The sequence below is a fragment of the Millionella massiliensis genome (genome assembly GCF_900104655.1).
GTDB classification, from domain to species: domain Bacteria; phylum Bacteroidota; class Bacteroidia; order Bacteroidales; family Rikenellaceae; genus Rikenella; species Rikenella massiliensis.
Map to the genome: position 1 here is coordinate 1 of NZ_FNWD01000002.1, position 230,686 is coordinate 230,686.

The following is a 230,686-nucleotide window of genomic DNA, read 5'->3' on the forward strand; positions in this document are numbered from 1 at the left end:
ATCGACAGCAAAAGGGGGCCAACCACAACCGAGATTACGCCCCAGTCGACACGTTCGGGCGTGCGCGCCTGCACCAACCACCCCGGCAAGAAGGTGCTGATCCTGTCTCTTAACCGCATCTGGAGGTGTATAAGAGACAGAAGTCCCGTCCTGCGGCTGCCGCTCGTCCCGAAGGTGTCCGTCCGCCGGAACCGCGTAAACGGGTGATGAAACCCGCGCCTAAACCGGCCCCTAAACCGACTCCCAAGCCTCGTAAGCAGGCTCCCGTCGCCGATGACGGCGGGGTGGCCGACCGTTACATCTGGTTCAGCCTGCTGTTGCTCTTTGTCGCCGGCTTTATGGCCGTGTCGACCGTCTCTTATCTGATCTATTGGAAAGCCGACCAGAATATCGCCAACTGGTCCAATCTCTTTATCAGCGTTCAGCAGGATGCGCAGAACTGGGGCGGACGGCTCGGGGCGATTCTCGGTCACAATATCATCGGGCGTTGGTTCGGTATCTTTGGCGAGCTGCTACCGTTGATCGTCTTTTTTATCGCTATCAAACTGTTGCAGTTGAAATCGCTCCGGTTGCGCCGGGCCATTCGTTCAACCCTGATGCTGATGATCGTGGGGTCGATCGGAGCCGGCCACTTCTTCGGTCCCGACCCGCAGGTCTTCGGAAGCGGATGGGGTGGAGCGCACGGCGTATTCATCGCCCAGTGGCTCAATGCCATTATCGGCTACGAGGGGACCGCACTGCTGGTCATTGCGGCCTTTTGCGGAACCCTGTATTATGCTAATGGTCTGCTGATTCGCAACTGGGCAGCCAAATTGCGGGCCTATAAACATCGCAAGGCCGAGGAGCGTCAAACCCGGCTGGAACTGCAGCGGCTCGAAGCGCAGGAGAAGATGCTCCACATGCGGGCCGCGATGGAGCAGCGGCGTCAGGAGCTTGCCGAACAGCAGGCACGTATGGAAGAACAGGAGGCCGAAGCGCGAGCTGCGGCTGCGGCCTCGGCAGCAAGTGCTGCTGAACAGAACGCCACAGAGGCAGGTAAGGCTTCGGAAACTTCCACCCCGGGATCATCTGTGGTCGGAGAATCATCGCCGGCTCAGGCAGCGGTTGCGGTGGCTGATGGTGGTACGGCGCAGGCTGCTGCCTCGTCGCCGGATGCGGAGAGGGGACCCGTTGTTTCGGATCCGCAGTCGTTCGAACCCGCAGCTGTGCCGCTGCAACAGGTGGAATCGACTGCACCCGTGGCAGACTATCCTTATGGCTTGGGGATGCCTCAACCGGCCGATCGGGCTCGTTTGGTTCAGAACATGGACGGTACGTGGGGCTACCTGATCGGTTACGACGACTGGGGACAGCCGATTATCTACTCGTTTGACCGCGAAACCTACTATTACAATTTGGCCTATTACGGTGCTCCGGCCCAAACGGTCGGTGTGTCCGATCCGGCAGCATCCTATGGTGCTGCTGCGTCAGGTGAACCGGAAGAGGAACCTGAAGAGGAGAATCCGTTTACGTTGGAGACCCGACCGGCGGCCTCTGAACCGGAACCGGCAGCGGAGACTTTTGACGTATCGGCACCTGGGATACCGGTTGCAGCGGAGCCACTCCCGCCGGTTCAATCCGAGGAGGAAATTGTTCGCCCGCAGTCGGGACCCATCTCGTTGAGCCCCGTTGTCGAGCCGACCGTATCTGCGCCTGCCGCGTCTATCCAGCCCGACAGTTCGTTCGAGCAGTCCGTTCCTGCTGCCCCCGAGACAGATGCCGTTTCGCAGTCATCGCAACTGTCGCAGCCTTTTGCGCCGCAGGAGGACGATCCCGGATTCATTGTCGAACAACCCGAAGAGCAGCAGGTGGCCGACGAAGTCGTCAACAGCAGCGACCTGTACGACCCGACCCTCGAGTTGTCGCACTACCATAAACCGCCCATCGAGCTGCTGGACGATCATACCAAACGGGTCATTGTGACCGACGAAGAGCTGGTCGAGAACAAGAACCGTATCGTCACGACGCTCGAAAACTTCGGGATCCGGATCGATACGATCGAAGCCACGATCGGGCCTACCGTCACGCTGTACGAGATTGTTCCGGCCCCCGGCGTGCGTATCAGTAAAATCAAGAACCTCGAAGACGACATTGCCCTGAGCCTCTCGGCGCTCGGTATCCGTATCATCGCTCCGATTCCCGGCAAGGGAACCGTCGGGATCGAGGTGCCCAACAAGGACAAGGAGATCGTCTCGATGTACTCGGTTATCAAGTCGCCCAAGTTCCACGACTCGCATGCCGACCTGCCTGTGGCGCTCGGAAAGACCATCCAGAACGAAACCTTTGTCTTCGACCTGGCCAAGATGCCCCACTTGCTGGTAGCCGGTGCCACAGGACAGGGGAAATCGGTCGGCCTGAACGCCATTATCACCTCGCTGCTCTACAAGAAGCATCCGGCCGAGCTGAAATTTATTCTTGTCGACCCCAAAAAGGTCGAGCTGACCCTCTATTCGAAACTCGAAAAACACTTCCTGGCCAAGATGCCCGATGCCGACGAAGCGATCATCACCGATACCCAGAAGGTGATCTATACGCTCAATTCGCTCTGTATCGAGATGGACGCACGTTACGACCTGCTCAAAGCCGCCGCGGTGCGTAACATCAAGGAATACAACGAGAAGTTTATCAACCGACGGCTCAATCCCGAAAAGGGACATCGCTATCTGCCTTACTTTGTGGTGATCGTCGATGAGTTTGCCGACCTGATTATGACGGCCGGCCGCGAGATAGAAACCCCGATCGCCCGTATCGCCCAGCTGGCTCGTGCTGTGGGGATTCACCTGATTATCGCGACGCAGCGACCCACTACCAACATCATCACGGGTGTGATCAAGGCCAACTTCCCGGCTCGTATCGCGTTCCGCGTAACGAGCATGATCGACTCCCGGACGATTCTCGACCAGCCCGGCGCCAACCAGCTGGTCGGTCGGGGCGATATGCTGATTTCCACCGGGAACGAGATTACCCGTGTGCAGTGTGCCTTTATCGATACGCCCGAAGTAGAACGCATCACGGACCATATCGCCCGCCAGCAAGGCTATCCGTCGGCCTACGAACTGCCCGAATATACGCCCGAGGGCGAGGAGTCTTCGACCGTGAGCGGCGATGTGCTGAGCAAACGCGATTCGCTCTTCGAAGAAGTGGCACGATATGTGGTAGCTAATCAGCAGGGGTCGGCATCGACCATCCAACGCAAATTCTCGATCGGCTTCAACCGTGCCGGCCGGCTGATCGACCAGTTGGAGGCCGCCGGTATCGTCGGACACAGCGAGGGGGGCGGCAAACCGCGCCAGGTGCTGGTCAGCGATCCGATGTCGCTCGAAATGATACTCGATAACTTGTCGTAAACCATGAAAAAGATTTTTGGGATATGTCTGCTGGCCCTGCTGGGGACGGTTGCTGTCCGTGCCGACCAACAGTCGGAAGCCGTACTCGGTAAATTGCGCGAAAAGGTGCGTTCGTTTACCAGCTACAAACTGACTTTCAATGCAAAAGTAGAGGGCGACGGAAGCGTACAGGGAACCCTGGTGGTGAGCGGTCGCCGTTTTGCGACCCGTGTGCGGGGACAGGAACTCTACTATGACGGGACGACGCTCTGGAACTACGTGCCGCAGCAGCATGAGGTCACGATCGAACGGCTGGACCCCAACAGTCCCAATGTGCTGTCCAACCCGTCGAAATTGATGAATATCGACCCGAAGGATTACAACCACCGTTCGCTGGCAGGCGTGACGTCGGCAAAGGGTACGGCGCTGCAGGTGGTGGAGTTGACCCCGAAGGTTGAGACGCCCGATTATCGCTCGATTTTGCTCTATATCGACCCCGCAACGTCGCTTCCGGAACGGATCGTAATCGATACGCCGACGGCCGAAAATCCGGTCGAATTGACGGTCGTAAAGCTCGAGCCGGGTGTCCCCGTCTCCGAGTCGACATTCCGCTTCGATACGCGTGCCCATTCCGATGTGGAGGTGATCGATTTCCGATAGGGCATTTAAAGCTCGCTAATGGATTTTACAGGTGCGTTTTGTAACGTGCCGCTGCGAGGCAGGGAAATTCCCTGCCTCTTTTGTTGAGTGCTGTGGGGGCGATGGGTGGGGTGCTCGATGAGGCGGCATGAATGGCGATTGTATGAGCTATTGGTTATTTCACGTGGATGGAAGTCTCCCGCCTGTAATTTTCAATGAATATTTGAGAATCCAGGAGGCAGTAGGATAGGTACGCCCTTGGGAGTCGGATTGGTGGGTGGTTTGACGGTATGTTGGCCGGTGTTGTTTGGTCCTTGTATTAAAGGAGAATAAGTGGTTATTCCCGAAAATACCATGATCCACAATGTAGTGGTAAACGGCAATTATTCCATCCGTGCGGAGGCGGGATAGCTGATTGAAAGGTTATAAAAAAGTTTCGGGCAGGTTCTCCATCTGAGAGAACCTGCCCGAAACCGTATAAAGCGGGAGTGTTCCGGAAACTATTTGTTGTTTTCGGGACGCAGCTGGCGTACGACAACGCCGGCCTGCCACATTTCGCTGTCACGCAGCTCTTTGAGCTCTTTTTCGAGACCTTCGCGGTAGTCGGGTTTCGAGTTGCAGTCGATCGAACGCTGTGCTTCGTTGCCGTTGGCTACTTCGCTGTACAGTTTTTCGAATACCGGCAGGGTAGCGTCGCGGAACGGTTTCCACCAGTCGAGCGCACCACGCTGTGCGGTGGTCGAGCAGTTGGCGTACATCCAGTCCATACCGTTTTCGGCTACGAGCGGCATCAGACTCTGGGTCAGCTCTTCGATGGTTTCGTTGAAGGCTTCCGACGGAGTGTGGCCATGTTCGCGGAGCACCTGGTACTGAGCGGCGAAGATACCCTGGATGGCACCCATCAGCGTACCGCGTTCACCGGTCAGGTCGGAGAATACTTCGCGTTTGAAGTCGGTTTCGAACAGGTAGCCCGAACCGACACCGATACCGAGGGCCAGTACACGGTCTTTGGCTTTGCCGGTAGCGTCCTGGAATACGGCGTAGCTGGAGTTCAGACCACGGCCGGCTACGAACATACGACGCAGCGAGGTACCCGAACCTTTCGGGGCTACGAGGATAACGTCCACGTCAGCCGGCGGAACGATACCGGTTTTTTCTTTATAGGTGATGCCGAAGCCGTGCGAGAAGTAGAGGGCTTTGCCAGCGGTCAGGTGTTTTTTGACAGTGGGCCAGAGGGCGATTTGTCCGGCGTCCGACAGCAGGTATTGGATGATGGTACCTTTTTCGCAGGCTTCTTCGATTTCGAAGAGGGTTTTGCCGGGAACCCATCCGTCAGCTACTGCTTTGTCCCAGGTTTTGGAGTTTTTGCGTTGGCCGACGATCACGTTGAAACCGTTGTCGCGCAGGTTCATGGCTTGACCGGGACCTTGTACCCCGTAGCCGATCACTGCGATCGTTTCGTCTTTGAGGATCTCTGCTGCTTTGCTCAGCGGGAATTCTTCGCGTGTTACTACGCTTTCTTCCACACCGCCGAAATTGATTTTTGCCATTGTTGTGTGTGAGTTTGTTGTATTTGGTTTTTGTCTGTTCTTGTTTGTCGAACCATAAAGGTACGCATTTATCCGCAATGTTGTTCCCTCGAGAGTCCATTTTACCTCTCGCACGGGGCTGTTTCGGCGATGTCGCGCTGAAACAGTAGGCGGATGCGCTGTTTGAGGGGCGGACGTTACGGCGTAAAAGTTCTCCCGAATGTGGGGTTTCGGGTGTTGCTGTACGGTGGGGCTGTGAAAGTGCCTGAACGTGACTGGCAAACCTTTCGAGAGCGACCCGTCGGGTCAACCTGTGGGGGCCGAACGTCGGAGGGGCGGGGATTAGTCGCCGAGGTAGTCGCGACGCTGGTCGATAATGCCGCTGAGGGCGCTTTCGACGGTTGCGTCGTGCAGAACGATGTTTTCGGAACGGGTAAACTGTTGAAGCATGCCGCTCTGGGTGAGGTAGTCGCGCAGGGCTTCGATGTCTTCCTTGGCGCCGGTGCGTTCGAGAACGACGTATTCGGGGTTGATCTCGATCACGCGGGCGTTGTACTCTTTCAGGCAGGTGTCGCCACCTTTGAGGAAGAGTTCGGGCGAGACTTTATAGAGGGCGATCTGTTGAGCGGTGAATTCGTCGGTGCGGTATTTGTCGGCACGCAGCACTTCGATGATACGTTCGATGCTGCTCAGAATGCGGCAGGCGGTATCTTCGGTGGTGAAGGCGTGGATGGTGAACATACTGATCCCTTTGACGGGGGTCTCGCTCACCTTGAGGCTCTCGATATTGATTTTGCGCCGGGTGAAGATCGAGGTGATACGCCCCAGTACACCGACTTGGTTTTCGGTGAATACGGTGATGATGTATTCGCGGATGGTGGTATCCGTATCTTTGATTGGTGCCATAGCTGATCGTTCGGAGTGGTGGGGTTATTCGGAGTAGAGCATATCGTCGAGCGAGGCGCCGCCGGGAACCATCGGGAAGACGTTGTCTTCCTTGCCTACGACGACTTCGAGGAAGCAGGGACCGTCGCATGCGAGCAGCTCCTGAACGGCTCCCTGGAGTTCGTCGCGATGAATGATGCGTCGTGCGGGGAGACCGTAGGCCTGGGCAATTTGTACGAAGTCGGGGTTGACGAGTTCGGTAGCGTTGTAGCGTTTCTCCATGAAGAGCTGCTGCCACTGGCGAACCATGCCGAGGAAGGAGTTGTTCAGGACGATGACTTTCACGGGGATGCCCCAGTGGATCATGGTACCGAGCTCCTGCATGGTCATCTGGAAACCGCCGTCGCCGAGGAAGACCACCACGTCGCGTTTGGCGGTAGCGGGATCTTCGTCGAGGGCCACTTTGGCTCCGATGGCTGCGGGCAGACCGTACCCCATTGTGCCGAGGCCGCCGGAGGTAATCAGGCTGCGTGTATGTTTGTAGGTGGAGTAGCGGGCTGCCATCATCTGGTGCTGGCCGACGTCGGTGACGATGACGGCTTCGCCGTTGCTTTCGCGGGCAACGGTGGCCACGGCTTCACCCATGGTGAGCTCTTCGCGATGGGGGTTGAGCTGGCGGTCGATGACCTTTTCCTGTTCGGTCTGGGCGTATTCAGCGGCTTTCTGGAACCACTCGGTGCGCGGCTTGTTGGTGACGGTGCCGGCGGCGAGGATGGCTTCCAGTGCTTCGCGCGCGTCGGCCACGATAGCCAGGTCGGTGCGCACGTTTTTATTGATTTCGATGGGGTCGATTTCGATGTGGATCACCTTGGCCTTGGGAGCGTAGGTCTTGAGGTTGCCGGTGACGCGGTCGCTGAAGCGCATGCCGACGGCGATGAGCAAATCGGCTTCCTGGGTCATCAGGTTGCCGGCCACGTTACCGTGCATGCCGACCATGCCGATGTAGAGGGGATGGTCGCTGGGGATGCACGAAAGCCCCATGAGGGTCGAGGCAATCGGGATATTGCCGGCTTCGGCCAGACGGATGACGGCCTCTTCCGCGCCCGAGATCTTCACGCCGTTTCCGACGAGCAGCAGGGGGTGTTCGGCTTCGTTGATAAGTTCGAGAGCCTCTTTGGCTGCTTCGGTGTCGACGGCCGGATCGGGGTTATAGCTGCGGATACCGGTGCAGGGCTTCCAATGGTAGTCGCCGCGTGCGGTCAGGGCGTCTTTGGTCACTTCGATGTAGACGGGACCGGGACGTCCGGCGCGGGCGATATAGAAGGCTTTGGCGATGGTGGGGACCATCTCTTCAAAGCGGGTGATCTGGTAGTTCCACTTGGTGATGGGCACGGTCATGTTGATCATGTCGGCTTCCTGGAAGAAGTCGGTGCCGAGGGCGGTGGAGGGTACCTGGGCCGAGATGCAGACCACGGGAGTGGAGTCGAGCATGGCATCGGCGATACCGGTCAGCAGGTTGGTGGCGCCGGGGCCGGAAGTGGCCATGCAGACGCCGGTCTTGTTCGACACGCGTGCATAACCCTGAGCGGCGTGGACGGCTCCCTGTTCGTGGCGGGTGAGCAGGTGGCGCAGTTCGGGGTAGTCCTGCAGACGGTCGTAAACCGGAGTGATGCTGCCTCCGGGGTAGCCGAATACGGTGTCGACGCCCTGGTTGATGAGTGAGGCGAGGAGCGCTTCGGCGCCGGTGATATTTTCTTTGTCGGTATATCTCATGGCTGGGGTTTCCTTGGGGTATGGTGAGTCTGGGGGTAGTGTTCGGGGGTGGAGCCGGTTATTCGACGATCCGGATGGCACCTTTGTCGGCCGAGGAGACCATGTTGGCATAGGCCTGAAGGGCTTTGCTGACGGTGCGCTGGCGGTTGGGACGGAAACCGGTGGTGGTCCGGATCTGTTCCATACGCTGGGCCAGAACGTCGTCGGCCACTTCGAGGGTGATGGTGCGGTTGGGGATGTCGATATGGATCTTGTCGCCGTTTTCGACGGCTGCGATCAGACCGCCGGCGGCGGCTTCCGGAGAGCAGTGGCCGATGGAGAGGCCCGAGGTGCCGCCCGAGAAGCGTCCGTCGGTGAGCAGGGCGCAGGCTTTGTCGAGTTTGACGGTTTTCAGGTACGAGGTGGGGTAGAGCATCTCCTGCATGCCGGGGCCACCTTTGGGGCCTTCGTAGCGGATGATGACGATGTCGCCGGCTTTGACGGTACCGTCCAGGATGCCTTTGCTGGCCTGTTCCTGCGAGTCGAAGACGCAGGCGGTGCCGTCGAATACGAGGATCGAGGCGTCGACACCGGCAGTCTTGACGATGCAGCCGTCGGCGGCGATGTTACCGTAGAGGACGGCCAGTCCGCCGTCTTTCATGTAGGCGTGGTCGATGTCGCGGATACAGCCCTGGGCGCGATCGGTGTCGTAGTCGGGGTACATGTTGCGCTGCGAACCGAGGGTGATGTTGAACTTGCCGCCGGGAGCGGAGAGGTATCGTTCGGTGTCGGCGCTGGTGGCGGTGGTGCCGAGGTTGTAGATGTCGTATTTGGCGATGGCCTGAGCCAGAGTGAGGCCGTCGGCGCGCAGGGTGGTGCCGTCGATGAGACCGGCACGCATCAGGATGCCGAGGATGGCGAGGATGCCGCCGGCGCGGTTGACCTCCTGGATGTGGTAGGGCGAGTGGTTCGGAGCCACTTTGCAGAGCACGGGCAGTTTGCGCGAGAGGGTGTCGATGTCTTTCATGGTGAAGTCGACGCCGGCTTCGCGGGCCACGGCCAGCAGGTGGAGCACGGTGTTGGTCGAGCCGCCCATGGCGATGTCGAGGCTCATGGCGTTCAGGAAGGCTTCGCGGGTCGCGATCGAGCGGGGCAGCACCTTGTCGTTATCGTTGAAGTAGTATTCGCGTGCGTTTTTGACGATCAGTTTGGCGGCTGCTTCGAAGAGTTTGCGGCGGTTGGCGTGGGTGGCCACGATGGTGCCGTTGCCGGGCAGCGACAGGCCGAGCGCTTCGGTCAGGCAGTTCATCGAGTTGGCGGTGAACATGCCGGAGCAGGAGCCGCAGGTGGGGCAGGCGCCCTGTTCGATGCGGGTGAGTTTTTCGTCCGAGATGTTGGGGTCGGCGCCTTTGACCATCACGTCGATCAGGTCGTAGGCTTCGCCGTCCACTTCGCCGGCTTCCATCGGGCCGCCGCTGACGAAGACGGCCGGGATGTTGAGCCGCATGGCGGCCATCAGCATGCCGGGGGTGATCTTATCGCAGTTCGAGATGCAGACGATGGCATCGACGCCGTGGGCCTGGCACATGTATTCGACTGAGTCGGCGATCAGGTCGCGCGAGGGGAGCGAGTAGAGCATCCCGCCGTGTCCCATGGCGATACCGTCGTCGATGGCGATGGTGTTGAATTCGGCGGCGTAGCATCCTTCGGCTTCGATCATCTGTTTGATCTGCTGGCCGATTTCGTGCAGGTGGGTATGGCCCGGCACGAACTGGGTGAAGGAGTTGACAATGCCGATGATGGGTTGGCCGAATTGGCTATCTTTCATGCCGTTGGCACGCCAGAGGCTTCGAGCTCCGGCCATGCGGCGGCCTTGGGTGGTTACATCGCTGCGTAGTGGTTTCATTCCTGTCATTGCAATCTTAGTCATACAAATGAAGAAAGAAAAAATCCCCCGGTCAAAGTTGGTTGCCGGGGGATTACGATGTTCAAAGTGATTTTTGTGTATATAAATACTTTGCTATTAGTCTGTTGTGTTGTTATTCTTGTCGGTTTTCAGCGCCTGTTTTTTGTCGTCGTGTCCGGCCAGCGGGTGCAGTAGCAGGGTCTGGCGCAGGTCGTCCATCTCCAGGTGGGTATAGATCTCGGTCGTCAGGATCGATTCGTGACCCAGTAGCTCCTGAACGGCGCGGATGTCGGCTCCGCCCTGAAGCAGGTGGGTGGCGAACGAGTGGCGCAGGGTGTGGGGGCTGACGGTTTTGGTGATGCCGGCAGCGGCAGCGCACTTGCGGATGATGGTGAAGATCATCACGCGGGTCAGCCGTCGGCCGTGCTGGTTGAGAAACAGCGTGTCGGTCGAGTCCGGGGCCACGTACATGGTACGGCGCTGTTCGAGGTAGTACTCCACCTGTCGCAGGGCGGTGTCGGCGATCGGAACGAGGCGTTGCTTGTCGCCCTTGCCGGTCACGCGGACGATTTTCTCTTCAGTGAAGAGGTCGCTCAGCCGCAGGTTCACCAGCTCGCTCACGCGCAGTCCGCAGCAGTAGAGCACCTCGAGGATGGCGCGGTTGCGGTGGCCGAGGGGGCTGCTCAGGTCGATGCTGTCGATCATGCGGCGTATCTCGTCGTAGGAGAGGGTGTCGGGCAGCTTGCGGATGATTTTCGGCGAGTCTATCAGTTCGGTGGGGAGCGTCTCGATGCGGTCGCTGTGGAGCATGAAGGTGAAAAAACTGCGCACGCCGCTCAGCATGCGGGCCTGGGTGGTGTTTCCCGCGCCGCTGTCGTAGACGTGGGCCAGAAAGGCCTCGATGTCCGGGGCGGTCACGGCGGCGGGCTCCTTCGGGGCGGCGCTGCCCAGCAGGAACTGGCTGAATTGCTGAATATCGTGCAGATAGGCGGTGATGCTGTTCGACGAGAGACCGCGTTCGAAGCGCAGGTAGTCGCGGTAGTTGTCTATGGCTTGTCGCCAGCTGTTTTCAAGGTTCTGTTCGCTCATGGGCCTTCGGTGCTCCGTACGTTCTTCTAACGAAAAATTAACGACACGCAGCGTGCGAAATTATCCAAATTTGCATAAATTTGGGCTTCATTCGGAGAAATAATGAAAAAACTGTTGATTATCAACGGACCCAACCTGAACCTGTTGGGCCTGCGCGACAAGGAGGTCTACGGCTCCCAGTCGTTCGAAGATTATTTGACGGAGTTGATCGCCGAATTCGGCGACCGTGCCGAACTGGACTACTTCCAATCCAACGTCGAAGGCGAGATCATCAACGCCCTGCACGACGCCCGTAACAAATACGACGGAGTGGTCCTCAATGCGGGCGGATATACGCATACTTCCGTGGCCATTGCCGATGCGATCGGTGCGGTGGCCTCCTGCGGACTGAAAACGGTCGAGGTGCACATCTCGAACATCATGGCGCGTGAGGAATTCCGCCACGTGTCGCTCATCTCGCCGCGTTGTGCCGGCTCGGTGATGGGTTTCGGCATGCAGTCTTACCGGTTGGCGATTTATAGTTTTCTGTAATAGAGGATAATAATAGGGGGGAGGAGACTGTTCTCTTTGTGAACAAAGAGAACCAGAAAAACTTTCGGAGATGCTGGCGCATCTCATGACTTTCTTGCAGTATGGAAAAGAAAACGAAAATAGTTGCCACGATTTCCGACCGTCGTTGTGACGTCGAATTCATCCGCTCGCTCTACGAGGCGGGGATGAACGTGGTGCGTATCAACTCGGCCCACACTTCGTTTGAAGGGGCCACCAATATCGTAAACAATACGCGGGCGGTCTCCGAGAAGATCGCTATTCTGGTCGACACCAAGGGACCCGAAATCCGCACCACCCGCATGGCTGACGAGGGAATCGCCGTCAGCGAGGGTGATCTGCTGACCCTGCGCGGTGCGGACGACAACGAAGTGCTCTCGACGCGTGAGTGCATCTACTTGAACGATCAGGATATTTTTAACGAAGTTCCGGTCGGAGTGGCGGTGCTGATCGACGATGGCGACATCGCGCTGGAGGTAACCGACAAGGTCGACGGGGCACTGATCGCCCGGGTCAAGAACAGCGGTGTGATCAAGGGGCACAAGAGTGTCAACATTCCGGCCGTGCACCTGCACCTGCCGGCCCTGACCGAGCGCGACCGCGAATATATCCACTGGGCGATTCGTATGAATCTCGATTTTATCGCCCATTCGTTCGTGCGCAACAAGCAGGACTTGCTCGATATTCAGAAGATTCTCGATGCGGAGCACAGCACCATCAAAATCATCTCGAAAATCGAGAACCAGGAGGGGGTCGATAACATCGACGAGATTCTGGACCACACCTATGCCGTGATGGTGGCACGCGGTGACCTGGGCGTCGAACTCAACGCTGAGCAGATCCCGATCGTGCAGAAAAACCTCGTGCAGAAGTGTATCGAGAGCAAAAAACCGGTGATTATCGCCACCCAGATGCTCCATTCGATGATCAACAATCCGCGTCCGACACGGGCCGAAGTGAGCGACGTGGCCAATGCCATTTTCCAACGGGTGGACGCCATCATGCTCAGCGGCGAAACGGCCAATGGCAAATATCCGGTCGAAGCCGTGCAGGCGATGACCAAAATCGCGCTGGCCATCGAAAAAGAGGTCTCGCCGATTATCGACGTCAACATGGTGCGCATCAACAACGAGATTACGGCCCAGTTGGCCCGTTCGGCCGTGCGCGCCTGCACCAACCTGCCCGTCAAGGCGGTGCTGATCGACACCCTCTCGGGGCGTACGGGGCGTTATCTGGCAGCTTTCCGGGGCGAAAAACCGGTCTATGCCCTCTGCTACCGCAAGCACGTGATGCGCGAGATGGCGCTCTCTTATGGCGTCTATGCCGAGTATGCCGAACCGGCCATTGCTCACGACCGGTTCAGCTATCAGATGTTGCTGATTCTGGAAAAAGAGCATAAGATATCCAATGGCGACCTGGTCGTGGTGGTCGGCGGATCGTTCGGTGCTGCCAAAGGCGCTTCGTTCATGGAGATCAGCAAGGTCATCCACCTGCTCAACAAAGCCATGACGGAGTAGCGCGATCCGAGCGGAGGGGGAGTGCGGGTACGGTCGAAGCCGGATCGTGCAAGGCATCTTCCCGTCGGACAAGATAGGGGCGCAATGCTTGTCGAAAAATCGTGCCGCCCGGTATAACGAAAACAATTTTCGTTATACCGGGCGGCTTTGTTTGTTATGCGGTATTCGTTCTGCGCCGACTGCGGCTCCGGGCGGTGGAAGGTCAATCTCCGTTTGAGGTGAGTTTGCGGTAGGCAATGGGCGAGATGCCTTTGTGCTTTTTGAAAAACTTGCTGAAGGAGGCCTGGTCGGAGAACGAAAGCGTTTCGGCAATCTGTTGAATGGGGGTGGTGCTGTCCTCGAGCAGGGTCATGGCACAGTGCACGATCTCGTCGCAAATGATGGCGTGGGGAGTCCGGTTCAGGATCTCTTTGATGACCCGGGTCAGGTGTTTGTTCGAGACGTGCAGACGCTCGGCATAAAAATCGACCTGATGTTCGGTGCGGTAGTTGGCCCAGACCAGTTTCAAGAAGCCGAGCATCAGCCGGTCGCGCTGACCGAAGGCCGTCGGTTCGCCCGGATTGTCTTCGTGGGCGAACAGGATCTGGCCCAGTTCGAGGGTCAGGGCGCGGAACTGGGTCCGGATCAGCTCCTGCCGATAGTGGTGTCCCGTACGGCGGAAAACGGCTTCGAGCAGTTCGAGCTGCCGCATCATGGTATCGGTCTCTTCGGCTGTGAGGTTGAGTTGCGGCGAGTGGATCCGGTCGATGAGATTCTGATCGGGACCGGGCTTGAGATTTTTCAGAGTTTCGCCGGCGAACAGGAACGTATGTATCCAGCAGTAGGCATACGTGTTGCGGGCGATGGTGTCGATCGTGACGGAGAATCGGTCCGGAAGGTCGAGCAGCGTCAGGGTGCGCAATTCGCAGGGACGATTGTCGAGGCGCAGGGTCAGCGAACCTTCGCACACCAGAATGAGCATCCGGCACGGAGCGATGTGCTTCCCGGCCAGTTTGGGAAACTCCGACGGCGGGATAAACAGAATGCGGTTTTCCCAGTGGAATTCGGAGGGGAAGAGCGACGCCAGTTCAGAAATTTTCATGGGATATCGATTCGGTGGGGTGATGGTGCAAAGAAAAGTAATATTTGTCTAAAATGGACAAGTCGATGTGAAAAATCTACAAGTGTAGGAGGTTGTAGGGGTGGATTTGGGTATTTTGGACAAATTGTTGCGTCGATTGTCTATCCGGAATCGGGAGAGCGGCCTCTAATTTTGGACCCGACAAAAACTCAATTCCGAAAATGAAAATACGAAGTATTCTTGCAACGAGTCTGTGTGCGTTGGTCGGAGCGGCCTGTTCGCCCCGGGTGCAGCAGCAGTCGGCCGGAGGCGATTATCCGCTGATGACCGTGAAACCGGAAGACCGACAGTTATCCGTTAAATATTCTGCCGTAATCAAAGGAAAACAGGACGTGGAGATACGTCCCCAGGTCTCCGGAACCATCACCCAGGTGTGTGTCGAGGAGGGGGCACCGGTCCGGAAAGGGCAGGTGTTGTTTGTGATCGACCAGGTTCCCTACCGGGCCGCCCTCAAAAAGGCGCAGGCCAGTGTGGCAACCGCTCAGGCCAATGAAGCCACGGCCAAACAAAACCTGGAGGGGAAAGAGGAGCTGTACCGCGAGCGTGTGATTTCGGATTTCGAACTGCGCACCGCCTCGAACGAGTATAAGAGTGCTCAGGCAGCCCTGCTCCAGGCCGAAGCCGAGCGGCAGGATGCCGAAAACAACCTCTCGTACACCGAGGTGAAAAGTCCGGTGGACGGTTCGGCCGGTATGAGTTCCTACCGGGTCGGGGCACTGGTCAGTGCGTCGATGAGCGATCCGCTGATCAGCGTCTCCGACAACTCGAACATGTACGTCTATTTTTCGCTGACCGAAAAACAGATTCTGGCACTGACCCAGCAGTACGGCTCACTGGAAAAGGCGCTCGAATCCTTCCCCGCGGTATCGCTGGAGTTGAACGACGGCTCGATCTACGAGCATACCGGACGGGTGGATGTAATCAGCGGCATGATAGACAAAACGACCGGTACGGTATCGCTGCGGGCCGTGTTCGAGAACCCCGACAAACGGCTGATGAGCGGCGGGTCGGCCAATATCATCGTACCGTACGACCGTTCGCAGTGCATCGTCATCCCGCAGGAGGCGACCTACGAGATACAGAATCGTATCTTCGTTTACAAGGTGCAGGATGGTCGGGCGATCTCGACGCCGATCCGGGTGTTCGACATCAACGACGGTACGGAATACATTGTTGAAGAGGGTTTGCAGACTGGTGACGTGATTGTTGCCGAGGGAGCCGGCCTGCTCAGGGACGGTGCCGTAGTCGTGTCGGCCAAAAACGGGGAGGAGTAGCATGAAACTGCAACGATTCATAGACCGACCGATTCTGTCGATCGTCATTTCGGTCGTAATCCTGGTGGCCGGGCTGATCGGCCTGTATGCCCTCTCCGTGGAGCAGTATCCCGACATCGCCCCGCCGACCATCCGTGTCTCGACCACATACAGCGGTGCGAATGCCGAGACGGTGCAAAAGAGTGTGATCGTGCCGCTCGAGGAGGCGATCAACGGCGTGGAGAACATGACCTACATGACCTCCACGGCCAGCAACACGGGGAGTGCCGAGATTACGGTCTATTTCAAGCAGGGCAGTGACCCCGACATGGCGGCCGTCAACGTGCAGAACAAAGTCTCGACCGCCACGTCGCTGTTGCCGGCCGAGGTGACCAAAGTCGGGGTCGAGACGATGAAACGTCAGAGCAGTACCCTGAAGATGTTCGCCCTCTACAGCCCGAACGGAACCTATGACGAGACTTTTCTGACCAATTACCTGAGCATCAATGTGAAGCCTGAGCTGCAACGTATCTCGGGCGTCGGCGAGGTCAACATCATGGGGGGCGACTATGCGATGCGTATCTGGCTCAAACCCGACGTAATGGCCCAGTACGAGTTGGAACCTTCGGATGTGGAGGCGGCCCTTGCCAGCCAGAATATCGAGGCGTCGGCCGGTTCGATCGGCGAGGATTCCAGAAACGTCTACCAGTACACGCTCAAGTACCGCGGACGTCTGGAGACTGAGAAGGAGTTCGAGGAGATCGTGATCCGTGCCTACGACGACGGCCGGGTGCTCCGGTTGAAGGACATTGCGACGGTCGAGCTGGGGGCGCAGAGCTACTCCTACACCGGTACGGTGAACGGAGCGCCCGGTACGACCTGTATGATCAACCAGACGGCCGGAACCAACGCGAACGAAATTATCACCCAGATCGACAGCTATCTGGAGGAGCTGCGCGAGACGCTGCCGGCCGACATGGAGGTGGTCGAGCTGATGAGTACCAAGAACTTCCTGGACGCTTCGATCCACGAGGTGATCAAGACCCTTCTGGAGGCGATCGTGCTGGTAGTGCTGGTGGTTTACGTCTTCCTGCAGAATGCCCGTTCGACGCTGATTCCCACGGTCAGCATCTTTGTCTCGCTGATCGGAACTTTTGCGGTGCTCTACCTGGCCGGGTTCAGCATCAACCTGCTGACGCTTTTCGCACTGGTGCTGGCCATCGGGACCATCGTGGACGACGCGATCATCGTGGTCGAGGCCGTGCAGGTGAAGTTCGACGAAGGGTATCGTTCGGCCTATCGGGCGGCGGTCGATGCCATGGGCGGAATCTCGGCCGCAATCGTCACCTCGACGCTGGTCTTCATGGCGGTTTTCGTGCCGGTCTCCTTCATGGGCGGTACGTCGGGCGTCTTCTACACCCAGTTCGGGATCACGATGGCCGTGGCGGTCGGCATTTCGGCCATCAACGCGCTGACCCTCTCGCCGGCGCTCTGTGCTCTGATTCTCAAGCCGAACGAAATCCTGATCGACGGGAAACGACCCTCGTTCTCGACCCGTTTCCGAATCGCCTTCGATACGGCCTTCAAGCGGATCGTGCTTAAGTACAAGGGCGGGGTCAACTTTTTCATCAAACGGAAATGGCTGGCCTGGGGATCACTGGTGGTGGCGGCCGGTTTGCTGGTTTATCTGATGGGGACGACCAAAACCAGTCTGGTTCCTTCGGAAGATACCGGTTCGATCCTCATCAGCCTCGACGCGCCGGCCGGAAGTACGCTGACGGAGACCGCCGGCATCATGAGCCGCGTCGAAAAGCAGTTGCAGCAGATCCCGCAAATCGAGAATTACAGTAAAGTGGCGGGCTTCGGCATGGGAGCCGGTAGCGGCGCTTCGCACGGGATGTTCATCGTCAAACTCAAACACTGGGACGAGCGTCCGGGCGAAGAGAACAGCGTGGATGCCATAACAGCCGAGATCTATCGCCGTACGTCTGACATTCGCAACGCCAGCATCTTTATCTTCTCGCCGCCGATGATCTCGGGTTACGGTACGGGCAACAGTTTCGAGATCTATCTTCAGGACCGTTCGGGACGAGGGGTCGATGCGTTGAGCGACGTGACGGACGATTTCCTGGCCGAGCTGAACAAACGGCCCGAGATTCAGATGGCCTACACTTCGTTCAGTGCCGACTTCCCGCAGTATCGGGTCGATGTCGACGAGGCGCAGTGCCAGCGGGCCGGAGTCACCACCGAAGAGGTGCTGTCGGTGCTGTCGGGTTACTTCGGCAGTATCTACGCCTCGAACTTCAACCGCTTCACGAAGCTCTATCGCGTCATTATCCAGGCGCCGTCCGACGAGCGCAGCAGCATGCAGTCGCTGGACAACATATACATCAAGACGAACGGCGGGATGTCGCCCGTGAGCCAGTTCGTCAGGCTGACCAAAACCTACGGTGCGGAGTCGTTGACCCGTTTCAACATGTTCACCGCCATCAACGTGCAGGGTATGCCGGCCTCCGGCTACAGCTCGGGCGATGTGATCCATGCGGTTAAGGAGGTGGCCGCACAGACGCTTCCCACCGGTTACGGATACGAATTCTCCGGCATGACGCGCGAAGAGGAACAGATGGCCGACTCGCATGACACGGTGATTATCTACGGCGTGTGCATACTTTTCATCTATCTGATCTTGTGTGCTTTGTATGAAAGTTTGTTCATCCCGATGGCCGTGATCCTCTCGGTACCTTTTGGATTGATGGGCAGTTTCCTCTTCGCGCGTTTCTGGGGAATTGAAAACAATATTTACCTCCAGACCGGGCTGATCATGCTGATCGGGCTGCTCTCCAAGACCGCGATCCTGCTGACCGAGTATGCCACCGAACGCCGAAAGGCCGGCATGTCGCTTACCCAGGCGGCCATGGCTGCGGCGGCCGTGCGTCTGCGACCGATTCTGATGACAGCTCTGACGATGATCTTCGGTCTGTTGCCGCTGATGTTCGCTTCGGGCGTGGGGGCCAACGGGAATACTTCGCTCGGTGTGGGGGCCGTGGGCGGCATGCTGATCGGAACCGTCGCACTGGTGTTCGTCACGCCTGCTTTCTTCATCACGTTCCAGTATATCGAGGAACGGGTTATGGGACATCGCAAACAAGACAGAGAAGGATGAAAAGAATAATCGTATATGCGGTGAGCGCCGTATGGCTGAGCGGTTGCTCGGTTTACCGAAACTATCAGAGACCGGAGCAGATGCCGGTCGACAGTCTTTACCGCACCGAAGGAACGGCTGCCGTGGCCGATTCGCTGACGCTGGGCGATCTGCCCTGGACCGAGATTTTCCGGGATTCGTCGCTGCAGGAACTGATTCGTTTCGGGCTGGAGAACAACACCGACATGCAGACAGCCTTGTTGCGTCTGGATCAGGCCGAGGCGCAGCTCAAGGCGGCACGACTGGCCTTTTATCCGTCGTTGAGTTTCTCCCCCTCGGGGACAATTTCGAGTACGGATGGAGCGGCGGCCGTCAAGACCTACGAACTGCCCGTACAGGCCAGTTGGGAGGTCGACTTGTTCGGAAACCTGCGGAACGCGAAAAAGGAGGCTCAGTCGCAACTTCTTCAGCAACAGGCTTATCAACAGGTGGTACGGTCGGCATTGATTGCGACCATCGCCAACGATTACTATTCGTTGCTGATGCTCGACCGGCAGGTGGAGATCAGTCGTCAGACGCTGGACCTCTGGCGCGAACAGGTGCGGACCATGGAGTCGCAGCTGCAGGTGGGCGAGACGACCGAAAATGCCGTTACCCAGGCTCGGGCCAACCTCTATGAACTGGAGGCTTCGCACAACGACCTGCAACGGCAGCAGCGCGAGATGGAAAATACGATCTGTACGTTGCTCGGCACCACCTCACGCTCCATTGCGCGTGGAACGCTGGACGAACAGGTCCTGCCCGAGGTGTTGAGCATCGGGGTTCCGGTACGGTTGCTTTCGCGGCGGCCCGACGTGGTGCAGGCCGAGATGGAGCTGGCTGCGGCCTATTATGTGACCAATCAGGCCCGGTCGGCCTTCTATCCGAGTCTGACGCTGAGCGGCAGCGCGGGCTGGACCAATTCGTTGGGCGAGGCGGTGACCAATCCCGGCGGATGGATCCTCTCGGCGGTGGGATCGCTGGCCCAGCCGATCTTCAACCGCGGCAAGCTCAAGGCCAATTTGCGGGTCTCGAAGGACGACGAGGAGATTGCCAAACTGAACTACAAACAAACGCTGCTCGATGCCGGACAGGAGGTAAACGACGCGTTGTATGCCGCGGAGAGTGCAGCCCGGAGCCTGGAGAGCCATTCGCGGCAGTGTGACGAGTTGGAGCGTACGGTGCACACCTCCGAGGTGTTGTATCGGACCGGGAATTCCACCTATCTGGAGTTGTTGACGGCGCAGCAGTCGTTGCTGAGTGCACGTCTGAGTGTGGTCTCCGACCGTTTCTCGCAGTTGCAGGCCGTGGTGAACCTCTACCAGGCACTGGGAGGAGGGGCACAATGAGTTGCGGTTAGCTGCGGTTTGTAGACCTTTCCCCGCACGTATGGTCCGCACTGGGGCTTCGGGGAGTTGTTTCCGATTATCTGACCTTATGAGAGTGGTTGTAGAAAGCCGGTCGCACTGGAGGAGTGTTTGAGGCGACCGGAGAATGACGGGCAGATATCGGCAACTCTCGGGAAGTTCCGGGGCGGACTTTTTTTGCAGACGGGTGGTCCGGAAAGAGGATGTTACCAGTCCGCGAGGGACCGCTCCCGGGCGGCACACGGACAGGGTGTCGCACGGCGATCGTTTTTGGCACGGTTATTGGTTCTCTATCGGGGCAGAGTGTTTAATAAAACTATGAATTATGTATTTTCTGTGGTATATCCTGATAGGTTTGGTTGCCGGATGGCTCGGCAGTCTGATTATGCGGGGCAGTGGCTCCGGCCTGATCGCAAATCTGCTGATCGGAATTGTCGGGGGTGTATTGGGCGGATGGCTCTTCGGTCTCTTCGGACTGGTCCCCGTCGGTACGCTCGGTAGTCTGCTGACCGCTTTGGTCGGTTCGGTGGTGCTGTTGTGGATCGGTTCGCTCGGCAAGAAAAAACCGAAAAAATCGTGACGCACACCTGCCTTTCGATCGAAAAAGCCGTTCCCATTGTGGGGCGGCTTTTTTGTGTGGCAACTCCTGTCGTGTGGCGCACTGTGGATAGAACGAGGAAAAGGCGGAGACTTCTGATCGTGAAGGCTTTGCGACGAACAGGAGGATGTTACAGGTAGGTGGTGACGACCTGTTTAGCAAATTGGGTTTCGAGCGTTTGGGCGATCGCCCCCAATACTTTGCGGCGAAGAATCAGGGTCTCCGTATCGGCAATGGCGGTATTGCTGCGGCGCATCCCCACCACAATTTCGATCCGGTCGGATGCCAGCAGCAGTTCGCAGATGTGGTAGGCGGGGCCGCGTCCGGTGGGGGTCTCGTCGTAGTGTTGCAGAATTTCGAGCACTTTGCTCAGGGTGAGTAGACCTTCGGTCACCAGGTCGAGCCCTTCGATGTCCCATTGGGGCGGGAGCTCGGGATCGGTGGAGGTGAGTCGTTGGCGGAGTGGTACGTTCCACGATCGGGCGATCTGCTCGGCCAGCAGGTGACCGCAGACGATCCGGTAGCCGTCGAACGTGCGCAGTCGCTCGGCCAGCAGGGCGATCTCCTGCGAGAGGGATGGGGGGCAGGAGCAGAGCATGGCCAGCCGCGGTTCGCGGATGTGGATGGCCGCGCAACTGATGTCGTCGCGCGGAGTTCCGGCGTCGTTCTCGACAGTGGCGTCGAGCAGTCGTCTGGCCAGTGCGGCCGAGGTGATGTCGGGACGCCGGCACAGCAGGTCGTGAAGAAATCGGGCCACGTTGTCGCGTCCCCAGCCGAACGGGTAACGGTCCGTGCCCAGCCCGCTTTGGGTCACGCCGTCGGTGGTCAGGACGATGCGGTCGCCGCGTTGCATGGTGAACCGGCTGGTGTAGAAGGTTTGCAGCCGGCCGGTTTGCAGATTGGGGTAGGGGTGGGCCGTCCGTTCGATCTCCATAGGGGTGGTCCCGCGGAATAGAAAGGCCTGCGGGTTGTCGTATTCGATCAGCCGGATGGTGTCGTTGCGGTGGTCGATGTCGACGATCGAGAAGGTGGAGTAGCTGATTTTCCGCACGCGGCACACGGGCAGGGTCTGCATGACGGTGCGGGCGGTCTCTTCGATCGATTGCGGAGCACCGGCCATCCCCATGAAGATCGAGGCCGTGAGGGTCGAGAGCAGGTGGGCCTTGACCCCCTGTCCCATCCCGTCGGAGAGGATCACGACCGTGTGGCCGTGGGCGGGGAACTGCTGTTGGAGAAATTTGTCGCCGCACGGTGCGTGGTTGCCGTGGCAGGCCTGTTTGCAGGCGGTTTCGACGAACAGACCGGATTGTTTCATCGTGCGTTGGGGTTGGTGGCGGTGACTTTCAGGGCGCGGATCACGGAGTCGATCGTCTTGGTATTCTCCGAGACCTCTTCGCCCAGCAGAAAGGCGATCTGCTGGATCATCCGGATGTTGCGGTCGGCGGCTTGTTGCAATCGGGCGGTGAGTTCTTCAACGCGAAATTCGGGATCGGCCAGGTTGCGGAGCAGCAGGATGGTCAGTTCGCCGCGCCGGATGTTGTAGGTCGAGAGGGTGTAGTGCGAGTCGTTCCAGACGATGTCGTCGCGGTCGGTGTCTTCGCCGGAACTGTGGGTGGCTTCGGCCACGGAACAGATCTCGGGCGGGAGAATCTCGCTCAGGGGAACGCCGGTCAGGGCGGGTGCGGTGTCGGCCAGCTGTTCGGCGCGGTAACCGCCCAGTTGTATGAAGGGGCTGTTGGCCAGAATAATCTCCAGGTGCGGGCCGAGGGCTACCGAGGGGGCGGGCAGTTTGCGGATCAGGGTATGCAGGGTCCGCGTACTGTCGTTCTCGCGTTCGCGGAGACGGCGGTTCTCGGCTTCGAGTTGTTCGATGCGGTTGAGCAGTTCTTCCGTTGTCGTCATGGCGGGGTTATTCCAGGGTGATGTCAAATTGATCGCAGGGGGCGGTGCGCCAGGCATGGTCGCAGGTCAGGGCCGATACGGCGGTCAGGGGTGAAAAGGTGCGGAGCCGGCCAGTCGTTAGCTCGAAGAGGGGCTGGTTGGTGTCGAATTTGACGTAGACTTGCGGGTTGGGCCGCAGGATCATGGAAAATGATCCGGGCGTTTCGAGTTTCGGTCGCAGCGGCAGCACTTGTGCCGGGGCGGGTAGCACGAACAGAGCGGTCAGAGTGGCGAACAGAAGGTGTTTGAGTCTCATGTCGGGTTTGGGTCGTGGGGGAGCGTCGGTTTGCTCCGGTGGGGGCATGGGGCGGTGTCTGTGAGTCTCTCGGAAGGGCTTCCCCCTGGAGGGTTACTGTGGGGAAAAGCGCTGTCGTTGGGTGGAAACGTGAGTGGGGCCCGTAGTGCAGCTTTGCGCGAGTCGTTACGGAAACCGTTGCAGAAACCGGGCGTCTTCATAGGTGCCGTTGGAACATCGAACCCATTGTCGCCGGAGGGCGTCACCGGTGAAACCGGCACGCTCGAAAAGCCTCAGGCTGGCCGTGTTCGAAACGGGAATGTCGGCCCATAGCTGGCGCAATTCCAGATGGCGGAAGGCGTAGTCGATCAGCAGGTTCAGTGCGTCGGTGCCGTATCCCTGCCGGCGGTGGAGCGGGTCGTAGATCAGTATGCCGACTCCCGCCCGCCGGTTGAGGGGGTCGAAGGCGAACAGATCGACGCAGCCGATGGGGGAGGCCGCGTCCCGCAACTCGACGATCAGGCGCAATTGTCGCGCCTGATAGAGGTCAAGTGATGAGTTGCGGATAAAATCGTCCAGCACGGCTCGTGAAAAGGGACGTGTCGTCTCGCCGAGGCTCCACAGCGTGGTGTCGTTCTCCCAACGGTACATGGCCCGGCAGTCGTCGGGCTCCATGGCGCGCAGCCGGATGCGGTCGTTTTGCAGCAGCATGCGGGGTCAGGCTTTCTGGAAGGTGATCTGTGCCCAGCCGTCGCGGGTGTTGGTGGCAGTCGGTGTGAGGCCCAGTTTGCGGGCATGGCCGACCAGCGTGTCGACGTCCAGGTCGAGGATGCCGCTCACCAGCAGCAGACCGCCCTTGCGGAGCGACTCGGTGTATTGGGCCATGTCGTTCAGCAGGATGTTGCGGTTGATGTTGGCCAGAATGATGTCGTACACTTTGCCGTGAATGGCCGATACGTCGCCGAGAATGGGGCAGACGACGGTTTGCACGTTGTTGGTCTGGATGTTTTCGAGGCAGTTTTCGTAGGCCCATTCGTCGATGTCGACGGCGTCGACAACTACGGCGCCGCGCATGGCGGCCAGTATGGACAGAATCCCGGTGCCGCTACCCATGTCCAGCACCGAGGCTCCGTTGAAGTCGAGGGCGAGCATCTGTTCGGCCATCAGGTAGGTGGTGGCGTGGTGTCCCGTGCCGAACGACATCTTGGGCATGATGACGATCTCATAGGGAGCACTGTGGGCCGGGTGGAACGGGGCGCGGATGTAGCACGTTCCGCCCTGGATCGAGATAGGCTCGAATTGCGACTCCCACTCGGCGTTCCAGTTCTGTTGTTGGATCTCTTCGCGCTCGTAGGGGTATCCTTCGTTGTAGAGGTAGTTCTGAATGCGGGTGTGGTTTGAGCTGTCGGCTTCGACGTTGGCGGGAATATAGCATTTGATGCTGCCGGCGCCGGGCATGAAGCCGTCGGGTAGGTAGTCCGAGAAGCTCTCGAAGCCCATGTCCGAGAGTTCGGCGATGACGATTTCGCCCTCTTCGGGGCCGGTGACGTGGATGTTGTATTCGATGTAGTTCATAATTCGTTGGGTTTAGGGGGTGGGGTGGTCTGCTGGGATAGTTCGGCCGGGCCGGAAGTTCTTCTCTTTCTGCCCGGTGTCTTTGGCCGACTTTTCCCCGGTGACCGGAGACCGAAACCGGTTTGAGTTATGGGGTGTTGGGTCCGCAGGACCCTTTCGGGTGTTATGTGAGGCGGTTAAATGCCGTAGATCCAGCCTTCAAGGGTTTTCCAGATCTGGTTTTGCACCTCTTCGCTCTGGGTGCTGATGCGGGCACGGTGGCTGCCGCCGGGTTCGACGATCAGTTTCATGTTCTGTTTGCCTTCGAAGACGGCGGGATCGAGCATCGCGGCGCTCCACGGGTCGTTTTCGCCGTAGATGCAGATCACTTTGGGGTCGTTGGCCTTGTAGAAGGCGACGATTTTGCGTGAGAGGCCGTCGCTGAAACGGATCCGACGGGCGTCGTCGGGCAGCAGAATGCGGGGCAGGTAGCCTTTGGCGTTCTTGATCGAAAGCAGCCCTTCGAAGGGGGTGGTGTCGTAGCCGTAGTAGCCGAGTTCGCGCTGGGCCTGGACGAAGAACGAGGGTTCGTCGTTGATGGCGAAGTAGTCGGGCGATACGGTGGCGATCAGGTGGTCGAGCAGCTCCTGATGGGGCGAGTCGCTGTCGGGAATCACGCTCACGGCGGTGCCCCACTGCCAGATCGAGAAGGAGTATTCCAGCACGGTGAGGTCGAAAATTTCGTCGATGTTCGTGCGGAATTTGTATCCTTTGGATTTGCAGTATTCGTCGAACATCGGGACGAGTTCCTTGCGGCGTTTGAGCACTTCGGTCTGGAATTCGCGGATGGCGGCACGCTCTTCGGGGGTGCCGACCTGTTCGAGGAAGGGTTCGTGGCGGCCGTCTTCGACACCGAAGCAGATCGGGCCTACGTAGGCCACGGTCACATCCACATCCCCGGGGTAGAACATGCGGTAGATGAGCGAGTTTTCGCCGCCTTTGCTGATACCGGTGCCGATCCACTTCGCGGGGTAGATGGCGTCGAGGGCCTGACGGATGGCGTGCAGGTCGGCGGCGGCATTTTCGGCGGTCATGTATTCCCAGTTACGAGGCTTGGGGGTCGATTCGCCGAAGTAGCGGTGCTCGACGAAAATCTGGTTGCTGTTCAGCCGCGAGGAGAGCTCTTCGCGGTACCGGGGCCCGAGGGCGCGGGCTCCGCCGTATCCTTCGGTCACGATCACCGTGGGGCGGTCGAAACCGGCGTGGGCGACGACAAAACGCTGTTCGAAGCGCCCTTTCGAGGGATTTTTATGGTCGAGAGGTTGGTCGAACATCACGGCGTAGCGTTCTTCGAAGACGCCGGGGTCGAGCTCTTCGACCGATACGACGCCTTTGAGGGCGATCAGTTTGTCGTACAGTTCGGTGGCGCCGGCCACGGCGATCCCTGTCACGAGCAGGACGAGCAGGGAGAGGGTGATTCTCAGTTGTCTCATATGATTTTGGTGCGGAATTACTGGTTTATCGTTGGATTTGGTCGTAGAGTCTCAGGAAGGTGCCGGTGAGTGCTTTCCAACTGAAGCGTTGTTTCTCGACGGCGATCTGGCTGCGGAATTCGTCGGCCTTATGCTCGGTGTAGAAGGTGTCGATGGCCCGGGCAATGGCTTCGGGGGTGACGTCGACCACGTAACCGACACGTCCGTCGGGCACGATTTCGGGCAGACCGCCCACGCGGGTGACGATCATCGGTACGCCGAAGTGGTAGGCCACCTGGGTCACGCCGCTTTGGGTTGCGCTACGGTAGGGCTGCACCACGAGGTCGGCAGCGCCGAAATAGTTGCGCACTTCGCTTTCGTCGATATAACGGTCGTGGATGATCAGGTCGGAGGCTATCCCCAATGTCTCGATCAGCCGGTCGTATTTCTCCTGATTACCGTAGTATTCACCGCCGATGAGCAGTTTGCGGCCGGCGGTTTTGCCTTGTGCTTTGAGTTGGGCCCACGCTTCGAGCAGCAGATCGAGCCCTTTGTAGTCTCGGATGAAACCGAAAAAGAGCACGTAGTCGATAGCGGGGTCGAGACCGAGTGCCCGACAGGCTTCCGCTTTCGGAACGGGTTGGCCGTAGGTGTCGTATATCGGATGGTGGGCCATGGCGCGAAGCCCTTTGTAGGCAAAGGTATCGAGGTCGCGTCCCACTTCGTCGGACATGTAGACCACGGCGTCGGTCTGACGCAGGAAATAGGCGGTCAGTGCGCGGTCGCCGGGACGCTGTTCGTGGGGGACGATGTTATCGGCTAGGGCAATGACGCGTGTGGCGGGCGAGCGGTGGCGGATGGTGCGGGCGACGGTTCCCAGCGACGGCCCCATGAAGGGCATCCAGAAGCGGGGAATGACCAGATCGGGTTGCTCGCGGGCGATTTCTCGTCCCACGCCGGGCCAGTTCAACGGGTTGACGGAGTTGATGCGTCGCTCGATGGCGATTCCTTCGGGAGCGGCCATGCGGGTGTACTGGGTACGCCCGGGAAAGAGAAACGACGGATATTGCAGCGTGAAGTTGATAATCTTCACGTCGTGTCCTTCGCTGCCGAACGAGGCGGCCAATACTTCGTTGAATTTGGCGATGCCGCCCCGGTAGGGATGTGCCGGGCCGAGTATCCGAATCTTCATGCGGGTCTTCGTTGTTTCTGTTTTATTCCACTAATGTACGAAAAAAGGTATTATATTTGATTCTAGAAATACAGAAACTTCGAATTTCAAACCATACCTGACCATGAAAACCGATATCGAAATCGCACGCTCGGTACAGATGAAACCGGTCACCGAGGTGGCACAACAACTGGGCATCAATCCCGAAGACCTGGAACTGTACGGAAAATACAAGGCCAAAGTTCCGCTGTCGTACATCGACCGCTCGAAAAATCCCAATGCGAAATTGATACTCGTCTCGGCCATCTCGCCCACGCCCGCCGGCGAAGGCAAAACGACCGTCTCGATCGGCCTGACACAGGCGCTTAACCGTATCGGCAAACGTTCTTGCGTGGTGCTGCGCGAACCTTCGCTCGGGCCGGTCTTCGGCTTGAAGGGGGGTGCTACCGGAGGCGGCATGTCGCAAGTGCTGCCCATGGAGGATATCAATCTTCATTTTACGGGCGACTTCTCGGCAATCGAAAAGGCGCACAACCTGTTGGCGGCACTGATCGACAATAACATCCAGAGCAAAACCCGTTCGTTGGGGCTCGATCCTCGGACCATCTCCTGGAAACGGGTGATGGACATGAACGACCGCTCGCTGCGGCACGTGGTGGCGGGGCTCGGCGGTACCGGATCGGGTGTGCCGCGCGAAACGGGTTTCGATATTACGGCGGCTTCGGAGGTGATGGCCATTTTGTGCCTGGCGACGAGCATGTCCGATTTGAAACGGCGTCTCGGCAACATCTTCGTCGGCTTTACCTATGACAAAAAACCGATCTACGCCCGCGACCTGAACGCCGAAGGGGCGATGGCTACGTTGCTGAAGGATGCCATCAAACCCAACCTGGTGCAGACGATCGAGGGAACGCCGGCGCTGATTCACGGTGGCCCGTTTGCCAATATCGCTCAGGGTACCAATACGGTGCTGGCTACCCAAATGTCGCTTTCGCTGACGGATTACACGGTGACCGAGGCCGGTTTCGGCTTTGACCTGGGTGCTGAAAAATTCCTCGATATTAAATGTCGGGCTGCCGGCCTGTCGCCCAATGTGGTAGTGCTGGTGGCTACGGTGCGGGCGCTCAAATACCATGGCGGACAACCGCTCAAGGAGTTGAAAACGCCGAGTGTCGAGGCGCTGGAGCGTGGTATCGTCAACCTGCAGAAGCATATCGAAAATATCGGTCTGTTCCACCTCTCACCGGTGGTGGCCATCAATAAGTTTGTGACGGACAGCGACGAAGAGTTGCAGTTCATCCGTGACTATTGTGCTCAGCGCGGGGTGCCGTGTGCGATTGCCGACGTGTGGGGGCAGGGCGGTGCCGGTACCGAGGAGCTGGCTGCCATGGTGGTCGAGGCTGCCGATCGTTGCTGCTCGGATTTCCAGCCGTTGTATCCGTTGGACGAGCCGGTGATGAAGAAAATCGAGACCATTGCGAAGGGTATCTATGGCGCCGAGGCCGTAGACTATACGCCCAAAGCGAAAAGCGCCTTGAAACGGATTGCCGATTTGGGTCTGGACGGTTTGGCTATTTGTATGGCCAAGACGCAAAAATCGTTGTCGGACAATCCGGCGCTGTTGGGACGCCCCAAGGATTTTGTGATCACGGTGCGTGATATTGAGATTGCGGCCGGGGCTGGTTTCCTGATCCCGATTACGGGTGAGATTATGCGTATGCCCGGTTTGCCGGAAGATCCTGCAGCCGAACATATCGATATTGATGATGAGGGAAATATCTCGGGCCTGTTCTAAGTCTGGGGTAAGCGTGAAAAACAGAGGGGCGTGCCGGTTGCGGTACGCCCCTCTGTTGGTTGTGAGGGAGGGAGCGGTTCGGTGCTTACTGTACGTGTGATGGCTTTGGGGACCTCGTCAGAGTGGTTTCTAATGACACAAGCGATACGCAGTATCGCCCGCTCCGCCGCGAGCACGCGGCCGCCGCCCGCGCAGGGCAGTCGGAGAATGGTTCTATCTGAGAATAAAGCCCGCTCAAAGATAAACGAACGATTCGCGCCGCTGGGCGAATCATTCGTTTATCTCTTTATCGCGTTCGCGGGCAATCTAAATACAATGCCGTTCATCGCGGACAGTCCGGAACTGCCCTCACGCCGGGCGGGCGGTGCCTTCGGGCACCCCGTCAGAGTGGTTTTTAATGACATAAGCGATACGCAGTATCGCCTGCTCCGCCGCGAGCACGCGGACGCCGCCCGCGTAGGGCAGTCGGAGAATGGTTCTATCTGAGAATAAAGCCCGCTCAAAGATAAACGAACGATTCGCGCCGCTGGGCGAATCATTCGTTTTCTCTTTTTATCGCGTTCGCGGGCAATCTAAATACAATGCCGTTCATCGCGGACAGTCCGGAACTGCCCTCACGCCGGGCGGGCGGTGCCTTCGGGCACCCCGTCAGAGTGGTTTTTAATGACATAAGCGATACGCAGTATCGCCTGCTCCGCCGCGAGCACGCGGACGCCGCCCGCGCAGGGCAGTCGGAGAATGGTTCTATCTGAGAATAAAGCCCGCTCAAAGATAAACGAACGATTCGCGCCGCTGGGCGAATCATTCGTTTTCTCTTTTTATCGCGTTCGCGGGCAATCTAAATACAATGCCGTTCATCGCGGACAGTCCGGAACCGCCCTCACGCCGGGCGGGCGGTGCCTTCGGCCACACCGTCAGAGAGGTTTTTACCGACATAAGCGATACGCAGTATCGCTTGCTCCGCCGCGAGCACGCGGACGCCGCCCGCGCAGGGCAGTCGGAGAACGGTTTTGTTCGCACGAAATAAAGCCCGCTCAAAGATAAACGAACGATTCGCGCTATTGGGCGAATCATTCGTTTATCTCTTTATCGCATTCGCGGGCAATCTAAATACAATGCCGTTCATCGCGGACAGTACGGAACTGCCCTCACGCCGGGCGGGCGGTGCCTTCGGGCACCCCGTCAGAATGGTATTACCTCGAACAGATGCTGTGTCGTAAGTTGATGTTTATCGGCAGTCGATGCAAACTCATCCCTGCTTCGTCGCGGGCACTCCGTCAGAGGGGTATTACCTCAAATAAATGTCTTGCCGAAAATTTATGTAATACGGGCTGTTATAAGTGTGAGGCTTTGTACCCAACCATCAATCTCCTACAGTTCGGATAGCTCCAACCAGCGCATTGACTTAGCATCGATTTCCTCGATCAGTGTCGCGATGCGTTCTGACTTGGCTATCAAATCCTCTGTCGATAGCGTCCCGCTGCTCATCTCGGCCTCCAGCGTCGCTTTTTCGGCTTCCAGCTTCGGAATCTCAGCCTCAAGGGCTTCAAATTCCCGCTTCTCGTTGAATGACAGCTTCCCTTTGACGCGCTCTTTGGGCTTTTCTGTCTTGGGCGGGATCGAGGGCGTGGGTTTTATGGCAGCCTGCGACTGTTTTGTCTCCTGCTCCTTGCGCCAGACCCGATAGGCGGTGTAGCTGCCCGGGAAATCCTTGATGTTGCCGTTCCCGTTGAATACCAGCAGGTGATCGGCCACCTTATCCATAAAATAGCGGTCGTGAGATACCACGATCAGGCATCCCGAGAAGACGGAAAGGTACTCCTCCAGAACATTGAGCGTCTGAATATCGAGGTCGTTGGTGGGCTCGTCCAGCACCAGAAAGTTCGGATTGCCCATCAGAATCGTACACAGGTAGAGCCGGCGCCGCTCGCCCCCGCTCAGCTTGGCCACGTAGTCGTACTGGGCCTGGGGCGAGAACAGAAACCGCGTGAGCAGTTGCGACGCGCTGATCTGTTTGCCGTCGCTCAGGGTGATGTTTTCCGAGATGGCCGTGATGATGTCAATCACGCGGGCCTGCGGATCGAACTCCAGCCCCTGCTGGCTGTAGTAGCCGAACCGCACCGTTTCGCCGATGTCGATCGTGCCGCTGTCCACCGGTTCCAGCCCCAGTAGCATCTTGATGAAGGTCGATTTCCCCGTACCGTTGTTCCCCACGATACCCATCTTTTCGTAACGCGAGAAGAGGTAGCTGAAATCGTTGAGAATCACCCGGTCGCCGAAGCGTTTGCAGAGGTGCGACACCTCGAAAATCTTTTTGCCGATATAGGTTTGTCGCACATCGAGCTGCACGGTCTCTTCGCTGCGGCGAACGTGGGCCTTCTCCTTGATCTCCTGAAAGGCGTCGATCCGGTATTTCGCCTTGCCCGACCGTGCCGAAGGGGTGCGACGTATCCACTCCAGCTCCCGGCGGTAGAGGTTCTTCATGCGGGCGACCGATGCGTCGGCGGCGTCGAGACGTTCCTGTCGTTTTTCGAGGTAGTAGCTGTAATTGCCTTTGTAGCTGTAAATCTGTCGATTGTCGATTTCGAGAATCTCGTTGCAGACCCGGTCGAGGAAGTAGCGGTCGTGGGTCACCATCAGCAGACTCATGCGTCGCCCGGCGAGGTACTCTTCCAGCCACTCGGTCATCTCCATGTCGAGGTGGTTGGTCGGTTCGTCGAGGATCAGCAGGTCGGGTTCCACGATCAGCGCTGCGGCCAGGGCGACCCGTTTGAGCTGGCCGCCCGACAGGGTCTCGATTTTTTGGTCGAGGTCCTTGATTTCGAGGCGCGTAAGAATCTCTTTGGCACGCTGTTCGAAATCCCAGGCGCCGAGCGCCTCCATGCGGGTCAGCAGTTCGTTCAGTTGTGCGGCGTCGTTGCGGGCCATGGCCTGTTCGTAGCGGGCGATGGTCTGCACCATCTCGTTCTGGCCGTGGAAGCAGGCTTCGAGCACGGTCAGTCCGGCTGGGAAACGGGGATCCTGTTCCAGGTAGCCGAGGGTCAGGTCGCGGCGGAAGACCACCTCGCCGCTGTCGTAGTCCATCCGTCCGGCTATGATGTTGAGCAGGGTGGTTTTGCCGGTTCCGTTGGCGGCGATCAGTCCGACGCGTTGGCCTTCGCTGATGCTGAAGGAGATGTTCTCGAATAGGGTCCGCGCTCCGAACGATTTGGTGAGCGAGGTGACCTGCATGTGGATCGACATGGCGGTTAGAGGTGTTGCGGTATTTCGTTGATGAATCGGTAGCTGCGGGCCGTGTGGTCGATCTCGCAGCAGTAGTGGCGGAGACCGTTGGTCACCACCAGGTAGGGTACCCCGAGGCGGATGTTGTAGTGGGCCACCTGGTCGAAGACCTCCTGGGTGATGGCCACCGTGGCGGCTTTGCATTCGACCACGAGGCGTGGTTCGGCCTGCCGGGAGTAGACGACGATGTCGGCCCGGTAGGTGAAACCGTCGATCGAGAGGGCCTGTTCCTGAACGATGCGGTAGGGGTCGACGCCGTAACTGTCGGTCAGCAGCCGGATAAAGTGTTGGCGGACCCACTCTTCGGGTGTAAGTACCAGCCATTTGCGACGCAGCGGGTCCCACACCTCGGGTTTGTTCCCGGTGTGTCGGGTGCGTAGCGCCGCGGGGGGCAGGTTCAGGGGCGGATATTTGTCGCTTGCGGCCATCTCGGACACAAAAATACAAAAAAAGCGGAGGGCCGAAACCTCCCATGGTTTCGGCCCTCCGTAGAGGGGGATCGGATCGGCACCTTCGTTCCGTCGTATGAAACCCGTTCGGTGTACGGGCAGTTTTGCCGACACCTTCAAGCAACTGTGAGCCAACGGGACTCTAAAAACCGAGTCTTCGGATCAGCTTTCGTTGGGCTTCCGTGTGGCTGAGTCTTTTCGAAATAGCTTAAACATGTTCTTTCGAAAAGTTCCGGATGCGCGTCGGTCGGGGAAACGGAATGGACAGACGGTCCGCAAGGGGTTACAACTGGGTGTCGGGATCGAGGTTTTTGCCTTCGATGTCTTTGAAGTATTTATAGGTGCCGACTTTCAGTTCCGCGGTGGCGTCTTCGTCGCAGACGATGATACCGTGGGGGTGCTGCTGGAGGGCGCTGATGGTCCACATGTGGTTCACACCCTCTTCGACGCCGTGGCGCAGGGCGCGTGCCTTGCCGTGGCCGTTGACCAGGATGAGCACCTCTTTGGCGTCCATGATGGTGCCGACGCCGACGGTCAGCGCGGTCTTCGGAACCTGGTTGATGTCGTTGTCGAAGAAGCGCGAGTTGGCGATGATGGTGTCGAGCGTCAGGGTCTTCATGCGGGTGCGCGAAGTGAGCGACGAGGCCGGTTCGTTGAAGGCGATGTGGCCGTCGGGGCCGATGCCGCCCATGAAGAGCTGGATGCCGCCCAGTGCCTGGATCTTCGCTTCGTAGGCTGCGCATTCGGCTGCGGGGTCGGCTGCGTTGCCGTTCAGGATATTGACGTTCTCGGGTTTGATGTCCACGTGGTTGAAGAAGTTGGTCCACATGAAGGTGTAGTAGCTCTGCGGGTGGTTCTGCGCGATGCCGCAGTATTCGTCCATGTTGAAGGTCACCACGTTGGCGAACGATACTTTGCCGGCTTTGTTGAGGGCGATGAGCTCTTTATAGGTGCCCAGCGGGGTCGAACCGGTCGGCAGACCGAGCACGAAGGGTTTTTCGGCGGTCGGACCGAAAGTGTTGATTTTGTGAGCGATGTAGTTGGCTGCCCAGCGCGAGATGTGGGCGTAATCGGGTTCGATGATCAGTCGCATATCTGTTGGTTTATAAGTTGTTGCAACGGCTGTCGGCGGATGTTCGGGGCATCTGCCGTATCCGTACAAATATAGGCCAAGTGGGACTATTTTCCAAGTATGCGGATGCGGGGGTAGCGGGCGGGAGTGGCGAACAGCGAGCTGTCGATCCACATGCGCTCTTCGGATTGGGGTGCGCTGGGCACCTGGACGCGGTATTCGCCGGCCGGGGGAAGCAGTTTCGTCGGGTCGTGCGGCGTGTCGGTACGGATCAGGTAGGGGCCTCCGAGCATGTGGCCGGCTGTCTCCATGTCGCCGGCTTCGATGGCGGCACGGATGGCGGTGGAGCTGATGTTTTCGTATCGGCCGAGGTTGGCGGTGTGGATGCCGTCCTGTTCGAGCTGGGCGGCCGAGCCGGACCGGTTGTGGCCGAAATGGTGTCCCTCGCCGGAGAGGACGGTTTCGGCGTGGAGTCGCTCGATCAGATATTTCTGCGTGAAGGTTTCGCTGTCGATACGGCTGAATTCCAGGGTGAAGTGTACGACAATCACGTGATCGACTCCGGTTTCGCTGAGCAGCTCGAGTTTTTCGGGCAGGGTGCTGAGCAGACGGTTTTCCCCCTTGAGCACGAACCGGGGATGGGGGTCGAAGGTGACCACGACGGATTGTCCGTCGGGGGCCAGGTCGGTGTGGGCAATGTGGTTGAGCCGGTCGATGAGCAGCCGGTGGCCGCGGTGCACGCCGTCGAATGAGCCGACGGCTACGGCGGTTCGTCGCAGCGGGGGGAGGGTGTCGAATCCGTAGTGTACCTGCATGGCGCTCTGGGGGATTAGCGGTTCGACGAGGTGTCGGAACTTTTGGCGAAGTAAGCTACTTTTTCGAGCAGGGTGATGATGTCGTAGTCTTCGACGTATATGTCGTCCGGGAAGTTGAGGGGCGTGGAGGTGAAGTTCAGTACGCCGCGGATGCCGGCGCGGGTGATGGGGTCGACCATCGAGGCGGCCACGGACGACGGCGAGGTCAGGATAATGACGCGGATGTTGTGTCGTACGGCGGTCTCGACGAAGGTGTCCATGTGGTAGCAGGGGACGCCGGCGACGGTGTGGCCCACTTTGGCGGGGTCGATGTCGAAGGCGGCGGTGATCTGCAGACGCGAGCGTTTGCCGTTGAAGTAGTGGGTGACGGCCTGCGCCAGGTTACCCATCCCGATGATGCCGACATTCAGCCCGTCGGGACTGTCGAGTATCGTGCCGATGAATTCGATCAGCACTTCGACGTCGTAGCCTTTTTTGGTGTCGCTGCTGAAGCCGATCAGCATCAGGTCGCGTCGGACCTGTACGGCGGTGATGCCGTGCATCGAGGCCAGCTCGTGGGAGTAGATGTGGGTACGTCCCTGTTTCAGGCATTCGAGCAACATACGCCGGTATTCGCTCAGGCGTTCGATGGTTCGTTCGGGGAGTCTTTTGGCGGCTGTGTGTGCGGCTTCGGTAGTCATGGGGCCGATGGGGTGTGTACGGTCGGTTAGGGTTGTTGTGAGTCGATTAACAGTAGGCAAATATAATACTTTTTTCCGGACGCTGTACGGTACTTTTTTGTGGATGGACGGGGTGGACGGCATGGGGCCGGAAATGCTCCGTCGCACAGCTCTGGGGCCGAAACGTCTGCTTCTCGCGGGGTTGAGTGAACGTAGGTGAGCGGTGATGTGGCTGCAGACTTGTTGTATTTGCCGTCAGGCAATCGGGCTTGCGGTGGGAGTGGAAAGGGGTGGCCGGGGTGTATCTGTTCCCTGCAGAAGGTGAATATCCGCGTCAGAGGATGAATCGCAGAGTGGAGGAGGTGTGTACGAAAAAACGCCTCGTCCGGGTAGGGCGAGGCGGCTGGGACGGTCGCGATGGCGACCGATGAAGAGGCTTTAGAATTTAGAGCAGGCTCTTGATGTCTGCAATGATGCGGTTGGCAAGGGCTTCGGCGGCTGCCTTGTCTTTGCTTTCGGCGTAGATGCGGATGATCGGTTCGGTGTTCGATTTGCGCAGGTGGACCCATTCGGTGGGGAAGTCGATCTTCACGCCGTCGATGTCGTTCACTTTTTCCGATGCGTATTTGGCTTTCATCTTGGCCAGAATGCCGTCCACGTCGGTGCCGGGTACCAGGTCGATCCGGTTTTTCGAGATGTAGTAGGCCGGATAGGTGGCTTTGAGCTGCGAGAGCGTTTTGCCGGTTTTGGCCAGGTAGGTCAGCAGCAGGGCGACACCCACCAGTGCGTCGCGGCCGCTGTGCAGGGCGGGGTAGATGACACCGCCGTTGCCTTCGCCGCCGATGATGGCGCCGGTTTCGCGCATTTTGGCCACTACGTTGACTTCGCCTACGGCTGCTGCCGAGTACGAGCCGCCGTGTTTGGCGGTGATGTCGGCCAGGGCGCGCGAGGAGCTGAGGTTCGATACGGTGTTGCCGGGGGTCTGCGAGAGGACGTAGTCGGCAACGGCTACCAGCGTGTATTCTTCGCCGAACATCGAGCCGTCTTCGTTGATCAGGGCCAGACGGTCGACGTCGGGGTCGACAACGATACCCAGGTCGGCCTTTTCGGCGGGCACCCGGGCCGAGATTTCGGTCAGGTGTTCGGGGATGGGTTCGGGGTTGTGGGCGAAGTGACCGTTGGGGGTGCAGTTCAGTTCGACGACTTCGACGCCGAGGGCTTTGAGCAGGGCCGGCATCACGACACCGCCCACGGAGTTGACGGCGTCGACGACGACTTTGAATTTGGCTTTGCGAACGGCTTCGACATCGACCAGCGGGAGGGCCAGTACGGCGTCGATATGCTGCTGGTCATAGGATTCGCGGATGATGACGCTGCCGATACCGTCGATTTCGGGGAAGGTATAGGCGTCGGTGTCGGCGATTTCCAGCACGCGTTTGCCTTCGGCGGCGTTGAGGAATTCGCCGTGGCGGTTGAGCAGTTTCAGGGCGTTCCACTGTTTGGGGTTATGGCTGGCGGTGAGGATGATACCGCCATCGGCGTTGTGTCCCGTGACGGCCATCTCGGTGGTCGGGGTGGTGGCCAGTCCGATGGCGATCACGTCCACGCCGCTGGCCATCAGGGTGCCTTCCACGATGTCGGCTACCATCTGGCCCGACAGACGCGCGTCGCGGCCGACCACTACGCGCAGTTTACGGCCTTCGACCGGGGTGGTCTCTTTGAGCCACTGGCTGTACGATGCGGTGAACTTCACCAGATCGATCGGGGTGAGGGCATCGCCGGGCGTGCCGCCGATAGTCCCTCGAATGCCTGAAATGGATTTGATCAGGGTCATGGTTGTTGCTACATTTTTGAATTAGCCGGCAAGTTACTAAATTAGCCGGAGTTTTATCCTCGTTTGCGATGAAAATCGATACTTTTTTTCAGGAAAATATTCGTCTGTCGTTCGCTTCGATACAGGGCAACCGGCTGCGTTCGATATTGACGATGGCCATCATCGCGATCGGAATCATGTCGCTGGTGGGGATCGTCACGGCCATCGAGTCGATCAAGGTGAGCCTGACCGAATCCTTCACCTCGCTGGGTGCGGGGGGCTTCTCGATCCAGCGGCAGCGACTCTTTGGTATGGATTGGGGGCGCAGCCGCAACGATAACTTCATTACGTACGACCAGGCGGTCGAGTTCCGCGAACGTTTTTCGATTCCGGCATCGGTTGCCCTGACGATGAGCATCAGTAGCAGTGTGACGGCCAAGTACCAGTCCGAGAAGAGCAACCCCAACCTGTGGCTGGGGGCGATGGATGAAAACGGGTTGCGCAACAGCAGCCTGGAGATCGCCCAGGGGCGTAACTTTTCGCGGCGCGAAGCGGAAGGGGCGGCACGCGTGGTGGTGATCGGGAGTGGTGTGGCCGACGTGCTCTTTCCCACGGGCGAATCGCCGCTCGGCAAGTCGGTCAATATTGCGGGCGGACGGTTTGAGGTGGTGGGTGTGTTGGCTCCGAAGGGGAGCGGCATGGGCATGGGGCGCAACGACGACCTGCGGCTGATTGTTCCGGTCACTACGGCGCGGGCGGTCTTCCAGTCGGTGAGGGTGAGCATGGTAATCTCGGTGATTCCGGACGATCCGCGGCTGCTGGATGTGGCGGCCGGTGAGGCCGAAGGGTTGTTCCGCGTGATCCGGAGGCTGTCGGCCGCAGACGAGTCTGATTTTGCCGTCGAACGGAGCGACTCGCTGGCGGCGATGCTGGCCGAAAACCTCGCGACGGTGACGCTCATGGCGCTGCTCGTCGGGCTGATCACGCTGCTCGGGGCGGCGGTCGGGCTGATGAATATCATGCTGGTGTCGGTCAGCGAGCGCACGCGTGAAATCGGTACCCGAATGGCCCTCGGCGCCAAACCGCGCACCATCCGGCAGCAGTTCCTCTTCGAGTCGATCATCATCAGCCAGTTGGGGGGAATCTGCGGTATCGTGCTGGGAATCTTGTGCGGCAACCTGGTGTCGGTGCTGACCGGGGGTGTCTTCGTGGTGCCGTGGATGTGGATACTGATCGGCGTGGCGCTCTGTCTGGTCGTGGGGGTCGGCTCGGGTTACCTGCCGGCTCGCAAGGCGGCGTCGCTCGATCCGGTCGAAGCGTTGCGCTATGAGTAGGGAAATCCGGTAGTGAGGGGCAAAGACGTGCCGGAATCGCAGCCGTTCGTCCCCGATGCCGCTCGCTGGACTCTGTTATAAAAGGAGACCCGAATAGATGGGGCTGTAGTGGCCCTTGTCTATTCGGGTTCTTTGTCTGAAAAGGCTTGATTATCAACCGTCGGGATGCGATATGTGGAATAATCAGATTTCGCCCATCTTGCGCAGCTCGGCTTCGCAGACCTCCAGTTCTTCGTAGAAGGCCTCGCCGAAACGACGGATCAGCGGCGTTTTGAGGGTTTTGTAGAGCGGTTCGCCTTTGGCGGCGCCGAGCACTTCGGCCGCGCGGCAGATCTCCCAACGGTGGTACTGGAGACCGGTCATGCCGTTCGACAGCTTTACCAGTCGGATGGGGTAGAGGTGGCATGAGATAGGCTTGCGGAACGGCGTGCGTCCTTCGCTCCACGCCTTCTCGATGGCACACCAGGTGATGCCGTTTTCGCGGATCGTGTAGGCGCATTCGGCTCCGTCGACCAGCGGGGTGGTCAGGTCACCGTCCGGATCGAGCACGGCAACGCCCTGTTCTTCGACCGAGCGGCGTCCTTCGGGGGTCATGTAGGGGGCGTAACGGTCCCATTCGTCTTCGAGCAGGGCGATCTCCTCCTCATCGAGCGGGGCGCCGGCGTTGCCCTCGACGCAGCATTCGCCGCGGCAGGCTTGCAGGTCACACGAAAAACGGGCGGTAAAAAGGTCAAGGCTGATGATTTTGTCGTCTATCTGTATCATGGCGGGATGCGTTGGACGGGTAAAGGTAATATTTTTCTATCTTTGTGTCCGTTGAACCAAAATTATTGTGTCGATTATGTTGCAACGTATTCAAACGGTCCACCTGCTGGTGGTCGTGGCTCTGATGGTCGTGATGCTTTTCCCGAACTACGCGACGGTGACGATGGGCTCGGCGCTGCCGGCCGGCGTGACCGAAACGGTCGGTGCCGACAGCTCGATTACCCGTGTGACCGTACCGACCGGGGTGCATGAGGAGATGACATTCAGCCTGCTGGGCGGTATCCGGCTCAACGGCGAAAAGGTCGTGCCGACTACCTATATGGCGGTGCTGGTATTCGCGGCGCTGGCCGTGGCTTTCGTGACGATCTTCCTCTACCGCAAACGCTGGGTACAGGTGCGGCTTTGTCTGGTGCTGGCGATCATGATGCTCGGGATCGAGGCGTTCATCATCATGTACATCTATAAACTGAAGGATGTGCTGGACACGATGCTGCGCGACTATGCGATCAAATACTCGATTGTCGATCTGCTGCCGATCGTGGCGTTGATCTTCGTCTATTTCGCCTTCCGCGGCATCTCGAAGGATATTGCGCTGATTCGTTCGCTCGACCGCATCCGTTAAGCCTTTTCGGAGCGTGTGGCTGGTAGCGGACGGTAGAGGGGGCGAATACAGCAGATTGTTGTGTACTTCCTCCGATCCCGCGCGTTGTAGCAGGCTTGCAGCCGTTCGGATTGCTTGTTCCGAGAAACGAATCCGTTGACTTGAAAACGAGCGTCCTCGCCAAAATGTTCGTTTGGCGGGGACGCTCGTTTTTTGCTTAAGACCGGCTTTTAAGGGAATTCTCAGAAACCTGTCGGGCAAAAGAAGTTCAGATTACGTGACGGGGAAAACTGCGCTATCGGTTCCTGTCTGACGGCTGTTTTTATTCATCCCGTCCTACGAAAGCAATGTGTTTCAGCGGCAGTCTGTTCTTGTCTTCGTCGCTCATTTTAGGGTAATTGTCTTGCCACATCTGGATAAATTCTTCGCCGTCAATCAGTTTTATGTATGTTTTGCTGGTCAACGCTTCGGCTCGGGCTTGCTGGGAGTAGGTGCCTGAGGTGACGAATAAGGCGATGTCGCCGTCGCGAAGAATACCCAACAAACTGCGAATGTCTTTTGCAGAAATGCTCTCGTCGGGTTTGTGCTTCACTTGAACCTTGATTCTGGGGGTCTTTGCACCGAGAGCGTCGATGTAGGCAATCACGTCCACACCGCCGTCACGGCCCTTGGGAGCGACAAACGGCGTGTAGTAACCCATGGCACGGAGAAGTGCTGCCACCATGTCCTGAAATTCGTAGGGATTTTTTGCCCTGATATATTGGCGGATTCCCTCGTTGGCTTGTTCCTCCAGTTGTTCGATGTTTATAATCAGTTCTTTTTCGGGAATTTCATCTTTCACCGTATCGTCATCCCCGTCCAAGTCTTTTTCCTGTCTCCACTGGCGATAAGCAGCATTGGCATTGCGTAAAATCTGTTCGGCGCCGAGTTTGAGTGCCTCTTCGCCCTCTGACGTGAGGTACCACGCGCCCTGCTTTTTCAGAATGTAGCCTGCTTTGTTGTAATCAATGGAATAGAATTGTGTCGTACTCCACCATCTGACATACTGCATCTTGCCTGCACGCTCCAACTCCCACTCCGTGAACTTGACATGCTTCTGTATAATGTCGTTGATTTCTTTCGTGGCAACTGTTCCGTCGTGGGCTTTCATGTATTGCATCACGGCGTACAGGCATTTTGCGGCACATGCTGCTGACGGGGATAGTGGCTTCATAGTTGTTTCCTGGATATTGATGTGGGTGGTGTAGCTGGGATGCTTCGGGGGCTTGTGGCTTTGTCGGGGCGTCGTGGAGGCGGCCGTTTAATCGTTGTTGTAGCCGAACTGCCGCAGCGCACGGTCGTTGTCGCGCCAGTCTTCGGCTACCTTCACGAAAATCTCCAGAAAAACTTTCTTGTCCAGAAATACCTCCAGCTCCTTGCGGGCTTCGGTGCCGATCTTCTTGAGCATGGCGCCGCGGTGGCCGATGATGATCCCCTTCTGGGACTGTCGCGCCACGTAGATCACGGCGCTGATGCGGTCCATTGTCGGGCTCTCGGAGTAGGATTCGATGGCCACTTCGGTCGAGTAGGGAATCTCCTTGTCGTAGTTCAGCAGAATCTTCTCACGGATGATCTCGCTGGCAAAGAAACGCAGGCTTTTGTCGGTCAGCGTGTCTTTCGGGTAGTAGACGGGGCCTTCGGGCAGCAGGGCGACGATGCGGCGGATGACGGGTTCCACGTTGAACCCCTCGCGGGCCGATACGGGAATGATCTCGGCAGTAGGGATTTCGCGGTGCCACCACTCCACGAGCGTTTCGAGTTTCTCGGGGGTGGTCAGGTCCACCTTGTTGACCACCACGATCACCGGGATGTTGTCGGCGGCCATGGCCTGCACTTTGGCCAGAAAGTCGTTGTTCTTGTCGGGCTGCTCGACGGTGTCGGTCACGTAGACCAGCACGTCGGCGTCGCTCAGTGCTCCGGTCGAGAAGTTGAGCATCGACTCCTGAAGTTTGTACTTCGGTTTGAGCACGCCGGGGGTGTCGGAGTAGACGATCTGAAAATCGGGGCCGCTGACGATCCCCATAATCCGGTGGCGTGTGGTCTGTGCCTTGGAGGTGATGATCGACAGGCGTTCGCCGACCAGTCGGTTCATGAGGGTCGATTTCCCGACGTTCGGGTTGCCGATGATGTTCACGAAACCCGACTTGTGCGGGGTGGGGGTGTTGTTCTCGGACGCTTGTGCGGGATGTTTTGCGTTTCCTTCCATGTGTGGGGACGTTTGCGAAAAGCGGACGGGAAGGGTGTCGTATCTTGCACTCCCCCGCCCGCCGGTCGTTTATCGGTCGTTGCTTTGGGCAAAGTAGTTGTAGAAGAGCGGGATGGTGGCGATGCCGCGGTAGAAGTTTTCGAGCGGGTAGTTCTCGTTGGGCGAGTGGATGGCGTCGGTGTCGAGCCCGAAGCCCATCAGAATCGATTTGATGCCCAGTACGCGTTCGAAGGTGCTGATGATGGGGATGCTGCCGCCGCTGTAGAAGGGTACGGGACGGCGTCCGAAGGTCTCTTCCATGGCGCGGGCTGCGGCCTGATAGGCGGCTGAGTCGGTCGGGGCGACGTAGGGGTATCCGCCGTGCAACGGGGTACATTTGACGGTCACGCCGTAGCCGGGGGCGATCTTCTCGATGTGAGCCACGAACTGTTCGGTGATTTTGTGGTAGTCCTGCCCGGCCACCAGGCGCATCGACACTTTGGCGTGGGCCGTGGAGGGGATAATGGTCTTGGCCCCTTCGCCGGTGTAGCCGCCCCAGATGCCGCAGACGTCGAGGGTCGGGCGGATCCCTTTGCGTTCCATGGTGGTGTATCCCTTCTCGCCGCGGGTCTCGTTCAGGCCGATGGCGGCGGCAAAGGTGTTCTCGTCGAACGGGGCGGAGTTGATGGCGGCGCGTTCGTCGGCGCTGAACTCCCGCACGTCGTCGTAGAAACCGGGGATGGTGATGCGGCCGTCGGCATCGGTCAGCGAGCCGATCATCTGGCAGAGGGCGTTCACGGGGTTGACCACGGCGCCGCCGTAGAGACCCGAGTGGAGGTCGCGGTTCGGGCCGGTGGCTTCGATCTCGACGAAGGCCAGACCGCGCAGTCCGCAGGTGATCGAGGGGGTCTGCATGCCCAGCAGCGAGGTGTCCGAAACGAGGATAATGTCGGCCTGGAGCATCTCCTTATGCTCGGCGCACCAGGTGGTGAGCGATCCGGAGCCGATCTCCTCTTCGCCTTCGAACATGAATTTGACGTTGCAGCGGAGGTTGCCGGTGGCGATCAGCGCTTCGACGGCCTTGACGTGCATGAAACCCTGTCCTTTGTCGTCGTCGGCGCCGCGGCCCCAGATGCGCCCCTCTTTGATGACGGGTTCGAAGGGCTGGGTGTTCCACAGTTCGATGGGGTCGACCGGCATCACGTCGTAGTGGCCGTAGACCAGTACGGTCGGGGCTTCGGGCGAGATGATCTTTTCACCGTAAACGATGGGGTTTCCTGCGGTCGGGAAGATCTCGGCCAGATCGGCGCCTGCCTTGAGCAGTGCACCCTGGAGCCATTCGGCACAGCGCAGCATGTCGGGTTTATGCTCCGATTGCGAGCTGATCGAGGGGATGCGGAGGTATTCGAAGAGTTCGTCGAGGAACCGGTCGCGGTTCTGTTCCAGGTACGGGGTCAGTTTGTCCATATGGGTGGAAATTGTGATTTGTCGGTTGTAAAATTCAAATATACGAAATTCCCGGGAGTTGGCAAATCGGTTTGATGAGGCCGGAGAGATGAGGGTGGAGGTGGCTTTTGTTGGACATGCTATTGTTGAGGTTGCGAACGGTCTGTAGCAATTGCACAGCTGGCTGACCTTGAACAATAGTTCGATAATCCAATCCGGCGTGGGGGCAGTGGATGAGATGCAAACGAGGCGTTCAGTTGGCTGTATGTGAAATATGTGGGGCGAAGGACGGCTCAAATTATTTCAGTAGCTGAGGGTACGAATCGAAAATTCCCTTATCTTTAACATTCAAACATTACGAAAACCAACGGAACCATGAAAAGATTCTTATTCAGTGTAGTCCTCCTCGTGGCAGGGCTGATTGTCGCTCCGGTGTCGGCACAGGATGATGAGGCCGCCGCCGTTGTCAAACGTTACGAACAGGTCACGGGGATCGACCAGCTGACCCAGGATGAGGCGAATCATGTGATGATGGAGGTGGTGGCAAACATGCAGGGTATGTCGATGCCGATGAAAATCATCAAGGCTCCGGGGAAAATGAACATAGACATGGCGGTGCAGGGGCAGCCCGTAAAGATGATCATCGATGGTGACCAGGGGTGGATGAGTGTGCCGGGCGAGGGCTCTGTGCCGATGCCGGAGGCAACGCTCAAACAGCTCAAGGAGCAAACCAATGTCAGCCAGAATTATCTGTGGAACGCCCGGGATTACACATATGCCATGGCAGGCGAGGTGCAGAACGGCAGCAAAACCTATGTCGGAATCCGGATGACACCGCGCAAACCGCAGCCGGGACTGGAAAATCTGGTGGTCTATTTCGACAAGGCGAGCGGGTTGGTCTGCTACCTGACTTCGGAGGTCAGCGTCGCAGTCCAAAACGGCTCGGAGCCTCAACGGATGTCGGTACGAATGGATCTCGGAAACTTCAAAACGTTCGGGAAGGTGAAACTGCCCTCGGAGTATCGGGTGCAAATCAACAATATCGAGACGATGACCATGCGGATCAAGACATTGGAGTATAACTATCCGACCACGGACGAGATGTTTGCCAAACCCGAATAGGCGTGGCGTATCGATATGGTAGTAACGGCCGTCCTCTGCTCACTCAGAGGACGGCCGTTACTGTTGTCAGAGGAGGGGAAATCGGGAGGAGGGTGAGGTCCGAACATTACCACAGTGCGAAAACGCGTATGGGAAAAATGAGTGGACGGATGGCTTAAACAATGGGAGGGGCGGTGAGAAAACGCAAACCACAGTGTGTAGAGTCGCTGTGGGTGAGGTCGTGGGGGCTATTCGAGACCTGCTGATGATATATGGATTGTGCAATAGGGCATAGGATGCGGCTGTGATTCCTCCCGCGCGCTACATGTCTCGGCTTTGGTAAGAGTCTCTACCGAAACCGTTTCCAACGAAAACGACCCGACACCCATTCGGGAAAACGATTTCCGGGAATGGGGCGCGGGTCGAATGGAAGTCAAAAGGTGGCGGCGGGACGCTGGCGAGGCTCTTGTTGTTTCCAGTTGGTAAATGAACAGGATGCAGAGTTCGTCAGGAATCTGTCGGGGGATGAGGTCTCCTATACGGGCCTGTCCGGCGCAAATGCTTTGCCGCGAGGGTTAAAAGCAGAAGGTGTTGACGCTGTTGGCTGCGAGCAGCACTTCGGTCGTGCGGCCGTCGATTTCGATGGCGAGGCGTTTATCCTGTCCCTCTTTTTCGACACAGAGTACCACGATGCTGCCGTCCGGATTCCGGAAGGCCAGCGCTTCATCCATGTCACCCGTCAGTGCGATGCGTTCGGCTCCGGGGCGCACGAAGCTGCTGATGTGTTTCATCAGGTAATATTCCAGCGTGTAACGGTACTCGGCGGTCGCAGGATCGACCACAACCAGCGAATTCTGGGCCCATCCCCAGCGGCTGATGCCGCCCTGATCCAGTGCGATGTTCCAGTAGTCGTAGATCGATGCCCCGTTGTCGAGGTAGTGTTTGAGCAGGTCCCAGCTGTGGAGCATGCCGACCCAGCAGTTTTTGCCGTCGCCGCACTCCTGTTCGGTTTGCAACAACAGCATTTGCGGGTATTTTTCGTGAATGGTTCCGATGGCACCTTTCCCGGCCCACTGGAAACCGACACCTTTAATATACGGTCCGGCTTTGGGGTCTTGCAGAACGGTGTCGACCAGCCCTTCATTGGCCCGTTCGACAGTACCAAACATCACGTCGATACCCTTTCCCTGCATGGCGGGGCCCAGGTAGTTGCCGATAAATTCGGTTAGTCCGCGGGCCGTCCAGCAGCAGCTGGGGTAGATTTGCGGCGAGTTGAATTCGTTCTGAGGCATGACGCCGAAAATCGGGATCCCTTCGGCGGCATAGGCGTCGATGAACTTCGAGAAATAGAGGGCATAAGCCTTCAGGTAGTCCGGTTCGAGGATGAACATGTCGGTGCCTTCATAGCCGACTTTGTCGGCCGGGAGCCCGTTGCGGTATTTGGGGTCGTACTCCTCGCCGGTGTAGACCGAGGCGTAGTGGCCGTTGTGTTTCATCCACGACGGCGGGCACCACGGCGAAGCCCACAGCTTCAGGTCGGGCTGCCACTGGCGGGCGGCACGGATGAACGGAATCAGGGTCTCGTAGTCGTTGGCGATCGAGAAGTTCTCCATGGCGAAGTCGCCCGGGGTTTCGTTGTAGGAGTACCAGTCGCGCGAGAAGTCGTTGGCGCCCACCGGCATGCGGCAGATGGTGAACTGTGCGCCGACGCCCGGGGCGAAGAGCTCCTGCATAACGGCCGTGCGGTCGGCCGAGTCGAGTCGGCTAAGGGCCACCCAGCCCAGCTCGTTGAAGCAGGCGCCGAAGCCTTCGATGGTCTGGCGGCGGTTCTCAGGCGAGGTGTTGACCACCAGACGGAGGGCCGATTCGGGCAGCGACGAGGATTCGTCGGTGACCTCCTGCCACGGTTGTGATTCCGTGGTGCGGATGTGGGTGACGGATGGCGAGCAGGAGGCCAGCATGCCTGTCGTGAGGACAGAAAGCAAAAATCGTTTGTTGAGAGAATTCATAAAATAACGGTTTGGGTTCGAATTCAGTGGTTTTACAGCGGTTGAATTTACGGAAAAAATCGAACACTTGGTATTGTCAACTTGCTTTATTTCAGAATAATGACTATTTTTCGAAAATCAGAATCCAAACTTTTAATATGAAAATTTACAGTAACAGAAAGCAACCGTTCGGAACCGAACGATTTGGCTCTTTTGCAGTTTCGATGCTGCTCGGGGCTGCACTTCTACCGGGTTGTACGAAACAATTACCCGACCACTATGTGCTCGAATCGCCCGACGGAAAATTGTCGATCGAACTGTCGGCTGGCCGTGACAGCGTCTGGACCTACTCCTTTACGGCCGACCAAACCCCGCTGATCGAAGCCTCGACGCTCGGTTTCGTGACCCCGGAGGGTCGGCGGATTCCTGCCGCCGGGTGGACCGTAAGTGCCGTTGAAGAGCGCGACGCGGACACCGTATGGCGTCCCGTGTGGGGCAAACGTGCCGAGGTGCCCGACCGCTATCGCGAAGTGGCTTTCGAACTGGTCAATCCCCAGCAGACGGCCGAACGACTGCGTATCGTGGCGCGTGCCTATGACGACGGGGTGGCTTTCCGTTACGAAGTGCCCGCTGAAGACGGAGCCGCAGCGCTGCCCGCGGTGACCGAACAGACCGATTATCGTTTCGGTGGAGATTATACGGCCTGGTTTTATAATGGAGAGGATCGCAATATCGGGCCCGAACTGCTGACCGAAACGAACGGCACCCGCCTGCCCGTAATGACCGTTCGTGCCGGTGACAAAGCCTATATGGCCCTGCACGAAGCTTTCCTGCAGGAGGGCGACCCGCTGGTGTTGCAGTCAAAGGCCGGACAAACGGAATTCGAAGTGGTCGACCAGCCCGATACGCTGGCTCCCGGCTACGCTTCGGCCTGGCGAGTGGTGCTCTACGGCCGTACGCCGGGTGAGTTGACCGACTCCCACCTGATTGAACTGTTGAACCCCGATCCGGCCCCCGGGAGCGACTTCTCGTGGGTGAAACCCGGTATGGCCGTTTGGGACTGGCGCATTAATGGCGCCGTCTGGGATGGGTTTACCTATACCATGTCTTACCCCTCGTGGATCCGGATGGTCGATTTTGCGGCCGAACAGGGCTTCTCGTACCTGGTGCTCGATGCCAACTGGTACGGTCCCGAATTCGGTTCCGACTCCCATCCGACCACGGGCGACAAGGCCAAGGATGTGCAGCGGCTGATCGCCTACGCCAAAGAGAAAGGCGTTGGTATCTGGCTTTACCTCAATGATGTAGGCGGCCGCGGCTATCCGATCGAAGAGACCCTCCGTCAGTATGGCGAGTGGGGTGCTGCCGGCGTGAAGTATGGCTTCATGAGCGGCTCGCAACGCGACAAAAACCCCTGGACGCAGAAAATCACCCGTCTGTGTGCCGAAAATCATCTGCTCGTCGATTTCCACGACGGTCCGGTACACCCCTATGGGCAGATGCGTACCTGGCCCAATGCCGTGACCCGCGAATACTGCCATGCTCAGTTGGATGGTCACCATGTGTTTGTTCCCTCGACCTTCGTGACAAGCGTCTTTGTCAATATGGTGGCCGGCCCGCTTGATATGAACAACGGGATGTTCGACCTGCGGCAGGGCAATACCACCCGTGTCGATGAGAGCCAGCCTGTACCCTCGACCCTCGTGGCCGAAGCGGCTCGTACGCAGATTGTCTTCTCGGGAGCCACCATCCTGCCCGACATTCCGGAGTACTACCGTAAATATCCGAGTCTGTTGAACTTCCTTTCGGCACAGCGGATGCCGTGGCGCGAAAGCCGCACGCTGGCCGGTGAAATCGGACAGTATATCGTCATGATGCGTCAGGCAGCCGACGGTGCCTACCTGGTGGGGGCCGCCACGAACGAAGAGGCACGTGACGTCACCCTGTCGCTCGACTTCCTGGGCGAAGGCCAGTACGAAGCACAGATCACCGAAGATGGCGACGGTGCACACTACCTGACCAACCGCGAAGTGCTGAAAACCCGCACCGAGCAGGTGACCGCAGCCGATTCGCTGACCCTGTCGATGGCTCCCGGCGGCGGTGCCTGCGTCGTGTTCCGTCAGAAATAGTTACCTCAGCCGATCGGTCGGGTAGAGGCGGGCGGCCTTGCCCGACCGACGTGTATGGGGGTTGATGGAGTGGGGCTGTGTCTCCTGTGTGGCTCGCAGCAGGCGATGTAGGGACGCGATTCGAATCGGGTTGTCGGACAAATACGCCGCGGCGGAACAACCGTTTCTGAACAGTCGAATGTTCCGAAGGGGGCACACTGCACACACCATCTCCTCTTTTGAAACCAATCCAAACTCACCAATATCCATGAAGAAAATCTTGTTACTGGCGACTGCCTGGCTGACCCTCGCCACGAGCGTCGAGGCCCGGGAGTACCACGTATCGGTCAAGGGCGACGATTCCAATCCTGGAACCGAGAGCGCTCCGTTCCGTACTATCGGAAAGGCGGCCGACTATGCCTGTCCTGGCGATGTGATCACCGTTCATGCCGGCACCTATCGTGAATGGGTGAACCCGCCGCGCGGTGGCGAAAGCAATGATCGGCGGATTGTCTACCGGGCCGCGCCTGGCGAACGGGTCGAACTCAAGGGATCGGAACAGATCACCGGCTGGGAACGCGATTCCGAGCACCGCAACCTTTGGAAAGTCACCCTGCCCGACACCTTCTTTGGCGATTACAACCCGTATGAAGATTCGATCCGCGGCGACTGGTTCTACGACCACGGCCGGATTCACCACACAGGCGAAGTGTTCCTCGACGGGCGGGCGCTCTACGAAAAAGAGTCGCTCGAAAAGGTGCTCCAGGCGGCCGAAGAGCAGCCCGATTGGGTCGGAACGTGGTATTGCAGCCGCTCCGACGGGCAGACGACCATCTGGGCCGACTTCCGTGGTGCCGACCCGAACCGTGCGCTGGCCGAGATCAGCGTGCGCCGGACCTGTTTCTATCCTTCGCAGCCCGGCATCAACTACATTACTCTCAGCGGATTCCACATCAGTCAGGCCGCAACGCAGTGGGCGGCTCCCACGGCCGAGCAGATCGGAATGGTGGCGACTCACTGGAACAAGGGCTGGATCATTGAGAACAACGTGATCAGCGACTCGAAATGCGTGGGCATCACGCTCGGCAAGGAGCGTGCCACCGGCCACAACGTCTGGCTCGAAGACCCCTCGATCGACGGATCGTTGCACTACATCGAAGTCACCTTCCGGACGATCCGCGCCGGATGGAACAAGGAAAACATCGGGTCGCACATCGTGCGCGGCAACGTGATCTCCAACTGCGGCCAGGCCGGTATCTGCGGCAGCATGGGCGCAGCCTTCAGCGTGGTCGAAAACAACCACATTTACGACATCTGGACCCAGCGTCAGTACAGCGGTGCGGAGATCGGCGGCATCAAGTTCCACGCGGCCATCGACACCCGTATCGAACACAACCGCATTCACAATACCTGCCGCGGCATCTGGCTCGACTGGATGACCCAGGGCACGCGCGTGAGCCGCAACCTGCTCTACGGTAACGACTCCGAAGACCTCTTCTTCGAGGTCGATCACGGTCCCTTCCTGGTGGACAACAACATTCTCGGCTCGCCCGTGAACCTGCGCGAACAGTCGCAGGGTGGGGCATACGTCCACAACCTGTTTATGGGCAAGATCTTCCACTTCACCGAGGCGACCCGTTACACCCCCTATTTCCTGCCACACTCGACCGAAGTGGCCGGCCTGTCGATTATTCCCGGCGGCGACGACCGTTTCGTCAATAACATCTTCGCGCCGCAGATTCCCGAAAATGCCGACAAGATTCAGGGCGTGTATGGCTTGTCGCCCTACGACAAGACGGCCTATCCGATGCTGGTCGAAGGGAACGTCTATTATCGGGGCGCAACGCTTTCGGCTCACGACAAAAACCGCGTGAGTGCTCCCGAGTTCGATGCTACGGCCATGATCGAACAGACCCCCAAGGGCGAAGTCTACTGCTCGTTCTCGACAGTCGGACTTGATACGCTGCAGACCCGTCAGGTCGACACCGAAATGCTCGGCCAGGCGAAACTTCCGCGGCAGGCCTATGAAGATCCGGACGGCAAGCCGATCACCATCAGCCGCGACTTCCTGAATGTGACCCGTGCGGCGAAACCTTCGCCCGGACCGTTCGAATCGATTCCCGCTGCCGGACAAGTCCGCGTCCGGGTTTGGTAGACGTTTCAGTCCGCATATTCCTCCTTCGCACGGTTCGGCAGGGTGCTCCGCTGATGCGCCGCAGCCGCATGGCGAAAGAGGTGCGGTGAACTCACAGACAGACACTTTTCACTTTTGGATATTTTTTTGTTGACGATATGAAGAAACGATTTTTCCGTATCCCGAATCTCCGCACGGGGATCTTCCTCGTGGGAGCGGCGCTGCTGGTGACCGCATGCGGCTCCGGCAGGAATTACAAACTCCAGAACCAATTTCCCGAATCGGAGACCATCGAGTATGCCCAGACGGAACTGGGCCGGTGGCTCGACTCGCTCCGGCAGATCGGTCCGGCTGCGACCGAAGCCTCGTTCGAGTTCCGTTGCGACCCCTCCTTCGAAGCGGCCGGCAAGTTTGCCTATGCCTGCGACGAGCAGGGACGGGTCGTCTTCACGGCCAGCGATCCGATCGGCATTCTGCACGCCATTTACACCTACTTCGAAGACCTCGGCGTGGTGTACGATGTGACCGGTGCGACGCTGCCCCAGTCCGTAGCGTGGGACAAACTCAACGGATCGAGCCGCGAAGTGACGCCCCACGTGCGTTGGCGTGGTATCCGTCAGCACGTGAACTTCCCGATGGACATCTCCTCCTATCCGATCGATCAGGCCTCCGAGTATCTCCAGAATCTGGTGCGTCTGCGGTTCAATAAACTCGTCGTACACAGTTATCCCTACCAGTGGTATGAAGACAACGTCTCGACCGATACGACCGGTTGGGCCGGGGAGTTTTTCTACGGCAACACCCACAACTTCTCGCGTTCGCCGCTGCTGAAGGAGATCGCTACGCTGAACGATTCGATCTTCTGTATCCCGGCCGCCGAACCGGTCTACGCCGACCGTCCGCAGCGCAGCCGTGCCGCCATCGAGTGGATGGGCCAACTGCTTACCGAGGCCAAACGGCTCGGGCTGAAGGTGCAGTTCTCGTTTGAACCGCGCCAGTTCACCGTGGATCAGACCGTGCGCATGGCGCATAAGATTGTGGAAACCTACCCGCAGATCGACGAACTGGAGATGATCACCGAAGAGACCGGCGGATGGGGTGCCGGATGCACCGGCGACCAGGTGCGGCAGACCCTAAGTCAGTGGTTTGCTCCCGAAGTGGCTGCCGACAGTCTGGTCAACAGTTGCATCTCTGAACAGCAGAGCGACCTGGAGTATCTCTATCGTCAGATCGGTACCATCAGCCAGGCCATTGGTCAACTGGAAAAGGATTCGGCCTTCATGCAGCAGGTCGATGAACTGAAACTGGGGATCTATTGCAGCGTCGGACGCTTCATGGGGCCGGCCTATCGGTTGGCACGCCTGGCCGTTCCGACCCATCCGATCACCATCATGCCGTCGCACGGCAGCAAGGGAACGGCCGATGCCTTCCCGTCGGTGGTTCGCACGGCCGAGGATCTGGACATGACGGAACTCTACTCTTGGATCGAATTCGACGGTCTGATGTACCTGCAACAGAACGCCATCGACGGTATCGGTCGGCTGCTCTGCGATATGGATACCCTGGCCGGCTTCGATCAGTTGAACTCGGTATGCTTCAACCACTGGCGGACGGCCGAAAACCGGACCACCTTCCGCTATGCTTCGGAGGCTACGCTCGCAGCAGCTCCGCAGCCCGATGCCTTCTATGCCTCATATGCCACCCGTCTGGGGATTCCCGACAGCGAAGCCTATATCCGTGCGATGCACCTGATCGACGAGGCCGACCGCTATTCGACCGCCAATCTGGGTAACATCGGATTCTGCTGGGTAGGTGCCTGGCGCGGTGGCGGCTCTTTCCTCTGGATGGGCCCGCAGCAGATCGACCATGCCGACTCGCTCTACTTGGCTGCCGGACAGATTGTCGCCTCGCTTTTCGACGGCAGCATCCAGCCCGCCGCCCGGAAGTATCTGGTTCTGCTGGGCAACCGCCTCTCGACCACCGTGCAGTACCTCAAGGCGTTCCGCATCGCGACCGAATTGCGGACCATCCAAAAGAATGAGGACGGCAGTGTTTCGCCCGAAGAACAGAAACGTGCCGTCGATATTTGCGACCGCGCACTGGCCGGTTTCGAAGGCTATATGACCAGCTACGCCCGTCAGATGCCCGACCGCGGTAGCGAAGGTACGGTGATGAGCGTATGGTTCTCGCCGATGCAGGGACTGCGGGCACTGCGCAGTTCGCTGGGCGGGGTCGATGCCGACGAACCGCTGCACGGCGACGTGCCGCGCGACGAACCGCCGCTGCCCATATTTTATGAAGAGATCAAATAGTATCTCACGATGAAAAAGTATTGGTTAAGTTTTTTGTCATTGATCGGTCTGTGCTCGCTGTCGGTATCGTCGGCAGTGGCACAGAACGAACAGATCGAAACGGTATACGTGGTGTTCAAGACACACCTCGATGTCGGTTTTACCGATCTGAGTTCGAAAGTTACCGAACGCTACGTTCGGGAATTCATCCCGCGGGCCGTTGAACTCTCCGAGCGGCTGGCCAGCGAGCAGGCTCCCGAACGGTATGTCTGGACCACTGGCTCATGGCTCGTGTGGAAGTATCTGCAAACGGCCTCCGAAGCCGATCGTGAACGACTCGAAGCGGCCATCCGTCGCGGGGATATCGTCTGGAACGGCGTCCCCTATACGGTCGAAACCGAGAGCATGAACCGCGACCTGCTGGAGACCACGCTGCTCTTGGCTCATCGGCTCGATTCGATGTACGGCAAGCACACCGTGGCCGCCAAGATGACCGATGTCCCCGGCCATACGCGCGGGGTGGTCGGCCCGCTGGCCGATGCCGGTATCCGGCTGTTGCAGGTGGGGGTCAATCCCGCTTCGCAGATACCAGCCGTACCGCCCATCTGCCGCTGGCGCGACTCGCAGGGCAAGGAGATCATGCTTATGTACCAGCAGAGCTATGGCAGTGAAGATGTGCTGCCCGACGGTCACACCGTCGTGTCGGTAAACTTCACGGGCGACAACCACGGTCCCCACTCCTACGAGCATGTCAAGGCGATTTACGACGGTTTGCGGAAACGCTACCCCAAAGCCCGGTTGGTCCCGGCATCGTTCAACGAGATTGCCGAAAAACTGGAGAGCGTTCGGGAATCGCTGCCGGTGGTGACCTCCGAAATCGGTGATACCTGGATCTACGGCTACGGCAGCGCACCGATCCGCATGGCCAAGTTCCGTGCGCTGATGCGCCTTTACAGCCGTTGGCTCGCCGAAGGACGAATCGACCGTAACAGCGATGCCGCGCTGAATTTTGCGGCCGAATTGGGGCTGATTGCCGAACATACGCAGGGGATGGACATCAAAACTCACCTGGCCAACTGGGACAAGTACGATGTGGATATTTTCCAGGCGTCGCGTTCGACCGAACCGTTCCAAAAGGTGGAACGTTCGTGGGCCGAAATCGATGCTTACCTCTACGATGCTGTGGATTACCTTCCCGCTGATTTGCGTGACGAAGCGTTGGAGGCGATGCGCGAGGTGGAACGCCTTACGCTGCCCGAGTTCTCGGCCAAAGCCAAGATAGCCGATCCGTTGCGGGATACGGCATCCTTCACCCGTCTGTTGTTCGGAAAGAAAGACGGACTGGCTATTAAAGGTGTCTATTATCGGGCTTATGACCAGGGCGATTACGATCGTTACCTGAAGAATTACTTGCGTTCGCACGATAGCTGGGCCTACGACGATCTGGGCAAAACGGGATTGAAAGATTCCAAGGCTCAGGCTGCCACGGTTGCTGCCCGGGTGGTACGTTCCCAAAGCGGAAAACAGGATGGGATGCGTGTGTCGAGTTACGAGCTGGCCTTCCCCGAAGTCCCCGAAATCGACCGTCGGGTCTATCCCCGGCGCCTCTGTCTGGTGTGCCGCGAGGCTGCAAACGGCCGTGAGGCTGAGCTGGAACTGACCGTACAGGGCAAACCCGCCGTGCGTCTGCCCGAATCCTACTGGATCGGTTTCTCGGCGGCCGACGTGGTCGATTACGTGGCCGAAAAGACCGGCGAACGGGTCGATCTGCTGGATGTCGTGGAGCGCGGGAACCGCCGGATGCACGGTATCGACCGCTATGTCGATGTGGTGACTTCGCGGGGAACGCTGCGCATCTGGAGCGATACGGCGCCGCTGGTCGAAGTGGGCGAACCGTGCGGCATCGGTTACGCTGAGTCCTATCCCGACCCGCAGGGCGGTCTCTATTTCAATCTCTGCAACAACCTGTGGGGAACCAACTTTACGATGTGGAACGAAGGCTCACTGACCTATCGCTTCCGGTTGGAGTGGATCCCCGCGGATAAATAATAAGGAGCCCGCGCCCGGTATCGTTGTTGCGATGCCCCGTGGGGCGTGGGATGGATTGTAAAACAAAGAGTCAGGAATCCAATGTTGGATCCTGACTCTTTGTTGTTCCTGTCGGATCGCCAGCGGCAGAATGCGGCGTCCGTCAACCACCGTACGGGCCGGCTGGGCGGCGGTGCGACAGGAGTGGGGGCGGGAGAGGCGAGTGGGGGTGAGCAGTGGTTGCGCCGAGGGGCAACCGGGACGTTTTCATGCCTTTCTACGTTAATAATTTGTCATCCTTGTTCAGTCCCCCTCACGCTCTTCCGGTAGTGTGTGGGCTATTCGTAGCGGGCGGCGTGTGTCGCACGGGCAGTCTGAGCTGCACGGGGCGCACGGTGCGGTCGCCCGGTTCGTACGGCCTCTTTGCCCGGATGGGGCTGGGCCGGGTAGCCCATCAGTTCGAATTTGGCGGCTGCGTTCAGGAAGTGGGCCGTGATCCAGAATACGGTCCAGCTCTCGGAGTAGCCGCCGCGCAGTTTATGGACGTTCGACATGTCGCCGTGCTGGGCGAAGTTGGTCTGCTGGAGCTGCTCTCCCTGTGAACCGAACGGGTCGGTCAGTTGGATGCAGCTGCGGAACATCACTTCGGCCAGCCGTTGCAGGCTGCGGTTTTTCAGAATCTGTCCCATGCGGTAGACCTCCGGCGCGAACAGCACGCCGTAGATGTCGATGTGCTGGTTCTGGGGCGAGACGACCGTCCAGCCGGTGGTCTTGAAGTGGTGGTCGGCCATGCGTCCGGCCGGCAGCGGGATGTCCCAAACCACCACGTAGCTCAGGCAGACGTCCATGGCATGTTTGGCCCACTCCAGGTAACGCGCCTCACCGAAACGCTCATAGAGTTCCAAAAAGGCCTGGAAAGCGGCCCATGCACCCTCTTTGTCTTCGCATGTGGCGTCGAGGGTGCCGCCCCAGTACGAGGCGTTCGCAAGGTGGCGCGAGGCGAAGAGCTCGCCCGCGCGGATGGCTGCCTTTTCGTAGGTGGTGTTGCGGAACAGCTCGGAGGCGATGGCCAGCGGTGCGATGAAGAAGGCTTCGGCCGTCGAACGCGGATTCCAGTCAGCGGCCAGAATGCGGGCCGAGACGCTGTCGCACACTTTCTGCAGGAACGTTTCCCACTTGCGGGTGTCGTACCGTTTGTCGCCGCGGGCCTGTTCGATGGCCCGTGCGAAGTTGTACATGGCCTGGCCGCACGACACCGGGTCGCCGCCGTACCAGCGTTGTTCGGCAGTCTGGTAGCCGACGGCGAAGAGGCCGCCGCCGATCATCGGCGACTGGGTGAGGAAGTCGAGCGAACGTTGCACCTGATCGACGATCCGGGGATCGTTGCCGAGTCGTCCTTCGAGCACCTGGAGCGCAAAGCCAGGTGAATCGGCCTGACCGCACCACCCCATGACAATGTCACGGCGCATCGACGAGTCGTACATGTTATAGCCCGGAGCCGCGCCTTCCATCCAGCGCGACTGGGCGAATTTGTATTTGGTCCGGAGGATTTCGTCGAACGAGGGGAAGCGGTCGGCATCGAACGGCTTGTGGAGGTCGATCGAGTGGTAGAGCGGGCGTTGGAAACCGGTGCCGGGGCGGTCGATCGGGTAGAGTTCGACGAAAAACTCTTTTTCGATCACGCGGCCCGGTTCGAGGTTCAGATAGGTGTCGGTGTAGGTCATCGGCGAGAACTGGAGGGCCTTGGCCACCGAGTGGCGACCGTTATAGCCGATGGGGCCGGAGAGCAGTACGAATTCCGATTGTGAACCGCGGTTTTCGACCCCCATCGACCACCACTGGTCGTTGAGCACGGCGCCGCGCACGGGCGAAGGGGTGGTGTGAACCGCTGCGGCATAGTGTCCCGAGGCTGATTCCAGCATGGCGAAGGGTTGCGGGTAGCGATGGTCTTCGAAGATGGCGAAATCGCCTTCATTCCCCCCGTAAACGGGGATAATGTTCGGATTGACCTGCGCTCCGTTCGGGTTGCCGTAGTAGAGTATGCCGGGCAGCAGTGGCATCAGGTGTTCGCCCTCCATGGCCAGGCGCACCGAGAGGGTGGCGCGGCGAAGGGTGTCGGGACCGTTCCACTGGTAGCGGCGGATGCACTGGGTCAGGCCGTTGGGCAGCTCGCGGTAGGCGTCGCGCAGGAACATCTCGCCGTTGTGGATGCGCACCGTGGCGGTGAGGATGGTCCACTCGCCGGACTGGGTGCGGCTCGTCGGGGTGGCGTGGACCCACTGGGCCGGCCAGTCGTTTTCCCAGGCCGTGGCGATCGACCACAACCCTTCGGCCGGGGCCGAGAGCAGCGTACGGCCGTCTAATTTCCATGCGGGGCCTCCCGCTTCGATGGTGAACTGCGTCTGGGCGCGGAGGGTGCCGCCCAACAGGCACAGCAGCGCTATAATCAGGTGTCTCATGGGGTTTAGTTCTTGGGTTCGGACAGGTAGAATTCAAAATCGGCATTGCGGTCGCAACGAAGCGTGTCGTCGATGACCTGCAGCTCGGCTACCTGGATCGAGCTGCGGCGTTCGCTGAAGGGGAGGATGCGGGTCACGGGGTCGGGATGCTCCTCGGTGTGAGCCGTGCGCCCGGGGTGGGTGAAGTAGATGACGTAGGCCCGGTCGCCGCTGACGACCACATCGCCGTGGGCTCCCTGCGGGGTGTCGTCGCGACGGGTGCCGGGCGTGTCGAGGATCAGTCCCTGCGGCGCCCAATGCTCCAGGTCGTCGGAGCAGTAGACCTGCATCCCGCGCCACTGGTCGGTCAGCATCCAGTACCGCTCTTTCCACCGGAAGGCTTTGGCTCCTTCGTGGCCGCGGCCGCCGATGGCCGGTTCGTCGTTGTACTCCCAGCGGTAGAGGTCGCGGCTCGTGGCCTTCATGGTCACGGCTCCGCGATCTTCATCCTTGTACCACATGCACCAGGTGCCGTCCGGAGTTTTGAGCAGCGTGGGGTCGATCACGCGTTCCGAAGAGAGCTGCGGTGCCCCTTCGTAGGTCCAGTTCCAGAGGTCTTCGCTCGTGAAGTGGACGATCCGCGCATGACCGCCCCAGTTGGTGCGCACGCCGCGGATATAGGCGACGAAGAGGTGGTATTTACCGTTCTCCCACACGATGTCGGGGGCCCAGAAGGTGTTGTGGCCGGGGTCGATCTGCAGGTCGAGCGTCCCGCGGTAGACCCACGTCTGGCCGTTGTCGTCGGATGAGGCGATGCCGATGGCCGTGCCGTAGCAGTAGGCCACGTTCTCGGCCTCGGTGTTGGCGCGACGCTGGGTGTAGAGCATCCACCAGCACTTTTCGGCACGGTTCCAAACCAGCGCCGGGTCGGCCGCACCGTCCGTAACGGGGTCGCGGTACATGGGCGCGGGGGCTTTCTGCGCGGACGACAAGGGGAGGCTGCCCGTCAGCAGGAACAGGCCGACGGACAGGTATTGAATGAGTTTCATGTTACGGATGTGCTATTTGGTCAGGAAGTAGTCCAGCCCCAGTTGTGTGTTCCGGAGGGCGGTGAAGCGGATCTCTAGGGCGTTCTCCTTCGGTTCGAAGCTGCCCAGGTCGATGACCGGCATGGCGGCATGTTCGGAGTTGAGGTTGAGCGTACGGACGAGTTCGCCGTTGACGCGGATCTCGACTTCGGAACTCGAGGAGTTCGTTACGACGCACATCTTCAGCGGTGTTTCGGCGAAAAGCTCGGTCAGACGGACGGTCACCGAACCGCCGGCCGGCAAATTGAATCCCTTGAGGCGTCCGCCGCTACGGTCGCCCCATACGTCGATCGCGTCGGTTTCAACGGCTCCGTCAGCGAGGGTGTAGGTGGAGAGGTTTTCGGCCTCGATGGCTCCGTCCACCGAATAGCCCTGCTCCTTGGCGGCGGCGTTGAGCTGTTCCAGCGCGCTGAGGGTCATGGGCGGTTGCGAGGCGTACTGGCGCAGCTCTTCGGCATTGTCGGTGGCATCACCGTCGGCATACCAGAAGGCGTTCACGGCGTAGAGCATGTGGAACCAGTTGTAGCGCATCGAACCGGACGATTCGATGTCGAAACGCAGATGTTCGGCGAACGGGATGGCGTCGAGCGAACGGGTCCGGGTGCAGGTGTTGTAGCCCTTGGAGTTGGGGTCTGCCACGCGGACGTTGGCCAGGAAGGGAACCGAGAACTGGTCGGCCGAGGTGGGAACCACGCCACCGGCCCAGCCGTAGTAGTCTTCGGTGCCGGTGCCGAAGAGCGAGGGGAAACTTTCGTTATCGACCCAAACCTTTTCATCCCCTTCGCCCCACCATCCTTCGGCGGGGTTCAGGACGGTGAACTGGTCGCCCACATAGACGCCGCGGCCCTGTACCTCGACCATGTTGTAGTCGAAGAGCGGGAAACCGGGGGTCGGGTCGCCGCTCTTCCAACGGCTGTGGAAGTACATCGACTCCGAAGTCCATTCATACGGGACGGTTTTGTAGGCAAATTCGATCTGTACGGTGGTGTCGGAGAGGTTTTCGAACGTAGCCGAGGCGCTCTCGCGGTAGGGCATCATCCAGCGGCAGCGCAGGGTGCCGTCTTCCGCAGCGGAACGCTCCCAGGTGGAGTAGGGGCGAATACCCACTCCGACGCTGAAGAAGTCGCCGATGGGCGACCAGACGGTCTGGCGGCCGTCGAAGGTCAGCGAGAGGATGGTCTGCCGCAACTGATTGCCGTCGCCGACGTTGAAGGTCATGTCGCTCAGGGCACGGGTGCCTTTCGGCAGGCGAACGGTGCTCTTTTCTCCCGGTGCGAGGGTCAGACGGGTCGATTTCTCCTTGCCGGCCGACGGGGTGTCGATGCCTTGTGCCAGTACGCGGTTTACGCTGTCAACCAGTGGTTTGTTCTGCTCGACGGCGGCCATGCTGAAGCTCTCGACGGGCGTACCGGCGGGGTAGCGGCGGTAGCTGATGATGTTGTAGAATACCTTTTTGTTCATCGTCACCTTACAACTCTTGGCGTAGGGGATGGGCAGGTAGAGGTTCCCGGCGCGGCGGGTCTCGGCGGCCAGCGGGGGAGCCACAAAACTCTGCCCTTTGACCAGTGCGAAGAAGTTTTCGTCGATCACAGGGGTCGTCGAACCGTCGATGTAGATCCGGACGTTGGCTCCGGTGGTGTCGGCCAGGCCGTAGTAGAAGCAGACGGCCCAAATTTTGGTGATGGCGCCGGGGCCGTTGTCTTCCATCAGCACCCATTCGGTTTCGCCCTGGGCGTTGGTCTCTTCGCGGATGCACCATACGCCGTCCGAGTCGGCAAACCAGCCGGGGGCGTCGGGCGATACGGAGGTACGGTTATAGCTGCTCGCCTGGTGGGCCCGGTAGTCGGGAAAGCGGGTCACGGCCTGGCGGTCGACCATCTCGCGGAGCAGAGACGAGAGGGTAACGCTTTGGCTGAATGCCTGAAAACTCAGGGTGAGGGCGGTGAGGGTCAGTAGTAGGCGTCGCATGATATTCAGAGGTGTTAGTCTTCGTTTGGCAGGATTCTCGGAAACGGGTTGCGGTCAGGTGTGATTCGCGGTTGCAGTGCCGGCGGTCTGTCTTTTGGGCGGTCCGTCCATGGTCGTGAGACCCGTTGCTGGGTCGCTCCGGCGTAATTGTCTCCTGTTTCTGTCCGAACTTGCGGTCGGATTTGTGGAGTAATCTCCTGAACAAATGTGCGTTGCGGTTCTGTTTTCGGGATGGGCTTTTTGTATGTGTCCACAAGTTAACGGGGCAAAATTAATCATTGTTTTTATTTTTGGAACTCTGTTTCAAAAATAAAATTTCTCGAAAACATCTTACGTTGTGGTGGGGTGGAACCGAAGCAACGTATGGCAAGTGAATTCGCTCGTCGAACAGCCGGAATAACGACCGAAAGTTGAGTCGGACGGTTTGACCGGGTGTGGCGGGAATCCCTGTCTCGGGATTACTCTTCCGGAATCACTTTTTCGGAATCCTGAATGATTGATTTCCTTGTGCAGAATCTCCGGTTAAGGGATTCTGCACAAGGAAAATCGTGGGGTTACTTGATCTCTTTATTGAAGATGGCTTTCAGTTTTTCGGCGTCGAATTTCGGGGTGCGGTCGTAGTAGTAGAGGCCGTTCTGTTCCTGCTCGACGTCGGTCAGCTGGGTGTAGCAGAAACCGCCGATCATCGGGGCCATGCCGATCACTACATCGACCAGCGATTCGATCTTCCGGTAGAAGTCGTCGGCCGACGATGCTCCGCCGTAGCCCCATCCGCCGCTGCCGCTCCGCTCGCTGTAGGAGACGCCGCCGAACTCGTCGAACAGGTAGGGAATGTCACCGGAGTAGGTCAGCCAACGGGTCGCGTTGTTGTCTACCGGGAAGTTGGAGCCGGTGTTGTACAGCACGCGCGGCTCAATCTCGAAACGGTGGCCCTGGAACAGCTTGCCGTCGTTCCAGAGCTCCTTGCGCAGTGCTTCGGGATCCTGGTGGTAGAGGTGGCACGAGAAGATGTCGGTCTTGTAGTGTGCTCCGCCCGAGGTGGTCAGCACCGGACGCGTGGGGTCGTAATCCTTGGTGGTGTTGTAGAGCACCTCGGAGAAGTGCGGGAAGTTGGTCCGGTCGACATTGTTCTGCTCGTTGAGCGGCACCCACATGATGATCGACGGGTGGTTGCGGTCGCGTTTGACCACTTCGCACCACTCGGGCAGGAAAATCGAGGTGGCGATGGGGAGGTTGTAGTCCAGACCCCAGCTGTTCATCTCGCCGCAGGTCAGGTAGCCCAGACGGTCGGCCCAATAGTGGAAACGTTCTTCAAACACTTTTTGGTGCAGGCGGGCGCCGTTGAAACCGACCGCCTTGGCCAGCAGAATATCGTTGCGCAGGGCCGAGTCCGACGGGGCGGTCCACTGGCTCTCGGGGTAGTAGCCCTGGTCCAGCACCATCCGCAGGTAGATCGGCTGGTTGTTCAGATAGAGTCGGTTGCCTTCGGCGTGGATCTTGCGCATCCCGACGTACGAACGGACGCGGTCGATCACCTGTCCCTCGGCGTCCGACACTTCATAGACCAGGTCGTAGAGGTGGGGCGAGTCGGGCGACCAGAGCTTTTGGTTCTTGACCGGCAGGACGAGCGGCGCGCCGGCCGAGGCGTCGCTCTCGACCGAGGCGACCTTCCGGTCGCCGTCCAGCAGCGTGGCACGCAGACGGGTTCCGCCCGTGGCGTAGAACTCGGGACGGATGATGATCTGCGCATTGTCGATGTCGGTATTTACCTGTGCCGAGCGAAGTGCCTTGGGGTGGACGGCTTCGAGCCATACGGTCTGCCAGATACCCGTGGTGCGGGTGTAGTTGCAGACGTGCGAGGCGTAGCGGGTGGATTGTTTCCCGGCTGGTTGCAGCTGGTGGCGCAGGTCGCTGCGGACATAGACTACCAGCGATTGTGCCGTATCGGGTTTGGCCCACGGGGTCAGGTCGACGCTGAAGGAGGACGAGCCGCCGAAGTGGCGCGTGATGAACTGACCGTCCAGATAGATGTCGGCCTGATAGTAGACGGCGCCGAAGTTCAGCAGAATCTTCTTGCCGCTCCACGCTTTGGGCACGGTGATCGAACGTTGGTACCAGAGGTGTTCGATGAAATCTTTGTGTTCGACACCGGAGAGGCGGCTCTCCGGGGCGAAGGGAACCAGAATCGTACTGTCGAAGCCCTGGGATTGCGGGAAACCGCGTTCGAGACCCGTGCCGGCCGGGTCGAGGGTGTAGCTCCACGGGCCGTTCAGGTTGATCCACTCGTTGCGTTCGAACTGTGGCCGCGGGTATTCCGGGCGCGGGGTCTGGGCGCGCAGCGCAGGGGCCAGCAGCACCAGAGATAGAAGCAAAAGAATGCGTTTCATTGGGTTTGATTGTAAGGGTGGATGTTGGAATGGATTAGTCTGCCTGCGGGAAGGCTGAGATGCGCAGTCGGGCCGCGCCCATTGGTACCAGGGTGATCGGGTCGCGCTGTTCGGCGCGGGGTGCCTCAGGCGAGGGGAGTACCTGACAGGTGCCGGTCTCGTCCAGCCCCCACGAGGGAATCAGACGGCCCGTAGCCTCGAAACGCAGCGGCACGTTTTCCAGCGTGAAGGGGTTGGCTCCCTCTTTCCACGCGCTGCGAACGACGGTGATCGGGGCTTCGTCGACCAGGGCGTAGTTCCACGGGGTCGTGGGGTGGATTTCGTAGGATTTCCATTGCGAGGCATCGACCCCCTCCTGCCATTGCGAATCCCAGATGGCTGTGGCGCGGCTGTCGGTGGTGTCGTAGCGTTCGCCGATCTCGAGCGACAGGGTCAGCGGACCGTAATCGACGCTCACGGAGTTTTGATTGACCGCCCAGTAGCGTTTCGAGACGGTCATCGGCAGGCGCAGCGTCACCGAGTCGCCGTCGTTCCACGTGCGTTCGATCTTCAGGAAGTTCCCCTCGCGGATGTGCCCCACGGAACGGCCGTTCACTTCGGCCTCCGGAGCGTCGCACCACGCGGGCAGACGCAGGTAGAGCGGGAAGGTGACGGCTTGGTCGGTCTGTACGGTCAGCCCGATGGTTTCGTCGAACGGGTAGTGGGTGCGTTCGGTCAGCAGGATCTCCTGACCGTCGGCTACGCGGGCCCGGATGTCGGCCGAGTTGTAGAGCATCAGGCAGAGACCACCGTCGAGGGTCGCCATCCCCAGAAAATCATTGTAATAGGTCCACGCCAGACCGTGGTTGTGCTGGCAGCAGCGGCTGCTGAAGGGGTTCATCGCCAGGAACGGACCCTGATTCTGCAGGCTGGGGGAGTGGTTCTTCGAGTCGCTCACCACGTGGTTCGGGCAGGTGAGGTAACGCAGCGAACGCATGTCGGGCATCATGGCGGCGGGCATGGAGTTGAAGGCGATGTCTTCGCAGTTGGCGGCCCAGTAGGGATCGCCGCTGATGAGCATCATGATCTGGTCCGTGGCCATCTGTTCGGCGAAACCGCAGGTCTCGGTACCCTGTCGCGGGTCGATGTAGCCCATGCGGGCGTTCTCGTCGGCGCCGAACATCCCGCCCGGAACCTGACCGAACGTGCGGCGGATCAGCTCCTGTGCGTTATAGGTGGCGCGGAGCATCGCGCTGTCGCGGCTGAACAGATACCACGTGGCCGGTTCGCGGACGCCCTGCGCGATGTTGACGTTGTGCCAGTTGGGCAGCGAGGTGGGGTTGTACCACACGTCGGTGTTGCGGTGCAGCTTCTCGCCCAGGCTCAGCAGGGTCGTGTCGCCCGTGCGGTTGTAGAGCCACACGACGCTCCACAGGTTGTCGCCGCCGCGGCTCTTCTCCCAGTAGTCTTCCAGAAACTGCTCGTCGGGCAGCGTGTTCAGGTAGTGGCAGTAGCGGGTCATGAAATCGATCACACGCTGGTCGCCCGCGTATTCGTAGTAGTTCTGCATAATCCACAGCACGATCATGTTGGGCCATAGGTCGCGGATGCCTGCACCGCTGTAGACCGAGGGCCCGAAGTCACCGTTCTCGTGTTGCGAGGCCAGAATGGCGTCGATCCAGAAACGACTCTCGCGCAGCATGGCCGTATCGCCGGTGATGAAGGCCAGATCGCTGTAGCCGCGCAGCCAGTAGGGGACTTCTTCCCATCCCCAGGCGCCGCCTTCCTTGAGCCAGGCGTTGTCGCCCTTCTGGAGCCAGGCGCTAATTTCGCCCAGGTGGCCGTTGAGGCCGTCCTGTTGGGCGTCGAGGATGGTTTTGATCCACCCCTGCGGCTGGATCGAACCGGTCGGCAGCTTGAGCAGCGGAGCCGGTGCCAGCGGAGTGCGGTTCACGGGGTAGTTGGCCGAGGTGGCCTCGGTGGGCAGTTGATCGACGACTACGGCCTCCTGCGGAGCGCAGGAGAGGGCCAGCAGGGTGCCGAGTGCGGGTAACAGGGTTTTGGGCTTCATGTCTATTTGGTTGAGAATTGATAAATCGCCTGGTGGTTATAGTGTTCGCCGGGGCGCAGGATGCTGTTCGGGAAGGCCGGCTGGTTGGGGGCATCGGGGAAATTTTGCGTTTCGAGGGCGATGCCGCTGTACGGGGTACGCTGCTGACCATGTTTGCCGGGGCAGGCGGGGCTGATGCAGCCGCCGGAGTAGAATTGAAGACCAGGCTGGTCGGTGTAGATGGTGAGCAGAATACCATTCGAGGGTTCGTACAGCTCGGCCGCCTTTTCGACAGCTGCGGTGCCGGTTTTGTCCAGCACGAAGTTCAGGTCGTAGCCCTTGCCGTAGCGGATCAGTGATGAAGTGGTGTCGTACTCCCGTGCGCCGACGGCCGTCGGGGTGCGGAAATCGGCCGGGGTCTCTGCGACGGGCAGAATCTCGCCCGTGGGGATGAGGGTCGAGTCGGTCGGGGTGTAGCGGCTCGCGCAGACGTACAGCTGGTGGGAGTCGGTCGAACGGTCGGCGCGGCCGTGGAGGTTAAAATAGGGGTGCCACGTGAGGTTGCACGGCGTAGGACGATCGGTGGTGGCGTCGTAGCTCAGGCGCAGGGCGTTGTCGGCCGTCACGGTGTAGGTGACGCTCATGGAAAGGTTGCCGGGGTAGCCGTCTTCACCGTCGGGCGACAGGTAGTGCAGCGTCAGGGAGCTGTCGGTCGAGGCCGTAATCTCCCACACGCGGTTCCATACCCCCGCGTTGCCGCCGTGCAGGTGGTTGGGGGCGTTGTTGATCGAAAGCTGGTAGGTGGTCGAATCGAGGGTGAAGCGGCCGCGGGCGATGCGGTTGCCGAAGCGGCCCACGATCGGACCCGAATAGACGTCGTCGCTGGCGAGGTACTCACCGATGGTCGGGTAACCCCATACCACATCGGTCGGGGTGCCGTCGCGGTCGGGCACGACGAGGCTGACTACGCGTGCGCCGTAGTTGGTAATCTGGACGGCCATTCCGCGGTCGTTGCGCAGGGTGTGGAGCGACACGGGACGATTGTCGAGGGTGGTGTCGAAGGCCGATGCTTCGAGCAGCAGGGAGGTGGGGGCCGAACCGGTGGTGCAGCCGGTCAGTGCGGCTGCGAGGCCCCCCAGCAGAAGGGGTAAAAGTCTCATGGTTTGTCTGTGCGTTTTGGGAACGAGACAAATGTACTTTTACCCTTCGGCGACGGCTTTCAGAATCGTATCATTTCGTTTAGAAATCGTATCACGCCTTGTTTTTCAGGCTGTTGACGAATTCCGAGGGGGTCTGTCCGAACTGTTTGGTGAAACGGGTGGTGAAGTACGAGGGGCTGGAGAAACCGACCATGTAGGCCACTTCGGCGACGGTGTGCCGCGAGTCGGTCAGCAGCTGGGCGGCCCGTTTGAGCCGGCACAGGGTGATGAAGTCGGCGATCGACATCTCCATGTAGGCACGGGCCTTGCGGTAGAGCGTCGCGCGGCTCATGCCCAGGTGCGAGGCGACGAAATCGACGTCGAGCTCGGTGTTGTCGATGTGGTGGTCGATGAGCTCCTGGAGCCGTTCGGTGAACTCGCGTTCGGCGCGGTTCCGGTTGCCGAGACATCCGGAGATGGTCAGCGGTTTTCGGGCGAACTCTTCGTAGAGTCGGCGGCGGGTCGCGAGGATGTTGGCTAGCCGGGCGATGAGGTATTTGCCGGAGAAAGGCTTTTCGATGTAGTCGTCGGCGCCGTACTCCAGGGCCGACAGCTTCGAGGCGATCGAAACGTCGGCCGTCAGCAGGATCACGGGCAGGTGGCAGGTGGCGTCGTTCGACTTGATCCGTTTGCACAGCTCGATGCCGTCCATGCCGGGCATCATTACATCGCTCAGCACCAGATCAACCTCCTGGCTGTCGAGCGTGGCGAGTGCCTGTTCGCCGTCGGGTGCGGTGATGACGCGGTAGTGCTGGTCGAGCAGCGAGGCGATGTATTGCCGCAACTCGTCGTTATCCTCGACCACGAGCACTGTGGAACGTCCGGCTGCGGAGAGTTCTGCCTGAAGGGGTTCGGCCGGCGAGGCTGTGGCGGGTGTCGGCTCGTCTGCCGGAACCTGCAACGGGATGGTCAGCTGGAAATGGTTCAGACCGGGTGTATCAAAAAGGAGTTCCAGTTCCCAACCGTGGACGCGGACGAGCTCACGGGCAAAGGGCAGTCCGATGCCGCTCCCGATCTGGCTCTTTTCGAGGCGCGTGAAGAGGGTGAAGATCGAACGCTCTTCGCTGGGGCGGATCAGGTGGCCGTCGTTCAGGATGGAGAGCCGTAGCTGCTGCGGGTCGCGGGTCAGCCGGATTTGGACGGTGTGGCGGGAGTATTTCAGGGCGTTCTGGAGTAGGTTGCCCACCACTTTGTGGAAAATATCGGTGTCGATCACGGCCATGATGGGCTGCTCTCCGCCCAGCTCTACGTCGGGGGTGATCCCTTTGGCGTGGAACGAGGGGGCGAAGTCGTCCACGATCTCGCCGGTCAGCCGCCGCAGGTCGGCGACCGAGGGGTTGAGCCGGTAGGCCCCCTTCTCGACGGACTGAAAGTCGAGCAGTTGGGTGCAGAGGTTCGTCAACCACTGGGTGTGGCGCATGACGATCGGCAGGTTGTGGTCGATGCGGTCGGCGGTCGGTTGTTCGGCGATCTCATCGAGCGGTGCCTTGATCAGGGTCAACGGGGTGCGGATCTCGTGGGCGATGGTCGTGAAGAAGTCGATCTTCGCTTCGTAGAGTTCCTGTTCCTGACGCACTTTCAGCTCTTGTTCGAAGCGTTCGCGTTTCTGCCGTTCGCGGTTGCGGATGAAACGGACCGCGGCCAGCACCAGACCGAGGCCGATCAGCAGGTAGAGGATTTTGGCCGTGGTGGTCAGCCACAGCGGAGGCGCGATGGTGAAGGCGACGTGGGAGATGGCCGGGGAGTAGTTGCCGTCGGGACCGACCGTACAGACTTCGAGCCGGTAGCGGCCGGGGTCGAGGTTCTGGAGTTCGATGATGTCGCGGTCGGTCCTGATCCACTCTTTCGTGTAGCCTTCGAGGCGGTAGGCATAGAAGACCTTGTCCGAGGAGAAGATGCCGGGGGTGAAAAGTCCGATCCGCAGGAAGTTCCGGTCGTAGGGCAGCGGGCGGTCGAGGGTCGTGTCCGTAAAGTTCCGGTGGAGGGTGGTGTAGTGGGTGGGGTCGTTGTAGGCGAAGCTCGAGATGACGGGTTTGGGTGCGGTGCGGTCGGAGTAGCTTTCGCGCGGGGTGAAGCGGATCATCCCGTTGAGCGAACCGAACAGAATCGCATCGGTCAGTGTGTCGCGGTAGACGGAGTTGTAGTTGAAGCGTGACCCGCACGGTTCGCCGCTCATCGGGAACAGGGTCTGGGTCCGGCTCTGCGGGTCGAACCGGATGATGCCGCCCGAGGTCGAGAGCCACAGGTGGCCGAAACGGTCTTCGACGATCGACTTGACGTCCCGTTCCAGCGAATTTTCCGAGAGCCGGTGGTATTGCGGGGTCTCGCTTGTCGGCGTGAATTCGTACAGACCGTTTTCGGTGCCTACCCAGATGTGCCGGCGGTGGTCGGCGGTGACGAAGTTGACGATTCGTGACTGGGGATCGGTCGAAAGGGTGATTTCGCTGAATCGGCTTTTGTCGGGGGTGCTGCGGTAAAGGCCGGTGTAGGTCCCGATCCATAGTTGTTCCGCAGCGTCCCGTTCCAGCGAAATGACGCCGATGCCGGACAGCAGGGTGGTGAACCGGTCGGTGGCTGGGTGGTATTGCTGTACGCCGAGGCTGGTACCCACGTACAGGGTGCCGTCCGCAGCGGTCAGAAAGTCGAGCACGAAGTTGTCGATCAGTCCGTTGCCGGTCGAGGTGTCGTAGTGGCGCACGATGCGGCCGCTGGCGGGGTCGATCACGTCGATTCCCTCTTTGAAGGTCCCCGCCCAGATGTGGCCGTCGTAATAGTGCACGCCGTGGACGTTGGTGCCGGAGAGGGGGTGGTCGGCGTTGCCCAGCGCGTAGTTGGTCATCCGGTCGCTGCGGGGGTCGTACCGGTTCAGTCCGCCGTCCTCGGTGCCGATCCAGAGCACGCCGCTGCCGTCTGCGGCCATGGTTCGTACCACGTTGCCGCGGTGGGTCTGGTTCTTCTGACTGGGGTTGAGGTATTCGTAGTCGAGGGCGTGGCGGGGCAGGTAACTGAGGCCGCGGAAATAGGTGCCGACCCACAGCCCTCCTTCGGGCGAGGTCTTGACGGAGTAGACGGCGTTGTCGTTGAGGCTGTACGAGCGGCTCCAGTCCTTTTGGATGTGGCGAAGGGTGCGCTCCGAGGCGTCGTAGAGGTAGAGACCCGATTCGCTGGCTATCCAGAACCGGCTGCCGTCGGGCTCGATGTCGCGGATGATATCGTTCGGAACCAGTGTGCGCAGGGCGCCGGTCGCGGGGTTGTAGAGCATCAGCCCCTGACGGTAGGTGCCGATCAGCCACTCGCCGGTGGGAGTCTGCTGGATGTGGTAGATGATGTCGGTGGGGATGGGCGAGTCGCAGGAGGTCTGTGCGCCGGTTCGGGGGTCGATCGAGTGGATCTGACGGCCGTTGAGGGTGAAGTAGCGGTCGGCCGAGGCGCCGATCACACGGCCGCAGTGGGGGGCCAGCAGACGCAGTGTGTCGTCGCTGTACCGGTAGAGGTTGTCGGCCACGGTCAGCAGCACGGTGTCGCCCACTCCGCGCATCGCTCCGATGGCCAGGGTGTCGAACGGGGTGGCGATCATGCGGTTGCGGTCGCAGTCGTAGCGGTGGATTTTGCCGGCGTAGAGGATCCATAGCCGGTTTTGGGCGTCGATGTGGATGTCACCTTTGAGGGTGGCGAGGCTGTCGGTGCCGCTGAGTTCGCTGATGGTGCGGTAGTTGTAGCCGTCGAACCGGAAGAGTCCGTAGGTGCCGGACGAAACCCACACCATGCCGTTGCGGTCGAGATCGATGTTGACGATGTTCGTCAGCGGGTGAGACGGGTCGTAAAAGTGCTTGAATATGAAGTCAGACGGGGCGCCCTGTGCCGGGAGGAACAGGCTGATGAGTACAATCAGAAGCTGTGCGAATCGTTTCATGTCGGACACGGGTTTCCGTTTCGGGCGGGGAAGAGCCGATGACCTTGGGGAGCGGGCGTTGTGGTGAACGGTGCGGTCAAATTCCTTGTTTCAGCGGAGCGAGGGGTGTTGGTGTGCCTCCTTTTGTGTTCCTTTCTGGCGGTAGATTTGCTTGTATCGGGCCGTTTGATGCGGAAACCGTTCGCGGGTCTGCCGTTGCTGCAATGCGTGTGATCGGCTGCAATTCCTTGTGTAAAGGTAGAAAATGGGGTGGAAATTTCGAACTTCACGTTCTATTTTGGCCTGACGAAGGCCCGGTGGTGCGGTCGTGCGAATCTGTATTTTGCCGCCCTTTCCCGGTTTGTTTGAGGAGCTTTTCAAATGGGGTGATGGAACCGGTCAGGTGAGGTGAGAGGACTGTCGTTGTATCGAGGTTCAATACATCGTACGGAGAACAGGTGACACGGAAATACAATGCAGGGTTTGAATACCGATGAACTGCAAAGGTCGGAATGTCCCGTTTTCGGTACTCTTATCGCTTGGGGTGAGCTTTCGACACACTCTTCGGGAAATCTCTTTTCTGCTTTGCTGCGGTTGGCGTCGGGAATAGCTTGAAATCCAGTGACGCATGGCGACGTATGTCGTGCGTTGCTTCGTAGCAAAAAAGGTCTTTCCACAGCGGTGGAAAGACCTTTGCATGGCATTGAATAGGGTGAATGTTAGTCTTGTTGCAGCATGAGCTGGAGCAGGTGCGATGCTGTCCATCCGAAGTTACGGGCACCGCCGGCTTCACCGGTCAACGGATTGTAATGTTCGCGCAGCTCCCCTTCGGGATCTGTGATGCCCTGGCCGTTCTGCAATACTTTTTTCAGCAGAGCGACTGCCTCGTCTCGGTATCCGTAGTTCAGCAGACCCATGTAGCCGAAATAAAACTGGTCCAACCACGTCGGGCCTCGCCAGTAACCGTTGACCGGGTCAAATTCCGGACACTCTTTCGAGGCTGTCGGCAGGGGCATGACGGTATTGAACTTGGCTTCGTCCATCATGTTGGCAACAACGGCGGCCGCCTGTTTCCTGGTTGCTACACCCGCAAACAGGGGAGTCCAGCCACACGATTCCTGACTCAGGATGAAGGAACCGTCGTCCATTCTGACGTCGTAGAAGAAACCGGTGTTTTCGTCGAAGAAGACTTCCTGAATCTGTTTCTTCAGCACCTTCATCTCCTGTTTGTACTGTTTGGCCTCATCCTTCAATCCGAGCAGCTGGGCCATCTTGAGCAGATAGCCTTTTTCCTGGTACATGTAGGCGCTCAGGTCCACCGATTCGACGTTCATCGAGTAGCAGCTGTCCGATTTTTTCAGCATCTGTGCATTGTCGTAGCGTATGGCATTGTCGGCCATCTCGCACTTTGCCGTGTTCAGCCGGTCGATGCTTGCGCCCAGTTCGCACAGACCGTTCTGGTTGATGTCCCGGTATTCGTAGCGCCATTTGTGGTATTTGACGATCTTGGGGTACATCTCTCTGATAAATGCAGTGTCGTGCGTCTGCTCGTAGATCTCCCAAACGGCCCACCCGGACAACGGCGGTTTGGTCAGTTCGGTCACGCAGGTCGATCCGGTGAAGTTTTGGGTGTCGGGAAATACACAGTCGGGTATCATCCCCTCCGGGGTCTGGTAATCATACATTGCCCGGATCGAATTTTCGGCCAGCTGCTTGTCCACATAGGCCAGTCCGGCGGCATGTTTCCAGCTGTCCCAGGACCACAGCCCGTTAAAGGTCGTCACGGAGGGCCGAACGCCTTCGTAGCGAATTCGGTTGATCGGGTCCAGATGGTTGTAGTATAGGGTCTTGATGCACTTCTCGATGATGATTTGTCGCTGTTTGCGCAACTCCGGCGTATTGCACCATGCGGGAACGGGGTATTCCTGGGCTTTCCGCAGTGCGGCTTCCATGCGTGGGGTAAGTTCCTCTTTGATCGACAAATGTGTGAGGACTTGTCCTTCTGCCGAGGCGGCCGAGATGGTAAGCAGACAACTTAACAAAAACGTTTTTGTGTGTCTGGCTGTTTGGGGCCGTGCTTTGGATTTAAATCTGATTGCCATATTGGAAAATTTTAATGGGGTGGGGGTGGCTTACTTTGTATTTGCAAATGCAGCAGGAGAGGATTCGACAAAAACAAACCGTCGTATGTCGGGCTTAAAGTTTGTTGGTTGGACTGCGACTAACAAAAATAGGAAAATAGTTTGATTTTCTACCATTGCAGATCATTAGCAAACCATAGTCTTGATGCTTAATGACTACGATGCGTTGTCGGAGAGTGGAGCAAGACGGAAAAGATGGAAATGGGAATGACCGAAAAAAGCCGTGTCGGACGGACACGGCGCTGTGTTTGAAAGTGTAATTGACGGAGAGGGAATGAATAAACGGCGCTATTCTATGCAGTGTTCCTCATTTCGGCGAACTTGAGGGCATGGCAATATGTTGGCTGCAAAGTTTTAAGCAGCGGGGGCCAAACGTTATTCGTCTATCTTGAACTTAATCTGAAAGAGTTTGTCCAGCTTGTCTATGCCTGCAGTGAATGATGGCTTGAATTTGTCTTTCCTGAAATTGTAAGCCAGGTCATTCAAATAGGAGTCGGTTGGGAAGAACGGGTCGTCCGGGTTGGAACTGGCATGAATGACGATGTTTGAGAATACGACTCTGTAACGGTTTTCGGATGCATATATCTTCACTGTCCCTGAAAATCCACTGCTGCGAGCTATATAGAGGGGGATGTTCCAGTCCGTATAACCTGCTGCCTTATAATTCGGTCGCCACTTTATTACGTGCGCAACAATAACATCACCGACCTGCCGAATGTCTTTAAGGTCCTCGGAGAGCAAAAAGTGAGTGAGGATATCGCCGGTGGATTTCGATGAATCGACAAATGTGCAATCCCATACGATACCATCGCTATTTCGCTGAAAATTGTGATTGAAATCCTGGGCATAACCCGTGAAACTTATGAGCGTCAGCAGCAGGAAAGCTAATAATTGTTTCATGATTGTCGGGGAGGGTTTTATTTAGTGCGCCCGGGTTAGGTCTCTTACCGCTTGTTTCTGCAAACATATCAATTTATCCGTTAAGTCATCGGCAGGCTCTAATGATTTAATTTTCATCGTTTGTCAGGATGCCTTTTAGATTGTATACCACAACCGGATGTTCGTCGTAATAATAATTCAAGGCGAATAAACGAGCGGAAGTCGGATCTACGGCAATCCCCAAAACATATTCAGGAAGTTCCAACCGGGCAACAGGGCGTCCTCCCCAATCGAAAACAAGAACCGAATTTGGTTTCTCGACGTCTCCGAAATCGTCGTTGCACTGGTCGAGCCACAGGGCATAAACATAGTTTGAATCACCGCATACGGATGCGAAATAGGTCCGCCGAGGTTCTGCGATACATTGTTCCGGCAGCAATATCCGATTGATAAACAAGGTAGTGAATCCGAGCGAATCGATCGGTCGGAAATCGACCTGAGGAAAGGAGAATGCTACGGAAACGACGGTTCTTTTCTGAGGGGTTGTACGCACAAAGATTCTGCGTTATTTCCTGTAACGTTTGTGGAGCCAATCCGGGGTCGAAATTCATCGTTTCAGGAAAGTACGATATTCGTCTGCTGACCGGATTGTATCGAAACATCGGACAACGATCCGATTCGACTGTACCGACCAACAGAGTATCGCAGACGTAAAACAAGTTTCGGACATCCGGGATTTCCCCGGTAAGGAGATCATATTTTTGTTCTATTATGGTACGACCGGCCCGGAGGGTAGAGTCGATATTGACCTGCACGAATTCTGCTTTGATCCGGTCGTGTATCCAGACCCTGGTTTGTTGGTCTTCACAGCTCCATTGCCCATAATATGCCGGGGCCATCATTTCGGTCGGCCCTTTGCCGGATGTACCGAAAAGGCCAACTTTCCGGGGAATGGAATCCAGCGTGTACACAACGAACTGACGCTCTCTTTTTCTCAGTGTCCCAATCAGGTATTTGCCTGCGCAAGAGAGTTCGAGCAAACCGTAATCGGAGTCAAAAGCGAAGCATGTGTCACCGTTCGGCAAAGCAATCGTTCGTGGAAATTCCGATATGACCCGGTAGTCGGAATTGATCTCTTGTCGTCCGCAGGAGACCAGGGTTGTCATCAGAATGAGGCAGGCACCTATAATTTTGGGGGTAGAAAAATGGAGATTCATAATGGCCTGATTCGGTTTATGTACCGTCGAAGAGTATAGCGCATAACAACGCGGTGGCTCTGAATTAAAGATTTTATGTCTAAAATATGGAATCTAAATCGTAATAATCTATCCGATCCGGCGCATCGAGATCTATCGCGTACAACCGCTTGTGTTTTTCAGAAATAGCGTAGGCAAGGCGCTTGTATTGTCGTTGGAGAACAATTCTGTTGCGTAACCCATTTTTCCAATCCCACACCAGTATTTGAGGTGTGTAATTACCCGCGAAAATCTGCTGGTTGGACATACCATCGTAGAAACTTAGAAAGAAAAAAGATTTCGTCTGATAGGATCGACCGGTAAACAACGGACATGTACCTGCCCGATACGATTCGTAATCGGGCCCATCGACCGGATAAGACAAAAAATGCATCTCTTCCAACAGCTCTCCCTGGGGCGAATATTTCCGGATTAAATTCCGGTTGTTGTAAAAGCTATAGATCGTATCCCCGCCGATTTGAGCGACATTGGTTTTAAACTCCATGATAAAACGCTGCTGATCGTCATACGGCGATTCCGGATAAGTGCCGCATTCGGTAATCTGTCCATCTTTATAGATCAAGTGCTCGGCACCGCTACCGTCGGTATATCCGTTCATAAAAAAGTGATTGTCGCCAATTTTTGTCAAACCGTTCACTGCATCGTAAATTGCGATCGGAGATTGACGTACAACCTGCAGGTGACCGTCCTTGATCTGAAACTCTTTTTCTGTCCCGTTGTCCATTACGCAAAATCCGGAATCGCAAGGCTGTATATATTGCCCGAACAGATGCATCACTTCGTTCGGACCTTTCCCCTTTGTTCCGCATGCAAACAGGAAATCGAAATTCTTGGCGTCGAAACAGCGGAATATGCCAGTGTGCCTTTTGCCTTCTTCGATAATCAGATAGTCCCCTTGCGTAAAAATGCAATCAGGTGCCCACAACGCGCTGTCCAACGGATAACTCTGTGCCTTGAGTTCAATGCTCGGAACATGATCCAGATCTATCGAGGCCTGTTTTACCGTAACTTCCCGACTACATCCTATGCAAATAAAAACTAATAAACTGCTTATGGCAATACAGGTTTTCATGGCTCTCGATTAAAAAAAGGGACGCTTGGTTGCTGTGCCGCAATCATTCCATAGGACTATTTCCTGCATTCGGCACGAATAGTCCATTCAGTTTTTATTCATGCCGGTCGAATATTCCGCGTAATCGTATGTGTTACTTTCTGTCAGCAAACACTAAACCAAAGTGCCTCACTTCATGATTAATTTGATAAGAACATAGTCTCCGTTCTCAATTCGTTGTTCGATGGTTTCCGATGCTCTCGGCCATCCATGTTCCACCATGTAATAATAGACTTCCGAGACCTGAAAATCCGTATATAAATTTCCATCCTCGTCGCAGCATAACACGGAAATGAAATCATTTCCCGCATTATATCCCTTATATGTTTTTCCGCTCGATCTATGATATAAATAACTGTATGTATTTTCCCGTTCCTGTATCTCTCCGATAATGTATTTCGGAGTAACGATCGGCGGACTTGCAACGTAGGCGTAGTCCTGACACGCTTGCCAATGAGATCGATGCTGAGCAGGAATCGTCATGGAACCGAATTCAAATTGCAATACGTGGGGAACGGAATCCGGACAGGCTTTCTGAAACAGGGCAGCGGTATCGACCATCAATGTGTGGAACGATATTTCATCTCCTTGTCGAAATGATGTGATATGTTCGACGGAGCAGTCTTCGGAGGTGAAAGGAAACAATCTGTTTTTTATCTCCAGTTTATCATCGGTAATCAAGATCCTGCTTTGTCTGGTCGAATCCGTTACGTCGATGGGAGAAAGATCCTGGGAGAACACGAAATCGCCGGTTTCGAAACAGGCTACATCGGTCGCCCAGAATGGCATATGCTTGTAAGTAACATACCTGCCGTCGTTGATATCGTATAATAACAATCGATGGGTATTGTTATCGAGCACATAAACATATCGGTCATCAACGGTGAAGTTTCTCATTTGAATATATTCTCCGGGCCCTCGCCCCGATTTCCGACCTGATAAAGAAATTCTCCCGCAGTATTATACACCAGTACCTGATTCCTGGCGTGATAATCAAAGATAAAAATTTTCTCGCCACTGACGACCGCCTTATCCACAACGCGGAATAAGCCGGATGGGTGCGATTCTAACGGTATGTAAACAACTGAATCTACGAATTGATCAAAATAGCAATCGGATATGTCCTCCCACTGGATAACTCCCGAAACAGGGTATTCGTTCCCTGTAGTTCGATTCTCCGAATTGCCCTTACAGGAGACAAAAACGATGGATAGAATAATCAACCATGAAAGCAAAATGTATTTCATAATCCAATGCGTATTGAAATTTATAAATATTGCAGGGATGGGAGATCTCTGCAATAAATGTAGTATAGTTCGGCTCGAGTGTGAAAGGTACTTGTGAAGTGGCTACATTCCCATGCTCTTCTGACAGTATTTGCAGATGCTGTATAATTTTTACCATTGACAACCTGCCGGGTCCTGTATGGAACCTCCGTAAAGAGACCCTTTTTGCCGATTTCTAATAGCGGCCGATATTTCGATATTGGCCAGTGTCAAATCGGATTCCGGCTACTTTTGATGTGCGGTGGGACATGTGTTGGTCAGCAAACTTCGCCTGCTGCCAGTATGATTTTAGTAAACTTTTTTAGGGAGATAAATTTTAAATGTTAATACTAAGTTTCATAGATCGGTCCATCTTGGATTTCTATGCCGTAAAATTGTGATTATTATCTGACAAAACAAATTTATCGTGCTTTTTATTAAAAATATATTAAATTTTATCGGTGCAAACTAATGTGTCAGTCGGATATTTGTAATCCGAATCGTATATATTAGTCCGGCAGCGTACCTCCATTCTCGACCAGCCGGGCGATTGTGGATTTGTACAGTTCCCACATCTTCGGATTCCCGATAGGTGAGCCGACCAATATCACCTGGTTATCCCGATCCAGTAGAAAAGTATGGAACCGATAATCCGGAGGAACTTTATTAACCTCGGCGAATTGTTTTTGCGTATCTTCCAGAATGGCAATTCGTTTTTTGAGCAGCGATATATGCGATTGCTCTACAATCGCATGCATCTTTTCCAACTCTGCAGGGTGCGCCACAAACCAAATGTGTATCGAATCGGATCCGGACATGTATAATTCGCTCAACTTCACGCTCCATTCCGGCAACTGGAGTGAGCATGGCCCACATTCGTCTTTACCAATATAAACGACAATTTTCGGTTGTTTCGCTGTAGGTTGGGGAAATTGAATTTTAGAGTGCACAAATTGCGACAAAACGACCGAATCGTTTTTGTGCGCAGAACCGCAAGCGGTTGCCAGCAGCACTGCGCACAATCCCCAAAATATGTTATAATGCATCGTTTTTCAAATGATAGACAACCAAAAAGACTTGTCCGTTTTCGAGTGCAGGCAGTATTTTGGACATACGATCTTCACCCAAAGAAGCGACAAATTTGTCTTTCATATCGTAACTGAGCCATGAAACGATGGCCGTCGAGTCTTTTGCTGCCCGATTGGACGGCAAGGCCGGAATCCCCTTTCCTGTAGGATCGATATAGATTTGCCGATTTTGCGGATTATAGAGAAAAACGAGTAGTTTATTGCGATTCATGGCAGTACCTGTCAAGAAAGGGCCTACCGGAAAAACGGTCGAAGAAAGGCGATTGTAATTATTTTCCTTTAAGTTCACCTCCAAACGTAATTGCTGAGGCATGGCATATTTTCCGAAATCCCAGAAAAGAGCTTCTCGAATATTTCCACGGCGGTCGAAAACGATAAGCGTATCATTACAATAACGATTGAGTATCATTGTCGAATCGGATTCAGTAATCGGTGCCGCGTAGGAGGCTCGGGACGATTGCTGGTGATACATAAAATAATTATGAAGATGAAGGCCTTTTGCATCAGTTTTCCACAACTCCACCGTGTTATCGATCGGTTCTTCTTGATATAAAGGATGATAAAACATGAAGCCGTCGGACAGCCAGACCGCCTGGCTTGCATCCTTCGTATTCATTTTAACTTCACTGATATACGTACCTGTGGTATCGTACATGATAAGCTTGGCTCCGATCCGATCGAGTAACAATAAAGTATCTGCTTTGAACGATACGCTTTGCAATGCGACATATTCTCCCGGACCACGCCCTTTTCTTCCGAAGGATCGAATGAAATTGCCTTTGTCGTCGAAAGCCAACAATTTGTTCGATCCATACCGATCTAAAATGTAGTAACGATGGTCTCGATACGTGATTTGATCTACAGTCGCAAAGGCAGCTTCAGAGATGTTTTCCAAAGGAATTAATTCGATGTTCTCGATGTAGTTCGATAATGGTCTCAGCGAATCCACGTCCCATCGTATGGTAGTGACCGGGACAGTATTCGTTCCAGGAGGGGCCTGTCTCTTTTGGCAGGCAAAGAATCCCGCTGTGCAACCGAGTGCTAATAATAGGGTATTAAATTTCATAGAGCCATTCGTTGAAAATGATGAAGTAAGCTGCTGTTGAGACAGCTTACTTCTCTAATCGGTTCTTATTTAAGCAGACATGAGATCGGAATGCACCGCGTACCCGGATCTGTTCCCATACAATGAACATGGATGGAATTACAGCGAGCACATGAAACATTCACTCCCGGCCCGTTCGCCCAATTTTCCGTTTCCATCCCGCCTGCTGCCAACGCTTCGATATTGGCGAGTGTGAGGTCGGACATTTGTTGTTCTGGTTGTTGCGCTCTGAGGTAGTTCGTTACTGCCCCTGCGCCGATCAGCAAGGCTCCGCCTGCCGCCAGCATGATTTTAGTAAACTTTTTCATGGTGAAAAAATTTAAATGTTAATACTAAGTTTTATAGATCAGTCCATTTTTGGATTTCTCTACCGTGAAGTTACGATTATTGTCTGATAAAACAAAATTATCACACTTTTTTGTTAAAAATATATTTTTTAAATTTTATTAGTGCAATCTAATGTGCAGGGAATATATGTAATCCGAATCGTATATATTAGTCCGGCAATGTACCCTCCATTCTCAATTGGGGGTACGTGGACTTACATGCTGTGGTTTATGGAAGCTTTTAAAATGATAAAGAGCCTTGTAATTCTGCTGAATTACAAGGCTCTTTGTTGTTTTTTCAATGTCGTGTGGAGCTGGAGGGAATCGAACCCTCGTCCAAACGAGGAACCCCAAAGCTTTCTACATGCTTAGTCTCCGCTTGATTGTCGGGAAAAAACCAGGAGGAAGACACCCGAGTCAATTCCGTATTCCGTTGAGTTTCGCCGTTCGGTCCGGACGCCCGAATGGCTATCTTTTATTTGAATGATACCCATTGCCGAACGGGGCTAAAAGCGGTCCCCCTCCGACGGGTACTCGTCGGCCCGATTCCTTGACCGGGCGGATTAAGGTAATTTTACTTGGTAAAATTACGCAGCGAGTGCGTAGCTATTATTGCCATTTGTAGTTTGAAAGTTCCGATTTACGAGGTCCCTTACAACCCTCGGCATGCTTACTTCAAGACTCAAACCCGCTGTCAAAACCGGTCAGCCCCATATGTATGTAGTAAGAGTCGGGCTCCGCATCGGGGGTACGCCATGGCAAAGGGAGCGTACCGTCGCGGACGAATCCGACGCCGCAAAGGTAATAATTCCCGTGGAGCTTTGCAATGTAACAGAAGGGTATTCCGAGCAGAGTACTGAAATACGATCTGTTTTCAAAGGTTGAAAGCTGTGGGGTGAGGATGAGGCGCTGTACGATAAAAGAAGCAGTGGATGTCATCCACTGCTTTCATGTGTTTCGATGTTTTTCGGAAAGGTTGGTGTCAGAGTTGTTCGGGGTCGAGCTCGGTCAGGTAGCCCTCTTCCAGCAGCCAGGTGCGGCCGGGATATTGACGCACGTTGGCGATGTTGTGGGTCGAGATAATCACGGTACACCCCTCGTCGGCAATGCTGCGGAACAGCTCCATCACCTCTTGTGTAGCGTTGGGGTCGAGGTTGGCGGTCGGTTCGTCGGCCAGTATGATTTGCGGGCTGTTCAGCAGCGCACGGGCGATGCCGCTGCGTTGGCGCTCGCCGCCCGATAGCTGATGGGGGTAGGAGTGGGCCTTGTGTTCCATGCCGGTCAGGTGGAGCACCTCCCAGATCCGGTGGTCGATCGCTGCCGCATCGCGCCAGTCGGTGGCACGCAGGACAAATTCGAGGTTTTGATAGACCGTGCAGTCGTCGAGCAGCGTGGCCTCCTGAAAGACGATGCCCAGGTGGCGGCGCAGGTAGGGAACCTGTTTGCGGGTCAGCTGGTGGAGGGCGTAGCCGGCGATTTGGCCCCGGCCCACCAGCAGTGGAAGTTCGCCGTAGAGGGTTTTCAGCAGGCTGCTTTTGCCGCTGCCGATGCGTCCGACCAGGTAGATCAGCTCGCCGGGATAGGCGTATAGATTCACGTCCCGAAGCACTTCGCGTCGGGGATTCTTCTGAAAAATCACAGCGTCAGTAAGCTGTAACGAAGGGGTGTCCTGCATCATAGTGTGTGGCAAAGATAGTGGATCGGGGGAAATACTTTCACGCGTGCGTCGATCCGGCGACATCACGCGTACGTCGATCCGGCTACGGGGGGCGGGGGGGGCTGAACCGGGAAACTTCCGTGCGGGATGCAGTGTCCGATTCCCTCCTCTCACGATGTAGTGAATCAAACTCAGCCGGCCGCCCCGTCCGGATGTGTGGCGTACTCCTTGGCCAGCCCCCCTTCTGCAGTCTCTTTGTAGAGGCTCGGCAGGTCGTGGCCCGTCTGGCGCATCACGTCGACCACGCGGTCAAAGCTGACGCGGTGTTTCCCGTCGGAGTAGGTGGCGTAGATGTTGGAGTCCAGCGCACGTGCCGCGGCGTAGGCGTTACGTTCGATGCAGGGGATCTGAACCAGGCCGCAGATGGGGTCGCACGTCAGCCCCAGGTGGTGCTCGAGCCCCATTTCAGCGGCGTATTCGATCTGTGCGGGGGTTCCGCCGAAGAGCTGGCACGAGGCGGCGGCAGCCATGGCACAGGCAACCCCCCCTTCGCCCTGGCACCCGACTTCGGCTCCCGATACCGAGGCGTTGTGTTTCACGACGTTGCCGAACAGACCGGCCGTGGCCAACGCCCGCAGCATACGGGGCTTGATGAATTCACGGGTCTGTTGCAGGTGGAACAGTACGGCGGGCAGTACGCCCGACGAGCCGCAGGTCGGTGCGGTGACGATCTCGCCCCCGGCGGCGTTCTCCTCCGAGGTGGCCAGTGCGTAGGCGTAGACCAGTCCGCGGCTGCGCATCGCCTCGGAGTATCCTTTCGAGCGGATGAAGTAGTCGCTGGCCTTGCGGCGCACGCCCAACCCGCCGGGCAGCACCCCTTCGGTCTCGAGGCCGCGCCGGATGCCGGCCTGCATGACGTTCCATACGCGGTCGAGGTAGTCCCATATTTCGGGCCCTTCGCACTGCTCGACGTACTCCCAGTAGGAGCATCCGGTCTTGTCGCACCAGGCCTGAATCTCGGTGATGGTGCTCATGTCGTAGATCATTTCGGGTTGTCGGGCCGCGGTCTGTTCGTTGGCCAGCGAGCCGCCGCCGATGCTGTAGATCCGCCAGCTCTCGCGGGGCTGCTCCTCGTCGCCGAAGAAACTCTCGAACTGCATGCCGTTCGGGTGGAACGGCAGAAAAATGTCGGACCGCCAGTGAATCACGGTGGGAGCGGCGGGCTCCAGCACCTCCAGAATGGCCTTGTCGGTGAGGTGGCCCCGGCCGGTGGCGGCCAGGCTGCCGTACAGGGTGACTTCATAACGGGCGGCGCCACGATTGCGCTCCAGAAACTCTTCGGCCGCACGACGCGGACCCATCGTGTGGCTGCTGGAGGGGCCGTGGCCGATGCGGTAGATGCCTTTGATCGATTCCATACGATTCTGCTTTGGGTTCCCAAAGATACGTTTTTTCCGTTTGCGGATTTTGAAAAAGGATATATCTTTGTCCCCGGCAATGGTTCGCCCGAGGCGCCTCCCGTTTGCGGAGTCGCCGGCGATCAAAAGGGAACCGGGTGAAAGTCCCGGACAGTCCCGCTGCTGTGAGCCCCGCCGGAGCGTGTCTCCGGTCGAAAGGGTGTCGGACACTTCTTTGCTTCAGGCCACTGTTCGTGCGCTGCAACCTCGGTCGAGGGAGAGCAGCGCGGAAGAATGGGAAGGCGACGTCCGATCAGACCCGGGGGCGAGTCAGAAGACCTGCCTTGCCATTGAATGTTGTCCGCTTTCGGGGATTTGAAGCTGGAGAACGCCCGTGACGAACTCTTCTTACATTTCGAACCTGTCCACGCCCGTATGTTGAAACGGGTTGTGCGATGTGCGCGGACAACAACCCCGTCGAGAGTCGAATCCCGTGTGTTTCGACCCCCGCTGCGGTGGATGTGACACCAGTATGAATTTACACATAAAGGAAAACGATGAAAAAAATCAACTTGTTGTGGGCCCTTTCGGCCGCTGTGCTGCTGTTCAGTTGTAAAAAAAATGACGGTCCCGAAGTGCCGCCGCCCTACGAACCGACCCAAACCATTGGGTATTACGTGCTCAACGAAGGCTCGATCGGCGGACATAACGCCACGCTGGGCTATTACGACGTCAAAACCCGAACCTTTACGCCCGACTATTTCGGCCAGAAGAATCCCGATGTCGAACTCGGTGACCTGCCCAACGATATGGTGGTTTACGGCTCGAAAGCCTATGTGACCACTACGTACGGCAACCAGGTGGTTGTGCTGAATGCCTGGACCGGTGTCGTGGAGAAGACGCTCGAAGTCAATGGCGCCCGTTCGCTGGCTGTCAATGACGGCAAAGTGTACGTATCTTCGTACCGCGGCGAGGTCGTGCGTATCGACACCACCACGCTCACCATTACCGGTACGGCTGCTGTCAACGGTGAATATTGCGAAGGGATCGCCGTGCTGAAAGACAAGATTTACGTGGCCAACGACGCCGTCAAAGGCGGTGCACAGGGGCAGGGAAATACCGTTTCGGTGATCGACATTGCCACCTTCACCGAAGAGGCTCAGATCACGACCCCGACCAACCCGGTCGGTCTGGTAGCCAACGGCGATTACCTCTACCTGACCACCTCGGGCGAGTATGACGACAGCTGGAACATGGTGGTCGATGCTCAACTGCACCGCATCGATCCGGCCCAGAAGAAGGTCGTTTACACCTTCCCCGATGTGGCCGCCAGCAAGATGGCCGTTCTGGATGATTATATCTACACCGTGCACTTCAGCTACATGACCTTTACCGGCTCGTCCAAGAAGATCAACCTGTCGACCAACGCTGTGAGCGATTTCCTTTCCGAGGCTCCGTCGTTCTCGATCTACAACGTCTGCACGAACCCCATGACCGACGAAATCTTCATCATCAACTCGGGCTACACCGGAACGAGCACCATTGACAGCTACGACGCAAACGGTACGCTCAAGTATCAGATGACCGATCAGGCTCAGGGACCCTATGTCAGCAAGGTGATTCCGGTCAACATTTAAAAATAAAAACTTTTGTAGTGTAAGGTTTTTATTCGTGGTGCCCGGTCGGAAACGGCCGGGTTGGGCGCGGGGTGGTGGTTCTCCCTGTGCCCTTCTTTTTTAGTAGGGGTGCCCTGTCCGTGGTGAAATGTGGCAGGGCAACCGGTCGGAGTTCGGCCCGAAATGAGTAAATTTGTCTCCGACTAACCCAAATCCACACACCGATGGCAAACAAAACCCTGTTGCTGCCGGCCCTGGTGGCTTTGTGTCTGGCGGGAGGTGCCGCCGCACAAGGCTTCGACAAAGCCGGTAAACCCGTGATTCGGTCCGAGTATCGTCCCAAGGGCGAAATGTACCACGACGGATGGATCGACTTCAACAAAAACGGGAAGAAAGATATCTACGAAGATCCCACCCAACCCATTGACGACCGCATCGAGGACCTGCTCGGGCAGATGAACCTCGACGAGAAGACCGCCCAGATGGCGACCCTCTACGGGTATGGCCGCGTGCTGACTGACCGGCTTCCGACGCCCGAGTGGAAAACCGAACGTATCTGGAAAGACGGTATCGGTGCCATCGACGAACACCTGAACGGCTATCCGGCCGGGGGTAAGAATGCCCGCGAAAACAATCCCTGGGTATGGCCCGCTTCGAACCATACGTGGGCCATCAACGAAGTGCAGCGTTTTTTTGTCGAAGAGACCCGCCTCGGTATTCCGGCCGATTTTACGGACGAGGGGCTGCGCGGGGTGGAGAGCTACCGGGCGACCAATTTCCCGACCCAGCTCGGTGTCGGCCACACTTGGAACCGCGAACTGGTGCGCAAGATGGGCGAGATCGAAGGGCGCGAAGCGCGTGCCCTGGGCTACACTAATATCTATTCGCCGATTCTCGACGTGGGGCGCGACCAGCGTTGGGGCCGCTACGAAGAGGTCTACGGCGAGTCGCCCTATCTGGTGGCCGAACTCGGTATCCAGATGGTGCGCGGCATCCAGTCGCAGGGCGTGGCCGCCACCGCCAAACACTTTGTCGGCTACAGCAACGGCAAAGGGGCGCGTGAAGGCATGGCCCGAAACAACCCCCAGATGTCGCTGCGCGAGATGGAGCAGATTCACGTCTATCCCTTCGGGCGGGTGGTGAGCGAAGCCGGTCTGCTGGGGATCATGAGCTCTTACAACGACTTCGACGGCGAACCCATCCAGGGCAGCTATCACTGGCTGACCGAGGTGCTCCGGGGACGTTACGGTTTCCGGGGGTACGTCGTTTCCGACAGCGATGCCGTGGAGTACCTCTACAGCAAACACTTCACGGCCGCCGACATGAAAGAGGCCGTGCGGCAGGCCATTGAGGCGGGGCTGAACGTCCGCTGTACGTTCCGCTCGCCCGATTCGTTCATCGTGCCGCTGCGCGAGCTCGTTCGCGAGGGTGCCCTCAGCGAAGATGTAGTCGACAGCCGGGTGCGCGACATTCTTCGGGTGAAGTTCCTCTGCGGACTGTTCGACAACCCCTATAAAAACGACCTGAAGGCTGCCGATGCCGAGGTCTGCAAGGCTGAAAACGAAGCGGTCGCCAAACAAATCTCGCTCGAATCCATCGTACTGCTCAAGAACGATGCGGCGACGCTTCCGCTCAGTCGGGACAGCGTGCGCCGGATTGCCGTGATCGGCCCGAACGCCACGGCCACCGATTTCGTGACGGCACGTTACGGCCCCAATGCCGTCGAACCGATCAGTGTGCTGGACGGTATTCGTGCCGCGGCCGGCGATGCCGAGGTGTCGTATGCCAAGGGGTGTGAACTGGTGGACGACAACTGGCCCGACTCCGAACTGATGGATTATCCGCTGACGCAGACCGAAAAGGACAGCATCGCGCGGGCTTACGAGGTGGCCTCGCAGGCCGATGCGGTGGTGTTGGTGCTGGGCGGTGGAACGCGCACCTGCGGCGAGAACAAGTCGCGGTCGAGCCTCGACCTGCCCGGACGTCAGCAGCAACTGCTCGAAGCGATCACGCCGCTCAAGGAACAGGGCAAGAAGGTGGTGCTGGTGCTCATCAACGGCCGTCCGCTGTCGATCAACTGGGCCGACCGTTACGTGCCGGCTATCGTGGAGGCGTGGTATCCCGGGCGTCAGGGCGGCGCGGCGGTGGCCGAAGTGCTGTTCGGCGACTACAACCCCGGCGGCAAACTGACCGTCACCTTCCCGCGCAGCGTGGGGCAGATCCCGTTCAATTTCCCGACCCTGCCGTCGGCTCAGAGCGATTCGTGGGGCGCCAACGGCCCGAAGAGCCATCGCGCCCGGGTCAACGGAGCGCTGTATCCGTTCGGGTACGGGCTGAGCTATACGACGTTCGAGTACAGCGACCTGCAACTTTCCGATACGGTCATTACGCCGCATCAGGGGCTGACCGTGTCGTGCACGGTGACCAACACCGGCAAGCGTGCCGGCGACGAGGTGGCGCAGCTCTATCTGCACGATAAGGTGTCGTCGGTAATGGCCTACGAAAAGGTGCTGCGCGGATTCGAACGGGTACACCTCGAACCGGGCGAAAGCCGGCGTGTCGAGTTCCGGCTGGTGCCGCGTGACCTCCAGATCCTCGATATCCACTACAATTGGACGGTCGAACCGGGTGACTTTACGGTGATGGTCGGGGCCTCGTCAGAAGACATCAAACTGCGGCGAGACTTTACGGTCGTCGAACCGGACCGTCTGCTGGAGATGCGCTCCGACGAACGGAAAAACTCGCTGGCGTCGAAAGTCTCGGCCAGCACGGCTGGCGACGCAGCCTTCCATACGGTGGACGGAAATCCCGGTACCGTGTGGGAAGGGGGGCGTAATCAGTATATTACGTATGAACTGCGCAGCGGGTCGATTCCGACGCAGATCGGCATCGCCTGGGACGAGGGGGCGCCGGTCGAGTTCGAAATCCAGCTTTCGAGCGGAGGCGGTCTGTTCGTTCCGGTGTGGCGTGGCAAGAGTCGGCTCAACAACGGCACGATGGAGACCTATACGTTCGACGGTGCTACGTCGAGCGACCTGCGTATCCTGATTCTGAGCGAGAAGGGACGAATCAAAGAGGTGAAACTCGATGAGTTGTAATCGTCCCGGGACTTGTTGATATGAATTCGGGGGTTTCTGCACAACAGGCAGAAGCCCCCGAATGCGTTTCGGAGAGGTTTTTCTTCGGGAAACTCCGCGCCTGCGGCCGGTGATTCCGGCTGAGAGGCGTGGGCGTTGTCCTCTGATGTGTGGCTGTTGGCCCTCTCCGGACATTGCTCCAAATTGTCCGGCCCGGTTTCTGTCACGAGTTGCGAGGCGGAACAGTGGTGGGGAGGCACTTAAAGCGGCTTACGGTCGAAGAAGGGGCTTTTGCCGGTGGCGCTGACGGGGATGGCCAGAATGGCGCGGCATCCGGGCAGCAGATCCAGTGCCAGCGCTCCGACGCCGGCCGAGAAGAGTACTCGGCAGTCGGCCCGGTGGTCGGCGGCTACCGATACGGCCGATCCGACCGCAATGCCGAGGTCGTTGGTGTTGAAGGCACAGGGGGCTGCCGGAGCCTGTGCCGTTTTGTCGGCGCAGGTGGCGAAGCCGCACCAGCCGCAGTTCAGTCCGAGCGTCTCGTAGCGGCTGCCGATCAACACCACGGCGCCGGCCTGGCGCAGGTTACCGGCGTCGCGGGTAAAAAAGGCGCGTCCCGGCTGGCTGCTCATCTCTTCGAGTTTGTCGGCCAGCCGGTCGATGTCCGTGCCGGTGATCATGGCGATCTCGAGGTTGTCGACACCGCGGGCCTTGGGGGCTGTGCGGGCGGCGTTCATCATCAGGGCAGCGATGTGCCGTAGGGTTTCGTTGCGTGTATCGGTCTGTTTTTCGATCATGGTGGCAGGCGGTTAGGTTTTATGAATTTTACGAATCCAAATTTACCAAAAATTCGATTACTGCAGTTGGAATCTGACCGGAATCAGAACGTTCATTTCGACCGCCTCTCCTTCCCGTGTGGCCGGGGTCCATTCCTTCAGTAGGCGAACAACCCGCAGCGCCTCGGCATCGAGCAGCGGATCGACACTTCTCTGAACGGTGGCCGCGGTCATGGCGCCGTTTCGGTCGATGGTGGCCGAGACATAGACGGTGCCCTGTATGTTGCGGCGGATGGCTTCGTCCGGATAGACGATGGCCGCGAAAATGGCGCGGAACATCGCTTCGCGTCCCTCGTGGTATTCGGGGGGTGTCACCCCCTCCGGGTCGCCTCCCAGCGGTCGGTAAACGCCGTCATGCCCTTTGCGGAGCAGCGAATAGTGGAACTCGCCGGCTTCGTTGCGGTGAAATACGACGACGCGGGCGGCGACGCTCTGATCCTGGCGTGGAGTGTAGAGCACGACACGGTCGGCGTCGTTTCCGGTCCAAAGTATTTCGACGAACTCACCGGCGGATTTGTTCTCGATCTCTTGCTGACGGGCAGCGAATTTACGGGGCGTCAGACCGGGATGGGTGCGCGCGTAGTCGTAGAACGCGTGTTCGATGATTCCGCCCGCCAGCAGCTGTTGGGGAAGTTGTTGGTCGCCCCGGAAGAAGGCCAGATTGGCCTGCTGGAACAGGCGTGCATCCAGGTGGGGGTAGCTCAGATGAAGGTAACCAGGGCCGAAGGCAGCCAGTCGGACGGGTTGGTCGCCCAAGTATAAGGTCTTTCCCGTGTCGTTGGCGGTGAAGGTGGCATAATCGTATTCGGCAGGGGTGACCAGCTCGATTTCGATCATTCCGGAGGCGATGTCCCGAAAGGTCCGGCTGCTGTCCCGGAAGTGAAAGCGGAAGTCGTGGCAGGTCCACCCACCGTTGGTGGTGGTGCGGAAGTAAGCCTGTTCGTAGTCGTCGGTCAGCAGGATGGGGTGCCCCTCGTCGTCCTGAAAGGCGTAGGTGATGCGCATCATGGTGTTGCCCAAAGGGCTCAGTGTGGAGGTCTGCAGTCCCTCCATCTTGGGATTGGAGGGACGGTAGGGAAAGAGGCCCGTGAAACCGGCGGTTTGGATGTTCTCCTCCTCCAGGCCGGGAATTGCGGGGTAGCGGCTGACCAGATGCAGACAGTGGGCGGTCTCTTCGTCATCATCCGGCTCGATGATGTACAGACTGTCGCAGAAGGCGCGGGTGAGTATCGTGTCCGGGTGCGACGCGGGGCCGAATCGCAGCCAGGGCAGCAGGGTGCTGTCGAAGGGCGAACCTTCGGCGGTCAGCTCTTTGGAGGGGCAGGACGATGAACTGACCAGATAGTTGAGGTATTCCAAAGAGGCCCGTTTGGCCTGTTTCAGTTGTCGGCCCGAGGGCTTGGGGAGCGGAGGGTAGTCGGTCGGGGTGGTTTGTCCGATGAGCAGTTGCGGCCCGGCGGCCAGCAACAGGATGAGCAGAAGGGGGTGTTTCATGTCGGTGCGGGGCGAAAATGGCTGGGGATTCGAAACAATGGGCGTGAGGACTTACGTATCCGGTGGTCTCATAAAGTGACGCGGGAACGGCGTTAAGCCCAGTCAGGGACAATGCTGCGGGAGCGGCAGGGAGCTACGAGGAATAGGGACTGATGGTTGTATCGGAGCTTCGTTGTTGCGGTGCATGGGGCAGGCCAACGACGAGGTGCAGGTACAAAAAGGGCCGCCGCAGCGTCGTGTATCGTGCGGCGGCCGGTGTCGTGCGGGTGAAATCAGATGGCGTCTTTCTTGGCGTATTCCGAAAATTCGCAACCGTAGGTCTCGGCCAGATAGTTGTCGAGTTCGTCGGCTTTCAGGGCCAGTCCGGTGAGGTTCTTTTTGATCTGGTCGGCCTGGTCGGAGAAGATGTCCGAAATGTGGATGCGGTAGGCGATGTAGATTTGGTTGCCTTCGATCCCCATTTTGTAGGGCCGCAGGTCTTCGCTCACCAGATAGGTCAGGATGGGCTCGAGGTTCTTTTTCGGCAGCAGGTTGATGGGCGAGGTGCAGAACAGGTAGGTACGCTGGTAGACGAAAAGCCGGATTTCGGAACTTCCCTTGTGGAATTTCCACGCCTCCTGTCCGACGCGGGCCAGTATGGGGTTGACGCCCATGTCGGCGATGGCCTCTTCGCAGAAGATGGCCAGGTCGGTCAGGGCACGCTCCTGAAAGACGTTTGCGGGCAGTTTGCTGCCGCACGAGGGACAGTACTCCTCGTCGTCGGCAATCAGTTCGTCGCAGCTGTCGCACTGGAGGTGGAATCGGCCGGTATCCAGATCGCCGATGCTTTCGAGCACCTTTTGCAGGGTGGCCACGGGAATCCCGAAGCCCATGTTGTCGGCATCGGTGAACTTGCTGACGGTCACGGCGATCAGTTCGCCGCGGTCGTTGAACATCGGGCCGCCGCTGTTGCCGGGGTTCACGGCGGCGTCGGTCTGGATGTAGTAGCTGTTGTCCATCAGCTGGCGCGGCGAGGAGACGGTGCCTTCGGTGACGGTGAAGGGCATCCCGAACGGGTAGCCGGCCACGTTGATGCGTTGGCCGATGGTCACTTCGCCGGCTTCGGGCAGCCGGATTTCAGGCACGGCCGAAAAGTCGCCTTCGGCCGAAAGCAGTGCCAGGTCGGCTGCCGGGTTGACCAGCACGACGTGGGCCAGATAGGCGTTGCGCTCGTTGTCCTGAATGGCGACGGTGTGGAAGCCTTCGACGACGTGGTAGTTGGTGACGAACAGGTTGTGGGGCTTCAGGTAGAAGCAACTGCCGGACCCGCCGGCATGGTTCACTTTATAGACGGCTTGATAGATATTGTTCTGTTCCATGGCTGTGTGCGCTGTTATTTGTTTTCCTCTTCGTCTTTGGCCGGGGCATTGGTCCCCATCATGGTGGCCATCATGTTCTGGATATTCTTCATGTATTCGCCCATGTCGATGCCCTGCATGGCCTGCGCCATCTGGGCCTGAATGGCCTGAGCCTGGGCCATGGCAGCCTGCTGCATCTGTTGGGCCTGGGCCATGGCGGCTTGCATGTCGATCCCGGCGAAGGGGTCGATCGCATCAGGGGCGTCGTCGTCATCCGCGTCGAGTTCGCCTTCCATGATCTTTTCCATGGCGGCATGCAGAATCGGGGCGGCCTTGTCCCACGGCATGGCCGAGGTCTGTTGCAGCGCTTTGGCCACGATGGCGTTGACGTCGTCCTGCACGTTGTTGTAGTAGTACATCTCGTAGAACTTGTAGATGATCATCACGCAGCAGGCCATCGGATCGTCGGCGTTCAGGGCGGCCGTGGCATTGTCGAAGGTGCGTTCGAAGTTATCCTGAATGTTTTTGAGGTTGGAACGGCGCTTGTCCGAAACGAAGGTCTCGACGAAATAGAGGTCCTGGGCCAGCTGTTCGGGGCTGATCGACGCGATCTGCTGCAGGGCGGCCTTGCCGCGGGCGATCACCTCCTGAATCGGAATGTCTTCCCGGTCGTGTTCGCTGATGGCCTTGTCGAGCTCGTTGAGCAACTGCCCCTGGGGGTGGGCCGAGTAGACGATCTCGAGCAGGCCGCTGGCAATCACGTTCCACGCGTAGCCGAATTTTCGTTCGCTCTCGAACCCTTTGACGGCGTCGAGGCACTCGGTGCAGGTCTGTTGGATCTCGTTGTAGATACGTTCGACGGTCTCGGCGTCGTAGGGGCGCACCTCTGGTTCGTAGATACGCTGGGCTCCGAATTTGGTGGCGAACTCATCGTCGTAGCGGTCGCCGGTGCTGCAGATGTCGTAGAGCACGTCGTAGACTTTGGCCGGGTGGCTCAACGCCAGCGGGCAGTCGTACAGGAAATGGAACTGGCCCTCGCGCAACATGATGCAGGGCAGGTCGAGCACGTTGGTGTTGAGGCTGGCGATCTGGCGGAGCAGCGGGATACGTCCCTTCTCGGGCAGTGCCAGGAAGGGGGCGTCGATCTCCAGCCGGTCGCCGGCCACGCGGATGCCGACGATGATCGAACCGTGGGGTATCTTGAACTCGGTCCCCTCCGGATTGCCGTATTTGGCCCGAAGTTCGGGATTGATGTGGTCGAGCAGGGCGTGGAGGGCGGGTATGTACTCGCCGTTGTCGAAGAGTTCGATGCTGCGATCGAAGGCTTCGGGGTCCATCTGGCTTGCGGTGGAGGCCAGCGTGGGGGTGTGGTAGGTGAGGGTCTGTTTCATTACGGTGTTTTTGTGGGTTAGTTTCGCGCGCTGCGGAGCTGGCGGAAATGTCGTTCGGATGAGAGTTGCGGCTTAGTATTGGCCTTCGTACACGGTAAAGCGTTTGCCCAGTTTGTCGCGGATGATGCGCAGGGCGGTCTTCTTGTCGGCCACGCGTTCCAGCACGGGGAAGTTGGCGGCCGGCATGCCCGGTGCTTTCCGTCGGGTGACGTGCAACTCGATATTGGCAAAGAAAGATGCAAAAATTTTCTTAATAATCAAAGTAACGTAGCTGCGGTAGGTGATGACGCCGGTCAGTTCGGCGCGGTCGATCTCCTCCCAGGCCAGCTTTTCAGTCATGAAGGGGTAGAAACCGGGGATCGTCATCCGTTCGTCGTCGAAGGTCGCCTTGCTCGTAAAGGCGCAGTAAAGGGTGGCCAGTCCGTAGAGGATCAGCACGCCGCACAGAATCCAGTAGTACAGGCTCCAGTTTCCGGCGAATTCGTTGCTCGGGGCGGTGAGGAAGAGGATGACCGATATGCCCCACGCTACGACCGTTTGCAGCAGGTAGAAGTTGCGGTTGACGGGCAGAACGTAACGTTCCTGGGGCGTGAGTTGAAGGTTTTCGGAGGCTTGGAGAAGTTTTTCGATTTTTCCCATGGTTGCTTTGGTGTTTGGCGTTAGTGAATAGAAAATATGTGTCGGGTTGTTTGGTCCGGGACAGGGCATGCGGAGAGCGGAACGGTCGCCGTGAGCCGGTAGGGCTTCGCGGGCTGTTCGGGAGGGAAGGTCTGGCCGGCGGATCAGTCTTTGTCGGGATGGATGGAGCGGATCACGCTTTGGTATTCGTCGTATTCGCGTCCCGAGACGGTCAGTACGTCGCTGATGCCCCGGAAGTTAGAGGCGTCGACATAGGTGCGCAGCTGGAGGTAGAATTCACGCCCCACGGCATCTTCGTAGACGTAGAGTTGTAGCGGTTCGTTGTCGGTTTCGGCGGCGTCGGCCAGAAAGTCGAAGTCGCGCCGGTCGAAGGCCGCCATGATCTCGTCCGCGTCGGTGTTGACGCGGTCGAATTTCTTGAGGCCGATGCGTCGGATCGAACCGCCGGATTCCTTGTTGTAGCAGCAGGTGCCGTCCACCCACAGGCAGATCAGGCAGAGCAACAGCAACAGAATGGCGGCCGTGCGGATCATCCACAACGGAAAGAGCGGAATGACCTGCGGGAAGATCGTCAGCAGGATACACGCCACGCTGCCGAGGCCGTAGAGGGCGATCTTGGCGGGCCGGCGCCGCGTGCCGAATTTTTCGGGGTGTTCCCTGCACCATATCTCGAAGGATATGGGATACTGGTTGGGGTCTCGATTCATGGGATGAGTGGTGTTTGGCGTTTATTGGATTTGGGTTTGTCGGGTCTCTTTTTCGAGGTGCAGCTCGCTCAGCAGCGTTCGCGTGGTTTCGATGTCGCGGAAGATCTCTTCGACGATGTGGCCGTCGTTGAGCGCCTCGCTCCGCAGGCTCAGAAAACCGGCGGGCATCGAAATGGCGATGCAAAATTTGTCGGCGTTGAACGAGAGCATCATTTCGCGTCCGAACTGCTCCCGAAGCCGGGTGATGTCGCGCATCATGGCCGGGGTGAGGATGTAGCGCGCCAGTACCTCGTCGGTGGCGTAGACGGCAAAGTGGCGTTCGAATTCGGGGTCTTCCAGGCGGACCAAGTGCCGGTCGCTGCTCTTTTTCAGTCCCTGGAGGGTATGGGCCAGATAGCCCATACGGCCTTCGATGCGGTCGGGCAGGATCACGATGCTGCCGGGTACGCGGCGGGTCAGGTCGGCCCAGCCGAACATGCCCCGGAAGTCGAAGATCGCCCGATCGGCGCGGGAGGCGAACAGCGAGCGTAGTAGGTGCTTATAGGGGGCGAGTACGCCGCGGGTCGACGAGGCGGAGTGTCCCGTGGTTACGCCCAGGTCGGTGATGTTGAGCTTTCCGCCTTCGGTCTCCAGGTCGAGTGAGGCGAATCCGCAGGCAAACGAGTCACCTTTTCCGAAGTCGGGAAAGAGCAGGCTGTTTCGAAGCACGGAGGCCGGAACGTTGTGGGCGGTGGTGTGGTAACGGGCGCCGGGAAAGAGGCTGCGGACGACGCGGCCGACGATCTCCTGTTCCTGTCGTGCAAAGGCGGCGTAGGCACGACTGAAGATGGTTTGGAGCAGAAAGATCAGAACGAATGCCGGGAGCACCCAGAGCGTCAGACCGGAAGGAACTCCGGGCTGGGTTGGGTCGGAGGCAACCAATCTGCCGCCGGTCAGGGTGTTGACCAGTACGAACAACAGCCACAGCAGGGCCAGCAGATAGAGCGGCGTTTGGGTCAGCCGGATCACGCGGCGATTTTTGTCGGCTCGGCGCAGGGTGGCGGTCAGCTCTTCCTGCAGGTGTCGGAGGTCGGGTGCGGCCATGGGGTCAGTCGAAAAGTTGCTTTACGTCCGGAACGTTTTGTTCGGGGTCGGGAATCTCGATCAGTGCTTCGGGACGGTGGCCCTTGCGTTGTGCCACCCACGACGACGGAAACATCTCGACGTAGTTGTTGTATTCGGTCACGGCGGCATTATAGGTGCGTCGGATGGCCTGCAGCTGGCGTTCCATCTCCTCCAGCGAGGCTTGCAGACTGAGATAGTGCTGGTCGGCCTTCAGGTCGGGGTAGGCCTCGACGTTCAGCCGCAGACGCGGCAGCAGGGCCGACAGACGGTTGCCTGTCTCGATCTGTCGTGCTTCGTCGGTGGTGTCGTTGGCTTGGTTGCGCAGTGCGACGATCTGACTCAGCGTACGGTTCTCGTGGTCGGTGTAGCTTTTGACCGTGGCCACGAGATTCGGGATCAGGTCGTTCCGCTGTTTGAGGGCTACGCAGATGCCGCTGCGGCACTGTTTTACCCGGTTTCGCTTCATGATAAGTTGGTTTGAGGTGACCACTACCCACAGGGCGAAAAAGAGCAGAATCAGTAGCAGGGTTCCGATAAATACGAGGGGTCCGTTCATGGTGCATTACGTGTTTCGGAGGTTCCGTTTCACAAATGTAGCGGATTGTCGGCTGGATTTTGCCATCCGGCAGGGGGACATTTGAGGGGGCCCGCGTTAGGAGACAACCGTTTGAAAATCAGAGATTGTACCGGGGGATATGCCGGAATCGGAGGGGGACAATCAAAAGTTCCGGAGCAGATTTTCGAGGGTGGTGCCGCTGTCGGCGTTCATTTTTTCGAGCCGGATGCGTTTGAGCCGTTTCTTGACTGAATCCTTCTCGAGGCAGACGATTCGGGCTATTTCCGAGTGGCTGAGTTGCATCTTGACCATACAGCAATAGCGGATGTCGTCCCGGTTGAGTTGCGGGTATTGCTCCCGGAGCCGGCGCGTGAATCCGTTGAAGATGGCGTCGGCGTGGTCGAGGATGATTTGCCAGTCGCGATCGGTCAGCCGGGTGGCTCGCTCGCTGTCGTTCGTCGGAATGAGGGGCATGCTCAACTGCTTGAAAAAGGCGGTCTTGAGCTGCTCCTCCTTTTGGTGCATCTCGGCCAGGGTGGCTTCGGTCTGCAGTTTCTCCTGAATGGTCTTGCGCAGGTGCTTCTGCTGGCGGAGCAGCTGGCGCTGCTGCGAGATGATGCGCAGCTTGCTGTGGCGGTAGATCAAAAACAGGATGCCGCCCCCGAGCAGAACCAGCAAGATGATGGAGAGCGAGAGGCGGTAGAGCCAGTTTTGCTGGTCGGCTCTCTGTCGGTTGAGCGCGGCGTTCTCCTCTTTCAGCTGGTCGTAGCGGAAGATTCGTTGGGTGGCGTAGATTTCGGAGGTATGGATCAGCGTGTTGAGCGAATCCTGTAAGGCGTTGTACCGTCGCAGGCACGATAGGGCGGAGTCGATGCGTCCGACGCCCTGATAGGCGTCGGCCATGCACTTCAGACGCGAGGCCTGGTCGCTGAGGTTCGGAATCGAGGTGGCTAGTGGTCGGCGGAGGTAATACAGGGCCGAATCGTACCGTCCGAGCCGGTTGAAAATATCAGCCTTGGCGATGTAGTGCGACCCGCGGACCCAGTCGTCCGGCGGCAGGGCGGTGATGGCTCGGTCGCGATACTCCATGGCTTCGGGATAACCGCCGGTTCGGGTGCAGATGTCGCTCAGCCGCGAGTAAATCGGGGCGAGATTGGCGTCGAGACGGCTGCGCTGGGCCAGTGCGAGGGCCCGTCGGGAGTAGAGCAGCGCGCTGTCGTACTGTTGCATCTCGAGGTAACCGGAGGAGATGTCGCCCAGCGCGATGCAGCGGAAGTTGTCGTCGTCGAGCGAGTCGGCGTAGGTGAGGGCGCGTTGCGCGTAGTGGACCTGTTGGGGGTAGAGGGCCTGTTCGCCGTTCAGAATGCTGAGCCAGGTGTTGGAAACATAGTGTTGGCTGAAGTTGCGGCTGGTCTGGAGAAAGGCGTTGGCACGCAGGTAGTAGGTCATGGCCAGCTCGGGTTTGTGCATGGCGCGGGCTACCTGACCGGCGTAGAAGTAGGCTTTGTAGGCACGAGCTGAGTCCCGGGTGTTGCGGTAGTACTCCAGCGCGATGTAGGAGAGGGTGTCGTGGGTCAGGTCCATATGCAACTGACAGCGGGCCTGGGTAACAAGCAGGGCATACAGCGCCTCGTCGCGGTCGGAGGTGAGGCTGGAGGGAGGGATGGTTTCCAGCAGGCGAAGTGCACTGTCGGGAGTTTCGCGCATCAGGCTCTCGGCCCGAAGCAGAGCCGGGGGCGTCTTGTGGCAACCGGTCTGGAGGGTCGCAAGCAGCCCGAACAGAAGGGGGTAGAGCAGGTGTTTCAAGAGTTTGGCGATTCTGAGTTTGACAAATATACGTTTTTTCGGGGCGGGGCCGATCGAAAAAAGAGGAGCTTGTTGTGCGGTCGGTGGCTGTATCTGTTTTTTATGGGACGGATTATGGGGCGGGACGAAATGGGGGCGGGAGTGTTTCATGGAAACTCCGGCGGTAGTTGTTGCAGGGCGGTTTTGCCCTTCGGCGAATCGTCTTGTTCGTTGCTCGTGTATCTCTATGGCTGTATGGCGCAGCCGGAAGTTATGAATGAATTAGAGGATATTTATAATTATATTGATATGTTATTCTTTTTCTTATAAGGATTAAATAAAGTTCTAGTAAAAGTATTGAAACGCAATGAAGAAACAGTCGGGGGTCGGATGTCGTCAAATTTTGCGTATCTTGCTCTGAGTTGCGAAAGTTACGGGTGTGGGAGTGGTGTTTCGATCAGGCGGGTGCAGGGGAACTTTCAAAACGTATGTGTTTCATTACATTTGATATCCATTTTGTTGCTCGAAAATACTTGGCCCCTATGAGAAGATTGTCTTTCCTTGTTTTGTTCCTGTTGGTGACGTGGATTGCATCGGCCCAACCTGTTGTGTTTCCCCTGCCGGCCCATGCCGTCGCGGGAAAAGGAAATTTCTCGGTCGGACTCGCCACCGAAATCCGGGGAAATGGAGCCTATGCCGATACGCTGGCGGAAACGTTGAAACGGGAGATTGCTGCCTTGCCTGCATTGGTGCAGGACCCCGGTGAGGGGTACATTGATCTCAGGTTGGACGATCGGATCGGTCTGGACGAGGAGGCCTATCGCTTGCAGGTGAACGGCGAGGGGGTTACGGTGGAGGCATCGACTCCGTCCGGTCTCTTTTATGGGGCGGAAACCCTCTTGCAGTTGATTCGATGGGGGAAAGGGCGCGTCGGCGCGTGCGAAATACAGGATGCGCCTCGGTATGCCTGGCGAGGTTTCATGCTGGACGAAAGCCGTCATTTCTTTGGCAAGGAGAAGGTGAAACAGTACCTGGACCTCATGGCAACGCTGAAAATGAACGTGTTTCACTGGCATCTGACCGATGAAACGGGTTGGCGCATCGAAATCCGCAAGTATCCGAAATTGACCTCCGTGGGGGCTGTCGGAAATTGGCACGACCCGTCTGCGCCGGCCGCTTACTATACGCAGGAGGAGGTTCGGGAGATTGTGGCCTATGCTGCGGCGCGTCATATCATGGTTGTGCCGGAGTTTGACATGCCCGGCCACGCAACGGCCGTCGGAAAATCCTATCCCGAAATCTCGGGTGGGGGCGAAGGACGCTGGGAACATTTTACCTACCACCCCTGTAAGGAAGAAACGTTTGAATTTATCAGCAACGTTCTGGACGAGATCGTGGCGTTGTTTCCTGCGCCGTATATCCACATCGGAGGCGACGAGGTCCATTTTGGCAACCAAAGCTGGTTTACCGACCCCGAGATACAACGGTTTATTCAGGAAAAGAACCTGAAGGATGAGACGGGGTTGGAGCACTATTTTATCCGTCGCGCGGTGGACATCGTGGCGTCGAAGGGGAAGACGGCCATCGGCTGGGATGAGATTGTCGATGCCGGGGTCTCGCCGGCCAAGGCGGTGGTTATGTGGTGGCGCCATGACCGCAAACATCAGCTGGTGAAGGCGCTCGAAAACGGTTATCGGGTCATCATGACTCCGCGCCGTCCGCTCTACGGTGACTTTATACAGCACGCTACGCATACCGTCGGACGGCAATGGAACGGATACAATACGTTGGAAACGATCTACGACTTTCCGGCTCCCGTCGAGAACCTGATGCAGGGGTACGAGGGTCAGATCATGGGTATGCAACTTTCGTTGTGGAGCGAGCGGGTGGCCGACCCGAAGAGGCTTGATTTCATGGTGTTTCCCCGCTTGGTGGCCGTGGCCGAGTCGGCATGGACGCCGGCCCGCAGGAAGGAGTGTACGCTCTTTTTGCAACGCCTGCCCCTGTTCCTGGACTATCTGGACGAGCAGGGAATCTACTATTTCAATCCCTATCGACCCGAGACGACGCCTGAGCCGGGAGCGCCCGACAAGGAGGATGTCCTGAAAAATGGATAATGCGTTTTTGTTATTCGAGACGAGGGCTTGAGTTGCCGTGAATGTCGTTCCCCTTTGTCGTAGCGATTGAGTGCCGTGTCTCAGAATCCCGTGAGGGGGATGATTGAGATGTTTCGTAGAGATACCGACGGAAAGGTGGGGGTACTTCCAGACAACTCGGGAGAAAGATAAAGGAGGTTGTGTTTTTGCAATGTGGTTTGAATATCATGGGGTTATTGTGTGATTTTGAGGTCGATTACATGTTTCCGACAGTGGAGAATTGGCCGGCGCATGGAGATTTTGAGGTCTTATGAACGGTGCTGAATGTGAGGTGCGGAGGTGGGGAAACGTGTGGCGGAAACACGTTATGTTCGTCAGTATGGTGCTGAACTGCAAACGATAAAGGGACAAATTTGGAGTGCGGGTGGAAATTTGGCGGATTTTTTCTGCCGATTTTTTTGTGCGGTCGGAATTTTTGTCTACTTTTGCAGTGCCGAAACGGAGTTCTGCTTCTCTAGCTCAGTTGGTAGAGCACGACACTCTTAATGTTGGGGTCCAGGGTTCGAGCCCCTGGGGAAGCACAAATTTCGGCACTGATTCCGTAGCTCAGTTGGTAGAGCACAACACTTTTAATGTTGGGGTCCTGGGTTCGAGCCCCAGCGGGATCACTCAAAAATCATTATCCTCAGAGAGACAGCAGAAGCCTGTCTCTCTTTTTTTTATCCACTCGCTATACATCCAACACGTGGCGAACCAGAGGTTTTGCTGTGAGGGTAATTAGTTTGTAATCAGTGTGTCGTAAGTCTTGCCGGGCTGGGTTCGAAGGGGAAAACTGTGAATTCGGAGAGAGCAGAATGTGTCCGTGGGGTGGAAATCGTATTGATGAAGAATCAGGCGTGAGCAATTTTCGGGTCGATCGTGCGGTAATAATGCCGGGAAAATGTATATTTGTTATGGCTTTGTTTGTTTTCTGAAGACTTGTGTGAGGGGTATTCCTAAACAAAGTCTGATTTATTGTGGATTTTTATGAAAGTAAACGGCCGGGTCATACTGGGAATCTTTCTGATTCTGTTGCCATTGGCAATCGTATTTTCGTTAAGTATCAGTTATCGATCGGGAATGCTCTACGGTACGGCGGCCGATCCGGCGGTGCAAATGCCGTGGGAAGAGGGCGTCCGGCTCTACGGAACCGATTACTTTGTCTATCTCTATAACGCGATTGCCGGAACCTATGCCCACTATCCATGGACGGTTCAAATCTCCTATGCAATCGTTGTGCTGTGTATCCTTTTTGTGCTGTTTCTGCTGGTGTTCATGGCATGGGACGTCTACAAACGGCGTCGCGATGCGAGGATGTTCGATGCGCTCAAACAAAAGTACTACAACGACCTGAGCGAAATCGCCCATTCGACGCGCGAACTGACCCCGGAGGAGATCATCGCGAAATTGGGCCCCGATCGTGTTACGGAGGTCAGTTTTGCCTACCGGATGCGGTGGATCGACCTCTTCATCCTGTTGCGGGCCGACACCGACCTGCGCGAACCGTCGATCACCAACATCCGGCGTGCGATGGAGGCGCTCGGCGTGACGGCCTTCATGGAAAATCGTCTGATTTACGGCCAGGACAGCGAAAAACTGCGGGTGATCCAGGCAGCCCGGCTGTTGGAGGTTCAGTTGCCCGACTGCGTGATGGCCGGTATTGTCAACAACCGGAACGTGCGGTTGCGCAAGGCCGCCCGCTTCTATTACATGTTGACGAACCGGGACGATCCCTATCCCTTTTTCGCCAACGACAAGATGAATGCCAGTTTCCCGGTGTGGGACAAACTGGAGTTGCACCAGCTGTTCGAAGATTGTGTCCGTGCCGGCAAGAAACTCCCGTCGTTCATTCCGTTGATCCGGCAGTTGTCCGACCCGCGAATCGCGGCCTTTTTCATTCGCGAGACGGCCTATTGGGGAAGCGACAGCGAGGTACGTTTCCTGCTCGAATATTTCGACTCGCCCGACCTGACCCTGCGTGAGGCAGCCTTCGAAGGGGTCGGGTTGCGTCGTTTTGCCGAGGCCGAAGAGGCCCTGAAAAACTGTTTCTTCAAACAGCCCGAACATCTGCGGCGGGTGATTCTGGAGAGCCTGCTTACCATTTGGTCGGGTGCCTCCAGCGAGTTTTTCCGCGAAGTATTTCTTGATTCCGCTTCGCAGTTCACGCGCCGCACCGCTCTCTACTGCCTGTGGCGGTACGACGACCGGGGACGGGCTCTCTTTGCCGAGATGAAACGATCGGCCACTGCGGATGATCTGGTACTGTTCAACCACGTGGAACGAATCACGAGTATTCAATAGCTGTCGGAGGTATGAAAGAGTTTATCATAGATTTTTACGGATATTCCATATTCGCCTACTCGATCGGACTGATCCTCTCGTACGTGGTGCTGATCTGGCTGGCCGAGGTGTCGATTCTCCGGAGCAAGGCTTCGTTCGTGGAGTCGTACGCCAAGAAGATCATCGACCGCAGCCCCTATACGCCCGGGGTGTCGATCGTTGCACCGGCCTACAACGAGGAGCGAACCATCGTGGATAACGTCAACTCGCTTCTGGCGCAGGACTATCCGAAGTTCGAGGTCGTGATCGTCAATGACGGTAGCAAGGACTCGACGCTCGAAAAACTGATCGAGAACTTCAAACTCGTCGAGGTGCCGTTCGACTATGTTGAACTGATTAAGACAAAACCTTTCCGGCGGCTCTTCAAGTCGACCGATCCCCGTTTTGCCCGCCTCACGGTGGTCGACAAGGAGAACGGCGGAACCAAGGCCGATGCGGTCAATGCCGGGCTGAATGTGGCCGCGTACCCCTATTTTATCAATACCGACGTGGACTGTATCCTGGCCCGTGACGCCATCTACCAATGTATCCTGCCGGTGCTGGACCGCGACCATGTGATTGCTGTCAGCGGCGCGATGGCCATGTCGAACGGATGCCGTGTCTCCGACGGGCGCATCGAAGAGGCCTTCCCGCCCCATGCGTTGGTGCCGCTGTTCCAGACGCTCGAATACATGCGTTCGTTTCTGGTCGGAAAGATGGGGTGGTCGGCCATCAACTCGATGCCTAACGTCTCGGGCGGTTACGGCCTTTTCGACCGGGAGATCGTGATTGCGGCCGGCGGTTATAGCCCCGACTCCTTTGCCGAGGATATGGACATGCTGATCCGGATGGTGGGATACTGTTGCGACTTCTCGATCCCGTACCGGGTGGTGCAGATCCCGCAGACCTGCTGCTGGACCGAGGGACCGCCCAATATCAAGGTGCTGGCTCGCCAGCGCGTGCGGTGGGGGCGGGGGCTGATCCAGACCTTCGCACGCCACAAACGTTTCGTCTTCAACCGGAAGTACCGTCAGATGGGGATGCTCACGCTGCCTTATCTACTGATATTCGAGTTCATTTCGCCGGTCATCGAGTTCTTCGGTATCCTGACCCTGCTGTTCCTGGCGCTGACCGGGGCGGTCAACTGGGGTACGGCGCTGATTATCTTCCTGGCCATCTATGCGTTCTGTATCACGCTGGCCATTGTGGTTATTTTCTATGACTACACCCTCGGCGGGTCGTACAAACGGTTCAAGGAGTACCTCTGGATCCTGATGGCGGCGCTGCTCGAACCCTTCATCTACCACCCGATGGTTGTCTTTTTTTCGCTGAAGGGCTACTGGAACTATTTTGTCAAAAAGAAAGCCGTGTGGGGCGAAATGACCCGGAAAGGGTATGCCTCCAAGGTGCAAACGAACTGATTATGATGAGCGAAACGATAGATCGAAGGCGAGTGTCACTGAGCCGTGCGAGGCGCTTCGCAGGGGTGCTTCTGTTGTTGCTGTTGGTTTCGGCCGGGGGCGAGTGCCGTGCATTCGGAACGCCCAAGACGGATGAAGAGTATCGGCAGTCGGTGCGTGAACTCTTCGCTGCCGGCAAATGGAGCGACGGGATGGTGATTCTGGAGGAAGGACTCAAACGCTATCCCGAATCCTCGGAACTGAATGAGTTGGCCGGGAGTTACTACTACAACCTCAAAAACTACGACAATGCCCGTTATTATCTGGTACGTGCCGTGAAAAATGCGCCCGATAATGTCACGGCCAAAAGCCTGTTGATCAACGTCGAGGAGCAGACCGGCAACTATTCCAGCGCGATTTGCTACGTCAACGAGCTGCTGGAGGTGACCCCCTACTGGCCCGGGTTGTGGAAACGCAAAATCGGACTCTACCGTCTTCAGGGCGACGATGCCGAGGCCGACCGGCTTTTGAAACGGTTGTATGACATTTATCCCAACGATACGGCGGTGCGCAGAGACTACGTCTCGCGGTTGGAAGAGAACTACCTGCGGCAGCGCAAGGTAGGACAGAAACAGAAGGCCATTGACAACCTGCAGAAACTGCTGGAGATGTCGCCCTGCACCGAAGTCTATTACCTGGATCTGGCCAATCTGTTGCTCCAGCAGGGCGATCCCGAAGCGGCGCTTCGGGTGGTGGCCCGCGGCGTGGAGACCATCCCTTGTGCCGGGTCGCTGATCACGAAACAGGCCGAGATACTCGCCGCCCGGCAGCGCTATGCCGAAGCGTTGGCTTTCCTGGAGATGAAGATGGATTCGTGTTCCGATCCGTCGCTGCGGCGTCTGCATACCTCGCTGCTGAACGAGTATGGCGCGGCACAGCGGAATGCCGATCCGTATCGGATTTACGGAAAGCTGTACGAGATGGATCGCGACAAGGCGACGCTGGATTATCTGTTGAACGAGGCCATGGCGTCGGGACGCGAGGAGGATGTGCGGAAGTACCTGGCCGAGGCACGCGCATCGTACGGCCCCACGCCCGAATACCTCTACAAGGAGTACACCTTCTACAAACGGATGGGAAGCCCCCGAGCCACGCAGTTGCTGGACAGTCTCTATCGGATCGATCCGCAGAACGAGGAGATTGTCGAGGATCTGTGCGCAGTCCGATATGCCCAGGGCGATGCGTACCTCTCGGACGAAGCGTATCGTGAGGCGGCACAGCGGTTCGATTTCGTGGCCTCCGTCTCGCCTGATCCGGAACTGCGGCTGGCGGCGCTCCGTAAATCCTACTCGGCAAATCTGCTGATGAAACGTTACGGACAGGCCGAGCTGCGGCTCGATGAACTGAAAAAGTACATCGGTCCCGATGAATTCACCGTGCGGCGGACGGAGGTGATGGGGTTGCGTGGTGATACGGTTGCGGCTCTGCGTGCGCTGTACGAATATCTGCAGCTGTCGAACGAAGTCGCCGACCGGGATTATGTGGCGGGGGCCTACGAGGAGCTGGCGGTACCGTATGTCAAGGGGTTGATCGAGGTCGGCAATCGCGAGGGGGCGTGTCGCGAAGCGGCCCGTCTCGTGCAGGTTGCTCCCCGTTCCGAAGCCGGGCTTCGATATGCCGTTACGGCATTCTCGGAGGCAGGGCGGATGGCCGAAGCCGACGACTATATCCGTCGTGGACTGGAAACTTTCCCCGGGAACACCTATTTTGTCGAGAAACAGGCGGCTTCGCTCTATGCCGCGGGTCGGTACGCCGAGGCGATCGACCGGTTGCGTCCGGCGGTCGATTCTCTGCCCGGGAATCGCGGTCTTGTCGCCGCACTCTCGGCCAGCAGCGATGCGTTGGCCGAGGCGCAGCTCAAATCGATGGAGTACGATTCGGCGATGCAGACCGTAGAGCGTGCCCTGGGCTATGACGCCCGGAACCGCGCGCTCCTTTATGCCAAGGGCCGCGTCTATGAAAAGCGCGGCGAGTATGATTCGGCTTACCTCTATCAGAGCCGTTATCAGTCCGAGGCCTCCGAGGCGCGAACCTTCAGACGGCATCTGATGGGATTGCAGCAGCGTAGCATGAACAACGAACTCTCGATGGGGCTTATGCTCGGCCAGTATGTCAACGGCAAAGCCTATGCGCCGGTGGTGGACCTCTCCTATTCGTATATCGGACGTCGCGACCGTTACTTTATCGCTCCGGCCTACACGGCTCGCGAGCGGGTCAATGATACGGAACTCGGTATCGACGTCCCCGGAGGTCAGGCCGTGCAACTGGTGGCGGGATGGGAACGGCGCTTCTCGAAACGGTGGTCGTCGCTCGTCTCGCTGGGGTGGTCGAATGCCTATTTCCCCGCCCTGTCGGCCAACCTGGTCGTGACCTATGCGTTCGACCGCGAGTGGACGCTGGGGCTGAATCTGGCCTACCGCTCGCTGAACAACGAGCGGATCGACTACCAGTGGATCGAAACGACCGACCCCGCGATCGGTACGGTGGCAGGGCAGTGGCAGCCGTCGGGCTATGCGGCCTACAAGGAGAATCTGATGAGCGTGGGACTGCTGGCCACGAAGTATTACGAAACGCTGGTGCTGGCCCTCCGGGGCGACCTCTTCCTGCGGAACAGCAACTTTTACTTCAACGGTTCGGCGCAGCTGAAATACTTTCCGTTGGGCGATCGGACCACCTTTGTCAGTGCCATGGTCGGCGTGGGAACTGCCCCCGAACTCGATGTGATCGACTATGCGATGCCCGGTTCGTTTGCCAAGCTCAACGTGATGGCTGGCGTGGGGGCCGGCTATCTGGTGGGGAAAAACATGCTGGTGGGGCTCAGCGTCACCTACCACACGCTCTATACGCAGAACGGTAACCGGGTGGGCGGGATCGACGACTATACGTACAAGATTACCACCGGTTACAAAAACATGTTCAATATCTATCCTTACATCGCCTTCTATTTCTGATCCGCTCCTTCGACTGCGAAGGGCGAGTTGTTGAACGCCGTGCGATCGAAACACATCGGGTGAGTCATGAAACCGAACCGCCATATTATGCTGTCGCTTTCGACGTGGGTGCTGGTACTCCTGTCCTGTGTGGCATGGGGTACCGGAGCGGCGAAACCCGTCTATACCCTGTCGGCGGCCCGCGAGGATAAATTCTGCGAACGGTGGGTCGAGTCGTTGCGTGCCCAGTTGGAGAACCGGACCGGTCGCGATCCGCAGATATGGGCTTCGGCGGCAGACGGTACTGAGCGGTTGGACGTAGTGTTGGATGCCGATCCGACCCTCGCGGGCGATTATGCGATTCGGCGCGAGGGACAGCGGTTGATTCTCTGTGCCTGCGACGAGGCGGTGATGAAGTGGCTCACGTATCAGTTTCTGTCGTGGGCTGCGACCCGCGACCCACGGGTGCGGGCTGACGACCTGCCTCCGGCCATCGTGGATATGGAGCAGGGGAGTGCGGGCCGTTTTGCTTTTGAATATCGCGGCATTTACTCGCCGACCAACAGCGATCCCGATTATATGGCCATTGCGGCTTCCCACAACGTCGATTTCGACTGGGGCCTGTGGGGGCATAACCTGCCCCGGGTGGTGGGCGGGTCGGCCGACGAGCGGGTGTATGCCCTGCACGACGGAACGCGCGACCACAGCCAGTTCTGTTTTTCGTCGGAACAGCTTTATGACCGGATCGTGGCCTATGTGCTTGATAACTACGGCGAGGGTGCGGCACCGACGGTTTCCCAAACGGGCGCCGAGGAGCAGGCAGGAACCAGGTTCTGCATCATGCCGAACGACAACGCCGTCGTGTGCCAGTGCGAAGAGTGCCGCAAGGCGGGCAACGACTCGCAGTCGGCGACGCCTGCTGTGGCCCGGCTGCTGCGCCGGCTGGCGGAACGGTTCCCGCACCACAGTTTCTTTACGACGGCTTACCTCACGACGCGGCAGGCTCCCCAGGAAAGTCTGCCCGAAAATACGGGGGTGATTATCAGTGCGATCGACCTGCCTCTGCGTTACGGAACGACCCAAACGGAGGCATGGCGCGAGTTTGCGGCTCAGGTGAACGCCTGGAAAAAGGTGGTCCGCCGGGTCTATGTCTGGGACTACATGCGGAACTATGACGATTACCTGACTCCTTTCCCCGTCGTGGGTATCCTGCGGGAGCGGCTCGCTGCGTTCCAAAGTGTAGGGGTGAACGGGCTGTTCTATAACGGCAGCGGGTATGATTACGCCTCGCTGGACGACGTGCAGACTTTCGCCCTGACGGCACTGTTGAAGGATCCCCGAATGGCCGTCGAACCCCTGTTGCGGGCATACCTGAATCGGTTCTATCCTCGTTCTGGAGACTTGATTTTCCGATATTATTCGGGGCTGGAACAACGGGTGGCCGAACGGCGTTCCGTGCTGGAATTTTATGGCGGTATCGACGCGGCCGTGGCGGGTTATCTCGACCCTGCGGAGTTTGTTGCCTTTTTCCGGGAACTGGATGCGCGTTCGAAGTCGATCGACGGCGGGGAGCGGGCAAGACTGAACCGACTGTTGACGGCACTGAATTTCACGATGCTGGAGTTGCTGCGGACGCCGCGGGGTGTTCCGTACGATGCCGTGATGGTCGGTGAGTGTCTGGACAACCTGGCCGGACATGCGGCTTTCCCGGAGATGAAGGGTTACCGGGAGGCGGGCGGAACGCTCGACGGGTACATGGATGAGTGGCGGCGGTATGGCGTTCGGAACGGGGAGTTGTCCGGTGCGAAACGTGTGGAGATGGAGGTCGTGTGGCAGGATGAGGATGGGGAAACCACTCCGCTGGGGATGTTGACGGACGGATATGGCGGCCTCCCGTCGGACTACCACACGGCCTGGTATCAGTTCCGAAAGGGTAGTTTGGCTGCCGAACGCCGTTTCGATGCGGCGTGTCGGGCGACGGTGCGTGTGGGGTTGATGGCGGCCCCGAAATGGAGGATCGGACCGGAAGGGACGCTGGTCGTGTCGGTGAATGGCCGTGAAGTGGCGTCGGTCGATCTGACCGATGTGCTGGAGGCGGATCGAAAGTCGGTCTACACGTGCGAGGTTGAACTACGGGCGGGAGATCTGTTGCGTATTGTTGTTAAACCGGATGTCACGTCGGGTCATACGGTGGCCTGTGACGAAATCGAAGTCTATGAAAAGAAGTAGTTTGTTTCTCCTGGGTGGGATGGCGGCATCCTTGATGGCCTGTTCGGGACGGATTGAGCCGACGTCGGCGCGGGTGGTCGATCCCGTGCGGCATTACTACCCGATGGTGGCCGGCGATCGGCTGACGATTGCGTATGAGATCGAAAATACGGGGTCGAATCCGCTGGTGATTAGCGAAATACAAACCTCGTGCGGGTGTCTGGCCTATGACGAGGGAAAACGGATCATTCCGGCGGGCGACAAGGATAGTGTGGTGTTCAGCTACGACAGCGGCAAGAATCACGGTCGGGTCGAGCATCAGATTCGGCTGTACGGTAACTTCGAGTCGCAGAGCGTGATGCTGTTGGAGTTCGATGTCGAAGTGGTGCCACGTTCCGAACATACGCAAGATTACGAAGAGACGGTGGTCTTCGGGCATTCCGGAGGGAACGATGCTGCACGGGAAGAAAGGGGCGATCGGCCCAGTAATTACTATGTCGATGGCGAGTATTAGACTGGTGTGGCATGGAGGGCCAAATGGCGATCCGAAGCGTGGAATTACCTTTAGGAGCTCTGAAACGAGCGATAGTTTTGTGCTGGGGAACTTAATTGGATGGTGCAGAGGGCGTAGAGAAATGTATAAGAAGAGGTCGTAATTGCTGTTGGGATGAGGAAAACGAGGCAGAAAAACGTGTTAGCATAAGAGCACAGTATGTAAAATCATGTGGTGCGAGCATGGGTTGAGAATGCGATATTCTGATCATAAATGACGGGCGGCAAACCGAATCTTTCGGTTTGCCGCCCGTTCTATTGCAGTGGAGTGCCGGAGGTTTATTCGGCACCTCCGCCCAAGGCATGGTAGAGGTTGATAACTCCCTGAATTTCGTCGAAACGGTCGGAGGCAACGTCCAGTTCGGCCTGAAGCAGGGTCTGGCGTGCGGTGAGCACCTCCAGATAGTTCTGCGAACTGTGCTGCATGAGCAGTTCCGAACTGCGCACCGAGGAGGCCAGCGATTCGACCTGTTGCAGGTTGATTTTCTGACGTCCGCGAGCTGTCTGCCACTGTACCAGCGCGTTGTTCACCTCGCTGCCGGCGTCGAGCAGACTCTGCCGGAAGGTGAGCAGGGCCTCTTCCTGTTGTGCTTTGGCCACTTTCAGGTTGGCGACGTTTTGGCCGCGGTTGAAAATGGGTTGCACGAGCGAGGCGACAGCCGAGAAGAGCCATTGGCCGGGATTGGTGATGGCGGCTCCGGCAGCGTTGGTCCATCCGGCCGATCCGCTCAGCGTGATCGAGGGGTAGAAGGCGGCACGAGCCTGATTCGTTGCATAGTAGGCGGCAGCCAGCGAGGCTTCGCTCTGCCGTACGTCGGGACGGCGTTGCAACAGTTGAAGCGGTACGCCGGTGGCCAACTCGTCGGGGAAGTGCTGGCCGGCCAGTGTCGAACGTTCGATGGTCCCCGGGGCGATGCCCAGCAGGGCGGTGAGGGTGTTCTCCAGTTCGGTGATCTGCTGTTGCAGGCTCAGCAGCGAAGCGTCGACCGAAAGTTTGCTGGCTTCGGTCTGCGACACGGCCATCGCGGTGGTCTGGCCGGCCCGCTTGAGGGCTTTCATGACGCGAACGTTCTCGGCCCAGTTTTCGGCGGTCCGCTGGCTGATGGACAGTTGCTCGTCGAGCATCAGCAGGGTGTAGTAGCTGTTGGCGATCGAGGCGATCAGTTGGGTCTGAACGGCCTGCCGATAGGCTTCGCTCTGTTCCAGAACGGCTTTGGCTTCGCGTTTGGCATTGGTCAGTTTGCCGAAGATGTCGACTTCCCAGCTGGCGGCCACGGCCAGATCGTAGGTCTTCTTGGCCGAAGCGTTTTCGGTTTTGCTGATGGTGCCCTGCGGGGTGAAGTTCAGCGAGGGTACGTAGGCCAGTCGGGCTGAACTGAGCAGAGCTTCGGCTTCGGCTACGCGCAGTCGGGCAATGCCCAGGTCGGTGTTGTTTTGGAGCCCGGTCTCGATGAGTTGCTGCAACTGCGGGTCGGTGAAGAGCTGCCGCCACGAGAGGGTGGCGATCGAGTTGGTGTCGGCCGTTACCGCTGCCGTGGCCGGCGTCTGCCGGTAGAGGCTGTCGACAACGGGCATGTCGGGCCGTTCGTAGGTCCGGTATATCGAGCAGCTGGTCCACCCGGCTGTCAGACACAGGACTATGATGATCTTTTTCATACGGATTTTCTGCATTATTGGTTCTTTTCCTCTACTTGGGGGATTTGACGGTCGGGCATGACGCGTTCCTGGATCGACTGGAAGACGATGAACAGAACGGGTACGATGAACAGCAGGGCAATGGTCCCGATGAGCATCCCGCCGACGGTACCTACCCCGATCGAGATGTTACCGTTGGCGCCTACGCCGCTGGCGAACATCAGGGGCAGCATCCCGAAGATCATGGTCAGCGAGGTCATCAGGATCGGGCGCAGACGCACCTGGGCGGCCGAGACGGCAGCCTGGGCGATGGACATGCCCTGACGGCGGCGTTCCGATGCGTACTCGGTCAGCAGGATGGCGGTCTTGGCCAGCAGACCGATCAGCATCAGCAGACCGATCTGGAGATAGATGTTGTTTTCCAGACCGAACATCTTGGCGAAGAGGAAGCTGCCGGCCAAACCGAACGGCACGGAGAGGATCACGGCGATCGGGATGAACAGGCTTTCGTAGAGGGCGCAGAGAATCAGGTAGATGAAGACTACGCAGATGATGAAGATCACGGTGGTCGAGCTGCCGGACGAGGCCTCTTCACGCGACATGCCGCCGAATTCGTAGCCGTAGCCGGCGGGCAGGGTCTGGGCGGTCACTTCGCGGACGGCCTGGATGGCCTGACCGGTACTGTAACCGTTGGCGGGCGTACCGTTGACGCTGATGGCCGAGAAGAGGTTGAAGCGGGTCAGGATTTCGGCTCCGTAGACGCGGGTCAGGGTCAGGTACTGGCCCACGGGGGTCATCTCACCGGCATCGTTGCGTACGAACATGTTGTTGAGCGCTTCGGTGTCGAGACGGAACTCGGGCGAGGCCTGAACCATTACGCGGTAGAGTTTCGAGAAACGGTTCATGTTCGAGGCGTAGTTCCCGCCGATGTAGCCTTGCAGCACGGAGAGCACGTCGCTGGGCGAGACGCCGTTGCGTTTGCATCGTGAGGCATCGACTTCGACCAGGTATTGCGGGAACTTGGTGTCGAACGAGGTAGTGGCACGGGCGATCTCGGGACGTGCGTTCAGTTGTTCGATCGTCTGACGGGTGATCTTGAGCAGGTCTTCGATCGTACCGCCCTTTTGGTCTTGGATGTAGATCTCGAAACCGCTGCTGACACCGTAACCGGGGATCATCGGCGGTGCGAAGACCATGATGTCGGCCGAGGAGATGTCGGCCGTGCGACGGTAGATCTCGGCGATTACGGAGTTGATATCGTCACCTTTTTCGGTACGCTCGCTCCAGTCGCGCAAACGGATGGTGTACATCCCGTTCGACGAGCCCTGGCCGCTGATCATGGCATAACCGGTATTTTTGGAGTACATGCGGATCTGCGGAATGTCCTGTATGCGGCTTTCGATTTCGTCCATGACCTTGCGGGTCTCCTGGAGGTTGTTACCCGGTGCGGTACGTATGTCAACGAAGATGGTCCCCATGTCTTCCTGCGGCACCAGACCGGTCTTGGTCCGGGTCATCAGCAGGTAGAGACCGGCGCCGGTAATCAGCAGCAGAAGCAGGGTTACCCATTTACGTTTGAGCATGAAGAAAACACCGCCTTTGTATTTCATCACCACAGAGTGGAAGGCGGCGTCGAAGGCGACGTGGAAACGGGACGAGAAGCTCAGTTTTTCGCCGCTTTTGGCATCGGCGTGCGGGGTCATGATCAGCGAGCAGAGTGCGGGACTCAGCGTCATGGCGTTGATCAGCGAGATACCGACGGCCACGGCCATCGTCAAACCGAACTGGGTGTAGAACGTCCCGGTCGTGCCGCCCATGAACGATACGGGGATGAACACGGCCATGAAGACGAAGGTGGTGGTGACCAGTGCGGAGGTGATGTTACCCATGGCATCGAGCGTGGCCAGGTAGGGGGATTTGTAGCCCTCGTCGAATTTGGCCTGTACGGCTTCGACCACCACGATCGCGTCGTCCACCACGGTACCGATCACCAGCACCAGCGCGAACAGGGTCAGCATGTTCAGACTGAAGCCCGCGACGGCCAGGAAGGCAAAGGTACCCACGAGCGATACGATGATCGAGATGGCGGGAATGAAAGTCGAACGGAAACTCTGAAGGAAGATATACACCACCAGGATCACCAGAATGATGGCTTCGATCAGTGTTTTCACCACGTTTTTGATCGACGCGTCGAGGAAGTCTTTCGTACTCATCAGGTCGGCGATCTCCATGCCCGGGGGAAGGGTCTTGCGGATCTCGGAAACCACTTTGTCGATCTCTTCGATGATTTCGTTGGCGTTCGAGCCGGAGGTCTGGGCGATCATACAGTTGGCACCGGGGTGGCCGCTCACTTCGCCGATGTAGGTGTAGGTTCGCGAGCCGAGTTCGATGGTGGCAACGTCCTTCAACTTGAGCTCTTCGCCGTCGGGCAGCGATTTAATGACCATGTTTTCATAGTCCTCTTCGAGTTCGTAGCGGCCGCGGTATTTGAGCACGTACTGGAAGGTGTTGTCCGATTCGGCACCGAGGGTCCCGGTCGGGGCTTCGAGGTTCTGTTCGTCGAGTACGGTGGAGATGTCGCTCGGAACCAGACCGTAGCGGGCCATCTTCTTCGGGTCGAGCCAGATACGCAGCGAGTAGTCCGAACCCATGACGTTCACCTCACCGACGCCGGCGATACGTGCCAGACGGGGTTCGATGTTGATTTTCAGGTAGTTGTTCAGGAACTTCTCGTCGAACGAGTCGTCGGGGCTGTAGAGCGACAGCGATTTGATGTTACTGGTTTGGCGTTTGCGCACGGTGATCCCGCTCTTGGTCACCTCGGCGGGCAGCAGCCCCTGCGCCGTGGCGATACGGTTCTGCACGTTGACCGTCGCCATGTCGGGGTCGGTCCCCTGTCGGAAGTAGATGCGGATGCTTGCCGAGCCGGTATTGGTGGCCGAGGAGGTCATGTACATCATGTTCTCCACGCCGTTGAGGGCCTCTTCCAGCGGAACGACGACACTCTTCTGTACGGTTTCGGCATTGGCCCCGGTGTAGGAGGCCGAAACGCTGACCGTGGGAGGGGCGATTTCGGGGAACTGCTCGATGGGGAGTTGGACGAGGCTGATGATCCCGAGAATCAGGATCAACACGGAAATTACCCCGGCCAGGATGGGTCGATCGATAAAGGTTCTGATTTTCATGGCGCGGGGTGACTATTCGTTAACGGTGGTGTGGGTGTTGATGGCGGTGCCTTCGCGAACCAGACCGGCGCCTTCGGCGATGATTACGTCACCGGGGGTCAGGCCCGATTCGACGATGTATTCCGTGCCGTTGTTGAGGCGGAATACTTCGACCGGGGTCGATTTGGCTTTGCCGTCCACGACTTTATAGACGAAAATACGGTTCTGGAGTTCGTAGGTCGCTGCCTGCGGGATGACGATGACGCTGTCGCGAGTGGTCGGAACCACAACGGTGGCGCTACCGCCGTTGCGCAGCAGCTGTTCGGGGTTGGCGAACGTAGCGCGCAGGCTTACGGCGCCGGTGCCCTGGTCGATCGTCCCGCTGATGGCGTCAATTTTGCCGGCGTGGGTGTACGAGGTGCCGTTGCTCAGACGAAGGTCAACCGGGGGCATCTGTGCCAGTGCCTGTTCGGTCGAGCCGTATTGCTGGATCAGGCTGAGAATCTGATTTTCGGACATCGAGAAGTAGGCGTAGACTTCGCTGTCGTCGGCCACGGTCACCAGCGGTTCCGATATGCTGCTGTTGACCAGGGCACCTACACGGTAGGGAATCATGCTGGCCACGCCGTCGACCGGACTTTTGACTTCGGTGTAGGAGAGGTCGTTGCGGGCGTTGATCTCCTGGGCTTTGGCCAGTGCCAGAGCGGCCTGGGCTTCGGAGAGGTCGTTACGGGCGGTCTGCAGATCGAATTCCGAGACAACGTCCTCTTTGAACAGTTCTTCCTTGCTTTTGGCGGTCAGTTCGGCGGTTGCCAGTTTCGACTCGGCGCTTTTCACGTTGGCGATGGCCGTTTCCAGGGCGGCTTTGTAGGGGACCTGGTCGATGATGAAGAGGACCTGGCCTTTCTTGACCGGATCGCCCTCTTTCAGCCGGATCTCGGTGATCAGACCGCTGACCTGGGGGCGGACTTCGACGAACTGGCGTCCGCGAAGGGTGGCTGTGTAGCCCGTTTGGAGGGTTTGGTTGCTGAGTTTGACGTCGAATAGTTTGTATTCGGCGCCGGCCTGCTGCTGCGGCTGGGTGCCGCACGAGGCGAGAAGTACGGTGAGCAGTGAGAGAATGACGGGACTTCTCATTGTGTTTGGGGTTAGTTTAGATGGGTTGGTATATAATTTGTCTGATAACAAAATTAGGTGTTTTTAGTAGGGGTCGAAAAATGTGTTGACGAACGGTCGAAATGTGTTGATGAATGACATTTCGGCCCGGGCGACGGTCTGGATGCAATGCTCTATCTTTGCACCGAACGGGACGCTGCCGGTGGCGGCACGGTCCCTGTCGTTGATTAACAGTGAGTTGTCATGCCTCTCTTTGATAAAATATACAAGAAGGTCCGTAAGACCGGCGATCGGGCGGCACAATACGCGCGGGTGGCATTCTATGTCGATCTGCTCTTTTGTGTCGTGATCCTTCCGCTGAGTCTGATGCTCGTGCCGGTGGACCGGTGGTTTGTCAACCAGCCCTCTTTTGCACTGGTTTTCCTCGTCTATACCTATCTGCTCTATTTCGTCTATCGCAAGGTGAATATCCCGTTGCTCTTTATGCAACGCAAATTCGGATACATCCTGCTGACAGTGGTGCTGTTGCTGGGAGTGACGGAACTGCTGACCCATTTCCCGCAACCCGAAAATGTCAATTCGCGTCTGTCGCCGGCCTTCCGCCATCACCTGCATGTACAAACCGTATGGTTCTTCTTTCTGGTCGTATCGGGATTCAGTCTGGCCGTGGCCATCGCCTTCGAACTGTTCCGCCAGATGCTGGCCAAGCAGGAGATCGAGGCCGACAAAAACCGGGCTCAACTGGCCATGTACAAGGCGCAGATCAATCCGCACTTTCTGTTCAACACCCTCAATACGCTCTACGGGCTGGTCATTACCAAGTCGGAGTTGACCGAGTCGGCTTTCGTCAAGTTCTCCAATATCCTGAAGTACATGTACGACACCACGTCGGTCGAGAAGATCGACATCGGGAGTGAGATCGAATACGTCAGCCAGTACGTCGAGTTGCAGCAACTTCGCCTGAACCACCACACGCATGTGGTGCTCGAAAGCCGGACGGACGACGAGCGGGTGACGATCCCTCCGATGATCCTGATCACCTTTGTGGAAAACGCCTTTAAATATGGCACCTCCTCGTCCGAGGATTGTACCATCCTGATTCGGATCGTGGTCGAAGACGGGGTGCTGATGTTCAAGACCTGCAACTCGATCATGAAGGAGAAAAAGGGTACTGACTCCTCCATCGGGATCGAGAACTGCCGGAAACGCCTTCAGTTGCTCTATCCGGGCCGTTTCACGCTTGTGACCGAACGCATCGAGCAGACGCGGGAATTCAAAGTACGTCTAACCATTCAACTCTCATGATGAAACCGATCACCGCCATTGCCATAGACGACGAACCGATTGCCCTGCTCGTCATCAAACAGTTCTGCGAGCGCAAGGGCAACATGGTGCTCGAGACCTTCAGCGAACCGGAGGTGGGGTTGCAGCAGATCGTGCGCGAGAAACCTGACATCGTGTTTCTCGACATCGAGATGGACAACGTGAGCGGTCTGGAGGTGGCCCGGATGCTCCCGCCGGAGTGTACGCTGATCTTCACCACGGCCCATGCCAAATATGCCCTCGACGGCTTTGAACTCGACGCCGTCGATTTCCTGCACAAACCGATTGCCTACGAACGTTTCGAGCGGGCTGTCGAGAAGGCGATGCTACATGTGGGTGTGCATACCGATACCGCTCACCACTCGCCGCTGCCGGAGGCGATCGTGGTTAAACAGGATTACAGCAATATCAATATCCCGATCGACGATATCTTCTACGTTGAGGCGCTGGAGAATTACAGCAAGATTTTTCGCCTGAGCGGTTCCAATGTCATCGCCCGGCTCAATATCAAGACGATTCACGAGATGTTGCCGGCTGACCGCTTCGTGCGGGTGCATCGTTCATACCTGATACCGCTCGACCGTGTACAGCAGTTCTCGCGGCAGGAGATCCGTCTCGAAGGACTCTCCCGACCCATCCCGGTCGGACGGCGTTATGCCCGGGAGTTGCTCGACCGGCTCGCCGGAGCCGATGGACGCGGCGGTGGCAAGTTCTCCGGGAAATAGCCGGTTCTTTTCGTGTGCGGGTGGTTGTGGGGAGTGTGCGTTGTAGAGATGGCGGATGTTTGAGGACGCGGGTACATATGGCCACGTGGGTGTTTTTATGGCAGTTCGATCGGCGCGTTTGTCTGTACGTGAAAATTCTTTTGCCAGCTTTTTAATGAGGTGTATCGGCAGCATGTGTCTGGTGCCGAATGTGGCGAGCAGGGTATTTACAAATCCTTGATCAGTCGCGAATCTTCGGTCCCGCGCATTGTCTCGCGGACCTGGAGAATGGTCTGCCACTCTCGTCCGAAGTCGTTTTTAATGTCAATCCTGAAGTTTTCCGAACCGTAGGTGTCGATCTTGTCGAACAGGTAGCCGATGCTGAGGCGGTTGATGTCCATGGCCGGAATGTAGGCCGGGACCACCTTGTCCTCTTCGGCCGGAGTCTCGGCTATGAGTCCTACTTTGAGCAGCACGTCCAGTGTGTCGGCGGTGAGCTGGGTGGGGATGCGGTAGCGTTCCGAGATGGCATCGGCCGTGTAGGGTTTTTCGCCCCGCTCGAATCGCCGCACGATCAGGTGCATGATGGTCAGCAGCGTGAAGTCGCGGTACCGGCGGCTGATGTTTTGGGTCTCCTGCTCGAAGTCGAACTTGCTGACATTCTGGTGGGCGAAGGCCAGCTCGGCGCCGAACAGGCAGATGAACCACGAAAGCTGGAGCCACAGCAGCAACAGGGGTAGGGCGGCAAAACTTCCGTAGATGGCGTTGTATTTCGAAATCCAGATCTGGCCGCTGACGTAGAGCGTCTGGAACACCTGGAACAGGATACCGGCGCAAATGCCGGCGAACAGGGCGCTGCTGAAGCGGACTTTGGTGTTGGGCACGTACATGTAGATGAAAACGAACAGCCCGATGGTGATCAGGTAGGGAATGGCGCTGGCGACGGGTGCGATGGCCCAGCTCAGTACATGGGCTTTACCGGCTGCCGTGCCGAGCAGGATTGAGAACCCTGCGTTGCAGATCAGAAACACCGGGGCAATCAGCATCAGGGCCAGGTAGTCGGTGAACTGACGCATGTAGGGGCGGTTGCGTTTGATCTGCCAGATGTCGTTGAAGTTGCTTTCGATTTTGCTGAAGAGGCTGAAGACGGTGTAGAGCAGCAGGATGAGGCCGATGCCGAGGAAGATGCCTCCGCGGGCATATTCGAGCGACTGGTCAATGAAGCTCATGGCCTGCTGCAGCAGCTCTTCCTGCCCGGCGAAGTAGCGGAACAGTTCGCTTTGGACGATATTTTGGAACCCGAAGCCGCGTGCGATGGCAAACAGTACGGCCAGCACGGGCACGATGGAGAGCAGGGTGCTGTAGGTCAGGGCGCCGGCCCGGATGTTGAGTTGAGCGCCCTTGATGTTGCGGACGGCGAGGATGCAGCTCTTGAGCAGGTTGTAGAGGCCGACCCGGCGGACGGAACTGTCGAGGCTGTGGATGCGCCAGATGTCGTAGGTGAAGAACCGGATGGTATCGAGAACGAGGCGTTTGACTCGGAGGTATAGTTTTTTCATAACCGGACGGTTTTACCAGTTAAAATTAGAAAAAAATCGGCGAATATGGCGCAGAACATGCTGCCGAAGGCTTTGGGGAGAAAGGTCTGGTGTTGGCCCTTGGGGTGTTTCCTTCTGACGAGAACCCGGCGGAGGTGGGCTGTGGTGAGACGGGGCGATGTGCGGGCTTTTGGTTCTGGGGTTTGGAAGAAGCCTGGGGATGTTTTTGGGAAGACTGGCTGCAACGCCTGTGAGGTTCTGTAATTCGGGTTATCATTGCTGTAATGTGTGTAAAAAAGTGAAGCGTAGGAGTAGATAATTTTGCACTGTGGATAAATCCCTAGGTGTTGGGGGAGGACCGGCCGGAGTGGCCGGCGAGTGTGAGACGGCCACTCCGACTTGGCAAATGAAGCCATGTTTGTTCGTGGGGCGCAGTGGGGCAAGAAACGAGCATGATGCGGTTGCCTTACGGGTCGTCGGGCAGAGCGAGAAACAACGAGAACCGATACAAAATATCTTCCAATCGAAAACGATGAAAACGTTGCGTTTTTGGTTTCCCATCCTGCTGTTGGGGGTTGTTCCGGGCTGGGTCTTCTGCTCGGAGGATCCGATGCTGCATGATGGGGAGGCTGTTACCGTCGTTCCTGCGGATGACAATGATGATGAAACAGATTTAACCTCAGAGCTTATGAATATCAGAATAGCGGATCGAACTTTCAGTGTCGCTTTGGCCGACAACGAAACGGCTGCGGCCTTTCGTTCCATGCTGCCGATGACCGTTGTGATGAATGACCTGAACAGCAACGAAAAGTATGGCAACCTGTCGAGCGAACTGCCGGTCAATGCGCGGCGACCGGAGACGATTCGGGCGGGCGACTTGATGCTTTTCGGCTCGGATTGTATCGTGCTGTTCTACAAAAGTTTTTCGACCTCGTACAGCTATACGTCGATCGGTCGAATCGCGGATGTGACCGGTCTGTCCGAGGCGTTGGGCAGAGGTCGTGTGACCGTGACCTTCGAAATGCCGGAGGAATAGCGTGTCAGTAATCATTTAATCCAGTGCAAGTATGAAACATCTGAAAATTGCGGTCGCGACGACGCTTCTTTTCACGGGTGCCGTGGCAGTCGCGCAGAATACGGAAACGAATCGAATGAGTATGGAAAAATTGGAATTGACACAGGAGTGGGACAAAACCTTCCCGCTGAGTGACAAAGTGGAACACCGCAAGGTAACCTTTTGCAACCGGTACGGCATTACGCTGGCCGCAGACCTCTATGTGCCCAAGCAGGCCGAGGGAAAACTTCCGGCCATTGCCGTGAGCGGCCCCTTTGGTGCGGTGAAGGAGCAGTCGTCGGGTCTCTATGCCCAGACCCTGGCCGAACGGGGTTTCCTGACGCTGGCTTTCGACCCTTCGTTTACGGGTGAGAGTGGCGGAATGCCGCGCAGCGTGGCCTCGCCCGACATCTGTACGGAGGATTTCAGTGCTGCCGTCGATTTTCTGGCGACGAACGAACGGGTCGACCCGCAGCGAATCGGTATTCTCGGCATCTGCGGGTGGGGTGGTTTTGCCGTCAACGCAGCCGCCAACGATACCCGCATCAAGGCAACGGTGGCCTCGACGATGTACGACATGAGCCGATGCCTGTCCAACGGGTACTTCGACCAAATGACGCCCGAGGAACGGTACGAAATGCGGCGTCAGTTGAGCGAACAGCGCACGGAGGATGCCAAAAACGGGTCGTACCAGCGCACGGTGATGAATCCCGAACCGGCCGAAGATGCCCCGCAGTTCATGAAGGACTATTACGACTATTATAAGACCGCGCGCGGCTATCATGCCCGATCCATCAACTCGGGGCTGGGGTGGAACGTTACCTCGTCGCTGGCCTTTGTCAATGCTCCGATCCTGACCTACTGTGGCGAGATTCGGAGTGCAGTGCTGCTTGTCCACGGCGAGAAGGCGCATTCACGTTACTTCAGCGAAGACACGTTCAAAAAACTCAAGGGCGACAACAAACAGTTGCTGATCGTTCCGGGAGCCAGCCATACCGACCTGTACGACCGGATGGATGTGATCCCGTTCGATACGATCGTGGAGTTCTATCAGAAGTACCTGAAATAGTCGGATACTCGGGTGGTGGGCATGTCGTCGAGATTCGCGTTGTGCCCCGAGAGCCGAGGATTGGTTATGCAAGGAGCCGGAGTCTTCCGGCTCCTTTTATTTTGGCCGGCGGGTTGGATGAACGGGGTGTGTTGTGGAAAGATGGGCTCGGGTGGAGTAGCAGTAAACGGTGTGCTTAGGATGTTTTTATTGTCGGGTGATGGGGGTATTTTATGGCTGTATTACGGGGATTGTGAGTGAAAATTTGTTTAATCCTGCTTGTTTTTATATATTATTCTGATGCTGCGGCGATTATTGTTGTTTTTATGTGTAAAATTTTGTATATTTAAAGCGTGGTATAATTTAAATTTGCTTCCCTATGAAAAAGGTTTTGTTAAATGCAGCCATTCTTATAGCAGGTATGGTGTGTGCTTCCTCTTGCCATACGCAATCGGGAAATGTAAATGAACCGCAGACGATAGAGCTGAGTTCGGAGCAGGATCAGTTTCTGTTGAACTTCATCGAGGCCACTCCGGATGGGCTGAGTCTCTCCATCTCGCGCGAAGATGCCATGTATGCATGGGCAACCCCGGAAGGTTATGCCGATCTGGAACAGCAGATCGAGCGGGTTAATGCCGATTACGACAAAGCTGACTACGATTATTGGCAACAGAAAGTACAGGAGCAGCGGGCGGCCACCAAAGCGAATGCTTCGGTCGAAGGGGAGTACAGTTATCATAATATGTTGAAGCGCGATATTTTTCTGGAAAATTTCTTCTATGTCGAGGATGGGAAGATGGTGATTAAAATCTCGGAAGAGAAAGCCGTGCTTTGCGGTGCCACGGTCGAAGGGTACCGGGCGGCTTGCGAGGCCGTGGAACTGTGGAGCGAGAGGATTCGGTCCGGTATGGTGAATTACGACGATATACGCGAGGGATACAACGATAAAAGGAAGGATATGTTGTCTCCTGCTGGACGAAAATATATGATATCACCTTATGAATAGCAAGTCCTCCCCCCAGTGCAGGTTCCCGCAAACCTATGTCACGGTTCCGCTATGGGGCATAGATACACAGAAGGCATGCGCTTTTGGGGGGTTAGGGTTCGGTTGTCTGTACGGTGACAGCTACTGATATTGGTGCTTTAACTGTGATTATGGAGACAAATTCGATGCAAATTCATTCTCATTGGGGCGCCTTCGCATAAAACATTTATAAGAAGATAAGACCTTATGGTGATGATGCATGTTATTATACGTTTAATTGCACGAAGCCAGAAGGAGGTGCTAATGTATTGATTCGTTTTGTTGAATATCATTAATGATTTACAACCTAAATTCCCGGACTATGAAAAGGTGTCGTTTTGTTGTGTGGATGTGTCAAATGGCGAAATTGAAGAGCTGGATGGTATTGAGTAATAAGGCGTCTGACTTGGAGATATAGTTTTTGTGAACAGGTTATATTGTTTGATAAATATATAAAAATAACTTAAAAAGTTTAGTTGTTGAATTATATGTGCGATACAAGAAGGATATGGCGTATTTTTTTTATTGATCTTGTTGTTTTTTTTAATGGAATTTGTATATTTGAAGCGAAGGTTATTGATGTGATGGTTAATTAATTTAAATTAGTTTCATTATGAAAAAGAGTTTATTAAATGCAGCCATTCTTGTAGCAGGAATGACATGCGCCTTTTCCTGTAAAGCACAACAGGAAGAGATTAACGAACCTCAGAGAATAGAACTGCGTTCCGAACAGGATCAGTTTCTGTTGAACTTCGTCGAGGCCACCCCGGAAGGGTTGAGTCTCTCCATCTCACGCGAAGATGCTCTATATGCAGGGGCGACGTCGGACGGCTATGCCGATCTGGAGCAGCAGGTCGCACAGATCAATGCCGATTACGACAAAGTTGACTACGACTATTGGCAGCAGAGCGCGCAACAGCAGCAATCGCTCACCAAAGCGAACGCCGTGTATAACGGGACTTATGACAAGTACAATGTACTGGAACGCGATAAGTTCCTTGAGAATTTTGTCTACGCTGAAAACGGCGAGGTCGTACTGAAAATCTCGGAAGAGAAGGCCGTGCTTTGCGGGGCTACGGCCGAAGGGTATCGGTCGGTTCGCGACGACGTGGCGGAACTGAATCGCAGGGTGCAGTCGGGCGAAGCCGCTTTCGACGATGTACGGGCTTGCTTCGACGCCAAACGGGAGTTTATTCTGGAGCACAGCTCCCTGGTGGTGGAAAGCAAAGCGCCTGTGCAAGATCCGCCCGTCATATATCTGAATTTGGTAATGGACGGAGCTCTGAGACAAGTGTCTGGCTCATGCTATGCCGATCCGGAAGTCTTCGGAGTTTTGAGTTGCAATTATTTCTTAGGGCAAGTTGTGTTGCGTGAAACGTATTCTGGGGATCAACTGACTCATTGGTGGGGATTCACCACGAAAGGTACGTTCAAAGCTACGTTGATTTATCCTGAGGGAGCCTACTATTCGTTTATTGCGAATAAAGGAGCGGATAGTTACGACGCTACTGCCCGGATAGTTCAGTGTCATTAATGATTTACAACCTAAATTCCCGGACGATGAAAAAGTTGATTTTGTTTGTCGCGGCTTTGGTCGTATCCTGCTGGACGGTCTGCTCTGCACGCGAATTCGACGCGAAGCTGATGCGGTTTATCACCATCGTCGACGGCAAGTTCGCTCCCGAAATTTCGGGCGACGAGGCGGTGCGCATGGGCTTTTCGGTCAACGATTATATCGCTTACATGCAGTATATCAATATGCTGAATGCACATACGTCGCCTGCGCTTACGGCTCCGCAAAATCTGTTTCTGCAAGCCTTCGGGGTCTGTCGGAACGACTCCTTGGTGCTGGACATTCCGTTGGAAAAGGCGCTGCGCGCAGGCGCCAATGTCGAGGGGTATTATCAAACCCTGCAAGTTCTCCAGCAGACGAATGAGATGTTGTCCCAGCTGGACTCCGTCGAAAAACGGAAAATGGCCAAAGATTTTGAGAAAAAGCAGCAGGAATTGCGGGAAATGTTGACGAAGTATGCCATGGAGTACCCCGACAGCAGCGCTGTGAAAAACATACTGCGTAGCGTGGGCGTGTATGTCAATTATTGATCGCCATATTCCCTACCGTTAAAATACGCAGCGAGCGTTTCGACTCTGTGTCGAAACGCTCGCTGTTTTTGGATATCCCGTAAAGTCGACCGGCGCAAAGCATCGGCCGGGGTGGGAGATTTTGGCAGGCAGACCGTCTTTTATGGAGTGGCGGCAGTTAGGGGACTGCGGGGGTCGCTACAGGTCGAGTTGCAGTTTCTCGTTCCCCTGGGTGTCGTAAACCGTCAGGGTCATCGTTTTGCCGTGGCGTTCGAGGACCATCACCGTAGCGGCGTCGGGCTGGAAACCACCGCCCACGACTACCGGGAACGGGTTGCCGACCTCACCGGTCTTATACGATGCAAAACGGTGGGTGTGGGCGTTGAGGGAGACGGCAAAGGGAGCCTTCTGCAACAGCGGATCCCACAGCTCGGTGCAGGGGTGGTATTCGTCCAGCTCGCCGTAGATCGGGATGTGGTGGAGCAGGACACGTTTGCCGGCCTTCTTGAAGGCTTTGGAGGCGAGCTCGTTTTTCAGGAAGCTGACCTGATCGTTGCGCAGCCCGGCGAAGTCGTTCAGCCCGTAGTAGACCCAGTGGTCGTCGGGTTTGTCCTCGCCGCAGTCGAGCATCACGAAGCGGGTGTCACCCCAGTTGAAGGCGCCGTAGGTCTTGTCACCCACGTAGTCGAAGAGTTCACGCAGACCGATCGAGTAGGCGTTGCGAATCTCGTGGTTGCCGCGCAGGAAGAAGGTCGGGATGTTTTCGGCCCCGATGCCCGAAGTGTAGTGCGAGAGGGTGGCGACGGCCTGTTTCTGCGAAGCCGGGTCGTCGATGCAGTCGCCGTTGAAGATAGCGAAATCGTATTTCACCCCTTTGTCGCGAATGACCTTCAGCAGGGCGTCGAAGGTGCCCAAACGCTGGTGCAGGTCGTTGAAAACAACGGCCGTGAAGTCCTGTGTCGCGTCGGCCGGCAGGGTGAAGGTGTAGAACGGGCTGGTGGCCGTACCGCCGAAAATCTTTTCGTAGCCGCCGTAGTAGAGAATCTCGCGCGAGTGGATTCGATAGTAGTATGTTTGGCCCGGTTCGAGGTTGGTCAGTCGGATTTTGTTCAGTTCGTTACCTGCCATGGCCTGTCCGTCGACCAGCGTGCGGGCCAGGGTCAGGGCGGTCGTGTCGGCGCCGTATTCCACCCAGCTGTAGGCCGGCGTGTTGGTCAGCCAGGTGACGGTGATGCCCCCTTCGGTGGGGTTCTGGAGGTAGGGATCGGTGCGGAGAATCTTGCCGTAGGTTACCTTGGCATATACGGGTCGGTGGTCAGACTGATATGGTGCGTCGATCACTCCGCGGTCGCTGACCTGATAAAAATGGTCACTGCCGATGTAGCCCCATATATAGTCGATGGCAGCGTCGGGGGTGTCGGCCGGGCAGGTGAGACGTTTTGTGTCGGTCAGCGGCACGAAGGTTTTCCGCATGGCCTTGAAGGGTTCCGAGTCGGGGGTGAAGTTCAGGTCGCCGGCCAGGTAGACCGCTTTCGTGGGGTAGCTGGCTGCCAGACTGTCGACGATCCGTACGGAGGTCAACTGGTCGGCTTCGGTCAGCGAAAAGTGGGTGGCCATGAAGACGTAGTCGGGATATTCGGCCACGATCAGTGCGCGGGCCTCTTCGCGGCCGGGCAGGGCATAGCGTTTGATCGCCAGCGGCTCTTCTTTGTACAGCAGGCCGATGCCGTAGGCGCCGCCGTCATAGTCGATGGCCTTGGCAAAGGTGCCTTTCATACCGGTGCGGGCGGCAAACTCGCGGAGCGCGTCTGTGCGGCCGTTGCGTCCGGTGAGGCTGTCGAGCTCCTGCAGGGCGCAGATGTCGGGCGCCTGGGCGCGGATCACGGCCGAGGCCCGTTCGTAGTTGCGGCTTCCGTTGATACTCATCCCGCCGCGAACGTTGTAACTCATGATACTCAGTTTGCCGGGGACATTTTCGGCTTGTGCGGCGGGCAGTGCGCCCATCAGCATAAATAAGGATAGCCATCCTTTCAGTCGAATACGCATACTCGTTTGGGGTTAGGTTATTTTGTCGGTTATTGTGTTGTCGTTTTAACTTTCAAAGATAGAAAAATAGTGGTGTAAATTTTTTGAAATAGAATTATTCTAATTTAAGAATAATTATTATTTTTGTCGTGTAAACCAAAACCAAATCTACTGCCCTATGGAAAAGCAACAATCAACTCGTCTGACGGCAGCAAATGGTCGTCCGGTGGCCGACAATCAGAATGTGCAAACGGCCGGTCCGCGTGGTCCGATGGTGATGCAGGACCCGTGGTTTATCGAAAAACTGGCCCATTTCGACCGGGAGGTGATTCCCGAACGGCGTATGCACGCCAAAGGTTCGGGAGCTTACGGCACGTTCACCGTGACGCACGACATCACTCGGTACACGCGTGCTTCGATCTTTGCCCAGGTGGGCAAACAGACCGACTGTTTCGTCCGTTTCTCGACCGTGGCCGGCGAACGCGGCGCCGCGGATGCCGAACGTGATATTCGCGGTTTTGCGATCAAGTTCTACACCGACGAGGGTAACTGGGACCTGGTCGGGAACAACACCCCGGTCTTCTTCCTGCGTGACCCGCTGAAGTTCCCCGATCTGAATCACGTGGTCAAACGCGATCCGCGTACCAATATGCATAGTGCCAATGCCAACTGGGACTTCTGGACGCTGCTGCCCGAAGCACTCCATCAGGTGACCATCACGATGAGCGACCGCGGCATCCCCGCTTCGTATCGCCACATGCACGGCTTCGGAAGCCATACGTACAGCTTTTACAACCGCGATAATCAACGGACCTGGGTGAAGTTCCACCTCGAAACGCAGCAGGGGATCCGCAACCTGACCGATCAGGAGGCGGCCGAGATCATTGCCCGCGACCGCGACTCGCATCAGCGCGACCTTTACGAGGCGATCGAGCGAGGCGACTACCCGCGCTGGACGTTCCGTATCCAGGTGATGACCGAAGAGCAGGCCCGCACTTACCGCATCAACCCGTTCGACCTGACGAAGGTGTGGCCCCACAAGGATTTCCCGCTGATCGACGTCGGGGTGCTGGAGCTCAACCGCAATCCCGACAACTATTTCGCCGAGGTGGAGCAGGCGGCCTTCAATCCGCAGAACATTGTTGAGGGGATCGGTTTCTCGCCCGACAAGATGCTTCAGGGACGCCTCTTCTCATACGGCGATGCGCAGCGTTATCGGCTGGGGGTCAATCACGACCAGATCCCGGTCAACCGGCCGCGTTGTCCGTTCCACGCCTACCATCGCGACGGGGCGATGCGGGTCGACGGTAATTACGGCTCGACGATCGGTTACGAACCCAACAGCTACGGCGAGTGGCAGGAGTCGCCTCATACCAAGGAGCCACCGTTGTCCGTGTCCGGCGATGTCTACAATTACGATGCGCGCGAGTACGACGATGACTACTACTCGCAGCCGGGCGACCTGTTCCGCCTGATGAGCCCCGAACAGCAGCAGGTGTTGTGCGAGAATACGGCCCGAAACATGGGTCCCGACACCGAGCTCTTCATCAAACAGCGCCACGTCCGGAACTGTTACAAGGCTGATCCGGCCTATGGCGAGGGGCTGGCCCGTGCACTGGGTATCGATCTGAACGAAGCGTTGCAGGCTACCCGTTAATCGGTGTGCAACGCAGGTCGCACGCCGGAGAGCATGTGTCTGGTACGGATTCGGGCACGGTTCTCCGGCCGGAGCGGCCGGATTGGAATGCCGTGAAAAGTGGTGCGCCGTGTGCGGACTTTTCACGGCATTTTCGTAAATTTACGCATTGTTAAACCTGTCATTCGTATGATGGAATTTCTTCAGGATTATCGATTGCTCGGGCTGTTGATCGGTATCTGCACCTTTCTGATTATCGGCCTGTTCCATCCGGTGGTCATCAAAGCCGAATACTACTGGGGAACGCGCTGCTGGTGGCTGTTCCTGGTTCTGGGAGTGGTCGGAACAGTCGGCTCGCTGCTGACCGAAAATGTGCTCCTGTCGGCACTGCTGGGCGTGTTCGCCTTTTCGTCGTTCTGGACCATCAAAGAGGTCTTTGAACAGCAGGACCGTGTGCTGAAAGGGTGGTTCCCGATGAACCCCAAACGTAAGGCCTATTACGAGGCAATCAGAAACAAGGAAAAACGCTAAACTCAACTATGATAGCTCAAGCGACACTCGATTTTCTGGACGATCTGCGCCGGAACAATTACAAAGAGTGGTTTCATGCCAACCGCAGCCGTTACGAGGCTGCGCGTGAGGATGTGTTGGAGAACGCTTCCTGCCTGATCGAGGGAATCAATGAGTTCGACCCGTCACTCGGTTATCCGGACGTCAGCCGGGCGATCTACCGCATCAACCGCAATCTGCGCTTCTCGGCCGACAAACGACCCTACAAAACCCATTTCGGGGTGGTGATGAATGCCGACGGGGATCGTCACAGCCCGCTGTCGGGCTACTATATGCACATCGAGCCGGGCGGCATGTCGGTCGCCTCGTGCGGCATATACATTACGGAGGACAAGGCCGCGGTGCTGCCGCTGATCCGCCGGGCGATCGATGAACGCTGGGATGAGTTCTCGGCCATTGTCGACAATCCGGAGTTCCGCGAGAAGGTGGGCGACCTGTCGCGCGAGGATCGGGTGCTGAAGCGGGTGCCGCGGGGCTTCCGGGCCGATTCTCCGGCGGCGGAGTATCTGAAACTGAATCACTTTTATGTCTGGACGGAACTGCCCGATGCGTTGGTCACAAGTCCGGATTATATCCCGCGTGCGTTGGAGCTCTACCGGTTGATGAAGCCGCTGAACGATTTTCTGAACCGGGCGATTCGTCCTTAGTCATACGGGGTGCTGGCTGTGGGTACCGGACTGGACGGTTCGGCCGAATTGTCTGAATCAGCCGATGCAGCCGATGCAGCCGATGCAGCCGATGTGGCCGATTCGGCTGAGGGTCGACCGGTAACGATGAAAAAAGCGAAGGGCCTTTTCTTACACAATGTAAGAAAAGGCCCTTCGGTGTATACGTCGAGAAACGAAACTATTTTTTTGATTCTTCGAGCGATACCTGGCGGAACTCTTTCATCAGTTTGGTCAGTTCCAGCGTAGCTTTGCGGGCACGGGTGCCGGCAGCTTTGTTTCCTTTTTCGAGTTGCAGAGCAGCGTTTTCCTGGAAATTGGCGATCTCTGCGTTGATTTTTTTGAGCAATTCTTCCATAATTTGTGCGTTTAGTTTTCGCGCTCCAAAAGTAATAAAAACCTTGTAAAAACAAATTTCTCGGGCCCCCTCGGGCGAAAAATAAATGCATGTTTGCGAAAAAATGAACAATGGAGGTGACGTATGCCTGTGCTCGGTACAGAGGTGCAGTGTGACGGTGGCGAGAATGAAGGGGTGCGGCGTGGAGGTGATGTGGCGGGAGGGGATTACAGCGGTGGGCACCCTGGAAAGATTGTGAGTGGGCGAAGTCTTTCTCTATGCCCGGTTATCCGATTATCTGAATGTTTCGTATCGGTATGAAATAAAAACAGCAAGACAACCGCACAAGGTTGTCTTGCTGTTTCGTACTCCGGGCGGGACTTGAACCCGCACAGCCAAATGGCCAAAGGATTTTAAGTCCTTCGTGTCTACCATTCCACCACCGGAGCCCGTGTCGGTCAATCCCCCGTGCTGGGGAATTGTAGCGGCGAAGATAGTGATTCCCGGTCGAATGCCCAAATTTATCGGGAAAAGAATCGCCCGTGTCGCGGGGCGAGGCTGTGTCGGCAAGGGGTGGATCGGGATGTTTGAGCGGGCAGTCGGCCGTCTGGGGCTGGTGAGGACGGCGAATGGAGAGGGCGGTGAATAAAGGCTCCTGGCGATTGTTGCGTGCGGGCTGTTCTGAATTGGGTGTGTGGGCAGGAAGCGCATAGCCAAATCTTGTCCATCGACGGTGGTGGATTTGCGCATGTGTGAAGGGTGGGGTAGAGAGCGGATGTTGGTGAAATACCGCTGCTGTTGAGTGGCTATTGGTGAACGTCCGCTCGATCTGTTACTCTCATTGATGAGGGGGCGGGGGTAGGGAGGGTGAAAGGTAAATCGTAGAATTATCCATGCTTATATCGGTTTTGTCTATTCCCGAACCGAGGCGAAGTCGTTTTCTTTGTAAGCAGAAAGATCTAAATCCCTGGCAATATGAAACAGACATCCGTTTACTTAATGCTGATTTGTTTGGTCTCGGCCATGGGCGGCCTCCTGTTCGGCTACGATTGGGTGGTCATCGGTGGAGCCAAAATATTCTATGAACCCTTCTTCCAACTTGGCGACTCTGCGGCCCTGAGGGGCTGGGCCATGAGCAGCGCTCTGGTCGGCTGTCTGGTCGGCGCCTTGCTCTCCGGTGCGTGGAGCGACCGCTATGGACGTAAGAAAATGTTGATCGTCGCGGCTTTCCTCTTCGTCGTCTCCGCTATCGGAACCGGTGCTGTGGATACCTTCTGGCCGTTTGTGATCTACCGTATTGTCGGCGGCTTCGGGATCGGGATCGCTTCCAACGTCTCGCCCGTATATATTGCAGAGGTGTCGCCCGCAGCGGTCCGTGGGAAATTCGTCTCGCTCAATCAGCTGACCATCGTGCTCGGTATTCTGATGGCGCAACTGGTCAACTGGCGCATCGGCGAACACTTTACGGCCGGCTCCGAAGCCCTCAGTGCCTACAGCATCGAGTGGGCCTGGCGCTGGATGTTCTGGGCAGAGCTGGTGCCTGCCGGTCTCTTCTTTGTGCTGGCCTTCCTGATTCCGGAGAGCCCCCGCTGGCTGGCTGCGGTGGGGCGTACGGACGAGGCCGGTAAGATTCTGACGTGCGTTGCCGGCAGCGAATATGCCTCGACCACGCTTCGCGAGTTGCAGCAGGTGACCGGCAACAAGACCGAACGCGCCGGATGGAAAGACCTGTTGCACCCCCGACTGAGAACCGTGTTGGTGATCGGTATCGTGCTGGCGGTTTTCCAGCAGTGGTGCGGGATCAACGTGATCTTCAACTATGCTCATGAAATCTTCTCGGCGGCCGGTTATGAAGTCTCCGAGGTGTTGATGAATATCGTCGTGACCGGGGTGACCAACGTGATCTTTACCTTCGTGGCCATCTACACGGTCGATCGCTGGGGACGGCGCACGCTGATGCTGGTCGGTGCGGCCGGGCTGGCTGTGATCTACGCCGTGTTGGGGCTGGGCTACTTCTTTGGACTCCACGGCTGGCCGATGCTGCTGCTGGTGGTGCTGGCCATCGCCTGCTACGCCATGTCGCTGGCGCCGGTGCTGTGGGTAGTGCTTTCCGAGATCTTCCCCGTCCGCGTGCGCGGTATGGCCATGGCCCTCTCCACCTTCTTCCTCTGGACCGCCAGCTTCCTGCTGACCTACACCTTCCCCATCCTGAATGATTCGATTCAGGCGTCGGGCATCTTCTGGCTCTACGGGGCGATCTGTCTGGCCGGTTTCCTCTTTATCCGTGCGAAGCTCCCCGAAACCAAGGGAAAAACCCTCGAAGAACTGGAACAGAAATTAACGAAATAACCCTTCTATATACGCAATGGCAGAAAATGTAAAAGTATGGGAGGAGGATGTGCTCCTGCCGACCTACGGTATCGGAAAACCCGAAAAGAACCCGATGTTTCTCGAAAAACGGGTCTACCAGGGTAGCAGCGGAGTGGTCTATCCCTACCCCGTGATCGAACGTATCGAAGATACCTGCAAAGAGCAGTCCTACCACGCGATTTTTCTCGAAAACGAGTACCTCAAGGTGATGATCCTGCCCGAGCTGGGCGGACGCGTCCAAATGGCATACGACAAGATCAAACAGCGCCATTTCATCTACTATAACCATGTGATCAAACCCGCTTTGGTGGGGCTGACGGGGCCTTGGATCTCCGGCGGTATCGAATTCAACTGGCCCCAGCACCACCGTCCCAGCACCTTCCTGCCGGTCGATTACTCGATCGAAAAACGGGCCGACGGCAGTGCCGTTGTCTGGGTGAGCGAGCGCGAACGGATGTTCCACCAGAAGGGGATGGCCGGTTTCACGCTGCGTCCCGGTCGTGCCGTGCTCGAAATCCAGGGCAAGGTCTATAACCCCACGCCCATCCCGCAGACCTTCCTGTGGTGGGCCAATCCCGCCGTGGCCGTCAACGATGCCTATCAGTCGGTCTTCCCCGGCGACGTGAACGCCGTTTTCGACCACGGGAAACGCGACGTCTCGCGCTATCCCATCGCCACCGGCACCTACTACAAGATGGACTACTCGGCCGGTGTCGATATTTCGCGCTACAAGAATATCCCCGTGCCCACCTCCTACATGGCCATCCGGTCGAAATATAACTTCGTGGGCGGTTACGAGAATGATACCCGTGCCGGTGTGCTCCACGTGGCCAACCACCACATCTCGCCCGGCAAGAAACAGTGGACCTGGGGTAACGGTGACTTCGGGCAGGCCTGGGACCGCAACCTGACCGACTCCGACGGCCCCTATATCGAACTGATGACCGGCGTCTTCACCGACAACCAGCCCGACTTTACGTGGCTCCAACCCTACGAAGAGAAGACCTTCACGCAATACTTCATGCCCTACCGCGAGCTGGGTGTTGTCAAAAACGCCTCGGCCGACCTGCTGATGAACATAGAGCCGGCCGGCGAGGGGGCTCGTCTGAAAATTTTTGCCACCTCGGCTCAGTCCGGGCTGCGCATCCGCGTGACGCAGAACGGCGAAACGAAGTTCAACGAGGTGCGTGATGTGTGCCCCGAAGAGATCCTCGACGAGATGGTTCCCGTAGCCGATCTGAAGGGTATCAATGTAGAGATTCGTCGCGCCGACGGCAAACTGCTGCTCGGCTGGGAACCGGAGCCCGACGCGATCAAAGAGGTGCCCGAGCCTGCCAAAGCCGCTCTCGATCCGAAGGATGTGGCGACCACCGAACAACTCTACCTGACCGGGCTCCACCTCGAACAGTATCGCCATGCCACCTATCAGGCGACGGATTACTACCTCGAGGCGCTGCGCCGCGATCCGAGCGACGTCCGCAACAACAACGCCATGGGGCTGTGGCTCATCCGCAAGGGACAGTTCGCCCAGGCAGAACCCTACCTGCGTCGCGCCGTGGCCACCCTCACCGAACGCAACCCGAACCCCTACGACGGCGAACCGCTCTACAACCTGGGCCTTTCGCTGAAATTCCAGGGGAAACTCGACGAAGCCTACGACTACTTCTACAAAGCCTGCTGGAATGCCGCCTGGCAGGATGCCGGATACTATGCGCTGGCCCAGATCTCGGCCTCGAAAGGCAACTGGGAAGACGCCCTCTATGAAATCGACAAATCGCTGCTCCGCAACTGGCACAATCTGCGCGGACGCCACCTGAAGGCTGCCGTTCTGCGCCACCTGGGGCGTGCCGACGAAGCACTGGCGCTGATCCGCGCCTCGCAGGCCATCGACCGGTTCAACTTCGGTTGCGGTTTCGAAGAGTACCTGCTGACCCGCAAGAGCGAAATTCGCGACGAGTTGCTCGCCCGGATGCGTTCCGAAGGGCACAACTATGCCGAACTGGCCCTGGACTACGCCTCGGCCGGTTGCTGGGACGAGGCCCTCGAAGTGGTCGACATGGCATGCAGCGCCGCCCAGACCGAACGTACGCTGCTCTATTATTATAAGAGCTGGTTCCTGCTGGAGGCAGGTCGCACGGCCGAAGCTGAGGCTGCCATCCGCGAAGCCGAACAGCAGCCCGCCGACTACTGTTTCCCGAACACGCTGGAGGCTATCCTTGCCCTGCAGGCCGTGATTGCCGCTGCCGGAGGAAAGGCACCGAAAGCGCATTATTACCTCGGCAACCTCTGGTACGACAAGCGTCAGTATCCGGAAGCCATCGCCGAGTGGGAGGCCTCGGCACGCGAAGACGATCGGTTTCCGACCGTGTTCCGCAACCTGTCGCTGGCCTACTTCAACAAGCTCGGACGACGCGACGAAGCGGTGGCCCTGCTCGAAAAGGCCTTTGCGCTGGATACGACCGATGCCCGCATCCTGATGGAGCTCGACCAACTCTACAAACGGCTGAATCGTCCGCATGCCGAGCGGTTGGCTTTCCTCGACCAGCATCGTGACGTCGCCTTCACGCGCGACGACCTCTATCTGGAGTACGTGACGCTGCTCAACCAACTGGGCCGCTATGCCGACGCGATCCGGATGATTGACGAACGACGCTTCCACCCCTGGGAGGGCGGTGAAGGCAAGGTGCCGGCCCAATACCAGCTGGCCCGTGTCGAAGTGGTCAAGGTGTTGCTCCGCGACGGTGAGTATGAACAGGCGCTGAACCTCATCGACGAGTGTTTCGTCTATCCCCACAACCTGGGTGAGGGCAAACTCCACGGTGCGCAGGAAAATGACTTCAACTACTACAAGGCTTGTGCCCTGCAGGCGCTCGGTCGCGAGGATGAGGCCCGGGCGTTGTTCCGTGCAGCCAGCGTCGGGAACAGCCAACCCGCTGCGGCCATGTACTACAACGACCAGAAACCGGACAAAATCTTCTACCAGGGTCTTGCGCTGCGCAAACTGGGCGAGGAGGCCGAAGCTCGCGGTCGCTTCAACCGACTGATCGATTTCGGTGAAAAACACCTCTTCGATACCTTCAAAATGGACTACTTCGCCGTATCACTGCCCGACCTGCAAATTTGGGAAGACGATATGGACAAGAAAAACCGTATCCACTGCAACTACCTCATGGGCCTGGGCCATCTGGGGCTCGGCGATCTCGACAAGGCGAAACGCTACTTCGACATCGCTGCTTCCATGGACAATAACCATCAGGGGGTGCAGATCCATCGCCAGATGGCAGAAAACGGGCTATAGCAGGGGCGGAGCCCTCTCCGACAGGCTCCGAACCGCTGTACTCCGATCGAACCGAGACGTCTCGCCGTGCAGGCCGGACGTCTCGGTTCTTTGTTGCAAGGGGGGGGGGGATGGAATCGGTTGCAAAGAGCGTGGAATCGTTACGAAATGTAGCTCCGTTCTGAAAAAGTACAGGAAGGCTGCGGTTCGACACCTCAAATTGTGTATCTTCGTCTTCTGTCTGTCGGCACTTGGTTTTGCCGATGGAGACGGCTTCGGACGGAGACCCGTTGCGATACCGCGGCGGAGTTCCGATAGTCGGTTGCCAAATGCGATGCTAACCCCAATCTAACCCTAATATACCGATGAAAAAATCACTCTTTACGTTGTGTCTGACCCTCGGGGTCGCACTCGCGGCACAGGCCGGACCCCGGAAGCTCTACCTGCCGACCCCTTCGAAAAGCCCCAGTGAGGCGCAGCAAAAACAGATCGAACGCCGTTACGGCATGTTTATCCATTTCGGGATCAATACGTTCCACGATCAGGAGTGGACCGACGGCTCGAAACCGGCCTCTTCGTATGCTCCCACGCAGATCGATGCCGAGCAGTGGATCCGCACGGCTCGCGATGCAGGTATGAAATACGTCATTCTGATTACCAAACACCACGACGGTTTCTGCCTGTGGGACAGCAAATACACCGAGTATGATGTGGCCAGTTCGCCTAACCCCACCAATGTGGTCGAAGAGGTGGCCAAAGCCTGCCGCAAGTATGGCGTGGGGCTTGGGCTCTACTATTCGCTATGGGACCGCAAGGTCAACGGTAATGTCGAGGATCCCAGCAGTGACGAAGCCTACAACGAATACATGCTGGCCCAGCTCGACGAACTGATCCGTAGCGTGCGGAAATACACCCCGATTGTAGAATTCTGGTTCGACGGCGGTTGGGTAAAACAGAATTATCGCTGGCCGGTGATGGACATCTACCAGGTCATCAAATCGCAGGAGCCCGATTGCCAGATCGGAATCAACTGGAGCATCGGCGCGCCCGAGAATGTAGACAAGCACCCCGTACTGCCCGACCAGCAGCAGAACGGCTATCCGATCCGTTATTTCCCGAGCGATTTCCGGCTGGGCGACCCCTATCTTCCTGTGGACAACGATCCGAAAATCTTTGTGCACGATGGGAAGAGCTACTATATGCCGTGGGAATCGACCGTCTGCATCAGCCAGCGGTGGTTCTACAATACGCAGGACAATACGTTCAAATCGGTCGATGAACTGGAAAAACTCTATCGGCAGTGTACCAAGAACGACAATATTCTGATTCTGAACTGTCCGCCCGGTCGCGACGGGAAACTGCGCGACAAGGATGTCGAAATCCTGAAGCAGTTGCGCGAACGGTTAGGTCTTTAGGAACAGCGTTTTGTGAAGTCCGGCCCGGCTATCTCGACCCTGAGGTGGCTGGGCTTTTTTTCGGGTTGGGGTAAATGGTTGCGGGCGAGTGGGGGTGAAACGGCCGGTGGCAGGGCTTTGCCTGAGTGACACGTGACAGACGGAAACGAGGGAGGTTATCCGGGAAGTAAGGGTAGGGGAGATGCGAAGAGCGACGGATATTTCGCAAGGCGAATGGCATCAAAAGCAAACCCCGTTCATTCCCCGGCGGATGGGTAATTTCAAGGCTGGATGGAGTGACAACCGGGCGAAAGCAGACCGGTGGGCTCGGGTTGAGCCGACTGGGGGAAAATCATGACATGCTTTGGGTGATGGTGAGAGGTTCGCAATGGAACGCGCCGCTGTTTGGGCGGGGTTAGTGTGTAATTTGGTTTTATTCCTGTCATTTTATCCTTATCTTTACCCCGAACGAAAACCCTATTCCAGTAGCATGAAAAAGAAAAATTATCTGTTTTTAGCCTTGGGCTTATTGTTTTTCGGGGCCCTTTCGGCGCAGGTGCGGCGCGAGTTTCTGCTCGAAAAAGACTGGAAATTCACCCGCACGGACGACTCGCTGGCCATTCGTCCCGACTATGACGACGCGGCTTGGCAGTCGGTCACCGTCCCGCACGACTGGGCCATCTACGGACCCTTCAATCCCAACAACGATAAACAGAACGTGGCCATCGTACAGGACGGTCAGGTGGAACCCAGCGAACACGCCGGTCGTACCGGCGGTCTGCCCTTTGTCGGCACCGGTTGGTACCGTACTCGGTTCAGCGTGCCGGAGGTGGCCGACCGGAGCGGAAAGCGGGTTACGCTTCAGTTCGACGGTGCCATGAGCGATGCGCACGTTTGGGTCAACGGCCGGCTGGTCGGTGTCTGGCCCTACGGATACAACACGTTTTATTTCGACGTGACCCCCTATCTGAATCCTGACGGACAAGATAACGTGCTGGCTGTTCGGCTGGAAAACCTGCCCGAATCGTCACGCTGGTACCCCGGTGCCGGGCTCTATCGCAACGTCCATGTGATTGTGAACGAAGCGGCCCACATTCCCGTGTGGGGAAGCCATGTGACCACCCCCGTCGTGGAAAAGGAGTTCGCGAAGGTGAACCTGAAAACCGAAGTGGTGCTGCCCGAGGGGGCCTCCGTGGAGCGTTTCCGCCTGGAGACCGAGATCCTCGACAGTGCTGGCAAAGCGGTGGCTCGCGCGGTGTCGAAACTCACGCCGTTCGATCGGCAGACCTTCACGCAGGAGCTGGTGGTCGAGCATCCCGCCCTGTGGGATCTGGAGACGCCGACCCTCTATACCGCAGTCTCGCGGCTCTATGAAGATGAACAGTTGAAAGACGAGTATGTCACCCCGTTCGGTATCCGTACGATCGAGATTCGTCCGGACGACGGCTTCTATCTGAATGGTCGGAAAACGGTCTTCAAGGGCGTCTGCAACCACCACGACCTGGGGCCGCTCGGTGCGGCTGTCAATGACGCCGCCATCCGTCGCCAGGTGCGCATCATGAAGGATATGGGCGTCAATGCCATCCGCACGTCTCACAACATGCCGGCTCCGGAGCTGGTACGGGCCTGCGACGAGATGGGGATGATGCTGATGGTCGAAACGTTCGACGAATGGAAGTCTCCCAAATGCCAGAACGGTTACAACCGCCTCTTCGACGAGTGGGCCGAACGGGATCTGGTGAACGTGGTGCGCCACTACCGCAACTCGCCCAGTGTGGTGATGTGGTGCATCGGCAACGAGGTGCCGGAACAGGGAACCCAACACGGTGCGAAGGTGGCCCGCTGGTTGCAGGACATTGTCCACCGCGAGGATCCGACGCGTCCCGTGACGCAGGGGATGGATAATCCCGGTGCGGTGATCAACAACAACTTTGCGGCCGTGATGGACGTTCCGGGGTTCAACTACCGTCCGTTCATGTATCCCGAAAACTACCGAAAACTGCCGCAGCAGATCGTGCTGGGGAGCGAAACGGCTTCGACGGTCAGCTCGCGCGGGGTTTACAAATTCCCGGTCGTGCGGGCCGCGATGAAGACCTATCCGGACCATCAGGCCTCGTCGTACGACGTAGAACACTGCGGCTGGTCGAACCTGCCCGAGGACGACTTCATCCAGCACGAGGATCTGCCTTACACCATCGGCGAATTTGTCTGGACCGGCTTCGACTACCTCGGTGAACCGACGCCGTACTACACCAACTGGCCCAGCCACAGTTCGCTGTTTGGGATTGTCGATTTGGCCGGTATTCCGAAAGACCGTTATTATCTCTATCGCAGCCACTGGAACCCGTCGGTCGAAACGCTCCACATCCTGCCTCACTGGAGTTGGCCCGAAGAGCGGATCGGCGATACCATTCCGGTCTTCGTCTACACGAACTACCCCTCGGCTGAACTCTTTATCAACGGGGTGAGTCAGGGCGTCCGTACCAAGGATACGACCGTTCGGCTCGAGGGCTCCTATACGCCGGAAGCGCAGGCCGCTTTCGAACGCCAGAAACGTTACCGTCTGATGTGGATGGATACGCGCTACGAACCGGGTACGATCCGGGTGGTGGCCTACGACTCGACGGGTCGGGCGGTGGCCGAACGCGAGGTGCATACGGCCGGCAAGCCTCACCACATCGAACTCACGGCCGACCGTACCGTGCTCGATGCGACGGGCAAGGACCTTTCGTTCATCAACGTGCGTGTCGTGGACCGCGACGGAAACCTATGCCCGGACGATACGCGTGAGATCAGTTTCCGCGTGAAGGGTGCGGGGAGCTATCGTGCAGCGGCAAACGGTAATCCGGCGTCGCTCGAGCTCTTCCACCTGCCCCAGATGAAACTTTTCAGCGGCCAGTTGACGGCCATCGTACAGAGCGCTGACGAACCGGGTGAGATTGTTTTCGAGGCTTCGGCTCCCGGCGTGCGCGGTGCCAAACTGGTACTGAAATCGGTAGAGGCCGAAAAATAATAGATTGTGAGCTCAGGGCGCCCATGTGGTGCAAATAAGATCATTCGAATCGTATCCGCCCGGATCGGCAGCCCTTGTGGGGGATGCCGGTCCGGGCGGGTTCTTTTTCGGGGGAATCGGGTATAAATAAGGGTGTGACGCGGTACACGGAGTCGACTTCGTTGACGCACTGTGGGAACGAAGCGCTGGACCTGTCTCCGTGTGTGGAAAACAGAGAGGGCGGTCCCAATCGGGAACCGCCCTCTCTGTCATTTATGTCGGTTGTGGCCGGGGAGTGCGCCGGATTAAACGATCCCCTGTGCCAGCATGGCGTTGGCTACCTTGCGGAAACCGGCGATGTTGGCGCCTTTCACGTAGTTTACGTAGCCGTCGGGTTCGGTCCCGTACTCAACGCAAACAGCGTGGATGTTCTTCATGATCGAGTGGAGTTTTTCGTCGACCTCTTCGGGACTCCATTTCAGTCGTTCGGAGTTCTGGGTCATCTCCAGGCCGGAGGTGGCTACACCGCCGGCGTTCGATGCCTTACCGGGCGAGTAGAGCAGTTTGTGCTGCTGGAAAGCGTGTACGGCCTCGGGGGTCGAGGGCATGTTGGCACCTTCGGCCACGCAGATACAACCGTTGGCGATCAGTTTGGCAGCATCTTCGCCGTCCAGTTCGTTCTGGGTGGCGCAGGGCATGGCGATGTCGCATTTCACGCCCCAGGGACGTTCACCGGGGTAGTAGGTTGCGCTCGGGTAGCGGTCGGCGTACTCTTTGATGCGGCCGCGGTAGATGTTCTTCAGCTCGAAGATGTAGTCCAGTTTTTCGGCGTCGATGCCGTCCGGGTCGTAGATGTAGCCCGACGAGTCGGAGGCCGTAACGACTTTGGCACCAAGCTGGGTCATCTTCTGGATGGCGTATTGAGCCACGTTACCCGAACCGGAGATGGCTACGATCTTGCCTTTGGGGCTGTCGCCTCGGGTGGCGAGCATCTCCTGAGCGAAGTAGCTTACGCCGTAGCCGGTGGCTTCGGGACGCAGCGGGCTGCCGCCCCAGTCGAGACCTTTGCCTGTGAAAGTGCCGGTGAATTCGTTGCGCAGGCGTTTGTACTGGCCGAACATGAAGCCGATTTCGCGGGCGCCCACGCCGATGTCGCCGGCAGGAACGTCAGTGTCGGCACCGATGTGGCGCTGGAGTTCGGTTACGAAGCTCTGGCAGAAGCGCATCACTTCGTTGTCCGATTTACCTTTGGGGTTGAAGTCCGAGCCGCCTTTGCCGCCGCCCATGGGCAGGGTGGTCAGGGCGTTTTTGAAGGTCTGTTCGAAGGCGAGGAACTTCAGAATGCTGAGGTTTACCGACGAGTGGAAACGGATACCGCCTTTATATGGGCCGATGGCGCTGTTCATCTGCACGCGGAAACCGCGGTTGATCTCCACTTCGCCCTTGTCGTTGACCCACGGTACACGGAAGATGATGACGCGTTCCGGTTCGGCGATGCGTTCCAGCACTTTCATCTTCATCAGTACGGGGTTTTCTATGATGTACGAGGCGAGGCTTTCCACCACTTCCTGGACGGCCTGGTGGAACTCGGGCTCGTTCGGATTCTTTGCCTTGATGCGCGACATGAAGTCGCTCACATACTGTTGTGCTTGTTTTTCCATCTACTGCTTGAAATTTAGGTCCAAATTCTTTTCCTGAAGTTGCAAAAATAGTACTCAGATCGTTTCTTGCAACGGTTTGTTGGATTTTAAACATCAGTAGAAAAATTTGAACGTATTTTGTCGTTCACTTTACGTCCTCTTTACCGTATCTTTGCACCATGAAATTCTTGGTTCAGTCTTTCTGGCTGCTTTTCTTCTATCTGTTGGGCCTCGGCCTGAGTATGCTCATCGGCGGCATTATCCCCGGAAGCGTGCTGGGAATGGTACTCTTGTTCATGGCGCTGGCCTTCGGTTGGCTCTCACCCGATAAGGTGAGCCGCGTGTCGGAACTCCTGATCGACAACATGGTGCTCTTTTTTCTGCCGGCGGCCGTCGGGCTGATCACCTCGGCCAGCCTGATCTCGGCCAATCTGGTCGCCATTCTGGTGGCAGCGGCCGTCAGTACGGTGCTGATCGTGGCGGCGGTAGCCATCACCCAACAACGCATGGAAATCCATAAACGTAAACGTAAAATCCGGGAGGGGGGACATGAAACTCGATAGTACACTGGATGCGCTGGGCGTCCTGGTTGGCTCGCAGATCTTTCTGCTGACCTTCACCATCGGAATTTATGTGTTGTCGCTGTGGCTCTTCCGACGCACGCGGGTGGGGCTGCTGCATCCGCTGATTACCTCCGGAGCCGTCATTATCGTATTTCTGCTGGCGACAGGCATCTCTTATGAACAGTACCACAGTGCCACGGCGCTGATCGATTTTATGCTGGGTCCGTCGGTTGTGGCGCTTGGTTATGCGCTCTATCGGCAGGTGGAGCAGCTCAAGGCCAATGCGGTTTCGATCGTTACGTCGGTCGTGGTGGGGAGTGTGGTTGGTATCGTGAGCGTAATTCTTATCATCCGTCTCTTCGGTGCGGGCCATACGATCGAGGCTTCGCTGGTGCCGAAGTCGGTCACCACGCCCATTGCCATGTCGATCTCGGAGCGTTCGGGCGGTATCGGCTCGCTGACGGCCATTGTGGTGATTCTGACCGGGATCTTCGGTAGCATTGTGGGACCTTTCGTGCTCCGCAAACTGAACATTACCAGCAAAATCGCGAAGGGACTGGCGCTGGGTTCGGCGGCCCACGGGGTCGGAACGGCCAAAGCGATGGAGATGGGGGCGGTCGAAGGGGCTGTGAGCGGTCTGGCGATCGGTCTGATGGGGCTGGTGACGGCATTGCTGGTGCCGGTGATCGAAAAGATTTTGTAGGTGTTTGATAGGTCTGTATTGCCGATAATCAGATAGAAACAATGAAACAATTATTAACTGATTATCTTGAAATATGTTTGAAATACCGAAAGGAATATCTTAGTAAGCCGGAAAGGAAACAACGGTATATTCTTTTAGCGGAATGGGCTAAGGCTCAATATGCGGAGGAGAATCCGACTATCCCTGAATTATATGAGTTTTGGGATAAATATAAAGATGTTAGCTATAATAAAATTTTTATCGAAAAGGCAGTAGTCCCAACGGTCAATGAGGACTTTCAAAACGGAGGCGTAGACGGATTGAAGTTCCTATTCTACTGTTTGCGTGGTAGGGATATGATTGAATATTTATCAACTACAAGTCCTGTGTTTATATTTTCTGGTGGGAATAATTACAAATACGGTTCGGTTCAGTTGGCTGATTTGGTTCTTGAAAAAGATCCGAATAATGAAGATGCGTTAAAAGCAAAGTATTTCATAGAGAAAGAGTATTTGCGGAATTCAATACATGAAATCCCTTTTGGAGTTTTGAACGGCATGAATGGAGCAAGTATCTCGGATATACCGAATATGTTAAGCGCGGTTGACAACTTCGAAGTTATTTCAGACAAACTGAAAATCTATAATGACGAAATACTTATAGAGGATTGTAGAAAATTTTATGTTGCATACAGAGAATATCTGAAGCAACAGAGTCAGTACAATAATTTTGAAGATTATTTAAATCAGAATGACATTCCATATGAACGATATTGTGGTATATACTGCTATGATAAGGATAATCAGTAAATATAGACAATAGGCGGCTCAACCTTTTTTGAAAGGTCGATGACTCACCAAATATATTAGAGAAGGCTCGGGCCGACTGGAACAGTTCCAGTCGGCCCGAGTTGTGTTTGGACGGTCGTTGGGTGTGAATCGGCCGTAGCGGTTTTTACAGGGTCATTTGTACCGGATGGCCTTTGCGGGTGACGATCTCCCACACGCCGTCGTGGTTCGATACGGATTCGGCGCCGCTGATTTTGGGCGTCGTGCCGGTCGGGAAGGGATCGGCGAGCCGGATGGTGCCGCCCATGGTCGGATCGATTTCGACCGTGGTGACTTTGCCCTGTTCGCGGGTGGCCGAGATCAGGAAGGCACCCTGTGCGCGGAGCTGTCGGAACGAGGCGTCTTGCCACGAGGCAGGGATGGCCGGGAAGATGCGGACGGTGCCGGTGTGGCTCTGGAGCAGCATCTCCTGCACGCCGGCTGCAAAGGCGAAGTTGCCTTCGAGGGTGAAGGGACGGTAGGTGAAGTTGCTTTTGCCGGTGCCGCGCTGTTGGCCATTGGCGTGGAACGAGTTGGAGAGGCAGAAGTAGTCGGCAAAGTCGCGCAGGGCGGCAGCAGCTCCTTCGCCGTCGAGGGCACGGGCTTTCATGTTGCCGAGCCAGCTGTACGAATAGCCGGTCCACCAGGCGCCGCCGTATTGGTCGAGGCGGGCGATGGTGGCGCGCACGGTGCGGGCCTGATCTTCATCCCCGGTGACGTCGAGCAGCGAGAGCGGATGGACGGCCATGGCGTTCGAGAAGTGGCGGTGCGATTCGTTGTAGGGGTGTCCGTGGGCGAAGGTCAGCGCGCCGATCGAGTCGAGGTCGAAGGCGGGCAGCTCTTTTTCCAGTGCGGCCCAGTGGGCAGATTCATCGCCCAGTTCCAGTGCGGCAGCCATCTCGGTGGCTTCGCGGAAAGCGCTTTTGATGAGGGCCAGGTCGAAGTTGGTGATGGTCGGGAACCACGCTTTCGGGCTGTTGTCATAGATTTCGGGGCTGGAGCTGATGCGCAGCGTGCGTTGCCCTTGCTCGTTCTTGATGGTGATCTGCTCGAGGAAGGTGGCCACCTCTTTCAGGTAGGGGTAACCCATCTCGCGCAGGAAGTCGGGGTCGGCCGAGTATTTCCAGTGGAGGTAGAAGTGGTGGGCCAGCCAGGCGGAGATGGTGGGCGAGAGCGAGTACTGGATCCAGCCGCCCATCGGTTCGCCGGTGAGGGTCGCTACGCCCGGCACGGCGAGCCCGTCGCAGCCGAAATAGGCGCGGGTGTAGGTACGGTTGGTCTCGCGCTGGTTCCAAAGGGTCCGCAGATAGCCGAATCCTTCGTCGAGGTAGTTACCGGTGTAGCAGGGCCAGTAGCTCAACTGGGTGTTAAGGTCGTGGTGCACGTCGCCTTTCCAGGGCGGCAGCAGACCGTTGTCGGCGGTCCAGACGCCCTGCAACGGAATGATGGGCGAGTTGTGGCGCGTAACGCAGCCGAGCTTGTAGATTTCGCTGGCGTACTGGCGTTCCAGCACTTTGTCGGGCAGGCTGATCGAGGATTTGTCCCAATACTGCTGCCACCATTGACGGTGCTCCTTGTAGTCGCGGCTGATGGAACGGGCGATGGCTGCTGCGGCGAGTTCCTGTGCCTTCTCGGGTACGAGTGACGAAGTGACGGACCATACGCCGATCAGCCGTCCCTTGGCGATGCGGTACTCGATGGCTACGTCGTAGCTGAAGTCGCCGTAGCCGGGCTGGTGGTAGGTGATTGTTCCGCCGTCGGCACGACGCTGGTGGTCGACCTGCCCCTGTTTGTAACCCAGACGGCGCAGATCCTGACCGCTGACGGGGTCGGCTCCGGCAATCGCGCTGGTCGACTGGTAGCGGGGGGTGATCAAGTTGGGCAGCATGTCGGCCGACACGCCGTTGAACTCAAACCAGCCGATCGGCTGGGTAGCGCTGACGAAGCTCTGGAGCGTAGCGCCGTTCTGCCACTCGACCTCGGCCAGTGCACCGGAGAGGGTGAGACGGGCCGAACGGACCGGACCGAGGGTGCTGATGTCGAATTCCAGGGCGGCGCCGGGAATCTTGGACGGGGCGGGCAGTTGGTCGTAAGGGGCGTCGAGTTTGCGTTGTACGGCGCCATACGTGCCGTTCTTCCACTGTTGGTAGACCCATTCATAGCTGAATCGGTCGCCCGAAAGGCTGTCGGTGGGGCGCAGGTCCCAGAGGTCGATCCGGTCGAGCGACATGCGCAGGGCAGAGTCGCGCTGCCAGATCAATGAACCGACAAAAGCGTTGCCTAATGGCAACGCTTCGTCCCAGCTGTGGGCTAATTGTTCGAATACAAAGTCGTTGGGTGTTCGTTCGGCTTTCAGACTCTGGGCCGAGGCGGGGAGCGATCCGCTCAGCAGCAGGGTCGCCAGACCAACGAATAGGGTGGCTTTGGGGTGCATAACGATTTATTGTAGTTGAAAGGTTAGTTTCCCTTTGAGGGTGTCGCCCTGTTTGATCCGGATGCGTCCGTCGGTGAAGGGCGATGAGTAGAAGGGTTCCGAACCGCCGTTGTTGTAGTCGGCTACGAGCATCTGGATGCAGCCGTCCTGCTGCCAGCAGCGCAGTGCCTGGCTGCCGTTGCCGATCAGGGCGATGCCGTGGCCGTTGCCGTCGGTCAGCGAAGCGGTGAGGATGCCGGTGCGGGTCGAACGGAAATCGACCGAACCCATGGTGTTGGCGTCGTCTTTCCATGCGCCTTGCGGAATCTCGCGCCAGGCTTCCACTTCATACTGTTTGCGGGCATTCAGGCGTGCCGTTCCTTTCGGGCGGGCGATGTCGTCGTCGGGGTAGACGGTGAATTCGGCTTTGCGATCCCAGTTCAGCGTCTCCATGGTGCGGGGCAGCTGGAGCACCAGACCGTACTGACGCGGATCGACCTCTTTGGCTGCGGTGATTTCGTAGCTGACTTCGATTCGGCCGTCAGGTTGGAAACGGTAGGAGACTTTCCCTTTGTCGCCGCCGAGGTAGGCGAGTTCGGTGTCGACGCGGACCTCACCGTCGGCGGTCGTGTTGTGGTTGAAGGTGGTGGCGTACAGCACGAGGCTCGGATAGCTCTTCTTGGGGTAGAGCTCGTTCTGATAGGTCTCGTTGGCCACGTGGGGTTTGTCGCCGTTGTCGGCGTTCATCGGCACGAGGCTGAAGGCCGGACCCTGAAGCAGCAGGGCGGTGGTGCCGGCTGCGGCTTTGGTCATCAGACCGGTGGTTTTGCTGAAGACGACGGTGTACGGGGTTCCGTTGTCGGCCGTACCGGTGATGGTCAGCGCACCGGGAGTCTCGTTGCTGTTCCAGCGTACGGAGCGGCTCGGGGCTGCGGCGGCCGGCGTTTCGGCGGCGAAGAGTTCTTCGGCGCAGACGTGTCCCTGCGGGCCGGTCACGCGCAGATAGATGCTCTGGTCCGGAGTGGCGGGGATCACGATTTTACCTTTGCCGCGGGCGGGAATATCGGAGGTGATGGGTTGAAGCGCACCGTCGGGTTGGCCGGCTTCGATGGTGATCTGGTCGAAGTCGGTGAAGTCATAGCGGTTTTCGACCGTCAGTTCGATCCCTTCGGGGGTACGCTGCTGAGCAACGATGCGGAAGGGAGTATAGGCGCGTTTCATCGCGGTGTATTCGGGTTTCGGGCGGCGCCATCCGTCGATCGGGCCCCAGGGACCGTAGCCGACGATGCGTCCGTCGGGCAGGTGGAAGGTGTCGTCGATGCCGCTCCACAGTGCTCCGCCCAGACAGCCGGGATGGTAGTACATGGTGTCGTAGAGTTGCACGAGGGGCTGGCCGAAGGCGGCGCGGATGCCGGGGTCGGTAGCCAGTTCGGTGCGGTTGTAGCAGCTCAGGTGGGCATATTCACCGAAGAGTACGGGGCGTGACATGGTGTCGCAGGCGGCGACGGCGCTCAGCCACGGGTAGTGGTAGTTCCAGATGTCAGCTTGGTTGCCGCCATTGTTGTAGCCGCCCCAGCACTGGTCGTGGAAACTGAAGGGACGGGTCGGGTCGAGGCTCTTGACGGAGTCACGTACCTGCTGCCACAGCGGCGACCAGTAGGATTCGTTGCCCATTGACCAGAGGATGATCGAGGGGTGACGTCGGCCGGCCAGGATGTTGTCGACGTTGGCGCGGAGCATGAAAGGCAGGTATTGCTCATCCTGGTAGTTCCATTTGCCCCAGATGGGCGAGGCGCCGTGCTGGATCCAGCAGAGGGCGGCTTCGCATTCGACGAAGAGACCCAGTTCGTCGCAGGCGTCGAGGAACTCTTCCGAGGCGGGATAGTGCGACGTGCGGATGTAGTTGCAGTTGCCGGCCTTGAAGATTTCGGCATCGCGGCGGCAAAGCTCGGGGGTGAGGCTGCGGCCGCGCAGCGGGTGAACTTCGTGATGGTTCACGCCGTGCAGTTTGACGGGGCGTCCGTTGACGAACAGTTGGTTGCCGCGGACTTCGACCTGACGCAGACCGACGCGCTGGCGGTTCTCCTGAACGCTCTTGCCGTCGACTTTCAGTCGGGTGGTCAGTGTGTAGAGGTAGGGCGATTCGGGGTTCCACAGGTGGGCGTTGCGCACGGTGAGCCGGGTGGACGCCGGACTGCCGTTGACGGTCTGGCGTGCCGTGGCAACGGTCTTGCCGTCGCGGTCCTGCAACTCGTATTCGAGGGTGGCGGGCTGCGAGGTGCCGTTTTCGCAGGCTACTTCAGCAATGGCTTCGAGCGTGGCGTTACGGTAGCTCTTGTCGAGGGTCGTGCGCAGGTCGAGCGAGGCGATGTTGGTCTGCGGCAGGGCAAAGAGGGTTACTTTGCGGAGCAGGCCTCCCACGGTGTGGGCAGCGTATTGCGACAGGCAACTGAGCCGGTCGCTGACGGTCAGTGCCTGAACGTCGACGCTCAGTGTGTTGCTGCCGCTGTGGACAGCGCCGGTGATGTCAAACTCGAAGGGTACCATGCTCCCCTCGTGCTGGCCGATCTCCTGGTCATTGACGCGGACGGTGGCGTGCGAGCTGACGCCGTCGAAATGGATCTTGATCCGCTGGCCCTGCCAGTCGGCCGGCAGGTCAAAGGTGGTGGTATAGGTGGCGGTTTCGCCTTCGCCGACATGGAAACCCTGCATGGTCCATTCGCCGGGCACCTCGATGGGGGTGGGGGCGGTAGTCGGGGTGCGGAAATTCCACGTTCCGTTCAGACTTTGCGAGGGGGTGGTGGTCCCGGCCACGGTGTGCGGACGGGGCGACAGACGCGGCAGGCTGTTTGCCTGTGCGTGGAGCGTGAGGCTGGCCACGGCGGCCAGCAGCAGACTGGTGACTCTTTTTTTCATCGGTAGTTGAATTCGGTCTTTGTTTGGGTAGTGCAAAGATACGGAACCGATTTTGGATGATTCACGTGTCGGGCCTCCTTATTCGGGTCGGATTGGGACACGCTACCGGCTAACATGTGTACAAAACGGAACTACCCTTCGGACGGGGGCTTCCTGTATTTCGGAGGGTATGGTTTTCCGGGTCGTTCGCGGAACCGTATGGAGTGCGAAACGGCGATGGTGGCAGAAGAACTGGCGGGTCTGAAACATGGGGTGTGACGGGGGGTTAGCGGGTCAGGTTTTTGGGTGAGCGGCCGGTCTGCCGGCGAAAAACGCGCGAAAAGTATTGTGGCGACTGGAATCCGCAGGCAAAGCAGACCTCCTTGACGGAGAGTTCCGTGTGACGGAGCAGTTCGATGGCCCGGTCGATGCGTACCTGTGTAAGGTATTCCAGCGGCGAGAGGCCGAGGTAGCGGTCGAACAGTTTGCGCAGGTAGCGGCTGCTCACGCCTGCCGTGGAGGCCACTTCGATCATGGTGATGTCGTTGGCGAAGCGGTCGCGGATGCACGATATGGCAGCCTGCATGGCCGGGTCGGTGCAGAGCGGAAGATAAGTCTGGTTCAGGTAGCGGCGGAGCAGGATCAGCAGCTCGGTGTAGTAGAGGAGTACCAGCTGGGGGTAGTACTCGCGGCGTTCGTCGAGTTCGTTGACGATCTGCTGTACGGCCTGGGTGATGCGCAGGTTGTTGGCGATGCGGACCAGGCGGTTGGCTTCGGGATTGTCGGCCGAAAAGAGGGTGTGGGCGGCGCTTCCGGGCGGCACGAGGATGTCGGGCTGGAATTCGAGCTGGATCAGGGTAGCTCCTTCGGGGCCGGCTTCGAAACGATGGTCGGTGTCGGAGCCGATAATCATCATTTCGTCGCGTTTGAAGCTGGCGCTTTCGTTCTCCAGCCGCAGGATGCAGTTCCCCTTCTTGACGTAGTTGATCTCGATGCGGCGGTGGCGGTGCGGGCCGTAGGTCTCGTATGGACGGAAGGAGATGATGCGCGATACTTCGGCCAGCCGCGTGTGTTGCGGGTCGTCCGTGATCGTTTTGAGCAGTTCCCAGATGGATTGTGCCGATGGTGTCTCCTTCATCCCGATTGATGGTGTGTGTAAATCGGGACTAAAGTTAATCTTTTTACTCGGATTTGCGATGCAGGGTCAGAAGATTGATCTCGGGCCATGCGCCGAACCGGAACGGGACGGTGCCGCCGGCTCCGAGCGAAACGTACAGGGTCTGCTTGTTCTCACGGTAGGTGCCTCCCCATTCGGGGTAGCTCCAGCGGGCGGGCGTAAAGGAGCCGATCTTGAATTGCATGGCGTGCGTATGGCCCGACAGGGTCAGCTGGATGTCGGTTCGGGGAAGCACTTCGCGACGCCAGTGGGTGGGGTCATGGCTCAGCAGAATCTTGAAAGTGCCGTCGGGCACTCCGCTCAGGGCGCGCGGAAGGTCACCGCGTGAGGGGAAGGGTGGGCGGCCGCTGTTTTCGACGCCGATCAGGGCGATGCTGTCCGTGCCGCGGCGAACGATCCGTGATTCGTTGAGCAGCAGGTCCCATCCGAGGGCACGCTCCCGGTCCTTGAGCTCCGTGAGGCTGCGGGCGGCACCGTCGGGCGAGTCGTAGTGGCGGTAGGTGCAGTAGTCGTGGTTGCCGAGGACGGAATAGACACCGTCGCGGGCGTGAAGGCGCGAAAGGGTCTCCATAAAGGGGGCCAGTTCGTCGGGCGAACTGTTCACCAGGTCGCCGGTGAAGACGATCAGGTCGGGATCGGCCTGTAAGACTGCGTCGACAATTCGTTGCAGGTGGGCGGTGTCGCTGCCGAAGGTTCCCACGTGCAGGTCGGAGAGCTGGACGATGCGGTAGCCGTCGAAGGTGGCAGGGAGTCCTTCCGAAACGATGGCGGTCTCCCGGATGCGTACGTCTTTCCAGCCGCGGACGAATCCGTAGGCGAAGGCTGCGCAGGTGACAAGGGCCACCAGCCCGCCGAGGATGTTGCCGACCCATGCGGCGTGGGGAACCGCCAGCCCGATGCCTCGTCCCAACAGCGATACGAGGGTGAAGCAGAGTTTCGGGGCCGACACGCAGAGCAGCAGTCCGAAGAAGAGTCGGATCAGCCACTCCTGGTGGCCGCCGAGCATCCACAGCCCCATCGAGGCGAGTGCCGCGGCCGTGGGTAGCCAGTAGACGATGTTCCAAAGCAGGGCCGTGTTTCCGCGTACGAAGGTGAGCCAGATATACAGGTCGGGAAGCAACAGCAGCAGTAAAAAGAGGATCAGAAACAGGGTCATGGCTAAGGGTCGGGTATCGAGTTATGAGTGATAAACGGTTTTCGTTGGGTTTTTATTGGGTTGCATCGCGGCGTGTGCGCTGTCGGTGTTGCATCTGACCGAAGATTTATTCGCTGTTGATGGTTCAGTTCCCCTTTGGTGAAAGCCGTAGGGCACGGGTCTGATGAATAGCCTCAGGCTGATTGAGCGGTTTGTGGTAATCATCGTTGGCTGTCTGTCGATGCAAGGCTGCAACGGATTGCAAAAATAGGTTTTAGGATGAAAACCGGTGTGGTGGAGTGCCGCGGAAGTGCCCCGATGAGTGCCGGGAACTTCTAAATAACGCGTTGGGGACAATGGTTGCAGGGCTGAGTGCAAAGACAATGATAGCTGAAGCTTCCTGGGCCTCAGCTATCGCAGTGTTGTAACGGCCGTCGTTTATGGTAGGTGTTATGGAATCCGCGGAACTCGATGCCGGTTCTTGTGAGGGTGCTTTACAGACGGTGTATCGCTTTCATGCGAGCCGTCGTGCGCGTGAGGAACAGAGAACAAGAGCATTAGGAAGGTTCCGACTGTAATGTCAGCTGCGAAAGCGATGCTTTATGTAAAAGGTGCTATTCTATATGTAAACCAGTCTGATAAGCCTGCTCCATGGCGGGAGATCCTTCGATGTCGCCGATCTGCCAGGCGCCGACCCCATAGATGGTTTCACGTTCGATCGGGTTTTCCAGGCAGTCGAGGAAGCCTCGAAAGGCGTCGATCGTGCGCTCCATGTCGGCCACGTTTTGTTCGGCCGCAGAGATGATGAAGTAGAAGATCTTGTTTTTCATCTCCAGATAGCGGGCACAGGCCCGGTCGATCAGGGTCTTCATCTGTGCGCTGACGGTGTAGAAATAGACCGGGGTGGCCATGACGATCACGTCGGCAGCGACCATCTTTTCCAGTACGGCTGCCGCGTCGTCGTGCTGGGGACACGGCCGCTCGCCGTTGTAACAGGTGCCGCATCCGGTGCAGTAGTGGATGTTGAGGGTGCGGAGGGTTATTTTCTCGACCTGATGGCCGGCTTCGAGCGCACCGGCCATGAAACGGTCGCACAGACGGTCGGAGTTGCCGCCTCGCCGGGGCGTGGAGGAGATAATCAGAACGCGTTTGCTCATAGAGGGTTTTGTTGAGGGTGGAACACTGGGCGTTTCGCTTCGGACGGCACGTGGCACGGGGCGTGGCAGTGGGTCGAAACGGAAACACGACAAAGGTACGGAGTCGGTCGTTGCGGCGGCGTAGATGGATTACGGATTCTGTTACCTGAATTACGGGTGAGGGGAACCGGCATGCGTAGGGGTACGGGGGGATTGTGGGAGAAAGAGGTTCTCCGCGGGTATTCTCGCCGCGGGTTTGAAATGGTGGGATGCAAGGCAGGGGGCTGCGGAAGAGAGGGTGGTGTGGCGATGGCGGGCAGTGTCTGGTGCCCGATAAGGTATATCGATTCCGGATTCTCTTACCCGAATTACGGATTCCGCCCGGAACTGGGGTTGGAAACGGCTGAAAGCGTGTATCTTTGTTCAGAATGCTATACGAACGATTATGGAAAAGGAGATTCTGAACGTCGACACGGTCGATGCGTACAATAAATTGCTGGGGGTCGAGACGCTCCATCCGCTGGTGAGTGTGATCGATATGTCGCAGTGTCCGCCGATGCGCCACATGCGCTACTCGTTTGGGGTGTATGCGATTTATCTGAAAGAGGTCAAGTGCGGAGACCTGCGCTATGGGCGTCACTATTACGATTACCAGGAAGGAACGGTGGTCTGTATTGCGCCCGGACAAGTGGTGGGAGGCGAGGATACGGGCGAAATGTTCCAGCCGAAAGGGTGGGCGTTGCTGTTCCACCCCGACCTGATCCGTGGCACCTCGCTGGGACAGCACATGAAAGAGTATACGTTCTTCTCGTATGAGTCCAACGAAGCGCTCCACCTTTCGGAACGTGAGCGGACCATGGTAGTCGAATGTTTTCTGAAGATCCGTCACGAACTGGAACATGCCATCGACCGTCACAGCAAACGGTTGATTGCCATCAATATCGAAATGCTGCTGGACTACTGCCTGCGGTTCTACGAACGGCAGTTTATCACGCGTGCAGAGGTGAATCGCGACGTGCTTACGCGTTTCGAGACGCTGCTCGACGACTATTTTGCCGGAGACCGTGCGCTGCGTGACGGTTTGCCATCGGTGCGCTACTGCGCAGGTGAATTGTGCCTCTCGCCCAACTATTTTGGGGATTTGGTCAAAAAGGAGACCGGCAAAACGGCTCAGGAATATATCCAGCTGAAGCTGATCGGTGTGGCCAAGGAGCGGGTCATGGATCCGGCCAAAACGATCAGTCAGGTGGCCTACGAGTTGGGCTTTCAGTATCCCCAGCACTTCACACGTCTGTTTAAAAAGGTGACGGGCTGTACGCCCAACGAATATCGAACGCAACGCAATTAGTTTTGTGTGCTGCCCTATAGCGTTGACGGAATAACTCCGGGCTGTTCGCGAAGGTGCGTTTTTTACTTGATTGTTTATTGGTTTATGCGGGTCATCGGTCGCTGTATGGAGGCGACCGGTGACCTGTTTTTTTAGACGAAAATGTGTAGAAAATTTCGGATGGAAATTGGGTAAATGATATTTTTAGTACTATATTTGAAAGTAAACAGGAGTGGGAAGTAGGTGATGTGGGATCCTGTAAGGTTTAAAGTCGTGCTTTTGATTATCAGGTATAAATCATAAAAATCAAGAAAATATGAAATCGAAATTTACCTGGAGCCTCTTAGGCTTGTCTCTGTTTTTTGGAATGGTCGGCTGTTCCTCCTCGAAGCAGGAGACGACAAAAATCCCTGTTATCACGATCGATCCCGGCAAGCAAATGACCGCGGAGGAGATGGCTCAATACTTTACGAACGATCGGCTGGTCATCCTGCGCGGAGCCATGCTGGGCCGGATCGACCGGATTATCGACTGGGGTGACCGTTTTGTGATTTTCGACGGCAAGGAGCAGCAGGCGGTGATCTTCGATACGACCGGGAACTGCATTGTGCAAATCAAACGGCAGGGGAAGGGCCCCGGTGAATATGTTCATGTGGGGGATTGTGCGGTCGATCCGTCGACCGACGAGCTGGTGCTTCTTGCAGACCAGCCCGGCAAACTGCTCTGGTTCGACCGTGACGGGAAATACCTGCGGGAGAAAAGGGTATCGGCCTGTATGATGGAGCTTGCGGGGTCGGGCGAGACTTGGTATGGATTGAATTGTGAAGTGTCCGGGAATACTTTGACCCGTATCGCTCCATCCGGAGAGGAGACCCCGATGCTCCCCCACCTGCCCGGTCTGCCGAATGCGAATGCCGGGAAATCACTGCACTCGAATGGCAAAACAGTATTATTGAGCCGGCCTTTCGACTATACGATCTATGCCCTGAATGAAGAGTCCGGCGAGTTTGAACCGTTGTATAAATTGGATTGGGGGAACGAAGGGCTGTCCGAGGCCCAGTTGACCGAGAGTCTGGATATGGATCAGATTCGCCGCGACCAAAAGACCTATCATGTGGCCCCCGTGGGGCAGGTGGGGCCGTATCTTTTTGTGAGGGGGATCTCTTTTCATGTGTCGTTTGGGCTGATGATCAATCCGCAGACGGGTGAGATGAAAAGTCTGGGCTGGACTACTCCGTTCGAGTCGCTGGACTGCTCAATAGGTGGGTACAATCTGGTGGAAAATCAAGACCGGTATATCGCACATGAGATTTTACCGATCATACTGGAATCCTGGAGCGAGACGTTGAAAAGCAAAGGCGAACGGAATGCCCAACTGGATTCGGTGATGGCGGCCAATACGGAACAGAATCCCGTACTGCTATTCCAGGATGTAAAATAGGAGGGGCGAGGCGAGGTTTCATCTGTTCCAACGAAGTGGCCGCAGATTTGTTGGGCCGCCAGCTTCCCGATAGTTGCAAGTATTGGATGAAGAAATTAACTTAAAACAAATGAAAGACAGTGCTTTGGTGAAGTAGATCGTCATAGGATTGTTAACCAATGCAATATGAAGAGAATCCGGCTGGAGTAGCGTGGAGCACAGCTGGGGGGGGCGAACAGACAGCGCGTCCGGTTCTTTCGAGTAAAAGAACCGGACGCGCTGCTTTGGGGAGCGCCGGGGCGGAAACTCGGTTGAGACGGTCAGCCTGGAATCCGACCGCGGCGGGCCTGGGGCGGCGGTGCTTTGGGGGCCGCAGAGCCCGCTCGCCAGAATCTGCTCGGCAGGGGCCGTGGAGCCGGGGACGCGGCACGAGGTACGGCTTATGCGTTTTGGATGGCGGCTCCGTCGTGGAACGCCTGGCCGACCACTTCGCCCAGGACACGATAAGTGTGGGTAGCCGAGTCGAACGAAAGGGGGCGGAGCTTGCCCAGATCGATCGTACCGGCCTCGTCGAGAATCGACTCGTCGGCCTGCATATTGACCACTTCACCCACAATGCGCATCTCGCCGAGGGAGGTTTCCTGCATCTCGACCACTTTGCACTCCAGGGTCAGCGGAAATTCGTCGATCACGGGCGCGTCGACGAAGGCGCTCGGGGTGACGTGTACGCCGGCGCGTTCGATTTTGTTCTCTTTCCGGCCCGACACCAGCCCGAAGTAGTCGGCCACGGTCAGGTGGTCGGCATCGGCGACGCTCACGGTGAAGGAGCCTTTGAGTTGGATGTTCTCGGTTGTTTTGTGTTTCGGGGAGAGGTTCAGGGCTACGTGGTGGGGACCGCATTGGCCGCCCCAGGCTGCGTTCATGGCATCCGGAGTGCCCTGTTCGTCGTAGGTGGCGATGATCAGTACGGGCAGCGGGGCCAGTACCGTTTTGGTGCCGAAATTCTTTTTCATGTCGATCGGTGTTTATCTCCAGTTCATAAACATTTTGACCGTCTCGGGATCGTGGTGGTCGAAGAACAGGCTCTTCCCGGTGTCGAGCGTCGCGATGGCCGCCATATCTTCGTCGGTCAGTTCGAAGTCGAAGATACGCATATTTTCCTGCATTCGTTCCGCATGGGTCGATTTCGGAATGATAATGACGTCGCGCTGGAGCAGCCAGCGCAGCGCAACCTGTGCCGTGCTCTTGCCGTAACGTTGTCCGATCTGGCTCAGCAGCGGATTGGTAAACAGTTGGTTGCGTCCCTCGGCAAAGGGCCCCCACGACATGATGCGGGTGCCGAATTCCGCCAGATATCGCTGGGCCTGGGTTTGCTGGTCGAATACGTGTGTCTCGACCTGATTGACGGCCGGGACGACCTCGACGTTGCTGGCCAGGTCGATGAAGTGGTCGGGGTAGAAGTTGCTGACTCCGATTGCGCGCAGTTTGCCTGCCCGATAGGCCTCTTCCAGTGCACGGTAGGCGCCGTATCGGTCGCAGAAGGGCTGGTGGAGCAGCATCAGGTCGATGTGGTCGGTTTGCAACTTGCGCAGGCTCTCGTCGATCGATGCCCGGGCTTTCTCGTAGCCGTAGTTCGATATCCAGATTTTGGAAACGAGGAAAATGTCGTTGCGGTCGATCCCGCTTTTGCGGATGGCGTTGCCGACCTCCGTTTCGTTGTGGTAGGCCTGGGCTGTGTCGATCATGCGGTAACCGATCCGCAGTGCGTCGCTGACGCAACGTTCGCACTTGGCGGGGCTGACTTGGTAGACGCCGTAGCCGATCTGAGGCATCTCGACGCCGTTGTTCAGGGTGATTGTTTTCATGGCGCTGACGTTGGGTTGGTGGAGGCTGGATGGATGGAACGACCCGTGCCGAACGGGTGGAAGCGATCCGTGGCAGAGAATCGGCCCAATGGGGGGCGATTCTTTCACTCCACCAACAAAGTTACCGGAATTGAGGCCGTTTCTGCTTACGTGAATTACGGGTTCGTTTACCCGAATTGCGGGAAGTGCGGAGGGTGGGCTGAAGGGTGGGGGCGTGTCGGCTACAGATAATGTCTGATAATCGGGAAATCCGGATGTAAAATTTTGAAATTCAGCTCTCTGTTTCTTTAGTTTGGCTTGGTTTTTGCCCCGCACTCTTGTTATTAACCTTTAATCCTTGATCGAGATGAAAAAGTATATCGCAGAATTGATCGGGACGATGGTGCTTGTCCTGATGGGGTGCGGTAGCGCCGTCTTTGCCGGAAGCGTCGCCGATTCGGTCGGCGCAGGGGTCGGTACGATCGGTGTGGCACTGGCCTTCGGTCTGTCGGTCGTCGCCATGGCCTATACGATCGGTAACATATCGGGTTGTCATATCAATCCGGCCATTACGCTGGGAGTCCTGCTCTCGGGGAGGATGAGCGGCAAGGAGGCGGCCGGATACATGGTCGCTCAGGTGGTTGGCGCTATCCTCGGATCGGCCATTCTCTATGTGCTGGTCGCCACCGGCGGGCACGGTGGACCGACCGCTACCGGTGCTAACAGCTTCAGTGAGGGCATGATGTGGCAGGCTTTTGTGGCCGAAGCTGTGTTTACGTTTATCTTTGTTCTGGTGGTCCTCGGCTCTACGGACGAGAAACGCGGGGCCGGGAATCTGGCGGGGCTGGCCATCGGGTTGACGCTGGTGCTGGTTCACATCGTCTGCATCCCGATTACGGGAACTTCGGTGAATCCGGCGCGGTCGATTGGTCCGGCTCTTTTCGAAGGCGGAGCGGCACTGTCGCAACTCTGGCTCTTCATCGTGGCTCCGCTGGTGGGGGCCGCACTGAGTGCCGCCGTGTGGAAAGGAATCGCCGGCAATCAAAAGTAGTGTCCCTTCGCAGTCGATAAATTTATGTTAAACAGGCAGCCTTCTCTTTGAAGAGAAGGCTGCCTGTTGTGTGTTGATTGGTCTGTCGAACGTTTTAAGGCAATGCCCGTGGGTGTTTCGTAGCTCCAGCAAGTTATCTGGACGACGAATGCAGGGTGGAGCAGGGGTGGTTGTTCTTAACGATTAAGGTAACCGGATGAGTTGATGTCTTATGCAGTTCATGCCTAAAGTCTCTGCGCTTTCCCTGCCGAGTGAGTGCTTTGGAGGTAGATACAAATTCGTTTCGCGGCTGGGAGTATCTCCGAAATGCACCGTTATTTCATTACGCTCACTTCGTCCACAAAGAACCAGGAGGGGTGGCCGATCCCGTAATGCCACGAAGGACAGGTCTTGGTGCCGACAATGTCGACCCGAATATATCTCGCTTTGACGGGCTGATCCTTGTGGGCGGTGATTTGAACGAATTTGACTTTCGGAGTGCGGTCTTCGGCAATCTCCTGCTCGCCGAAGAATTCGTAATGCTGGTTATCGCTGGAGGTGGAGTAGGTCACTTTCTCGGGCAGCAGAATCCAGGCTCCCAACTGATGCAGAAAGTCGCTTTCGACGGTGGTGAACTCCATCTCCTGGCCCAGATCTACGATGAAACTTCCGTCAACGCCTTCCCAGCCGACCCAACTTTCGACGAAGGTCGTGCCGCCAAACAGGCCGTCGGTCAGCGCCGTCTCGCCGAGTTGCCGGTATCTGGGAGCCGGGGCATTGATCCAGATGATCTTCGCTCCTTTGGCCAGGTTGACTTTTTTGCTGGGCATATACCGTTCGCGATAGAGCTGGCAGTATTCCGCCGGGGGATTGCTTCGTTCGTTGAGTGTCCGTACGTTGAAGTGGGTGCAGCGTTGTTCGAACAGGTCGAGTTTGGCTGCGGTTGCTGCAGCATCTTTTACCCCTTCGGCCCGAATGATCTCCAACTCTGCGTACTGAAGCGGAAGACGCGACAGACGTACCCGTTCGAGCAGCGTGGAGTCGTCGCATACGGCCTCTTCGGCCTGGTCGAACAGCTCGTTGTAACGTTTGCGGCAGTTGAAGTTGAGCATACCGTCTTTGTGGGTGACCGGCGAGTCGTAGATCCACAGCTCTTTCTGACTGGCCAGCAGGCCGCCTTCGAGCAGTTTCTCATATTGGTAGAGGTAGGGGGCTGCGGCGCCGTAGTAACCGTTCATGAAACTGCGCATCAGCGAGTCGCTGTTCTGATCGGGGTTCCACATCAACTTGCTGACCATGTAGGCGCGCATCTCGGGGAAACAACTCCCTTTGGAACCTCCGATCTGCGAAAAGTGCATGGTTGCGTGGTGTTTTTTGAACAGCTGGATGTTCTTCTGAAGAATCGGGAAGTTGGGAAACGGGGCGACCATATTGTCGAAGTTGATGCCGTAGTCCCAGATAAACAGGTTGTTGCTGATGGCTGACCAGCCTTCGAGCGCCCGGACGAAATCGCGTCCCGAGGCGTTGTCGGTCAGGGGCACTTCGCGTTTGCAGTCAATGTCGCAGAGCATGATGTTCACGTTGGGCAGGGGTTTGACCTCCCGCGGCGGGTGCATCGTAAAGAGGTAGGCCAGCGTCGAGAACTCTTTGTCGGGGAAACGCTCGGCCAGTCGGTTCATAAAGTGAATCAGACTGCCCGACGGGCCGCCTTCGCGTTGGTCGAGCTCCTTGCAGGCGGGGCAGCTGCAGTTGGTGAAGTTGCCGTCATTCTGGCTCACGGAGATCATCTTCATGCCGGGGTTGGCCTTGAAGATCGAATCGATCTTGGTGCATACGACTTCGAAAAGTTCCGGATTGGTCAGACACCACTGGCTGGCTTTGCCGGGGCGGCGTTCCCCTTTGATGAGGGAGTAGAACTCCGGATGACTTTTGCCGTAAACATCCGATGGCAGGATCCGTTCAAAGGTGTGTACCCAATATCCGCCGGCGAAGGTCTCCTGGGGCTCTTCGAACCGGAACCAGTCTTTGTATACGGGGTCTTCGGCCATGGCGTAGCATTGGCTCTGACGGTAGCGGAATGCCGGATTTTCGGCCAGGTCGATTGCGGGGAGGTGCACATCTTTGCTCTCGGTCAGGGTATAGGCGTTGGCTCCGTAGTAGGAGACTCCGAGATAGCGTTCGAGCAGGGTCACGACACCGTAGATCGATCCTTTGTCGCCGCCGCTGCTGATGTACAGACGGCCGTTGTCGGTTTTGAGGCGGAATCCGTCTTCGGTCAATCCTTGCTGATTGCCGTCACCGATCAGGATGTCGCCTTTTCGGGGCTGGTCAGTATCCGTTATTTCGAGTCGGGCACCGCTGATGCGTTGGACGAAATCCTGCAACAGTTCGGCGGCTCGCATGTCGGTCGGGATCGCCGGGTCTGCAATGATGCGGGCGGCGGGCTTGCCGTTTTGTACGATTTTCATCTGGGCTGACAGTGGAGTGATCGAAATCAATGCTCCGCCGAGCAGACACAACCATTTGGAGGCTTTCATATGTCAGGTGGGTTAGGGTGAGGAAGGTTGGGTTTGTCGTGGATAAAATTAGTAATTTTTTTGATACTGCCGGGGCTCTTCTGTCTGATTTGTTTGCGCGTGTATGAAATAATGATCCGCTGTTCCGAGTACAAAAAGGGCTGCATCCCTAACAGATGCAGCCCTTTTGTTGGAGGTAATGATGGATGGTGAAGAATGGCCTGTTCGGTCGCGACGTGGGGGAACGGGCTGTCTTTATTGGGCAGCCTGTTGTGCCAGGTAGGCATCGTACATGTCGAGTATCCAGGCGTCGTTTTCCTCAGCCTCTTTTTTGTGTACCTTGCCTTCGGGGCCCTTGAACCATTTTTTGCAGAAATCTTTCAATCCGGGATATTTCGGGTCCATGAGTACGGAGTTCACCAGGGTGTAGGGGTAGACAATGCCGTCGGGGTCGCTGTGAAAACGAACTCCAAAGTAGGTGACCAGTTGTCTTCGCGCCATGTTCGGGCCTGTGGCAGCCCAGACTTTCCACCAATATACGGTTGCGTTTTCCCCCACCTTGTCGACGCAGAACAGTCGCTGGAGGGTGTGGTAGCGGTCGGCAAAGTTGGGCTTGGCCAGCGGATGTGACTCCCAGCGGATACCGTCGGGGTTGTCCTCGGTTACTTCGGTGTATTCGATGCTCTCGACATCGTCAGCCGTGTATTCGATCGGCTCTTTGTCGTCGGGTGTCTTGGTGATTTTGAACGAGAAGTTCTCGGTCTTGAATACCGAACTCTCGGCGTGCCATCCGCGACGGATATAGCCGTCGACTTTCTCTCCCGATTTGAGGGTGACGATTACGTGTTGCGATTCCGGGTCTTTCTCTTTGGCCTCTGCCGGGATCAGAGTGCTGAAGGCCGCGAATAATGCTGCGGCACACAGAATAATGTGTTTCATCATGTGTTTGTTTTTGAGGGTTAGTGATCCGGATGAGTCGGGACATAATCTCGAAGCATCAGGATCGTCTTGTTGCGGTTGGTATGTGTTTGGCGAATGTGGCTTGATAGTTCAGGGTCGTCTTGAATGTAGTCGGCGATGCGCTCGCGAAAGGTGTTTTTGGCATTGCGACTGGCGGAGCCGACGCTTTGAAACGTCTGTTCTCCGTGTTTTCGCAGGTAGTAGGCCGTGCGGGATTGGCTGAGCATGCCTTGTCGGTGCCAGATTTGTATCCCTCCGTTATTGTCGATGCCGTAGCCCTTTTTCGAATAGACGCCCACGCAGATGTATGGGGTCTCGAAATAGATCCATAACCAACCGGCTTCGGCCGAGGGGATGAATTTGCGTCGATGTTCCGGGGTAGTGGCGTGCCAGCAGACAATCGAATCGATGTCGTTCAGTCGATATATCTCTTTGGTTTGTTCTTTGCGGTAGGCTTCGCGAAATAATTTTACAGAGCCGAACCGTTTCGGCAGTTTGATGCGGTCGTTTTTCCCGCATTCTATGACGGATCCGTTTTTCAGATAGATACATCCTTTGACAAAGGATGCGGCATGAACGGCTCCGAGTGTTGCAACACACAGTAGGGCTAGGAAAACAACTTTTATTGCTGACGAATGTTTCATATACAGTTGTTTGTCTATGTGTTGTCCGTAAAGATAAATAATAATTGTTGGAAATCAAAGAAATATAGGTGTTGCGTCTATTGAAATTATGGATATTGCCGGATGTGGCCAGCTGATCTCATGGATTTGTGTGAAACTATCTGTGAAACATTTTGGGTCGAAACAGCTTTTTGGGGGAAAATTATTGTGGGTTTTCAGCGGGATGAATTGTACTCCGAGCCAGTAGAATAAAGGTTTGGCACCGGATTTAACTTACTGATACACAAAATAAGAAGGCAGTCTTTTCGGACTGCCTTCTGAAGAGCGGAAAACGAGACTCGAACTCGCGACCCCAACCTTGGCAAGGTTGTGCTCTACCAACTGAGCTATTTCCGCAATAAATCTTTATTTACCAAGGTTGGGTCTGTCTTCAAACGTCTTCTCTCCGTTTCGAAAGGCTGTGTTTTATCAACTGAGCGTTTCCCGTTTGTTTGCCGCGACATTTCCTTGGCTTGCGGGTACAAATGTAGAAGGAAAATCTGAATCTGCAAAATCTCTACCGTGAAAAATGTTGGGCTGCGGAGGTAACGTGCTCACACTGAGTTGTGGTTTGATGTGTAATTTTTTGTATCTTCGTTCTGAATCCTTATTAAATCGATTATGGAACAGGTTAAATTGGAATGGAAAGGCGGCATGCAGTTCGATGCTCAGGTCGGAGATCATACGATTGTACTGGATGCACCCGAAGAGCTGGGCGGAATGAATGTCGGGGCCAGACCCAAACCGCTGCTGCTGGTGGCCTTGGCCGGATGTACCGGGATGGATATTGCGTCGCTGGCCCGAAAAATGCGTGTTGAATTCGAGAAAGTCGAGATCGAAGTTGAAGCGCAGAAAAGTGAAGAGATTCCGGTGGTGTATACCGAAATGACCTTGCGCTATAAGTTTGTCGGGCAGGGAGTGGATCCGGCCAAACCGCTGAAAATGGTGAGCCTCTCGCAGGAACGCTATTGTGGAGTGGCGGAGATGCTGCGTAAAGTGGCTCCGATACGTGTGGAGGTGTTTTTAAACGGCGAACGAATTGATGGGTGATTGAATCGGTATTCTGTTTGTTTACGGTTGCGGGGCGAGGTGTGAGGCCCGTTTAGAGCACTGGTTTGAGATCGAGCACACGTGGAAGTGTGGCACTTGCACATTGCAGGGTTGTGGCGGCTCGGCGGTGCGTGTGGGTTAGTGGGTTTTGGTGTAGATCGAGTTGCCGGAGAAGATCAGGCGCGGTCCCTGCCAGTCGATGGTGGCGAGCAGGTCGTTCCCTTCGGGAAGCATAATGACCATCACCGATTTGCTGAGTCGTCCCCAATAACCTTCGGTCACGTGGTAGGAGTCCGTCGCGATGTTGTGGGTGGTTTGCTTGTAGCTGTAGTCGCTGTGCAGTTCGAGAATGATGCGTTGCGTGGCGGTATCGGCGCTGCTGCCGACGTAACGCCCCGTAAGCCGCTGTTGTGGATTGCATTGGCGGGTGGGGTCGAAACGTCCGAAATGGGTGATGACCAGTTCGGCTGGTGAGTTCTCTGTTTCCGGATCGCGCGGGCGCAGGTAACCTTCGAGTGTAGCGTAGCAGGGTTGCATATCATCACCGGCCATGGCGGTGTAGCGTCTCTCGGCATTGAGGTTATCGCCTGTCGAGGCGATCGGCAAAATTTGGCCTGTGGCGCAGTCAGTCAGTACGGCGGCGTCGGTGTAGTAGACGTATTCTCCGCTAAAATAGAAGTCTTTGTAGGCCAGCATCGGGTCGCTGATGGTGTTGTCGGAGTTGTCCTGTGTCTTCATCAGCCCGTTGCATGCGGTGGTCAACAAAAGGGGAAGCAGAAGCAGGGATCTTTTCATTGAGCGGAGATCAGAAATCATTCATAAAGGTAAGAAGATCTGATCGATTTTCAAACGCCGTGGGAAAAATGTCGGGGATCTCTGTGGTGAAAGCGACGTAAATGAGTGCCGGTGAAACCTTCGGGTGAGATGGCGTGGGGGAAAAGTGGGACTGTTGATGCTGATCATTCTGGTGTCTTCGGGTCTTTTGCGCTGATGAGAAAAGTCTTGGGGGATGCGTCGAAAATCAGTTGGGTAGAAATAAAAAGAGCGGTTCTTTATTCAAAGAACCGCTCTTTTGTATGGAATTCCCATGAGGGATTGTAACGTCAGGAAATATTGGGGCTCCAAAGGTTCCTGTGCCGATCGGGTAGCGGGGCTTATGGCTATAGACTCAAAGAGTAACGCAAAAAGGGTAATCACAATGCATTACCCTTTTTGCGTACTTCCACTCTCTGTGACTTTGGGGCTTCCGTTTGTGGGCTAGTAGTTCTTCGTTTTGTGGTCTAAACTTTGGTCTTGGCCGTAACTCGCCGGTTTTGTTGGCTTCGGTTGTTATTTCAACCTTGGCTGTTTCGGCAGGGCTTTGTGACCTTCGTCTTAACCTTTACAAGGGATGCCTTCGGTTTGCCTCGGGGCATTGGCTCTTGTTCATCGGACTACGCTCCACTTTTTGGGGGCGCATGTCTTTTCCTTTTTCTATCAGGCTTTTTTGCTGGCCTTTATCTTTTCTTTCCTCTCTCGCGCTCTTTGCCCCCCCCGTTTAGGTCACGGAGTTAGTCTTGACGGCTGTAGTTCGGAGCTTCGCGGGTGATGGTCACGTCGTGGGGGTGACTTTCCTGCATGCCGGATGCAGTGATGCGAACGAACTTGGCGTTTTTCAGGGCTGCGATGTCTTTGGCGCCGCAGTAGCCCATGCCGGCACGCAGACCGCCGACGATCTGGTAGATGACTTCGGCGAGGCGGCCTTTGTAGGGTACACGAGCAGCGATACCTTCGGGAACGAGTTTTTTGATGTCGTCTTCGGCATCCTGGAAGTAGCGGTCTTTCGAACCGTTCTGCATGGCTTCGAGCGAACCCATACCGCGGTAGGTTTTGAATTTACGGCCGTTGAAGATGACGGTTTCTCCGGGCGATTCTTCGACGCCGGCGAACATCGATCCGGCCATAACGCAGTCGGCTCCGGCGGCGATGGCTTTGACAACGTCACCGGTGTAACGGATACCGCCGTCGGCGATCACGGGCACGTCGCTGCCTTTCAGGGCCGATGCCACGTCGTACACGGCGTTGAGCTGGGGTACGCCGACGCCGGCAATGATGCGGGTGGTGCAGATCGAGCCCGGGCCGATACCGACTTTCACGCCGTCGGCTCCGGCTTCGACGAGCATTTTGGCTGCGGCTGCGGTGGCTACGTTACCCACCACGACGTCGAGGTCGGGATATTTGGCTTTGACTTCCTTCAGTTTTTCGATCACGCCGCGGGAGTGACCGTGGGCGGTGTCAATAACGATGGCGTCGGCTCCAGCCTCATAGAGGGCGGCTACGCGGTCCAGGGTGTCGTGGGTGACGCCCACGCCGGCAGCTACGCGCAGACGGCCTTTGGAGTCTTTGGCTGCGTTGGGGTTGTCCTTGACTTTGGTGATGTCTTTGTAGGTGAGCAGGCCGACGAGTTTGCCGTCGTTGTCGATGACGGGCAGTTTTTCGATCTTGTTGTTGAGCAGGATCTTGGCTGCTTCGGTCAGGTCGGGGTTGTGGGTGGTGACCAGGTTGTCTTTGGTCATCACTTCGCTGATTTTTTTGCTGTAGTCGGTCTGGAAGCGCAGGTCGCGGTTGGTGACAATGCCGATCAGTCGGTTATCGTCGTCGATCACGGGGATACCGCCGATCTTGTTTTCGTGCATGAGCGCTTTGGCGTCGCCTACGGTCCCGTCGGCTTTGATGGTGATGGGGTCGTAGATCATGCCGTTTTCGGCGCGTTTCACTTTGCGAACCTGATGGGCCTGGGCCTCGATCGACATGTTTTTGTGGATCACGCCGATACCGCCCTGACGAGCGATGGCGATGGCCAGGTCGGCTTCGGTCACGGTATCCATGGCGGCCGATACGATGGGGGTGTTGATCGGAACGTTGCGGGAGAAACGTGATGCGACGCAAACTTCGCGCGGAAGAACTTCGGAGTAGGCGGGGACGAGGAGCACGTCATCGAAGGTGAGGCCCTCGGCTACGATTTTTTCATCTAGGAACGACATAGTGGCTACCGTTTAATAAATTTGAGCAAAGATAACATTTTTGCCGGGATTGCTGGCGGGTCAGGCAAAAAATGGTGCAAGTTTTTCGAGCAGGGCGCGGGGCGGACGGCAGGCGGTCTTCGTGTCGGCGTGCATAAAGGCCAGTGTCACAGCGCCTGTGGTGATGAGTTCGTTGCCGGGCCGGTAGACTTCGTATTCGAAGCGGATCTTGACGCCGGGCATCTCTCGCAGGGTGGTGCGCACGGTGAGCAGGTCGTCGTAGTAGGCGGGATTCTTGTAGTTCACCTCCACCTTCAGGACGGGAAGCATCACACCATTGGCTTCGATTTCGGCGTTCGGGAGGCCGATGCTGCGCATGAGTTCTGTGCGTCCCATGTCGAACAGTTCGACGTAGTGGGAGTGGTAGAAGAAGCCCATGCGGTCGACATCGCCGTAGGGTACGCGGAATTGCGTGTCGTAGGTAATCATGGTGCGGGGTCGGATTTTCGGTTCACTTATACTACAAAGATAGGGAATGACGGGTGCAGAAAAAACAGATCAGCATAATTTTTAGAGGGTCGGAAGGGACTGTTGGTAAAAAAAATGACGGGCGACATCCAAAACGGAGCGTTGCTGCGTCTATGTAAACGGAAAGGCCTTTCATTTGTAACCTTAGTTTGTAATGTTGTTTCAAAAGTGGGTTCCGGATCGATGGAGGGGTGAATGCCTATGTCTGCCTGTCGGACAAAACTGAAAATACCTCTTGGAACATACTGATTGAAACGTAATTTCGATGAAAGTATGAAAATACGAAATTTACTCTGTGTGGCGGCGGCTGTCGGCGTCTGCTGCGGAACGGGCGTGGCCCGTGAGACCGGTAAACGGGTTGAAGTCGAGCTGCAAAATGCAGGCGACAGTGTTGTGGCGATCTGGTATGCCGTCGGTGGGAGGGTGCCGCGCAATGGCGACATGAAGCCAATAGCGATGCGGAACGGGTGCTTTGCGCTCGATGTCCCGGATTCCGATTCGGTCTATGAAGTGTTGTTTTACCCGGCGGTGGCCGCAGAGAACCATGGACGTAGGCCGGGAAGGGGCTGGGTGGCTGAAACGAAGTTGTGTCGGTTCTATCTGTTCCCTCACGAGCGGGCTCGAGTGCAGGGCGAATTGAGTGATTCGATCCTGCGCTGGAGCGTCAATACCCCTTTGTATGAACGAAAGCACGCTGTTGAGCGGGGCGAGTATACGGAACTTCGGTTAAAGGAGTTTTGGATTGAGCGGGAGGCAGAGCAGCTGCTTGCGGCTGGCGCCTCGAAAGATACGATCCGAGAGGCGTTTGCCCGGTCGAGACGGTGGCAGAATGCGAAAAGGGATTGGGAACGGGCGTGGTTCGAACAGCATCCGAATGAAGATTTGGCGGCTCTCTATCTACTGCGGGCAGGTGGAGACGGTTCGTTCGATTCGCTGTATATGCAGCTCGGCGTGGAGGTGCGCAACGGACGGTTGAAACCGCTGTTGGATCGCCGGATGGCGGCCTATCGGCAAAGGGTGGCCTCCGAAGAGGCGCGTCGACGGATGATGGAAGCGAAAGAGATGCAGGCGCCGGATTTTACTCTGCCGGACGTGACAGGCAATCCGTTTAGGCTCTCTTCGATGTTTGGCGGCGCGAAGTATGTCGTGCTGGACTTCTGGGGGACGTGGTGCGGCTGGTGTGTCAAGGGGCTGCCGCAGATGAAAACCTGTTATGCGAAATATAAGGAGCGGGTGGAGTTTGTCGGGGTGGACTGTAACGAGCCGGAACAAGCCTGGCGCCAGGGGCTCGAACGTTATCAAATCCCGTGGCTCGGTGTGTGGGTTGGTGAGAACCGAACGGTTCAAACGGCCTATGGCATCGAAATGTATCCGACCAAAATCGTGATCGATCCGTCGGGACGGATCCTCAAACGGTTCGAAGGCGAAAGCGAGGAATTTTACCGCTATCTGGACGAACTGTTGGGCGGAACCCGGTAGTCCCGCAGGAGGGTCTGTGGTCGGTGCTTAGCTGCCTCAGCGATAGCGGCGGTGGGGGGGGGGGGTAGCGCTCCATATGGCCGCGCAGCAGGGCGAGGCGCGCGGAGTCGGTCAGGTCCATCTGCACGGGCACGATGGCGACGTAGCCGTTGCGCAGGGCCCATTCGTCGCTCTCCTGTGCATCCTGCTCGAAGTTGTAGAAGCGTCCGGACATCCAGTAGTAGTCGCGGTTGTTGGGGTCGGTGCGGTGGATGAAGTCTTCGCGCCAGTTGCCGCGGGTCTGGCGGCAGACCCGTATGCCCTGGATCTCGTCCAGCGGAATGTTGGGTATGTTGACGTTCAGACACAGACCGGCAATCCGTTCGGCAGGCATTTCCAGCACCCGGGCGATGATCTCCCGGCCGTAGTGGACTGAAGCGGTGAAGTCGGCGGCCGGTGAATGGTCGGTCAGCGACAGCCCGATCGAGGGGATGCCGTATAGGGCGGCTTCCGTGGCGGCGCCCATGGTGCCGGAGTAGATGACGCTGACGTTGGCGTTCGAGCCGTGGTTGATGCCCGAGAGAACCAGGTCGGGGACGCGGTCCTTCAGCACTTCGTCGAATCCGATCTTGACGCAGTCGACGGGCGTGCCGGTGCAGGAGTAGATCTCGATGCCGGGTTCGCAACTGACGGTGTTGACGAACAGCGGTCGGTGCATGGTGATCGAGTGCGACATGCCGGAGTAGCTCTCGTTCGGAGCTACGGCTACCACGTCGCCGAATTCGGCGGCCAGTCGGATAAGGGCGGCGATGCCGGCGGCTTGATAGCCGTCGTCGTTCGTAACGAAGATCAGGGGGCGTCCGGAAGTTTTCATGGCGGTTGCGTCTGTTGGTTCGGTTTTCGGGAGACAAATTTACCCAAAATATTTTGCCTGTTGTGATTTTATCGTTACTTTTGCGTCGCTTTTGTGTAGGAATCTCTTATGGAGAGCGGGGAGATAATGGGGCAGTGAACCCCGTTTGTTTTCCGGTAACGGAATATCCTGGCGCTCATCGGACACCGTAACATTCCGCACCTTAACCACTTTTAGATTTAGTTCCACACAATGAACAATCTGATCGCAGTAGCCCAAGAGGCTTTCAAACAGGAGACCGCCGAAGTCCCCGCATTCAAGGCTGGTGATACCATCACCGTAACCATCAAAATCCGCGAAGGTAACAAGGAACGTCTGCAAAACTTCCGTGGCGTCGTGCTGCAGCGTCGTGGTTCGGGCGTGACCGAAACCTTTACCATTCGCAAAATCTCGGATGGTATCGGTGTTGAACGTATCTTCCCGGTAAACTCGCCGACCATCAGCAAAATCGAGCTGAACAAAGTTGGTGTCGTTCGCCGTGCACGCATCTACTACCTGCGTGACCTGACCGGTAAGAAAGCACGTATCAAAGAAAAGAAACTCGTTAAATAGTTTCCGATCTGCTGGGATACTAATTGGCGAGCCTTGCATCCGATGGGTGCAAGGCTCGCTTTTTTTGTGTCGTCGTCGAAATGGGGGCGTGGGATGTGTGAGGCTGACTGCTCCCGGAGGTGGTGAGGCGGGTTGGAGGGCTTTATTCGGACGGGTCAGTTTGCGGTTTCCATGGAGAACGAGAAGAAGATGTCTTTGGCCGGAGTCAACTGATTGTTGGTCGGGGCAATGCGAAAGGGGGTAGCTTCGGACGTACTGTCAGGTCTGGGGAGATTGTGAATGTGCGGCAGGTCGTCGCCGGGGTGGAACGATGTGGCGGGGGCGTGTCGTTCAACGGGCAGATCATACCTGGAGGAGTGTCGGCCCGAAGAGGGGGAATGTTTAGCAACATGGACCGAACTGCGTTTGGGCAGGCGGGTGATGTCGGTCGTCGTTGGGGAATTTTGGGTAGTTGTGATAGATCGGGCGGGATGCCGAGAGTGTGGAGCTGCCGCTGCGTAATATGGTGTGCTGAACGATGAAGTGTGGCAACCGGTCAGAGTTGCCGTTATGCCGAGGGCGAGAAGCAGAAAGGGCTTGTCCATGGTGTCTTTCGTTTTGTGGCCGGGGGGGCGGTATGCACAAATAAAAAGCGTGGGCTTTGAACCTTATTTGCTATCCCGGTATCGCCAAACACCATGCAACCAAATAAGTAAAGCCCACGTGTCACCACGTGAGCGTTACCGCTTTACTCTTGGTTGCTACGAAAATTGGCGATTTTGGATAGCAAGAAGAAAAGCTAACGCTTCTTTATGTAGTATGTACGTCCGTTCGTCCTGCAAGCAGACTGTTTCGTGGGGTCTGAACTTTGCGTATCCGTTGCGAAACGAGATTGACCGAGAGAGAATCCTGGGATGGGGGGCTTATCGAGTCGTAGCGTCACGCTCTTTCGTAGCGAATATGCGTTTGCTGGACGATGTTGTTATGCCATATGCTGTTGGTCTTAATTTGAAACATGCTCCCATTCATTCGGTTTGTGCGGGCTGTGGAGACCGTGTGGAACTTTTTATTGCATCGTCTCGGTACCGCGTAGTGGATGAAAGGGAGATCGGTCATTCGTCACAACAGGCATGTTATGCTGTCGTTTCTAGGGTTAAAGATAACAAAAAAAAGTATTCTTGGGCGTTTTTGCCCCAAAATATAGATGATGCAGGCGGCGAGGGTGACGGGCAATCTTCTGGAGACAGAGGTTGCCCGTTCGGTCATCGCCGGTCACCGGTGCTCGCCAACGGTGGCGGAGGATTAGTCCAGCTGGACCAGTTCGTACTGCTGGCTGCCGAGGCCGATCGTTTCGCCGTATTCGAGCGTGTGCATACCGTGGCGGGAGTCGATGCGTTCGATCAGATGGATCTTGCCGTGATCTTCCGAAGCACGCACCAGGTCGGTGCAGGCTTTGTCCAGCGCCACCGGGTCGAGCGAAGCCAGAATGCCGATGTCGCCCATCTTCGGGTCTTCGGGCGAGGAGTCGCAATCGCAGTCGACCGACAGGTTGTTGGCTACGCTGATGTAGAGAATCCGGTCGCCGCAGTGGTCGGCAACGGCCTTGGCCGCTTCGGCCATCGACTCCAGAAAGTCGTCCTGCTCGGGGAGGTTGTTCCACATCTCGGCCGTATTTTTGGTTTTGCCGGCCGTGTGGATCCACGCCTTGCCGCTCGACGAGGCGATGCCGATCGACATGTTCTTGATGGCGCCGCCGAAACCGCCCATGGCGTGACCCTTGAAGTGCGACAGGATGATCGTGAAGTCGTAGTTCGGGTAGCTCTGTCCGACATAATCCTCCGTGAGGTGTTTGCCGCCCGTGACCGGCAGGGCGACTTCGCCTTCGGCGTCCATGATTTCGACCGGTGCAATAGCTGTAAAACCGTGCTCTTCGGCGGCTTTCAGGTGTGCTTCCGTCTGTGAACGTCCGCCCTGGTAGGCGGTGTTACATTCGACGATGGTGCCGTCGACCAGTTGTACGAGGTCCTTGATCAGAGCGGGTTGCAGAAAGTTGTGGCCGCCGGGTTCGCCGGTCGACACTTTGACCGCTACCTTGCCCTGCGCCTCGCGACCGAGGGCCTTATAGATGTTGACGAGATTTTCGGCCGAAATCTCCTTGTACATGTAGACTTTGGGAAGGTCCGTCTCTTTTTGCGCGCAGGAGCTGAGCGTGGTCGCCCCCGCAAACAGCAGACAGCCGAGTGTCAGTGGGATGATCCGTTTCATGTGGTTGTGGTATTTGAGTTAAAAATTCAGTTTGACGCCGAACATGGCGGTGGCGCGGGGCATCGGGAAGCCGGCGTTGATTTCGTATCGTTGGGCCAGGAGGTTCTCGCCGCGCCCCCACACGGTCAGCCAGGAGTTGATCCGGAAGGATGCTTGCAGGTTCCACAGTGTGAAGTCTTCGGTTTGTCGCGGGTCGAGCGAGGTGTAGAGGCCGGCAATGTATTGGATACCGGTAGAGAGGTACCACCGTCCGCGCGAGAAGTCGACGCTGCCGTAGAGTTTATGCTCGGGCGAGGCCAGAACGGGATTCTCCATGTGCAGGTAGCTGTAGTTGGCCGAGAAGGACCAGACGGGCGAGAGACGATAGCCGATTTGGGCTTCGACACCGGCGTTTTCGATGCGGCCGGTGTTGATGTTCATTGGACGACCGTCTACCGGTACGCGCATAATCAGGTTGTCGCCGTTGATGTAGAAAAGGTTGACGCCGTAGCTGAGCCGATTGTCGAGCAGCTGTTGGCTGTATGAAATTTCGTAGCTCCAGAGGCTTTCGGGTTTGAGGTCGGGGTTGGCCGGGCGGAACATGTACATCTCGCGGATGGTGGGGTAGCGGAAACCCTTGCTGGCCATCAGTTTGAGTTGTGCGTTGTGTGGCAGGGTGAATGACAGACCAGCCTGCGGGACCCATTCGGTGCCGACATGCGAGTGGTGGTCGAGACGCAGACCGATGTCGAAGGTGAGCCACGAGGCGAGGGTCTGGCGAAAATCCACATATCCGGCTACTTCGTCCTGGGTTTTGTCAACCAGCGGCTCTTCCGTTCCGTCGAGGTACCGGTTCCAGGAGCGGCCGCCGAAGTGGAAGTAGTCGACGCCGACGGTCAGCCGGTTGCCGCTGAACAGACGCGCGCTCTGGTACCAGGACAGGCCGAACATCTTGTCGCGCGACTCGAACCGGTAGTCAAGCGGCGTTTCGTCGGGATGGTAGCCGTCGTTGATCCAGTGGTCGCCCCAGTTGGCGAAGAAACTGAGCGACCCGGAGGTGTGCTCGTAGTCGTTCTCGAGGGCCAGCGAGGCCATGCCGCGAGTGATCCGTTGGTCGTTGTCGATCAGCGGGTCGAAGGTCTCGCCGGGATTCGATGCGTTGAAGTGGGTCACGCTGACGTCGCCCCACAGGTTCCAGTGGTCCGAAAATTCGTAGCCCAGCTTGGCGTAGCCGCTGTATTGTTCGAACCCCATGTCGGGTCGGTGACCGTCGGTGCGGTTGTAGGAGGCGCTGAGGATGCAGGTGAAGCGGCCTTTGCGGATGCGGTTGGTCACTTCGCTCTGGAAGGTGTTGTAGGAGCCGTAACCGAGGTTGGCGTGGGTTTTGACGCCCTCTTCCTGCATTTTGCGCGTGACGATGTTGATAACGCCGCCCATGGCGTTCGAGCCGTAGAGTACCGATGCGGGGCCGCGCAGCACTTCGACGCGTTCGGCGATCATGCCCTGGTAGGCGTCGGAGATGGGGTGTCCCATCAGACCGGCGTACTGCGGGTGTCCGTCGATCAGAACGAGCATGCCGGTAGTGGGCAGCCCGGCCTGAGGTGAACCGCCGACGCCGCGCAGGGAGATCTGTCCGGCCGAACCGCCCGAAACGCCGTAACCCATCAGGCCGCGTCCGGTGATGAACAGGCCGGGAACCTGTTCGGTCAGCAGGGGCAGCAGCGACGGGGTGTTGCTGCGTTCGATCTTGTCGCGACCGACGATCGATAGGGTCATCGGCAGGTGGCGGATGTCGGTGCGGTTACGGGTCCCGGTGACGACTACTTGGTCAGTCGTGAGGGTGTCGAGTGTCGGGCCGGCGATCGTTTGCGTCGCGGCTGCGGAGGTCTGTGCTGCGACGGAACCACATAGGGCCATGCTGGCCAGCAGGAGGAGTGAGTGCTTTTTCATCGCAACAAAGGTATGTCGGTTTATGATGCTATAAGTTACGCATATTACGGCGAATTTTACCCCGATTCCGGTTTTTGCGTGTCTTGCGTGAAAAGTACAGCTCTTCGGGACGTTAATGAAGTGCGTTTCAGATGATGATGATTAAGGGGGGCCTGTTGATTTCGAGTGCTGTTCCGAGTGTTTGCGAGGGGGGATGTTGTTATTGGTTTGCCTCCGAGATAGTTGAGACGTTTTTCCTCACGCTGAAGGCGTGTCCGGGAACAATGTTGCTGCCGGGAGCCTCGGTTCACTCGTGCGAGGGCGCGGTCTCGGGGATCGAATATTGGTGATGTGGGGCGGTCTGAGTATAATACAATAAAAGAGCCTCTCTTCGGAAAGGGAGGCTCTTGTCGAGATGGTGGCGGTGCGGACGAGACTCGAACTCGCGACCCCCTGCGTGACAGGCAGGTATTCTAACCAGCTGAACTACCGCACCAGTTTTTCTCGATTGCAGTGCAAAGGTAGTGGTTTTTCTGATTTCTCCAAACCTTCGGCGTAATTTTATTCCTGATTTTTGAAGAAAGAGAATTGGACGCTGCCGTAACTCCTTCGCTCATAAAAATTTGGGTGGTCGGAAAAATTTTTCTCGGCGGAGTGTTCCAGAATGAAAATTCCATCGTCACGGATGAATCCGCCGCCGAGTACCAGGTCGGGCAGACTTTCGACCCCTTCCATGTCGTAGGGTGGGTCGGCAAATACCAGGTCGAAACTGTCTGCGTGGGCCATCCCTTTCAGGTAGACGAAAACGTTGGTCTTGATGCTTTGAATCTGAGCGAACCCGAGCTCTTTGGCGGTCGATGCGATGAATCGTTGGTGGATGGGATTCATCTCGACGGAAACGATGCGCTGTGCGCCGCGCGAAGCAAATTCGTAGCTGATCGAACCGGTGCCGGAAAAGAGGTCCAGTACCTCGACCTCCTCGAGGTCGTAGAGGTTCTGAAGTACGTTGAAGAGGTTCTCCTTGGCGAAGTCGGTGGTCGGGCGGGCTCTGAAGTTGTGGGGCGGATTGATCTGTTTCCGCCGGCGGCTGCCTCCTATGATGCGCATATCTCGCGGACTCGTTGTTGGTTGTAATAGGTGATTTCGCGTGCGTCGACCTGGTCGAAGTAGCGGATGAAGAAACTGCGCAGGCGTTCGGCGCCTTCGCCGGTGAGGATCAGCCGGTAGTTGGTGAATCCGTCGTGCTTGATGAGTTTCTGGATGTAGTAGAGAAGCTCTTCGGGGGTGTCGACGGGGATGGTTTCGGCTGCATACAGACGGTCGTGACAGATGGTCAGGTGTACGAGGTTGCCGTCCAGTATGGCGTGGATGTGGTTGGGTGGTGTGGCCTCGAGTTCGAGCAGAAGCGGGTGGTAGAACAGTGCCCCGGGGTATAGTTGCAGCAGTCCGGCGACCATGTTGGGATCGGCTTGCCATACGGCGGCGGCCTGACCGGAGAGCAGGTTGTTGGTGAGGGTGGTCATGCCGGGGGTGTAGAGGTTGGCTGCCGTCAGGTATTGTTCGGCGCGCTCGGGCTCGAACAGGGGCTGCGGTATCAGCAGCACCTGGTCCGTGGAGTAGCCGATGAATACGCGGTTGATGGGTGGATTCACGGCAGTTAGCATGGGTTCGCGGGTGAGGATCGTTGCCATGTCGCTGTCACGGTAGGTGACGGATCGGAGGATGGCTTCGCTGCCCATGCCGGCGGGCGCGATGTCGAACACGACAAAAGAAAATCCATCCAGGCCGACCTGGATGGATAGTTCTCTGCTTCTGGTATAATGCTCGGTTATTTCCTGCATTGAAGTGTGTTTCGTTATCGGTGTTGTCCGGGGTGGATGTGCTCACGCCCCCCCCTGCACCCCCGACGGGAGGGATTATTCGCCGTCCCAGTTACCGGCTTCGTTGGTGGTAGCGGTGAGCGAACCGACTTTCAGACCGTCAGCGCGGCTGAGGGTGTTGATCTGGTAGTCGCGGAAGTTGATGAGTTCCTGTTTGTCGAGGTCACCGAGGAAGGTGGGGTACTGAGCGAAGGCTTCGAATACGGGAACGACCACTTTCGATTCGGTTTCGATCGAGGCGGTGTCCATTACGAACTGCTGCATCGAGCCGGTAGCTTCGACCGAACCGGGGATGTAGCGCAGGTTGTTCACGTCTTGGAGAACTTCCGGGCTGATGAACTGGATGGTATCTTTGACAGCCACCTGGAATTTTTCGACGCTCACGCGGCCCTGTGCAACGGCCAGCGAGTCGTCGGCCGATCCGATAGCGTGTTCGAAGGTCAGCGAGTCGTATTTCACGAAGGCGATCAGCGAATCGAAACTCGGGGTGAATTTCAGGTATTTGTTACGGTAGGCACGTTGTGCGGTACGGATGTCTTTGAGGCGTTCAACGACTTTGGCTTCGCGTTCTTTACGCATCCGCTCGAATTCCAGCGGTGTATTGAACAACGAGTAGAGCCACCACACCAATGCTCCGATCGCTACAAGCAAAATGATTTGAAGAAGAATTTTTTTCATCTTATGATTTTAGTTAAGTTTGTTAGCGGTTAGCAGCAACAGCGAGCCGTCCGACTCTGATAAATCCCGATGGAATCCATGTCTTTGAGCAGCCATATTGCGACCCAAATATACGGCAATTTCTCTTTCACACCAACTGCTGAGCAAAAAAAATTGATTGAGGCGCTGGGCGACTATCTTGCTTCGGGCGATGAGAGTGCCCTTTTTCTGATTAACGGCTATGCCGGGACGGGCAAAACGACCGTCATCGGGGCACTGGTCCGCACCCTGCATCAGATGGAGCTGCCTTGTGTGCTGATGGCTCCGACGGGGCGTGCGGCCAAGGTGATGAGCCTCTATGCCGGGGCCGAGGCGCGGACGATCCACAAGACGATTTATCGAGAGCGGACGATCGGCGGGGCCGAAGGGTCGCATTTCGACCTCAATTTCAACAAGGCTCACGATACGCTCTATATTGTGGACGAGGCGTCGATGCTGACCGGTCGCTCCTCTTCGTTCAGCGGCGAATCGTCCATGTTCGGGACGGGTGACCTGATCGAGGACATGTTCGACTACATCCGCCTCGGACGGCACAACAAGGTGATCCTGGTGGGTGACCAGGCGCAGCTGCCGCCGGTCGGGTACTCCTATTCGCCGGCCCTGAACCCCGAATATATGACCAAATACGGGGCGGTCTGGAATTTTAATCTCTCCGAAGTGGTGCGTCAGCAGAGCGATTCGGGGATACTCTTCAACGCCACGCAGATTCGGGCCATGATCGAGGCCGAGTTTGCCGACATCCCGGGGTTTGACCTGGCGTTTCCGGATATTCGGCGGATCGACGGGCGGGATCTGATCGACGAGATCGATTCCTGCTACGGACGTTACGGGCAGGCCGAAACGGCTGTTATTACGCGTTCCAACAAACGTGCCAACCACTATAATCAGGGGATCCGGCGCACGATTCTGGATTATGACGAGGAGATCGGTTCGGGCGACATGCTGATGGTGGTCAAGAACAACTACCACTATGTGGAGCGTGATCCGAATGCCAAGATGGATTTTATTGCCAACGGCGACATTGCTCGGGTTCACAGAATCTACAAAACGCGCGAAAAGTACGGTTTCCGCTTTGCCTATGCCGAGTTGGAATTTCCGGACTATGATTATACGATGGAGTGCTGGCTGCTGCTGGATGTGCTCTATTCCGAGGCTCCGTCGTTGACGCGCGAACAGCAGTCGCAGCTCTTTCTGGCCGTGGAGCAGGAGTATGCCGATATCAAGCAGAAGGGCAAACGTTACAAGGCGGTGATGGGAGACGAATTTTTCTGTGCGCTGCAGGTCAAGTTCGCCTATGCGATTACGTGCCATAAGGCACAGGGGGGGCAGTGGTCGGCCATCTTCCTGGATGTGATGCTTTTCGGGAACGAACTGATGACGCTCGACCTGCTGCGGTGGTTATACACGGCGGTGACTCGCGCCACGGAGCGGCTCTATCTGGTTAATTACGATGATCGTTTCTTCCTCGAAAACGACGAGTAGACTCTTCGTTTAACCATATAATATAAGTGCAAGCAGCCCTTCGACCTTCCTGCTTTAAGGGATTGGTCGAAGGGCTGCTCCGTATAGGACTGGCGCGCCGGCTCAGGATGGGTCTGTTTCAGTCGGCTTGTCCGATTCGGTCGGCGGATCGAGCAGGTGGTACTCGATGTAGTAGATTTTGATGAGCAGCAGGAAGCCGGAGATCAGCAGCGGCCCGAAGATAATGCCCCAAAATCCGAACAGCGGGATGCCCAGGATGACGCCGAAGATGACCACCAGCGGATGGGTATCGGCCGCCTGTTTCATCAGGATGATGCGGCAGAGGTTGTCGACGTTGGCAACCACGAGGACGGCTCCGCCCAGCAGGACGATCCCCTGCCAGATGGCGCCGGTCGAGAGGAGGTAGATACTCAGCGGAATGGTGACCAACGCAGTGCCCAGCATCGGGACGAGGCCGAAAACGCCGGTCAGGAAGGCCCAGAACAGGATGTTGTGGATGCCGACGATCCAGTAGAGCAGGGCTGCCGTGGCGGCCTGGGCGATCATGATGACGGGGATGCCGATGGCGTTGCTGAAGATGGTGGTTTTGGCTTCGCGGCGGATCAGCCGGAGGCTCTCTCCGCTGAAGGGAACGTAGCGGTAGAGGTGGCTCTCCATGTTGCGTCCGGCGGAGAGCATGAAGTAGAGCAGCACCAGCATCAGCAGGATGTTGGCGGCGAAACTGTAGGTGGTATTGATCAGCATCGAAACGAAGCCGGTGAAGAAGCTTCGGTATTCGGCGAGCAGTTTGGCGGGTACGATCTGGTAACCGGTGGTGTCGTTGATTTTGGAGATCAGGCGATCGAAAGTGTCAATGATTCGGGAGGTGTCGACACGCGGGATTTCGGAGGCGATGACTTCGAAGACGACGTATCCTATGCCCAGCAGAATAACACAGGTGGCTCCGACCAGCAGGAGCGAAGCGGCCCATTTCTTCCAGTGGCGTTTTTCGGTGAGGAAAAACAGCGGTGGACGCAGCACGACGTAGAGGGTCGTGGCGCCGAGGAATGCACCGACGAAGAAGTTGAGTTGCCAGAAGATGATGATTCCGAGGGTGACCAACACTCCGAGGAACAGCAGCTGGCGAAAAAACGGGTTGTTGTGTGAGGCACTTTGCGGCATGGCGGGGGTGTTTGGCGTATCGCACGAATTAACCGAGCAGCAGCGAGGGGTTGTTCAGATCGCCCGTGTGGGGATCGTTCTGCTGGAGCGGGTAGATCAGGATGAAGCTGTTGTCGTGGGCGTACTTGTTCAGGTATTCGGGCACGGCGTTCATGTTTTTGTCGTAGGAGAGGCCGCCGCGCCGGCTCATCACGGCCAGAATGATGTCATTGGCCTTGATCTCGCGGAAGAGGATCAGGAAGTCGTTCCAGTCATTGAATTCGTTGAACTCGGCTTCGATCGGATTCTGGGCATGGATGGCGCGGATGCGTTCCAGCGTGTGGGCGGGGGCGTAGAAGACGACTTTGGTGTTGGTATTGCGCCCCATGTTCCACACTTTCAGCATCCACAGGGCAAACCCGAGCTCATATTCGGCACGTTCCGGAACGAATACCAGCAGGCGTTGGGCGGTCGAAAGGGGCTGGACGGGCTTATATATAAGTGTGGTGATGTTGTTCCGGGTCAGGATGGTTTCGGTGGTGGCGCTGGGGAAATGTGAGGTGTCGTCCCGGGGGTCCAGGCCGAGGATCAGGTCGCTGATTTTCTGTTCGTGGATGATGCTGATAATGGCATTGGCCGTGTCGGAGTCGTAGCGCAGCAACTCCTGCATGACGCTGTCGGTGGCGGCGGCGGTCATGACCGATTTTTCCAGCAATCGACGGCCCTGTCGGTCGGCGGTATCGTTGGATGCCCGGTCGTTGGTGACCACGTGTAGGGCGTAGAGTCCGTTCCGGTTGTGTTTCGACTTGACGGTGACGCTCAGGTGAACCAACTCTTCGGCGGTCTCGGGGTGGCTCACGGGGATCAGAATCCGTTCGTCGAGGGCGTCCTTGCCCGAATCGGAGTTCGACTCGTGGGTCTCGAGCAGAGCGATGTTCCGGGCTCCGCGCTGGGTCACGAACGAAGCGATGGTGCAAGTGATCAGGATCATCAGAATCGTACCGTTCAGCACGCTCTCGTTCAGCAGGCGGATCGGTTCGCCGGTCTCGGTATGGCCGGTGATGACGTTGTAGCCGACCATCACGGCAGCCAGTGTGGCGGCGGCCTGGGCGTTGCTCAGACCGAAGATCAGACGGCGTTGGTCGATGCTGTATTTAAAGGATTTCTGCGTGGCGTAGGCGGCCAGGAATTTGGCTACGGTGGCCACAACGGTCATGACGAGGGCGACCTTGATGGTCTCGAAGTCCTTGAAGAAGGCGCGGTAGTCGATCAGCATCCCCACGCCGATCAGGAAGAAGGGGATAAAGATGGCGTTGCCCACGAACTCGATCCGGTTCATCAAGGGCGAGGTGCGGGGGATGAGGCGGTTCATCGAGAGGCCGGCCAGGAAGGCGCCAATGATGGGTTCGATGCCGGCGGCCGATGCCAGAAAGGCCCCCAGAAAGACGATGGCCAGCACGAAGATGTATTGCGAGACGTTGTCGTGGAAGCGTTTGAAGAACCACCGTCCGAGCAACGGGAAAAGAATCAGGATGATGCTGGCGAAGAGTACGAGCGAGATGCCGAGGCGGATCCAGAAGCTGTTGTCGACCGATCCGGCCGAGAGTCCGACGATGATGGTGAGCACCAGCAGGGCCAGGGTGTCGGTGATCATGGTGCCGCCGACGGTGATGGTCACGGCCGGGTTTTTCTGTACGCCGAGTTTGCTGATGATCGGGTAGGTGATGAGCGTATGGGAGGCGAACATGCTGGCCAGCAGAATGGAGGTCAGTATGTTGAAGTCCAGCAGGTAGATGCCGGCCGCGATGCCGATCCCCATCGGGATACAGAAGGTGTAGAGGCCGAAGATGAGGCTTCGCCAGCTGTTTTTCTTGAAGTCGGCGATGTCGATCTCTAGTCCGGCCAGGAACATGATGTAGAGCAGGCCGACGGTGCCGGACATGATGATGCTGCTGTCGCGCTCGATCAGGTTGAAACCGAACGGGCCGACGACGGCTCCGGCGATGATGAGTCCCAGTAGTGACGGGATGCGTATCTTGTTGAGGACCAGCGGCGCGAAGAGGATGATGATCAGGATCAGCAGAAACTTCAGCACCGGGTCGGTCAGCGGCAAGGTGAAATCGGGCAGGGTCAAGGGTAACATAACGGTTCGGGTTTGGACAGGATTCGTTACATTTGCAATATAACCAAAATTACAACAAAAATGAAGCCATTGTTTGTACATTATCCCAAATGTGGCACTTGTCGCAAGGCGGCGAAGTGGTTGGTCGAGCATGGGGTCGATGTGGAAGCGCGTGATATAGTGATCGATAGACCGACGGCCGGGGAACTTGCCCGGTGGCAGGCCGTGAGCGGGCTGCCGGTGCGGAAATTTTTCAATACGAGCGGCCTTTTGTACAAAGAACTGGGGCTGAAGGATAAACTTCCCACGCTCACGGATGAGGTGATGATCGAGCTGCTGGCCAGTGACGGTAAACTGGTCAAACGCCCCGTGCTGGTGCTGGCCGACCGCGTGCTGGTCGGATTCAAAGAGGAGGAGTGGAGCGAGGCGCTGGCTCGGTAGATACATACTTTGTGACAGTAGGAAATACCAAACCCAAACGATAGATATGATGAAACAAGCAAATTTGTATGACCTCTCGGGGCGCGTAGCGGTCGTGACTGGCGGCTACGGCGTGTTGGGAGGTAGTATGGCCCTGTTCCTCTCCGAACAGGGAGCCAAGGTGGCCATCCTGGGGCGTAATGCCGAGAAAGGCGGGGCCAAGGCGCGTGAGATCGCTGCGGCTACCGGCGGGCAGACCCTCTTCCTGCAGGCCGACGTGCTCGACAAGCCGGCTCTGGAACGTGCCTGTGAAACGCTGATGAACCAGTGGGGCGCGGCGGATATTCTGCTCAACGCGGCCGGCGGCAACCAGGCCGGAGCGACGATCGCCCCGGATCAGACCATTTTTGACCTCAATACCGACGCGATGCGCGGCGTGGTGGATCTCAATTTTATGGGAACCGTGCTGCCGACGCTCGTATTCGGTAAGGCGATGGCCGACGCCGGACGCAAGGGGAGCATCATTAACATCTCGTCGATGGCGGCGCAGGGGGTGATTACCCGCGTGGTCGGGTACTCGGCCTCGAAGGCGGCGATCGACAACTTCACCCGCTGGATGGCGGTCGAGATGGCCAAGAAGTTCGGCGAAGGGGTGCGGGTCAACGCCATTGCCCCCGGTTTCTTCCTGACCGAACAGAACCGGACGCTGCTGACCAATCCCGACGGGTCTCTGACTGACCGCTCGCGCGACATCATCGCCGCCACGCCATACGGACGCTTCGGCGAACCCGAAGAGCTGAACGGAACGCTCGGCTGGCTGGCTTCGGATGCTTCGGCTTTCGTGACCGGGGTCGTGGTGCCCGTCGATGGCGGATTCTCGATCTTTAGCGGAGTCTGATCGTTTTTTTGCGAATCAAAAGTTTTATTATTGGCCGATGGCCGCTCTGCCCGGGAATACCGAGCCGGAAATATCTGCCCGGATATATCTGTACGGAGGCCCGGAAAGATGTGTCTGGACAGGTGAGTGGGGAAAGAGTGCGTTCGGCGTGGGACGAGCGGGGGAAAACCTCGTTCGCATCCGGCGAGAACGGACCAGCAAGTAGGGCGTGCAGCTGTCGGCAGTCGTTACATTCAGGTAAAATCATGGAACAGAATAGAATACGGTTCGAGCAGACCATGCGTTGGTACGGCCCGAACGACCCCGTGTCGCTGGCGGACATCCGTCAGGCCGGCGCCGTGGGAGTGGTCAGTGCGCTGCACCACATCGCACCCGGCGAGGTGTGGACGCTCGACGAAATCGAACGATACAAGGCGCGGATCGAAGCGGCGGGCCTCACGTGGCACGTGGTGGAGAGCCTGCCCGTGAGCGAGGAGATCAAAACCCGTCGTGGCGACTATCTGCGCCACATCGAAAACTACAAGGTGAGCCTGCGCAATCTGGCTGCGGCCGGGGTGCCTGTGGTGACCTACAACTTCATGCCGGTGCTGGACTGGACGCGTACCAATGTGGCGTACGAATTGCCGGACGGTTCGCGTGCGCTGCGCTTCGAACGCGCCGCCTTCGTGGCTTTCGACCTCTATATTCTCCAGCGTCCCGGTGCCGAAAAGGATTACAGCCCCGATGAGGTGAACCGGGCACGGGCGCGGTTCGAACGGATGACGCCCGAAGAGATCGACACCCTGACGGCCAGTGTGCTGATGGGATTGCCCGGTGCCGACGAGAGCTTCACGCTCGAAAATATACGTGCCGGACTGGAACTTTATCGCGATATTACGGATGCCCGGCTGCGCGAGCACTTGATCCTGTTTCTGCAGGAGGTGGCTCCGGTGGCCGACGAGGTCGGTGTGCGGCTGGCGATCCATCCCGACGACCCGCCCTATCGGTTGCTGGGCCTGCCGCGCATCATGAGCTGCGCCGAGGATTTCGCCCGGCTGGCCGAAGCGGTGCCCAATCGCTCCAACGGGCTCTGTTTCTGTACCGGATCGCTCAGCATTCGGGCCGACAACGACCTGCCGGCCATGGCCGAACGGTTCGGGAATGCCGGCCGGATCCATTTCGCCCACCTGCGGAGCACGGAGCGTGATGCCGAGGGAAATTTCTACGAGGCGAACCACCTCGAAGGGAGCATCGACATGTATGCGATCATGCGGGCGCTGGTCGAGGCGATGCAGCGCACCGGGGCGTCGATCCCGCTCCGTCCGGACCACGGTCATCAGATGCTCGACGACCTGAACAAAAAGACCTACCCCGGCTATTCGGCCATCGGGCGGCTCAAGGGGCTGGCCGAGTTGCGCGGACTGGAGCTGGGGATCGGGCGGACGCTCTATCCCGACACCGCCGCTTCGGACTGTCGAACCGATAAAACCGATAAAAAGTAACGGCGATGGAACGGGAATTTATTCATGACGATTTTCTGCTCGGCTCCGATGCGGCCCGCGAACTCTACCACGGCCATGCCGAACGGATGCCGATCCTCGACTACCACAACCACCTGTCGCCCCGGCAGGTGGCCGAGGATTACCGGGCTGATAACATTGCGCAACTGTGGCTCGGCGGCGACCATTACAAATGGCGGGCCATGCGTGCTGCCGGCGTCGATGAACGTTACGTAACGGGCGATGCGTCGGACTGGGAAAAGTTTGCCCGCTGGGCCGAAACGGTACCCCAGACCCTGCGTAATCCGCTCTACCACTGGACGGCACTCGAACTGAAACGTTATTTCGGCGTCGATACGCTGCTCAAACCCGCGACCGCCCGCGAGATCTACGACCGTTGCAACGCCATGCTGGCCGACGACCCGGATTCGTTTTCGGCGCGCGGTCTGCTGCGCCGGATGCACGTCGAAGTGATCTGTACGACGGACGATCCGGTCGATTCGTTGGAGTATCACATGGCTTATGCGCGGAGTCGCGGGGCGGGTGATCCGCAGATGTTACCCGCCTGGCGGCCTGATAAGGTGGTGGCCGTGGAGTCGCCCGATGCCTGGAACGGGTATGTGGATCGTTTGTCGGAGGTGGTCGGCCGTCCGGTCGATAGCTTTGGGGCGTTGCTGGAGGCGTTGCGCGAACGTCAGCGTTTCTTTGCCTCGGCCGGGTGCCGCGTGTCGGACCATGGGCTCGATACGTTCTACGGCGAAGAGTTTACCGACGCCGGGCTGGAGTCGCTCTTTACCGCCCTGCGTGAGGGCGAGGCGCTGTCGGCCGAAGAGCAGCGGGTGTTCAAGTCGGGTCTGCTGTACCACCTGGCGGTGATGAATGCCGAACAGGGGTGGGTGCAGCAGTTCCACGTCGGCCCGCTGCGCAATAACCGTACGGTGCTGATGCAGAGCTACGGACCCGATGCCGGAGCCGATTCGTTGGACGACCAACCGGTGGCGCGTGCCATGGGGCGACTCTTCGACCGACTCGATCGCGAAGGCATGCTGGCCCGCACGATCGTCTACAACCTCAATCCGAAAGACGGTGAGGTGATGGCGGCCATGGCGGGAAACTTCCAGGATGGAACGGTTCCCGGCAAAATGCAGTACGGTGCGGCGTGGTGGTTCTCCGACCACCTGAACGGTATGGAACGCCAGATGGACATCCTTTCCAATTACGGTCTGCTGAGCCGTTTCGTGGGGATGCTCACCGACTCGCGCAGTTTCCTCTCCTTCCCGCGGCACGAATATTTCCGCCGATTGCTTTGCGACATGTTGGGACGCGACATCGAACGCGGTCGCATCCCGTTGTCGGAGATGGACACCGTGGGACAGATGGTCGAGGCGATCTGTTACGGAAACGCCAAGGCTTATTTCGGTTTCTGAGGTCTTTGAGGTTTCTGAGCCGGGATGTGTCGCAAATTGCACGATTTTTGCTAGCCTATCCTTAAGTTTAATGTCGTTCGATGATGTATCGTTTCCGCGGCGGAAACGGGGAAGATGGGGAGCGGAAGGTCGCCGTATGTAGAGGAAGTGGGGAACTTGGCAAACCTGTTCCGCGGATTCTTGATAGATCATTCGAAAAATGTGTAATATGCAGATCTTCCGATCATGAAGGTTTCTCAATCGAACCGTTGGGTGAGCTTCCTGCTCTCCGACCGATACGCCAACCTGGCCCTGTTGTTGTTGCGCCTGTTTGTGGGAGGCATGATGCTGACCCATGGGGTGGCCAAAATTCAGAATTTCGAAGCACTGCGTGCCGCCTTCCCCGATCCGATCGGGTGGGGGGCGGGTATCTCGCTCGTGATGATTATTCTGGTGGAGGTGGGGTGTTCGCTGCTGGTGCTCGCCGGACTGATGACACGTTTCGCGACGCTTCCTCTGATCTTCTCGATGATTATGGCCATCAGCGTTCATCCGGATATGAGTCTGGCGAGTATCGAGTTGCCGATGCTCTATGCCGGGTTGTTCCTGGTAATTTTGGTTGCGGGACCCGGCAAATGTTCGGTCGATTACCTGATCGGCAAGATGTTCGAGCGTCCGGAGTAGTTGGGACCGGTTGTTCACCCGGTGAGCGGCAGACGTTGTGACTTGTGTCGTCGGGAGAATCATCTCCCAATGGCTTGGGGTGAACAAAAAGGAGGCTATGTAATGAATAGAAGGGGAGGGTAAATCAATTTGGTTTACCCTCCCCTTATTCCTACTGCAATGTAGATTCTAATTTATTGTCAAATTCCAGTTAACAGTTGTTTACAGGTGTAATTTGAATCTCTGCTTTATATGAGGCGTGTCTTGATAGCAATCTGTTTTTACCCGAGAGGGAAAGTTTCTCAAAGGAGAGCAGTCGGTGAACCGGTGTATGTACGGACTGAAAGCTAAAGCTCTTTTGGCAGTGTCACTATCCTGCTAAAACTGTCTCGGAGCTGGTGCCGTGTATCCATACGGGACGTGTTGTTCTGCTTTTCGCAGCTCTTCTCTGCGGAAGGTGGAGGCGTCTCTTGCTCGGGTCGGTATGTTGGCAGGGCTTGCAAGGCGCACTTTTGCTGTTTTCCCCTTTAACGGCTTTGTGTGCCTGGGTACACGTTAGCGGGCGGCCGCCGTGGCGATGGCTATGCGCTGTTCGACGTAATGGCGAAGCAACTCGGCGGTCCGTTCGATTCCCAGTACCGAGGAGTCGATGCAGATGTCGTAGGTGGTGGCGGCTCCCCACGTGCGGTCGGTGTAGAAGTTGTAGTATCCGGCTCGTTTCCGGTCCGTTTTCCGCATCATGTCCAGCGCCTCTTTGGGACTCTTGGCGCCGTGGCAACGCATGACCCGTGCAATGCGGTCGTCGTCCGAAGCGTAGATGAAGGTGCTGATGCAGACCGGTTCGTTGCGCAGGATATAGTCGGCACAGCGGCCCACAATGACGCATGAACCGGCGTGGGCTACATCCCGAATGACGTCGGACTGGAATTTGAAGATATTTTCACCGGCCAGCGCATTTTCGGCTCCGAGGCTTCCGCCGTAGAGGGTGAGGTTGGCGGTCAGGGCACGAAGCAGGTTGACGGGACCTTGTTCTTCGGCCTTTTCGAAGTATTCTGAGTCGATGCCGCTCTCTTTAGAGGCGGCCGAGATCAACTCTTTGTCGTAGTAGGGAATGTCGAACATTTCGGCCAGTTTGTGGCCCAGTTCGCGACCGCCGCTCCCGAACTGGCGGCCGATGGTGATGACAAAACGGGGTGTATCCATGGGTGGTGGAGTGTGTTTACGGGGTTATTGGTTGTTGGCGGTTTCGAGGGTGTGCATCCGGCGGAACGTGCGGAATTGTCTCCAGAGCAGGATGGCTGCCAGGGTGGTGGCGGCCGTGTCGGCCAGCGGCATGCTCATCCAGACGCCGTTCGGTCCGAAAAATTCGGGCAGGATCAGCAGGAACGGTAGCAGGAAGATCAGTTGTCGGGTGAGCGACAGGAAGATGGCCTTGGGTGCCATGCCGATCGACTGGAAGAAGTTGGAGGTGACCATTTGGAAACCCACAACGGGGAACATGGCCAGCACGATCCGCAGGCCGTGGCTCGAGATGGCGATCAGTTCGCTGTCGTTCGTGAAGAGCATGGTGATATACTCAGGGAAGATCTGGCAGACCAGAAAGCCGGTCGTAGTGACGCTCACGGCGCAGAAAATCACGTATTTGAGTGTTTTGGTGACGCGGTCGAACTTGCGGGCTCCGAAGTTGTAGCCGACGATTGGCTGCATTCCCTGATTCAGCCCCATGACGACCATTACGAAGAGCATGGCGATACGGTTAACGATGCTGTATCCGCCAATATAAAGGTCGCCACCGTGGTGCATCAGCGATTTGTTGATGAGGATCACGATGACGCTGGAGCAGACGTACATCAGGAAGGGGGCCATACCGATGGAAAGGATCCCCTTGACGATGGTCCGTTTGAGGCGGATGGTACCGCGGGTGAAGTGGATGAGATACTTTTTGTTGAGAAAGTGTTTCAGTTCCAAACTCATCGCAACGACTTGGGCGATGACGGTAGCCCAGGCGGCACCTTCGATTCCCCAACCGAATCCAAAGATGAAAATGCCGTTCAGAATGCAGTTTAGCACCACGGCCGTGAGCATGATGCCCATGGCGCGTCCAGGGTATCCCGATGCACGTAGCATGTCGTTCAGTCCCAGGTAGATGTGTGTCACCACGTTGCCGGCCAGGATGATGAGCATGTAGCTGCGGGCATAGCTGATGGTGTTGTCGCTGGCACCGAAAAAGTAGAGGATGGGATCCAGCAAGGGCAGACAGATGGCAGTGTATATCAGACCGATCAGGGTGTTGAGGATGATGACGTTGCCGAGAATCATCAGGGCGCTTTTGTGGTCGTTCTGTCCCATGCGGATCGAGAGTTGTGTCGAGGCTCCGATCCCCACCAGCGACCCGAAAGCAGCTGCCAGGTTCATCAGCGGCATGGTGATTCCCAGTCCGGAAAGTGCCAACGGGCCGACGCCGTGGCCGATGAAAATGCTGTCCACCAGGTTGTAGAGCGACGATGCGGTCATGGCGATGATGGCCGGAATGGCGTACCGCAGCAGCAGGGAGGGTATCTTTTCGGTACCCAACAGTAGGGGAGAGGCTTGTTGAGGCATATCAGAAATGGTTTACAAGCCGGAATGTTGTGGAGAATCACACCATCCGGCTTGCAAAGATAGGGCTAATTTTTCAGTTGTTTTCTGTTCAATTTCGGAGTTGTTTAAGCAGATTTGCGACTGCCTGCGGCAGGTTGTCGGACGAGGCGGCGAGTGCTTTGATGAAGCCGCTCCCGACGATCACCCCGTTGGCGGCGCTTTGTGCTGCCGTACAGGTCGCGGCGTTCGAAATGCCGAAGCCGATCAGGCGGGGATTCCGCAGGCCCATTCGGTCGATGCGGTGGAAGTAGGAGAGGGTGGCGTCACTGAAACTGTGTTGGGTGCCAGTGGTGGCGGCTGTCGATACCATGTAGATGAAGCCGTCGGTGTGCTCGTCGATCAGCCGGATACGCTCTTCGGAGGTCTCGGGCGTGATGAGCATGATGAATTTCAGTCCGTAGCGGTCGGCTAGCGGCTTGTAGTCACGCAGATATTCGGCAAAGGGGAGGTCGGGGATGATCACGCCATCGATGCCTGTCGAAGCGCAATCGCGGCAGAAGTTCTCTACGCCGTATTGCATGATGGGGTTCAGGTAACCCATCATAACAAGCGGAATATCAATTTTCTGTCGAATATCTTTCAGCTGTTCAAACAGTTTGCTGAGCGTCATGCCGTTCTTCAGGGCAATCTGGCTGCTGTTTTGGATGGTGGTGCCGTCGGCCATCGGATCGGAGAAGGGGATGCCGATTTCGGCCATGTCGACACCTTGTGCGGCCATCGCTTCGAGAATCGGCACTGTGTCGTCGATGTCCGGATAGCCGGCCGTGAAGTAGAGCGAAAGTATGTTGTGTTGTTTCTGGCTGAAAAGTTGGTTGATGCGGTTCATGATCGGAGGATTTTGATAAACGGTTCGAGTAAGTTGAGGTCTTTGATGCCGGCTTCTATCTCGAAGCGGCTATTGAGGTCCATGCCGTAAAGCATTGGGTTGCCGATGTTTGAGATTTCTTTCGCATCGCGTGGCGAGATGCCGCCGCTCAGCAGAAAGGGGGTCGGCCCGGCGTAGTTTTCGAGCAGTTGCCAGTCGAAGCGGCGGCCCGATCCGCCGTGGGCCGGGGTGCGTGTGTCGAACAGAAACAGGTCGCAGCAGCCGATGTAATCAGCGGTCAATGTAAAGTCTTTTTTCTCGCTGATTCCAAAGGCTTTGATGATTTCATATCCGGCATTTTTCAGTTCATGGCACTGGCCGGGTGTTTCGCTGCCGTGGAGTTGCAGCGTGTCGAGACGGTAACGTGCGGCAGTCGTGAAGATGTCGGCGGTACGGGCGTTGACGAAGACCCCGACGCGGCGGATCGTGGGCGGGGTGTCGAGCGGCTCCGGCGAGGTGACGCAGCGGGGCGATGCGGGGTGAAAGATGAATCCCATGTAGTCGGGATCCAGTGCTGCAACCGCTCTGATATTATCCCGATTGCGCATTCCGCATACCTTGATTTTTAGCTGTCTGCGATTCATTGTTTCAACCTTTCGATGAAGTGGCGTAGTGCGTCGGCGGGTTGGGGCTCTTTCATGAAATTCTCGCCCATCAGGAAGCCGCGATAGCCGGCCTCACGCAGACGCAGGACACTTTCGGGTGAGCTGATGCCGCTCTCCGATATGCGCACGAACGAGGTCGGGATTTGTTCGGCCAGTTCGAATGAGGTGCGGATGTCGGTGACGAACGTCTCCAGGTTGCGGTTGTTGACGCCCACAACGTCGATCGTCGGGCAGATACAGTCCAGTTCCTGCGGCTTGTGGACTTCAAGTAATATTTCAAGTTTTAAATGATGCGCAAAGGAACAGAGCTGGTTGACTTTTTCCGGGTGAAGTGCTGCTGCAATTAGTAGTATGACGTCGGCTCCGGTCACTCGGGCTTCGGCAATCTGGTATTCGTCGATGATAAAATCCTTGCGCAGCAGCGGGACGGTTGTGAGCGAACGGGCCTCACGCAGGTCGTCGAGCGATCCGCCGAAATATTCGGTGTCGGTCAGGATGGAGCAGGCCGTTGCTCCCGAAGCGGCGTAGCCGGGAACGATCTCTGCTATCTGCGCCCCTTGGTGGATAAACCCTTTCGAGGGGGAGCGGCGTTTGAACTCGGCAATGATGCCGGTGTCCGAACGCTCCAGTGCGGCGCGGAACGAATGCGGCTGGCGACTTACTGCCTGGGCTTCTTCCAACAGCGCGGCGAACGGGCGTGCCTTTTTCGCTGCGGCCACTTCCGCCTGCTTGGTCTCTATAATCTTATCCAGTATGGTGTTCATAATCAGGCGATGTTACGAATTGATCTCAATAAATCGTTTTAGCGATCGGAGGGCCTTTCCGCTGGCGATCGAGTCGCGCGCAGCGGCGATGCAGTCGGTCAGGGACTTGCTGCGGTCGATGGTGTGGATGGCGAAGGCGGCATTGGCGACGACCGTATTGGTTTGTGCAGCGGTGGCGGTGCCGTTCAGTACGCGGTCGAAAATGCGTGCCGCTTCTTCCACGGTCTCGCCGCCGTAGAGATCGGCCTCGGTGCTGCGCGTGAAGCCCAGCGATTCGGGCGAGATGACCTCTTCGCCCGTGCGGCTGAACCATTTAAAGTCGTCCGTGAGCGAGATCTCGTCGTATCCGTCCAGCGAGTTGACGATCGTGTATTCGGTGTCGGTCTGCTGGTAGAGGTAGTTGTACATCCTCCCGAGCTTCAGGTTATAGACTCCCAGCAGTTGGTATTTGGGCAGGCAGGGGTTGACCAGCGGACCGAGCATGTTGAAAAAGGTCCGGACGGCGAGTGCTTTGCGCACTGGTGCGACCTGCTTCATGGCCGGGTTGAAAAACTGGGCGTGTAAAAAGGCCATACCGCACTGGTCCAGCGATTTGCGGAGCGTATCTGCATCGGCGGTAAAGCGTACCCCGTGAGCTTCGATGACGTTCGATGCGCCGCTGACGGACGAGGCCCCGTAGTTCCCGTGTTTGATCACGTGGTAGCCGGCGCCGGCCACTACGAAGCAGGCCGCCGTCGAGATGTTGAAGGTGTTTTTGTTGTCGCCGCCGGTGCCCACGATGTCGATGGCCGGATAGTCCGACAGGTCGACCGGAACGCGCAGTTCCAGCAGGGCGTCGCGGAAACCGCTCAGCTCCTCGATGGTGATGCTGCGCATCAGGAAAACGGTGATGAAGGCGGCGATCTGGCTGTCGTTGCATTCGCCGCGCGATATGCGGAGCATGATGTCGCGGGCTTCTGCCCGGTCGAGGCATTCGTGCTCGAAAAGTCGGTTGAGTATCTGTTTCATGGTGTGAGGTCAGTGTTTGATCCAGTTGGCGATCATGCGTTTTCCTTCGGGTGTGAGGACCGATTCGGGATGGAACTGCACCCCGCGCACGTCGTAGGTGCGGTGGGCCAGTGCCATGATGTGTCCTTCGTCGTCCACGGCCGTGATCTTCAGCGTGTCGGACGGGAAACCGTCGCGGTCGACGATCCAGGAGTGGTAGCGGCCAACTTCGGGGTGGGGCGAGATGCCCTCGAAGAGCGGGTCGGGTTCAGTGATTTCGATCCGGCTGGCGATGCCGTGGTAGACGTGGGGCAGGTTCAGTAGCCGGGCGCCGAAGGCCTCTCCGATGGCCTGCTCGCCGAGGCAGACGCCGAGGATGCTCTTGGTCGGGGCGTAGCGCTCGATGAGCGGCAGCAGAATGCCGGCTTCGGAGGGGATGCCGGGACCGGGCGAGAGCAGAATCTTGTCGTAGGCGTCCACGGCGTCGAGGGTGATCCGGTCGTTGCGGAAGACGTCGATCGAGGCGCATCCCGTCTCGCGGAGAATCTGCACGAGGTTGTAGGTGAAAGAGTCGTAGTTGTCGAAAACAAGGATTTTCATGGCGGTCTTAGTGTTGGGTGGGGTCGGCCAGTTCGATGGCACGGCGCAGCGCGCCTAATTTGTTGTTCACTTCGCGCAGTTCGTTTTCGGGGTCCGAATTGGCCACGATGCCGCCGCCGGCCTGGAAGTAAAGGGTATTGTTGCGGCTCAGGAAGGTGCGGATGGTGATGGCCTGGTTCAGGTTGCCGTCGAAGCCGATGTGGCCGATGCAACCGCCGTAGAAACCCCGGCGATGGGGCTCGATTTGGTCGATCAGCTGCATGGCGCGCACCTTCGGGGCACCGGAGAGCGTACCGGCCGGGAAGGTGTCGGCGTAGAGCCGGATGCGGTTGACTCCGGGCGGCACGGTGCCGCACACGCGCGAAACCATGTGGATCACGTGGGAGTAGAATTGCAGCTCTTTGTAGGATTTGACATACACCGCCGACGTGTTGCGGCTCAGGTCGTTGCGGGCTAGGTCGACCAGCATGGTGTGTTCGGCGTTCTCCTTGGGGTCGGCCAGCAGCTGCTGGGCCAGGCGTTCGTCTTCGGCGTCGTTGCCGCTGCGCTTCACGGTTCCGGCGATCGGGTCGATGGTCGCCACGTCGCCTTCGATCTTGAAGTGGGTTTCGGGCGAGGAGCCGAAAATGCGGAACGATCCGAAATCGAAGTAAAACAGGTAGGGCGACGGGTTGATCGAACGCAGGGCGCGATAGACGTTGAAGTCATCGCCGGCGAAACTCTGCGCGAAACGGCGCGAGAGTACGATCTGGAACACGTCGCCGCGCATGCAGTGGCGGATCCCCCGGCGGACGTTGGCCATATGCTCCTGGTCGGTGATGGGCGAGGTGACGGGGCCTGTGGTGCGAAAACCGTAGGTCGGGAAGTTGCGGCTGGCCAGGATGCCGAGCAGGTTATCCATGCGGCTCGTTTCACCTTCGGCCAGGTTTTCCGTGATGGTCATCTCGTTGCGCAGGTGGTTGACCGAAATGACGAACCGGTAGAGCAGGTAGACCATCTCGGGTACTTCGGCTTCGGGGGTGGGGCGGCTCTCGATGCGGACCTGCTCGAAGTGGCGGACGGCGTCGTAGGAGGTGTAGCCGAAAAGACCGTTGGTGGTCGGCCGGTCGCTCTCGACGGCGAAGCGCCGGACGAAGGCGTTCAGGGCATCGGGCAAGCTGATGCCGTCGGTCAGCGGATAGGTGTGGACGGTACGGTCGGGATACTGTTCGGTCACGGTGTCGCCCGCGACGACGAAGCGTGCGATGGGTTCGATGCCGATGTGCGAGAAACTGTTCTCGGAGCTGTGGTAGTCGGAACTTTCGAGCAGTGCCGATTCGGGGAAAATGTCGCGTACCTTGAGGTAGATGCCGACGGGGGTCTGCAGGTCGGCCAGCAGGGTGCGGCTCACGGCCCGCAGACGGATGATGGTGGCATCGTTTGCCGGGACGGCGGCGGTGTGGGGCTTAGGCGTTGGCATGGTCGGCGCGGTTGAAGTATTTGACGTAGGTCTCCATGTCTTTGTCGCCGCGGCCGGAGACGGTCAGCACGACGACATCGTCGGGACGGAACCGCTTCTGTCCGAAGACGGCCAGCGCGTGGGCCGACTCAAGGGCCGGGATGATCCCTTCGAGGGCGGTCAGCTCGAAGGCGGCCCGCAGTGCCTCGTCGTCGGTGATGGCCAGCACTTCGGCGCGTTTGGTCTCGGCCAGGTTGGCGTGGACGGGGCCGATGCCGGGATAGTCGAGGCCGGCCGAAATGGAGTAGGGTTCGAGAATCTGTCCGTCCGGGGTCTGCATCACCAGCGTCCGGGCGCCGTGGATGATCCCTTCGCGTCCCAGGTGGATCGTGGCGGCCGACTGGTCGGTGTCGATGCCCAGCCCGGCGGCTTCGGCGGCGATCAGTTTTACGCGGGTGTCGTTCAGGTAGTGGTAGAAGGTGCCTGCGGCGTTACTCCCTCCGCCCACGCAGGCGATCAGGTAGTCGGGGTAGTCGCGTCCCTCTTTGGCCAGCAGTTGTTTCTTGATCTCTGCGCTGATGACCGACTGGAAACGGGCCACCATGTCGGGATAGGGGTGCGGGCCGACGGTCGAACCGATGATGTAGTGGGTGTCGGCCGGGTTGCAGCACCAGTCGCGGATCGCTTCGTTGGTGGCGTCTTTGAGGGTCATGTTGCCGCTGGTCACGGGGCGCACCTCGGCGCCGAGCATCTGCATCTTCTGTACGTTGAGGTGCTGGCGTCGGACATCCGTGGCGCCCATGTATACGATGCACTGCATCCCCATCAGGGCGCAGACGGTGGCTGCTGCCACGCCGTGCTGACCGGCGCCGGTCTCGGCGATGATGCGGGTCTTGCCCATGCGGCGGGCCAGCAGAATCTGACCGATGGTGTTGTTGATTTTGTGGGCGCCGGTGTGGTTGAGGTCTTCGCGTTTGAGGTAGATCCGCGTGCCGTAGCGCTGGCTCATCCGCGGCGCGTAGGTCAGGGGCGAGGGGCGGCCGACGTAGTCGGTCAGCAGGTCGTGGAACTCTTTCTGGAATGCGGGATCGTCCATGATCCGCAGGTATTCGCGCTGGAGCTGTTCGACGTTCGCATGCAGGATTTCGGGAATGTAGGCGCCGCCGAAGCGACCGTAGTAACCGTTTTCGTCAACGTTGTAGTTCATGGTATGTTGTGTTTTTTTGTGTTTTGCGTGGGTAAAAAAGAAGAAGGGCTGTCGTGCGTCCGACAGCCCTTCTTGCGAGTATCAATTGGTATGGTCACAGGGTATAGCGGTATCGTCACGACTTCTTGTGTAGAATCGTGCGCCACCACCATGCTTGTGCCCGGGTCATTGCTTTCATGAGTCTTCTGTTTGTCTGATCTCTGTTTTTGAACATCGCAAATATAGCGAAAATTCGAATCCGGCAAATTTTTTCGGAAAATTTTTTGAAGTTTTTTCGGGTGTGACTTTTCAGCGTGACGAGAGGGGCTGGGACGCTGTACAGGCCGGGCGGAGTGGGGATTTCTCCCTATATTTGCCGGACTTACGCAAAAAAACATACAATATGCTGATCCTGCTTTCGCCTGCCAAAACGATGGAGATGTCGCCTCGCGCGATGGCTCAACTGCCGACCGAAACCGAACCGATGTATGCGGATGAGGCGCAAACGCTGGTCGCGGCCATGCGCGGCTTTTCGGAAGAAGAGCTGGCCCGGATGTTGAAAATCAGTCCGAAACTGGCAGCGCAGGGTTGTGAGCGTTACCGCTGTTTCGGACAACCCTCCAATCCCCGAAAGGCGGCGATTGCAGCCTACAACGGGAGTGTCTTCCGGGCGATCGACGTCTCGTCGCTGACCCCGGACGATCTGCTCTATGCGCAGGATCGCCTGCGGATTGTCTCGATTCTCTATGGTTTGCTGCGCCCGCTGGATCGGATCGAGGCCTACCGATTGTCTTACGAGGTGAAACTCTTTCCCGGACAGCGCAGCCTGTATGACTTCTGGTCGCCGAAGCTGACCGAACCGCTGATTGCCGATGTGGCAGCGGCGGGCGGGGTGCTGGTCAATCTGGCGAGTCTCGACGTGCAGGGGGCGTTCCGCATGGATGCATTGCGCCAGGCGGTACGGATGGTGACGCCCGAATTTCAGGAGCGGCGTAAGGGACGGTATGTGACGGTTCAAACCTATGCGAAAATGTGCCGCGGTGCGATGACGCGTTATATTATTCGTCACCGCATCGAGTCGCCGGACGATCTGAAGGCCTTTTCGTGGAACGGCTTTGAGTTCGATGCCGCGGTTTCGGACGATGACCGGCTGGTCTTTTCCCGGGAAGGAAGATAACCGGAAGAGGGAATTTTGGCCGAAAAAGAGTTTTACAGAATATTTAAGTTTCACAAATCATGAAATCATTATTTGCATTAACTGTGTGGACGGCTGTGGCCGGGATCATGTTGGCCACTTCATGCGGAGCACCGGTGGAATCCGGCAATGTGTTGCGCAAAAAACTCGAAACGGCGATAAGCGATGTGCCCGGCCGGGTCGGGATTGCGGTCATCTCGCCCGAGGGCGATACACTGACGGTGAACAACGGCGGAGACTACCAGCTGATGAGCGTATTCAAACTCCACCAGGCCTTGGCCGTGGCCCATGCACTCGACCTGCAGGGGGTCTCTTTGGATACGGTTATCCGTGTGCGTCGTACGGAATTCGATCCGGATACCTGGTCGCCCGTACTCACGGAGAAATCCGACTCGTTGCTGAGCCTGACCGTGACCGAGTGGCTGAGCTACCTGCTGCAACAGAGCGACAACAATGTCAGCAACATGCTGTTTCAGCGAATCGCGTCGGTAGCGGCCACCGACAGTTTTATTCGTGCCTCGACCGGGATAACGGACTTCCGACTGACGGTCATGGAGGAGCAGATGCATCGCGACCACAGTCTTGCCGACGGAAATCGAAGCACGCCGCTTGCGTGTGCATCGCTCATCCGCAAGGTGTTTAACGACAGTCTGGTGTCTCCTGCCAAGCAGGAGGCGATACGTCGCATACTCTCCGAATGTCGGACGGGGCTCGACCGTATCCATGTGCCGCTGGCCGGGGAACCGTCGGTAACGCTCGCCCACAAGACGGGCAGCGGTTTCCGTACGCCGCAGGGAATCCTGATGGCGCACAACGATGTGGGTTACGTCACCCTGCCCGACGGTCGTGCCTATGCGCTTGCGGTCCTGGTGAAGGATTTTGACGGTTCCGAAGCTGAAGCATCGGCCGTCATCGCCAAGGTTTCTGAGATCGTTTACGAGGCATATCGATAGAGGATGGTGCGGTAGAGTGTGGTGCGGGGAGGTGGAATTTCTGCTGCCGGTAGCGCAAAGATTTGTGGGGGTGTTTCGTTTGTTGGTGTAATCGATTGGCTTCAAGTCTCGGACGGGGAGCTTATGTGTTCATCAGGGAGAGATAAACTTTGTAGTAAAAATAATCTGTATCGTTTGGATTATGAGATATAAAGTTGTATCTTTGAAAGTGATGGATTTGTGAGATGGCTAACCTAAAAAATATTGGTCATATGGAACGAAAGTTTAAAATGCTCTGCGCTGGAGTGCTTCCCTTGGTTTTGGGGATCGGTATGGCACTTAATTATTGGCAATCGCAAACAGAAGAGCCGATGTCCGACCTGACTTTGGCGAATCTGGAAGCGTTGGCTTTTGTGGGGGAAGGTGATAATATTGGAGGCGCCGCAAGGTGGGAGGTAACTCCGTTGGATGATGAAGGTTCCAAACGGTGCGATCCGGGCGGAACCGAGTTTTGTACATTCTAAAAGTTTTGGAATGTTAGTTTTCGGGCAAAGATTCTCTCGTTGCGAAAGCGGAGGGAATCTTTGTCGTTGATTCAGGCTATTTAAAGATTCGTAATTATGAAAAGATGGGGATTTTATATTGCGGCGATGTTCCTGACAGTCTCATGTACCGAAAAGGGACAGTCGGGTGTCGGCGGGATACAGGTCGATTTTGAGGCTCCCGCCCCGGTATGGAAAGTAGAAAAAATCGTACCGTTGGAGACTCGCAAAGAGACTATGTATAATAGTTTTTTCCGTATCCGTGCGACAGATCGGCATATTTTCGTTCAGGACGATCAGAAAGTGCTGGTTTTCGATACGGCGGGTCACTACCTGTCGAAAATCGAGCATGTCGGCCGTGGCCCGCGGGAATATATCCGGATGAGCAATTTCTGGGTGACGGGAGATGAGGTGTATATTTGCGATCGGGCCATCGATAAAGTTCTGGTCTATTCGTTGAACGACGATTTTATCCGCTCCATTCCGGTCGATTTCCGTGCAGACGCTATTGCGGTATTCGATCAGTTCCTGGCGTTTAAAGATGCCTATAATCAGCAGGGTACGTTGGTGGTTACGGACAAAAATGGCAAGCGTGTGTATGAAACCGTGTCGCCGATATTGGCCAAAACGACAGTGAGCATTCCTGCGATTTTCCCGTTTACGGAGGCCGGAGGGCAAATCTATTATTTTCCCGATTACAGCTCGAGCATCTATACGGTGGGGTCCGATACATCGGACGTAAAAGAGATACCGTTCGATTTCGGTGTGCATACGCTGACTCCCGAAATTGTTTCAACGCTGACCGGCCAGAACTTTTCGGAAGTTTTCGATGAAAAAGAGTTGGTTAATTTCCCCAGTTTTTATCCGACTCGGCAGTGGTGGGGAATGGTGTTTTCGATCAGGGAAAATAAATACAGTTGGTATTATAATACAGAATCGAAACGTCAGTATCTTTTGTCGTACGAGAGTTTCCGAGGGTTTAAACCGATTGCTTGCGCAACGGAAGATTGTTTCGTGGCCTCCGTCGAGGCGCCGGTGTTCCTGGAGGACGACCGTTTTGCCGCTTATCGCGACAAGGTTTCGGTCTCGGAGGAAGACAATGCCGTTCTGATATTCTATACGGTCGAATAAGGAACGTTCTGTGCGTCGGTTTTCCGTTCGGCTCTCATTAAAGCGCCCCGTATGCTCTGAGCAATACGGGGCGCTGGTGTAATGCAGGGCGGGAAGCCTATTCCGGAACGTAGATGATCTCGCCGTTCTCCATCTCGTAGGCGATACCGACCTTGCGACCCTTCTTGCCGGAAGTTTCCTGCGATTCGGAGGGCTTGTAACGGGTGATCTGCTGCCCCTCTTTGGTGATGATCTCCATGTTGTCCTTGCCGGGGTTCTTGACCATCGTGTAGTCTTCCTGCGAGAAGATCTCCGTCATGTTGAATTTGGTCACCAGAGCTACCATCAGCGCCACGGCGAAGACCATCGCCACATCGAACAGATTGGAGAGCAGTGCCACCGGGTCGTGATCCTCGCCCGTGTTCAGAATACGTCTGCGTCTCATTGGTTCACGGCGTTTTTGGTGACGGTCATCTCTTTTACATGCGGCAGGTGAGCCCGGGTACGGGCTTCGAGCGTCACGGCCGAGAGGTAGTCCAGCCACGTGAGGTCCTGTGCCGCCCAGCGCTGTTTGGCCTGAAGCAGTACGAACCCGACCGCTCCGGCAAACAGTCCGATTACGGTGGTGGCGAAGGCCACCTGCATGTTGTAGGCCATCGAACCGATGTCCCCGGTCGAGAGACCCATCAGGGCCGGTCCCATCGGGATCAGCGTCCCCATCAGACCGAGGATCGGACCGAATTTGGTCAGCATTTTGGCGTGACCCAGCTCGCGGTCGGCGGCGATCTCGTACTCCGAGATGATGCGGTTGTGGAGGGCTTCGCTGCCGTCGCCATCGAGCAGTGTGCGGGCGGTGCGGATGAATGCCGAGTCGGGTTGGGCGGCCAGCGTATCGCGGAGGGCGGAGAGATCGCTGGCCGAAAGGGAATTCATGGCTGAAGCGACGCTCTGATGGACTTTCCGACGCTGCATGTAACGGTTATAGAAGCCGCCGAGCATGAAGATCGACCGGACGAAGAAAAAGAGCAGACCGACGACCACCGGAACCAGCAGGCCGTTCGAGATCCAGAAAAGGAGGTTTGAGACGTATTCCATTACAGTGAGTTGTGTTGTTTTTTCAGTTTTTTGAGGATGCGCGGGGCGAAATAGCCCGCTGCGAAAAGAACGGCTGTGACCGACAGAGCCAGTCCCATGCTGCGCCAGTCGACCGGTGTGCTGTGGCTGACCACGGCGGCCGATGGGTGAAACACCGTGCAGCAGATGGTCAGGGCGAAGATCAGCATGCCGCAGAGCAGGGTCAGTTCGATACGGCTCTCGGACGAGGGAAGTAAAGCCCGGATTGCGAAGTCTCCGCCGGTCAGAACGACGAGCGTCGCCGCTGCGAGGATGAGACTGACGGTGGTGAATGGACTCCCCGCGAAGGAGAAGAACAGATTGACCTGAAGGTAGAACAGGGCGGGGAAGATCAGCAGCGACGGAACGTAGCGGAGCCAGCGGGTCTTGCGGAGCGAAACGATGCGTGTCCAGCAGGTGCCGAAGGTGAGCAGCAGGTCGAGCATGACCGCCAGCGAGATGTTCATCAGTGCCTTTTGTTCCGAGAGGACGTTCTCCACCTGAAGCTTGTTGAGCTCCAGGGCCCAGGGGTGGCTCAGCCAGACGGATGCGGCGCACAGCAGGCCGAAAGACAGCCCCTGCCACCGTCGGGGCAGGAGACTGTCGCTCAGTACCGTCTTGACGACGGCCAGCAGAGTTAGCAGAAGTAATACGCTGTCCATGGGCTTAGGCTTTGCGTTGGCGCATTTTGCGCAGAAGTAGCATAAGAACCACCGCGACGCAGATGGCCCCGAAGGCTCCTAGGGCGATGCCCAGACCGCGGAACGGTCGGGGGGTGTCGTCGGGGCCGTTGAGCGACTCTTTTTCGAGCACCATGCTCTTTTGGTCGGCGGAGTGGTCGGACGGAGCGGTGGCGATGGCCCGATCGACCGAAGCTCGATAGGCCTGCGCCTTGTCCGGCGTCAGCTGCCGACCGATGAAGTCGCGCAGTTTGGCGTTGTCGCAGGTGAAGCCGCTGCAGGCTGCTTCGTGACGGGTCACCAGCTCGCCGTGCAGTTCCGCGATCGCTTTCAACTGCTCCGGCGAGGCTTTCCAATACCCTTTGCGGGCCGTCTCCAGCATGATGGCGGTCATCTCCTGTAGGGCTGCCGGGCTTTCACGTTCGAAAAACTCCCGGGTGCCCAAGTGCAGGCCGTCCTGTACGTAGATGTCGTAAATCCGGTCCCACAGCTCGTTGTCGATGGCGGCCGGCTTCATCACGTTCCAACCGTAGGTGTTGCGGACCACCTCCGTGAAGTTGGCGGCCGACGACGCGCCGCCCTTCAGCTGTTCCCGGATATAGACCGGGTTGAAGATCGTGGTGCGTGCCTCGACGCCGATCGCCTCTTTCAGCTCCTGTACGCGGGCGTGATGGCGGTTGCGCAGGTCGTTGAAGTAGGTGTCCGGATCCTTGCCCGTGACGTTGCGCACGGTCAGGTTCAGCCCGCCCATGAATTCATACACGTGGTCGAGGCTCAGTGCTCCCCAGGTGTTGCTCTGACGCGGCTGTACCACGGCGTCGGTGTTTTGCAGGGCCGCCTCGAATACGCCGGCCCGGAAGTCGCCCCACTCTTCGGAACTGCCGTACACGGCTCCCATGTTGTTGAGGTAGGTGTCGGCAATCTGACGTTCGTTTTCCCAGCGGTCGCCGCTCTCGACCATGGCGGTGATGCCGGTGCCGGCCATCCCGTTCAGTCCGCCGAAGACGCGGCGTGTCGAGAGTTCGCGGGCCTCTTTGGGCGAAAAGCCTTTTTCGAGGAGCACCTTTTCGGCGGCCACCTGTCCCTGTGCGACGTAGTTCTCGCCCGTGTCATCGGCAGCGGCGGCCATCTCGATGGCCTTTTGGATCAGGGCCAGTCGTGAGGCGGCCAGGTCACGCAGCTGACCGGAGGTCTGGACCACTACGTCGATGCGCGGACGGTTCATCTCCGAGGCCGGGACCAGCCGGATGTCTATCACGCGGCCGAACTGGTCGCGGACCGGCTCTGCGCCCAGCATCCAGAGGATCTGGGCAAGGGTGGCGCCTTCGCTCTCGATGAAGGCCCCGGACCACAGCGTAAAGCTGACCTTCTTCGGGTAGTTCCCACCGTGGTTTTTCAGGTAGTCGGCCAGCATCTGTTCGCCCATGGCCGCCCCTTTGGCCCATGCGTCGGCCGACGGGGTCGCTTCGGCATTGATGGAGTAGAGGTTGCGGCCCGTGGGCAGCGTGTTGGGATTGGCGATGTAGTCGCCGCCCGGTGTGGGCGACACATAGCCGCCGTCGAGGGCGTTCAGCAGTGAAGCAAGCTCCCGGCCGGGGCTCTCTTCCAGCGCCTTGCGGTAGTTGTGGACGTTGGCCAGTGCGTCGGCGATGTTCAGTACCGCGTCGGCAAACTCGCGGTCGGCGGCTGTGACGGTATCACGTACGGCCGTAGCTCCCGATATGGCTTCGGGACGCTTCTCACCATGTTGTCGGCCCATGGCGGTCTTTAGCGTCGAGTCTTGTCGGGATGTCATCCGTTCCGATGGCCCCGGTTGGGCGCTGCGGTCGGGGCGTGCGGCGGTGTCACGCTTGCCGCTCATTGCCCGAAGCATTGCCATGCGGTCTTTGGGTTGCGTAAGCTGCCGGATATGACGGGCCCGTGCGAGTTGGGCTTCGGAGATGCCCAGGGAGGCCAGAACGGCGTCGGGAGTGAGGGATGCACGGGCCAAAAGATGTTGGACGGCCGCTTGCGCCGGGGTGCGGTAACGACGGTTGAAGAGGGCTGTGTTGTCGATCTGCTGTTGGGTGATGCGGCCGTTCGCTTTGTCGAGCGCGGCCAGTCCGTAGGCGACCGGATCGGTGGCCAGCAGCTCGACCGAAGACTCGATCTTCTCGGGGGTGAACCGTTCGCCGAGGGTATACATGCCGCCGGTGATCTTTTCGGAGCACAGCTCCTCGGCGAAGTTCTCGATCCGTTCGATGTCGGCATCCGCGTAGGGCGTCGTGGCGGTGCTGTCGAGCCGCAGGTCGCGGTGCAGCCCCATGCGCAGGGCGGTGGCTTTGATCTTCAGGTTGTCGGCCTGGGAACGCCCGGTCGGCTCTTTCGACAGATAGTCTTTGATCTGTTTCAACAGTTGGCCCACCTCGCCGCGCATCTCGGTCTCGATGAACGGCGGGGTCAGGTGCGAAACGGTGGTGGCGTAGCTGCGCCGCTTGGCGATGATCCCTTCGCCGACGTCGCCGATCGTGTAGAGATAGAAGTGGGGCAGGTCGCCCACCAGACGGTCGCTCCAGTCGGCGGTCGAAAGGGCCACCTGTTTGCCCGGGATGAACTCCAGCGAGCCGTGCGTGCCGAAGTGGATCATGGCATCGGCTCCGAATCCGTAACGGGTCCACAGGTACGAAACGATGTAGTGGTGGGGCGGGATGGGATTGTCGCCGTGGACGGCGGCAAAACTGTTCTCGCCGGTGCTCTGGGTGGGCTGGGGCAACAGGACGACGTTTCCGAATCGGATGCGGGTCACGGCGATGCTGTCGCTCGTGGTGTAGAAGGGGCCCGGTGCTGCGCCGTGTTTGCCGGTCAGGCTGGCGTATTGTTCGGGAGCGAGCGTGCGGTGCAGCCAGCGGTCATAGTCGGCCGTCGCCACCATCTCCGGATAGCCCGACCGGAGGTAGCGGTCGATGTTACCTTCGGCGTAGCTGTTGAACACCGGTCCGCGCTCCATCACGAGCCGTTCGAAAGCCTCTTCAGTGGCGGGCAGGCCGCTCAGATCGTATCCTTCGCTTTGCAGTGCTTTCAGAAAATTGTACAGCGAGGGAAGCACCTCCAGCCCGGCGGCGACCAGCGAATGGCTGCCGGGGCCTTTGAAATAGTAAATGGCGATTTTCTTCTGGCTGTTGGCTTTCGTGCGGAGGCGCAGGTAGTTCGATACGGTGGAGGCAAACTGTTCGGCGCGTCCGGGAATGGCCCGGAAGAGATACAGGCCCTCGTCGTCGATGAACTGGGCGTTGATGGCCATCGGAACGATACCCCCGTCGAGTTCGGGCATCACGACGCTCTGGCTGAGAAATCCGCCCACCATGCCCTGTTTGTCGGCCATCCAGTGGTCGTAGGTGTCATTGATGGTGATGGGGCAGAAGATCGGGATGTTCCGCTGCCGGAGCCATTCGACACCGCTCTCGCCCTGTCCCATCAGCAGGCGGCCGTGGGGCATGTAGATGACGGCATCGGGAGCGATCTGCTGCAACAGTTCAAGCCGCCGCGAGAAACTCGATATGGGATAGACGTTCATCCCGCGCGCTTCGAGGTGGCAGATCAGCGAGTCGAGGTGTTCCTTGTTGGTGTCGAACGGCCCGGCCATCCCCACCAGCAGCGCTACGCGGGGCCCCTGTTCGGTGTAGTAGCCGTTCGCTTTGTAGTAGGCGTCGAACTCGTCGACCGTGGCGAAGGTCTGTTCGTCGTCGAGGTGAAACAGCACGTCGCCGCTGATCTCGACCGGAGCTTCGATCGCTCCGGTGAAGAGGTTCTTGCCGTCCAGTTCCCGGCGGATGTAGTTGAACAGGCTGCGGTAGTTCTTCGTACCGCCGTTACCGAGGTAGGCCCCGAGGATCCGTTGTTGCGCCGAGTCGAGGCTCATGATGTTGTTCGCGGGATCGGTCACCGACGTGGAGTAGATGGGCATCCCTTTGTTCTTGAGCTTCTCGAGCAGTGCCCGGTGGTCGTCGGTCATGCGAATCCCCATGCCGAAGATCAGCACGGCGTCAAATTTTTTCAACCGGCCGAATTGCTCCAGCTCGATCGCTTCGAGTTTTACGGAGCTGTTGTCCAGAGATTTGGCCATGCGGGCCATCTGGTATTTCGGAAAGTTGACCAATGCGATACGGGTAGGGCCGGCCACGGCGTAACAAAACCATACCACCAGAATTACGGCGGCCAGACCGATACCCGCAATCAATATTTTTTTCTTCATGCGTTAGCGTTTTTTACGGAACAGCTGCTCCACGTCGAGCGAAATGCCGGCGAACAGGGTAATGCCGGGCGATACCGAGGTATTGAAACTGTAGACCGAGGCTTTGTAGTTGAAGAGGTTGTCGGCGCCGAGGTTCAGACTTATGGCGTTCCTGAAGCGTTGCGTAACAACCAGTTTCCACATGGTGTAGGCCGGGTAGTGCTGCTGGTAGGCAGCTCCGGTGGTCCCGTCGGCGTTGGTATACGTATCGTCGAAGGTGTGGGTGGTTACGGCGCTCAGGATGCGCCCCGTTAGGTTGACATCCAGTCCGTAGTTTTTGCGTTTGAGTACGTATTCGAACCGAATGGTGGCCGAGTGGGGACGGGCGGTCGAGGTGTTAACCCCATCCAGCGGCTGGTAGTCGTGCACATAGGCATACGAGGCGGTGATCCCGAAGCCGTAGGGCAGGCGAACCGAGACGTTGGCGTCGATGCCCCACACCTCGGCACGTCCGATGTTGGTGTAGAACGAGGTGTCGGCGGCGTTGTTCCAGACGGTCGATATTTTGTCGCGGATGTTGTTGTAGTAGCCGATCACGGAGGCCGAAAAGTTGCCCCGGGTGTATTCGGCCGACAGCGACACGTTCTGGCTCTTTTCGGGCACCAGGTCGGGGTTACCGATCAGTTGGAACATCCCCTGGTGGCTCCAGTCGGTGTAGAGCTCCTTGAGGGTCGGCGATTTGAAACCGCCGCCGTACGAAAGGCGAAGGGTCACGGGGCTGAGCCGGTACATCAGCGACACTTTCGGGCTGACGTGGGCGCCGTAGGTCGAGTGGTAGTCGAGACGCGCACCGTACACGAGGTTGAGCCGCTCGACCAGATTGACGTCGTGCTGGGCGAAGGCCACGTAGGTCTCGGTCGAGTGCTCCGGGTCCTGGCCCTTGAACTGGTAGGTGTTCAGCCGGTCACCGAAGTATTCGGCTCCGAGGGTGAGCGTGCCGGCACGGCGGAAGGTGTTGTTGTACTGGAGACGGCCGGTGTGCTGACTGTTTACGTAGGTCTTGTCCGTTTCGTCCAGACGCAGATAGTAGTCGAACTTGTCGTACTCGTCGAATTTGTAGCTCGCTTCGATGTTCTGGCTCGAATCGATGGCGTAGTTCAGGTTCAGACGACCGGTGTAGCCGCGGTACAGGTCGTGCACCTTCGTGCTGGAGTACTGCTCGTGGTTGTAGTAGGTGCCGGCGGCGGTAATGGTCAGCGGATCGACCGGACGGACAATGAACTTCTGGTTGATGTCCCAGTCGCTGTAGCCGTAGATGGTGGTCAGGCTGCCGTTGTCGTCGTTCGACACCTGTGAACCGTCGGGATATTCGATGTAGGATCCCGCCCGGTTGGTGAGGGTGTATCCGTTGCGGTGTTTGTAGGTCCCGGTGGTGAAACTGTTGAAACGGCGGGTGTTGAAACCGAGCGAACCGCCGTAGCGCTGTTCGTTCTCGCGACCGTAGCGGGCGTTGAGGTTCAGTTGCCAGGGCTCGGTGGCTTTCTTGGTGATGATGTTCACCACGCCGCCGATGGCGTTCGAACCGTATAGGGCCGAGGCGGCTCCCTTGACCACTTCGATGCGTTCGATGTTCTCGACGTTCAGTCGGTCGTAGTCGATGTTGTCACGTGCTTCGCCGGCAATGCGCTCTCCGTCGATCAGGAAGAGTACGTAGTTGGCCCCCATGCCGGCCAGGTTGATGTTCATCGTACCGCCGTGGCTGGTGAATTCAACGCCGGGCAGCACAAGCTCCAGCAGATCCTTGACGGTTGTGGCGTCGGTTTTGCGGATCTCGTCGGCACGAATGACGCGTGTAATGACGGGAGCGTCTTTGAGCAGTTTCGGGGTGCGGGTGGCGGTCACCACCACATCGTCCGTTTCAATCTTCCATACAGGATCATCTCCGTCCGGTCTTTTGTCTTTCTCTTTGGCGGAAAGGGAAAGGCAGCCCAGCAGGGCCAGGCTGCCGGCCATAAGCAGGGTTTGGTAACGCATGGCCTTATTCTACGGGGTATTCGTACGAGAAGGTGACGTAGCCGCCCTCGCCTTTGTCGTTGGTGTAATCCGTGAATTGTACCTTGGCGTATTTGCCTTCGGCCGTGCGGACGAAATAGACGGTCGGATGTACGGTGTACGTAGGGGGCATGCCCGAACTGGTGTACCAGGCGGCGAGTACTTCGTTTTTGGATTGTTCGGCGGTCTCGCGCATGGTCGGGAAGGTGATCTCGGCGCTGACATCGGCGGTATAGGTCACTTCGGCGGGATTCTCGGTTACGGTGCTCAGGTCCGAGGAACTCGTGGCAAACGCGCCTCCCGCACCGGGACCCGACGGGCCGCTATTGGTGCGAATGTCGCCGCGGTGAAAGGCCAGATCCCATGTCTTGCTGTTATAGAGGGCGGAGTATGAACCGTCGGTTTCGAGGGTGTCGCCCAACTCGAACGAGAAGTAGACCCAACGGTCGAAACCGGGAGCTTTGACGGTGAACGTGCCGCTGGTGGGCGGCGGAGGGGTGGTGCTCTTTTCTTTGCAGGAGTTGAAGGCGAAGACTGCGGTCAGGGCGGCCGTAGTGAGGAGTGAAAGTTTTAACATCGGGTTGTGGGTTTGTGGTTTGTGAATCTGTGAAAAAACTTCCGGCCGGGAAGAGATCGAAAAAAGAAAGCTCCTGCACGGTTCCGGCATGGCTTCCGGTGGCAGGAGCTTTCGGGCATTTATTGAGTTGGCTTACAAAATAAATTCGCTGACATCTTTGCTTGTTTTGACATCACAAAGGTCAGCGAATTCAGTCGCGGGGACAATCCCCATATGTGAGGAAAATCCGGGAATCGTATCCCTAATTATTGGGGGAAGTTGATTCTAATGGGGTGATTTTTAGTGTATTGTGTGCTTGTTGAGAGGAGAGATCAATCGGGACTCTCGGTGTAAGGAATGCACCCTGGGTAAATTCCTTTGTCCCGGTGCGAGAGAACGGCGTGAAGTGCGTTGGTGGGAGAAATTTGAATAAAATTCCCCCTCATGGCGGACGGAGGTCCGTAATGAGGGGGACGAGAGACTATTCGATTTCGGACTGGTCGATCAGGTTGTTCAGCAGGGCGTAGACCGTCAGACCCGACACGGTCTTGATGCCGGTCTTGCGGGTGATGTTCTTGCGGTGCGAGATGACGGTGTGGACCGAAATGTGGTGGGCATCGGCAATCTCCTTGTTGGTCATGCCCTTGGCGACGGAGACCAGAATCTCGCTTTCGCGGTCGGTGAGTTCGTAGCTTTCGCCGGTCGGTTCGGTGTCGCGCGTGCGGTCGTCCATGGCCTGACGCAACTGGCGGATAATCTTGCGGCTGTCGTCGTAGATGTGGATCGAACCGTGGTACTGTTTGAGTGTCTCAGGCTCGATGAACCCGTAAATGATGGCCACGAGGGTCGCATCGGGCAGATTCTCGAAATAGCTGTGCAGGGCGTGGCGCTTCTGGAAGTCGAAGACCACCGGGTCGATCAGAACCAGGTCGGGTTTCAGCAGCGGTGCCCGTTCGGCAAAGTGCATCGGCTCTTCGAAGGTGCCGCAGAGCTCGAATTCGGCCCCGCTATCGGCCAACACGCTCTTCAGACCGGCGGTAATAATGGACGATGGCTCGATAATCGCCACCTTTCGGCCTTTTTTCGGGGTGTTGTTCATCGTGCACCTCCCTCCAGTTGTTCAACCAGCGGCACCAGAATGCGGTCCTCGATCAGGGAATGTTTGTTCAGGTCGTCCTCCAGCAGGTAGAGCTCCAGCAGCAGCCGGTTGCGTGCTCCGCCCGGGCAGGTGTCAGGCAGGTATTTGATGAGGATGTTTTTCAGGTCGCTCAACTTCTCTTCGATGTTGCTGTGGTTCTCTTCGAACTGACCGATCGAGTAGCCTTCGGCCGAGGGATGGCCGGTCGACAGGTTGTGGATGTAGGGGAAGACGACCGTCTCCTCGTAGTTGAAGTGATTGGTTACTTCGCGGCTGTAATCGTCGAAAAATCGTTCCAGTATCTTGCCGTTACGAGGCTCGCAGCAGCGGACCAGCGCCTGGACCTGTCGGCGGATTTCGGGGATCTGCTCCTCGAGGTAGTCGTTGTGGGAACGGTGCAGGTATCCGGTCAGGTCTTCAGCCGTGAAGGTGGTCAGCTCGCCGGGATCGGGCAGGAAGTCGTCGAACGTGTAGATGTTGCACACCAGGAGAAACAGACTGACCGACAGGTTGTGGGCCCGGCATATCTCTTCGATGCTTTTGTCGCCGAATCCCAACTGGATCCCGAAACGGGGCAGTACGTAGAGCAAACGGTAGTTGGCATGGACCAGATCGGCCATTTTCATGCGCTCGGTGAAAAGAAGGTGTTTCATGGTCGGAATGATCGGTTTGGTGCAAAGATGTCAAGCGTGCCTGCCCTGCAAAAATAAAGAATGTTTTGGCATTTTCGGAAATAGCGCATCGGAAGGGGCTTCGCTCTGCGGCGCGTGGCTCCGGATTTCGTATCTTTGTCCGCATGAAGAAACAGAATCCCGACACGATTGCTATCGTTATCGAACGGCAGGACACCCTGTTGCCGTTCCTCTTTGCCTATTTTTCGGATCGCAGCAAAACGACCGTCAAATCCTATCTGGCTCATCGTCAGGTGGTGGTGAACGGGTGTGTCACCACACAGTTCGATACGCCGCTGGCACCGGGCGACCGGCTGGAGATCAACCTGGGACGGGCTCGCGAGGCGATGTCGCACCCCATGCTGCGCATCGTTTACGAGGACGACGACCTGATCGTGATCGAAAAACGCAACGGCCTGCTGTCGGTGGCTACCGACAAACAGATCATGCGCACGGCGTACAGCATTCTGAGCGAGTATGTGAAACAGTCCGATCCGCGCAACAAGATTTTCGTACTGCACCGGCTGGACCGTGAGACTTCGGGGCTGATGATGTTCGCCAAGAGCGAGGCGGTGAAGTTCAAGGTGCAGAGCCGCTGGGAGGAGACAGTGGTCGAACGCAAATATTTTGCTGTGGTCGAGGGAATCGTGGAACGCGATCACGGAACCATCTCGACCTACCTGACCGAAAGCAAGGCGTTGAAGGTCTATGTGACGGCCCGTGAGGAGGGGAAAATTGCCAACACGGCGTATCGGGTTCTGAAACGCTCGAAACGCAACGACGTGACGCTGCTCGAACTGGAACTCGAAACCGGGCGAAAGAACCAGATCCGTGCCCACATGGAGTATATCGGTCATCCGATCATCGGCGACAAGAAGTACGGTTCGAAGCGGGCGTTGATCGGTCGTGTGGCGTTGCACGCTGGTGTTCTGAGTTTTATTCACCCCGTGACCGGGAAACGGCTCGATTTCTCGACCCCTGTTCCGAGGAAATTCCTCGACCTGTTTGCGTAACGGGCAGGGCGGCCGGGCAGAAAAGGATATGCGCAGCAGAGGGCAGACAGTCGATCGTACTGTCTGCCCTCTGCTGCTTCTTTTACGGGTAAGGATACAGAAAACGGGGCTACCGAGCCGGACGACGGTTACCGGTAGGTTAGGGATTCACCGCATCGGACTGCGGTGCGGATTTCGAGGTGGCCGATCGGTCGGTTGTCGCGGTGCGTTTGACGATTCCGATGCTGATTTCGTACAGCAGCCACATGGGAAAAGCCACCAGCGAAAGGGTGAACAGGTCGGAGGTGGGCGTAATAATGGCCGCCAGTATCAGGATAAGGATAATGGCGTGCTTGCGGTAGCGTCGCATGAAAGCGGCCGTGAGGAAACCCAGCTTGGCGAAGAACCAGGAGAGCAACGGAATTTCGAATACGAGCCCCATTGCCAGCGACATGACCATCAGGGTCGATACGTAGGATTGCAGGCTGATCAGGTTGGTCACCTGGTCGCTGACCTGATAGGTCCCGAGAAAACGGAAGGTCAGCGGAAAGATCAGAAAGTAGCAACAGACGACTCCAGTCAGAAACATGGCGTAACCTCCGCCCACCACCCGCACGGCATACCGGCGTTCGTGGGTGTAAAGGGCCGGGGAGACGAAGCGGTAGAGCTGATAGAGGATGTAGGGCGAGGCGCAGAGTACTCCGGCAGCCAGGGCGGCCTTCATGTGGATGACGAACTGGCCGGCCAGCCCGGTGTTGATGAGCGGAACACTGATGGGGGCATGGGTCGGCTGTGCAAACCACGATCCGATGGTGCGGAGCAGACGATAGGTGACGAAGTTCTCCTGCTGTGGGGCCAGAATGGCAGCGAAAAGCTGTTCCTTCAGGCAAAACGCGACTATGGCGAACAGGGTGGTTACGATAACGATTCGTAACAGTGCCGTCCGCAGGGCGTCGAGATGTTCCCAAAAGGAGAGTTTGTTTTCGTTCGTCATGTCTGTCGTTATCAGATTGGCGTGCTTCACGATGAGTGAGTCGTTTCCCGGTATGTTTTCGAGTGGCTATGCGAGTGGTCCCGGGGCGTCGTGTGCGGGCGGAAACGGGTTGCCGGAGGGGAGAGAAAAAGGACTCGTTTTGTTCGTTACGGATGCGGTGTTCTGTCGGGTCAGGCGGGTCGGTTGCTGTCTTTCTCCACGGCTTTTCCTGCGTCTGATTCGATGTTGTTCAACCCCTCTTTGAAGGAACGGACCCCTTTCCCGAGCCCTTTCATCAGTTCCGGAATTTTGCGGCCGCCGAAAAACAGCAGTACGACCAGCACAATTAATAAAATCTCCTGCATGCCGATGCCGCCGATAAAAAGTGGTGTCATAGTACGTGTGCGTTTAAATGTGGGTTAAAATCCATATTTCCCGAGCCATTCGCGGAACTGCTTGTCGCTGACGTCGTTGAGCAGCCGGCCGCTCTCCCATTTCAGGTCGGGATAGGCTTTCCGCAGTGCCGCCACGCTGGCGGTGATCGAACTGCTGCCCGACGTGGCGAAGGGGACGATGGTCTTGCCCTTCAGATCGTGGCTTTCGATGAAGGTGTTGATGATGCGGGGAGCGCTGTTCCACCAGATGGGGTAGCCCAGAAAAATGATGTCGCAGGATTTGAGCTCGACGGAACTCTTTTTGAGGGCCGGACGTGCTTTGGGGTCGTTCATCTCGATCGAACTGCGCGACTGTTTGTCTTTCCAGTCCAGGTCGGCGCTCGTATAGGGCGTGGCCGGGGTGATTGCGTAGAGCTTCCCTTTGGTGATGCTGGCGATGCGCGTGGCAACAGCCTTGGTGGTGCCGGTTGCCGAGAAGTAGACGACTGCGGCCTTCTGAGCCAGGGCGGTGGCCGGGAGCAACAGGCTGCAAAGGAGTGCTAAAAGGATGGTGCGTTTCATGCGGTTGGGAATTTTATGTCCGGTAAAGGGGGAGTGTAAGAATCAAAAGGGTCGGGGAGGCGTTCCCGACGTCGCTGCCAGGGCCTCGCTATTGTTCGGGATCCGGTGTTTGCTGGAGCGTGCGGAGGGCATTCAGGGCGTTCGGGAACCCGATGTAAGGCAGACACTGTACCAGCGCGGCGGCGATCGTCTCCCGCGAGCACCCCGCCTTGAGGCATCCGGCCGCGTGAGAGGCGATCTGTCGTTCGGCGCCGAGGGTGGTCAGCGCGCAGAGCGAGAGCAATTCGCGGGTTGGTGTGTCGAGCGTTCCGCGGGTGTAGAAGTCGCCGAAGCAGACTTCGGTCAGGAAGGCCGGTACGAGTGTGTCCATGCCGGTCGGAAGTTCGCGCATGGCCGTGCGGATCTCGTTGCCGTAGAGCGGTTGCTGGATCGCAGCGCCACGGGCTTGTCGGTTCTCTTCGGTCACGGTTCCCTGAGCTTCGAGCGGCAGGGCGATGTTCCGTTCGCGGAATACCTCGTTGACGGTGCCGATGGCGTTGAGCGTGCGGGGAAAACCGATGAACGGTGCACACTGGTAGATCGCTTCGCGCAGCTCCAGCGGGGTGACGCCGGCGTTCAGCGCTCCGGCGGCGTGCGCTTTGAGCTGGGGCAGCGTCTGCATCGTGGCCAGGCAGACGCATGTAATCATTTCGCGGGTTTTCATCTCCAGCTCGCCGCAGCGAAATACTTCGCCGAAGATGAATTTCTGGAGGATGTCCATCAGTTCCGGATCGGTACCCTGTCCGGTCAGGGCCTCGCCCTGAAACAGCGTTCGGAAGTTTTCGCGGCAGGTCTCTATTCTGTCCATATCAGTGGTGGTTTGTGCTAAGGCCGGCCCGACGGATAACGTCAGTGCGGTCAGGCCGACGATGATTGTTTTTTTCATGATCTATTTTCGGGAGTCGGTAAATGCGTCGCGGAAGAAACGTTCCAGCTTGTCGAACGGAATGCGGTCCGTGCGGTCGTAGAGGTCGATGTGTTCGGCGTCATCGACGGTGTACAGCTCTTTGGGCTCGCGTGCGGCACGGTAGGCCTCCTCGCTGAAAAATCTGGAGTGGGCACGGTCGCCGACTACGAACAGAATGGGGCGCGGTGCGATCTCGTCGAGGTGACCCAGCAGGTCGTAATTGAGGAATGCCAGGTCGCTGGTGGTGGTGAATCCGCCCAGTGCCGAGGGGTGATGGCCGCGGCGCAGTGCGTAGAAGCGGAACCATTCGGCGGTCGGTTCGGGCAGGTCGGCCGGTACGGAGTCCAGCGGCTCGGCCGGGAAGTAGGTGATGCGTTCCGGATAGCCCTGTTCGGCGTCGACCCACCGCTGGCGCGAGATGCGCTCTTTGGCGGCTGCCACCTGTTCCGGGGTCAGCCCGTGGCGTGCGGCTGCGGTCATGTCGTACATGCTGACCGTGGCCACGGCACGGATGCGGGTGTCGCTCTGTGCGGCCGAGAGGGCGAAACCGCCCGACCCGCAAATCCCGATCACTCCGATCCGTTCACGGTCGATGTACGGTTGCAGCCCGAGGTAGTCCACGGCGGCGCTGAAACTCTCGGTGAAGAGTTCGGGACTCGACAGGTTGCGCGGTTCGCCGCTGCTTTCGCCCATGTTGGCCTGGTCGAAGGTCAGAACGACGAAGCCGCGTTGGGCCAACTCGTTGGCATAAATGCAGGGTCCCTGTTCCTTCACGCCGCCGTACGGAGCGCCGACAATCAGTGCCGGGTGGCGTGTCGTGCGGTCGAGATCGCGGGCCGTGTAGAGATCGCCTGCGAGGCTTAGACCGAAACGGTTCCTGAAGGTCGTTTTTGTCCGTTCCACATGGGAACTCAGCGGGGCGATGTATCCGCCGTTCGTGTTGGGTGTCGTCTGTGCCATGATCGGAGGTGTGCTTTGGTTTCTGAATTACAATGACAAGAAGAGTATCCGGCATCTCGTTTTTGCCGATTGTCGGGAGGGTCTTGTGTAAAGAGAGGCTTGCCGCTCCACGTGGAGTGATACTCCGGTTGTCATTCTTTGCAAATCGGTGGGGCGTGTGCCGAACTTTACGTATGCAAAATTAGGAAGAAGGGTAGCGGTACGATTCATCGTTTTACGGATTGAATTACCAATTTTACAGATTGTGCGGTGTTGTATGGGAAAGGGGGTATTGTAATGGAGTCTGTGTTTGAATGGCTGTGAAAATGAAGCAGGCTTGCATCAAATGTCGATGCAAGCCTGCTGTGTGTACCGTGGTGGGTTTGGATTTACAAGTCTGTAATGGGCTTGTATTTCGGTACGAGAGTTTTCATGACGGCCCAGGCGATCAGGTAGGCTACGGCACAGAAGATGAAGGCGATGGCGTAGCCGGCCGGCTTGCCTTCGAAGCCCAGGAAATGGAGGGCGTGTTGATCGCTGTAGGTGAAGAGCATCCCGGCGCCTTTCTGGATGAAGAAAGAGCCGATACCGCCGGCCATGCCGCCGATCCCGGTGATGGTGGCGATGGCGCGTTTGGGGAACATGTCGCCGATGGTCGAGAAGATGTTGGCCGACCAGGCCTGGTGGGCCGAGGCGCCCACGGCGATCAGCAGGATGGGCACCCAGTAGCTGATGCCGCCCAGCGGTTGCGCAGCGAGCACCACCAGCGGGAAGAAGGCGATGATGAGCATGGCCCGCATACGTCCGGCGTAAGGGTTCATGCCGCGATTGATGAAGTAGGTCGGGAACTTGCCGCCGAAGACTGATCCGATCACCGTGATGGTATAGAGGATGGCGATGGGCAGGGCGATCGACGTGCCGACCATGTTATACTGGGCTTTCAGGTAGGCCGGGGTCCAGAACAGGAAGAACCACCACACGCCATCGGTCATGAACTTGCCGAAGGCGAAAGCCCACGTCTGGCGGTACTTGAGACATTGCCAGAATGACATCTTCTCTTTCGGTTCGTTCTGCTGCGGCTTCTGCGCTTCCTGGCTTTCCCGGGCTGCGTCCTGTTCGATGTAGGCCAGCTCGGCGGCATTCATCCGGGTGTTCTCTTCGGGTTTCTTGTAGATGAAGACCCAGAAGCCGAGCCAGATGAAACCGATCAGACCGACGATGATGAAGGCCATCTCCCAGCCCCACAGCTCGGCCATCACGGGGACGGTCAGCGGGGCGATGATGGCACCCACGTTGGCGCCGGAGTTGAAGATACCGGTGGCGAAGGCGCGGTCCTTTTTGGGGAAGTATTCGGCGGTGGCTTTGATGGCGGCGGGGAAGTTACCCGCTTCGCCGATGGCCAGCACGCAGCGGCAGATGATAAAGGCGGTGACGCTGATCATGGCGATCTGTCCGACAATATCGGCGCCTTGTGCCATGCGCAGGGCTGCGGCGTCCGGCAGACCGGTTATCTGTTCTGTCACGATGCCGCACAGGGCGTGGATGCCGGCACCCAGCGACCATACGGCGATCGACCAGGCATAACCGCGTTTGGTGCCGACCTTGTCGACGAAGCGGCCGGCGAAGAGCATCGCGATGGCGTAGACCAGCGAAAAGATGGCCGTAATGGTTCCGTAGTCGTTGTCGGTCCAGTGGAACTCCTCTTCCAGTACGGGCTGGAGCAGCGAGAGCACCTGGCGGTCGAGGTAGTTGACCGTCGTGGCGAAGAACAGCATGGAACAGATGATCCAACGGTAGTTGGTCATCTTTCCGGATGGCTTGTTGGGTTGGCTCATGATGGGGTAGGTTTGGGTTAGCGGTTTAACGGGCCCGGTGCGTTGTCAGGAACGTACCGAGGCGATGATGGCGCGGACGCGGTTGATGGTGTCGGTGATTGCACCCCAGTCGCGGGCTTCGATCAGTTTCTTGGGGAAGAGGTTGGAACCCATGCCGACGCAGGTGACCCCGGCTTTGAACCACGCACGGAGACTCTCTTCGGTCGGTTCGACGCCTCCGGTCGGCATGATCGAACTCCAGGGGCATGGCCCTTTGACGGCCTTGACGAACTCCGGGCCACCGACCGACGAGCCGGGGAAGATCTTGACGATTTCGGCGCCGAGTTCTTCGGCGCGGCCGATCTCGCTCAGCGAACCGCAACCCGGTGCCCACAGGATTTTGCGGCGGTTGCAGACGGGGGCCATCTCTTCGTTGAGCAGCGGCGAAACGACAAAGGCGGCACCCAGTTGGATGTAGAGTGCAGCGGTCGGCGCGTCGACCACCGATCCGACGCCGAGCATCAGTTCGGGCAGTTCGGTGGCGGCCCAGCGGTTGAGCGTACCGAAGACTTCGTGGGCGAAGTCGCCGCGGTTGGTGAATTCGAATACGCGGATGCCGGCGGCGTAGGAGGCTTTCAGCACCTCTTTGCACAGTTCGGTGTCGGCGTGGTAAAAGACGGGTATAACGCCCTGTCGTCTCATTTCGAGTGCGACCTCTATTCTGCTGAAACGTGACATGTCGATTTTGCTTGTTTTTAGATTCCTGTGTGGTGTGAGTTGAACCTTTGAACGAGGTTATCGCGATACGCGGCCGGAACCGTCGCCGCCCATTAGTTTTTCGACTTCGTCGATGGTTACCAGGTTGAAGTCGCCCTTGATGGTGTGTTTCAGGCACGAGGCGGCCACGGCGAATTCGATGGTCTTCTGGTAGTTGGTGCCGTAGGTCAGCAGCCCGTAGATCAGGCCGCCGCCGAACGAGTCACCGCCGCCCACGCGGTCCACGATGTGGGTGATGTCGTAGCGGCGCGAGGCGTAGAGTGTGCCGTCGGTGTAGAGCACGGCACCCCAGGTGTTGTGGTTGGCGTTGATCGAGCCGCGCAGGGTGATCGCCACGCGCGTGGCACGCGGGAAACGGGCCTGGAGCTGGCTGGCGACGCTCTCGAAACGGGCGGCGTCGACCTGCCCGCCGGTCGCCGTTACGTCGAAGCCTTCGGGCTTGATGCCGAACACCTTTTCGGCGTCCTCTTCATTGGCAATAATCACGTCGCAGCATTTGACCAGCGCGGGCATCACTTCGGTGCAGCTTTTGCCGTATTTCCAGAGGTTCTTGCGGTAGTTCAGGTCGCAGGATACGGTCACTCCCAGCCGGTTGGCGGCACGTGCGGCCTCCAGACAGGTGTCGGCGGCCGATTGCGAAAGGGCGGGGGTAATGCCGGTGAAGTGGAACCAGTCGGCGCCGGCAAAGACCCGTTCCCAGTCGATCATACCGGGTTGTACGGTCGAGATGGAGGAGTGGGCACGGTCGTAAACCACTTTGCTCGGACGGCTGACAGCTCCGGTCTCGAGGTAGTAGATGCCGAGGCGTTCGCCGCCCCAGATGATGTCGTCCGTACCGACACCGTGTTTGCGCAACTCGTCGCGGCAGGCTTTGGCGATGTCGTTCTCGGGCAGGCGGGTCACGAAGCTGGTCTGCATGCCGTAGTTGGCTAGCGATACGGCTACGTTGGCTTCGCCGCCGCCGAAGGTGGCTTCATAGCTGGTGGCTTGCGAAAAACGCAGGTATTCGGGGGTGGCCAGACGTAACATGATCTCGCCGAAGGTGACTATCTTTTTCATTTTTACAGAGTTCTTGATTGGGGATGCGGTGGCTTAAATCTCCGCTGACCTGTGGTTCGGAGTTTGTTGAAAATGGCGGTCTCTTCCGTAGGTCAGTCGGTTGGCGCCATAAATCCGGCGGATGCCTCGTGAGGGGCGATCCGCCGGTGGCAGGTTGGTGGGTTTGGTTTTGTAGTGTAAGGTTTGTTGGTTCTGTGAGGAAAACGTCCCGGAGCGGTTGTTGAAACCGTGATGGACGTGTGGGGGGAAAGTGCCTGTCCGGATGGTGCGAAACGGTACGGAGCGCCCCTGTGTGGAGGGCTGTTGTTCCGCCTCCTCCCGCCGGACTATTTGACCGTTACGGTCAGCGGATTGTCGAACTTGAGGCTCTGATCCCAGATGAGTTGTTTCATCACGTCGGGAGTGGGGATGTCGCTCTTGCTCCAGCCGGCACCCATCTGGTAGATGAAAGGTTTGCCTTCGGGGATGGTGGTGCTGGCCAGCAGGTGGCCCAGGCGCGTTTCTACTTTGATCTCGCACGGGAAGACCAGACCGATGGTGGTGTGGCCGTTGTCGGGCTTGTTGTCGGTGTTGAGCGGCTCCCAGTAGCCGACCCGTTTGATGGGCTTGTTCAGAATGTCGAGCACTTTGCCGCCGGCACCGCGGGTGACGATACCTGCTGCGACCTTCAGTTGGTCGAAATCACCGGTGTATTCCTCGGTGATGTTGTTGAAGTGGGTGTTGGCATCGAGTGAGATGGTTCGGCGTTCGGTGACCTCCACGCTGTCCACGAGGAAGGGGGCGTAGTCGAGCTGGAAGGCGATGCGGATCGGACCGTTGTCGAGCACTTTGTAACGGATGTAGTTGTTGCCGAGCCAGAGCGAGTCCTTTTCGTAGGGGGCCATGGCTCCGGCACCCAGCGTGCGGCCCACTTTGTAGCAGTCGAGCCCTTCGCCTTGGTCGCTGTGGTAGTTGTAGCCGGGCTTGAACCATTTGTCGATAATCAGGCTGTCGGTACGTTTGAGCCAGATGTCGATCCCGTTGCTGATTTCGCCGGTGGCTTCCAGTGCGGGGCCGTACATGCGGTGGGCGATCAGGTTGTTTTCCCACGCAAAGTCGTCCATGCGTTCCGGTACGTAGCGGCCGAATGCCTGTGCGGGATAGGCTTCACGCTGGCCGGTTTCGAGGGTGTAGGTGGCTGAACTGTTGCCGGCAACGGTGGCCTGGAAAATCAGGGCTTGCGGCTCGGTACCACCGTTGTAAAGCACCTGCGAGGGCTGTTGGCTGCCGTCCGGAGCGATGACGACGATGTTTTCGGGGGTGGCGTCCGAAACCTTGGCTTGCACCTCCTGCCAACTGATTTCGACTGTTTCGTTCGTGCGGTCGAGCTTCAGCGGGTTGGTGACTTTGACTTTGGCTCCGCCGCAGGCCATCAGCAGAGCGGTGGCGGCGAGCAGAAATATCTTTTTCATGTCGGAACTTTTTTGAGTGGGGGAGAGGTTTAATCTTCGTTCATCGCTTTGCCGAGTGAGGCGAGGATGCCGCCGTCGACATAGACGATGTGTCCGTTCACGAAATCCGATGCGCGCGAGGCGAGGAAGACGGCCGTACCGGCCAGGTCTTCGGGGTTACCCCAGCGGGCAGCGGGGGTGCGCTTGAGGATAAATTCGTTGAAGGGGTGGCCGTTTACGCGGATCGGCGCGGTCTGCGAGGTGGCGAAGTAGCCGGGACCGATGCCGTTCACCTGGATGTTGTAACGGGCCCATTCGGTGGCGAGGTTGCGGGTCAGCATCTTCAGCCCGCCTTTGGCGGCGGCATAGGCGCTGACGGTGTCGCGACCCACTTCGCTCATCATCGAGCACATGTTGATGATCTTGCCGCCGCCGTGCTCGATCATGCCGGCAGCTACGGCTTTCGACAGGAGGAAGGGAGCGGTCAGGTCGGTGGTGATCACGGTGTTCCACTCGGCGAGGCTCATCTCGGTGGCGGGGATGCGTTTGATGATGCCGGCGTTGTTGACCAGAATGTCGATCGGGCCGACTTCAGCGGTGATCCGGGCAATGTATTCGGTTACCTGGGCTTCGTCGGTGACGTCGAACAGGTAGCCGTGGGCTGTGATGCCGTTGGCGGCGTACTCTTTAAGGGCGTTCTCCATTTTGGCGGGGGAGTGGCCGTTGACCACCAGCGTTGCGCCGGCCTGAGCCAGTGCGGTGGCGACGGCCATGCCCAGTCCGTGGGTGCCGCCCGTGACGAGGGCAACTTTGCCCGTGAGGTCGAAGAGTTCGAGCGATTTCATGATTTGACTCTATTTCGGAAATCTTTGTTTTGTACGGAGTGAAGGGTTATTTGAGGTCGGTGGTGGCGCAGCCGTCCATGTCGTCGTAGTTCATGTTCTCGCCGGCCATGCCCCAGATGAAGGTGTAGTTGTGGGTGGCGCAGGCGGAGTGGATCGACCACTGGGGCGAGATGACGGCCTGTTCGTTATGCATCCAGATGTGACGGGTCTCCTGAGGTTGGCCCATGAAGTGACACACGGCCTGGTCTTCGGGCAGTTCGAAGTAGAAGTAGGCCTCCATGCGACGGTCGTGGGTGTGGGCGGGCATCGTGTTCCATACGCTGCCGGGCTTGAGCTCGGTCATGCCCATCTGAAGCTGACAGGTGGGGAGTACCTGATTGACGATCAGTTTGTTGATTACACGATGGTTGCTACCCTCGAGCGATCCGAGTTCAACGACGACGGCTTCGGCTTTGGTGATCTTGCGGTCGGGATATTCGGCATGGGCCGGAGCCGAGTTGAAGTAGAAGTGGGCCGGGGTGGCAGCATCGTCGCTGGCGAAGGTGATGTCGCGTTCGCTCTTGCCGAGGTAGAGGGCCTCCTTGTAGCCGAGGTGGTACTCCTGGTCGCCGGCTTTGACGGTACCGGCGCCGCCGACGTTGATGATGCCCAGTTCGCGACGATGCAGAAAACGGTCGGCACGCAGCGGAGCGATGGCGTCGAGGGTCAGGGCACGGTCGGTGGGCACGGCGCCGCCGACGATCAGACGGTCGTAGGCCGAGTAGACGAGGTTGATCTCGCCGTCGGTCATGATGTTCGGGAAGAGATATTCTGCGCGGAGTCGTTCGGTGTCGTAGCTTTTGGCATCGGCCGGGTGCGATGCGTAACGGGTCGTGTATTTTACGTCTGACATGTTTATTTTGAGTTTTTTAGCGATGATTTGCGGATGATGAGTTCGGGAGCGATGACTACGCCGACCTGAGGTTCTCCGCTGAGGCGGTCGAACATCATCTGGCCGGCCATGTATCCCATCTTGTAGCTGAACTGATCGACCGAACTGAGCGGGGTGGAGAGAAGCTGACAGAAGGGTTCGTTGGCAAACCCGACGATGGCGATCTCTTCCGGAATGCGGATGCCGGCCTTCTGAAATTCGAGCATGGCACCCAGTGCGGAGAAGTCGCCGGCAAAAAAGACGGCGTCGGGTAGGGTGCCGCTCTCGATGACGGTGCGGGCGAAGCGTCGTCCCTCCTCTTCGGTGGTGCTGGTGGATTCGAAGATGTAGTTTTCGTCGAGGGTGATCCCTGCGTTTTGCATCGTGTCGCGGTAGCCTTTCAGGCGGTTGCTCCAGATGTTGACGTGCTGGGGACCGGCACAGTGGTAGATGCGCGTACAGCCCTGACGAAGCAGGTGTTTGACGGCCATGGCGGCTCCCTGGTAGTCGTCGACGATGACGGTTCCGGCATCGACTCCGGGGGCTGTTCGGTCGAACAGAACCACGGGAACGCCAGCCTCGGAGAGGTAGTTGTAGTAGCTGTGGTCGGTGGTGTCGGCTGCCACGGAGGCGATCACGCCGTCGACTTTGCCGGCCAGCGAGTGTACGATGCGCTCTTCGCGTTCGGCCGAGTCCTTCGATTGGCAGATCAGGACGTCGTATCCTTTTTTATAGGCTTTGTCTTCGATTCCTTCGATGGCCGACGAGAAGAAACTGCGGTTGATGCCCGGGACGATGACGCCGATGGTGTTTCGTCGTCCGGTTTTGAGGTTGACGGCCACGGAACTGGGCGTGTAGTGCAACTCGGCCGCCACTTCGCGGATACGCTCCTTGAGGGCAGCGCTGATCGACGGGTGGTCGCTCAGTGCTCGCGATACGCTGGAGACCGAAACGCCCAGGCGTTCGGCAATATCATATATAGAGGTGCGCTTTTTAGCCATAATCTTTTCGGAAGAAAGAACGGTTTTATGCAATCGTTTGTGCAAATGTACGGATTTATCCGGTTGATGCAAATCTTTTTTTGAGAAACTTATTTTTTATGAATCGTTAATTGTTTATAAATCAATGGTTTTGAATTTTAGATGCAAGAAAAGAGTGATTTTTATTTTTTGGAGAATCGGATATAATTTCTACATTTGTGCAATCGGTTGCGTAAATGATTGACAATCGGTTAGCAAAAGTTGATAATAAAAATTTTTAAAAATAAACCCAAACAACACGCTCTCGGCATGAAAATCAAAATGATGGCGGCTTGCTCGCTGGCGCTGGCCTCGCTTCTCGGGATCCTGCCCGCTCAGGCAAAAGGTAAAAAGGTGTCGCCGGTGATTACCGACAATGTGGAATTCGCGGCAAAACAGGTGCAACTGATGGTGGACACGATGGATACGTTCGATAAGATCCCGAGCCCGCGCACGACCAATAAAAACGGTAAACTGGCCTTTACGACGCTCGACGACTGGACTAGTGGCTTTTTTCCGGGAACGCTCTGGTATCTCTATGAGTTGACCGGCGACAGCAAATGGCTCAAACCGGCGGTTCATTATACCGAAGGCATGGAGCGGATTAAATATTATCGTGGTAATCACGACATTGGTTTTATGATTTTCTGCTCGTTCGGCAACGGTCTGCGTCTGACTGACAAGCAGTCCTATAAGGATGTGATTGTGACGGCTGCCAAGACCCTCTGCGAACGTTATCGTCCCGGCGCCGGGGTGATTCAGTCGTGGCCTCAGTGGCGCGGTTGGGACTGCCCGGTGATTATCGACAACATGATGAACCTCGAGTTGCTGTTCGAAGCCACCCAGATGAGCGGTGACTCGTCGTTCTGGAAAATCGCCGTTTCGCACGCCGACCAGACCATGAAAAATCACTATCGTCCCGATATGAGTTGCTACCATGTGGTGGATTACGATGCCAAAACCGGTGCCATCCGCAGTCGGGTGACCCATCAGGGCTATGCTGACGAGTCGGCCTGGGCACGTGGTCAGGCGTGGGGACTCTATGGCTACACGATGTGTTACCGTTATACACATGATCCGAAGTATCTGAAACAGGCTGAGGCAATTGCTAAATTTATCTTCACGAACGAAACACTTCCGGAAGATCTGGTTCCCTATTGGGATTACGACGTGCCCAATATTGAGCAGGAGCCGCGCGACGCTTCGGCGGCAGCCATTACGGCGTCGGCTCTCTATGAGCTTTCGACCTATGCCGGCAAGAAGCAGGGTAAGGAGTACAAAAAACTGGCTGATCGCATTGTCGAAACACTCGGATCGCCGGCCTATCGGGCCAAACTGGGCGAGAATGGGTACTTTATTCTGATGCACTCGACGGGCAATAAACCCGGACCGAGCGAAGTCGATGTGCCGCTGGTCTATGCCGACTACTACTTCCTCGAGGCACTCAAACGCAAACGCGATCTGGAAAGTAAATAAACCTTCGGACGGCATTGTCGTGCGGCAGTCTCCCGCATTCCAAGTCGGTAGGGGATAGAAACGTATGGGGTGTGGAGCCTGTCGCCGACAATGCTATTCCGATGGTTTTTCTGATACGAAAAACACTTCCCCACTGTAAATACTCGATTTCGTTATGAAGCGAATGTGGAAATATACGGCGGTGCTGCTCCTTCTGGGTCTTTTGGGGGCGGCACCCCTTTTTGTAACGGCAGCCCCCACCGGGGCGAAACCCGACCTGCTGCAACGTGCCGCGCAGCGTCTCGACGTCGATTCGCTGTGCCGCGAAGCCTATCGTCCCTATCCCGGGTACGACGATCGGGCTTTCTGGGAGTCGCTGCCCGAAGCGGTCAAACGACAGGCGGTGGCGCAGGCCGAAGCGAAGCTCGACTACGTGTGGCGCAGCGTGACCGCCACCTCGTACCTTGATTTTGCCCGTAAGGGGATTCGTCAGCCCAACGATCAGCATATCGGCGAACGTTACGGAACGCTGGCCGAGTTGATTCTTGGTGAACTGGTCGAAGGCAAAGGACGATTCATTGATCAGATTGCCGACGGTGTGTGGTCGATTTGCGAGCAGAGTACCTGGGTGGCTACGGCTCACATCTGGAATCAGGGTAGCGGTACTCGGCTTCCCGACATCGAGCATCGCACGATCGATCTGAGCAGTGGCATGACGGCCAATACGCTGGCCTGGGCCTACTATTTCTTTAAAGACGAACTGGCCAAACTCTCGCCAACCATTCCGCAGCGCCTGCGTGCCGAGTTGAACCGCCACGCGCTCGACATCTACCTGAGACGGAACGACATGTTTTGGCTCGGTTTTCAGGAAGGGGCGACGGTCAACAACTGGAACCCGTGGTGCAACTTTAATGTGCTGACCACAGCCCTGCTTGTGGAAGAGGATCCGCAGCGACGCGCTGAAATTGTCAGAAAAACCATGCGTTCGGTCGATCAGTTTATTAATTACTTCAAGTCCGACGGCGGATGCGAAGAAGGGCCCTCCTACTGGGGTCATGCGGCCGGGATGCTGAACAACTACCTGGAGGTGTTGCGCAACTATTCGCACGGGGCGATCTACCTGTTCGGGGAGCAGCGGGTGAAAAATATTGGTCGCTACATTGCCAATGCGCACATCGACAGCCTCTATTTTGTCAACTTTGCCGATGCGGCTGCCAAGGCTTCGCCCGGTGCGCCGATTGTCTTTCGCTATGGCCAAAACATCGGAGACAGCACCATGATGGGACTGGGGGCTTATCTGGCGGCGCTGACCGATTTTATCGAAAAACCGTTGAGCGGAACGCTCGACAATCGGCTGAAAACGGTCTTCGTTTACCGGGATATGTGTCAGACGCCGCCGTCGGCGCCGCTGTACCAGTCGGTTTGGATGGATGGTATAGAGGTGGCCGTCGCCCGTACCCGAGGCGGTGTGTCCGAAGGGTTGACCTTGGCTGCCAAGGGCGGTAACAATGCCGAAAGTCATAACCACAACGATATTGGTACCTTCATCCTCTATGTGGACGGTCAGCCGATGCTGGTCGATGCGGGTGTGGGAACCTATACCGCTGCTACGTTCGACCACCGTCGCTATACCATCTGGACCATGCGCTCCGAGTATCACAACCTGCCGCTGATCAACGGCGTCGGGCAAACGAACGGAGGCAAATATCGTTCGCGGAGTGTCTCTTTCGCCGACAACGGCCGTACGATGGATTTCTCGCTTGACATCGCGGGGGCTTATCCCGAGGAGGCGGCCTGTCGTACCTGGGTGCGTGACTATCGCTTCGACCGTCGTAAAAATACGATTGCATTGACGGACAGCTATGAACTTTCGGAACTGAAGGGCCCCGTGGCGCTGAATTTTCTGACCTGTGGCACGGTCACGGTTGGTAAGACGATCGAGATTTCGGCGTTCGGCCATACGTTGCAAATGGCCTACGATGCTTCGAAATTCGAGGTGACGACCGAAACAATCGAACAGACTGACCCGCGGCTCTCGAGTGTCTGGGGTGAAAAGTTGACGCGTGTCTCGATGCAGGTGCGTGATCCGGAATTGAAAGATACTCTTCGGGTCTCATTCTCACAAGTGGATTAAGCTCGTATGGATTGAAATAGTTGCGGTAGTAATCACCTTTTTTTAGTTTTGTTCTTTTGTGTGCTGAAGTAAATAATCGGCACACAAAGTGAAAATTACTAATGCTAACCCCAATTATGATTAGAAAAATTTCTACTCTTTTGCTCTTGTGCCTGTTCGGAGTGTCGCTCCGGGCTGTGGCTGTTGAACCGTCATCGTCGGATAAGGCGATTGTCAAGGCTGCACGCGCGCTGATTGGCCGTGTGACGCCCGGTTACGAAAACCAGTATCTGCTCGAAGTGATCCCGGCCGATCCACAGAGCGGTGAAGATGTCTTCGAAATCGATGCCCGAAAGGGTAAAGTGGTGCTGCGCGGGAACAATCCCGTAGCACTGGCGTCGGCTTTCCACTGGTATCTGAAATACACCTGTCAGGCCCAGCTTTCGTGGTTTGGCGATCAGTTGAATCTTCCCGAACGGCTGCCGTTGCCCGCTGCTAAGGAACGTCGTACGATTAATGGAAAATACCGCGCCTACTTCAATTACTGCACCCTCTCCTACACGGCTCCGTGGTGGGACTGGGAACGGTGGCAGCGCGAGATCGATTTCATGGCCATGAACGGCATCAACATGCCGTTGCAACCCATCGGGCTGGACGCCGTGTGGTACGAAACGCTGCTCCGTATGGGTTTCACCGACCTGGAGGCCCGCACCTTTCTGGTAGGACCCGGCCATCAGGCCTGGCAGTGGATGACCAACATCGAACAGTTCGGCGGGCCACTGCCCAAAAGTTGGATCGACAGCCACATCCAGTTGGCTCGTCAGATCTTCGCCCGGGAGCGCGAGCTGGGCATGAATCCGATTCAGCAGGGTTTCACCGGCAACGTGCCGAAACTGATGAAAGAAAAGTATCCCGAAGCCAAAATCGCTCAGCAACCCGAGTGGTACGGTTTCGAAGGTGTTTCGCAGCTTGACCCGCTCGATCCGCTGTTCGACCGTATGGGGCACACCTTTATGCGGATGCAGGATTCGCTGTTTGGCTCTTACGGCATCTATGCCGCCGACCCCTTCCACGAGAGTGCACCGCCTGTCAATACGCCGGAGTATCTGGCAGCCGTAGGTAAGAAGATCAGCGCCCTGATCGATGATTTCGATCCGGACGGCATTGTGGCCATGCAGGCTTGGAGTATCCGCGAACCGATCACCACGCAGTTTCCGAAAGACCGGCTGGTAGTGCTCGACCTGAATGGCTCGACCTATCCCGGTAAGAATAATTTCTGGGGCTATCCGTTCATTGCAGGCAACCTGCACAATTTCGGAGGGCGTATCAATATGCACGGCGACCTGCCGCTGCTGGCCTCCAACCAGTATATGACGGCGCTGGAAAAGGCGCCGAACGTTGTCGGTTCCGGCCTTTTCATGGAGTCGATCATTCAGAATCCGGTTTACTATGCCATGGCTTTCGAAATGCCGTTCCACAAGGATACGATCTCTCCCTCGGCCTGGCTTGACACCTACACCGTCCGGGCCTATGGTGCAGAATCGGCTGCTGCGCAACAGGCGTGGGCCATCCTGCTGAAGGGGCCCTACGGACGCGGGACGAACGGTGTGGAGAGCAGTTCGATCATCGCGGCACGTCCGGCTATCGATGTGAAGAAGTCGGGCCCCAATGCCGGTTTTCATATCCCGTACGATCCGAAGTCGCTTTACGAGGCCGAACGTCTGTTGTTGCAGGATGCTGAAAAACTGAAAGCCTCTGAAATTTACCGGTTTGACGTGGTTGATGTGCAGCGTCAGATTATGACCAACCTGGGGCAGGAGATTCACAAGGCTGTCGCTGCGGCCTACAAGGCGGGCGACATGGAGGCCTTCCGGAAGCACAGTGAACGATTCTTGGAGCTGTTGCTTGATGTCGATGCGCTGCTGGCCACGCGCACCGAGTGGAACTTCGACCAGTGGGTGAGCGATGCCCGCCGCTGGGGAACGACCGAAGAGGAGAAAGACCTGTTGGAGCGTGATGCTACGGCTCTGATTACCTACTGGGGCTTTACACCCGGCTATATCTGCCAGCAGTTCGACTACTCGTGGCGCGAATGGACCGGGTTGATCCGCCGATACTACTACAACCGTTGGAAGATGTTCTACGACATGTTGGCCGAGTCGGTGGCTGCCGGCAAACCTTACTCCGAAGAGGGGGCCCCCATGAGTAACGGTCGCGAAGCGTTCCGGGCCAATGCGTTTTACGACCGGCTGGCAGATTGGGAAATTCAATTCGTGGCTACTCCCAAAACGGATATCGATCCTGCGCCGAAAGGCGACGAAATCGAGATGGCATCGCAGATGTTCAGAAAATACAGTGATTTAGCAAAAGAATATTACCAATGAAACGTTTTTTGATTGCCTTGGCAGCCCTGCTGTGGCTGCTTCCCGCCTCGGCCCGGAAAAAGACCAAAGCCGAGCAACCGGTGCAAACCGATCGTGAATATTGGGTCGAGCAGGCCTACCGGATGGCACGTCCCGTGTTGTCGAACCTGGCTGCCGGTACGCTGCACGAGCAGATGCCGATCGAACAGTTCGACAATGCCGGTCGGGCCCCGTATGCTCACCTTGAAGCTGTCGGCCGGTTGCTGTGCGGCCTCTCGCCCTGGTTCGAGGTGTCGGGCGACTCGATCCCGGCGGCCGAAGCGGCCAAACGTGACGAACTGCTCGCTTGGGCACATGCAGGTTTGCGTCATGCGGTGGATCCCGACTCGCCGGACTATCTGAATTTCCGCGGATTCGGTCAGCCGCTGGTCGATGCTGCTTTCCTGGCTCAGGCTTTCCTGCGTTCGCCCAAACAGCTGTGGGGCGGGCTGGATACGCTCACCCAACGCCGTGTGATCACCGAAATGAAGGCCACCCGCAATACCCGTCCGCCGTATAACAACTGGCTGATGTTCAGCGCTACGGTCGAAGCCTTCCTGCGCATGACGGGCGAGCGTCCCGACCTGATGCGTACCGACTACGCCTTCCGTCAGCTGGAGGACTGGTATGTGGGTGATGGGTTGTACAGCGACGGGCCCCAGTACCACAACGACTACTACAACAGTTTCGTGATGCAGCCGATGCTGGTCGATGCCGGACGCATCATGAACCGTTACTACAAGGGCGAAGCTCCCTATTCTGATGCCCAGTATACCCGGATCTGTCGCCGTGCATCGCGGTATGCCGGTGTGCTCGAACGGTCGATCTCGCCCGAGGGAACTTTCCCGGTCGTAGGGCGTTCGATTCTCTATCGTACCGGGTGTTTACACTCGCTGGCTCAGGCTTCGTTGCTCAAGATGCTGCCCAAGGATGTGACCGAAGGACAGGTGCGGGCAGCGCTGACCACCGTCATGCGGCGGATGCTCGAAGCTCCCGGAACTTACGATGAGGCCGGTTGGCTGGCCATGGGCTTCTGTGGCGCTCAGAAAGAGACGGCTGAATACTATCTCTGCACGGGCAGCATGTATCTGGCCTCGACCGTCTTCCTGCCGCTGGGACTGCCGGCCGAGGATTCGTTCTGGACAGCTCCCGCCCAGCCGTGGACCACTCAAAAGGCGTGGGGCGGTATGCCTTTCCCGCGCGACCATGCAATCGGAGACTAAACGGTTATGAAAAAGATTCTGATCCTGATGCTCGCGGTGCTTTGGATGGTGCCGGGCGTTGCAGCTCGTAAGAAACAGACCGATCAGCCGGTGCAAACCGACCGCGAATATTGGGCTGCTCAGGCCTATCGGATGGCGCGTCCCGTGCTGTCGAACCTGGCAGCCGGCACACTTCATGAGAAGATGCCGATCGACCAGTTCGACAACTCCGGAAGAGCCATGTATGCCCACCTTGAGGCTGTGGGTCGTTTGCTGTGCGGTCTGGCTCCGTGGTTTGAGGTGTCGGGTGATTCGATTCCGGCAGCTGAAGCGGCTCTGCGTGACGAGTTGCTTGGCTGGGCACATGCCGGTTTGCGCCATGCTGTCGATCCCGATTCGCCGGACTATCTCAATTTTCGGAAAGGTTACGGTCAGGCGCTGGTCGATGCCGCTTTCCTGGCGCAGGGCTTTCTACGTTCGCCCCGGCAGTTGTGGGACGGCTTGGATACGCTCACCCAGCGTCGCGTCATCACGGAAATGAAAGCGACCCGCAGATTCCTGCCCATGTACGGAAACTGGTTGATGTTCAGCGCCACGGTCGAGGCTTTCCTGCGCATGGCAGGCGAACCGCTCGACCTAATGCGTACCGACTACGCTTTCCGGCAGTTGGATGACTGGTATATTGGAGACGGGCTGTACAGTGACGGACCGAAGTATCACAACGATTACTACAACAGTTTCGTGATGCAGCCGATGCTGGTCGATGCCGGACGGATCATGAATCGTTATTACAAAAGCGAGGCTCCTTATTCCGATGCTCAATATGGCCGGATCTGTCGCCGTGCATCGCGGTATGCCGGTGTGCTCGAGCGGTCGATCTCGCCCGAGGGAACTTTCCCGGTCGTGGGGCGTTCGATCCTCTACCGGACCGGGTGCATGCACTCGCTGGCTCAGGCTTCTCTGCTCAAGATGCTGCCCGGGGATGTGACCGAAGGGCAGGTGCGGGCAGCGCTGACCACCGTCATGCGGCGGATGCTCGAAGCGCCGGGAACGTATGACGAAGGCGGATGGCTGACGATGGGATTCTGCGGGTCGCAGAAAGAGGCTGGCGAGACCTACCTTTGCACGGGCAGCATGTATCTGGCCTCGACGATCTTCCTGCCGCTGGGCCTCCCGGCCGAAGATTCGTTCTGGACAGCTCCCGCCCAGCCGTGGACCACTCAAAAGGCGTGGGGCGGTATGCCTTTCCCGCGTGACCATGCCATCGCCGACTGAGACGAAAAGAGTTAAGAAGACGTACCGTGCGTGATAAACGATTTGTGCATGGTACGCAGAGAACGGGCCGGAATACTGTTACGCAGTATTCCGGCCCGTCTTTTGGTTGGTTAATGGAATGGAAAGTTAGTCGATTTCGGAGGGCGCTTCACGAACGTAGGTGCCGTCGGTGGTATAATAGAGGGTTCGCCGGTTGCCGAGCTCGATTTCGTAGCCTCCCAGTTCCAGGTCGATCTCGTGTACCGAGGCGTCGGGGTAGCGTTGTGCGAGGTCGGTTTGCAACGATGCGGGCAGGAAACTCACGGGCAGCGGCGTGAACGTACTCTCGATGTGGGTCCAGGCACCGGATTCGTTGAAGTCAATCGTGGTCCCGTTTTCGAAGATAACTTCGTAGTCTTTACGGCCGTCGTCCTTGTCCTGAACAATGCGAACAACCTTTTGGGACGAGAAGTGCTGTTCGACAAATTGTTGAGCGGTCTGCGGAAGTTTGTCGAAGGCAATGTTTTTCTCTTCTTTGCAGCTGTAAAGTCCGATGGCGCTCAACAGCATCAGGCAGGTGGTCAGAATGCGTAATTTCATGGTCAGAGTGGTTTTTGTTTGTTTTCTGGGACCAAATTACATGCCAATTCTGAATAGAAACTGAACGAGGGTGGGAGAACCGGTAAATTCCGGTGGCTACTGTTGGCGATCGGATGTGTGGATTGATTATAATTGTCTGTATGACAGTCTTTTGTGGGTCGGGTGGCCGAGAGAGGAGAGATGCGATGCTATTCTATCTTTTTTGTCATCCATGCAGGCGGGATACTTCGATTCGGAATGGCAGGGCGTGCGTTTTGCAGCAGACAACGCTTTGGAGGCGTTGTCAGCGCAATGAACTGAATGATGAGTTAGAGATGGAGCAGTTTTTGGATCAGTTTGAAGTATTTGTAGGGTGGGTATTTGAACGGCAGATCGCTGTTTCGCAGGGAGATGAGCACCGATCGTCGGTTGCTGAAGGTCTCGAATGAGGCTTTCCCGTGGTATCGGCCCATGCCGCTGCGGCCGACACCGCCGAACGGCAGATGGTCGTTCGAGATGTGGAGGATCGTGTCGTTGATACAGGCTCCGCCCGACGAGGTGCGCCGCAGGACCTCCCGACCGGTACGGGGAGCGCCGAAATAGTAGAGTGCGAGCGGCTTTTCGTGTCGGTTGACAAATTCGATCGCCTGGTCAAGGTGGACATATTCCATCACGGGCAGTATGGGGCCGAATATCTCGGCCTGCATGACCGGAACGGAATCGGTAGGGGTGCCGAGGTCGAGCAGCGTCGGGGCAATGTAGCGTTGTGCGGGGTCTGTTTCGCCTCCGGCCAGCAGTGAACCGTCGGTGAGGTACGAGGCCACGCGGCGGTAGGCCGATTCGTTGACCAGTCGTCCGAAGTGGGGGCTCTCTTTGGGGTCGGGACCGTAGAAGACGCCGATCCAGTGGCGGATACGATCCACCAGCGGACCCTTGACGTTCTGGTGGACCAGCAGGTAGTCGGGAGCGACGCAGGTTTGTCCGGCATTCAGGAACTTGCCCCAGACGATGCGTCGTGCGGCGAGGTCGATATTGGCGGAGTTGTCCACCAGACAGGGGCTTTTGCCGCCCAGTTCGAGGGTCAGCGGGGTGAGGTGCTCGGCTGCTGCCCGCATGACAATGCGTCCCAGGGCCGGGCTGCCGGTGAAGAATATATAGTCCCACCGTTCGGCCAGCAGGGCCTCGTTGACCTCCCGGTTTCCTTCGATGAGTGTGACGTGGTCCGGGGAAAAGGCCGAAGCGATGATGCGGCCCAGTACTGCCGAAACCTGCGGCGCGTAGGGCGAGGCCTTCAC

171 protein-coding genes, 5 tRNA genes, 1 other RNA gene, 1 pseudogene and 1 riboswitch (1 of these 179 cut by a window edge) are annotated in these 230,686 nt (G+C 57.5%); of the genes and pseudogenes, 65 read left to right on the forward strand and 113 right to left on the reverse strand.

The genetic code is table 11. The features are described from left to right. Positions 1-125: 125 nt before the first annotated feature. Positions 126-3,386: a DNA translocase FtsK 4TM domain-containing protein gene (locus tag BQ5379_RS00020; RefSeq protein ID WP_143039342.1), complete on the forward strand. Its 3,261-nt coding sequence runs from the start codon at positions 126-128 to the stop codon at positions 3,384-3,386. 3 nt (positions 3,387-3,389) lie between these two features. Further along, positions 3,390-4,025 carry an outer membrane lipoprotein periplasmic chaperone LolA1 gene (locus BQ5379_RS00025; protein ID WP_071133540.1) on the forward strand — a complete coding sequence of 212 codons (636 nt, stop codon included), beginning with the start codon at positions 3,390-3,392 and terminating at the stop codon, positions 4,023-4,025. Between the two features lie 479 nt (positions 4,026-4,504). On the opposite strand, the gene ilvC is transcribed toward BQ5379_RS00025, so the two are convergent. The 5 genes from ilvC to xerD all read right to left on the reverse strand — a co-directional run bounded on the left by ilvC (position 4,505) and on the right by xerD (position 11,165). Next, positions 4,505-5,554, reverse strand: coding sequence for a ketol-acid reductoisomerase (gene ilvC / locus BQ5379_RS00030; protein ID WP_071133541.1), 1,050 nt, complete (start codon positions 5,552-5,554; stop codon positions 4,505-4,507). A gap of 321 nt (positions 5,555-5,875) precedes the next feature. After that, positions 5,876-6,439 carry an acetolactate synthase small subunit gene (gene ilvN, locus BQ5379_RS00035; RefSeq protein ID WP_071133542.1) on the reverse strand — a complete coding sequence of 188 codons (564 nt, stop codon included), beginning with the start codon at positions 6,437-6,439 and terminating at the stop codon, positions 5,876-5,878. Between the two features lie 24 nt (positions 6,440-6,463). Further along, positions 6,464-8,191 carry a biosynthetic-type acetolactate synthase large subunit gene (gene ilvB, locus BQ5379_RS00040; RefSeq protein WP_071133543.1) on the reverse strand — a complete coding sequence of 576 codons (1,728 nt, stop codon included), beginning with the start codon at positions 8,189-8,191 and terminating at the stop codon, positions 6,464-6,466. A 58-nt stretch (positions 8,192-8,249) separates the two neighbouring features. Beyond that, a complete protein-coding gene (gene ilvD / locus BQ5379_RS00045) occupies positions 8,250-10,076 on the reverse strand; it encodes a dihydroxy-acid dehydratase (RefSeq protein ID WP_071133544.1) in 1,827 nt (608 codons plus the stop codon). Between the two features lie 117 nt (positions 10,077-10,193). Next, the gene (xerD, locus tag BQ5379_RS00050) at positions 10,194-11,165 is read right to left on the reverse strand and encodes a site-specific tyrosine recombinase XerD (RefSeq protein ID WP_071133545.1); all 972 of its coding nucleotides are present in this window, start codon (positions 11,163-11,165) and stop codon (positions 10,194-10,196) included. Positions 11,166-11,267: 102 nt separating this feature from the next. On the opposite strand from xerD, the gene aroQ reads away from it, so the two are divergent. Continuing rightward, positions 11,268-11,696: a type II 3-dehydroquinate dehydratase gene (gene aroQ / locus BQ5379_RS00055; protein ID WP_071133546.1), complete on the forward strand. Its 429-nt coding sequence runs from the start codon at positions 11,268-11,270 to the stop codon at positions 11,694-11,696. Between the two features lie 101 nt (positions 11,697-11,797). Continuing rightward, the gene (gene pyk / locus BQ5379_RS00060; RefSeq protein ID WP_071133547.1) at positions 11,798-13,231 is read left to right on the forward strand and encodes a pyruvate kinase; all 1,434 of its coding nucleotides are present in this window, start codon (positions 11,798-11,800) and stop codon (positions 13,229-13,231) included. 202 nt (positions 13,232-13,433) lie between these two features. Here the strand turns inward: pyk and BQ5379_RS00065 are convergent, their stop codons facing one another. After that, complete coding sequence (locus BQ5379_RS00065; RefSeq protein WP_071133548.1) at positions 13,434-14,312, reverse strand: helix-turn-helix domain-containing protein; 879 nt, start codon at positions 14,310-14,312, stop codon at positions 13,434-13,436. 200 nt (positions 14,313-14,512) lie between these two features. On the opposite strand from BQ5379_RS00065, the gene BQ5379_RS00070 reads away from it, so the two are divergent. The 4 genes from BQ5379_RS00070 (at position 14,513) to BQ5379_RS00085 (ending at position 20,732) form a co-directional block, all read left to right on the forward strand. After that, on the forward strand, positions 14,513-15,625 hold the full coding sequence (locus BQ5379_RS00070) for an efflux RND transporter periplasmic adaptor subunit (protein ID WP_071133549.1): 1,113 nt from the start codon (positions 14,513-14,515) through the stop codon (positions 15,623-15,625). A gap of 1 nt (position 15,626) precedes the next feature. Then, entirely contained in the window at positions 15,627-18,767 is a 3,141-nt protein-coding gene (locus tag BQ5379_RS00075) for an efflux RND transporter permease subunit (protein ID WP_071133550.1), read from the forward strand. Continuing rightward, positions 18,764-20,134 (forward strand): efflux transporter outer membrane subunit, encoded by a 1,371-nt coding sequence (locus BQ5379_RS00080; RefSeq protein ID WP_071133551.1) that lies wholly within the window; start codon positions 18,764-18,766, stop codon positions 20,132-20,134. Before BQ5379_RS00075 ends, BQ5379_RS00080 begins: the two co-directional genes overlap by 4 nt. Before the next feature lie 343 nt (positions 20,135-20,477). Then, on the forward strand, positions 20,478-20,732 hold the full coding sequence (locus tag BQ5379_RS00085; RefSeq protein ID WP_071133552.1) for a GlsB/YeaQ/YmgE family stress response membrane protein: 255 nt from the start codon (positions 20,478-20,480) through the stop codon (positions 20,730-20,732). 148 nt (positions 20,733-20,880) lie between these two features. Here the strand turns inward: BQ5379_RS00085 and BQ5379_RS00090 are convergent, their stop codons facing one another. The 7 genes from BQ5379_RS00090 to BQ5379_RS00120 form a co-directional block, all read right to left on the reverse strand. Next, positions 20,881-22,065, reverse strand: coding sequence for a SpoIIE family protein phosphatase (locus BQ5379_RS00090; RefSeq protein ID WP_071133553.1), 1,185 nt, complete (start codon positions 22,063-22,065; stop codon positions 20,881-20,883). Beyond that, positions 22,062-22,652, reverse strand: coding sequence for a hypothetical protein (locus BQ5379_RS00095; protein ID WP_071133554.1), 591 nt, complete (start codon positions 22,650-22,652; stop codon positions 22,062-22,064). The genes BQ5379_RS00090 and BQ5379_RS00095 overlap by 4 nt, the downstream gene beginning before the upstream one ends. A gap of 7 nt (positions 22,653-22,659) precedes the next feature. After that, complete coding sequence (locus BQ5379_RS11420; protein WP_071133555.1) at positions 22,660-22,947, reverse strand: hypothetical protein; 288 nt, start codon at positions 22,945-22,947, stop codon at positions 22,660-22,662. 165 nt (positions 22,948-23,112) lie between these two features. Then, entirely contained in the window at positions 23,113-23,637 is a 525-nt protein-coding gene (locus BQ5379_RS00105) for a GNAT family N-acetyltransferase (RefSeq protein ID WP_071133556.1), read from the reverse strand. A 6-nt stretch (positions 23,638-23,643) separates the two neighbouring features. Further along, positions 23,644-24,501, reverse strand: coding sequence for a 50S ribosomal protein L11 methyltransferase (gene prmA / locus BQ5379_RS00110; RefSeq protein ID WP_071133557.1), 858 nt, complete (start codon positions 24,499-24,501; stop codon positions 23,644-23,646). A gap of 176 nt (positions 24,502-24,677) precedes the next feature. Further along, on the reverse strand, positions 24,678-25,973 hold the full coding sequence (locus tag BQ5379_RS00115) for a S28 family serine protease (protein WP_071133558.1): 1,296 nt from the start codon (positions 25,971-25,973) through the stop codon (positions 24,678-24,680). A 25-nt stretch (positions 25,974-25,998) separates the two neighbouring features. Then, positions 25,999-27,144, reverse strand: a complete 1,146-nt coding sequence (locus BQ5379_RS00120) for a glycosyltransferase (RefSeq protein WP_071133559.1) — start codon at positions 27,142-27,144, stop codon at positions 25,999-26,001. 103 nt (positions 27,145-27,247) lie between these two features. Here BQ5379_RS00120 and BQ5379_RS00125 point away from each other — a divergent pair, with 103 nt between their 5' ends. Continuing rightward, positions 27,248-28,918, forward strand: coding sequence for a formate--tetrahydrofolate ligase (locus BQ5379_RS00125; RefSeq protein WP_071133560.1), 1,671 nt, complete (start codon positions 27,248-27,250; stop codon positions 28,916-28,918). 1,371 nt (positions 28,919-30,289) lie between these two features. Here the strand turns inward: BQ5379_RS00125 and BQ5379_RS00140 are convergent. The 6 genes from BQ5379_RS00140 to glmM all read right to left on the reverse strand — a co-directional run bounded on the left by BQ5379_RS00140 (position 30,290) and on the right by glmM (position 37,029). Further along, positions 30,290-32,161, reverse strand: coding sequence for an ABC-F family ATP-binding cassette domain-containing protein (locus BQ5379_RS00140; RefSeq protein WP_071133563.1), 1,872 nt, complete (start codon positions 32,159-32,161; stop codon positions 30,290-30,292). 5 nt (positions 32,162-32,166) lie between these two features. Next, positions 32,167-32,628, reverse strand: coding sequence for a type I restriction enzyme HsdR N-terminal domain-containing protein (locus tag BQ5379_RS00145; RefSeq protein ID WP_071135467.1), 462 nt, complete (start codon positions 32,626-32,628; stop codon positions 32,167-32,169). 304 nt (positions 32,629-32,932) lie between these two features. Continuing rightward, positions 32,933-33,742, reverse strand: a complete 810-nt coding sequence (gene nagB / locus BQ5379_RS00150; protein ID WP_071133564.1) for a glucosamine-6-phosphate deaminase — start codon at positions 33,740-33,742, stop codon at positions 32,933-32,935. 86 nt (positions 33,743-33,828) lie between these two features. After that, the gene (locus BQ5379_RS00155) at positions 33,829-34,536 is read right to left on the reverse strand and encodes an FAD synthetase family protein (protein WP_071133565.1); all 708 of its coding nucleotides are present in this window, start codon (positions 34,534-34,536) and stop codon (positions 33,829-33,831) included. 14 nt (positions 34,537-34,550) lie between these two features. Further along, complete coding sequence (locus tag BQ5379_RS00160; RefSeq protein ID WP_071133566.1) at positions 34,551-35,216, reverse strand: redox-sensing transcriptional repressor Rex; 666 nt, start codon at positions 35,214-35,216, stop codon at positions 34,551-34,553. 424 nt (positions 35,217-35,640) lie between these two features. Beyond that, positions 35,641-37,029 carry a phosphoglucosamine mutase gene (gene glmM, locus BQ5379_RS00165; protein WP_071133567.1) on the reverse strand — a complete coding sequence of 463 codons (1,389 nt, stop codon included), beginning with the start codon at positions 37,027-37,029 and terminating at the stop codon, positions 35,641-35,643. 68 nt (positions 37,030-37,097) lie between these two features. Between glmM and BQ5379_RS00170 the strand changes: the two genes are divergently transcribed. Continuing rightward, positions 37,098-38,342 carry an ABC transporter permease gene (locus BQ5379_RS00170; protein ID WP_071133568.1) on the forward strand — a complete coding sequence of 415 codons (1,245 nt, stop codon included), beginning with the start codon at positions 37,098-37,100 and terminating at the stop codon, positions 38,340-38,342. A 183-nt stretch (positions 38,343-38,525) separates the two neighbouring features. Here the strand turns inward: BQ5379_RS00170 and BQ5379_RS00175 are convergent, their stop codons facing one another. Continuing rightward, a complete protein-coding gene (locus tag BQ5379_RS00175) occupies positions 38,526-39,107 on the reverse strand; it encodes a DUF3109 family protein (protein WP_071133569.1) in 582 nt (193 codons plus the stop codon). A 76-nt stretch (positions 39,108-39,183) separates the two neighbouring features. On the opposite strand from BQ5379_RS00175, the gene BQ5379_RS00180 reads away from it, so the two are divergent. Then, a complete protein-coding gene (locus BQ5379_RS00180; RefSeq protein WP_071133570.1) occupies positions 39,184-39,729 on the forward strand; it encodes a DUF4293 domain-containing protein in 546 nt (181 codons plus the stop codon). 301 nt (positions 39,730-40,030) lie between these two features. On the opposite strand, the gene BQ5379_RS00185 is transcribed toward BQ5379_RS00180, so the two are convergent. From BQ5379_RS00185 to BQ5379_RS00195, 3 genes are all read right to left on the reverse strand, one after another. Next, positions 40,031-40,921: a restriction endonuclease gene (locus tag BQ5379_RS00185; RefSeq protein WP_071133571.1), complete on the reverse strand. Its 891-nt coding sequence runs from the start codon at positions 40,919-40,921 to the stop codon at positions 40,031-40,033. A gap of 87 nt (positions 40,922-41,008) precedes the next feature. After that, the gene (gene era, locus BQ5379_RS00190) at positions 41,009-41,953 is read right to left on the reverse strand and encodes a GTPase Era (protein ID WP_071133572.1); all 945 of its coding nucleotides are present in this window, start codon (positions 41,951-41,953) and stop codon (positions 41,009-41,011) included. A gap of 69 nt (positions 41,954-42,022) precedes the next feature. Further along, complete coding sequence (locus tag BQ5379_RS00195; protein ID WP_071133573.1) at positions 42,023-43,399, reverse strand: dipeptidase; 1,377 nt, start codon at positions 43,397-43,399, stop codon at positions 42,023-42,025. A 354-nt stretch (positions 43,400-43,753) separates the two neighbouring features. Here BQ5379_RS00195 and BQ5379_RS00200 point away from each other — a divergent pair, with 354 nt between their 5' ends. Then, the gene (locus tag BQ5379_RS00200; RefSeq protein WP_071133574.1) at positions 43,754-44,500 is read left to right on the forward strand and encodes a LolA family protein; all 747 of its coding nucleotides are present in this window, start codon (positions 43,754-43,756) and stop codon (positions 44,498-44,500) included. Positions 44,501-45,054: 554 nt separating this feature from the next. On the opposite strand, the gene BQ5379_RS00205 is transcribed toward BQ5379_RS00200, so the two are convergent. Next, entirely contained in the window at positions 45,055-46,488 is a 1,434-nt protein-coding gene (locus tag BQ5379_RS00205; protein WP_071133575.1) for a glycoside hydrolase family 30 protein, read from the reverse strand. A gap of 137 nt (positions 46,489-46,625) precedes the next feature. Between BQ5379_RS00205 and BQ5379_RS00210 the strand changes: the two genes are divergently transcribed. The 4 genes from BQ5379_RS00210 to BQ5379_RS00230 all read left to right on the forward strand — a co-directional run bounded on the left by BQ5379_RS00210 (position 46,626) and on the right by BQ5379_RS00230 (position 55,049). Beyond that, entirely contained in the window at positions 46,626-48,596 is a 1,971-nt protein-coding gene (locus BQ5379_RS00210; protein ID WP_071133576.1) for a glycoside hydrolase family 97 protein, read from the forward strand. A 247-nt stretch (positions 48,597-48,843) separates the two neighbouring features. Beyond that, a complete protein-coding gene (locus BQ5379_RS00220) occupies positions 48,844-50,730 on the forward strand; it encodes a right-handed parallel beta-helix repeat-containing protein (protein WP_071133578.1) in 1,887 nt (628 codons plus the stop codon). Positions 50,731-50,867: 137 nt separating this feature from the next. Beyond that, a complete protein-coding gene (locus BQ5379_RS00225; protein ID WP_083377489.1) occupies positions 50,868-53,021 on the forward strand; it encodes a hypothetical protein in 2,154 nt (717 codons plus the stop codon). A 9-nt stretch (positions 53,022-53,030) separates the two neighbouring features. Next, on the forward strand, positions 53,031-55,049 hold the full coding sequence (locus BQ5379_RS00230) for a DUF5054 domain-containing protein (protein WP_071133579.1): 2,019 nt from the start codon (positions 53,031-53,033) through the stop codon (positions 55,047-55,049). A gap of 317 nt (positions 55,050-55,366) precedes the next feature. Here BQ5379_RS00230 and BQ5379_RS00235 read toward each other — a convergent pair whose 3' ends face one another. From BQ5379_RS00235 to BQ5379_RS00325, 18 genes and pseudogenes are all read right to left on the reverse strand, one after another. Further along, entirely contained in the window at positions 55,367-57,487 is a 2,121-nt protein-coding gene (locus tag BQ5379_RS00235; protein WP_143039343.1) for a glycoside hydrolase family protein, read from the reverse strand. Positions 57,488-57,492: 5 nt separating this feature from the next. Beyond that, complete coding sequence (locus BQ5379_RS00240; RefSeq protein WP_071133581.1) at positions 57,493-58,515, reverse strand: glycoside hydrolase family protein; 1,023 nt, start codon at positions 58,513-58,515, stop codon at positions 57,493-57,495. A gap of 12 nt (positions 58,516-58,527) precedes the next feature. Then, positions 58,528-60,522 (reverse strand): glycoside hydrolase family 172 protein, encoded by a 1,995-nt coding sequence (locus BQ5379_RS00245; RefSeq protein WP_071133582.1) that lies wholly within the window; start codon positions 60,520-60,522, stop codon positions 58,528-58,530. 554 nt (positions 60,523-61,076) lie between these two features. After that, complete coding sequence (locus tag BQ5379_RS00250) at positions 61,077-62,909, reverse strand: glycoside hydrolase family 2 protein (protein WP_071133583.1); 1,833 nt, start codon at positions 62,907-62,909, stop codon at positions 61,077-61,079. A gap of 34 nt (positions 62,910-62,943) precedes the next feature. After that, positions 62,944-64,959 carry a beta-L-arabinofuranosidase domain-containing protein gene (locus tag BQ5379_RS00255; protein WP_071133584.1) on the reverse strand — a complete coding sequence of 672 codons (2,016 nt, stop codon included), beginning with the start codon at positions 64,957-64,959 and terminating at the stop codon, positions 62,944-62,946. A gap of 2 nt (positions 64,960-64,961) precedes the next feature. Further along, a complete protein-coding gene (locus tag BQ5379_RS00260; RefSeq protein ID WP_071133585.1) occupies positions 64,962-66,098 on the reverse strand; it encodes an aldose epimerase family protein in 1,137 nt (378 codons plus the stop codon). A 91-nt stretch (positions 66,099-66,189) separates the two neighbouring features. Continuing rightward, positions 66,190-70,050, reverse strand: a complete 3,861-nt coding sequence (locus tag BQ5379_RS00265) for a hybrid sensor histidine kinase/response regulator transcription factor (protein WP_071133586.1) — start codon at positions 70,048-70,050, stop codon at positions 66,190-66,192. Positions 70,051-70,748: 698 nt separating this feature from the next. After that, positions 70,749-71,981 carry an MGH1-like glycoside hydrolase domain-containing protein gene (locus BQ5379_RS00270; RefSeq protein ID WP_071133587.1) on the reverse strand — a complete coding sequence of 411 codons (1,233 nt, stop codon included), beginning with the start codon at positions 71,979-71,981 and terminating at the stop codon, positions 70,749-70,751. A gap of 564 nt (positions 71,982-72,545) precedes the next feature. Beyond that, entirely contained in the window at positions 72,546-73,070 is a 525-nt protein-coding gene (locus BQ5379_RS00275; protein WP_071133588.1) for a hypothetical protein, read from the reverse strand. A gap of 356 nt (positions 73,071-73,426) precedes the next feature. Next, the gene (locus BQ5379_RS00280) at positions 73,427-74,266 is read right to left on the reverse strand and encodes a hypothetical protein (protein WP_143039344.1); all 840 of its coding nucleotides are present in this window, start codon (positions 74,264-74,266) and stop codon (positions 73,427-73,429) included. Between the two features lie 79 nt (positions 74,267-74,345). Then, positions 74,346-75,377 (reverse strand): hypothetical protein, encoded by a 1,032-nt coding sequence (locus BQ5379_RS00285; RefSeq protein ID WP_071133590.1) that lies wholly within the window; start codon positions 75,375-75,377, stop codon positions 74,346-74,348. Between the two features lie 168 nt (positions 75,378-75,545). Further along, positions 75,546-76,663, reverse strand: a pseudogene (locus tag BQ5379_RS00290) (6-bladed beta-propeller). 527 nt (positions 76,664-77,190) lie between these two features. Then, entirely contained in the window at positions 77,191-77,727 is a 537-nt protein-coding gene (locus BQ5379_RS11295; RefSeq protein ID WP_071133593.1) for a hypothetical protein, read from the reverse strand. After that, on the reverse strand, positions 77,717-78,835 hold the full coding sequence (locus BQ5379_RS00305; protein ID WP_083377491.1) for a 6-bladed beta-propeller: 1,119 nt from the start codon (positions 78,833-78,835) through the stop codon (positions 77,717-77,719). The genes BQ5379_RS11295 and BQ5379_RS00305 overlap by 11 nt, the downstream gene beginning before the upstream one ends. A 65-nt stretch (positions 78,836-78,900) precedes the next feature. Then, complete coding sequence (locus BQ5379_RS00310; RefSeq protein WP_083377492.1) at positions 78,901-79,182, reverse strand: NVEALA domain-containing protein; 282 nt, start codon at positions 79,180-79,182, stop codon at positions 78,901-78,903. A 324-nt stretch (positions 79,183-79,506) separates the two neighbouring features. Further along, positions 79,507-79,912, reverse strand: a transfer-messenger RNA (tmRNA) gene (gene ssrA, locus BQ5379_RS00315). 270 nt (positions 79,913-80,182) lie between these two features. Continuing rightward, positions 80,183-80,878 (reverse strand): cell division ATP-binding protein FtsE, encoded by a 696-nt coding sequence (locus BQ5379_RS00320; RefSeq protein ID WP_235846010.1) that lies wholly within the window; start codon positions 80,876-80,878, stop codon positions 80,183-80,185. Positions 80,879-81,048: 170 nt separating this feature from the next. Further along, on the reverse strand, positions 81,049-82,275 hold the full coding sequence (locus BQ5379_RS00325) for an L-serine ammonia-lyase, iron-sulfur-dependent, subunit alpha (RefSeq protein ID WP_071133596.1): 1,227 nt from the start codon (positions 82,273-82,275) through the stop codon (positions 81,049-81,051). A gap of 62 nt (positions 82,276-82,337) precedes the next feature. After that, positions 82,338-82,615, forward strand: a riboswitch (cobalamin riboswitch). Between the two features lie 196 nt (positions 82,616-82,811). On the opposite strand from BQ5379_RS00325, the gene BQ5379_RS00330 reads away from it, so the two are divergent. Both BQ5379_RS00330 and BQ5379_RS00335 read left to right on the forward strand, forming a co-directional pair. After that, a complete protein-coding gene (locus tag BQ5379_RS00330) occupies positions 82,812-83,891 on the forward strand; it encodes a YncE family protein (protein ID WP_071133597.1) in 1,080 nt (359 codons plus the stop codon). A gap of 203 nt (positions 83,892-84,094) precedes the next feature. Further along, positions 84,095-86,968 carry a glycoside hydrolase family 3 N-terminal domain-containing protein gene (locus BQ5379_RS00335; protein ID WP_083377493.1) on the forward strand — a complete coding sequence of 958 codons (2,874 nt, stop codon included), beginning with the start codon at positions 84,095-84,097 and terminating at the stop codon, positions 86,966-86,968. 239 nt (positions 86,969-87,207) lie between these two features. Here BQ5379_RS00335 and BQ5379_RS00340 read toward each other — a convergent pair whose 3' ends face one another. The 9 genes from BQ5379_RS00340 to BQ5379_RS00380 form a co-directional block, all read right to left on the reverse strand. Continuing rightward, positions 87,208-87,744, reverse strand: coding sequence for a ferredoxin domain-containing protein (locus BQ5379_RS00340; protein ID WP_071133598.1), 537 nt, complete (start codon positions 87,742-87,744; stop codon positions 87,208-87,210). Positions 87,745-87,801: 57 nt separating this feature from the next. Then, entirely contained in the window at positions 87,802-89,277 is a 1,476-nt protein-coding gene (locus BQ5379_RS00345) for an energy transducer TonB (protein ID WP_071133599.1), read from the reverse strand. A 272-nt stretch (positions 89,278-89,549) separates the two neighbouring features. After that, positions 89,550-90,635, reverse strand: coding sequence for a trypsin-like peptidase domain-containing protein (locus tag BQ5379_RS00350; protein WP_071133600.1), 1,086 nt, complete (start codon positions 90,633-90,635; stop codon positions 89,550-89,552). A 14-nt stretch (positions 90,636-90,649) separates the two neighbouring features. Then, positions 90,650-92,005: a hypothetical protein gene (locus BQ5379_RS00355; RefSeq protein ID WP_071133601.1), complete on the reverse strand. Its 1,356-nt coding sequence runs from the start codon at positions 92,003-92,005 to the stop codon at positions 90,650-90,652. 72 nt (positions 92,006-92,077) lie between these two features. Further along, positions 92,078-92,644, reverse strand: coding sequence for a hypothetical protein (locus BQ5379_RS00360; protein WP_071133602.1), 567 nt, complete (start codon positions 92,642-92,644; stop codon positions 92,078-92,080). Positions 92,645-92,787: 143 nt separating this feature from the next. Beyond that, positions 92,788-93,351 carry a hypothetical protein gene (locus tag BQ5379_RS00365; protein ID WP_083377494.1) on the reverse strand — a complete coding sequence of 188 codons (564 nt, stop codon included), beginning with the start codon at positions 93,349-93,351 and terminating at the stop codon, positions 92,788-92,790. Positions 93,352-93,372: 21 nt separating this feature from the next. Then, on the reverse strand, positions 93,373-94,434 hold the full coding sequence (locus BQ5379_RS00370; RefSeq protein ID WP_071133603.1) for a DUF3137 domain-containing protein: 1,062 nt from the start codon (positions 94,432-94,434) through the stop codon (positions 93,373-93,375). A gap of 4 nt (positions 94,435-94,438) precedes the next feature. After that, positions 94,439-95,011: a LemA family protein gene (locus BQ5379_RS00375; protein ID WP_071133604.1), complete on the reverse strand. Its 573-nt coding sequence runs from the start codon at positions 95,009-95,011 to the stop codon at positions 94,439-94,441. 162 nt (positions 95,012-95,173) lie between these two features. Then, positions 95,174-96,817, reverse strand: coding sequence for a tetratricopeptide repeat protein (locus tag BQ5379_RS00380; protein WP_083377495.1), 1,644 nt, complete (start codon positions 96,815-96,817; stop codon positions 95,174-95,176). A 521-nt stretch (positions 96,818-97,338) separates the two neighbouring features. Between BQ5379_RS00380 and BQ5379_RS00390 the strand changes: the two genes are divergently transcribed. The 8 genes from BQ5379_RS00390 (at position 97,339) to BQ5379_RS00425 (ending at position 108,362) form a co-directional block, all read left to right on the forward strand. Then, complete coding sequence (locus BQ5379_RS00390) at positions 97,339-98,913, forward strand: beta-N-acetylhexosaminidase (RefSeq protein WP_071133606.1); 1,575 nt, start codon at positions 97,339-97,341, stop codon at positions 98,911-98,913. Positions 98,914-99,400: 487 nt separating this feature from the next. Beyond that, a tRNA-Lys gene (locus tag BQ5379_RS00395) sits at positions 99,401-99,473 on the forward strand. Positions 99,474-99,487: 14 nt separating this feature from the next. After that, a tRNA-Lys gene (locus tag BQ5379_RS00400) sits at positions 99,488-99,560 on the forward strand. A 358-nt stretch (positions 99,561-99,918) separates the two neighbouring features. Then, positions 99,919-101,232 (forward strand): HEAT repeat domain-containing protein, encoded by a 1,314-nt coding sequence (locus tag BQ5379_RS00405; protein WP_143039347.1) that lies wholly within the window; start codon positions 99,919-99,921, stop codon positions 101,230-101,232. Positions 101,233-101,243: 11 nt separating this feature from the next. Next, positions 101,244-102,671: a glycosyltransferase family 2 protein gene (locus BQ5379_RS00410; protein ID WP_071133608.1), complete on the forward strand. Its 1,428-nt coding sequence runs from the start codon at positions 101,244-101,246 to the stop codon at positions 102,669-102,671. A gap of 5 nt (positions 102,672-102,676) precedes the next feature. After that, entirely contained in the window at positions 102,677-105,661 is a 2,985-nt protein-coding gene (locus tag BQ5379_RS00415; RefSeq protein WP_071135473.1) for a tetratricopeptide repeat protein, read from the forward strand. Between the two features lie 66 nt (positions 105,662-105,727). Then, the gene (locus BQ5379_RS00420) at positions 105,728-107,869 is read left to right on the forward strand and encodes a DUF4838 domain-containing protein (RefSeq protein ID WP_083377497.1); all 2,142 of its coding nucleotides are present in this window, start codon (positions 105,728-105,730) and stop codon (positions 107,867-107,869) included. Continuing rightward, positions 107,856-108,362 (forward strand): DUF1573 domain-containing protein, encoded by a 507-nt coding sequence (locus BQ5379_RS00425; RefSeq protein ID WP_159431189.1) that lies wholly within the window; start codon positions 107,856-107,858, stop codon positions 108,360-108,362. Before BQ5379_RS00420 ends, BQ5379_RS00425 begins: the two co-directional genes overlap by 14 nt. Before the next feature lie 317 nt (positions 108,363-108,679). Here BQ5379_RS00425 and BQ5379_RS00430 read toward each other — a convergent pair whose 3' ends face one another. From BQ5379_RS00430 to BQ5379_RS00440, 3 genes are read right to left on the reverse strand one after another with little or no spacing between them, the layout of a single operon-like run. Next, the gene (locus BQ5379_RS00430; protein ID WP_071135475.1) at positions 108,680-110,056 is read right to left on the reverse strand and encodes an efflux transporter outer membrane subunit; all 1,377 of its coding nucleotides are present in this window, start codon (positions 110,054-110,056) and stop codon (positions 108,680-108,682) included. A gap of 14 nt (positions 110,057-110,070) precedes the next feature. Then, positions 110,071-113,220, reverse strand: coding sequence for an efflux RND transporter permease subunit (locus BQ5379_RS00435; RefSeq protein ID WP_071133610.1), 3,150 nt, complete (start codon positions 113,218-113,220; stop codon positions 110,071-110,073). A 12-nt stretch (positions 113,221-113,232) separates the two neighbouring features. Next, the gene (locus BQ5379_RS00440) at positions 113,233-114,336 is read right to left on the reverse strand and encodes an efflux RND transporter periplasmic adaptor subunit (RefSeq protein WP_071133611.1); all 1,104 of its coding nucleotides are present in this window, start codon (positions 114,334-114,336) and stop codon (positions 113,233-113,235) included. Positions 114,337-114,558: 222 nt separating this feature from the next. Here BQ5379_RS00440 and BQ5379_RS00445 point away from each other — a divergent pair, with 222 nt between their 5' ends. Both BQ5379_RS00445 and BQ5379_RS00450 read left to right on the forward strand, forming a co-directional pair. Then, on the forward strand, positions 114,559-115,620 hold the full coding sequence (locus tag BQ5379_RS00445) for a sensor histidine kinase (RefSeq protein WP_071133612.1): 1,062 nt from the start codon (positions 114,559-114,561) through the stop codon (positions 115,618-115,620). After that, complete coding sequence (locus BQ5379_RS00450) at positions 115,620-116,363, forward strand: LytR/AlgR family response regulator transcription factor (protein ID WP_071135476.1); 744 nt, start codon at positions 115,620-115,622, stop codon at positions 116,361-116,363. The genes BQ5379_RS00445 and BQ5379_RS00450 overlap by 1 nt, the downstream gene beginning before the upstream one ends. A 206-nt stretch (positions 116,364-116,569) precedes the next feature. Here BQ5379_RS00450 and BQ5379_RS00455 read toward each other — a convergent pair whose 3' ends face one another. Then, the gene (locus tag BQ5379_RS00455) at positions 116,570-117,901 is read right to left on the reverse strand and encodes a YihY/virulence factor BrkB family protein (RefSeq protein ID WP_071133613.1); all 1,332 of its coding nucleotides are present in this window, start codon (positions 117,899-117,901) and stop codon (positions 116,570-116,572) included. Positions 117,902-118,412: 511 nt separating this feature from the next. Between BQ5379_RS00455 and BQ5379_RS00465 the strand changes: the two genes are divergently transcribed. The 5 genes from BQ5379_RS00465 (at position 118,413) to BQ5379_RS00485 (ending at position 123,109) form a co-directional block, all read left to right on the forward strand. After that, a complete protein-coding gene (locus BQ5379_RS00465) occupies positions 118,413-118,916 on the forward strand; it encodes a cyclophilin-like fold protein (protein WP_159431190.1) in 504 nt (167 codons plus the stop codon). 31 nt (positions 118,917-118,947) lie between these two features. Then, entirely contained in the window at positions 118,948-120,003 is a 1,056-nt protein-coding gene (locus BQ5379_RS00470; protein WP_071133615.1) for an alpha/beta hydrolase, read from the forward strand. A 358-nt stretch (positions 120,004-120,361) separates the two neighbouring features. Beyond that, complete coding sequence (locus BQ5379_RS00475; protein ID WP_143039348.1) at positions 120,362-120,988, forward strand: hypothetical protein; 627 nt, start codon at positions 120,362-120,364, stop codon at positions 120,986-120,988. 631 nt (positions 120,989-121,619) lie between these two features. Then, positions 121,620-122,540 carry a hypothetical protein gene (locus BQ5379_RS00480; RefSeq protein ID WP_143039349.1) on the forward strand — a complete coding sequence of 307 codons (921 nt, stop codon included), beginning with the start codon at positions 121,620-121,622 and terminating at the stop codon, positions 122,538-122,540. A 26-nt stretch (positions 122,541-122,566) separates the two neighbouring features. After that, positions 122,567-123,109, forward strand: coding sequence for a hypothetical protein (locus tag BQ5379_RS00485; RefSeq protein WP_143039350.1), 543 nt, complete (start codon positions 122,567-122,569; stop codon positions 123,107-123,109). A 177-nt stretch (positions 123,110-123,286) separates the two neighbouring features. On the opposite strand, the gene BQ5379_RS00490 is transcribed toward BQ5379_RS00485, so the two are convergent. Further along, on the reverse strand, positions 123,287-125,134 hold the full coding sequence (locus tag BQ5379_RS00490; RefSeq protein ID WP_071133619.1) for an endonuclease/exonuclease/phosphatase family protein: 1,848 nt from the start codon (positions 125,132-125,134) through the stop codon (positions 123,287-123,289). 157 nt (positions 125,135-125,291) lie between these two features. On the opposite strand from BQ5379_RS00490, the gene BQ5379_RS00495 reads away from it, so the two are divergent. The 3 genes from BQ5379_RS00495 to BQ5379_RS00505 all read left to right on the forward strand — a co-directional run bounded on the left by BQ5379_RS00495 (position 125,292) and on the right by BQ5379_RS00505 (position 127,966). Next, a complete protein-coding gene (locus BQ5379_RS00495; RefSeq protein ID WP_071133620.1) occupies positions 125,292-126,770 on the forward strand; it encodes a catalase in 1,479 nt (492 codons plus the stop codon). Between the two features lie 171 nt (positions 126,771-126,941). Next, complete coding sequence (locus BQ5379_RS00500) at positions 126,942-127,280, forward strand: DUF4491 family protein (RefSeq protein WP_071135478.1); 339 nt, start codon at positions 126,942-126,944, stop codon at positions 127,278-127,280. A gap of 8 nt (positions 127,281-127,288) precedes the next feature. Next, the gene (locus BQ5379_RS00505) at positions 127,289-127,966 is read left to right on the forward strand and encodes a DUF2461 domain-containing protein (protein ID WP_071133621.1); all 678 of its coding nucleotides are present in this window, start codon (positions 127,289-127,291) and stop codon (positions 127,964-127,966) included. 199 nt (positions 127,967-128,165) lie between these two features. On the opposite strand, the gene BQ5379_RS00510 is transcribed toward BQ5379_RS00505, so the two are convergent. Beyond that, on the reverse strand, positions 128,166-128,342 hold the full coding sequence (locus tag BQ5379_RS00510) for a histone H1 (RefSeq protein WP_071133622.1): 177 nt from the start codon (positions 128,340-128,342) through the stop codon (positions 128,166-128,168). 345 nt (positions 128,343-128,687) lie between these two features. Next, a tRNA-Leu gene (locus tag BQ5379_RS00515) sits at positions 128,688-128,770 on the reverse strand. Between the two features lie 526 nt (positions 128,771-129,296). On the opposite strand from BQ5379_RS00515, the gene BQ5379_RS00520 reads away from it, so the two are divergent. From BQ5379_RS00520 to BQ5379_RS00535, 4 genes are all read left to right on the forward strand, one after another. Then, on the forward strand, positions 129,297-130,670 hold the full coding sequence (locus tag BQ5379_RS00520; RefSeq protein WP_071133623.1) for a sugar porter family MFS transporter: 1,374 nt from the start codon (positions 129,297-129,299) through the stop codon (positions 130,668-130,670). 16 nt (positions 130,671-130,686) lie between these two features. Beyond that, complete coding sequence (locus BQ5379_RS00525) at positions 130,687-133,989, forward strand: DUF5107 domain-containing protein (RefSeq protein ID WP_071133624.1); 3,303 nt, start codon at positions 130,687-130,689, stop codon at positions 133,987-133,989. A 344-nt stretch (positions 133,990-134,333) separates the two neighbouring features. Further along, on the forward strand, positions 134,334-135,383 hold the full coding sequence (locus BQ5379_RS00530) for an alpha-L-fucosidase (RefSeq protein ID WP_071133625.1): 1,050 nt from the start codon (positions 134,334-134,336) through the stop codon (positions 135,381-135,383). A 469-nt stretch (positions 135,384-135,852) separates the two neighbouring features. Then, complete coding sequence (locus BQ5379_RS00535) at positions 135,853-138,375, forward strand: glycoside hydrolase family 2 TIM barrel-domain containing protein (RefSeq protein WP_071133626.1); 2,523 nt, start codon at positions 135,853-135,855, stop codon at positions 138,373-138,375. A 284-nt stretch (positions 138,376-138,659) separates the two neighbouring features. Here the strand turns inward: BQ5379_RS00535 and gdhA are convergent, their stop codons facing one another. Continuing rightward, a complete protein-coding gene (gene gdhA / locus BQ5379_RS00540) occupies positions 138,660-140,015 on the reverse strand; it encodes an NADP-specific glutamate dehydrogenase (protein ID WP_071133627.1) in 1,356 nt (451 codons plus the stop codon). A gap of 158 nt (positions 140,016-140,173) precedes the next feature. Between gdhA and BQ5379_RS00545 the strand changes: the two genes are divergently transcribed. From BQ5379_RS00545 to BQ5379_RS00555, 3 genes are read left to right on the forward strand one after another with little or no spacing between them, the layout of a single operon-like run. Next, positions 140,174-140,557, forward strand: coding sequence for a CidA/LrgA family protein (locus BQ5379_RS00545; RefSeq protein ID WP_071133628.1), 384 nt, complete (start codon positions 140,174-140,176; stop codon positions 140,555-140,557). A gap of 13 nt (positions 140,558-140,570) precedes the next feature. Further along, positions 140,571-141,260 carry an LrgB family protein gene (locus tag BQ5379_RS00550; RefSeq protein ID WP_394332055.1) on the forward strand — a complete coding sequence of 230 codons (690 nt, stop codon included), beginning with the start codon at positions 140,571-140,573 and terminating at the stop codon, positions 141,258-141,260. 41 nt (positions 141,261-141,301) lie between these two features. Continuing rightward, on the forward strand, positions 141,302-142,048 hold the full coding sequence (locus tag BQ5379_RS00555) for a hypothetical protein (RefSeq protein WP_071133630.1): 747 nt from the start codon (positions 141,302-141,304) through the stop codon (positions 142,046-142,048). A gap of 145 nt (positions 142,049-142,193) precedes the next feature. On the opposite strand, the gene BQ5379_RS00560 is transcribed toward BQ5379_RS00555, so the two are convergent. The 5 genes from BQ5379_RS00560 to BQ5379_RS00580 form a co-directional block, all read right to left on the reverse strand. Further along, positions 142,194-144,500, reverse strand: a complete 2,307-nt coding sequence (locus BQ5379_RS00560; RefSeq protein WP_143039351.1) for a glycosyl hydrolase family 95 catalytic domain-containing protein — start codon at positions 144,498-144,500, stop codon at positions 142,194-142,196. 6 nt (positions 144,501-144,506) lie between these two features. Next, entirely contained in the window at positions 144,507-147,395 is a 2,889-nt protein-coding gene (locus BQ5379_RS00565) for a glycoside hydrolase family 2 (protein ID WP_071133631.1), read from the reverse strand. A 265-nt stretch (positions 147,396-147,660) separates the two neighbouring features. Next, positions 147,661-148,512, reverse strand: coding sequence for an AraC family transcriptional regulator (locus BQ5379_RS00570; RefSeq protein WP_071133632.1), 852 nt, complete (start codon positions 148,510-148,512; stop codon positions 147,661-147,663). A gap of 43 nt (positions 148,513-148,555) precedes the next feature. Next, positions 148,556-149,707: a metallophosphoesterase gene (locus tag BQ5379_RS00575; protein WP_071133633.1), complete on the reverse strand. Its 1,152-nt coding sequence runs from the start codon at positions 149,705-149,707 to the stop codon at positions 148,556-148,558. A gap of 593 nt (positions 149,708-150,300) precedes the next feature. Next, a complete protein-coding gene (locus BQ5379_RS00580) occupies positions 150,301-150,843 on the reverse strand; it encodes a flavodoxin family protein (protein WP_071133634.1) in 543 nt (180 codons plus the stop codon). 424 nt (positions 150,844-151,267) lie between these two features. Between BQ5379_RS00580 and BQ5379_RS00585 the strand changes: the two genes are divergently transcribed. Continuing rightward, positions 151,268-152,170 (forward strand): helix-turn-helix domain-containing protein, encoded by a 903-nt coding sequence (locus tag BQ5379_RS00585; RefSeq protein WP_071133635.1) that lies wholly within the window; start codon positions 151,268-151,270, stop codon positions 152,168-152,170. Positions 152,171-152,465: 295 nt separating this feature from the next. Then, positions 152,466-153,590 carry a 6-bladed beta-propeller gene (locus BQ5379_RS00590; RefSeq protein WP_071133636.1) on the forward strand — a complete coding sequence of 375 codons (1,125 nt, stop codon included), beginning with the start codon at positions 152,466-152,468 and terminating at the stop codon, positions 153,588-153,590. Positions 153,591-154,009: 419 nt separating this feature from the next. Here BQ5379_RS00590 and BQ5379_RS00595 read toward each other — a convergent pair whose 3' ends face one another. Beyond that, a complete protein-coding gene (locus BQ5379_RS00595; protein ID WP_071133637.1) occupies positions 154,010-154,582 on the reverse strand; it encodes a flavin reductase family protein in 573 nt (190 codons plus the stop codon). A 12-nt stretch (positions 154,583-154,594) separates the two neighbouring features. Continuing rightward, the gene (locus BQ5379_RS00600; protein ID WP_071133638.1) at positions 154,595-155,434 is read right to left on the reverse strand and encodes an aldo/keto reductase; all 840 of its coding nucleotides are present in this window, start codon (positions 155,432-155,434) and stop codon (positions 154,595-154,597) included. A 346-nt stretch (positions 155,435-155,780) separates the two neighbouring features. Between BQ5379_RS00600 and BQ5379_RS00605 the strand changes: the two genes are divergently transcribed. Then, a complete protein-coding gene (locus BQ5379_RS00605; RefSeq protein WP_071135480.1) occupies positions 155,781-156,464 on the forward strand; it encodes an MIP family channel protein in 684 nt (227 codons plus the stop codon). Between the two features lie 314 nt (positions 156,465-156,778). On the opposite strand, the gene BQ5379_RS00610 is transcribed toward BQ5379_RS00605, so the two are convergent. The 4 genes from BQ5379_RS00610 to BQ5379_RS00625 form a co-directional block, all read right to left on the reverse strand. Then, positions 156,779-158,980 (reverse strand): DUF4838 domain-containing protein, encoded by a 2,202-nt coding sequence (locus BQ5379_RS00610; protein WP_071133639.1) that lies wholly within the window; start codon positions 158,978-158,980, stop codon positions 156,779-156,781. Positions 158,981-159,214: 234 nt separating this feature from the next. After that, the gene (locus BQ5379_RS00615) at positions 159,215-159,898 is read right to left on the reverse strand and encodes a hypothetical protein (RefSeq protein ID WP_071135481.1); all 684 of its coding nucleotides are present in this window, start codon (positions 159,896-159,898) and stop codon (positions 159,215-159,217) included. Between the two features lie 20 nt (positions 159,899-159,918). Further along, positions 159,919-160,563, reverse strand: a complete 645-nt coding sequence (locus BQ5379_RS00620; RefSeq protein WP_071133640.1) for a hypothetical protein — start codon at positions 160,561-160,563, stop codon at positions 159,919-159,921. 302 nt (positions 160,564-160,865) lie between these two features. Then, a tRNA-Gly gene (locus tag BQ5379_RS00625) sits at positions 160,866-160,938 on the reverse strand. 264 nt (positions 160,939-161,202) lie between these two features. Here BQ5379_RS00625 and BQ5379_RS00630 point away from each other — a divergent pair. After that, entirely contained in the window at positions 161,203-161,631 is a 429-nt protein-coding gene (locus tag BQ5379_RS00630) for an OsmC family protein (protein ID WP_071133641.1), read from the forward strand. A gap of 138 nt (positions 161,632-161,769) precedes the next feature. On the opposite strand, the gene BQ5379_RS00635 is transcribed toward BQ5379_RS00630, so the two are convergent. The 3 genes from BQ5379_RS00635 to BQ5379_RS00645 all read right to left on the reverse strand — a co-directional run bounded on the left by BQ5379_RS00635 (position 161,770) and on the right by BQ5379_RS00645 (position 165,122). After that, positions 161,770-162,426 carry a hypothetical protein gene (locus BQ5379_RS00635; RefSeq protein ID WP_159431191.1) on the reverse strand — a complete coding sequence of 219 codons (657 nt, stop codon included), beginning with the start codon at positions 162,424-162,426 and terminating at the stop codon, positions 161,770-161,772. A 755-nt stretch (positions 162,427-163,181) separates the two neighbouring features. Then, on the reverse strand, positions 163,182-164,654 hold the full coding sequence (guaB, locus tag BQ5379_RS00640; RefSeq protein ID WP_071133643.1) for an IMP dehydrogenase: 1,473 nt from the start codon (positions 164,652-164,654) through the stop codon (positions 163,182-163,184). Between the two features lie 60 nt (positions 164,655-164,714). After that, entirely contained in the window at positions 164,715-165,122 is a 408-nt protein-coding gene (locus tag BQ5379_RS00645) for an acyl-CoA thioesterase (RefSeq protein WP_071133644.1), read from the reverse strand. Positions 165,123-165,434: 312 nt separating this feature from the next. Here BQ5379_RS00645 and BQ5379_RS00650 point away from each other — a divergent pair, with 312 nt between their 5' ends. Continuing rightward, positions 165,435-166,640, forward strand: coding sequence for a TlpA family protein disulfide reductase (locus BQ5379_RS00650; RefSeq protein WP_143039353.1), 1,206 nt, complete (start codon positions 165,435-165,437; stop codon positions 166,638-166,640). Here BQ5379_RS00650 and surE read toward each other — a convergent pair. Continuing rightward, positions 166,570-167,493 carry a 5'/3'-nucleotidase SurE gene (surE, locus tag BQ5379_RS00655; RefSeq protein ID WP_071133646.1) on the reverse strand — a complete coding sequence of 308 codons (924 nt, stop codon included), beginning with the start codon at positions 167,491-167,493 and terminating at the stop codon, positions 166,570-166,572. The genes BQ5379_RS00650 and surE overlap by 71 nt on opposite strands. 231 nt (positions 167,494-167,724) lie before the next feature. On the opposite strand from surE, the gene rplS reads away from it, so the two are divergent. Then, on the forward strand, positions 167,725-168,084 hold the full coding sequence (gene rplS / locus BQ5379_RS00660) for a 50S ribosomal protein L19 (RefSeq protein WP_071133647.1): 360 nt from the start codon (positions 167,725-167,727) through the stop codon (positions 168,082-168,084). Between the two features lie 1,281 nt (positions 168,085-169,365). On the opposite strand, the gene BQ5379_RS00665 is transcribed toward rplS, so the two are convergent. The 6 genes from BQ5379_RS00665 to BQ5379_RS00690 form a co-directional block, all read right to left on the reverse strand. Continuing rightward, positions 169,366-170,328 carry a DUF362 domain-containing protein gene (locus BQ5379_RS00665; RefSeq protein WP_071133648.1) on the reverse strand — a complete coding sequence of 321 codons (963 nt, stop codon included), beginning with the start codon at positions 170,326-170,328 and terminating at the stop codon, positions 169,366-169,368. An 18-nt stretch (positions 170,329-170,346) separates the two neighbouring features. Next, positions 170,347-172,257: a TonB-dependent receptor plug domain-containing protein gene (locus BQ5379_RS00670; protein WP_071133649.1), complete on the reverse strand. Its 1,911-nt coding sequence runs from the start codon at positions 172,255-172,257 to the stop codon at positions 170,347-170,349. Between the two features lie 398 nt (positions 172,258-172,655). Then, a tRNA-Asp gene (locus BQ5379_RS00675) sits at positions 172,656-172,732 on the reverse strand. A 65-nt stretch (positions 172,733-172,797) separates the two neighbouring features. Continuing rightward, entirely contained in the window at positions 172,798-173,343 is a 546-nt protein-coding gene (locus tag BQ5379_RS00680) for an RsmD family RNA methyltransferase (RefSeq protein WP_071133650.1), read from the reverse strand. Further along, complete coding sequence (locus tag BQ5379_RS00685) at positions 173,331-174,077, reverse strand: DUF3822 family protein (RefSeq protein ID WP_071133651.1); 747 nt, start codon at positions 174,075-174,077, stop codon at positions 173,331-173,333. The genes BQ5379_RS00680 and BQ5379_RS00685 overlap by 13 nt, the downstream gene beginning before the upstream one ends. 75 nt (positions 174,078-174,152) lie before the next feature. Continuing rightward, on the reverse strand, positions 174,153-174,794 hold the full coding sequence (locus BQ5379_RS00690) for a hypothetical protein (RefSeq protein ID WP_071133652.1): 642 nt from the start codon (positions 174,792-174,794) through the stop codon (positions 174,153-174,155). 78 nt (positions 174,795-174,872) lie between these two features. On the opposite strand from BQ5379_RS00690, the gene BQ5379_RS00695 reads away from it, so the two are divergent. Further along, entirely contained in the window at positions 174,873-176,315 is a 1,443-nt protein-coding gene (locus BQ5379_RS00695) for an ATP-dependent DNA helicase (protein WP_083377730.1), read from the forward strand. A 102-nt stretch (positions 176,316-176,417) separates the two neighbouring features. Here BQ5379_RS00695 and BQ5379_RS00700 read toward each other — a convergent pair whose 3' ends face one another. Further along, the gene (locus tag BQ5379_RS00700) at positions 176,418-177,476 is read right to left on the reverse strand and encodes an AI-2E family transporter (RefSeq protein WP_071133653.1); all 1,059 of its coding nucleotides are present in this window, start codon (positions 177,474-177,476) and stop codon (positions 176,418-176,420) included. Between the two features lie 28 nt (positions 177,477-177,504). Then, positions 177,505-179,598, reverse strand: a complete 2,094-nt coding sequence (locus tag BQ5379_RS00705; RefSeq protein WP_071133654.1) for a cation:proton antiporter — start codon at positions 179,596-179,598, stop codon at positions 177,505-177,507. Between the two features lie 60 nt (positions 179,599-179,658). Between BQ5379_RS00705 and BQ5379_RS00710 the strand changes: the two genes are divergently transcribed. The 5 genes from BQ5379_RS00710 (at position 179,659) to BQ5379_RS00730 (ending at position 184,463) form a co-directional block, all read left to right on the forward strand. Further along, on the forward strand, positions 179,659-180,018 hold the full coding sequence (locus tag BQ5379_RS00710; RefSeq protein ID WP_071133655.1) for an arsenate reductase family protein: 360 nt from the start codon (positions 179,659-179,661) through the stop codon (positions 180,016-180,018). 46 nt (positions 180,019-180,064) lie between these two features. Next, positions 180,065-180,895, forward strand: coding sequence for an SDR family oxidoreductase (locus tag BQ5379_RS00715; protein WP_394332047.1), 831 nt, complete (start codon positions 180,065-180,067; stop codon positions 180,893-180,895). A 245-nt stretch (positions 180,896-181,140) separates the two neighbouring features. Continuing rightward, positions 181,141-182,376, forward strand: coding sequence for a mannonate dehydratase (gene uxuA / locus BQ5379_RS00720; protein ID WP_071133656.1), 1,236 nt, complete (start codon positions 181,141-181,143; stop codon positions 182,374-182,376). A 5-nt stretch (positions 182,377-182,381) separates the two neighbouring features. Further along, positions 182,382-183,800: a glucuronate isomerase gene (gene uxaC, locus BQ5379_RS00725; protein WP_071133657.1), complete on the forward strand. Its 1,419-nt coding sequence runs from the start codon at positions 182,382-182,384 to the stop codon at positions 183,798-183,800. A 225-nt stretch (positions 183,801-184,025) separates the two neighbouring features. Further along, positions 184,026-184,463 (forward strand): DoxX family protein, encoded by a 438-nt coding sequence (locus BQ5379_RS00730; protein WP_071133658.1) that lies wholly within the window; start codon positions 184,026-184,028, stop codon positions 184,461-184,463. 534 nt (positions 184,464-184,997) lie between these two features. On the opposite strand, the gene BQ5379_RS00735 is transcribed toward BQ5379_RS00730, so the two are convergent. The 9 genes from BQ5379_RS00735 to trpB form a co-directional block, all read right to left on the reverse strand. Next, positions 184,998-185,645 (reverse strand): cytidylate kinase-like family protein, encoded by a 648-nt coding sequence (locus BQ5379_RS00735; RefSeq protein WP_071133659.1) that lies wholly within the window; start codon positions 185,643-185,645, stop codon positions 184,998-185,000. Positions 185,646-185,669: 24 nt separating this feature from the next. Then, positions 185,670-187,043 (reverse strand): MATE family efflux transporter, encoded by a 1,374-nt coding sequence (locus tag BQ5379_RS00740; RefSeq protein ID WP_071133660.1) that lies wholly within the window; start codon positions 187,041-187,043, stop codon positions 185,670-185,672. Between the two features lie 88 nt (positions 187,044-187,131). After that, entirely contained in the window at positions 187,132-187,908 is a 777-nt protein-coding gene (gene trpA, locus BQ5379_RS00745) for a tryptophan synthase subunit alpha (protein WP_071133661.1), read from the reverse strand. Then, entirely contained in the window at positions 187,905-188,531 is a 627-nt protein-coding gene (locus tag BQ5379_RS00750; protein WP_083377500.1) for a phosphoribosylanthranilate isomerase, read from the reverse strand. Before BQ5379_RS00750 ends, trpA begins: the two co-directional genes overlap by 4 nt. After that, on the reverse strand, positions 188,528-189,316 hold the full coding sequence (trpC, locus tag BQ5379_RS00755) for an indole-3-glycerol phosphate synthase TrpC (protein WP_071133663.1): 789 nt from the start codon (positions 189,314-189,316) through the stop codon (positions 188,528-188,530). Before trpC ends, BQ5379_RS00750 begins: the two co-directional genes overlap by 4 nt. Before the next feature lie 12 nt (positions 189,317-189,328). Next, positions 189,329-190,324 (reverse strand): anthranilate phosphoribosyltransferase, encoded by a 996-nt coding sequence (trpD, locus tag BQ5379_RS00760; RefSeq protein WP_071133664.1) that lies wholly within the window; start codon positions 190,322-190,324, stop codon positions 189,329-189,331. 9 nt (positions 190,325-190,333) lie between these two features. After that, a complete protein-coding gene (locus tag BQ5379_RS00765) occupies positions 190,334-190,903 on the reverse strand; it encodes an anthranilate synthase component II (RefSeq protein WP_071133665.1) in 570 nt (189 codons plus the stop codon). 7 nt (positions 190,904-190,910) lie between these two features. After that, positions 190,911-192,362: an anthranilate synthase component I family protein gene (locus tag BQ5379_RS00770; RefSeq protein ID WP_083377501.1), complete on the reverse strand. Its 1,452-nt coding sequence runs from the start codon at positions 192,360-192,362 to the stop codon at positions 190,911-190,913. Continuing rightward, positions 192,349-193,548: a tryptophan synthase subunit beta gene (gene trpB, locus BQ5379_RS00775; protein ID WP_071133666.1), complete on the reverse strand. Its 1,200-nt coding sequence runs from the start codon at positions 193,546-193,548 to the stop codon at positions 192,349-192,351. Before trpB ends, BQ5379_RS00770 begins: the two co-directional genes overlap by 14 nt. Before the next feature lie 382 nt (positions 193,549-193,930). On the opposite strand from trpB, the gene BQ5379_RS00780 reads away from it, so the two are divergent. The 4 genes from BQ5379_RS00780 to BQ5379_RS00795 all read left to right on the forward strand — a co-directional run bounded on the left by BQ5379_RS00780 (position 193,931) and on the right by BQ5379_RS00795 (position 197,327). Next, complete coding sequence (locus tag BQ5379_RS00780; RefSeq protein ID WP_071133667.1) at positions 193,931-194,704, forward strand: YaaA family protein; 774 nt, start codon at positions 193,931-193,933, stop codon at positions 194,702-194,704. Between the two features lie 59 nt (positions 194,705-194,763). Next, a complete protein-coding gene (locus BQ5379_RS00785; RefSeq protein ID WP_083377502.1) occupies positions 194,764-195,675 on the forward strand; it encodes a serine hydrolase in 912 nt (303 codons plus the stop codon). 251 nt (positions 195,676-195,926) lie between these two features. Beyond that, positions 195,927-196,178 (forward strand): NVEALA domain-containing protein, encoded by a 252-nt coding sequence (locus tag BQ5379_RS00790; protein ID WP_071133669.1) that lies wholly within the window; start codon positions 195,927-195,929, stop codon positions 196,176-196,178. A 234-nt stretch (positions 196,179-196,412) separates the two neighbouring features. After that, positions 196,413-197,327, forward strand: coding sequence for a 6-bladed beta-propeller (locus tag BQ5379_RS00795; RefSeq protein WP_159431192.1), 915 nt, complete (start codon positions 196,413-196,415; stop codon positions 197,325-197,327). A 97-nt stretch (positions 197,328-197,424) separates the two neighbouring features. Here BQ5379_RS00795 and BQ5379_RS00800 read toward each other — a convergent pair whose 3' ends face one another. The 8 genes from BQ5379_RS00800 to BQ5379_RS00835 all read right to left on the reverse strand — a co-directional run bounded on the left by BQ5379_RS00800 (position 197,425) and on the right by BQ5379_RS00835 (position 207,708). After that, positions 197,425-197,751 (reverse strand): DUF2149 domain-containing protein, encoded by a 327-nt coding sequence (locus tag BQ5379_RS00800; protein ID WP_071133671.1) that lies wholly within the window; start codon positions 197,749-197,751, stop codon positions 197,425-197,427. Then, a complete protein-coding gene (locus BQ5379_RS00805) occupies positions 197,748-198,401 on the reverse strand; it encodes a MotA/TolQ/ExbB proton channel family protein (RefSeq protein ID WP_071133672.1) in 654 nt (217 codons plus the stop codon). The genes BQ5379_RS00800 and BQ5379_RS00805 overlap by 4 nt, the downstream gene beginning before the upstream one ends. Continuing rightward, on the reverse strand, positions 198,401-199,081 hold the full coding sequence (locus BQ5379_RS00810) for a hypothetical protein (RefSeq protein ID WP_071133673.1): 681 nt from the start codon (positions 199,079-199,081) through the stop codon (positions 198,401-198,403). Before BQ5379_RS00810 ends, BQ5379_RS00805 begins: the two co-directional genes overlap by 1 nt. Positions 199,082-199,085: 4 nt before the next feature. Next, positions 199,086-203,330, reverse strand: a complete 4,245-nt coding sequence (locus BQ5379_RS00815) for a cobaltochelatase subunit CobN (protein WP_071133674.1) — start codon at positions 203,328-203,330, stop codon at positions 199,086-199,088. A gap of 3 nt (positions 203,331-203,333) precedes the next feature. After that, on the reverse strand, positions 203,334-205,343 hold the full coding sequence (locus tag BQ5379_RS00820; RefSeq protein ID WP_083377504.1) for a TonB-dependent receptor plug domain-containing protein: 2,010 nt from the start codon (positions 205,341-205,343) through the stop codon (positions 203,334-203,336). A gap of 4 nt (positions 205,344-205,347) precedes the next feature. After that, positions 205,348-205,938: an HmuY family protein gene (locus BQ5379_RS00825; RefSeq protein WP_071133675.1), complete on the reverse strand. Its 591-nt coding sequence runs from the start codon at positions 205,936-205,938 to the stop codon at positions 205,348-205,350. Positions 205,939-206,398: 460 nt separating this feature from the next. Next, positions 206,399-207,016, reverse strand: a complete 618-nt coding sequence (locus BQ5379_RS00830; protein ID WP_071133676.1) for a response regulator transcription factor — start codon at positions 207,014-207,016, stop codon at positions 206,399-206,401. Next, positions 207,013-207,708: a hemerythrin domain-containing protein gene (locus tag BQ5379_RS00835; RefSeq protein ID WP_071133677.1), complete on the reverse strand. Its 696-nt coding sequence runs from the start codon at positions 207,706-207,708 to the stop codon at positions 207,013-207,015. Before BQ5379_RS00835 ends, BQ5379_RS00830 begins: the two co-directional genes overlap by 4 nt. 143 nt (positions 207,709-207,851) lie before the next feature. Between BQ5379_RS00835 and BQ5379_RS00840 the strand changes: the two genes are divergently transcribed. Further along, positions 207,852-208,739, forward strand: coding sequence for an RluA family pseudouridine synthase (locus tag BQ5379_RS00840; protein ID WP_071133678.1), 888 nt, complete (start codon positions 207,852-207,854; stop codon positions 208,737-208,739). Positions 208,740-208,878: 139 nt separating this feature from the next. Here BQ5379_RS00840 and tatC read toward each other — a convergent pair whose 3' ends face one another. The 12 genes from tatC to BQ5379_RS00900 form a co-directional block, all read right to left on the reverse strand. Further along, positions 208,879-209,712 carry a twin-arginine translocase subunit TatC gene (tatC, locus tag BQ5379_RS00845; RefSeq protein ID WP_071133679.1) on the reverse strand — a complete coding sequence of 278 codons (834 nt, stop codon included), beginning with the start codon at positions 209,710-209,712 and terminating at the stop codon, positions 208,879-208,881. Positions 209,713-209,882: 170 nt separating this feature from the next. Next, positions 209,883-210,086: a Sec-independent protein translocase subunit TatA/TatB gene (locus tag BQ5379_RS00850; RefSeq protein ID WP_071133680.1), complete on the reverse strand. Its 204-nt coding sequence runs from the start codon at positions 210,084-210,086 to the stop codon at positions 209,883-209,885. A gap of 24 nt (positions 210,087-210,110) precedes the next feature. Further along, positions 210,111-210,647 carry a flavodoxin gene (locus BQ5379_RS00855; protein WP_071133681.1) on the reverse strand — a complete coding sequence of 179 codons (537 nt, stop codon included), beginning with the start codon at positions 210,645-210,647 and terminating at the stop codon, positions 210,111-210,113. A gap of 88 nt (positions 210,648-210,735) precedes the next feature. Further along, entirely contained in the window at positions 210,736-211,572 is an 837-nt protein-coding gene (locus BQ5379_RS00860) for a carboxymuconolactone decarboxylase family protein (protein ID WP_071133682.1), read from the reverse strand. 3 nt (positions 211,573-211,575) lie between these two features. Continuing rightward, complete coding sequence (locus BQ5379_RS00865) at positions 211,576-212,553, reverse strand: alpha/beta hydrolase (RefSeq protein ID WP_071133683.1); 978 nt, start codon at positions 212,551-212,553, stop codon at positions 211,576-211,578. 368 nt (positions 212,554-212,921) lie between these two features. Continuing rightward, entirely contained in the window at positions 212,922-214,367 is a 1,446-nt protein-coding gene (locus tag BQ5379_RS00870) for an MFS transporter (protein WP_071133684.1), read from the reverse strand. Between the two features lie 45 nt (positions 214,368-214,412). After that, positions 214,413-215,084, reverse strand: a complete 672-nt coding sequence (locus BQ5379_RS00875; RefSeq protein ID WP_071133685.1) for a bifunctional 4-hydroxy-2-oxoglutarate aldolase/2-dehydro-3-deoxy-phosphogluconate aldolase — start codon at positions 215,082-215,084, stop codon at positions 214,413-214,415. 57 nt (positions 215,085-215,141) lie between these two features. After that, on the reverse strand, positions 215,142-216,182 hold the full coding sequence (locus tag BQ5379_RS00880; protein ID WP_071133686.1) for a sugar kinase: 1,041 nt from the start codon (positions 216,180-216,182) through the stop codon (positions 215,142-215,144). 326 nt (positions 216,183-216,508) lie between these two features. Further along, positions 216,509-217,633 carry a DUF4861 family protein gene (locus BQ5379_RS00885; protein WP_083377506.1) on the reverse strand — a complete coding sequence of 375 codons (1,125 nt, stop codon included), beginning with the start codon at positions 217,631-217,633 and terminating at the stop codon, positions 216,509-216,511. Between the two features lie 29 nt (positions 217,634-217,662). Continuing rightward, positions 217,663-218,457, reverse strand: coding sequence for a gluconate 5-dehydrogenase (locus tag BQ5379_RS00890; RefSeq protein ID WP_071133687.1), 795 nt, complete (start codon positions 218,455-218,457; stop codon positions 217,663-217,665). A gap of 46 nt (positions 218,458-218,503) precedes the next feature. Further along, a complete protein-coding gene (kduI, locus tag BQ5379_RS00895) occupies positions 218,504-219,349 on the reverse strand; it encodes a 5-dehydro-4-deoxy-D-glucuronate isomerase (protein ID WP_071133688.1) in 846 nt (281 codons plus the stop codon). Positions 219,350-219,351: 2 nt separating this feature from the next. Then, positions 219,352-220,368 (reverse strand): LacI family DNA-binding transcriptional regulator, encoded by a 1,017-nt coding sequence (locus tag BQ5379_RS00900; RefSeq protein ID WP_071133689.1) that lies wholly within the window; start codon positions 220,366-220,368, stop codon positions 219,352-219,354. Between the two features lie 300 nt (positions 220,369-220,668). Here BQ5379_RS00900 and BQ5379_RS00905 point away from each other — a divergent pair, with 300 nt between their 5' ends. The 5 genes from BQ5379_RS00905 (at position 220,669) to BQ5379_RS00925 (ending at position 228,833) form a co-directional block, all read left to right on the forward strand. Continuing rightward, positions 220,669-221,862: a glycoside hydrolase family protein gene (locus tag BQ5379_RS00905; protein ID WP_071135487.1), complete on the forward strand. Its 1,194-nt coding sequence runs from the start codon at positions 220,669-220,671 to the stop codon at positions 221,860-221,862. Between the two features lie 154 nt (positions 221,863-222,016). Further along, positions 222,017-223,975 (forward strand): heparinase II/III domain-containing protein, encoded by a 1,959-nt coding sequence (locus BQ5379_RS00910; protein ID WP_071133690.1) that lies wholly within the window; start codon positions 222,017-222,019, stop codon positions 223,973-223,975. A gap of 116 nt (positions 223,976-224,091) precedes the next feature. Beyond that, the gene (locus tag BQ5379_RS00915; protein ID WP_071133691.1) at positions 224,092-226,338 is read left to right on the forward strand and encodes an alpha-N-acetylglucosaminidase; all 2,247 of its coding nucleotides are present in this window, start codon (positions 224,092-224,094) and stop codon (positions 226,336-226,338) included. After that, a complete protein-coding gene (locus tag BQ5379_RS00920) occupies positions 226,335-227,579 on the forward strand; it encodes a DUF2264 domain-containing protein (protein ID WP_071133692.1) in 1,245 nt (414 codons plus the stop codon). Before BQ5379_RS00915 ends, BQ5379_RS00920 begins: the two co-directional genes overlap by 4 nt. 6 nt (positions 227,580-227,585) lie before the next feature. Continuing rightward, a complete protein-coding gene (locus BQ5379_RS00925; protein WP_071133693.1) occupies positions 227,586-228,833 on the forward strand; it encodes a DUF2264 domain-containing protein in 1,248 nt (415 codons plus the stop codon). A 126-nt stretch (positions 228,834-228,959) separates the two neighbouring features. Here BQ5379_RS00925 and BQ5379_RS00930 read toward each other — a convergent pair whose 3' ends face one another. Both BQ5379_RS00930 and BQ5379_RS00935 read right to left on the reverse strand, forming a co-directional pair. Next, positions 228,960-229,412, reverse strand: coding sequence for a PepSY-like domain-containing protein (locus tag BQ5379_RS00930; RefSeq protein WP_071133694.1), 453 nt, complete (start codon positions 229,410-229,412; stop codon positions 228,960-228,962). A gap of 308 nt (positions 229,413-229,720) precedes the next feature. Further along, positions 229,721-230,686 carry the 3' portion of an aldehyde dehydrogenase family protein gene (locus tag BQ5379_RS00935; RefSeq protein WP_071133695.1) on the reverse strand. The gene runs 402 nt beyond the window's last position, so 966 of the gene's 1,368 nt are visible here — the last part of the coding sequence; its start codon lies off the right edge, out of view; its stop codon occupies positions 229,721-229,723.

Coding starts and splice junctions, on each gene's coding strand:
- BQ5379_RS00330 (WP_071133597.1), top strand. CDS start 82,812: ATGAAAAAAATCAACTTGTTGTGGGCCCTTTCGGCCGCTGTGCTGCTG.
- BQ5379_RS00590 (WP_071133636.1), top strand. CDS start 152,466: ATGAAATCGAAATTTACCTGGAGCCTCTTAGGCTTGTCTCTGTTTTTT.
- BQ5379_RS00530 (WP_071133625.1), top strand. CDS start 134,334: ATGAAAAAATCACTCTTTACGTTGTGTCTGACCCTCGGGGTCGCACTC.
- BQ5379_RS00200 (WP_071133574.1), top strand. CDS start 43,754: ATGAAAAGATTCTTATTCAGTGTAGTCCTCCTCGTGGCAGGGCTGATT.
- BQ5379_RS00490 (WP_071133619.1), bottom strand. CDS start 125,134: ATGCGTATTCGACTGAAAGGATGGCTATCCTTATTTATGCTGATGGGC.
- kduI (WP_071133688.1), bottom strand. CDS start 219,349: ATGTCAGACGTAAAATACACGACCCGTTACGCATCGCACCCGGCCGAT.
- BQ5379_RS00900 (WP_071133689.1), bottom strand. CDS start 220,368: ATGGCTAAAAAGCGCACCTCTATATATGATATTGCCGAACGCCTGGGC.
- ilvD (WP_071133544.1), bottom strand. CDS start 10,076: ATGAAACCACTACGCAGCGATGTAACCACCCAAGGCCGCCGCATGGCC.
- BQ5379_RS00265 (WP_071133586.1), bottom strand. CDS start 70,050: ATGAAACGATTCGCACAGCTTCTGATTGTACTCATCAGCCTGTTCCTC.
- BQ5379_RS00615 (WP_071135481.1), bottom strand. CDS start 159,898: ATGAAACACATTATTCTGTGTGCCGCAGCATTATTCGCGGCCTTCAGC.
- BQ5379_RS00090 (WP_071133553.1), bottom strand. CDS start 22,065: ATGAAACAATCCGGTCTGTTCGTCGAAACCGCCTGCAAACAGGCCTGC.
- BQ5379_RS00635 (WP_159431191.1), bottom strand. CDS start 162,426: ATGAAAAGATCCCTGCTTCTGCTTCCCCTTTTGTTGACCACCGCATGC.
- BQ5379_RS00815 (WP_071133674.1), bottom strand. CDS start 203,330: ATGAAGAAAAAAATATTGATTGCGGGTATCGGTCTGGCCGCCGTAATT.
- BQ5379_RS00520 (WP_071133623.1), top strand. CDS start 129,297: ATGAAACAGACATCCGTTTACTTAATGCTGATTTGTTTGGTCTCGGCC.
- BQ5379_RS00160 (WP_071133566.1), bottom strand. CDS start 35,216: ATGACTACCGAAGCCGCACACACAGCCGCCAAAAGACTCCCCGAACGA.
- BQ5379_RS00820 (WP_083377504.1), bottom strand. CDS start 205,343: ATGCGTTACCAAACCCTGCTTATGGCCGGCAGCCTGGCCCTGCTGGGC.
- BQ5379_RS00620 (WP_071133640.1), bottom strand. CDS start 160,563: ATGAAACATTCGTCAGCAATAAAAGTTGTTTTCCTAGCCCTACTGTGT.
- BQ5379_RS00810 (WP_071133673.1), bottom strand. CDS start 199,081: ATGGACAGCGTATTACTTCTGCTAACTCTGCTGGCCGTCGTCAAGACG.
- BQ5379_RS00505 (WP_071133621.1), top strand. CDS start 127,289: ATGATAGCTCAAGCGACACTCGATTTTCTGGACGATCTGCGCCGGAAC.
- rplS (WP_071133647.1), top strand. CDS start 167,725: ATGAACAATCTGATCGCAGTAGCCCAAGAGGCTTTCAAACAGGAGACC.
- BQ5379_RS00840 (WP_071133678.1), top strand. CDS start 207,852: ATGAAGAAACAGAATCCCGACACGATTGCTATCGTTATCGAACGGCAG.
- BQ5379_RS00125 (WP_071133560.1), top strand. CDS start 27,248: ATGAAAACCGATATCGAAATCGCACGCTCGGTACAGATGAAACCGGTC.
- BQ5379_RS00470 (WP_071133615.1), top strand. CDS start 118,948: ATGAAACATCTGAAAATTGCGGTCGCGACGACGCTTCTTTTCACGGGT.
- BQ5379_RS00910 (WP_071133690.1), top strand. CDS start 222,017: ATGAAGCGAATGTGGAAATATACGGCGGTGCTGCTCCTTCTGGGTCTT.
- BQ5379_RS00500 (WP_071135478.1), top strand. CDS start 126,942: ATGGAATTTCTTCAGGATTATCGATTGCTCGGGCTGTTGATCGGTATC.
- BQ5379_RS00705 (WP_071133654.1), bottom strand. CDS start 179,598: ATGTTACCCTTGACCCTGCCCGATTTCACCTTGCCGCTGACCGACCCG.
- BQ5379_RS00370 (WP_071133603.1), bottom strand. CDS start 94,434: ATGGCCGCACCCGACCTCCGACACCTGCAGGAAGAGCTGACCGCCACC.
- BQ5379_RS00480 (WP_143039349.1), top strand. CDS start 121,620: ATGAAAAAGAGTTTATTAAATGCAGCCATTCTTGTAGCAGGAATGACA.
- BQ5379_RS00770 (WP_083377501.1), bottom strand. CDS start 192,362: ATGCCAACGCCTAAGCCCCACACCGCCGCCGTCCCGGCAAACGATGCC.
- BQ5379_RS11295 (WP_071133593.1), bottom strand. CDS start 77,727: ATGCATTATAACATATTTTGGGGATTGTGCGCAGTGCTGCTGGCAACC.
- BQ5379_RS00230 (WP_071133579.1), top strand. CDS start 53,031: ATGAAAAAGTATTGGTTAAGTTTTTTGTCATTGATCGGTCTGTGCTCG.
- BQ5379_RS00495 (WP_071133620.1), top strand. CDS start 125,292: ATGGAAAAGCAACAATCAACTCGTCTGACGGCAGCAAATGGTCGTCCG.
- BQ5379_RS00245 (WP_071133582.1), bottom strand. CDS start 60,522: ATGCGACGCCTACTACTGACCCTCACCGCCCTCACCCTGAGTTTTCAG.
- BQ5379_RS00360 (WP_071133602.1), bottom strand. CDS start 92,644: ATGGGAAAAATCGAAAAACTTCTCCAAGCCTCCGAAAACCTTCAACTC.
- nagB (WP_071133564.1), bottom strand. CDS start 33,742: ATGCGACTGATCATCGAACCCGATTACGCCCACATCTCGCGCTGGGCA.
- BQ5379_RS00730 (WP_071133658.1), top strand. CDS start 184,026: ATGAAGGTTTCTCAATCGAACCGTTGGGTGAGCTTCCTGCTCTCCGAC.
- BQ5379_RS00915 (WP_071133691.1), top strand. CDS start 224,092: ATGATTAGAAAAATTTCTACTCTTTTGCTCTTGTGCCTGTTCGGAGTG.
- BQ5379_RS00545 (WP_071133628.1), top strand. CDS start 140,174: ATGAAATTCTTGGTTCAGTCTTTCTGGCTGCTTTTCTTCTATCTGTTG.
- BQ5379_RS00115 (WP_071133558.1), bottom strand. CDS start 25,973: ATGAGACAACTGAGAATCACCCTCTCCCTGCTCGTCCTGCTCGTGACA.
- trpC (WP_071133663.1), bottom strand. CDS start 189,316: ATGAACACCATACTGGATAAGATTATAGAGACCAAGCAGGCGGAAGTG.
- BQ5379_RS00475 (WP_143039348.1), top strand. CDS start 120,362: ATGAAAAAGGTTTTGTTAAATGCAGCCATTCTTATAGCAGGTATGGTG.
- era (WP_071133572.1), bottom strand. CDS start 41,953: ATGGAAGGAAACGCAAAACATCCCGCACAAGCGTCCGAGAACAACACC.
- BQ5379_RS00485 (WP_143039350.1), top strand. CDS start 122,567: ATGAAAAAGTTGATTTTGTTTGTCGCGGCTTTGGTCGTATCCTGCTGG.
- BQ5379_RS00690 (WP_071133652.1), bottom strand. CDS start 174,794: ATGAAAAAAATTCTTCTTCAAATCATTTTGCTTGTAGCGATCGGAGCA.
- tatC (WP_071133679.1), bottom strand. CDS start 209,712: ATGACGAACGAAAACAAACTCTCCTTTTGGGAACATCTCGACGCCCTG.
- BQ5379_RS00155 (WP_071133565.1), bottom strand. CDS start 34,536: ATGCAGGTACACTACGGATTCGACACCCTCCCCCCGCTGCGACGAACC.
- BQ5379_RS00445 (WP_071133612.1), top strand. CDS start 114,559: ATGCCTCTCTTTGATAAAATATACAAGAAGGTCCGTAAGACCGGCGAT.
- gdhA (WP_071133627.1), bottom strand. CDS start 140,015: ATGGAAAAACAAGCACAACAGTATGTGAGCGACTTCATGTCGCGCATC.
- BQ5379_RS00785 (WP_083377502.1), top strand. CDS start 194,764: ATGAAATCATTATTTGCATTAACTGTGTGGACGGCTGTGGCCGGGATC.
- BQ5379_RS00510 (WP_071133622.1), bottom strand. CDS start 128,342: ATGGAAGAATTGCTCAAAAAAATCAACGCAGAGATCGCCAATTTCCAG.
- BQ5379_RS00595 (WP_071133637.1), bottom strand. CDS start 154,582: ATGAAAAAGAATTTCGGCACCAAAACGGTACTGGCCCCGCTGCCCGTA.
- BQ5379_RS00210 (WP_071133576.1), top strand. CDS start 46,626: ATGAAAATTTACAGTAACAGAAAGCAACCGTTCGGAACCGAACGATTT.
- BQ5379_RS00255 (WP_071133584.1), bottom strand. CDS start 64,959: ATGAAGCCCAAAACCCTGTTACCCGCACTCGGCACCCTGCTGGCCCTC.
- BQ5379_RS00680 (WP_071133650.1), bottom strand. CDS start 173,343: ATGCGCATCATAGGAGGCAGCCGCCGGCGGAAACAGATCAATCCGCCC.
- BQ5379_RS00075 (WP_071133550.1), top strand. CDS start 15,627: ATGAAACTGCAACGATTCATAGACCGACCGATTCTGTCGATCGTCATT.
- BQ5379_RS00695 (WP_083377730.1), top strand. CDS start 174,873: ATGTCTTTGAGCAGCCATATTGCGACCCAAATATACGGCAATTTCTCT.
- BQ5379_RS00930 (WP_071133694.1), bottom strand. CDS start 229,412: ATGAAATTACGCATTCTGACCACCTGCCTGATGCTGTTGAGCGCCATC.
- BQ5379_RS00565 (WP_071133631.1), bottom strand. CDS start 147,395: ATGAAAAAAAGAGTCACCAGTCTGCTGCTGGCCGCCGTGGCCAGCCTC.
- BQ5379_RS00250 (WP_071133583.1), bottom strand. CDS start 62,909: ATGAAACGCATTCTTTTGCTTCTATCTCTGGTGCTGCTGGCCCCTGCG.
- BQ5379_RS00185 (WP_071133571.1), bottom strand. CDS start 40,921: ATGAAGCCACTATCCCCGTCAGCAGCATGTGCCGCAAAATGCCTGTAC.
- BQ5379_RS00830 (WP_071133676.1), bottom strand. CDS start 207,016: ATGAACAACACCCCGAAAAAAGGCCGAAAGGTGGCGATTATCGAGCCA.
- BQ5379_RS00880 (WP_071133686.1), bottom strand. CDS start 216,182: ATGAAAAAGATAGTCACCTTCGGCGAGATCATGTTACGTCTGGCCACC.
- BQ5379_RS00145 (WP_071135467.1), bottom strand. CDS start 32,628: ATGGCCGCAAGCGACAAATATCCGCCCCTGAACCTGCCCCCCGCGGCG.
- BQ5379_RS00070 (WP_071133549.1), top strand. CDS start 14,513: ATGAAAATACGAAGTATTCTTGCAACGAGTCTGTGTGCGTTGGTCGGA.
- BQ5379_RS00430 (WP_071135475.1), bottom strand. CDS start 110,056: ATGAAAAAGATCATCATAGTCCTGTGTCTGACAGCCGGGTGGACCAGC.
- BQ5379_RS00310 (WP_083377492.1), bottom strand. CDS start 79,182: ATGAAAAAGTTTACTAAAATCATGCTGGCGGCAGGCGGAGCCTTGCTG.
- BQ5379_RS00700 (WP_071133653.1), bottom strand. CDS start 177,476: ATGCCGCAAAGTGCCTCACACAACAACCCGTTTTTTCGCCAGCTGCTG.
- BQ5379_RS00410 (WP_071133608.1), top strand. CDS start 101,244: ATGAAAGAGTTTATCATAGATTTTTACGGATATTCCATATTCGCCTAC.
- BQ5379_RS00305 (WP_083377491.1), bottom strand. CDS start 78,835: ATGAAATTTAATACCCTATTATTAGCACTCGGTTGCACAGCGGGATTC.
- BQ5379_RS00560 (WP_143039351.1), bottom strand. CDS start 144,500: ATGCACCCCAAAGCCACCCTATTCGTTGGTCTGGCGACCCTGCTGCTG.
- BQ5379_RS00440 (WP_071133611.1), bottom strand. CDS start 114,336: ATGAGAAGTCCCGTCATTCTCTCACTGCTCACCGTACTTCTCGCCTCG.
- BQ5379_RS00835 (WP_071133677.1), bottom strand. CDS start 207,708: ATGAAACACCTTCTTTTCACCGAGCGCATGAAAATGGCCGATCTGGTC.
- BQ5379_RS00170 (WP_071133568.1), top strand. CDS start 37,098: ATGAAAATCGATACTTTTTTTCAGGAAAATATTCGTCTGTCGTTCGCT.
- BQ5379_RS00355 (WP_071133601.1), bottom strand. CDS start 92,005: ATGAAACAGACCCTCACCTACCACACCCCCACGCTGGCCTCCACCGCA.
- BQ5379_RS00080 (WP_071133551.1), top strand. CDS start 18,764: ATGAAAAGAATAATCGTATATGCGGTGAGCGCCGTATGGCTGAGCGGT.
- BQ5379_RS00220 (WP_071133578.1), top strand. CDS start 48,844: ATGAAGAAAATCTTGTTACTGGCGACTGCCTGGCTGACCCTCGCCACG.
- ilvN (WP_071133542.1), bottom strand. CDS start 6,439: ATGGCACCAATCAAAGATACGGATACCACCATCCGCGAATACATCATC.
- BQ5379_RS00865 (WP_071133683.1), bottom strand. CDS start 212,553: ATGGCACAGACGACACCCAACACGAACGGCGGATACATCGCCCCGCTG.
- BQ5379_RS00345 (WP_071133599.1), bottom strand. CDS start 89,277: ATGAAACACCCCCTTCTGCTCATCCTGTTGCTGGCCGCCGGGCCGCAA.
- BQ5379_RS00435 (WP_071133610.1), bottom strand. CDS start 113,220: ATGAAAATCAGAACCTTTATCGATCGACCCATCCTGGCCGGGGTAATT.
- BQ5379_RS00235 (WP_143039343.1), bottom strand. CDS start 57,487: ATGAGACACCTGATTATAGCGCTGCTGTGCCTGTTGGGCGGCACCCTC.
- BQ5379_RS00850 (WP_071133680.1), bottom strand. CDS start 210,086: ATGACACCACTTTTTATCGGCGGCATCGGCATGCAGGAGATTTTATTA.
- BQ5379_RS00120 (WP_071133559.1), bottom strand. CDS start 27,144: ATGAAGATTCGGATACTCGGCCCGGCACATCCCTACCGGGGCGGCATC.
- BQ5379_RS00320 (WP_235846010.1), bottom strand. CDS start 80,878: ATGATGCAGGACACCCCTTCGTTACAGCTTACTGACGCTGTGATTTTT.
- prmA (WP_071133557.1), bottom strand. CDS start 24,501: ATGAACTACATCGAATACAACATCCACGTCACCGGCCCCGAAGAGGGC.
- BQ5379_RS00575 (WP_071133633.1), bottom strand. CDS start 149,707: ATGACCCTGTTTCTGATCCTCTTTTTACTGCTGCTGTTGCTTCCCGAC.
- BQ5379_RS00420 (WP_083377497.1), top strand. CDS start 105,728: ATGAAACCGAACCGCCATATTATGCTGTCGCTTTCGACGTGGGTGCTG.
- BQ5379_RS00805 (WP_071133672.1), bottom strand. CDS start 198,401: ATGGAATACGTCTCAAACCTCCTTTTCTGGATCTCGAACGGCCTGCTG.
- BQ5379_RS00450 (WP_071135476.1), top strand. CDS start 115,620: ATGAAACCGATCACCGCCATTGCCATAGACGACGAACCGATTGCCCTG.
- BQ5379_RS00365 (WP_083377494.1), bottom strand. CDS start 93,351: ATGAATCGAGACCCCAACCAGTATCCCATATCCTTCGAGATATGGTGC.
- BQ5379_RS00095 (WP_071133554.1), bottom strand. CDS start 22,652: ATGACGACAACGGAAGAACTGCTCAACCGCATCGAACAACTCGAAGCC.
- BQ5379_RS00465 (WP_159431190.1), top strand. CDS start 118,413: ATGAAAACGTTGCGTTTTTGGTTTCCCATCCTGCTGTTGGGGGTTGTT.
- BQ5379_RS00205 (WP_071133575.1), bottom strand. CDS start 46,488: ATGAATTCTCTCAACAAACGATTTTTGCTTTCTGTCCTCACGACAGGC.
- BQ5379_RS11420 (WP_071133555.1), bottom strand. CDS start 22,947: ATGAGACTCAAACACCTTCTGTTCGCCACTCTGACCGCTCTGTTCGTG.
- BQ5379_RS00455 (WP_071133613.1), bottom strand. CDS start 117,901: ATGAAAAAACTATACCTCCGAGTCAAACGCCTCGTTCTCGATACCATC.
- trpA (WP_071133661.1), bottom strand. CDS start 187,908: ATGAACCGCATCAACCAACTTTTCAGCCAGAAACAACACAACATACTT.
- xerD (WP_071133545.1), bottom strand. CDS start 11,165: ATGAGCGAACAGAACCTTGAAAACAGCTGGCGACAAGCCATAGACAAC.
- BQ5379_RS00580 (WP_071133634.1), bottom strand. CDS start 150,843: ATGAGCAAACGCGTTCTGATTATCTCCTCCACGCCCCGGCGAGGCGGC.
- BQ5379_RS00860 (WP_071133682.1), bottom strand. CDS start 211,572: ATGAAAAAAACAATCATCGTCGGCCTGACCGCACTGACGTTATCCGTC.
- BQ5379_RS00570 (WP_071133632.1), bottom strand. CDS start 148,512: ATGAAGGAGACACCATCGGCACAATCCATCTGGGAACTGCTCAAAACG.
- BQ5379_RS00765 (WP_071133665.1), bottom strand. CDS start 190,903: ATGAAAATCCTTGTTTTCGACAACTACGACTCTTTCACCTACAACCTC.
- BQ5379_RS00870 (WP_071133684.1), bottom strand. CDS start 214,367: ATGAGCCAACCCAACAAGCCATCCGGAAAGATGACCAACTACCGTTGG.
- BQ5379_RS00630 (WP_071133641.1), top strand. CDS start 161,203: ATGGAACAGGTTAAATTGGAATGGAAAGGCGGCATGCAGTTCGATGCT.
- BQ5379_RS00825 (WP_071133675.1), bottom strand. CDS start 205,938: ATGTTAAAACTTTCACTCCTCACTACGGCCGCCCTGACCGCAGTCTTC.
- BQ5379_RS00885 (WP_083377506.1), bottom strand. CDS start 217,633: ATGAAAAAGATATTTCTGCTCGCCGCCACCGCTCTGCTGATGGCCTGC.
- BQ5379_RS00195 (WP_071133573.1), bottom strand. CDS start 43,399: ATGGACAAACTGACCCCGTACCTGGAACAGAACCGCGACCGGTTCCTC.
- surE (WP_071133646.1), bottom strand. CDS start 167,493: ATGAAAACTTCCGGACGCCCCCTGATCTTCGTTACGAACGACGACGGC.
- pyk (WP_071133547.1), top strand. CDS start 11,798: ATGGAAAAGAAAACGAAAATAGTTGCCACGATTTCCGACCGTCGTTGT.
- BQ5379_RS00610 (WP_071133639.1), bottom strand. CDS start 158,980: ATGAAAGCCTCCAAATGGTTGTGTCTGCTCGGCGGAGCATTGATTTCG.
- BQ5379_RS00535 (WP_071133626.1), top strand. CDS start 135,853: ATGAAAAAGAAAAATTATCTGTTTTTAGCCTTGGGCTTATTGTTTTTC.
- BQ5379_RS00790 (WP_071133669.1), top strand. CDS start 195,927: ATGGAACGAAAGTTTAAAATGCTCTGCGCTGGAGTGCTTCCCTTGGTT.
- BQ5379_RS00240 (WP_071133581.1), bottom strand. CDS start 58,515: ATGAAACTCATTCAATACCTGTCCGTCGGCCTGTTCCTGCTGACGGGC.
- BQ5379_RS00025 (WP_071133540.1), top strand. CDS start 3,390: ATGAAAAAGATTTTTGGGATATGTCTGCTGGCCCTGCTGGGGACGGTT.
- BQ5379_RS00065 (WP_071133548.1), bottom strand. CDS start 14,312: ATGAAAATTTCTGAACTGGCGTCGCTCTTCCCCTCCGAATTCCACTGG.
- uxuA (WP_071133656.1), top strand. CDS start 181,141: ATGGAACAGAATAGAATACGGTTCGAGCAGACCATGCGTTGGTACGGC.
- BQ5379_RS00925 (WP_071133693.1), top strand. CDS start 227,586: ATGAAAAAGATTCTGATCCTGATGCTCGCGGTGCTTTGGATGGTGCCG.
- BQ5379_RS00270 (WP_071133587.1), bottom strand. CDS start 71,981: ATGGAAGCCGCACTGCGGAAAGCCCAGGAATACCCCGTTCCCGCATGG.
- BQ5379_RS00855 (WP_071133681.1), bottom strand. CDS start 210,647: ATGAAACGCACCATCCTTTTAGCACTCCTTTGCAGCCTGTTGCTCCCG.
- BQ5379_RS00105 (WP_071133556.1), bottom strand. CDS start 23,637: ATGCTGCTGCAAAACGACCGCATCCGGCTGCGCGCCATGGAGCCCGAC.
- uxaC (WP_071133657.1), top strand. CDS start 182,382: ATGGAACGGGAATTTATTCATGACGATTTTCTGCTCGGCTCCGATGCG.
- BQ5379_RS00280 (WP_143039344.1), bottom strand. CDS start 74,266: ATGAATCTCCATTTTTCTACCCCCAAAATTATAGGTGCCTGCCTCATT.
- BQ5379_RS00585 (WP_071133635.1), top strand. CDS start 151,268: ATGGAAAAGGAGATTCTGAACGTCGACACGGTCGATGCGTACAATAAA.
- BQ5379_RS00425 (WP_159431189.1), top strand. CDS start 107,856: ATGAAAAGAAGTAGTTTGTTTCTCCTGGGTGGGATGGCGGCATCCTTG.
- aroQ (WP_071133546.1), top strand. CDS start 11,268: ATGAAAAAACTGTTGATTATCAACGGACCCAACCTGAACCTGTTGGGC.
- BQ5379_RS00085 (WP_071133552.1), top strand. CDS start 20,478: ATGTATTTTCTGTGGTATATCCTGATAGGTTTGGTTGCCGGATGGCTC.
- trpB (WP_071133666.1), bottom strand. CDS start 193,548: ATGAACTACAACGTTGACGAAAACGGTTACTACGGTCGCTTCGGCGGC.
- BQ5379_RS00285 (WP_071133590.1), bottom strand. CDS start 75,377: ATGAAAACCTGTATTGCCATAAGCAGTTTATTAGTTTTTATTTGCATA.
- ilvC (WP_071133541.1), bottom strand. CDS start 5,554: ATGGCAAAAATCAATTTCGGCGGTGTGGAAGAAAGCGTAGTAACACGC.
- BQ5379_RS00670 (WP_071133649.1), bottom strand. CDS start 172,257: ATGAAAAAGCACTCACTCCTCCTGCTGGCCAGCATGGCCCTATGTGGT.
- BQ5379_RS00605 (WP_071135480.1), top strand. CDS start 155,781: ATGAAAAAGTATATCGCAGAATTGATCGGGACGATGGTGCTTGTCCTG.
- BQ5379_RS00905 (WP_071135487.1), top strand. CDS start 220,669: ATGATGGCGGCTTGCTCGCTGGCGCTGGCCTCGCTTCTCGGGATCCTG.
- BQ5379_RS00260 (WP_071133585.1), bottom strand. CDS start 66,098: ATGAGACTTTTACCCCTTCTGCTGGGGGGCCTCGCAGCCGCACTGACC.
- BQ5379_RS00415 (WP_071135473.1), top strand. CDS start 102,677: ATGAGCGAAACGATAGATCGAAGGCGAGTGTCACTGAGCCGTGCGAGG.
- BQ5379_RS00375 (WP_071133604.1), bottom strand. CDS start 95,011: ATGAACGGACCCCTCGTATTTATCGGAACCCTGCTACTGATTCTGCTC.
- BQ5379_RS00180 (WP_071133570.1), top strand. CDS start 39,184: ATGTTGCAACGTATTCAAACGGTCCACCTGCTGGTGGTCGTGGCTCTG.
- BQ5379_RS00175 (WP_071133569.1), bottom strand. CDS start 39,107: ATGATACAGATAGACGACAAAATCATCAGCCTTGACCTTTTTACCGCC.
- BQ5379_RS00390 (WP_071133606.1), top strand. CDS start 97,339: ATGAGAAGATTGTCTTTCCTTGTTTTGTTCCTGTTGGTGACGTGGATT.
- BQ5379_RS00710 (WP_071133655.1), top strand. CDS start 179,659: ATGAAGCCATTGTTTGTACATTATCCCAAATGTGGCACTTGTCGCAAG.
- BQ5379_RS00780 (WP_071133667.1), top strand. CDS start 193,931: ATGCTGATCCTGCTTTCGCCTGCCAAAACGATGGAGATGTCGCCTCGC.
- guaB (WP_071133643.1), bottom strand. CDS start 164,654: ATGTCGTTCCTAGATGAAAAAATCGTAGCCGAGGGCCTCACCTTCGAT.
- BQ5379_RS00340 (WP_071133598.1), bottom strand. CDS start 87,744: ATGATCGAAAAACAGACCGATACACGCAACGAAACCCTACGGCACATC.
- BQ5379_RS00920 (WP_071133692.1), top strand. CDS start 226,335: ATGAAACGTTTTTTGATTGCCTTGGCAGCCCTGCTGTGGCTGCTTCCC.
- glmM (WP_071133567.1), bottom strand. CDS start 37,029: ATGACCCTGATCAAATCCATTTCAGGCATTCGAGGGACTATCGGCGGC.
- BQ5379_RS00715 (WP_394332047.1), top strand. CDS start 180,065: ATGATGAAACAAGCAAATTTGTATGACCTCTCGGGGCGCGTAGCGGTC.
- BQ5379_RS00140 (WP_071133563.1), bottom strand. CDS start 32,161: ATGTCGATCCACATGCAGGTCACCTCGCTCACCAAATCGTTCGGAGCG.
- BQ5379_RS00325 (WP_071133596.1), bottom strand. CDS start 82,275: ATGGAATCGATCAAAGGCATCTACCGCATCGGCCACGGCCCCTCCAGC.
- BQ5379_RS00665 (WP_071133648.1), bottom strand. CDS start 170,328: ATGAAACGGATCATCCCACTGACACTCGGCTGTCTGCTGTTTGCGGGG.
- BQ5379_RS00890 (WP_071133687.1), bottom strand. CDS start 218,457: ATGAAATCGCTCGAACTCTTCGACCTCACGGGCAAAGTTGCCCTCGTC.
- BQ5379_RS00650 (WP_143039353.1), top strand. CDS start 165,435: ATGAAAATACGAAATTTACTCTGTGTGGCGGCGGCTGTCGGCGTCTGC.
- BQ5379_RS00735 (WP_071133659.1), bottom strand. CDS start 185,645: ATGGATACACCCCGTTTTGTCATCACCATCGGCCGCCAGTTCGGGAGC.
- BQ5379_RS00555 (WP_071133630.1), top strand. CDS start 141,302: ATGAAACAATTATTAACTGATTATCTTGAAATATGTTTGAAATACCGA.
- BQ5379_RS00335 (WP_083377493.1), top strand. CDS start 84,095: ATGGCAAACAAAACCCTGTTGCTGCCGGCCCTGGTGGCTTTGTGTCTG.
- BQ5379_RS00685 (WP_071133651.1), bottom strand. CDS start 174,077: ATGCAGGAAATAACCGAGCATTATACCAGAAGCAGAGAACTATCCATC.
- trpD (WP_071133664.1), bottom strand. CDS start 190,324: ATGAAACAGATACTCAACCGACTTTTCGAGCACGAATGCCTCGACCGG.
- BQ5379_RS00405 (WP_143039347.1), top strand. CDS start 99,919: ATGAAAGTAAACGGCCGGGTCATACTGGGAATCTTTCTGATTCTGTTG.
- BQ5379_RS00225 (WP_083377489.1), top strand. CDS start 50,868: ATGAAGAAACGATTTTTCCGTATCCCGAATCTCCGCACGGGGATCTTC.
- BQ5379_RS00800 (WP_071133671.1), bottom strand. CDS start 197,751: ATGAGACGCAGACGTATTCTGAACACGGGCGAGGATCACGACCCGGTG.
- BQ5379_RS00740 (WP_071133660.1), bottom strand. CDS start 187,043: ATGCCTCAACAAGCCTCTCCCCTACTGTTGGGTACCGAAAAGATACCC.
- BQ5379_RS00600 (WP_071133638.1), bottom strand. CDS start 155,434: ATGAAAACAATCACCCTGAACAACGGCGTCGAGATGCCTCAGATCGGC.
- BQ5379_RS00525 (WP_071133624.1), top strand. CDS start 130,687: ATGGCAGAAAATGTAAAAGTATGGGAGGAGGATGTGCTCCTGCCGACC.
- BQ5379_RS00750 (WP_083377500.1), bottom strand. CDS start 188,531: ATGAATCGCAGACAGCTAAAAATCAAGGTATGCGGAATGCGCAATCGG.
- BQ5379_RS00875 (WP_071133685.1), bottom strand. CDS start 215,084: ATGTCACGTTTCAGCAGAATAGAGGTCGCACTCGAAATGAGACGACAG.
- BQ5379_RS00645 (WP_071133644.1), bottom strand. CDS start 165,122: ATGATTACCTACGACACGCAATTCCGCGTACCCTACGGCGATGTCGAC.
- ilvB (WP_071133543.1), bottom strand. CDS start 8,191: ATGAGATATACCGACAAAGAAAATATCACCGGCGCCGAAGCGCTCCTC.
- BQ5379_RS00275 (WP_071133588.1), bottom strand. CDS start 73,070: ATGAAACAATTATTAGCTTTCCTGCTGCTGACGCTCATAAGTTTCACG.
- BQ5379_RS00350 (WP_071133600.1), bottom strand. CDS start 90,635: ATGGAACAGAACAATATCTATCAAGCCGTCTATAAAGTGAACCATGCC.